Genomic DNA, 230,686 nt, shown 5'->3' on the forward strand with positions numbered 1-230,686 from the left:
TTCGTTGGGGTCGTTGATGGAGTAGTTGTTAGACCAGGCCGAGCCTGCGCTGGAGCCGGGGTTGCCCGTTACGTCTCTGGCGCGGGTGTAGGTGTAGAATACGGAGCCATAGAAGCCATCCTGTGCATTAAGCGTCAGGCCACCGGTTAAGGCCAGGGAATTTCCTTTGCTGGTGTTGCTGAGCACAGTGGCAGTGCCGCTGAGGTCCTCGTTGTACTGGGTGTTGTTCCGGCCGTTCCAGAAATCCCGGTTGTCGCCAGCGTAGTTCAGCTGTTGGGTGGCCTCTATTCTGTTCGCGTTAAACTGGTAAACGCCCTGGATGTCTTTGGTATAAAGCAGGTCTACCGTGGCTACCAGCGGTGTGCTGGGGATGGTGTAATCTGCCGCGATGCTGCTTCTCCATACCTGCGGCATCTTGAAGTTGCGGTCAACCAGCGCGAAGGTTCCGGGAGCGCCACCGCTGGGCGACTTGATGAAAACGTCGGAAGGTCCGTTGTTTACCCAGTACATGGGGTCCGGATTGAACCGGATGCCCTCCAGCGCCTCGTCAGGAACCGGCTCCAGCGTGTTCTGGATTACACCGGCGTTGGTAGGCATGTTGGTGAGCCACACAAACGGTATGCGACCCGAGAAAATACCTGTTCCGCCGCGCAGCTGCAAAGTTCCGTCACCAAACGCATCGTAGTTAAAGCCGATCCTCGGGGAAAGCATCAGGCGGGACTTTGGCCACTCGCCGCTCGAGTAAGTGGTTGGGTTTCCGTCTGTGTCAGACAAAACGAGGGCGTCAATAGACGGGTTAGCGGTAAGCTCGTTCAGGTAGAGGGGCAACTCAGCGCGCAGGCCCACTGTCAGATCAAGTTGCTCGTTGAAGGTAATCTTGTCCTGTGCATACAGACCGGCCGTGGCAAAGTTAACGCGGGCAACAGGGTCCTGGCCTTCGTAGGGATAGGTGATACCAAACGATAGGGGCTGGGCATCGGTCAGGAAGTCGTTCACGGAGGCGTAGCGGTAATAGGAAGTGGCCATGCGCTGGTAGCTGTTACCGAACTTCAGCAGCTCGAAGCTGGCACCGCCGGTAAAGGTATGCTTTCCGGCCAGGTACGTGAGGTTGTTGGTAAACGAGTAGTTGTCGTTGAGCACCTCGTTGCCTTTGCTGAACAGCTCCGTACCGAAGGAAATGTACTGGTCTCCGTCTTGCCATATATCCACAAAAGGAAAATCTTCGGCTGGCGTCGTGCGCGTATCCTGTATGCGGCTGAAAGTGGCCAGGAACTGGTTCGACAGCTTGTCAGACAAAGAGCTGTTCAATTCTGCCGTAAGCGAGCGAACCACGTTTTTGAAAGAGTAATTCGCATTCTCGAACGCGATGGCGTTAGAGCTTACGCGGCTTGAGGAAGAACGCGGGTTAGGGCCTGAGTTGTTGTTCACGACCTGGTCGCTTGTGCCTTCCACCTGGTTGTAGCGGATGGTAAAGGTGTGCTTGTCCGTGATGTTCCAGTCCAGGCGCACCAGGAACTTCTTGCTCTCATTGGCGAACTCGTTGGCGTAGTTCTCATAAGCCCCCGGGTTGTAGTCGTAGTTGTTGATCAGGTAATCGCGCACCAGCTCCAGGTCAGTCGCCGTCGTTCTGGCTACATTTGGCCCGGTCAGGCCCGGGCGGGAGGCAACCCAGGTAATGCCCGGGAAAGTCTCTTCCTCCTGCTCGTAGTTGGCGAAGAAAAACAGCTTGTTCTTGATGATCGGGCCTCCCAGACGGGCACCGAACGTTTTCGTCTCGTTTGCGGCCTGCTCCGGAAGTTCCTGATCTCCGATTTTTGTTCCGTTGAAGTTCTCGTTGCGGTAAAAAGTGTAGGCAGAGCCCGAGAAAGTGTTTGTGCCGCTACGGGTCACCGCGTTGATACCGGCCCCAGTAAAGCCCGACTGGCGCACGTCGTAAGGGGCAATGTTTACCTGAATCTGCTCGATGGCGTCCAGCGATATGGGCTGCGAGCTTCCGCCCGGCAGGGCGTTCGAACTCAGGCCGAAGGCGTTGTTGAAGTTGGCGCCGTCTATCTGAAGGTTGTTGTAGCGGGCGTCCCTGCCGGCAAACCCGTTTCCGTTGGCCTGTGGTGTCAGGCGGGTAAAGTCCGTAACGCTTCGTGAGATGGTGGGAAGCGTGTTTATCTGCTCGGTGGTGACGTTTGTCGCGGCCCCTGTTTTGTTTGCGTTGAAAATGGAGCTTTGATCCGCTGTTACCACGACCTCCTGCAAATCGGTGCCGGACTCTGACAAAGTGGCCTCCAACTGGTAGGGCACTCCTAATCGCAGCGTGATATCGCTGTATGTTTTCGGCTGGAAGCCTATATAGCTTACCTCCACCACATATGGGCCGCCCACCCGCATGTTCTGTATGTTGAAGCGGCCTTCCACGTTGGTGGCGGTGCCGTACACCGTGCCGGAGGGTTGGTGTGTCGCTTTCACGGTGGCTCCGATCAGGGGCTCGCCACTAGCGTCCGTTACAGAACCGTTGATGCTGCTTGTGGTTACCTGTGCCTGAAGCCCTGTCACACTGAGTAACATGAGAAGCGCTGCAAGTAAATACTTCTTCATAAAAAATGGGTTAGATTGGTGGGCTGTGAATCTTTTCCTCCTGCTGCGCCTGCCCTCTGGCACAGCCGGCGAAGTACTGTAAATGTTGTCCATGAGATGGGTTGGTTAATTTTGGCGCAAAGGTAAGGCAGTCAGAAGCATTTCTCATAACATTCCTGTTATTTATATATGAATACTTCCTTGTGGTTTGCCTGATGGAAACGGGGGCTGCTTTTATATGCGGCACAGTGGCTGAAACGGGCATAAAGCGTCTGAAGTACAGTAATTACTGTGCTTCAGACGCTTTATATTGAGAGAAAACAGGAGAAGGGCTGCGGCAGCCGCACAAGCTATATATACCGCATTAAAAAACCGGCGGGCGCACGGCTTTTAGGAAGATTTTCTGGAAATGATCGGCATATAGATTATTCTCCACCACGCCCAGGGAAGAGGAGGCGTGAATGAAGCGCACCTCGTCTTTGCTGATAACCTCTGTCACCATGCCCACATGGGTCACGTCGCGGCTAAACCGGTTGGCCCCGAAAAAGACCAGATCGCCCTCTTTTATGTTTTTCAGCTTCACTTTCTGGCCGTAGCGGCTCTGTTCGTCTGAGGTGCGCGGCAGCGTCACGTCGATGCTCTGGAAGGAGGTGCAGAGCAGCCCGGAGCAGTCCATGCCCACCCGGGTGGTGCCGCCCCACCTATAGGGGGTGCCGGTGTAGGAGCGGGCGGCCGCAATCACGGTGGCCACGTCGCGGTCCAGGTTGCGCGACCGCGTGCGGGTGCGGCTGGTGCGGTCTTTGGAGGCGGCGATGCGCTCGCCGGAATCACCGTTCCTGCGGACTGCCTCTCCGGATCGGCGCTCCTGGCGCCGCTCGGCGGCTATCTCGCGGGCCGATTTGTAAGGTTCGCCGGGCTTGCTGAACCGGGGCGTGGAGGTCTGGCAGGCGGCCATCAGCACCAGCAAAAAGATTATGGGGGCGGAGGAGGTAAATTGTGTTTTCAAAGCGTATTTTAGCAAGCGTAAGTGTAACAAAGTCTATATATCCGGTGGCTAAAATACAGATTAGCCTTCCATTTTAAAAATGAAATTCAATTCTATTACCCCAGAATTTGCCGAGGCCCTGGCCGCCATTGTTGGCCGGGAGCACGTGCTGCTGCCCACCGCCGCAGACGACATGCAGCGCTACACCCACGACGAGACTGAAGACCTGCGCTTCGAGCCGGAGGTGGTGCTTAAACCTGCTAACGCCGCCGAGATCAGCCTTATTATGAAGTTCTGCCACGTAAACCTCATTCCGGTGACGCCGCGCGGCGCAGGCACGGGTCTGAGCGGCGGGGCTTTGGCAGTACACAAAGGCATCGTCCTGTCGACAGAGCGGCTGAATAAGATTTTAGATATAGACGAGCGCAACCTGCAGGCCACCGTGGAGCCGGGTGTGATCACGCAGGTCTTTCAGGAGGCGGTGATAGCGTGCGGGCTGTATTACCCGCCTGACCCCTCCAGCCGGGGCAGTTGCTTTCTGGGCGGCAACCTGAGCCAGTCGAGCGGCGGCCCGCGGGCGGTGAAGTACGGCGTCACCAAAGACTATGTGCTGAACATGGAGGTGGTGCTGCCGACGGGCGAGGTGACCTGGACCGGGGCCAACGTGCTGAAAAACGCCACCGGTTATAACCTGACGCAGCTGATGGTCGGGAGCGAGGGCACCCTGGGCATCATCACCAAAATCGTGTTCCGGCTCATTCCGTACCCGACGCAGAACCTGGTGCTGCTGGTGCCCTTCCGGAAAGAGGAGGAGGCCTGCGAGGCGGTGTCGAAGATTTTCAGGGCGGGCCTGGTGCCTTCGGCGCTGGAGTTTATGGAGCGCGAGGCCATCGATTGGGCCGACCGCTACCTCGGCCTCGCGATAGAAAGACCGGCCGACGAGCGGGCGCATCTGCTGATTGAGTTGGACGGGAACGATATGGACCTGCTCTACAAAGACGCGGAGCGGCTATATGAGGTGCTGGAAACCTTCGACGTGGGCGACATTCTGGTGGCCGACAACGAGAAGCAGAAAAATGAGCTGTGGCAGCTGCGCCGCAACGTGGCCCACGCCGTCAAGAGCAACTCCATATATAAGGAGGAGGATACCGTGGTGCCCAGGGCGGAACTGCCCGCGCTGCTGAAGGGCGTGAAGGAAATCGGCACCCGGTATAACTTCAAATCCGTTTGCTACGGCCACGCCGGCGACGGCAACCTGCACGTGAACATTGTGAAGGGAGATATGACCGACGACGACTGGAACAACAAGCTGCCCGAGGGCATCAAAGAGATATTCAGGCTGTGCGTAAGCCTGGGCGGCACCATCTCCGGGGAGCATGGCATCGGCCTGGTGCAGCGGCCCTATATAACCATCGCGTTGAATGATGTGCAGTTGCGGCTCATGCGCGGCATCAAGGCCCTCTTCGACCCGCACGACATCCTGAACCCCGGCAAAATTTTCTGAGGCAGAAAAGGGGCAGACGGTATCGCCTGCCCCTTTTTATATATAGGCCTTATATATAGGTAGCTGGCTTTTACTCCAGCTTTTCTTCTGTCTCACTTTTGGATAGTTTGCACTCCATGCCGCGCAGGTTCACCCACGACTGCATCAGGTTGATGTGCGACTCGTTCAGCGGCGCCTGGTGCGTGTTGTGGTCGTACGTCTCCTGTTTGGGCGAGGCCATGGCAAACAGCATGTCCTGCGGCTCGTTCACTTTTTCGGTCGACTGGTGTGATCTCAGTATGGCTTCGTTTAATGATCTTCTCGTTTTCATATAATATAAAATTTAGTGGTGGTGAACTAACTCTCTCTTTTTGATCTCCTCCTGCACAAAGTTGCTCACGTAGTTGGCAATCTCTTCGGCGCTCTCCTCCTGCAAAAAATGGCCGCCTTCCTCAAACGGGATGACATAGCTCTCATGGAAAAAATTTTTCCAGCACTGCAGCGCCTCTATATGGATCAGCTTGTCCCGCTCCCCCCAGAGGATGAGCGTCGGGATGTCCTGTATCTTGCGGCGCTCTTTCCAGAGTTCGTCGTACCAGCGCGTCACGCCCACCAGTTCGCGGGCGCAGGTCAGGGTGCGCACGCGGTCACCGGGGCGCCCCAGGGCTTTTATATAGTGCTGCCGTATGGGTTCCGGCATGTTCTCCTCATCCTCAAAAAGGTCTTTTATCAGCGTGTCGGCCGACACGTTCAGCTTGGAGTGCAGGAACTTTCCCAATGGCCCCACCAGGTACTTGCTGGTGCCCGTAAAGCTCTGGTGCTTCGAGAGCGACCAGGTCCAGGAGTTGAGCATCACGATGCTCTTTACCTTTGCCGGGTGCCTGATGGCATAGGCAAACCCGATCGGTGCCCCGAAGTCGTGTACCAGCAGGGTCACGTCCTCCAGTTGCAGGTGATCCATCAGTTGCTCGAAGTTGGCGGCGTGGGCCCGGGGCTTGTAGCTCCAGTTCTCCGGCTTGTCAGACAGCCCGAAGCCGATCATGTCCATGGCGATGCAACGGTACTTCTTGCGCAGTATCTTAATCAGGTTGCGGTACAGGAACGACCAGACGGGGGTGCCGTGTATCATCACAATCGGCGGCCCTTCTCCCTCGTCCACGTAATGCATCCTTCCCGCCTTTAGCTGTAAATACTTGGACTTAAAAGGATACTCCTTCCTGTCCAGCCAGTCTGGTTTCATATAAGTACAGGGTGATGTGTCTTCTTCCTATACTTCATATAGCGGGGCAGGTTGCCGGGGTGCGTTGAAAAAGAAGGCCGCCCGGCATTAAATTTAGGCACCGCCACCGGGCAGGCAGGCAAGGTAAAATATATATGCTTTACCTTTACAGCCAGGTATGTGTGGGATAACAGGAGTGTATGCGTTTAAGGAGGCAGGCCGCGATGCCGCAGGGCGGCTGCCAGCGGCTGTGGCCGCCCTGCGGCATCGCGGCCCGGACGCGGAGGGCGTATATGCCCACGGCCCTGTGGGGCTCGGCCACCGCAGGCTGTCCCTGATTGCGCCCGTGCCAGCGGCAAACCAGCCTTTCACGAGCACAGACGGCCGCTACACCATCATCTTCAACGGGGAGATATTCAATTACGGCAGGCTCAGGAAAGATTTACAGGAAAAGGGAGCCGCTTTCCGCACCCATTCCGACACGGAGGTGCTGCTGCACCTGTATGCGCGGGCCGGGCAGGAGTGCCTGAAAAAGCTGACGGGCTTCTTCGCGCTGGCCATATATGACGCCGTGGAGGAGAGCCTGTTCCTGGCCCGCGACCGCTACGGCGAAAAGCCCCTGCTGTATTATAAGGATGCGGATAAATTCCTGTTCGGTTCGGAACTGGCGGCCCTGCTGCAGCTCGGCGTTCCACGTGAACTGGACTACACCTCGCTGTTCCAGTACCTCCAACTGACCTATGTGCCCGCGCCCGCCTCTATGCTGAAGGGTGTGAAGAAGCTGCAGCCGGGGCAGTCGTTATATATAAAGCACGGGAGGGTGCAGGAGAATACGTGGTACCGGCTGCCCTTCGACGGGGAAAAGGCCGCGCACAACCCACTGACATATCCGCAGCAGCAGGCTAAACTCAAAAAGCTTTTGCAGCAGGCCGTCTCCGACAGGCTGGTGGCCGATGTGCCGGTGGGTGCTTTCCTCAGCGGCGGCATCGATTCGTCGGTGGTTGTCGCGCTGGCAGCGCAGCAGGTCCCGAAGCTCAAAACCTATGCCGTCGGCTTCCCAGACCAGCCTTTCTTCGACGAGACCCGCTACGCCCGGCTGGTGGCTGAACGATACGGCACCGACCACACCGAACTGCGCTTGTCCGACACGGAGTTATATGCCAACCTCCCCGGCATGCTGGACAGCCTGAGCGAACCCTTTGCCGATTCCTCGGCGCTGGCGGTATATGCCCTGAGTAAACATGTGGGGCGGGAGGTGAAGGCGGTGCTGAGCGGCGACGGCGCTGACGAGCTTTTTGCCGGCTATAACAAGCACCGGGCGGAGTTTGCTCTGCTGCAAGGCGGCTTTAAGGCTGTGGCAGTAGAAAAGCTGAAGTTTATATGGGATGCGCTGCCGAAATCCCGAAACTCTTTTGCGGCAAACAAGGTAAGGCAGTTGCAGCGCTTCGCGGCGGGCGCAAGTTTGCCTGCGGCAGAGCGCTACTGGCTATGGGCCACCTGGCAACGGGAAGAACAGGCGCTGGCCCTGCTGGCCTCCCAACACAGGCAGGCGGCACAGGACAGGCTGTACCGCGCCCGCAAGAGCAGGTTGTTGGATTCCGTCAACAAAAATTATAATAACCTAAACAATATTAACAACGTACTATGTTCCGATTGGCGTCTGGTGCTGGCGAATGACATGCTCCCGAAGACAGACCTGATGGGGATGGCACATGGCCTGGAGATACGCAGCCCGTACCTGGACCACCGGCTGGTGAAGTTTGCGTTTTCGTTGCCGGTCTCCTCCAAGATTGATGAAAAGCTGCAGAAAAAGATTTTGCGCGACACTTTTAAAGACCTGTTGCCGCCTGCGTTGCACAGGCGCCCGAAGCAGGGCTTTGAGATACCCTTGCGCTCCGTTCTGCAGTCGGGGGCAGGGCTGGTGAACGACCTTCTTTCGGAGGATTACGTAAGAGCGCAGGGCGTTTTTGAGGCGCAGCAGGTGCATCACATTCGCCGGAGCCTAAGTGCTGGCAAGGCAGATGCCGTCCGGTATCAGGCATGGATGCTGCTGGTTTTTCAGTACTGGTGGCAGAAGTATATGTGCTGAGGATATGAACGTTATATAAAAATGAGCCCTTTTTGTTGAGCGCTTTGAAAGAATAGAATTATATTTGTAGCTATATTAAGTTTAGATTATTTATGAGAATCGCTGTAGTTGGTACTGGATACGTGGGCCTGGTGACGGGAACATGCTTTGCCGAGGTCGGAATTGATGTGACATGCATCGACATAGACCAGAAGAAAATTGATAACCTGAAGAAAGGCATCCTGCCTATCTATGAGCCGGGTTTAGAGGAAATGGTGGCCCGCAACACGCAGAAGGAGCGCCTTTCTTTCTCCACCGATCTGGCAACAAGCATACAGGGCTGCGACGTGGCCTTTATCGCCGTTGGCACGCCTCCTGGCGAGGACGGCAGCGCTGACCTGAAGTACGTGCTGGCTGTTGCCAGAAGCATCGGCCAGCATATGAACGACTACATTGTGGTGGTGACCAAGAGCACGGTTCCGGTTGGCACGGCCAACAAGGTGCGCGCTGCCATCGAGGAGGAGCTGGAGGCGCGCGGCGTGGACATTCCGTTTGACGTGGCCTCTAACCCGGAGTTCCTGAAGGAGGGAGCCGCCATCGAAGACTTCCTGAAGCCGGACCGCATTGTGGTGGGCGTGGCCTCCAACAGAGCCCAAGAAGTGATGAAGAAGCTCTACAAGCCCTTCCTGATGAACGGCCACCCGCTCATTTTCATGGATATCCCTTCTGCTGAGATGACCAAATATGCCGCCAACGCCATGCTGGCCACCAAGATCAGCTTCATGAACGACATTGCTAACCTCTGCGAGATTATGGGTGCCGACGTGAACATGGTGCGCAAAGGCATCGGCAGCGACGTGCGCATCGGCAATAAGTTTATATACCCCGGCATCGGCTACGGCGGCTCCTGCTTCCCGAAAGACGTGAAGGCCCTCATCAAGACCGCCTCTGAGAATGGCTACGAGATGAAGGTGCTGAAATCGGTGGAGGACGTGAACGAGAACCAGAAGTCTGTACTCTATAATAAGATATACAGCCACTTTGGCGGTGAACTGGCTGGCAAGACATTCGCTATCTGGGGCCTGTCCTTCAAGCCGAAGACAGACGACATGCGCGAGGCTCCGTCGCTGGTGATTATCCAGAAACTGCTGGAGCAGGGTGCCAAAGTACGCGCCTACGACCCGGTGGCCATGAAAGAGGCCGCCCATATGCTGGGTGACTCCATCGAGTACGGCAAGGACGAGTACGAGGCCCTGATTGATGCAGACGCGCTGCTGCTGGTGACGGAGTGGCCGGAGTTCCGCTCCCCTAACTTTAACGTGGTGAGCAAGCTGATGAGAGACAAAGTGGTATTCGACGGTAGAAATATTTATGAAGCTGCTGATATGAGCGAAAAAGGGTTTATCTACTATGGTATCGGCATAAAGCAGCAGGTGCCGCAGCAGTTAGACGCCACCCTATAAAAAATGACTGATAAGAGAGTACTGATTACGGGCGGAGCCGGCTTCCTGGGCTCCCACCTTTGCGACAGGTTTATCAAGGAAGGGTACAATGTGGTGGCTATGGACAACCTGATCACGGGTAGCCTCGATAACATAGAGCATCTGTTCAAGCTGCCCAATTTTGAGTTTTACCACCACGACGTCTCGAAGTTCGTGCATGTGCCGGGCAAGCTGGATTACATCCTGCACTTCGCCTCACCGGCCAGTCCGATCGATTACCTGAAAATCCCGATCCAGACGCTGAAGGTAGGGTCATTGGGAACGCACAACTTGCTTGGCCTGGCCAAGGCGAAAGGAGCGCGTATGCTCATTGCCTCCACTTCCGAGGTATATGGCGACCCGCTGGTGCATCCGCAGCGCGAAGACTATTGGGGCAACGTAAACCCGGTGGGGCCGCGCGGCTGCTACGACGAGGCAAAGCGCTTTCAGGAGGCCATCACCATGGCCTACCACATGCACCACAGCCTGGAGACGCGCATTGTGCGCATCTTCAACACCTACGGTCCGCGCATGCGCCTGGACGACGGTCGCGTATTGCCCGCTTTCCTGAGCCAGGCCCTGCGGGGCGAGCCGCTCAGTATTTTCGGAGACGGCAGCCAGACGCGCTCTTTCTGCTATGTGGACGACCTGGTGGAGGGCATCTACCGCCTGCTGCTTAGCGACTATCACCTGCCGGTGAACGTGGGCAACCCCTCCGAAATCACCATCAAAGAGTTTGCCGAGGAAATCTGCAAGCTGACAGGTGTGGAACTGAAGGTGGAGTACCAGCCGCTGCCGAAAGACGACCCGCAGAAGCGCCAGCCCGACATCACCAAGGCAAGGGAGATACTGGGCTGGGAGCCGCAGGTGGACCGCGCTGAAGGCCTGAAGCGGACGCTGGAGTACTTCAGGGATAAGATAGAACTTCCGGCCTCGCAGGAAGCGTAACGATGGAAGGAAATAAAACAGAAGGGGCTGCGTACGCAGCCCCTTCTGTTTTTTACAACTTGTCACTTAAAAGGATATCCCGAAGCCGCTCTCCCGCCTTTCCATCGAATTTGTACATCCATTCTTCCGTGAATTTCGCCTTGTTTGGGAGCTGTTTCTGGTGCAGTTGTTCTATATGCTGCAATGCCCACTCCAGATCCTGCATGGAATAAACCGGGTGCGCCACACCGGCCTCTATAAAAGATTTGGACACGTCGATTCTGCCGATGGGGTGGTTTTCATACGTGACGACAGCCGTATGTGGAAAGGCAGCAAAAGGCATCAGGAGTGTTGAGTAGAAACCTAAGACAAAGGGTATGGATGGAGCAAGCTGTAAAAGCTGTTCGTCATTAATCAATTCCACTGCTTGGTGGCTCTGCTGCCACAGTGAAACATCTTGCCTCGGGTGCGGCTTTACGTATAGCTTAAATCGATGCCTTGAACATACCCTGCTCAAGTCGTGTATAAATCGTTTCTTCTGATTCTTAGTCCAGTTTAACAGTCCATGTTCTGCTAAAGGTTGATCTATCAGCAGTACAGCCCGTGCCGGAGTTGCAGGAACAACACCTGCAAATCTGTCGAAGTAAGGGATTCCGATATAAAAAACCTTCTGTTGATCAGGCAGGATGTCGTATATTTGATGGGTGCGGAATATTTTCTCACTGAAAGATATACAATAAACTGGCTGCCTTTTCTGTGATTTGATGCGGACGGCTGTTCCAAAGAAATTATATTTGCTTCTTACTTCTATGAACTCCTTCATGATTTTTGCATCAGCTACAGGAAAACGCCGGATGCTGTTCAGCAAAAACAATCTTGTTTTTAGCCTAGGTCTGAATTCACGAAGTATAGTTAAGAAATTGAGCAGCCGCGCTTGGAGGCTGGGTGCTGGGACTGTATTTTTCCCGGCACTGAGATGAGGAAGGTAATCTGCCCTTAGCCCGTGCTCTAGATGGAAAGTTGGAATACCAATGTTCTTACAGGCTATATTCAGTGCCACATGATTGTAAGCTTCAATATAGAGGAAGAGAACTTTAGCTGGCTTTATTTTTTCTAAAAGATCAAAGGCGTCGCGATAGTCTTTCCAAAAGATACATTTGCCGTACGCTTTGTGGTAATGATTCGTAATTTCTTTTTTGGAGGCAAACTCAAGAAAAAAGAAGTTGAAGCCATCTTTGCTTTTCAGCAACAAGTCGAGATAGTCTCTCCTGTTATAATCACCAACAAACAGTATATTTGGTTTGTTTTCCATAGGTTAGGTGCAACGTCATTCTGCTATAAATGTATTCCAAAGGGCGTGAAGAAATGCCACATGTAGCCTTGGTTGTCCCTGCAATAGGTCGTGAAGGTATCACGAAGCAGGTTGCTAATCAAATAAAGGTGCTGCAGCAGGAGAATATAGATGTTTTTCTGATTGTATTAACTATATATAATTCAGCTGTGATGGCTGAATTTGGAGTAAGGCTGTCCGAGCATAACGTAATAGAATTACAACAACCCGCACCTTATCTATCTGTGCAGGCGCTCCTTAAATCTTACTCCACGATAAGACCGGTGCTTAAGTTCCTGAAAAGGAATAAGGTTTCCATGGTCGTCGCTCATGCTGCTTATGCACATTTTGTGATGCGACTTGCAAAGGCAGTAGGCTACTTGAGCAGGTATCCTTTTATTCTCCATCAGCATTTTCATGGACTTCAGTATGCGCAGTTTCCTGTAAACTCGTTGCGGAGATTTATTGTCAATAAACTTAACCAAATACTTGCCAAGCTATTTGACGATAGCCATATCTATATAAGCAAGGCAGTAAAAGCAGATGTTGAGGAAAACCTGGTCAGAATAAAAAAACAGGGTATTCTCTACAATCCGATAGATACTGAGCAGGCGTTAGCTGAAAGTAAAGAAGTGAATATCCTTTTAGCTGCATATCGGGAGGCGTTTGTAATTGTTCTGCCTGGAAGGCTGGATCATAACAAAGGCCAGCTTTTCTTTGCGCGCGTTCTTGAGCAGTTTTTACGTCAGAGAGAGATTAGGATAGGTAAGCTCATGGTTCTTATAGTCGGGTCAGGAGAAATAGAGAGCGAACTTGAAGCAGAAATTGCGGAGAGTAATGTGCTGCAGCACTATGTCAGATTGGTTGGGGAATTGCCAAACATAAATTTGCGGTATTTGTTGCACCTCGCTCACCTCGTGGTTGTACCTTCTTTTGTTGAAGGCTTCTCCTTTGTGGCATTAGAAAGTCTTGCAGCCGGCAAAATGTTGTTGGTGTCTGACGCCGGAGGCCTAAAAGAGGTTGTGACTGATGGCAAAACTGGTTTTGTTTTCAAGGCGGGTGACAAGCGGGATTGCCTGGCGAAGCTGAATTACATCTATGAGAACAGAGATAAGGAACTAATTAATAGAGCAAAAATTGAGCAGGATTTAAAGCTAAAGTTCTCTTACGAACAGCACAAGAGGGATTTCTTGCAGCATGTGTACAGTATAAGTGTTAAGTAATGTGAAGAGGAATGTCCTGTTTCTGATTTATTGGAGTTTGTATGACGGCTTAACGCAAGGTGCTGCTTTGCCGCATATGCAACGGCTGGTAGGGATCAGGGATATAGAAAGAGTGCTGCTTGTAACGCTGGAGAGAGGAGAGGCCTCTCTGGCTACCCCTGATACAGCTTTACAGCTTCCTGAGAAAGTATGGCATATGCCGATTTATCTGAAAACTTATGGACTGAATCTGATAACTAAAATAAATGACTTTATCCGTTTGCCGAAGCAGCTCCATGAGATATGTAAGCAGGAACAGATTCATTTTATAGTCGCCCATGGAACTCCAGCCGGGGCATTAGCCTTCAAAGTGTGGGAGAAATGTAAAATGCCATTTTACGTCAGTCTATTCGAGCCGCACGCGGATTATATGGCGGAATCCGGGGTGTGGAGCAAAAGCGGCCTGAAGTATAAATTCCAGTTGCGTTGGGAAAAGCGACAAAAAAAGCATGCTGCCGGATTGATGCCCGTTGCTGTAAATTATGAAGAACTTCTTATAAAAGAAGGTGTGCCAATCGAAAAGGTCTTTATGGTACCATGCACTGTTAACCCAAATGCATTCAAGTTTGATAGCAATAGCAGGATAGCCATGCGGTTACAAATGAAATGTGAAGGGGCAACAGTCGGCATATACGTGGGCAAGTACGGCGGGCTGTATTACGATCAGGAAGCCTTCTATCTATATAAACGCTGCTTGGAAACCATTCCCGGTTTCAGACTCATCATCCTATCGCCGCACCCGCAGGAGGAAATACTGCAACACCTCGGGCAAAGCGGCATTGACAAGGCGAAGGTATATATAACTTCTGTGCCACATGCCGAGGTGCCAGTCTACCTTTCTGCCGCTGATTTTGCCTTTGCAACTTATAAACCCGGACCTTCCAAAAGGTTTCTTTCCCCAATCAAAACCGGGGAATACTGGGCGAACGGGCTGCCGGTGCTGCTGACGGAGGGCGTGGGCGACGACAGCGACATCATAAAATGTGAAGGCGGTGGCGCTACTTTTAACCTGCGGGAGGAGGGAAGCGTGGAGAGGGCATTAGAGAAGATTCAGCAAATACTGAAGGACCCAGCGCACCGGCAGGAAATCCCCAGGCTGGCGCAAAAGTACAGGTCTCCGGAGCGGATACGGGAGGCATATGAATATTTCTTCGGGCAAAGCAAGGAGGAGCAGCCGTGAAGGTGCTGTTTGTGGTGCCTTACCCGGTGGGGCAGGCGGCCTCGCAACGCTACCGGGTGGAGCAGTGGCTGCCACTGCTGCAGGAGCAGGGCAGCCTATATAAACTGGCTCCTTTCTGGAGCCAAAGCACCTGGCCTGTTCTCTATAAGCCCGGCCATATAGGAAAGAAAGCCCTTGGGCTGTTGGCTGGGTTTTGGCGTCGCTTGCTGCTGCTTGCCCGACTGCCCCGCTACGACTATATCTTCGTACACCGCGAAGCCACGCCCGTGGGGCCGCCCTGGTTTGAGTGGGTGGCGGCGAAAGTCCTCCGCAAAAAAATCATCTTCGACTTCGACGATGCCATCTGGCTGCCCGACAGCAACCGGGGAAGTGGCTGGCGCAAAAAGCTAAAATGGCGCCACAAAACTGCGCAAATCTGCCGATGGAGTTACAAAGTAAGCTGCGGGAATGATTATCTCCGGAACTATGCACTAAAGTACAACGCTGCGGCGGTGCTGCTGCCCACTGTGCTGGATACAGACCAGGTATGTATAAATCGGAAAGAACAACAGACAGCCGAGGTGGCGATTGGCTGGATTGGATCGCACTCCACGCTGCCTTACCTGCAACTGCTTGAGCCAGTTTTGCAGCGGCTGGAACGAAAGTACAGTTTCAAACTATATATCATCGCGGACCGGCCTCCCCAATTACAGTTGCAGTCTGTCATATTTAAGCAGTGGCGGCGCGGGACGGAAACAGAAGACCTGCTGGAGTTCCATATCGGGCTGATGCCGCTGCCGGACACGGACTGGGCCAGGGGCAAATGCGCTTTCAAGGCACTGCAGTATATGGCGCTGGGCATTCCGGCGGTGGTAGCGGGGGTGGGGGCCAACCTGGGGGCGGTGGCAGACGGCAGAACGGGCTATATATGCCAGACGGAGCAGGAGTGGTACGAGCGTCTGGAGGAGCTAATCCTCGAACCGGGGAAACGTGCCGGCATGGGGGCCGCTGGCCAGGAATGGGTGAAGGCGCGTTACTCGCTGCAGGCGCACCGGCACACGTTCCTCAGCCTCTTCTCTTAGCCCTTCTGGTTGCTTTCTTTAACTCCTTCATGTACTCCTTCGCCTCTTTGTAAGTATCCGATTTTTTCTCGCTTATCTGCAGCACCACGTTGTAGTAATGCCTGGCGGCGGCCGTGTCCTTTTGCTGCTTCGCGATGCGGGCCAGGTTCAGGTAAGAGTTGATGAAGTAGCCGGAGTCCCGCTCGTTCGTCATCTCGGCGAACATGATGGAGCTTTTGTAGTACTGCGCGGCCTTGTCGAAGTTGCGGTACTTGTGCTGGTTGATGTACGCGAGGATATAGGACGCATAGCGGCCGCTCACCGCCTCGTAGCCCGGCATCTGCTGGTCCAGCTTGCTCAGGATATCCAGCGACACCTGCTCTGCCTTGGTGAAGTAGCCCTGCACAAACAGCAGGCGGGCGTAAAAGCGCTGAAAGTAGGCGTTGTCGGGGTATTTCAGGGCAAGGTCCTGCGAGAGTTGCAGCGCCTGCTCCATGTGTTTCTCCTCGTTGGCATATATCTTCATCAGGAAGAACTTGGACTCGGTGCCGGTGTAGAAGCCGGTGTTGGCCACGTAGGCCAGCTGCTTCAGCCCGAGGCGCTTGTCCCCGTCGGGGAAGAACATCAGCACGGGGCGCAGCATCGGGTAGTTCTCATGAATCCAGATGGAGTAATAGTTGAAGAGGGCCTCCCCGAACAGGAACTCCGGGCTCAGGCCGTTGCCCGCTTTGGCTTTCTCCATAAAGTCGAGCGCGTTTTTGCTGGCCACGGTGGCCTTGCGCCAGTTGCTGCGCTCGGAGTGCAGGCGGGCGGTGAAGCCGTAGGCGGCAGCCAGGAAAAAGGAGGCCTCAAAGTTTTTCTCGTCCCTGTCGTACATCGCCTCGGCCTTCTGGATGGTGGTGTCCATATAGGCGAAGAAGAGGTCGTCGTACTTCAGCGTCTGGATGTTGGTGGGCACAATCTTCCACCACTGGCTCAGGCCCATCAGGAAGTAGGGCAGCGGGTGGTTGGGGTAGCGGCGGCGCATCGACATGAACTGCTTCTCGGCGCGTGCGTACTTGAAATTGTACATATTGTCCACGGCGCCTTCTAACTCGTACTGAATGTCCTTGTCAAGCAGCAGCATGCCCTTCACTTTGCCCGCCTCGGGTATCACCTCAATCGACTCAATGACGACGTGCCGCATGGCGGTGGTGTCTGTTGGTGCTGCCGTGTCCTGTGCTGCGCCCAAAGCCGGTACTACAGAACTGAAGATGATGAACAAGAACTTCTTCATGGAAAAATAGAATATTCAGGTTTTAACAGCGCCTTTTGGAAGGGTGGCTACCGTCGATGATAAAAGTACAACATATCTCCTGATTTTGAATTCCATTAAATGAAAATATTTATGAAACTTCTGGAGCAGCTCTGTGAAATCCATGCCCCGTCCGGTAATGAGCAAAACATGACAAAATTTATGCTGGGCTATATAAACCAGCATAAAAACACCTGGAAACAACCGCCAAAAGTATTGCACGGGAATGCTTTCCAGGATTGCATTCTGCTGGTGTTCGGTACGCCCCGGAGTGCAATTTTCGCGCACATGGACTCTGTCGGATTCACCGTGCGCTACGGCAGGCAGCTCGTCAAAATAGGCGGTCCCGACATCGCAAACGGCTACCGGCTGGTGGGTGAAGACGCACAGGGCAGGATAGAGTGCTCACTGGTATACAACGAAGCGGAGGAGCAACTTCAGTATATAAATGAGCGGGAAATTGACCGCGGCACCGAGCTTGTCTTCAAGTGCGATTTCCGGGAGACGGACGAGACCGTGCAGAGCTGCTACCTCGACAACCGCCTCGGCGTGTGGAGTGCCCTGCAGGTGGCCGAGACGCTGGAGCACGGCATCATCGCGTTCAGTTGCTGGGAGGAGCACGGCGGCGGCTCGGTGTCTTTTCTCTCGCGCTATATATACGAGCAGTACGGCGTAACGCAGGGCTTGATTTCCGACATCACCTGGGTGACGGAGGGGGTGCAGGCGGGCAGGGGCGTGGCCATCTCTCTGCGCGACAGCCTGATCCCGCGCCGCGCCTACGTGCAGCGGATCATCCGCATCGCGCAGGAGTCGGGTATTCCGTTTCAACTGGAGGTGGAGGGTGCGGGCGGAAGCGACGCCAAGGAACTACAGCGCAGCCACTACCCCTGGGACTGGTGTTTTGTGGGGGCACCCGAGGACAACGTGCATACCCCGGACGAGATAGTACACAAGCGGGACATCGAGAGCATGGTGGCCCTTTACAAAGTGCTGATGCAGAAACTCTGAGCCATATAGCTGGCGCTGCTATATGGCCTGTCTATATATGTGCTGGGGGAATCCGGTGAGCCCTGAATGCGGCAACTCTATATATAGCTGTGCTGGTTTTGCCAAGCTACGGCAAACGGCTGCAGAGAGAAATGGCCGCGCTTGCAAAATATATTTCAGAGGCGCGTTTTTCCCCGACAGTAGGGAGAAGCATATAGCTGTTACGATATATAGTAAAAATTCCGGGTGACACTTTTGCGCATGGCGCGAGTGGGTCTATATAAGCTGCTCACTGTCAGGGAGGTTCATCTGCTGCAGGGGCAGCCTCTTTTGCCCGGGGCGTTAAAGGCCTTTCCCGGGGCCGTGAAAAGGCGCATCTATTATGCAGGCGGGCGCTGCAACTTCTTGTCAAATAACCGTATAGCCTGCAGGCTGTGGCGCAGGATTGGGTAGGGGGCGTTTGGAAAAGTCTGTGGAATAACTTTTCTTTAATAACTATATATTACTATCCTCAAAACCTAAATCTCATATATGGAAAGTATCCTTTACGCAATTCCCGCTTTCGGCGTGGCCGCCCTCATTTACACCTGGTTCAGGTCGGCGTGGGTCACGAAGCAACCTGCCGGAAACGACCGCATGAGCACCATTGCCCGCCATATAGCCGATGGAGCCATGGCCTTCCTGAAAGCGGAGTATAAAGTAATGGCTTATTTCGTCATTATCGCCTCATTGTTCCTGTTCTACCTGGGCTACACCGGCGAGAAGTCTCACCCGCTTATCGTGGTGTCCTTTATCATCGGCGCGTTTCTGTCGGCGCTGGCAGGCTTCATCGGCATGCGCATTGCCACCAAGTCGAACGTACGCACTGCCGAGGCCGCCCGCAGCAGCCTCTCCCGGGCGCTGAACGTCTCGTTTGCGGGAGGCTCCGTGATGGGGATGGGCGTGGCCGGACTGGCTGTGCTGGGCCTGGGCTCGCTGTTCATCACTTTCTATTATATGTTTGTGTACAGCACCGGCGCCGATGTGAACGGCGTTGAGATGGAGCGCGCGCTAGAGGTGCTGACGGGCTTCTCACTGGGCGCGGAGAGTATCGCGCTGTTTGCCCGCGTGGGCGGCGGCATCTACACCAAGGCCGCTGACGTGGGCGCCGACCTCGTAGGCAAGGTAGAGGCCGGCATCCCCGAGGATGACCCCCGCAACCCCGCCACCATCGCCGACAACGTGGGCGACAACGTAGGCGACGTGGCCGGTATGGGCGCTGACCTGTTCGGCTCGTACGTGGCCACCATCCTGGCCACCATGGTGCTGGGTCGCGAGGTGGAGGTGCAGGATAATTTCAGCGGCATCTCGCCCGTCATCCTCCCCATGCTCATTGCCGGATTGGGCATTATCTTCTCCCTGATCGGAATGCTGTTTGTGCGTGTAAAAGAGGGCGGCGATGTGCAGGCGGCCCTGAACCGCGGCAACTGGATATCGGTGGCGCTGACGGCCGTGGCCTCTTATTTCGTTATCCAGTGGCTGCTGCCCGAGAACCTGAGCCTGCGCAATTTCGACTTCACGGCAGACGGGGTATATATGGCGGTGCTGGTGGGCCTCGTAGTGGGCTCACTCATGAGCATCATCACAGAATACTATACCGCGATGGGCAAAAAACCCGTGAACTCTATTGTGCAGCAGTCTTCCACGGGCCATGCCACCAACATCATAGCCGGTCTGGCGGTGGGCATGCACTCCACTGTGCTGCCGATTATTGTGCTGGCGGCGGGCATTGTGTTTTCTTATGCGGCGGCTGGTCTATACGGCGTGGCCATCGCGGCGGCCGGTATGATGGCCACCACGGCCATGCAACTTGCCATCGACGCCTTCGGCCCTATTGCCGATAATGCCGGTGGTATTGCTGAGATGAGCGAACTCCCCAAAGAAGTGCGCGAGCGCACCGACATACTGGATGCGGTGGGCAACACCACGGCGGCCACCGGCAAAGGCTTTGCCATTGCCTCAGCCGCGCTAACGTCGCTTGCCTTATTCGCCGCTTTCGTGGGCATTGCCGGCATCCCGAGCATCGACTTATATAAAGCGCCGGTGCTGGCGGGCCTTTTCATCGGTGCCATGATTCCATTTGTGTTCTCGGCGCTGGCTATTGCGGCGGTGGGCAGAGCGGCCATGGCGATGGTACACGAGGTGCGCCGCCAGTTCCGCGAGATTCCGGGCATCATGGAAGGCACAGGCAAGCCGGAGTATGAGAAGTGCGTGGCCATCTCGACAAAAGCGGCCATCCGCGAAATGATGCTGCCAGGCGCTATTGCGCTTATCGTGCCGCTTATCGTAGGTTTTGGTCTGGAGGGCGCTTTCCCGGACACGTCTTCGGCGGAGGTGCTGGGCGGCTTGCTGGCTGGCGTTACCGTGTCGGGGGTGCTGATGGCCATGTTCCAGTCTAACGCTGGTGGTGCCTGGGACAACGCCAAGAAATCGTTTGAGAAAGGCGTGGAGATTAACGGCGTGATTGAGTACAAAGGCTCGGATGCCCACAAAGCCTCCGTGACCGGCGATACCGTGGGCGACCCTTTTAAAGACACGTCCGGCCCGTCCATGAACATCCTCATCAAACTCATGTCGATTGTGTCGCTGGTTATCGCGCCGCACATTGCCCTGGAGCAGGAGCCACCCATTCCGGAAGCCCCTGTCGAACTGGAGCCGATTAATATGGACGTAAGAGAGCTTTACCCGGAAACAGCGAAAGTGGGCATCAACCCAGAGAGTACCGTGGTGCTCTCACTTACTTCTCTGAAGTTTTAGCATCAGAGAGGTGAGAAGGGTTATATATCAAATAAATGGACAAGTTTTTACAGCTAAAGCATTGGCAAGTATTTCTCTATTTATTAATTGTTCCTGCCTTTATTCCTGACAATGAAATAGGCGAGTATATTTCCGTTATCTATGGATTTCTATTTATTGTATGGCTACTGAAAATCAACGAAGAACTATATAAAAGGCTGCCAAAAGGTGTTAATCTGAACATAAGGCTCTTACAAGTTAATCTTACTGTTTCGTTTTTATACTTTGCTGTCATACAGTTGTTTACAGGCGGCTACCATATTTCTTCGGAACAGGACAATTATGCTATATATGGCTGGAAGATGTGGGTTTATATTCCATTTACTTTTTATATTCTGTACTCCTATGGTTACTCACTTCACTTTACAGCCTATTCAATTCATACGATTGAGAAAAAGCTTTATGGGAAATCTACTGAATACACAGCCCTAATATTAGGATTGTTCTTTTTCCCAATAGGGATTTGGTCAATTCAGCCAAAAATAAATAGAATATTAAGGACACCTGTTGCAGAATAAATAACAAGCATATAACAAAGCTCAGCTATAATTTGTCCATCGGCTGCGCGAGCAAGTTATATATGGCCGTGTGCGAGTTTTAGCCTGTCCTTCGTAGAAGATGCCTGTCATCCTATCCGTGCGGCATCACTTAGTTTACATAAGCCCAGCCATTGTGTTGGGCTTATTTTTTAATTATACTTACCTTTGTACAGGCACCAACGAACGAAGCCATGGAACCGCGCACCATTCAAATACACGATTGCGAGTTTAAAACCTACATCTTCGAGGAAGAAATCATTGCCCGCATCGTGATGCTGGCCGAGCAGTTGGATAAGGAGTATGCCGGAAAGCAGCCGCTGTTCCTGGCGGTGCTCAACGGCTCGTTCATGTTTGTGGCGGACCTGCTGAAGCGCATCAGCATTCCATGCGAAGTTTCCTTTATCCGCCTCTCCAGCTACCAGGATACCCAAAGTACGGGCAGGGTGAAGGAGGTGCTGGGGCTGAACGAGGACATCCAGCACCGGCACGTGGTGGTACTGGAAGACATTGTGGACACCGGGCATACCGTGCATGGCCTGCTGGAGCAACTGCGGGAGCGCGGCCCCGCGTCGGTGGAGGTGGCGACGCTGCTGCTGAAACCAGACTGCCTGCAGCACCCGCTGGATATAAAGTACGTGGCCAAGCCCATCCCGAACGATTTTGTGGTCGGCTACGGGCTGGATTACAACGGGCTGGGCCGCAACCTGCGCGACATCTATAAAATCGTTTCCTAAGCTTGCCTGCTGTGTGTTGTGTCAGCAACGCAGGCGGCGGCTACAGTTCCACTTTCTAAAAAGGACATATATAAACCGATACATTTGCTCTTCATAACAAGCTAAGATATGCTCAACATCGTTTTATTCGGACCCCCAGGTGCCGGTAAAGGTACCCAAAGCCAGAAACTGATAGAAAAATACGACCTGATCCACCTGTCTACCGGTGATCTGCTTCGCTCAGAGATAGCCGCCGGCACCAGATTGGGCCTGGAGGCAAAAAAGCAGATGGACAACGGTTTGCTGGTGCCGGACGAGGTGGTGATTGGCATGATCGGCAATAAGGTGAAAGAGCACCGCCACGCCGCCGGGTTTATATTCGATGGCTTCCCGCGCACCGTGCCGCAGGCCCAGAGCCTCGACAAACTGCTGCAGGAGAACGGGACGGAGATTTCGTGCATGATCGCGCTGCGCGTGGACGACGAGGAACTGACGCAGCGCCTGCTGCTGCGCGGCCAGACTTCCGGCCGCCCCGACGACCAGAACGAGGAGTTGATACGCAAGCGCGTGCAGGAGTACAATACCAAAACAGCGCCTGTGGCCGACTATTACGCCGGGCAGGGGAAATTCCGCACCGTGGATGGCATCGGCGAGATTGATGACATCTTCCACGCGCTTTGCCAGCACATCGATGCGGTAAAAGACAGACAATAGAAAATTACATATACATCAGGTCCACCTAATTTGGCATCCAGCAACTTTATAGACTACGTCAAGATTTGTTCGCGCTCCGGCCACGGCGGCGGCGGATCCTCCCATTTGCACCGCGACAAGCTGACCTCCAAAGGCGGGCCCGACGGGGGAGATGGGGGGCGCGGCGGCCATATTATCCTGCGCGGCAACGCCCAACTCTGGACGCTGTTGCACCTGCAGTACCGCAAGCACATCATCGCTGAGAACGGCCATAACGGCGGCCCCAACCATTCCTTTGGGGCGCAGGGTAAGGACGAGGTGCTGGAAGTGCCCTTGGGCACCATCGCCCGCGACGCCGAGACCGGGGAAGTGAAATGCGAGATAACCGAGGACGGCCAGGAAATCATCCTGACGCCGGGCGGGCGCGGGGGCCTCGGCAACGCGCACTTTAAATCGCCGACAAACCAGACGCCGCGCTATGCACAGCCCGGGGAGCCCGGCGTGGAGGAATGGGTGATTCTGGAACTGAGACTGCTGGCCGATGTGGGCCTGGTCGGCTTCCCGAACGCGGGCAAGTCCACGCTGCTTTCGGTGGTGTCGGCGGCAAAGCCTAAAATCGCCAATTATGCGTTCACCACTCTGGAGCCTAACCTGGGCGTGGTGGCTTACCGCGACTACAAATCATTTGTGATAGCCGACATTCCGGGCATCATCGAGGGGGCCTCCGAGGGCAAAGGCTTGGGCCTGCGCTTTCTGCGCCACATCGAGCGGAACTCCATGCTGCTGTTCATGATTTCCTGCGAAAGCCCCGACATTGCCGAAGAGTACCGGGTGCTGCTGCACGAGCTGGAAAAATTTAACCCTGAGCTGCTCGACAAGAAGCGCATCCTGGCCATTACCAAGTCTGATATGCTGGACGAGGAACTGGAGGCCGAGATGCGCAGCACCCTGCCAGCCGATTTGCCGTCCATTTTCATCTCCAGCATCTCCGGCAAAAACATCATGCCCCTGAAAGACATGATATGGCAGGCGCTCAACAGCTGAGCTTAGCCTGCCGGTATATATAGCCCTGTATAAAAATCGGTAGCAGCCCGCAAAGCTGTCTACCGATTTTTTAATTTTGAATGAGTGATTGAGCGAATGAGTGAATATGCAGGTACAGCGCACCGCTTGTCTAATAATTTGTGGCTATTGCTTCACTTTCCTTCAAACAGGCTCCCTGAAAAGGAAAAACAACCTTTCACTCAATCGCTCAATCAAAATTAAAAAACGGTGCCAGAATGTCACGGATGTGTGATTGGCAAGTTAATTGTCAAAGGAAAGGAGACTTACCAACTTAATTTTTTAAGGCATTATGTCAGAGAAAGATAACAAGCAAGAGCTGGAGAACGAAGAGCTGAAAGATACAACTGCCAGTGCTGAGGCCGAGGCGCAGGAAGAGCATGCGGACCAGGCAGGGACAAACGCTGAGATTAGCCCGGCTGCAGAATTGGCAGAGATGAAAGATAAATATATCCGTTTGATGGCTGAGTTCGAGAACTTCAGGCGCAGAACGGCCAAAGAGCGCATCGACTTTGCCAAAACGGCTTCGCAGGACGTGATGAGCGATTTGTTGCCGGTGATTGACGATATGGAGCGCGCGCGCCAGTCGATGGAGGCCACCAGAGATGTGGATGCCTTGCTGCAGGGGCTGGAGCTTGTGTTCCATAAACTGAAGCACGTGACGCAGCAGAAAGGCCTGAAACCGATGAACATAAAAGCCGGCGACGATTTCGACAGCGACATGCACGATGCGGTAACGCAGATTCCTGCGCCGTCGGAGGAGCTGAAAGGCAAGATTGTGGATGTGATAGAGAAGGGATATACTTTGAACGACAAGGTGATTCGCTTTGCAAAAGTAGTTATAGGAGCGTAAGCCATGGCGAAGAGAGACTATTATGAGGTGCTGGGGCTGAGCAAGAGCGCAAGCCAGGAGGAGGTAAAAAAAGCCTACCGTAAGATCGCCATCAAGTTCCACCCCGACAAGAACCCCGACGACCCCACTGCTGAGGATAAATTCAAGGAGGCGGCGGAAGCCTACGAGGTGCTCAGCGACCAGCAGAAGCGCCAGCGTTACGACCAGTTCGGCCACCAGGGCATGAACGGCGGCTTCGGCGGAGGCGGCATGAACATGGAGGATATCTTCTCGCAGTTCGGCGATATTTTCGGGGGCGGCGGAGGCAGCCCGTTCGAGAGCTTCTTCGGCGGGCAATCCAGAGGTGGCCGGCGCACCCGCAAAGGCAGCAACCTGCGCATCAAGCTGAAGCTGAACCTGGAGGAGATCGCCAACGGCGTTGAGAAGAAGATAAAGGTGAAACGCTACGTGGCCTGCGCCACCTGCGGCGGCAACGGCGCGAAGAACGGCACCGACATGCAGACCTGTAACTCCTGCCAGGGCTCCGGCCAAGTGCGCAAGGTAGTGAACACGATGCTGGGCCAGATGGTGTCCACGGCTACGTGCCCCACCTGTAACGGCGAGGGCCGCATCGTCACAAACAACTGCGAAACCTGCCACGGAAGCGGCAGAGAGTTGCAGGAAGAGGTGATCACCATCAACGTGCCGGCGGGCGTGATGGACGGCATGCAGCTGTCGATGAGCGGCAAGGGCAACGTGCCGGAACGCGGTGGCGTGCCTGGCGACCTGTTGATCCAGATCGAGGAGGAGGCGCACCCGATGCTGAAGCGCGATGGCAACAACGTCATCTTCGACCAGTACATCAGCTTTGTGGATGCCGCGCTGGGCGCTGAGATTGAAGTGCCCACCATTACGGGCAAGGTGAAAATCACCATCAAGCCAGGCACGCAGAGCGGGGAGATCTTCAGGCTGCGTGGCAAGGGCGTGCAGGACATAAACGGCTACGGCAAAGGCGACCAGTTGATCCACATCAACGTCTGGACGCCGAAATCGCTTAACAGCGAGGAACGTGCCGTGCTGGAGAGCCTTCGGGGCTCCAACAACTTTGCGCCGCACCCCGGCAAGAACGAAAAAGGCTTCTTCGAGAAAGTGAAGGACTACTTTCAATAAGCAGCCTATATATAAAACAGGCCCTGCCTTTCCGCGTGAGAGGCAGGGCCTGTTTTATATATGGCTTTCATCAAACTTGCAGAGCATTTTTATAAGCAAACCATATATAGCGTCACTAAAATAAACCCAAGACCTTGCGGTGTCCGAAGGTCCCGCGAGCGTCTGAAACACAGTGAGGCGGCTTGCACCGTCGGAGACCCGCACGAGCTGCGTAGTATATAAACGGAGTTCTCAGCCTATATACGCTTGTCTCCCGGCCACCCGAGCCACTGTTTCATCAAGTTATTCACAGCTTTGGTCGATATAATACATGGCCAGTGGCATGTGCTGTTGCCGGGTATCATTAATAAAGGTATTTTTGATTACATCAAAAGAAGACCGGCTTTGAGCATTCTGAAAATTGACGGCGTCACCAAAACCTACGCCAACCACACAGCCCTCGACAACGTGAGCTTTGACATTCCGGCAGGCTGTATATTCGGTTTGCTGGGGCCCAACGGCGCTGGCAAAACCTCGCTCATCCGCATCATCACCCAGATTACGGGTGCCGACAGCGGCCATATATACTTTAAAGGGGAGCGCCTGAAGCCTGCCCACACCAAAGACATCGGCTACCTGCCTGAGGAGCGGGGCCTGTACAAGAAAATGAAGGTGGGCGAGCAACTGCTGTACCTCACGCGGCTGAAAGGCCTGAGCAAAGCCGAGGCGACCGCGCGCATCAAAACCTGGGTGGACCGGTTTGAGATACGCGAGTGGTTAGGCAAGCACATCGAAGACCTCTCGAAGGGGATGCAGCAGAAGGTGCAGTTCATCGCCACGGTGCTGCACGAGCCGGCGCTGATCATCCTGGACGAGCCGTTCTCCGGTTTCGACCCCATCAACGCCAACCTGATCAAAGACGAAATCCTGCGCCTGCGCGACAACGGGGCCACCATCATCTTCTCGACGCACCGCATGGAGTCGGTGGAGGAACTCTGCGACAACATCGCCCTCATCGACCGGGCTCAGAAGGTGCTGGACGGGCCCGTGAGGGAGGTGAAAGACGCCTACAAAACCGATACGTACCAGGTGATTGGCAACGGACAGTTGCTCATCCTGTCGCCGGATTTTCAGGTGCTGGAGCAGCAAGACAACCACGGCATCTTCAGGGCCCACATCAGGCTCCTGAACGGGGCCACGCCAAACGACCTGCTGCGGTACCTTATCCAGCGCGTGGAGGTGCATTCTTTCGTGGAACTGGTGCCGAGCATCAATGATATCTTCATCCAAAAAGTAACCGAAACCCACCATGTCTAAAATCTGGTTGATCATACAGCGCGAGTACCTGACACGTGTGCGCAAGAAGAGCTTTATCATTATGACGCTGCTGACGCCGGTGCTGCTGGCCGCCTTCATGATTCTGCCGGGGCTGCTCATCACCATGTCGGGCGAGACGGAGACGGTGATGGTGCTGGACGAGAGCGGCCTGTTCGAGGGCAAACTGGAGGACCAGAAAGACCTGAAATTCATCCCGCTGGCGGGTTCGCTGGAACTGGCCAAGACGGTGTACCAGGAAACAGACAACACTGCGCTGCTATATATCCCGAAGCTGTCGATAGACAACCCGGAGGGCATTACCATATATGGCAAGAAAAACACCAGCCTGCAGACGCAGGTGCGCCTCGAGAACGTGCTGGAGAAAGAGATTGAGAACCAGCGCTTCCTGGCCTCCGGATTGGACCGCGCCACGCTGGACGAGATAGAGGCAGATATAAACCTGGAAACCATTAGCCTGAGCGATGAGGGCGAGAAAGACAACAACGCCATCGTGACTTCGATAGCGGGGGTGGCAGGAGCCGTGATCATCTACTTCTTCATCTTTCTGTACGGCGTGCAGATCATGCGCGGTGTGATAGAGGAGAAGACGAGCCGCATTGTGGAGGTGATGATCTCCTCGGTGAAGCCTTTCCAACTGATGATGGGGAAGATCATCGGCATCGCCGCAGTGGGGCTCACGCAGTTCCTGCTTTGGATCGTGCTGTCGTTTATTGCCGTCACGGCTGTATCGGCTGCCTTTGGGGTAGATGCCGCCCCGTCGCCGGTAGAGCAGTTTGCCGCCGGGCAGGCCGCCGCACAGGGCGAAGCGGCAACTGAAGAAGACGGGACAACCGTAAATAACCCCGCCGATAACGAGATGGCCAACACGATAACCGATGTGAAGGAAAGCTTTGCCAACCTGCCCATCGCGTTGATTTTCGGCTGTTTCCTGTTTTACTTCCTGGGCGGCTACCTGCTCTACGGCTCGCTGTTCGGGGCCATCGGCGCCGCCGTGGACAACGAGACCGACACGCAGCAGTTCATGATGCCGATCACTATCCCGCTCATCATCTCGTTCATCATGTCTTACTCGGTGGTGCTGAAAAACCCGGACGGGCCGGTGGCCTTCTGGATGTCGATTATCCCGTTCACCTCGCCCATCGTGATGATGGTGCGCGTGCCTTTCGGCGTGCCTGCCTGGGAGTTGCTGCTGTCGATGGCGCTGCTGGTGGCGGGCTTTATCTTCACCACCTGGATAGCGAGCCGCATTTACCGCGTCGGCATCCTGATGTACGGCAAAAAAATCAACTACAAGGAACTGTCGAAGTGGCTGTTCTACCGGGTGTAGGTTTGTATCGAGTTAAAATCATATATAACCGGCCTCTCCACAGGCCGGTTATTTTTTTGTAAATTGAGTAAACGAAGCACGCGTATATGAACCGACTAGCTCTCCTTTTCCTGCTACTCCTGATGGTGACAACAACTGCCCCGGCACAAGAGAAAGACAAACCCGCTTACCGGCTCTTCAACAAGAAAGGCAGGCACATCAGTTACGGTAAAATGCTGGACGAGCTGGAGAAAGCGGATGTGGTGCTGTTCGGGGAGCAGCACAACGACCCGATTGCCCATTGGCTACAGTTGGAGGTGGCCAAAGATCTGTACCAGGCCCATCCGAGGCGCTTTGTTATCGGGACGGAGATGTTTGAGGCCGACGTGCAATTGGTGCTGAACGAGTATATGGCGGGCCAGGTGCCAGAGGCCAACTTCGAGCAGGAGTCGCGGCCGTGGCCTAATTATAAGACGGATTACAGACCGGTGCTGCGCTATGCCAAAGAGAAAAACATACCGGTAGTGGCCACCAACGTGCCGCGCCGCTATGCTGCCGTAGTGTCGGGGGGAGGAATGAAGGCGCTGGACACTCTCTCGGAGGATGCGAAGCGCTATATCGCGCCGCTGCCGGTGGAGGTAGATATGAACCTGCCCGGCTACAAAGGCATGCTGCGCATGTTTGGCAGCGGCACCCACGGCAATACCAAGAGCGAAAATATTGTGCAGGCGCAGGCGCTGAAAGACGCCACCATGGCGCATTTTATTCTGCGGCAGGTGGCGCAGGGCATGCAGGTGCTGCACCTGAACGGCGCCTACCACTCCGACAACTTCGAAGGCATCGGCTGGTACCTGAAGCAGGGCCAACCGGATATAAAAACCCGCACCATCACCACCGTGCTGCAGGACGAGCTGGAGAAACTGACGGAAGAAAATGAGGAGAAGGCGGATTATATCATCGTAGTGCCCTCCGGCATGACCCGTACGTATTGATAGGCGTATTGCGTCTCTACACACAAGAAAGAACACCATATATAAACATATATAAAACAGCGAAGCCCGACTATATATAGCCGGGCTTCGCCTATTAAAAAGAAAGAAGGTATCTGGTTCGTTACGCGGAGAAGGAGCTGCCGCAGCCGCAGGTGCTCTTCGCCTGTGGGTTGCTGAACGTAAAGCCGCGCGCATTCAGGCCGTCCTGGAAATCGACTTGCATGCCCATGACGTACATGCCGTGCTTCTTGTCCATAATAAGGGTCAGGCCGTCGATGTCATAGGTTTCGTCCGAATCCTTCGGTTTGTCGAAGCCCAGCAGGTACGACATGCCGGAGCAGCCGCCGCCCTGTACGCCCACGCGCAAACCATATTCCGCCGGTACGTTTTTCTCTTGCATTATATTTTTCGCCTCCGCTAAAGCTTTTTCGGTCAGCGTGATAGGTGCAGTTTTCGTTTCTGTTGCCATAGTGTATGCCCTTTTATTTGTAGCCACAAATTTACACAATTCTCTCGAATTATGCGCATGCTGCGGCGCGTTGTACTTCTTAAACAGCCGAAGCCCCGTAATGATTCATGTGTCTTCCGTTAATTTTTTGCGATATTTAGACTTTCAACAGAGCCCGGTATGAACGAAATCCTCCTTTTTATATTAGACCTTCTGAAGATTGCGCTGCCCGCCATTATTGTGGCCGTGGCCATGTATCACCTCGTGAAGAAGCATTACGAGCGGGACTATAAAGTGCGGCTGCTGGAACTGCGGCAGAAGAACGCGGAGGTGGTGCTGCCGATCCGGTTGCAGGCATACGAGCGCGTGGTGCTGCTGCTGGAGCGCATCACGCCGAGTAACCTGCTGCTGCGCGTGGGCGGCACCGGCCACACGGCCTCCGACTACCACCGCGTGCTGCTGAACGAGATCCGGAACGAGTTTAACCACAACATGTCGCAGCAGGTATATATGACGGAGCAGGCCTGGCAGCAGGTGAAGCACGCCCGGGAGGATGTGGTGAACCTGATCAACAAAACATACAAGGAGCTGCCGGAGAATGCCCGCGGCACCGACCTGGCCAAACGGATTCTGGAAACGGTGTTGAGCACGGAGCAGGACCCCACCGCCCGCGCCCTCACCTATATCAAACAGGAGATAGCGCAGGTGTTTTGAAGTTAGAGAGTTAAAAAGGAAAGAGGTAGAGAGTTAAATAGTTCGGAGATATTACATTACCAAACTTTATAAATCTCTAACTTTTTAGCTCAAAGGTTTATCCGAACAGCTCATTCAGTTTTGCCACCAGCGCCTCTACCTGTTGCGGGCTGTGCGCCGGGAAATTGGCGATCCGGATCTGGGTTTCTTTGTGCTTGCCGTAGCCGCTGCCGATGGCCATGTCAAACGCGGCCAGTTGCTTGTTCACCTCGGAGGCGGGTACGGTGGTATTGGCCACAATGGTGGTAGGAGAGCGGTGCGCGGGGTGCTTCACGGCCGGTGCAAAAGCCGTGCTCTGCTCCAGGTACGCATATATATGGTCTGCCTTCGCCTTCGTCTCTTTCCTGATTTCCGCCACCCCTTTGCTGTTCATATCCTCCAGTACTTTGCCCAGCAGGTATATAGCCAGCACATTCGGCGTTTCCACGGTCTGGTTTACCTTGGCCTTGCTCAGCAGGGAGGGCAGGCTGTGATAGGAGCCAATTACCTGACCGCTTGCCGCCAAAGCTTCGGCTTTGGCAATGCAGCGCTCGTTCAGGAGCCACACGCCCAGGCCGGCCGGCAGACCGAAACACTTCTGCACCGAGAAGTACACCGCATCCACCTTGTCAAAATCAAAAGCCGGGTAGGGCAGCGAAGAAACGGCATCCACATATATAAGCGCCTCAGGAGCAGCCTTTTCCCGGAACCTGTTTATATCTTCCACAGGGATGCTGGCGCCCGAACTGGTCTCGTTCTGGATGAGCGCCACCAATTCTGCGGTGCCAGGCACACTAATTTTTTCTACGTCGAAACCTTCCCCGAACGGAGCTGCGTATTTCTGCGCCTTGCGGCCCAACTCCTGCGCCGTCTCAAAGAATCTCTCGGAAAAGGAGCCGTTTGTGAGGTGGAAACTCTCCTGCTGCACGTTGTTCTGTATCGCCCGCTCCCACACCTCCGTGGCCGAAGCCAGAAACAGCACCTCGTAGTTCGCGGGCAGTTGCAGCAACTGGCGCAACCCTGCCACGGCATGGGCATATACCTCCTGAAACTGCTTGCTGCGGTGAGAGATGCTGCCGATCTTCTCCTGCAGCGCCGTCTGCATGTGCTGCGGCACCGTAGGGTACAGCTCCGAAGGGCCCGGGGTGAAGTATATCTTGTTGTTCATGTTTGGTTCTGTTCTACAGCAGTTTCTTAAAACCAATTATATCCCATCGGTAAAGACGCATCCGGATGCGGGAAACTCTCTGTTTCTGTAAATGGCTATGCAATCAACAATTTAACAATCAACGATTAATACAGCATCCTGAACTTGATGGTGTGCGGTATGCGGCGCATGTCGTTCACCAACTGCTTGTCGTATTTCTTGTCTACGTCCGTAATCACATAGCCCACGCGCTCGTTCGTTTTGAGGTACTGGCCCAGGATGTTCACCTGGTTTTTGGCGAGCACATTGTTGATGTCGGCCAGCACGCCCGGCACGTTGGCGTGGATATGGATGAGCCGGTGTGCGTTCTTCAGTTCCGGCAGCTGGATGTTCGGGAAGTTCACGCTCTGGTAGGTGTTGCCCGAGTTGATATAATCCATGATGCGGTTCGGAACGAAGTTGGCGATGTTCACCTGCGCCTCCGAGGTGCTGCCGCCAATGTGCGGCGTCAGGATGACGTTCGGCAGCCCGCGCAGCTCACTCACGAAAGGCTCGCTGTTGGTGGCAGGCTCCTGTGGGAACACGTCTACGGCGGCGCCGCGCAGCTTCCCAGATTTGAGGCTGTCTACCAGTGCGGCAATATCCACCACGTGGCCGCGGCTCAGGTTCAGGAAGATGGCACCCTTTTTCATGGCGGCAAATTCCGCCGCGCCTATCATGTTCTTGTTCTCCGGGCGGCCGTCCACGTGCAGCGTCACAAAGTCCGATATCTCCAGCAGTTCCTGCAGCGTGTTGCACTTGCGGGCGTTGCCGAGCTGCAGTTTCTCCACCACATCGTAGTAGTACACCACCATGCCCATGGCCTCTGCCAGCACCGACAGCTGCGCACCAATGTTGCCGTAGCCTACGATGCCCAGTTTCTTGTCGCGGACCTCAAAGCTGCCTGTGGCCGACTTGTCCCAGTTGCCCTGGTGCATTTTGCTGCTCTTGTCCACAATGCCCCGGCTCAGCATGATAATCTGGCCGATGGCCATTTCCACCACGCTGCGGGTGTTGCTGTAGGGCGCGTTAAACACGGCGATACCAGCCTCCAGGCAGGCATCCAGGTCAATCTGGTTCGTGCCGATGCAGAAGGCGCTCACGCTCATCAGGCGGTTGGCGTGCTCCAGCACCCGGCGCGTCACGTGCGTCTTGCTCCGGATGCCCAGTATCGACACGTTCTGAATCTTTTCGCAGAGCTCGTCTTCGCTCAGGGCTCCGGACATGGTCTCTACCTGGTAGCCTTCGCTGCGGAACAGCTCTACTGCCTTAGGGTGGATGTTCTCCAGCAGCAGCACGCTGATTCTGTTTTTGGGGTAGGAGATGGCCATCGGCAGTTTGTTCTGGTACAGGAACTCGTCAAGGCTGGGGGCTATATGCTCGGCTTTTGCCAGCACGCTTTCGCGCGCCACGTTCTCGGTAAAGGCATAGAATTTATTGGCCAGTCCGGCCTCTTTTATTTCGTAGTCGGTGTAGCCGTCGCCAATCACGTACACGTCGCCGGAGAGAGCCAGCTTCTCCAGAAGCTTGATTTTCCCTTTGTCGAGGCTCAGCACGTTCTCCTCGTCAAACCCGGTGATGTTGCCGTTCTCGTCCAGCTTAAAGGTATTGGCGTAAATATTCTCTTCCTTGATGCCGTACTCTGTCACGATGGGCGTGATGAACTCCTTGAACCCGCTCGACACGATAAATATCTGGTCAGAGTACTCCGTCAGGAACTCCTTGTTGCGGCGGACAGACTCCGATACTTTGTCCTGCAGCCTGAGGATGAGGTGCGGCAGGTGCCGCTGGTGTGCCCGTAGCAGCGCCAGCCGCTTGCGCAGGCCCTCGGCAAACGAGCTTTCCCCGGCCATAGCGCTGTCCGTCAGTTGCCTTACCTGCTGCAGCACGCGGTCTTTCTCCGGATCTCCTTCCAGCGACAATTCGCCCAACTCGTCGAGGGCCTCTACTTTCGTGAAAGTGCTGTCAAAATCGATGATGAAGTATTTGTCTTTGCTCATGGCTGTATATGAAATTGGGCGGTGCTTTCCGCTAAAGCACGACTATGGGAATGAAGCCGCAAAAATAAACAAAAGAACCGGAAACATACAGTGCTCCGGTCCTTTTTAAATATATGTTGCCTAAATCTGATAAGATTATAGCAATGCGAGTTGTTTATTAATCGTTTTTTGATAAAAATCCTCGTAGATGGGCACGATTTTGTCAACGTCGAAGTCGGTGGCGCGCCGCAGGGCGTTCGCCTTAAAGCGCGGCAGGTTTTGGTCGTCAAGTATATAAAGCGCCTTTTCCACCATCTCGTCCACGGCGCCCACCGGGCAGGTGAAGCCCGTTTCGCCGTCAATGTTCAGCTCTGGAATGCCGCCGGCGTTGGTGGATACCACCGGCACCTCGCAGGCCATGGCCTCCAGGGCGGCCAGGCCAAAGCTTTCTTTTTCGGACGGCATCAGGAACAGGTCAGCGATGGAGAGCACCTCCTCCACGGCATCCAGCTTCCCCAGAAAGCGTACGTCGTTGCAGATGCCCAGCTGGCGGCACAGCTTCTCCATCTTCGGGCGGTCCGGCCCGTCGCCCACCAGCAGCAGCTTGCTGGGGATCTGCTGCCGCACCTTCGCAAAGATGCGGATCACGTCGTCCACGCGCTTCACCGCCCGGAAGTTGGAGGTGTGTACCAGCAGTTTCTCGTTGTTCGGGCTGATGGCCATCCGGAAATGGTCTTTTTTCTGGCGTTTAAACTTGTCGAGGTTGATGAAGTTTGGAATGACTTCGATGTCTTTCTCTATTTGGAAGTAGTCGAAGGTTTCGGTGCGGAGGCTGTCCGACACCGCCGTCACCCCATCCGACTGGTTGATGCTGAACGTCACCACGGGCTCAAAAGAGGCGTCTTTGCCCACCAGCGTGATGTCGGTGCCGTGCAGGGTGGTGATAACGGGAATGCTGATGCCCTTGGTGCGGAGGATTTGCTTGGCCATATAGGCTGCCGAGGCATGCGGGATGGCATAATGCACGTGCAGCACGTCCAGCTTCTCGAAGCGCACAATGTCCACCATCTTGCTTGCCAGCGCCAGCTCGTAGGGCGGGTACTGGAAGAGCGGGTAAGACGGTATATATACTTCGTGGTAAAAAAGATTCTCGTTGAAGAGGTCGAGGCGGGCGGGCTGGCTATAAGTGATAAAATGCACCTGGTGGCCCTTCAGGGCCAGGGCCTTGCCCAACTCTGTGGCCACCACGCCGCTACCCCCGAAGGTCGGGTAACAAACTATACCGATTCTCATTAGGCTTTATATATAAAAACAAAGGTGCAGCCAACCAAAGTTGCTGCACCTGCTAAACTACCGATTTTCATTTATGTTTTAGGTATAATGGCTTTGTAAACCACATCGTGTATCCTGGTCCGGATGTTATACTTTACCAGCTTATTGTTGCCCGCGTCCGGGAAAACTCTGTTAGACAGGAAGATATATATAAGCTTGTTCTCAGGGTCTACCCAGGCGCCCGTGCCGGTAAAGCCGGTGTGGCCGAAAGTGCTCATCGGGGCCAGCTCGGACGTGGGGCCGCTGCCTTCCGGTTCCGGCTTGTCCCAGCCCAGGCCGCGGCGGCTCTTCTCCGACTGCCTTTTCGAGAACTCCGGCACCACGCTGGTGGTAAAGTAATCCTGGCCGCCGTATTTGCCGTTCTGCAGATTCATCTGCAGCAGGATGGCCAGGTCGTTGGCATTGGAGAACAGGCCCGCATGGCCCGCCACGCCGCCTAGCATGGCGGCGCCCTGGTCGTGCACGCTGCCCCATATCAGGTTGTGCCGGAAGTAGCGGTCGTCCTCGGTGGGCGCAATCACGTCGCGGGAGTGCTTCAGCAGCGGTTTGTAGGTCATGGTGCTCAGGCCGAGGGGCGCGTAGAAGTTCTGGTCCATAAACTCGTCGAGCGGCTGGTTCAGCAGCTTCTCGGCTACGCGCTTCAGCACGTAGAAGTCCAGGTCGCTGTAGCGGTAGTCGTAGCCTTTGTCGCTTTTGCTGCGCGGCAGCATCCTGGAGTTCACTGTCCAGGCCCAAAGCGAGTCTTCCATGGTTTTGATGGAGTAGAAGCCGGGCGTCACTACGTTGGGGTATGAGTCCGTCTGGACGCTGGCGTAAAACATGTCCTTTGTCTCGGCGGTGGCCAGCGTTTTCTGCCAGTGCGGCAGCACCGGGAGCAGTCCGGCCTGGTGCGTGAGCACGTCGCGCATCACCATGTTCTCTTTGTTCGTTCCCTTCAGTTCCGGCAGGTACGATGACACCTTCGCATCGAGGCTTATCTTGCCCCGGTCTTTCAGGAACATGATGGCCTGCAGCGTGGCCGCCACCTTGGTGATGGAGGCCACATCATATACCGTGTTCTTTGTGACGGGTCTTACTTTCTCGTAGGTGTAGTGGCCATAAGCCTTGTCATATATAACCGTGCCGTCTTTCACCACCAGCACCTGGGCGCCGGGCGTGGCGGCATAGGCGATGGCCTCCAGGGCGATGTTGTCTATCTGCGCGAGTACTTCGGAGTCCATGCCCACACTCTCGGGAGTGCCGTACTTCAGGCGGCCGATGGCTTGCGTGGGGACGCCGGTGCCCGCCCGCAACTCCGGCGACGCGGTCACGGGCAGTTTGCCTTTGGCTGCACGGGCGCCGAACAGCACCTGCGGCACCAGCGCCTGGGCCACCGGGTTGTCTTCGTAACCGCACACCAGCCAGTCAGACCCTTTGAAAAACTTGAGGCTGTAAGCATTGCCCATCACCACCACCACCACCTTTTTGTCGGTGCGCTCCTGCAGGTACTGGATAAAGGCCCGCGTGCCAACCCCCACGCCAAAATCCTTGGCCGGGGTGATGTTCATGTTGTGGATGCTCACCACCACCAGGTCATTGTCTTTCAGTTTCGGGATAACCTTGGTGAAGGCCGAGTCCGGGGCGAAGCGGTCGGGGATGGTGAAGCGGTTGACGGGGGCGTAATTGCCGAGCGTTTCCTGGAACACATTGCCAACGGGTGCGCCGATGGCCACAGATGCGATGCTCAGCGTGTCAAGGTTGCGGAAAGGGAGCAGAGCGCCTTTGTTGCGTGCCACGGTCACGGAGTGCTCGTACAGTTGCTCCTGCACCACCGCGCTGAGGGGCCTGTCTATTTCTTCCTGCAGGTTCTCCAGCACCACCGGCCTGTACTTGTTGAGCCCGGCCCAGTACTTGGCGCGCAGGATTTTGCGCACGTGCTGGTCCACCTCCTCCTGCGTCAGCTGGCCGTCCGCTATGGCCCCTTTTATTTTTCTGACGGCAGTGGGCACATTCTCCGGGAAGAGCAGCACGTCGTTGCCGGCAAGCAGCGCTTTCAGGTCAACCTCGCCGGGCTTGTAGTACCGGCTCACGCCTTTCATGTTCAGGGCATCGGTGAAGACCAGCCCGTTGTACTTCATCTTTTCTTTCAGGAGCCCGGTTACCAGGGCGGGGGAGAGGGTGCTGGCCAAATTGCGGGTGGTGTCGATGCCGGGCATATATAGATGCGCAACCAATACGCCCATCACGCCCGCCTCGAAGGCCTTCTTGAAAGGGTAAAGCTCCACCTCGGTCAGGCGCTTCATGTCGTGGGGAATGACGGGCAGCGTGTGATGGGAGTCGGTGTCGGTGTCGCCGTGGCCGGGGAAGTGCTTGGCCACCGCCAGCACGCCGTGGTCCTGCAGGCCTTTGATGTAGGCGATGCCGCGGCGCGTCACCTCCTCTTTGGACTCGCCGAAGGAGCGGCTGCCGATCACGGGGTTGGCGGGGTTCACGTTCACGTCCATCACCGGCGAGAAGCTCACGTTCACGCCCAGCCGCTTCATCTTCAGGGCGATCTCGCGGCCCATCAGGTAGATGTACTTTTCGTCGTCAAGGGCACCCAGGGTCATCTGGCGCGCGAAGTGCATGCTGCTGTCCAGGCGCATGTCCAGGCCCCACTCGGCGTCCATGGCAACGAGCAGCGGCACCCGCGCCTGGCTTTGAAAGCGGTTGGTGAGCACCGCCTGGCGCGCGGGCCCGCCCTGCATAAACATGATGCCCCCGATGCCGTAGCGGCTCACCAGGGTGTCTATCTCACGGAAGTGCTTTTTGTCTTTGTTGGAGTAGGCGGCCACCATGAACAGCTGGCCGATGCGCTGGTCAGGAGAGAGCGTCGCCATCACGCTGTCGACCCACATTTTCTCTTTCGGGTTCAGGATCACCTTCTCCGATGACTTCAAAGACATCAGCGGCCCCATGAAAAGAAAAATAAGAATCAACAACCCCAAGCTAAAACTCTTCAACATCCTGTACTACGGTTTTTTTATTAATTGGAACAAGTCAAAATTAAGCCTAATTTTGCAATAGGCGGCATCAGCATACAGACTATAAATTCAGCAGTGCCGCCCGCACTTCCCTTGCAGTGCAGCTGAGAGGGAAGTGAGGCTGAGGCTCGCCGGCAGGCGATGCGGCCCGGGGTCTCCCAGAGTGCTAACGCTGCCTGCTTCCTGAATCGCGCGTGCCCCTCGTTATTATTTCAGGCGAGGCCATTTGCAAGCCGTTGGCCGTTTCCCGACCTAATTTAATAATCTGTCTGTAAATTAATAATAATTTTAATTCTGAATAAGTTCTGTTTTTGCATATTTAGTAAGAGCAAAAATTTAGCCGGGTATATCTCGGCCGGCCTGCGGCGAGCAGGAATTTATATATAGAATTGAGGAACTTAAGAACCGGATGCCCGACATCATACACTTACTGCCTGATTTCCTGGCAAACCAGATTGCCGCCGGTGAAGTGGTGCAACGCCCCGCTTCGGTGGTGAAGGAGTTGCTGGAGAACGCCGTGGACGCCCGGGCCACCGGCATCCAGGTGATTGTGAAGGAGGCGGGCAAGCAACTGGTGCAGGTGGTGGACAACGGCATCGGCATGTCGGAGACGGATGCCCGCATGTGCTTCGAGCGCCACGCCACCTCCAAGATCAGATCCACCGAAGACCTGTTCCGCATCCGGACAATGGGCTTCCGGGGCGAGGCGATGGCCTCTATCGGGGCGGTGGCGCAGGTAGAGATGAAAACGAAGCCGCACGGCGCCGAGGCCGGTACCAGGCTGGTGGTGGAAGGCTCGGCCATTGTGCTGCAGGAGCCTGTGGTGACGCCAGCCGGAACGTCCATCGCTGTGAAAAACCTGTTCTTTAACGTGCCTGCCCGCCGCAATTTCCTGAAAACCAATGCTGTGGAGATGCGCCATATCCTGGATGAGTTTCAGCGGGTGGCGCTGGCGTACCCGGAGGTTTCCTTCACGCTGCACCACAACGATACCGAGGTGTTTAACCTGCCAGCGGGCAAGCTGAGCCAGCGCATCGTGAGCGTGTTTGGCAGCGCCTACAAAGAGCAGATGGCCTACTGCGAGGAGGACACGACGTTTCTGACGGTGAAAGGCTATATAGGCAAGCCGGAGCACGCCAAAAAAACGCGCGGCGAGCAGTTTTTTTTCGTGAACAACCGCTTCGTGAAGAGCGGCTACCTGAACCACGCCGTGATGACGGCCTTCGAGGGGCTGGTGCCGAAGGAGAACCACCCGTTTTACGTGCTGTTCATTGAGCTGGAGCCGGAGAAGATCGACATCAACGTACACCCCACCAAAACCGAGATTAAGTTTGAGGACGAAAAAACGGTATATGCCATTGTGCATGCCGCTGTGAAGAAAGCCCTCGGCGCCTATAACATCGCCCCCTCGCTGGACTTTGAGGGAGACGTGAACTTTGCCCCGCTGCAGCCCATCCGGGTGCAGGGCGGCTACAACGAGTTTGACCCTGGCAACAGCAGGCCGAGGAGCGGGGAGAGCACGGCCTTCCCGGGGTTCACGCCGCCCGTATCAGCCCGGAGAGCCACCTCTAAAGGGTGGGAACAGCTGTATGAGCCCCTGCGGGACCAGGCCGGGCAGGAGAACGGCACTGCTGCGGCCGCATCCGGCGCGGGGCTGCTCGACAGTGCCTTTGCCGCCCCGGACGTGGCCGCCGCCTATTCGAACAAAGCTATCCAGATACACCAGAAATACCTGCTGGTGCAGGTGAAGTCGGGCTTGCTGATAATAGACCAGCAGGCGGCGCAGGAGCGCATCCTCTACGAGAAATACAGCGCATCGCTGCAGAAGAAAACCGGGGCCTCGCAGGCGCTGCTCTTCCCCCAGACGCTGCAGCTCTCGCCCGCCGACGCCGCGCTGATGCACGAGCTGGCGGGCGAGTTTAAGGACATGGGATTCCTGTTCGAGGATTTCGGCGGCAGCACCATCATCCTGAACGGCATACCCGCCGATGTGCATGCGGCCAGCGAGAAGGAACTGCTGGAGGAATTAATTGAGCAGTACAAAAACAATTCGGCCACCTTGAAGCTTGATAAGCGGGAAAACCTGGCCCGCGCCATGGCCCGCCGCATCGCCTCGCGGTCGCTGGCGCGCATGTCGGACCTGGAGATGAACTCGCTCGTGGACAAGCTCTTTGCGTGCCAAGTGCCCAATTACGCGCCCGACGGGCGGAAGACGCTGGTTATCATGGAGCTTGGCCAGCTGCACGAGCTGTTTCAGAAAGGCTGAGAGTAGTTGTTTAATCGTTGATTGTTAAATGGTTGTTTTAACGCCTGAATTCGCCAGCTTCCTGATAGTTACCCTTTAATTTATATATAGAAACTAAGTGCCGGCCTCAGATCATGACATAGACCGGATTTAACTAAAACACAAGATAGCATGTTCAGTATCACCCCCATGGTCCGGAATCTCCTGATCATCAACGTGGTTGTATTCTTGTTGCAGAATGGCGGCATCATCACCATGGAGGACTTTGCGCTGCATTACTTCGGCTCCGACTACTTCAAGCCGGTGCAGCTGTTCTCGCACATGTTCATGCACGGCAGCTGGGGGCACCTGTTCAGCAACATGTTCAGCCTGTTCATCTTCGGGCCGATGCTGGAGCGCTTCTGGGGGCCGCAGCGCCTGCTGGCCTTTTACCTGATCACGGGGCTGGGCGCCAGCCTGCTCTACACCGGTGTGCGCGCCTACGAGCTGCACACCCTGAAGGAGGACACCGCCATCTATATAGAGAACCCCAGCCCGGTGGCTTTCGACAGCTATATGGACGAGCACCTGGGGACGGGCGTGGGGCGGGAGCTTACGGTGGGCTACCTGCGCAACCCCGACAACCCGGAGTATATAGAGGCAACCCGAGACATGGTGAGGCAGGTATATACGATGGTGTACAACAGCCCGCTGGTGGGGGCCTCCGGGGCCATCTTCGCTATCCTGATGGCCTTCGGACTGCTGTTCCCGAACCTTGAGCTGATGCTGCTGTTCCTGCCCGTACCGATCAAGGCGAAGTACTTCGTGCTGTTTTACGGGGCCTATGAATTGTATGCGGGCTTCAACCGGACGCCGGGCGATAACGTAGCACATTTTGCGCACCTCGGAGGCATGCTGTTCGCGTATATACTCGTGAGAATGTGGCAGCGAAACGACTATCAGGATAACTTTTAAAGCCTAATGAGCATCATCGAAGACATCAAGCACGCCTTCCGGCAGCCCAACAACACGCTGAAGCAGCTCATCCTGATCAACATTATCGTGTTTGTGGTGCTGATCGTGACGCGCACCATCCTGTACCTGACGGGTGCCTCGGGCATATATGGCCTGATCATGCAGTACCTGGCGCTCAACTCGTTCCCGCTCACGTTCCTGACCCGCCCCTGGACGCTGATTACCTACTTTTTTACCCACGAAGGGTTTCTGCACATCATCTTCAACATGCTGAACCTGTATTGGTTCGGGCAGTTGGTGCGGGAGTACCTGGGCGAGAAGAAACTGTTGAGTTTATATATACTCGGGGGGATAGCAGGCGGCATCCTGTACCTGCTGAGCTATAACTTTATCCCTTACTTTGCCAACCGGGCCGCCGCCTCCATGATGATTGGGGCATCTGCCAGCGTGCTGGCCATTGTGGTGGGCGCGGCCACGCTGCTGCCCAACTTCTCCTTCAACCTCATCCTCATCGGCCCGGTAAAGATAAAGTATATCGCGGCGTTCCTGGTGCTGCTTTCCATCTCCGGGGCTGTGGGCGACAATGCGGGCGGCAACATCGCCCATATAGGCGGGGCAATATTGGGCTGGGTGTTTATCCGGCAGTTGCAGCGCGGCAACGACCTGGGCCGCCCGGTGCACGCGGTGATGGGCTTTTTCGGCAGGCTGTTCAGCCGCAGGCCCAGACTGAAGGTGACGCACCGCAACGCGGGCGCATCCACCGCTTCATCAAGGGGAGGCGGCGCGGCTTACGGCGCGAGCGGCAAGCCGAGCCAGAACGAGATAGACCGCATCCTCGACAAGATTTCCAGCTCCGGCTACGAAAGCCTCTCCAAAGAGGAAAAGCAGAAGCTGTTCCAAGCCAGCCAGAAAGACTAAGGTATATATGGCAGTGTTCCGAAATGAACCGGAAGAGTGGCAGCGGCTGGACTGGGCCATCCTGCAGAACGGCTACGCCTGCCTCTACCACCGCCAGGAGTTTCTGCAACTGGATGTGATGTGGTTCCGGAAAGAGCGCTACCGCGTCATCGAGTTCGACTGCGCCAAGTGGGAAACCGACCAGGCGATGCACGACGAGCTGAAGCAGAAGCTACGCTTTAAAGATACCTACAAAAGCGATTTCGGCTCCCTGAAAGAAAGCCTAAAGGATATAGACATAACCGGCAAAGGCACCGTGCTGCTGCTGCACCACTTCGACGCGGTAGACAAGGAAACCGCCCAAATCCTGCTCGATATACTGGCCCGCGCCTCGCAGTGGCACCTGCTGCTCGGCGAGCGCCTGCTCACGCTGCTGCAGGTAGAGGACCCCGAAGTTATATATGAACCGGTAGGGGCAAGGCAGGTGGAATGGAACCCGCATGAGTGGCTGGATTCGACGAGGCAGTAAGTCACAGAATTGTCAGGTTTCAGATATTGAGCGGCATCAGCGTGTATATGCGTATATATAAATTTCAGGTAGGTAAGATGATTGAAATAGAGGAGATAGGTTAGGTGTTATCCTCTAAATCTTTTTCATCCTGTAAATCCTGATTCAGACAAGAGGCCAGACGAACGCGGGAGCCCCCGAAATGCTTCGGGACAGGTGCGCACGCCGCGAGCGTCTTCGGCCATATATAAACAGCGGCGGCGCCCCCGATAAGGAGCGCCGCCGCTGTTTATATATGGCTGTGGTTGCTTAAGCGCTGGCCGACATTTTGTCCAGTGCGTCCATCACCTCTTTCACGTGGCCGCGCGACGTCTCCAGCAGTTGCTTTTCGTCGTCGTTCAGTTGCAGCTCGATCACTTTCTCAATGCCGTTTTCGCCGAGAATCACCGGGACGCCCAGGTATACGCCGTCCATGCCGTACTCGCCCTCCAGTTTCACGCAAACCGGGAACACACGGCGCTGGTCGCGCACGATGGCCTCCACCATCTGGGCAGCCGCCGCACCCGGCGCGTACCAGGCCGACGTACCCATCAGTTTCACCAGCTCGCCGCCGCCTGTTTTGGTGCGCTCAATAATAGCGTTCAGCTTGTCTTCCGCAATCAGCTCCGTCACCGGAATGCCGCCCACGGTGGTATAGCGCGGAAGGGGCACCATCGTGTCGCCGTGGCCGCCCATCAGCACCGCCTGTATATCCTTCGGAGATACGTTCAGCTCCTCCGCCAGGAACGCGCGGTAACGGGCCGTGTCCAGGATGCCGGCCATGCCGATTACCTTATTGCGCGGCAGTTTAGAGGATATATGCGCCTGATAGGTCATCACATCCAGTGGGTTAGACACCACGATGATGATGGCATTTGGGGAGTGCTTCACCACGTTCTCGGTCACTGACTTCACGATGCCGGCGTTGGTCGAGATCAGGTCGTCGCGGCTCATGCCCGGCTTGCGCGGCAGGCCAGAAGTGATTACCACCACGTCGGAATTCGCGGTGCGGGCATAGTCGTTGGTCACGCCCACGGTGCGGGTGTCATATAGGTTGATGGGGGCCTTCTGCCAGATATCAAGCGCTTTGCCCTCTGCAAAACCCTCTTTAATATCCACTAAAACTACTTCGTTCGCGATTTCGCGGTAAGCCAGCACGTCGGCGCATGTTGCCCCAACGTTACCCGCTCCTACTACAGTTACTTTCATTTCGGATATGCTTTATTTTGGTTTGAGATTCGGTTAACTTCCGTAAATCTAAGAAATTCCATGTACTAATAGGTTCTCAAGCTGTCTTTTCGTATTGGGTAGCCGAATCATGTACCACGACACGCGTAGCACGACTTATCTATTTAGCTTTCAAACGCATTCTACCGGCAAAGGCCATATATGGCTTTAATCGTGCTACCTGATACGTGTTACGAGATACGCTTTAGGCTTATCTCCATCACTCGCTCCGTCTTGTCCGTCACCTTGAAGCGGTTGTCGGGGCGATGACCCACCACCCAGGCAATGCTCTGCTCCGACAGGAGTACCAGTGTCTGCGGCTTCAGGTTGGCCGGCACCTTTTTATCAATCAGGAAATCGCTGATCTTCTTCTTGCCGTTCATGCCCAGCGGCACGAACCAGTCGCCCTCCTGCCAGGCGCGCAGCTTCAGCGGAAACTTGAGCTGATCCGCATCGAGCGCAGCCACGTGTGGTTTGGTATTCAGTTTATATATAGCCGCGTCCACATACCGGATGCTAAAACTTGAATTTCCTGCCTCCACCGCCGTGTCGCCTTCCTGTATAAGTATGCTGCCGAAGCTGCTGAGGTTGCGGGGCGTGAGCACGAGCTGTTCGCGGTCCTTCACCAGCGTATGGGTGGGTGAGTCGAACTGCTTGCCGGATATACCTTCTAATGCCTCCACCAGCTCCAGCACCACGGTATAGCTGAAGTTGAAGGGGCGGAGCAGCTCGTGCAGCACCACCGGCAGCCCGGTTACATTTCGCAGCGGCACCAGTGCTATATAAACCGCGCATTCGGCTTCCTTTACGCTCTGCTCCCGCAGTTGCTCGATGTAGGCGGCCACAATGGCCTCGGCATGGCTCACGCGCTCGGCGGTGTGCTGCATCGTCTCCTCCAGGCTCGGGTTGATTTCCTTCAGCACCGGGATTACCTCGTGCCGGATCTTGTTGCGCTGGTACTTGGTGGTGTCGTTCGAGCTGTCCTCGCGCCAGATGATTTTCTCCGAAGTCACGAATTCGTAGATGTCGTCTTTGGTGACAGAAAGCAGCGGGCGGATGATGGGGCCGTTTTTAGGCGGGATGCCGTGCAGCCCCGCAATGCCGGTGCCTTTGGTGAGGTGCAGCAATATGGTCTCGGTTGTGTCGTTGCTATGGTGCGCGGTGGCGATGTAGTCATACCCCTCCTGCCGCCGCACCTGCTCAAACCACTGGTAGCGCAGCGTGCGGGCCGCCATCTGGATAGACAGTTTCTCCTGCTCGGCAAAGGCGCGGGTGCCGAAGTTCTCGGTAAAAAAAGGCACACCGTACTTTTTGGCCAGCTTTTTGACGAACACCTGGTCGGCCTCGGCCTCTTCGGCGCGCAGGCCGAAGTTGCAGTGGGCAATCGCGAAGTCGTACTTGAGCTGGTGCAGCACCTCGCAGAGCACCGTGGAGTCGATGCCGCCGCTCACGGCTGCCAGAATTCTGCTCTCCGGCTGGCAGAGGCGGTGGGACTGTATGAAACCTGAAACTTTCTGTAGCATAAAGCAGCGGCTGGTAATTTTTTTCTACTTTTGATGTTCTTATGAAGACGCAAGATGGTAGACGCAAGACAATAGACTTTCTAAATACCCGTGATAAATAAAAATTGATAATCTCGTGTCTGATGTCCTGCGTCTTGAATCCAAATACTAAATGAAGTTCACAAAACTACTGTTTTCTCTTCTCTTTACCCTGTTCGGCCTGACGGTTTTCGCGCAGCAGCGCCCGCCGCAGCCGAAAGTGCAGCAAGGGCAACAGCAGGCCCCGACGCCGAAGGTGCAGCAACCGCAGCGTCCGCAGTTGCAGGAAGGGCAGACAGATAAAGTGCAGCTCCTGCCGGGCACCGACTCGCTGGTGGGCGGCGTCTTCAACGGGCAGCGGATCGACAAGCTCTACGGCAAGGTGAAATTCAAGCAGAAGGAAACCACCCTCACCGCTGACTCGGTGTACCGCTACAAGGAAACGGACCTGCTGGAGGCCTTCGGCAACGTGCGCATCAACCAGGCCGACACCGTGACCATCACCGGCAACCACGCCCTGTACGACGGCAACAAGCGCACCGCCAAGATGACCGGCAACGTGGTGATGAAGGACCCGCGCATGACCCTCACCACCCCCAGCCTGGACTACGACCTGAATGCCCGGACGGCGGTATATACCGAGGGCGGTGTGATTGTGGACCCGGAGAACCGCCTCGAAAGCCGCATCGGCTCCTACGATGTCAACTCCAAGATGTACGCTTTCCAGAAGGATGTGCGGGTAACCACCAAAGACTATAAGATCACCTCCGAGAACATGAAGTACAACACGCTGAGCAAAATCGTGTACTTCCAGGGGCCCACCATCATCAAAGGGGAGCAGGGCGATTTATATGCTGAGGAGGGCAACTACAACACGCTCTCCAAGATCTCAAACTTCGGGCGCAACGCTTATATCCTGACCGAGGAATACCGGCTGGGCGGTGATAAACTCTTCTACGACCAGAACACGGGCTACGGCTACGCCGAGCAGAACGTGACGCTGCGCTCCCTGAAGGACGACGTGACCATCCGCGGACAGGTTGGGCGCTACTTGCGCGAAAGGGGCGAGGCAAAGGTATATGGCGGCGGCGCCGTTATGGAGACCGTGCTCAACAACGACACGCTGTTCCTGTCGGCCGACACGCTGTACTCCCGGGAGGCGAAGGCGCCGGACTCCGTCAGCATGGTGTTTGCCTACCCCAACGTGAAGATATATAAATCGGACCTGCAGGGCAAAGCCGACTCGCTGAGCTACAACCGCACCGACTCGGTGATGCACCTGAACGTGAAGCCCGTGCTGTGGAGCGACGGGAGCCAGATCGTGTCGGACACCATCCACATCACGCTGCGCAACGAGACCATCGACCGGATGGACCTGTACAGCAACGCCTTTATCGCCTCTGAAGACACCCTGAAGAACTATAACCAGGTGAAGGGCCGCGACATGGTCGCCTTCTTCCGGGACGGCGACATCCGGCGCGTGAATGTGAGCGGAAACGGCGAGAGCCTGTACTATGCCCTGCAGGGCGATACCCTGGTGACGGGGATGAATAAGGCCATCTGCAGCGACATCGTGCTGAAGTTCGGGGAGGACAAGCTGAAGACCATCTCGTTTCTGGTGCAGCCCGATGCCAGCTTTATACCCCCGCACGAGCTGAAGGAGGAAGACGAAATGCTGGCGGGCTTCAAGTGGCTGTCGGAGCTGCGGCCCACCAAGGAGCAGGTGCTGGCCAAACGCACTGCCGGGCAGCAGCACGAGCAGGCCCCGGCGCAGCCGGCAGCGACGGCCTCCAAATCCGGTGCAGCTAAGCCAAAACCAAAAGAAGCAGCCGCAGCCGCGAAGGGGGCAAAACAGGAGGAAGCCACCGCCGCTGAGGCACCCAAAAAGCAAAAGAAAGGCTTCCTGAGGCGGAAAAAACAGGCCCCTTAAAAGATAAACGGGCCGTTGCTGTCACATTTTTGTAAATCATTAGGATATTCCATAATTTTGCCTGTTCATGAATAAAGGCTTTCTACATACCGCTGCGCTTTTCTGCCTGTTACTGCTGGCCAGTGGCTGCAGCAATTTTCAGAAGCTTCTGAAGAGTAACGACGTTACCAAAAAGTACGAGGCGGCACTGAAGTACTACGAGCAGGAGGAGTATTACCGTGCCTCGCAACTGCTGGACCAGATAACGCCCTTGCTGGCCGGTACCGACAAAGCCGAGAACGCTCAGTTCTACCAGGCGCAGGCGCACTACATGCAGGGCAACTACATCCTGAGCGACGCGTATTTCCGTACGTTCTACACCACGTACCCGCGCAGCCCGCTGGCAGAGCAGGCCGCCTTCCTGCAGGCGCAGTCGCTGTACCAGCAGTCGCCGAGCTTTGAGGAGGACCAGACGCCGACCATCACCGCCATTCAGGCATTCGAGCAGTTTGTGGTCCAGTACCCGAACAGCGAATATGTACCGCAGGCGAACCAGGCCATTGAGGAGTTATATATCAAACTCGACAAAAAGGAGTTTAACCAGGCCCGCCTGTACTACCAGCTGCGCCACTGGCGCTCGGCGGTGGTGGCCTTCAACAACTTCCAGCGCGAGCACGCCTCGTCTCCCTACAGCGAGGAGGCCGCTTTCCTGAAGCTGGATGCCCAGTACCGCTTTGCCATGGAGAGCGTGCTGGACAAGCAGGAGGAGCGCTTCAGCGAAGCCATCGATTATTTCCAGGGCTTCGTAGACCAGTACCCGGACAGCAGATTCAGGCGGCAGGCGGAGCAGGTATATGACGACACAAGGGCCGAGCTCGAAAAAATCAGAAACAGCAACCAACAGAATTCATAAGTATATACCATATATGGCAAACGTTCCATCATCTATCGTTACCCGCAACATGGCCGACTTTGCAGCGCAAACCGGCAACGTCTATATGTCTGTGGCAGTCATCTCTAAAAGGGCAAACCAGATATCCGTAAAGCTGAAAGAGGAACTAAGCTCTAAACTGGCGGAGTTCGCCACCACCGTGGACAACCTGGAGGAAGTGTTCGAGAACCGCGAGCAGATTGAGATATCCAAGTACTACGAGCGCCTGCCGAAGCCTACTAACCTGGCCGTGGAGGAGTTCCTGGAAGGAAAGGTGTACGTCAGGAACCCAAGTGAGGAAGAGATGCAGGAGGAAACCGACCTGTAAGAACAGCGGATGCTGCAGGGCAAAAAGATTATATTGGGAGTTTGCGGAAGCATAGCCGCCTACAAGGCAGCCCTGCTGGTCCGCCAGCTCATAAAGGCAGAAGCAGAAGTGCAGGTCGTGATGACTGCTTCTGCTTCTGCTTTTATAACCCCGCTCACGTTGGCCACGCTTTCCAGAAGGCCGGTGCTCAGCGAGTTTGTGCGGGACGAGACCGGCACGTGGAACAACCACGTGGACCTCGGGCTGTGGGCCGATGCGCTGGTGGTGGCCCCAGCCAGCGCCAATACCGTGGCCAAGCTCGCTAACGGCTTCTGCGACAACCTCCTCAGCGCCACCTACCTCTCGGCGCGCTGCCCCGTGTTTGTGGCCCCCGCCATGGACCTGGACATGTACCGGCACCCGGCGCTGCAAAACAACTTCAGCAAATTGCAGGCCTACGGCAACCATATCATCGAGGCGGGCTACGGCGAGCTGGCAAGCGGGCTGGTGGGGCAGGGGCGCATGGCCGAGCCGGAGGAAATTGTACAGGTACTTCAGAACTTCTTTGGAGGTGACACAAAAATCGTTTGAGGGCAAAACCGTACTGCTCACCGCTGGGCCCACGCAGGAGCCCATCGACCCGGTGCGCTTTATCGGCAACCACTCCACCGGCAAAATGGGCTACGCCCTGGCAGAGGGCTTTGCGCAACACGGCGCCACCGTGCAGCTGGTGTCTGGGCCTACCAATCTCACCACAAAGCACGAAAACATATCCCTTACCAACGTTACGACGGCCGACGAAATGTATGCGGCGGCGCTGCAGCTGGCCGATGCCGCTGACATTTGGGTGTTTGCCGCCGCCGTGGCCGACTACCGGCCGAAGCAGGTGGAGGGCAAAAAAATCAAGAAAACCGGGAACGAGCTGACGATTGAACTGGTTAAGAACGTTGATATAGCAGCGGCCCTGGGCCAGCGCAAAAAGCCGGGGCAGTTTTCGGTGGGCTTCGCCCTCGAGACGCACGATGAGAGCGCCAACGCCCGGGAAAAGCTGCGGAAAAAGAACCTGGACATGATCGTGCTGAACTCACTGAACGACGCCGGGGCCGGTTTCCGGCACGACACCAACAAAATCACGGTCATCGAGCAAAACGCCACCACGGCCTTTGGGCTGAAACAGAAAGCGGAGGTGGCGGAGGACATTATTAACTTAATCTGGGACAGACTACATGGCTAAGAAGGTATTTGTGTTGCTGCTGCTGCTTTGCACGGCCTGGGTGGCCAGGGCGCAGGAACTGCAGTGCGATGTGGTGGTAAACAGCGAGCAGGTGCAGTACACCGACCGGCAGCTGTTCGCGGACATGCAGAGCAGCATCTTTGAGTTTATGAACAACCGCCGCTGGACCGACCAGGCTTACGCCCCGGACGAGCGCATCAAGTGCCGCCTGCTGATTAACCTGACGGCCATGCCGGAGATCGGGACTTTCCAGGCGGATGTGCAGGTGGTGTCGGTGCGGCCGGCTTACGGCACCGCCTACGAGTCCACGCTCTTCTCCTTCATCGACAAGGACTGGACCTTCCAATACAACACAGCCCAGCCGCTCGACTTTGCCGAGAACAGCTATACCTCCAACCTCTCCTCCATGCTGGCCTTTTACGCCTATATGATTGTGGGGATGGACAACGACAGCTTCGGCCGCCTGGGCGGCTCGCCTGCCTTCGACAGGGCGCGCGGCATTCTGAACCTGGCTGCCTCGCAGGGTGCAAACTACCCCGGCTGGAAAGCCTTCGACAGCAACCGCAACCGCTACTGGCTCATCGACAACCTGCAGGACCCCCAGTTCCTGCCGTTCCGCGAAGGCATCTACAGCATGCACCGCCAGGGCCTCGACATGATGGCTGAGAACCCGGAGAAAGCGCGCGGAACTGTGCTCACCTTTCTGGAGAGCCTGCAGAAACTGCAGCGGCAGCAGCCCGGCTCCGCCATCATCCGTTCCTTCTTCGATGCCAAATCGGACGAGTTGGTGAACATGTTCCAGGCCGCTGCCCCGGCCCAGAAGCAGCAGGCCTATACCATCCTCTCGCAGGTGGACCCCACCAATAACACCAAGTACGAGGGTTTGCTAAAACGCTAATATTTTTAGAATTCCGCAAAAAGCACGTATCTTCACGCCCCGGCGCCAATGCCGTATTCACATACCTGTACCCCATGGGCAAGCGGCAGAAACGCATCAACAGAAAAGACATACCCCAGCATATACCGGAGCTGTTGCAGCGGCGGACGGTGCAGGTGGTGCTGCGTACCAAAGTGGTGCTGAACGGCGACATCCTCCAACTGACGGCTGACGAACTCCAACTGCAGGATCACCGGTTCGGGAAGCACATCCTGCCTATCGACCAGATCGAGGAAATCATATATGATATGGAGGCTCCGTATTAACGGCAGGTGGTATATATAACTTCGGGTTGCGTTCCGCAGCCTGCTTTTATATATAGGCTGACGCTAACTAAGGCAATTTCACATACGATAATCACCTGTTTGGCAGGGAAGAACAGTAAACAATTCGGCCGTTGTTGCGTGTTGTCACCAACAACCTGCCGGTGAAAACATGCAGTAAGTAAGTTCTAATCGAAACGAGAAGCCTCGAACCATGCTACTTGTGTCGCTTTATTGACTTACATTCCAACAGAATTTCCGAACTTTAGCATAGGCAAAAAAGTCTTGTGTCCTGATGTATGCTGACAGATCTTAAAATAAAGAATTACGCCCTGATTGAGCAACTGGAGATGCGCCCGTCGCCGGTCCTCAACATCATCACCGGCGAGACCGGTGCCGGTAAATCCATCATGCTGGGGGCCATCGGCCTGCTGCTGGGCAACCGCGCCGATACCAAACTGCTGTTTAAGCAGGATGAGAAGTGCGTGATCGAGGGCGTGTTCGATATATCCAGCTACCACCTGCAGGAGCTTTTCTCGAAAGAGGACCTGGACTTCGACAGCCAGTGCATCCTGCGCCGCGAGATCAGCCCGAGCGGGAAGAGCCGCGCCTTCGTGAACGACACCCCCGTGACGCTGGACGTGATCCGGAAAATCGGGGAGAACCTGATGGATGTCCACTCGCAGCACGACACGCTTCAGCTCGGCGACACCAGCTATCAGCTCAACATCCTGGACATATATGCCGGCAACACGGCGGCCATGGGCAGCACCACCTTCGATATATACGCGGGCAACCTGTCGTACCTGCGCACCTACAACGAGAGCTACCGCCAGTACAAAAAGCTGGAGAGCGACTATAAAAAGCTGACTGATCAGCTGGCGCAGGCCCAGAAAGAGCACGATTACCACGCGTTCCTGCTGAACGAGCTGGAGGAGGCAAGCCTGCAGGAGAAGGAGCAGGAGGAGTTGGAGGAGGAGCTGAAGCAACTGGAGAATGCCGAGGACATCAAGCTGAAGCTGACGCAGGCGGTGCAGAGCCTCACAGAATCGGAATTTAACATCACGTCGGCGCTGAAAGACACGGCCTACCTCATCGGGCAGTTGGCGCAATTCTCTTCTAAATATGAGGAACTGCGCACGCGCACCGAGAGCTGCATGATTGAGCTGAACGACATTGCCGCAGAACTGGAAGACGCCGAGCGCAACACCGAGGCCGACCCGGAGCGGACGGTGGAGGTGCAGGAACGCTTGAACCTGATATATACCCTGCAGCGCAAGCACCAGGTTGCCACCATTGCCGGGCTGCTGGAACTACAGCGCGAGCTGGAGGGAAAAGTGGGCAGCGTGCTGAACCTCGACAACGCCATTGCCAGCACCGAGAAGGCCATGAAACAGGCGGAGAAGGACGTGCATGAGAAAGCCGCCATCCTGTCAGAACGCCGCAGGGCCTCCTTCGAGACTTTCCAGCAGGAACTATATATGCTGGTGGCGGACCTGGGCATGCCAAACGCCCGTATCGTCATTCAGCACACGGAGGTAGCGCCCACCGCCACGGGCACCGATGACATCAACATCCTGTTCAGCGCCAACAAAGGGGCACAGCCGCAAACGCTGATAAAGGCGGCCTCCGGCGGGGAGTTTTCGCGCCTGATGCTCAGCATCAAGTACATGCTGGCCGACAAGACTGCCCTGCCCACCATTGTGTTCGATGAGATTGACACGGGCATCTCCGGCGAGGTGGCCGTGAAGGTGGGAAAGATGATGCAGCAGATGGCGCAGAAGCACCAGATTATCGCCATCTCGCACCTGCCCCAGATTGCCGCGCAAGGCGACACGCACTACTTTGTGTATAAAGAAGACACGGCAGAGCGCACCATCAGCCGGGTGCGAAAACTGAATGAGGAGGAGCGCGTGAATGAGATTGCGCACATGATTGCGGGGGCCAACCCGAGCGCCAACGCCTATCAAAGTGCAAAAGAGTTGCTTTCACTCTAAGGACTTATGCTTATATTGCTGCCTTAAACGCGGTCATACCAAAACAACAACATAAAAAACATGTCCTATAATCTGCTTGAAGGAAAGAAAGGAATTATTTTCGGCGCTCTGGACGAAAAGTCAATTGCCTGGAAGGTAGCGAAGCGCGCGCACGAGGAAGGCGCCCAGTTCGTGCTGACGAACGCGCCGATGGCCATGCGCATGGGGGAAATCAAAAAGCTGGCGGAGGAGTGCAACGCCGAGATAGTGCCTGCCGACGCTACTTCGGTAGAGGACCTGGAGAACCTGTTCACCAGATCGCAGGAAATCCTGGGCGGCAAAATAGATTTCGTGCTGCACTCCATCGGCATGAGCCCGAACATCCGCAAGGGCAAATCCTACGGCGACATGAACTACGACTGGTTCCTGAAAACGCTGGACGTGTCGGCGCTCTCGTTCCATAAACTCATGCAGGTGGCCGAGAAGCAGGACGCCCTGAACGAGTGGGGCTCCATTGTGGCCCTGTCCTATATAGCGGCGCAGCGCGTGTTCCCGGATTATACCGATATGTCGCAGGCGAAGGCGGTGCTGGAGTCTATTGCCCGCAACTACGGCTACCGCCTGGGCAAGCAGAAGAAGGTGCGCGTGAACACCATCTCGCAGTCCCCGACCAAAACCACGGCCGGTACGGGTGTGGGCGGTTTCGATGTGTTCTACGACTATGCCGACAAGATGTCGCCGCTGGGCAACGCCTCCGCCGAGGCCTGCGCCGACTACACCATCACGCTGTTCTCTGACCTCACGAAGATGGTGACGATGCAGAACCTGATGCACGACGGCGGCTTCAGCAGCATGGGCATTTCTGAGGATATCGTGAACATGATTCAGAAGTAATAGATCTGGAAATTTGAAGATGAGGGGATGTGAAGATTCGCAGCCCCATATATAAAAAGGCCTTCGCTGCGCAGCAAAGGCCTTTTTATATACACCTCCAGTTTGAGCGAAGCGGTAAAGGTGTTTATATATGGCAGCAAGTCTGTAAAGGCGAAACAGGAGTTTGAGGGACGCCAGTCACAAACTGGCATCTTGGGCAGCCGCATTTACGCTTGCGCCAAACTTGCGGCATGCTTTTATAGCTTCCTGAAAGATGCCGCCTTGCTGGTTTTACGATAGATAAACCATCTGTCGGAATAACCGCTCCAGCCGCACCTCTCCAAATTTCCCCATCTTCAAATCACTTACTCCTCCTCCCGATGTACCGTGTTTATGTCAAAGGCCGGGATGCAGACAGACCAGTATTCGGCTTCCTCGTCGAAAGGGTTGGCGTAGCGGATGCGGGCCCCGGCCTTGATCAGCAAAGACTCGCCGGCCTTCACCTCCACCTCCTCGCCGTCTATCTCTATCAGTTTGCGGCCGCGCGTCACTATTGTGATCTCGTCGAACTCCGGTTTCTGATGCGGCTCGACCCAGTGCGGCGGGGCCACCATGTGGGCCACGCTGAAGCCGCCGGTGCGGGTGGAGGCATGCCCGAAATGCTCCTCAATGAGCTTGCCGTCGTGCGTGGGCACCCGGAAGGGCTTTGTCTGCTTAAAGTATTTTTTCTCGCTAATCGCTTCAGGTTTTATATAAACACGGGTTGCAGAACTACTCTTGGTTGCCGCTGCAGGCTCCCTGGGCGTAGGTGGTGACGCCGGCGTTGTCGGCCATGCAGGCATTGCTGTATGTTTTGCCGTCGCAGCCGCAAACAGGGTCGTACTGCATGGTGCAGATGCCATCGGGGTTTATTCTGGCGGGGTCGATGCAGGTGGCCTGCAGGGCGCTTTGCCGGTTGGCGCAGGAGACAAGGCCGCCGAGCAGAAGCACAGCGGCGGCAGTGGTCAGTTTCTTCATAGTGGGGCTTCAAATAGGTTAAGCCTTATACGCTGCGGTTGCTGTTGTTGTGCATACATTAACCTAGTATGGCATTAACCGTATGTATTTCCGGAGTGCAAAATTATTGAAAATATAAAGCAATCGGGTTTTTTCTGCGGATGCGCGCGCCGTTACACTGGCAGACTTCGACACAAGGACAACATATATAACTAAATTCCAAGCAAATGAATAACTTGAACAAGGACAATGGGAAGATACTGCTGGCCTCGCTGGCGGGCTTAGGAGCCGGTGTTTTGGCTGGCATACTGCTGGCGCCGGAAGATGGCCGCTCTGCCCGTGAGAGTGTGCGCCAGAGCCTGACAGAAGCAGGCGACGAGTTAAACCAGACATTAAAGCGCTGGACTGCTAACCTGAAGAACAGGGGCGTACAGGAGGACGATGAACTGGTAATGCACGGCTCCTGGGATGATGTGAAGCGCCAGATGCGCAACAACTACGACGAACTGGTAAACGAGGACGCGGGCGCATAATAGCCCGTGCCGGAAATATATGAGATGACCGCCTGGACTGCCTGTATGCTTTTCAGGGGCCTTTGGTCTCCACCAAATCTTTAATAATAGTATTCATCAGTATAGGTATAACTTAATGCTATACTTGAACGTTATTAGAAACACGAAAGAAAAATCAGCTTAAACTAAAGTAAATATATAACCATTTAAAACTATGAAAGATAACAGCGGAAAGATATTGCTGGCGATGCTGGCTGGTGCCAGTGCAGGTGTAATTGCCGGATTGATGATGGCTCCGGACACTGGTGAGGCTACGCGCACAAGCGTTAAGAAGTGGGCCGGAAAAGTAAGCAAAGACCTGGAAAAGAACCTGCAGGCAGGTTTAGAAGAAATCAAGAACAAGAGCAGCGAAGCTTATAACAAAGCTAGCAGTGCTGTTGACAGTGCCAAAGACAAAGCAAATCAGGCTTACAGCGGCTCTTCTACCGGCACAACCGGCGGCGGAACTACCTCTGGCGGGTCTTCTTCTTCCGGCACTGGCTCTACCGGTTCTGCCGGCGGCGGCGCAGGCTCTGGCACAAGATCCACTGGCGGCGGCAACGCCTGAAAAGCCAGGAATCCTACCTATGCTAGCTAGCAAGCGGGCTGTTGGGGAGTAGAAGGGAGCGGATATATAAACCACAATGTATATGCTGCGCCCTTTGGCCTGACCTTCTTGTTTATAAATACGCCTGCCCTCTTGGAGGGCAGGCGTATTCGTTTTTGAGCCCGTTGCGCTAACTTATTATCTGCTCTCGCGTTAATAAGAGCAGCGGTTTACATCAGGCTGCAGCATATAATTAAAAGATTACACTTTAACGAAGGACACACTATGAAGACTGACATGGAATGCAGATCACTCGGAGAAAGCAGATCAAACTATACCACAAACTCCTCATCCGCTGTTCGCCAGATGAAGCAGAAAGACACTTCTCATAAAGGAAGCAGTGGCGGTGGACTGGCTGTCGGGCTGATTGCAGGCGCGGCGGTTGGCGCTTTGGCGGGCGTTCTGCTGGCCCCGGAGAAGGGCACTGTCACCCGCAGGAAAGTAGCGGACTCAGCCACGAAACTGGGTGACCAGGTGAGCAAGGGCTACAGCGCCAGCAAAGAGAAGGCAAGCTCCTGGACAGATAAACTGACCAAGAAGAATGGGATGACCAACGCGCACGTAAACGAAGCCCCGGATCTTCCTATTACCGAAAGCACCGGCAGAATGGCTACCTCCACTGGGGGCAATGTGCAGAAAAGTCCCTATACGGATACAAACAAGCACAGCAACCAGGAAGTGAAGAACATGATAAACGACCCAAGAAACCCAAGCGGTCCGAAAGGCACGTCGCCGATAAAGTGACAGGCCATATATAAAATAGAAACGCCAGCTATTCCTATATAGCTGGCGTTTCTATTTTATATATAGGTGTATTATTTCTCCTCTTCCCTTTTCTCTTGTCTTTCCGGCTTCATTTGCGGGAAGAACAGCACATCCTGAATAGAGTGGGAGTTAGTCATGATCATGCTCAGGCGGTCGATGCCGATGCCGAGGCCAGCCGTGGGCGGCATGCCGTACTCCAGCGCACGCAGGAAGTCCTCGTCCAGCACCATCGCCTCCGTATCGCCGCGCTTGCCCAGTTCCAGTTGCTCCTCAAAGCGGGCGCGCTGGTCAATGGGGTCGTTCAACTCGGAGAAGGCGTTGCAGATTTCCTTGCCGTTGCAGATGGCCTCAAAGCGCTCCACCAGGCCGGGCTTGCTGCGGTGTTTCTTAGCCAGCGGGCTCATCTCCACCGGGTAATCGGTGATGAAGGTCGGCTGTATCAGGTACGGCTCGCAGGTCTCCCCGAAAATCTCGTCGATGATCTTGCCTTTGCCCAGCGTCGGGTCTATTTTGATGCCCAGGCCCTCTGCTGTCTGGCGCAGCGCCGGTTCCTCCATCTCGGATATATCGATCTTCGTGAAGTGCTCAATCGCCTCGAACATCGTGAAGCGCTTCCAGGGGCGCTGGAAGTTGATGATGTTCTCCCCAACCTTCACCTCCGTGGTGCCGTGCAGGTCCAGGGCCACTTTCTCCACCATCGCCTCCACCAGGTCCATCATCCAGTTATAGTCTTTGTAGGCCACATAGAGTTCCACCTGCGTGAACTCCGGGTTGTGGAAACGGCTCATGCCTTCGTTGCGGAAGTCCTTCGCGAACTCAAACACCCCGTCGAAACCACCTACGATCAGGCGCTTCAGGTACAGCTCGTTGGCGATGCGCAGGTACAGCGTCATGTCCAGCGTGTTGTGGTGCGTCTTGAACGGACGCGCGGCGGCACCGCCATAGAGCGGCTGCAGGATGGGCGTCTCCACTTCCAGATAGCCTTTATCCGTCAGGAAGCTGCGCATGGAGTTTACCAGCTGCGTGCGCTTTTTGAAAGTCTCTCGCACCTCGGGGTTCACCACCAAGTCCACGTAGCGCTGGCGGTAGCGCAGCTCCGGGTCGCTGAAGGCGTCGTGTACGTGCTCCACGCCATTCTCGTCCACCTCGCGCTTCACAATGGGCAATGGCCGCAGCGACTTGGTCAGGATTTTCAGCTCCGTCACGTGTACCGAAATCTCGCCCACCTGCGTCACGAATGCGTAACCCCTGATGCCGATGAAGTCGCCGATGTCCAGCATCTTCTTGAACACGGTGTTGTATAGGTCCTTGTTTTCGCCGGGGGCAATGTCGTCGCGCGACACGTAGATCTGGATGCGGCCGGTGCTGTCCATCAGTTCCGCAAATGAGGCTTTGCCCATAATGCGGCGGCTCATCAGGCGGCCTGCCAGGCTCACATCCTGGTAATTGTTCTTCTCCTTATCGAAATTCTCCTTTATCTCTTTGGCTGTGGCAGTAACTTCAAATGTCTCGGAGGGGTAGGGGTTGATGCCCATTTTCTCCAGCTCCTCGCGCTCGTGGCGTCTGCGTAGTTCCTGTTCGCTCAGTTGCATGCGTCCTATGCTAATGGTGGTTGATTTGAATAATCTGCGAAATTCGGAAATATTCGGCAGCTTTGGAAAGTTTAATTGCTGATTGTTGAATTGTTAGATTGCTGGCTCTGGTAGAGACGCAAAATATTTTGCGTCTTTGCGATTCGGTTTCGGTCAAACGCGCATAGGTCGGAAAGACGCTGTGAGGTTTTCAGCGGCTCCGTTATCCTCATAAAATTCACCCAATCACTCCATTACTCATTCAAAATTAAAACGGCTCCCGCAGGAAAGAACCCACGGGAGCCGGAAGTATATATAACAGATACAGTTTACGCTGCCTGACCCAGCTGGAAGTCGTTTTTGCCAAAGAACGGCTTTACGAGCTCGTGCATCCTGGCCGCCACAAAGGAGCCCTGCAGGTGCTTCGGCAGTTCCTGCACAAACGCCTCATACTGCTCTATGCCCATAGCCTGTGCTACATAGCTCTCGTGTATGCCGTTCAGGTAGCTCACGATCTGCAGCAGCGACTCGTGGAACAGCTTAAAGTCGATATCTGCCTGCACAAAGCGCTCAATTTCGCGGTGCGAAGATGAGATACGCAGGCGTGCCATCAGGTCAAATAGGGTGGTATACCCTACGCGCCAGGTAAGCTGCTGCCAGTGCTGCGGCCCGAACTTCTGCAATACCTCGCCGGTGCGGCTGCTCCGGATAGCCGTTGCCGGGTTCGCCTGTGCCTGCTGCCTCACCGCCTTTGCTTTCTGGCGACGCGTGGTGCGCAGAAACTGCCCGATCTGGGCCTGTGCCTCCAGCTCTTTGCCCGCAATCTGCAGGCCTGGCTTGTAGTGCGCCAGCGGCAGGCGGTGTACATTAAAATCATCGTAGTGGCCGGAGGCGTAGAAGCCGATTGCCCGCGGGTAAGCGTTTTTCACCACCAGGCGTCCCGCCTCACGCAGCACCCAGGCTTCGTTGTTGGTGCTCAGGCCACGCGTGCGCAGAAAGGCCTGCAGCCCGGAAAATATGGTATAGTACGCCTGCGGAAACGTCCAGTGCAGCGCGTTCCGCATGTAGGCCTCATCACCCAGCTCGGCGGTGGCGCGAAGGGCATACTCTGTGCTCCAGCAGTTCAGCAGCAGGCGCTTTACTTCTGCAGCATCCAGCTCACTCAACTCCGGCTTCGCCTCCCTGAAAAAAGCCAGGTGGTCCATGCCGTTGTCGCCGGAATGTTGGATATGGTAGTTTATCGCAAAAAAGTAGTTCAGAAACACCTGCGCCGGAATGGATTTCTGCCACTCTTTATCCGTTTCTTTCTGCTCCTCCGGATACAGCGAAACCACGTTTTCTTCTTCTTTCTCTTTCATATATACCTAACACTTTTTGATTGCTAACAGTTGCAGTGAATGCTAAAAAATATAGTAATTTTTGTTGAATTATACACCTGGTTGCCAATGGTTTATATATGAAATTGAAAAATATTTTAAGAGAAATAAAAGCTTTAATTATATATATCTGAAGAATAGCTGCTTTATGCTAATTATATTAGTAATTGCAAAGTGGATAGTAGTGAATTGTGGCATCTGCCTGTTGCAGAACGGAATGCATGCGGATGCAGTAAAAGGGAAGAAAGCGAAGCAATTGCATATGGATTTATCCTACATCATCAACGAACTGGGGGAGGAGCGGGAACGGTATTTTAATGCTGTGGCGCCACCCATTATACAGAGCAGCAACTTTGCGAACAGAACGGTGGCGGAGATGCGGCACAAGATGCAGCACGAGGCCGAGGAGTACCTGTACAGCCGGGGCAACAATCCCACCGTGACGATTCTGGAAAAGAAACTGGCAGCGCTGGAAGGGGCGGAGGACGCCATCGCGTTTGGCAGCGGCATGGGCGCCGTGGCGGCGGCCGTGCTGTCGCAGGTGAAGGCGGGCGACCACATAATATGCATAAATCATCCGTACAGCTGGGCCAAAACGCTGATGCGGAAATTCCTGCCGCGCTTCGGCGTGAACCTGACGATGGTGGCGGGGGATGATATCGAAAATTTTGAAGTTGCCATCCGACCAAACACCACACTTATATACCTCGAAAGCCCGACTTCCTTCACGTTTGAACTGCAGGACCTGGCGGCGGTGGCGGCCCTTGCCAAACAGCACGGCTGCAGCACCATCATCGACAACAGCTTCGCCAGCCCGCTGCACCAGAACCCGATTGAATATGGGATTGATTTGGTGGTACACTCCTGCACGAAGTATATAGGCGGGCACTCTGATGTGATGGGCGGCGTTGTCTGCGGCTCCCGCGAAAATATATATAAAATCTTTAAGGGGGAGTATATGACGTTGGGTGCGGTGATGTCGCCGCACGATGCGTGGCTGTTCATCCGGGGGCTGCGCACGCTGCCGGTGCGGATGGAGCGGGTGGCAGCCTCCACACGAAAGGTGGTGGAGTACCTGGCGCGGCACCCGAAAGTGGAGCAGGTGCTATTCCCGTTTCTGCCCGCGCACCCGCAATATGAACTGGCGCAGCGGCAGATGCGGAATAACTCGGGCCAGTTCTCGTTGCTGCTTCGGGCAGACAAGCTCGCGCAGGCGGACCGCTTTTGCGACAGCCTGCAGCACTTCCTGATGGCGGCCTCCTGGGGCGGCCACGAGTCACTTGTTTTCCCGATATCCGCCACCTACGCCTCCGAAGAGATGAAATCGGACCTGCCTTTCAACCTCGTGCGGTTTTATATAGGCTTGGAGGACCCGGATTACCTCATCCGGGACCTGGAGCAGGCGCTGGCTAAAATGTAATGGCCGCCTTTTTATATAAGGTATGTTATATATGATTTGCCTGAGCTGCTTTCCTGGAATTATATATAACCCGGGTGTGCCGGAATTGGTAAAGGAGTAAAAAAGCATGAAGATGGACATCGTAGACAGACCGGATATCGCCAACAACGCCCATGCCGCCACCCTCATCGGGGCTGGGCTAACGAGTTATTTCCTGAACGAGAGTCGCCCGAAGACGGCGCTGATCCCGCCCGCGGTGGGCGGGGCCTTGCTCTTGCTGAACTCCGGCGTCAAAGCCGGGAACAGGAATGTGGCGCACGCCGCCGTGGGACTTACCACCGCCCTCGCGCTGATGACCGGCAGCATGTTTGCAAAAGCAGTGGCGCCATCCAAAAAGGATAAAACGAAGTTATCGCCTGAGGTGCGCAGCCGCCGGGCCACCGTCTTTGGGCTAATGACCGTGACGGGCATGGCGACAGTGGGTGTATATGTGGCTGGCTTTATCCGGAAGCGGAAGCAGCGACAGGAAACAGCTTAGAAACCTGCTGCCGTGTCGTCTCCGCGCGGATCTGCGCCTGCCTCTAACTTGCCACCCGGCAGCACCAGGATGGCGTCTACGCGGCCGTATCGGCCTCGCTCCTCCAATTTATAGCCCTTGCGGATAAGGATTTCGCGCACCTCCGGGGACATGGCCTCCGGCTCGTGCATGATTTCATCCGGCAGCCACTGGTGGTGGAAGCGCGGCGCTGCCACCGCCTCCTGCATCGTCATGTCGTGTGCCACCACGTTCAGGATGGCCTGGAAAACAGAGGTGATGATGGTGGAGCCGCCTGGTGTGCCCACCACCATATATAGCTTGCCGTCTTTTTCAAGGATGGTGGGCGTCATGGAGCTGAGCATGCGCTTGCCGGGCGTGATGGCATTGGCCTTGCCTCCCACCAGACCAAACATGTTGGGCACGCCCGGCTTCACACTGAAATCGTCCATCTCGTTGTTCAGCAGGAACCCGGCACCTTCTACCACTACTTTAGAGCCATATGCGCCGTTCAGGGTGGTGGTCGCCGACACGGCATTGCCAAGAGCATCCACAATGCTGAGGTGCGTGGTTTGCTCCGACTCATGTACCGGCACCTCCCCGGCCTTTACAGTGGCAGAAGGCGTGGCCCTGGCTAAATCAAAGGAGGCCATGCGCTGTTTCAGGTAAGCTGCATCCAAAAGTTCCTGCACGGGCACCTCCACGAAATCAGGGTCGCCCATATAGGTGGCGCGGTCGGCATACACCCGGCGCTCTGCCTCTGTCATCAGCTGTATGGTCTCTGCGCTTTGCCAGCCGTATTGGCTCAGGTCGTAAGGCTCCACCATCTGCAGGAGTTGCAACAGCGCCACCCCGCCGCTGGAAGGCGGCCCCATCGAAATGATACGGTAGTTTTTGTAATTGCCTGTTACGGGCGTGCGCCAGACCGAGGTGTAGTCCTGCAAATCCTGATGCGATATGATGCCGTTGCCGCGCCGCATTTCCTGCACAATCATATCTGCTGTTTCGCCTCCATAAAAGCCGCTGCGGCTTTCGTCTCGGATGCGGGTTAAGGTGCGGGCCAGGTCGGGGTGGCGTAGCGTGTCGCCCGCCTGCCATATAGCGTCCCGCACGAGGTAAGGGATGTGGTGGTTGAGTTCTATGAAGGCTGCTTTGCTGCTGTTCAGGCCACTTGCCTCTCTCTCCGTCAGCACCACACCGTTCGTGGCCAGGTCAATAGCCGGTTGCACGAGCGCTGCCCAGGGTAGCGAACCTAACTTTTGATGCAGTTTCACCATGCCGTCAACGGTGCCGGGCACACCCGCCGCCAGGTGGCCGCCGGTGCTCAGCCCCTCCAGCACGTTGCCAGCTGAATCCTGGTACATCGTTTCGGTAGCGGCGGCGGGGGCTGTCTCTCTATAATCCAGCGAACCGATTTCTCCGTCAGGCTGCCGGTATACCAGAAAGCCGCCTCCGCCGATGTTGCCTGCCGCCGGAAGCACCACCGCCAGGGCAAACTGCGTGGCGATGGCGGCATCGTAGGCATTGCCGCCCTTCTGCAAAATCCCCATGCCCACGCGTGAGGCTTCGGGGTGCGCCGAAACCACCATGGCCTTGTCTGTTATCAGCCCTCTTTGCCGCGCTGTGTCCTCAGCGGCGGGAGTAGTGGCGCAACTGCTTAGGAAGGCTGGCAGTAAGAGGAGCAGCCAAAGGGTATAGATAACCCTTGCGGCGGCTGGAAAATGTGAAGGTCGGGAATCGGGCATAGGAAGAAAGCTTGCAGGGCTAATATAAAAAGCGCCTGCTATGAATCATAGCAGGCGCTTTTTATAGATACGAAAGCATTATCGGGGCGCTACAGCGTCAGGTTGCTTCCTGGTGATGGACAGCCCGTTCAGGTCGTGCTGGATGATGTCCACAGCTTCCTCTACATATACGTCCTGTGTCAGGCTTTTCACAAACTCTTTGCTGCGGGCCACCTTGGCGGTATCGCCGCCCAACTCCTGGATATCCTGCTTCAGGCGAATGACGTCGAGCACCGGCACCAGCTCCTGCGCGGCCTCAAAGCGCTTGGCTACGGCCTCTGCCTTTGCCTCTTCGGCCAGGTATTTCTCTAACTGCAGCGAGCGCTCTGTTTTGTCAGACTGCTCTTTCAGCCTTTGTGCGCTTTCCTCAATCATAGAGAAAGTCTTGTTCTGCGCGATTCTGGTCTTGCTGTTGGCTTTCACCTGCTGCAGGTTCAGCTTGCCGTCTTTCCAGATACTGTACCTGGCTGGCTTGATCTCATCGAACGGTAGCGGGTATTCCTGCTCTTTTTCCCCAAACTCGAGGTAGCGGTAAGTGTCCGGCAGGATAACATCGGGTGTAACGCCGCGCAGCTGCGTGGTGCCGCCGTTGATGCGGTAGAACTTCTGCGTGGTCAGCTTCAGGGCCCCGAGCGGCTTGTAAGCGTCGAACTGTGAGGGCAGGGCGTCATCCAGCTCAAAGAACTGTTGCACGGTGCCTTTTCCGTATGTCGGGCTGCCCACAATCACGGCGCGTTTGTAGTCCTGCATGGCGGCTGCCAGAATCTCGGAGGCAGACGCGCTGTTGGAGTTAACCAGTATAACCAGCGGGCCGCCGTACTGCACCTGCGAGTCGCGGTCGTCGAGCACCACGGCCTTGCCGGAGGCTGTCTTCACCTGCACGATGGGGCCTTCCTCAATAAAGAGGCCGGCCATTTCCACGGCATCAGAAAGGGAGCCGCCGCCGTTGTTGCGCAGGTCCAGAATCAGGCCTTCCATGCCTGCGGCCTTCAGCTTCTCTATCTCCTTCTTCACATCTGCCCCGCTGAAGCGGCCGTCCTTGTTCTCGAAGTCGGCATAGAAGCCGGGCAGCTTTATGTATCCGATTTTTTCCTTGTCGTTGATGATGGCCGACTGCGCGTAGCCCTCTTCCAGCACGATCACGTCGCGGATAATGGGAATCTCCTGGATGCTACCGTCCGGTTTCTCCACCGTCAGGCGTACCTCAGTGCCTTTTTTGCCCCTGATCAGCTGGATGGCGTCGTCCAGGCGCATGCCTTCTACTATCACAGGCTCGTTGTCGCCCTGGCCTACTTTCTGGATGGCGTCGCCGGGTTTCAGGTCACCCTGCAGGTACGAGGGGCTCCCGGGCACAATCTCCATCACTTTAATCTGTCCGTCCTTCTCCTGCAGCGAGGCGCCGATTCCCTCTAAGCGGCCCGTGAATGCGATGTCGAAATTGTCCTTGTCCTTTGGGGGGAAGTAGCCGGTGTGCGGGTCATATACGTTGGCAATGGCGTTGATGTAGGTGGTGCGGCGGTCTTCGGTGTTGATCTTGGCCAGGCGGTCATACAGGTCATCGTAGGTTTTCATGACTTTCTCGCGCGCCTCTTTCTCCATCTGCTCCGGCGTCTTCTTCTCTTTCAGATCGCCTTTCTCCAGTTTCTTCTGCTGCTCTTCCTTCATATCGGCCAGGCGGATAAGGGTCTGGTACTTCAGCTGCTTGCGCCAGGCTTCCTTCAGCGCGGCCTTGTCTTTGGCGTAGGCCAGCTTCTCGCCGTCGGTCTCGATGGTCTCTGCCTTCATAAAGTCGAAAGGCTTGCTCAGGATTTCCTTGTAATACGCCGCAGACTCTTTCATGCGCTGGTCGATGAGATCGGAAGACACCTCGAAGAACTCCAGCGAGCCCTCGCGGAGCTGGTCATCGATGGCGGTCCTGTACTTGCGCAGGTTTTGCACGTCGGAAGCCAACAGAAACTTCTTGTTGAAGTCGAGGCGGTCCAGGTACAGGTCGAACACCTTCTGCGAGAAGGCATCGTCGATTTTCTCAGGCTCGTAGTGGCCGGAGGCAAGGCCCTGCATCAGAACCTTTATCAGTATCTGATCTTTGTCTACCGGCGGGTTGTCGCGGCTGTAGAGGATGAAGGAGCCTGTCAGCAGGATCACTACAAAAACCGACAATATGATTTTAAAACGGGTTTTCAATGATAGCATCTGTTTAGTAAAATGGACTTAATTAAAGTTACGCAAAAGTAATGCCGCTTCTTCCGGGTCGCCTGTATAGGAGGCATAAGCCGTAATGTAACATGAAAACGCGTTATTTCATAGGAGAGGCATCAAACGTGCGCGGTGATGGCCGCTATAAACGTATACGGCGCACCGGCCATATCTATATAACTCTTGGATGGAAATTTTCGTTTCTCTAACCACGTGAACCATAATAAATAAAGCTATGCAAAACTACAATGAAAATGCTGTGAATGTTCTTCAGGAGCTGAACCAGTTCGTGAACGACAGGATTGAGGGATACAAACGTGCTGCCGAGCACACCAAGAACCCGGCGCACCAGGCATACTATAAAGACCTGATGCAGGAGAGCAACAGGTTTGCCAGTGAGATCAACAGCACGCTCAGCAGCCTGGGAGGGCAGCGGCAGGACAGCACCACCGCGAAGGGCAAAATCTTCCGGGGCTGGATGGACGTAAAATCAACCGTGACCGGCAGCGACGAGGAGGCTATCCTGGAAGCCAACATTACAGGCGAGGAGTGGGCGCAGAAAGCGTATAACGATGCCCTGGACCATAAAACCGAGTTGCCGCCAAACGTGGTGCAGATGGTGGAGAAGCAGAAAAACGCGTCGCTGGCCACCTGTGAGCAGTTGCGCCGGATGAAAGACTCGATAGATTAAGAAAGTTTATATATATCATATTATATATAATGCCTATAAAAAGGGTTGCCACATTGGATGGTAACCCTTTTTTTGGGCAGGGCCCGCATTTTTTGGGCATCTGGGTAAATGGATTAAATCAACTGGAGTGAGAGGGAGATGAAGCATATTTTGTTTTTTGGAGACAGCCTTACTGCCGGCTACGGCCTGCCCGCCGCGCAGGCCTACCCCAGTCTGCTGCAGGCGCAGCTGCAGCGGGAAGGGTATGATTATGAAGTGATGAACGCAGGTCTGAGCGGCGACACCTCCTCGGGCGGCGTACACCGGATAGACCGCTGGCTGCGCGAGCCGGTGGACATACTGGTGCTGGCCTTGGGCGCCAACGACGGCCTGCGCGGCATCCCGGCACGCGAGACAACCAGAAACCTGCACGAGATTATACGCAAAGTGCGCCTGAAAAACCCCGAAGTGAAAATCATCATTTCAGGGATGGAGATACCTGACATTGTGCCCGGCCGCTATGCCGCCGAGTTCAGGAAGCTGTTCCGGGAGCTGGCGCTGAAGGAGAACGCCTCTTTTATCCCGTTTCTGCTGGAGGGGGTGGTAGGCAACCGGCACCTGAACCTGCCGGACGGGCTGCACCCCAATGCCGAGGGGCAGAAGGTGCTGGCACAGCACACCTGGAAGGTGCTGAAAGAATTGCTTTAAGATGAAGTCTGTCCAGCATATCCACCTCGGCTGAACAGACTTCATTTATATATGGAAACAGGCGGCAACCTGAAAGCAGGGGCTTACAGACTGTTGCTGATACCGCCCTCGTTGGTTTTAAGCTCCAGTTCAAAGGCTTTTGCCTGCTCCATCTGTGCCTGTAGCTCTTTCTGCGCATTGCGTGCCCATAGGCTGAAGGCGCTCGCGTCTGTCTCGTCCAGGTCTTTGAGGTTGTCGTCGTACTCGTCGATGGCCTCCCGTTGCGCCTTGGTCACACTTTCCCAATACTCAGCGTCAAACTCCTCTGGCTTCGCATCCCTGATTTCTTCCATGTATTCCAGTTGCTCCTCCTCCATCTGCTGTGGGAGCGTCACGCCGTACTCCTGAGCCAGTTCCTGGAGCTCCTGCTGGTTGGTGGTGTGCCAATCCACCAGTTGCTGGCCATATTGCTTCAGTTCGTCTGTGCTGGCTTGCTGTGCGGCTATCTTTCCCAGTTCTATCTGCAGCATGTTGTTGCGGGCCGCAAAAGCAAGCAGTTCCTGCTCATCCTCCGTGAGCGTAGAATCGACTTCGGCTGCTGTTGGTGTTCCGCTGGCTTCTGTCGCTTGTTGTTCGCCAGTGCCGGAGTCGCAGGAGGCAAAGGCCAGCACCCCGGCAAGGCAGGCAGCGGCAATTATTGTCTTTTTCATAGTAGTTGTGCGTTAGGTAAAAATATTTAATATATACCAGTTGCATACGCATCCAGCGTGAATTGTTTTCTGTTGAGCCGCATGAACTATGTGCAAACCTGTGAGAGTGGGTGGGGTAGGATCTATATAGAAGCAGCTCATATATAAACAGGATGAACAAGATAGCCATATCTCACACGGCGCTGTGGCGGGTATATAGGCGGAAGCCCTGTAAAGCAGATAGCCTGCCCCTCGAAAGGGACAGGCTATCTGCTTTATGCTGAAATCTATTACCGATTAATAGATTAATAATAGATATGTTCTCCTCTGTGTTTGTTGAAGTGCGTCTCAAAATAACGCGCATCGTCTGCATTGTGCGGCCTGAAGCCCAGCACGATGTTGCCTTCTTTCACGCCAGACTCATATACCTTGGCGCGCTCCTCCGGAATGCCTGCGCCTACCAGGGCACCAATCAGTCCGCCTGTCAGGCCGCCTGCACCGGCACCGGCCAGACCAGCCGCCAGCGGACCGGCCACTACCAGCCCAAGGCCCGGAATGGCTACGGAAGTACCGATGGCAGCTACCGCACCGATGATGGCACCCAGTGTACCGCCGATGGCCGAGCCAGCACCTGTGCCCTCCAGCGATTTGTTGCCCAGTTCAGTTGTATGCTCTCTGTCGTCGTCTCCGAAATGGCGCTTGCGGGCGTCGTCAGACATCACCACATTTATATCGTCTTTGTCGTAGCCGCGTGCTCTTAGCTCTTCATACGCGCGTTCTGCACTTACTCTGTCAGGAAACATAGCGGTCATCATGCCCGCGTTATCAGTTCTATTCATCATAGCTTTTTTAAATTTAGGTTTATAGGTTCGTAAGCAGACAGGTGGTTTTATGCACCCGCTGTCTGTTTGATTTAACGGCAACAGGTAACTATGGTTACGTTGGGGTGTTGCGGGATGGCCTTAGTCTTCGTTCACTTTAGGCGGAATCAGCACCTTGTCTATCACATGCACCACGCCGTTGGAGGCCCGTACGTCAGGGGTGATGACGGTGGCACCGCCCACTTTTATCTCAGCGCCGCTCCGCGTTGCCACCACTTCCTCACCCTGCGCTGTTTTCATGGGCATGCTATCCTGCATCTCTTCGGTCACGATGCGGTTGGGAAGTATGTGCGCCTGCAGGATGCGCGTCAGTTCCAGTTTGTTGGCGGGGTCTCTCAGGCTTTCGAGGGCCCCGGCCGGAAGGTCGGCGAAAGCCTGGTTGGTCGGCGCGAAAACGGTGTAGGGCGCAGGGCTTTCCAGTGTCACCACCAGGTCGGCGGCTCTGACCAGCTCGAGAAATGTCGAGAGGTTGGGGTTCTGCTGCACCAGCGCCACGATGTTCAGGTTGCTGCCCAGTTCGTTGTTTGCCGATATGTTGGTGTCTGCTGTGCGTTCAGACGACATGTCCGTGTCCGGGTCCATGGGAGCCTGCGGCGCCGTCTCATTTTCGTCAGCCACCGGCGACTCTATGACGGTGCCAGCATTATCCAAAGTGCTGTCTGAACTGGCGCAGCCGGAGCAGAGTGCTATTGCCGCGGCCACTGCTACTGTCTGCTTATATATAAATTTTCTCATAATGCTGTTTTGTATTGATGGGTCTATATGAACGGGCAAACAGCCTAAACAGTTTAAGCTGCGCCATTCCTGCGCGATGCGCCATTCAAAATCCAGAGGGGAGGCTGTAAAAAATCGAAGGCCCTTCCACTACAGAAAGGCCTTCGATTTATCATATTAGAAACCGGGATTAATTACCTACGGCGTCCTCAACAGCAACTTCAGATGGTAGGATTACACTGTCCACAACGTGGATAAAACCGTTAGAGGCTTCTACATTGTCTTTGACGATGCTTGCACCACCAACAACTACATTGGTTCCGCCCAATGTTACATTCACCGGAATGTAGCTGTCTTCTGTCAACTCAATCCGCTGTGTCGTATTAAACTGCATGGAGCTCACCTTGCTCGGCAGCACATGGGCCTGCAGCACATACATCAGGTTAGCCATGTTCTCGGGCTTCAGCAGCATTTCTAACTTTTGCTTGTCCATTTTGGCAAATGCCTCGTTGGTTGGCGCAAAAAGGGTTACCTCATTCAGGCGCGCAATATCCTGCTCCAAACCGGCATGTTCTATCAGTTGCACAAAAGTGGAAAGGTTCGGGCTTTTTTTGGCCAAGTCCATCACGCTGTAGGTCTCTGTCTCGTCTATGTCCTCAAACATTTCATCAATCGCAACAGGATTCTCTATCGGAAGAGCTGCAACGGCCACGGTCGCAACCGGAACCACGATGTCCCTTTCAATCACTAAGGTCTTGATGGTGGCGGCATCTACTGCTTCAGCAACTTCTTCTCTTACATCCTCCCTCTCATTTGCTACTTCTTCTTTTCCTTCATCAAGGTCTTCTACCATGTCGGCTGTTGCTTCTACTACATCTTCTGTTTCGTCAGCAACAACTCCTCCGCTCACAGTTGTTTCGTTCATGGCGGTGGCGTCGTCCATGGTGTCGTTTGAACTGGCGCAGCCAAAGAGCATTGCTGCGGCAAAGGCAATTGGAATTATCGTTTTCTTTTTCATAGCTTACAATTAAAATTTAGGTTCTAAGATAAATTATCTTTTCTTCTGATTATTTTAACTGATATTTTATCTAAAATGTTAAGCTATGGTGTAAATTTAGACTGCTAAAAGAAGGTTAATTATTTCTTACGCTAAAAATAATTATATACTTACTAATTAATTATAAACTTTCACCACAAATATATAATTTTTGAGTTTTTTCAGCTGTTGCGGCCGTTTCTGCCCTAAAAGTGTATTATTCTTAGGTAAGGATGTCTTAATAGGGGCTAGTTCCGGCGGTAACTCTGCCAACATCTGCAGCAAATAGGCTGATTTGATGGCAAAAGAGGTGCCTTCCTGGCCCGCCTGCTTCCCGCTGATAACACCAATCAGGTTGCCCTTGTCGTCCAGCAAGGGGCCGCCGCTGTTGCCCGGGTTAAGCGGGATAGAAATCTGGTAGGCCGTGGTATCGCCCTCAAAACCACTGGATGAACTCAGGGAGCCTTCGCCAAACACAATGTCCTCGCGCGGGTAGCCCAGCGTATATACTTTCTCCCCCAAATCGGCCTCCTCCGTCTTGAAAGTGTAAGGCAGCGCCCCGAACGCCTGAAAAGTGGTGTCCGTTACCCGCAGGATGGAAAGGTCGTGAATCTGGTCGCGGTAAACTTCCGTGACCTTAAACTTCTCCCCGGACTCGTTCTCAATCAGAACGGAGTCAGCGCCCTCCACCACGTGCGAGCTGGTGACCAGGAAGCCGTCGGAACTGATGGCAAAGCCGGTGCCGCTGAATGTGGCCGGGCGCGGAGCGGGCTTGGTGGCGTCGTTGATGCCGTTGATGATGGCAGTCTGCGCTTTTTTCAGGCGCTCTACCTCGCGGCGCAATTCTATATACCGGTCGGCTTGCTGGCGCACCGGCGCCTTCAGCTGCTGCACGCTCCACTGCGCCCCAAATACTGAAAGTAACGAAACGCTGGCCGCCACGGCAATGGTCTGGGCGTGGCGGTTCCAGAACACCTTCCAGCCAGCTGGGGTGGCCGCAGCGGGGGCTGTCTCCGCCTCCATTTCAGAATGGATGTGGTTCAGTTGCTTTTTCAGGGCCTGGCGCTGGCCGAAGCTGTGCATAGTCTGCAGCAGTTGCCTGTGCTCGCGCACCTGCTCTGCCAGGCGCGCATCGGTGCGCATCAGGGCTTCAAACGCCGTCTTTTCCTCGGCGGCCATTTCCCCATTCAGGTAGCTTTCTATTTGCTCGTAAGCGCGGTACTCTAACATCTTCTTATAGGGTGGCCTTCTGCTGGCCGTTTATCGCTAACCCGGTCACACCTCGGGTTTGTAGGTGGCAAAAAATAATTTCTTGAGACGCTGCAGGCACTTGTACTTCTGGTTCTTGGCCGTGTCGGAGTTGGTGTAGCCGTATTTCTCCGTAATTACCTGCATGTTCTGCGTGTATATATAAAAGTCCTCCAGCAGGCTGCGGCAGGGCTCCCCCAACTGCTGCAGTGAGTCGCCCATGATGCCGAACTGCTTTTCCTGCTCCTCGTGCTGCAGCGTGTCCTCCTCCACAGGCAGGAAATCCTCGGAGTCCTCCATCTTCACGGTGTAGCGGCCCTTTTCTGCCAGCCGCTTCAGCCATAGCCTGCGGCACACCGAGTACAGGTAGGTCTTTATCTGGCAGCTCAGCTCCAGGCTGTTCGCCTTTATCTTCTCGTAGAACACGATGACACCCTCCTGGTAAATGTCTTTCGCCTCGTCGTCGGTTCCGCTGTTGTTCAGAATAAAGTGAGAAATCATCGGGAAGTAGCGTTTGTACAGGTAGGCCAGCGCCCGCTCGTCGTCCTGCCGGATACCCTCCATCACCGCCTCGTCCGTCTCATACAAACCCTTCTTCATTCCAGTCAATTTTAATACGCTTGGTGACGCAATGTAACCCGCTCAAAAAATAATTTTGATTTTTTTTCAAATACCGGGTTACCTATCGGAGGTTCCGGTATGAAGTTCAAAATCGAAACCAAAAAACTTAATCACAAACACAAAATGAAAAATTTATTTAAATTCGCTTTCGTAGCTTTCGCCCTTACTGCTTTCACAGCTTGTAACTCAGAAGAGGCTGCTACCACTGAAGGTGAAGTAATCGAGACAGAAGAAGTTGTTACAGACGAAGAAGTTATCACAGACGAGCCTGTAGTAGAAGAAGACACTACTGCTGTTCTGACTGACTCTGCCACTGTAGTTGAGTAGTTATAACAGAACTGCAGCGGTTTGCTTATAGTTCTAAACACATGGAGCGGCCCCGCGCAACAGCGCGGGGCCGCTCCGTTTATATATGGCTTAATTTACTGATGACAAAAACTCTGTGTAACGATATATAAGACATTCGCCAGCTCAAGGCAAAACGAGGCCTCTCGGCCTGAGAGCACCAAAGCCAGCTATAGAAATTTAAGGGATTGAGCCCAGTGGGATGTACAGCAACCAAGAGCATATAGCAAAACAATTTTACAGTTCGCGCTATATAACAGCAAAAGGCTGGCAATAGCTGCCAGCCTTTTGATTTCAGCCACGCTTTACGCGTTTCCGGCGCTCCATCTCCTTTTTGATAAGGTTGAACTCGCGGCTGCTTTGCCCGGCGATGGCCGTGTTCTCGTTGGCGCGGCGCAGCAGGTACGGCATCACGGCCTCCACCGGGCCGTATGGCACATACTTCGCCACGTTGTATCCAGCCTTGGCGAGGTTGTAGCTCAGGTTGTCGCTCATGCCATATAGCTGCGAAAAGTAGACGCGCCTGTCGTTGGGAGCGATGTTATACGCCGCCATCAGGTCCATCAGCAGGTAGGAGCTTTGCTCGTTATGGGTGCCGGCACAGAAGTATATATGGCCGATATGCGCCACGCAGAAGCGCAGGGCCTCGTCGAACAGACTGTCAGTGGCCTCCTTGGTGGGATTGATGGGGTCGGGGTAGCCCATGGCCTGCGCGCGTTTGCGCTCTTTCTCCATATAAGCGCCCCGCACCAGCTTGGCTCCCAGGTAATAGCCCTCCTGCACTGCCGTGGTGTAGTCGCGCTGAATCACCTCCAAGCGGTCGTGGCGGTACAGCTGATAGGTGTTGTACACAATCGCCCGTGCTTTGTTATAGCGGGCCATCATCTCATAGGCCAGGTTGTCGATGCTTTCCTGTATCCAGCTTTCCTCGGCATCTATAAACACCGGCACGCTGGCTTCGTGGCAGCGCTGGCAGATGGCGTTCACGCGGTCGCGGCCCCGCTCAAAAGCAGCCCGTTCGGCGGCAGTGAGTTCCTGCCGGGCCTGCACTTTCTCCAGCAGGTTTATACCTATCAGGCCTGTCACTTTAAACACCGAGAAGGGGATGCGGGCATGGTCGCGGGCCTTCTCCACAGTGCGCAGCAGCTCGTCGCGGGTGGCGTCGAAGCTTTTCTCGTCGCCCTCGCCCTCCACCGAGTAATCGAGGATGGTGCCGATGTGATACTTGCTCAATTCCCGGATGACCCGCTCCGACTCCTCAATCGTCTCGCCGCCGCAGAAGTGGTCGAAGACCGTTTGCTTGATGATGAATTTGACGGGCAGGTACAGGTCCAGGGCCGTGTTCAGCAGGTTTCCGCCTACCTTTACGAGTGTATTGCTGTTCATCATCTTAAACAGCAGGTACATCTTGTATAATGCTGCGTCTGATTTCGATTCAAACGCTATGGCTGTGTCGTCGAACGACACTTTGGTACCGATATTCATGTAAGTCTAATTAGCGCCGCAAAGATAGCGGTTCGGGCCTTGTTAACGACCATCTTTGAGGCGGGTTGTCGGACAAAAACCATGCTGATTTATACTGCTTTCGGCTTCAGTGTGAGGTTGGTTCCAATCGCCGGTTTAATTTGCCAGGTTCTTATTTTTTGAGCTTTGGCGTTGAGAAAGTGACAAGCCGCCTCCGTATATAATTTTTTATTTTTTATAAATCCGCCACCTGTTACAAGTCTTTTCTGGCCGCTGGTAGGGAAAAGTACGGACATAGCCATTATATTGCGGTTGCAGTCTGGCAACGGGCCGCGCGTATAAATGGGAGATATAAACCCTTACACCGTGACAGAGACAATACACATCGGGAATCAGGCGCTGCAGGAATTGCCCGCGCTGCTGCAGAACCGGGCCTTCAGCAAGGTGGCGGTGCTGGTGGACGAAAACACCCTGGCGCACTGCTACCCGCTCCTGAAGCCACACCTGCCCGCCCACGACCTCATCCAGATTAAGAGCGGAGAGGAGCACAAGACGCTGCAAACCTGCGATTATATATGGCAACGCATGACCGAGCTGCACCTGGACCGCTGGTCGGTGCTGGTGAACCTGGGCGGCGGCGTGATCGGGGATATGGGCGGCTTCTGCGCGGCCGTTTTCAAGCGCGGAATCTATTTTGTGCAGGTGCCCACCACGCTGCTCGCGCAGGTAGATGCCAGCGTGGGCGGCAAAACGGGTATTGATTTCCACGGGCTCAAAAACCACCTCGGTGTGTACCAGGAGCCGCAGGCGGTATTTATCAACCCCGGTTTCCTGAAAACCCTGCCGCAGCGCGAGCTGAAGTCTGGCTATGCCGAACTGATCAAGCACTGGCTCATTGCCGATGCCGCCAAGTTTGAGGAGCAGCGGAACGTGGGCCTGATGACGGACGACTGGGAGGAACTGATTCGTCATTCCGTGGCTATCAAAGCCAAAGTAGTGGAGGCCGACCCGCTGGAGGGGGGCTACCGCAAGGTGCTGAACTTTGGCCACACGGTGGGCCACGCCGTGGAAACCTATATGATGCGCCAGCCGGGCCGCGAGCTGCTACACGGCGAGGCCATTGCCGTCGGCATGATTTGCGAGGCGTTCCTTTCAGTGAAAAAGGAGGTGCTGGCCAAAGATGACCTGGACAAAATAGAGGTGTTCCTGGAGACGGTGTACGAGAAGGTGGTGATCAAGAAAGACGACATCGACCCGATTGCGGAACTGGCGCTGCAGGACAAGAAAAACACCCATTCGGCCATCAACTGCACGCTGCTGGCTGGCATCGGGCACGCCATCTACAACCAGCCCATCACACTCCACGACATCCGGGAGTCCTTACGCTACTATCAATCACTATGATATCATCAAAAAAACTACGCTCCGTTACACTCACGCACCCAACCGGTAAAATAAAAGGAGATATAAAACTGCCCGCCTCCAAAAGCGAGGCGAACCGCGCCCTGATCATCGCGGCCCTGTCGGGGCAGGAGTCGGAGCTGCACAACCTGTCGGAGGCCAACGACACCCAACTGCTGCAGCGCCTGCTGCAAAGCGACGCCGAAACCATCGACGCGGAGGATGCCGGCACCGTGATGCGCTTTCTGACGGCCTACTATGCCGTGACGGGGCAGCGCAAAATACTCACCGGAACGGAGCGCATGTGCCAGCGGCCCATCAAGGTGCTGGTGGAGGCCCTGCGCGAGTTAGGCGCTGATATTGAGTACCTGGGCGAGGAGGGGTATCCGCCCATGAAAATGAACGGCTTCCGTGGCAATGGCAACCGCCGGTTGAAAGTGCGCAGCGACATCAGCAGCCAGTATATATCGGCGCTGCTGATGGTGGGTCCGCTGCTGCCCGATGGACTCGAGCTGGAACTGGAGGGCAAAATCGGCTCCCGCCCCTATATAGAAATGACGCTCTCGCTGATGGAGCATTTTGGGGTGTCCGCCACATTCGAAGGCAATACGATAATAGTGTCCCACCAGCCCTACAAGGCAGCCTCGTTCAGCGTGGAGTCAGACTGGTCGGCGGCCAGTTACTGGTACAGCCTGGTGGCGCTGGCGCAGGAAGCCGACATTACGCTGCTGGGCCTGAAGGAGAAATCCTTCCAGGGCGACCGCGCCATTGTAGACATCATGTACCGGCTGGGCGTATATACCACCTTCACGGAAGAGGGCGTGAAACTGACGAAGAAGGAGCAGGAGCGCCACGTTTCCTTCGACTTTTCCGATTGTCCTGACCTGGTGCAGACAGTAGTGGCGCTTTGCGCGGGCATCGGTACGCGTGTGGACATGACGGGGCTGGAGAGCCTCCGCATCAAAGAGACAGACCGTATTCAGGCGCTGCAACTGGAGGTGCTGGGCATGAACTCCTCGCTGGAGGAAATCACGCCCGGCGTGTTCCGGCTAACGCCTGGCATCCTGACAAAGGAGAAACTGTCGTTCCGCACCTATCAGGACCACCGCATGGCGATGGCCTTTGCCCCGCTGGCCCTGCTGGAGCCCGTGGAGATACAGGAGCCCAGCGTGGTGCGCAAATCATACCCCCGGTTTTGGGAGGATTTGGAGAAAGTGGGATTTGAGATTGCGGAGAATGCATGACAGCGCAGGGAGAAAGGCGCCTGTACGGTGATGCTGACCTGATAGCGCAGCAATTGGCAAGCATGCGACTGATGGAAAGCTCGGCGGGGGATTATGCCGCTGTCTATAAAGATCCGGTTACGGGCGCGTTCTGGCTCCGGTATTATGCCACAGCCGCCGCGCAGGGCGGCGGCTACCTCACCTTGATGCGGCTTCCTGCCCCAACCATCGCTGCACTGATCGATATAGCCATCACGACCCGCTTTAAGGATGAGGCGGTTGCGGCCATGCTCCGGCTGCTGGACGAGGAAGCGATCGAGAAAAAAGATTTCAGGGAATTGCTGGTAGAGAAACTGGAGCGGCACCAGCCTGAGAGTAAGCAACAGAAGCAACGGCTCATCCAGCTTATAAAGCTCACGGGCCTGGATGACCCCATGAACCGGCGGGAGGTCCTGCAGCGGAGCAGGCGGCAGGTGGAGCAGGACTCCGCATATTTCAAAGCCGTAGCTGGCAGAGCAACTCATTTGCTGAGGAAATTGCAGGCTTAATTTTCTGATGCGGCGCTCACTTCCCTGACAACCTGCTGCAGATACGCCGGCACATATAGCAGTCTGCTGCCGTACCAACTGAACATCTCGCCATCCACCACTTTCACCAGCGCCTGCGGGCACAGCGCCTGGAACTCCGCAATATGTTTCTCTTTAAAAGGATATGGCTCCGATGAAAGCAGGATAAGCTGTGGCGCGGCCTTCTGTAGCTGTTCGGGAGTGATTTGGGGGTAACGGGGCAGGTCAGAAAAGACGTTCCGGAAGCCGCAGCGCTGTAGGATATGGTCGATGATGTTGTGGCTGCCCACAGCCATATAGGGCTCGCGCCAGATAAAGTAGGCGGCACTGATGGGCGGCGGCACCGGCTGCAAACTCCTAAAGCCTGAGCGGATTTGCTGTATTAGATCTGTGGCTTTGGCTTCCGTGCCGGTTAGCCTGCCTACTTCCTGCATCATCTGCAGCGCATCCTCCAGCGTGTAAATGTCGCTCATCCACACCGGGTACTTTTGCTGCAGCGCCTCAATCCCCTCCCTGTAATTCTCTTCCTTGTTGCCGATAATCAAATCAGGCTGTAGCGCGTCTATTTCCTCGAACCGGAAGTTTTTGGTGCCGCCGATTATGGTCTTCTGCTTTACCAGTGGCTGCGGGCGGATACAGAATTTCGTGAGCCCCGCCACCCGGTCCGCCAGGCCCAGGTAAAACAACAGCTCCGTTTGCGACGGCACCAGCGACACGATGCGCTGCGGCAGCGCAGGAAGCGTGATCTGGTGGCCCATCTGGTCTGTGAAAAGCATATATAGTTCCGAATTACGAGTTCCGAGTTACGAATGATGGCTGCCTCTGAGACCTGTGAGAGTTTATATATAAGCGAATAATTACACTTCCTGGAAGTACAGCCGTTTGTATTCGTTCCGGCCCCAGAAAGGCACGAAGGCCTTGCATGTTTGGGCTACGGTCATGCCTACCGATTTTCTACGGATGTTGATAATAATGCCCAGGTGGATGACCAGCGACACCAGGATGAAAGCCGTCACGCGGGGATCATCCTGGGGCCTGCTCAGGTATATGGCCAGTACAACCCACGGCAGAATCAGAAGAACCCAGAACAGGTAGCGGTGCATATCCAGTGGCTTATATATAACAACGTGAACTCGGAAATTATTCTTTAAAATTTACACTTCCAGAGCCCTTAATATAAATATTGGTTGATGTATTCTTCTATTTCGGGAAATATAGCCCACAAATGCAGATATATGACATGATACTTACGATTGCTTAGTGATTAAAATACTACATAAGACCTTGTTAATCAATTATTTATATATTGTTTAATTCCCGAGTTCACGTTATAACAGAAGCGGCTAAAATCAAAGACCTCCGGAGTTTTGACTCCGGAGGTCTTATACGGTAAGAACAGATGCTTAGCTCAGGTAGCGGAAGTCCTGCTTGTCCTGGATATTGAGCACCGTTTCGTATATCATCTTGATCACGTTGTCCACGTCGTCTTTGTGTACGGTTTCCACGGTGGTGTGCATATACTTGAGCGGAAGCGAGATAAGCGCCGCCGCCACGCCCGCGTTGGAGTAGGCAAAGGCGTCGGTGTCGGTGCCGGTGGCACGTGAAACAGCCGAGCGCTGAAACGGAATGTCCTTTTCCTTGGCAGTGTTGATGATCAAGTCGCGCACGTTGTTCTGCACGGCAGGGCCATAGGCAATCACAGGCCCTTTGCCGCAGTGAATGTCGCCGCTCGTTTTCTTCTCGTACATCGGCGACTGCGTATCGTGGGTCACGTCGGTGATGATGGCCACATCCGGCTTGATGCGGTGCGCGATCATCTCGGCCCCCCGCAGGCCAATCTCTTCCTGCACGGCATTCACGATATATAAACCGAAAGGCAATTGCTTGTTGTTCTCCTTCAGCATGCGCGCCACCTCAGCTATCATAAAGCCCCCGATGCGGTTGTCGAGTGCGCGGCCCACGTAGTAGCGGTCGTTCATCACCGTGAACTCGTCCTCGAAGGTAGCCACACAGCCCACGTGTATGCCCATTTCCTCCACTTCCTCACGGTTTTTCGCGCCGCAGTCCAGAAACACCGTTTCGATGGTGGGGGCTTTGTCCTGCTCCACCTTGCGCACATGAATGGCGGGCCAGCCGAAAACAGCCTTTACGATACCCTTTGCGGTATATATGTTCACCCGCTTGGAGGGGGCAATGAGGGCGTCGGAGCCGCCGTTGCGCTTCAGGTAGATATAGCCTTCCGGGGTGATATAGTTCACAAACCAGGAAATCTCGTCGGCGTGCGCCTCAATCACTACTTTGTATTCCGCTTCGGGGTTGATAACGCCAACCACGGTGCCGTAAGTGTCGGTGAAATAGGAGTCGATGTAGGGCCTGATGTACTCCAGCCACAGTTTTTGCCCCTCTGCCTCAAAACCAGTCGGGGAGGAGTTGTTCAGGTATTTCTGTAAGAAATCAAAAGATTCTTGTCGCATGGTTGCTAATTAAAAATCAGAAATTAAAAATCATAAATGGTTAGAATCAGAATACAGGTATATACATACGGGTATTTCTAATTTCTAATTCACAATGAAACCTTAAAGCGGAATATTTCCGTGCTTCTTTCGTGGAAGAGTAACGGCTTTATTCTCCAGCATCTTAAACGCCCTGATCAGCTTGCTTCTTGTTTCGGACGGCAGTATCACCTCGTCGATAAATCCACGGTGGGCCGCACGGTAGGGGGTGGCGAACTTCTTTTTATATTCCTCCACTTTCTCGGCCAGTTTCGCCTCCGGGTCCTCGGCGGCGGCAATCTCGCGCTTGAAGATGATCTCGGCGGCTCCCTGTGCGCCCATGACGGCAATCTCGGCGGTGGGCCAGGCAAAGTTCATATCGGCGCCGATGTGCTTGGAGTTCATCACGTCGTAGGCGCCGCCGTAGGCTTTGCGGGTAATGACGGTGATGCGCGGAACCGTCGCCTCGCAGAAAGCAAATAACAGCTTGGCCCCGTTGGTGATGATGCCGCGCCACTCCTGGTCGGTGCCCGGCAGAAAACCCGGCACGTCCTCCAGCACCAGCAGCGGCACGTTAAAGCAGTCGCAGAAACGCACGAAGCGCGCGGCCTTGGTGCTGGCATTTATATCCAATACTCCTGCCAGCACGGCCGGCTGGTTGCCCACAATGCCGATGCTGCGCCCGCCCAGCCGTGCAAAGCCCACCACAATGTTGTCCCCAAAGTTTTTGTGTACCTCAAAGAAGGTGTCGGCGTCAATGATGCCCTCAATCACCTCGCGGATGTCGTAGGGTTGGTTCGGGTTCTCCGGGATGATGGTATCCAGTATCTCCCGTGTCTCGTCGCCGGAGGCCTCATAGGGCAGGGCGGGTGGGAGGTCTTCGCAGTTCTGGGGGATATAGCTCAGCAGCTTTTTGATGTGCGTGATGCACTCCACCTCGTTGGCGCAGGAGAAGTGCGTGACGCCGCTCTTGAAGCTGTGGGTGCTGGCGCCGCCCAGCTCCTCCGACGTCACCTCCTCGTGCGTCACTGTTTTCACCACGTTCGGGCCAGTAACAAACATATAGGAGGTGTCTTCCACCATCATCACAAAATCGGTGATGGCCGGGGAGTACACGGCGCCGCCCGCGCATGGGCCCATGATGGCCGATATCTGCGGGATAACCCCGGAGGCCAGCGTGTTGCGGTAGAAGATATCGGCATAGCCGCCCAGCGACACCACACCCTCCTGGATGCGGGCCCCGCCGGAATCGTTGAGGCCAATTACGGGCGCTCCGTTTTTCATGGCCAGCTCCATGATCTTCACAATCTTCTCGGCGTGTGTTTCGGAGAGGGAGCCGCCCAGCACGGTGAAATCCTGGGAGAAAACATAAACAAGGCGGCCGTTGATGGTGCCGTAGCCCGTCACCACGCCATCGCCCAGGAAGTACTGCTTGTCCAGGCCGAAATCTTTGGAGCGGTGCATCACAAACTTGCCGATCTCTTCGAAAGAGCCTTCATCCATCAGCAGGTGGATGCGCTCGCGTGCCGTCAGTTTCCCTTTCTGGTGCTGTGCCTCTATGCGGTCCTGTCCGCCGCCCAAAAGCGCCTCGGCGTTTTTCCGCTCCAGCGTCTGCAGTTGGCTCTCTCTGGTTTCTCCTGCCATGTGGTTTATATATGGTAAAATGAAGCTTGTGTTATCAAATCATCAATTCTCAAATTTATAAAACTCTGCCGCTAAATCCTGTACGGGAGTATCATTTTTCAGAGGAGGCAAGTTGTAAGCACGAAGCATATATAGCGAGCGGGCAAAAAACAAGGGCTGCCTTTATAGGCAGCCCTTGTTCCATATACATTGTGCTGTTTATTCTTTTGTCTTGTCAGCGTCCGTGGACTTGGTTGGCTCTGTCTCCTCTTCGTCGGAGGCACTCTTGGCCTTTTTGCCGCTGCTCTTCTTCGAGGTGAATGTCAGCTTCTCCTCTCCCTCCTTGTAGTCCACCAGAATCACGTCGCCCTGGTTTACCTCGGCTTTCAGAATCTCCTCCGCAATCGGGTCTTCGATGTACTTCTGGATGGCGCGGTTCAGCGGACGGGCACCGTATTTCGGGTCATATCCCTTCTCAGCCACAAAGTCTTTCGCCTCTTTGGTGAGCTCGATGGTGTATCCAAGGGCTTCCACACGCGTGAACAGCTTGCTCAGCGACAGTTCGATGATCTTGTGCATGTCCTCCCGGCTCAGCGAGTTGAACACGATCACATCGTCCAGGCGGTTGAGGAACTCGGGAGAGAACGTTTTCTTCAGGGCGCTTGCTATAGTGCCCTTCATGATATCGTCCACGTTCTCCTGCTTCGTCTTCGACATGAAACCGATACCGGCCCCAAAGTCCTGCAGGTCGCGGGCCCCGATGTTTGAGGTCATGATGATGATCGTATTACGGAAGTCGACCTTGCGGCCAAGACCGTCCGTCAGGATACCATCGTCCAGCACCTGCAAGAGCAGGTTATATACATCCGGGTGCGCTTTCTCAATCTCGTCCAGCAAAACCACAGAGTACGGCTTGCGGCGGATCTTCTCCGTCAGCTGACCGCCTTCTTCATAACCCACATATCCCGGAGGCGCTCCCACTAAGCGAGACACACTGAATTTCTCCATGTACTCACTCATGTCGATGCGCACCAGCGAATCCTCTTTATCGAACAGGTACGTGGCCAGCACTTTCGCAAGCTCTGTTTTACCGACACCGGTCGGGCCCAGGAACACGAACGAACCGATTGGCTTCTTCGGGTCTTTCAGACCAACGCGCGTACGCTGGATGGCTTTCACCAACTGGCCGATCGCTTTGTCCTGGCCAATCACCTTGCCTCTGAGCTCTTCGCCCATGTTCAGGAGCTTCACGCCTTCTTTCTGCGCGATACGCTTTACCGGGATACCTGTCATCATGGCAATGACCTCTGCCACATTTTCCTCTTTCACGGTATAGCGCTTCTTCTTGGTCTCTTCTTCCCAGTTCTTCTTGGCTGTGTCGAGCTGGTCGATGAGCTTTTTCTCCTTATCACGCAGTTGGGCCGCCTCTTCGTACTTCTGGCTCTTCACCACGCGGTTCTTCTCCACCTTGATGTTCTCGATCTGCTCCTCGAGTTTCAGGATATCTTCCGGCACAATGATGTTGTTGATGTGTACGCGGGCACCGGCCTCGTCCATCACGTCTATCGCCTTGTCTGGCAGGAAGCGGTCGCTCATATAGCGGTCGCTGAACTTCACGCAGGCCTCAATCGCCTTGTCGGTGTAGTTGACGTGGTGGTGGTCCTGGTACTTGTCCTTGATGTTGTTCAGGATCTCGATCGTCTCCTCCGGCGTGGTCGGATCCACCATCACAATCTGGAAACGACGGGCCAGAGCGCCGTCTTTCTCGATGTACTGGCGGTACTCGTCAAGCGTAGTGGCGCCGATGCACTGGATCTCGCCGCGGGCAAGGGCTGGCTTGAACATGTTGGAAGCGTCCAGCGAGCCGGAAGCGCCACCGGCACCCACAATCGTGTGCAACTCATCAATGAACAGGATCACGTCCGGAGACTTCTCCAGTTCGTTCATCACCGCCTTCATGCGCTCCTCGAACTGGCCACGGTATTTTGTGCCAGCCACCAGAGAGGCAAGATCCAGGGTTACCACGCGCTTGTTGAACAGCACGCGGCTTACTTTCTTCTGGATGATGCGCAGGGCAAGGCCCTCGGCAATGGCAGTTTTACCAACGCCCGGCTCACCAATCAGGATAGGGTTGTTCTTCTTGCGGCGGCTCAGTACCTGGGCCACGCGCTCTATTTCTTTTTCACGGCCCACTATCGGGTCCAGTTTGTCTTCTTCTGCCAGCTTCGTCAGGTCGCGGCCAAAGTTGTCGAGCACCGGGGTGCGCGACTTCTCACCAGCCTTTTTGCTGGCGCTGCTGCCTGCACGCGAAGACGAGCTGCCAAATAACTTGTCAGAGTCGTCAGAGTCGTCAGTGTCTGACGATGCGAGCGGATTATTGCTGTGATAATCCAGGGAATCTCTTATTGCTTCGTAGTTCACGTTGAATTTCGCTAAAATTTGAGAAGATATATTGTCTTCATCCCGCAGGATGGATAAGAGGAGATGCTCTGTGCCGATGATGTCGCTCTTGAAGATTTTCGCCTCCAGGTACGTTATCTTCAGCACCTTCTCCGTCTGCTTGGTGAGCGGGATACTTCCGGTAATATTGCTGCTCTGTGTTGCTGTATTTCGTGTAGCCTGCTCTAAAGCGTACTTTAACTCATCTATCGAAACGCCAAGCTTCTTCAGCAGGGCAATAGCAGTACCTTCTCCCTCCCGAATCATGCCCAGCACCAGGTGCTCGGTGCCGATGTAGTCATGACCGAGCCGAATTGCCTCCTCACGGCTAAGCGAGATAACCTCTTTCACTCGGTTTGAGAATTTTGCTTCCATGTATACTATACTCCGTGTATTCTTTAAAAAATCTGATTAATTGTAACTGGTTGAGGCTGACAGGGCAAGCCTATTTTTAAACAAGCCGGGTAGCGCAATTGTTCAGTCGGGCGGCCTTTTTATTGTAGGTACAAATGAGATGCAGGCCCTTGTGTAAACAACAAGTCAATTATACTAAGCCCTGGTACAAATTGTTTGCCAAATACTTGCGTGTATGGTTTTACGTGCAAATTGTCAGGAATGATTTTAGGATGTATCCTGTTCCTCAGGTCCAGCACGTCTTCCGGCTGGCCGGCCTCGTATGCCTCCGTAAACTGCAGCGGCTTGTCCAGCCTGAGTAATTTAAGGTAAAGCTGCAACAAATCCATGTTCAGCTGGAACAAAAATTTTGGACGCCGCCCATATACCGCTTTCAGATAGTCGCTGTAGAACTCAAAATACGGTGCCCGCCCGTAGGCCGCCTGGATGGTGCGCCAATGCACGTTGTGCCACTTCTGGGTATAGTCTATCTCAATGTCGGTAATCAGTGTTTTGTCTTTGCTGCTGCCCCGGAGCACCGGCACGCTGAGCGGCTGCACGCCTTGCGCCGTCAGCACGTGGCAGCGGTTGCGGTAGCTTTGCTTTATATAATTTTCGTGCCGCTCCACCAGCAGGCTTTCGACGCGTAGCGCATGCCGGAAATAGGACACCGGCGGGTTGTACTGGGCTTCTGTCAGGAGAATCAAAATCTTTATTAAAAATTAAAAATTAGAAGTTCGAAATAGCGTACAGCTGGTGAGAGCTTCCTTTTGCTAATAAAGATGAAATATACTAAAGGGAAAAGCCTTTCTTGTACTTTGTATGCCTTGCCAACTCATCCTGCAGTCACAGGATTCCCGTCCATGTAACAGCTTTATGATTCCCGAATTTAATTTCTAATTCATAATTATCTAATTCATAATTATTAGAGATTGTACCTTTGCGGAAGCTGATGAACAGATGAAGAAACACCCCCAAATACCGCCGCTTTACTACCCGCTCTGGCTTTTGCTGAAAGGCCTGTCGCTGCTGCCGCTTTCCGTGCTTTACCTGCTGGCTGATTTCCTGTACGTGGTGGTGTACTACCTGGTGGGTTACCGCCAGAAAGTGGTGCTGCAAAATCTGCACATGGCTTTCCCGGAGAAAAGCAAAGAAGAGAGAAAGCGGATAGCTAAGGATTTTTACCGGCAGTTGGCCGACGTGGCGGTGGAGATACTGAAGCTTAGGTCGATGGACAGGGCAGAGATGGAGCGGCGGATTGTGTTTGCCAACCAGGAACTGCTGGACAACCACGTGCAGCAGGGGAGGACAGTCATTACGATGGGGTCACACTCCTGCAACTGGGAGTGGGTGCTCTCGGCGGGGGCCGTCCAGTTTGGGTTTCCGGCGGAGGGGGTATACAAGCCGCTCAACAATGCGTTTTTCGAGGCCTTTATGCTGGCTACGCGCACACGCCTGGGGGCGAGGCTCATCAAAATGAAAGACACCCTGCGCGACTTTGCCGCTAACCGCAACGTGCCGCGGGTAGTGGCCATGCTCTCTGACCAGACGCCGCTCCGAAGCGAAATCACCTTCTGGGCCACCTTTCTGCACCAGGATACGCCCTTCTACACCGGCGCCGAGAAGCTCGCGAACAGGTTTAAGTACCCGGTGCTTTACCTGGATGTGCGGCGCACCAGCCGTGGCCACTACACCCTCACCTTCGAAACCATATCGGATGGCACCCCAATTGAACCGTCACCTGCTGAGGGGCAATTCCCAATCACCGAGGCATTCGCCCACAAACTGGAAGCCACCATCCGCCGCAGCCCCGCCGACTACCTCTGGACCCACAAGCGCTGGAAACACAAGCGCCCGGAGAGCGCGAGTTAGAAAGTTTGGGAGTTAGAAAGATATGAGATTGGATGATGTATGCCTGCCATCACCAAACTACAGACAATGGCTATAGCAGCGTATATAGCCATATATAGCTCACTCCCAAACTCTCTCACTCCCAAACTTTCTAACTTATAAGAACTGTTCAATATTCCCCGCCCCTTCGCGCAGCACCTCAAAGTCGTTGGTGACGTCCACTACGGTGGAGGCGATGTTTTTGCCGGGGCCGCCGTCTATCACGGCGTCCACCAGGTTCTTGTACTTCTCATATATAAGCTCCGGGTCTGTGCTGTACTCCAGCACCTCGTCGTCGTCGTGGACGGAGGTGGAGAGGATGGGGTTGCCCAATTCTCTGACCAACTGCAGTGCTATGTTGTTGTCGGGCACCCGGATGCCCACGGTTTTTTTATTGCCCACATATTTCGGCACGCGGCTGCTGGCATCCAGCACAAACGTAAACGGCCCGGGCAGCGCCTTTTTCATCACTTTATAAGTAGGGGTGTCTATTCTGGCGTAATCCGATATATGGGTGAGGTCGGAGCATATGAAGGAGAGGTTCACCTTGTCGGGCTTCACGCCCTTAATCTGGCACACGCGCTCCACTGCCCGGGTATTGTGAATGTCGCAGCCGATGCCGTAGATGGTGTCGGTGGGATATATGACGATGCCGCCCTTGCGGAGTATCTCGACCGCCTCTAAGATTTTGCGCTGCTGCGGGTTGTCCGGATGAATGTGTAGAAAGGCTGCGTTGCTCATGGTGATGGCTGTATGGTGGGTGGTATAAACGGTATATATAAACCATATATAGGCCATATATAAACTAACATACTCATTTAGGCGCGCGCGCGTTTCAGGTTTTGCCGTTGCTGTGCTATATATGGGCAAAGGCCGCCCTTGAGGCAACCTTTGGGAATTCAGTTGCCCGAAATAATACAGATGAAGAAGTTTCGTGTTAATTTTGAGGCTTGAAAATCAACAGGTGCGGAACCTTACACCCCGTTCCAAGCCTTTTACCTTCACTATGGACAAAGGAGTGAACACCCCAAAATTTAAAAGAAAGAAGAAGAGCATGCTGCTGCCCGGCCTGGCTGTGCTGTTCCTTTTCCTGTTTGTGAGTTTCTCGTATTACGCGTACCAGATTGTGTACACGGCCAACGTAGACACCAAGGATCGGGAAACGTTCGTGCTCATCCCGACGGGGGCCACCTACGAACAGGCCATGGACTCGGTGGAAGCCACGGGCGTTATCATCGACAGGCTGTCGCTGCGCTTTATGTCGAAGCTGATGGACTACGACGAGCTGGTGAAGCCGGGCCGCTACCAGATCCGGGACGGCTGGAACAACCGCGAGCTGATCGGGGCGCTGCGCCTGGGCAAGCAGACGCCCGTGAACCTCACTTTCAACAACATCCGGCTGCGCAGCCAGCTCGCCGAAAAGCTGTCCGCGAACGTGGAGGCGAGCGAGGAAGAACTGGACAGCCTGCTGAACGACGCCGCCTACCTCAAATCCCTGGGCTTCGACACGACCAACATCGTGAGCATGTTTATCCCGAACACCTACGAAGTGTACTGGACCACCTCGGCACCGGAGCTGCTGGAGCGCATGAAAACCGAGTACGACAGGTTCTGGACGCCGGAGCGCAAGGCCAAAGCCGAAGAGCTGGGGCTGTCGCAGCAGCAGGTGTCCACGCTGGCCTCTATTGTGCAGGCCGAGACGATCAAGAACGACGAGAAGCCGCGCGTGGCGGGCGTGTACCTGAACCGCCTCGAGAAAGGGATGCTGCTGCAGGCTGACCCGACCGTGGTGTTCGGGGTGGGCGACTTCTCCATCCGCCGCGTCCTGAATGCGCACCTGCGCCACGACTCGCCCTACAACACCTACAAGTACAAAGGCCTGCCGCCGGGCCCGATCAACGTGCCGAACATTTCGAGCATTGACGCCGTGCTGAACCCCGAGCAGCACCAGTATATATACTTCTGCGCCAAAGAGGATTTCTCCGGCTACCACAGCTTTGCCGTCACCCAGTCGGAGCACCTGGCCAACGCCCGCCGCTACCAGCGTGCCCTCACCGCCCGGAATATCATGAAGTAAATTGATTGTTGGTTGTTATATGTTGATTGTTGTTCACTTAAATGGGAGCATATATAGGAAAGGCCAATTTGGATATCAAGCTATATTGTTTTTCTAACGCCATTCAACCATATAACAATCAACAACTGACAAGCAACAATTTAAAACCAGCAACCAACAACCAACAACGTGTTCGAATCAGAAGTGCAGTTGCGTGTGCGGTACGCCGAAACCGACCAGATGGGCTACGTATACTATGGCAACTATGCCGCCTACTATGAGGTGGCGCGCACGGAGGTGTTCCGGCGGCTGGGCATTGCGTACAAGGAACTGGAGGCCACCGGCACGATGATGCCGGTGCTGGAGCTGAAATGCAAGTATATCCGCGCGGCCAGATACGATGACATGCTGACCGTAAAGCTGCTGCTGAGGAAGAAACCCGCCGGCTCGCGTATACTTTTTGAGTACGAGGTGTATAACGAAGAGGGCACCCTGCTGAACGTGGGCGAAACCACCATGGTGTTTGTGGATATGAAGTCGGGCCGGCCAACCGCTGTTCCTGATCTCATCCACCAGAAAATGGATTCTTACTTTAGGGAATGAGGTTAAACCAGCAATACCTGAAGCGCCGCAGGTCGTACCGCAAATTCATCGTCTTCCTGAAGCGGTGGCGGTTCAACGACGGGCAGTCGTCTGTGTACGATGTGGCCGATGTGCTACTGGGAGAGCTTCGCCTGGACTCGATCACGAAGCGCTCTTCCTATATGGCCTTCAACTTCACGCTGGCAATCTTCCCGAGCATTATCTTCCTTTTCACGCTTATCCCCTATATACCCAGTGTGCTGTCGCTGGACCTGAGCGAGAGCATCCTCAACTACATCGCCGATTTCATGCCGGAGGAGATGTACGCCGTGGCCTACTCCACCATCGAGGACATTGTGAACAAGCCGCGCGGCGGGCTGCTCTCCTTCGGTTTCCTGTTTGCGCTGGTGCTCTCCACCAACGGCATCATGTCGCTGATGGACGCCTTCGACAAAAAGTACCACACCTTTTACAGGCGCAAGTATATGAAGAAGCGCCTGATTGCCACCGTGCTGACGGTGGTGCTGGCGCTCATCCTCTTCCTGGCCGTGGCCATTATCTTCTTTGGGCAGTGGATGCTGGACGTGCTGGTCTTTTATGAGGTGGTGACCGAGAGTTATACCTACACCTTGCTTGTGATGCTTAAATACATTTCGGTGGTGCTGCTGTTCCTGCTGGCCACGTCCATGATCTACTATTTTGTGCCAGCCATCGAGGACAAATGGCCCTTCTTCTCGGCGGGGGCGGTGGTGGCCACTGTGCTCATTTTCCTGGTGTCGATGATCTTCTCGCTCTACATCAGCGCCTTCGACAGCTACAACAAGTTCTACGGCTCTATCGGCGCTTTGATTGGTCTGATGATATGGCTCGACTTCATTTCCATGATTCTTATCCTCGGCTTTGAGATAAACGTGAGCATCGACACCGTGACCAAGCGCCTGATGCGCAACAAAGCCACCCGCCCTACCCGCGCTGCCAGGGCCTGAGGTGGCGGCAGCGCTATATATAGGATGGGCGCATTGGCCATGCCTGTTTCAGCCGGGGCGCCGCCATGGGCTTTGCTGTCAGTTGCTTAGAGGAAGCGGAGTTGAACCGTCGAAAAATTTCATCGTATAGCTTTGATAATTCGGTGCGAGCCCCTACTTTTGTACACGAATTAAGAAAGAGAGTTGGCGGAGTGGTCGATCGCGGCGGTCTTGAAAACCGTTGACTGTAACAGGTCCGGGGGTTCGAATCCCTCACTCTCTGCAATCACCTTTAAAAAGGGGCTTTAGCGCAACGCGAAGGCCCCTTTTTCGTTTTTCTGGTGGCACACTGGTTGCACATTTACTCAAAACTCCTCGAAAGCAGCCTCCAGCAGGCTGTCGCGCTTGGTGCCCGTCAGGTCGCGCAGGCAGTTCTCCGTCATCTTCGGAGGTGTGGCCCATGCCAGCGAGGCGAAGGAGTGCCGCGCCATGTTGCATGGTGACCTTCTTTTCGATGCCCGCCTTGCGGCGATCTGCCCCAGCAGCTTGTTGATGAGCGCCGTCATGCTCTCCACCTCCCGTTGCTGCGCCTCTGGGCTGAGGCCCTTCAGCAGGAAGGGCAGGATAAAGCCTTTCTTCCGGCGGTACGGCTCGATAAGCGCCAGCGCCGGGGGAACAAGTTTTATGGCAAGCCGCGTGTCGGTCTTCTGCGAACGGTACTCCAGCCGGTCGCCCTGCACCTGCTCCCAGCGCATATGCAGAAGGTCGCCGATTATATATCTACTACGGTATATCCCTGGGTTCTACACTTTGCTTCAAAAACTCCACTTTAACCGAGCATAGATAATCTTGGAAGTTGCTTTAAAATCCCCAAGTTCCGAATCCAGGAAAAGCTGGCCAACAGCGTCGAGGTCAAGGTTGGGGAAGGCGGAGTAGGTGAGGATGGGGTTGAGGAAGAAAGCCTGGTCCTGTGGGAAATAAATGGTAGAAAGACCGCCCACCAAAAGCGGATGAAACGTATAGCTCACCTGCCCGAACACATTATACCTGTAAGGCGATAGCTCCTTAACTGACAGCCTTCCAGGCCTAAATGCCTGGAACTGGAAAGTTGAAGGGTTTTTATCGCCAAGGCTGTTGTACAACACCGACCCGTGCAGGTATAGTGAACTGGCAAAAGAGTAATCCCCGGAAACAGAAGCCAGCAACTGGCCTTTCGCATTGAGCGGGTTCTGGTAGGGGTGGAAGTAGGTAAACTCTCCTTTGAAACCAGCGTCCGCTATACTTCCGGCCCAGCCTAAACCCATTACCGCCTCGCGGCCAACCACACCTCCCAAAAACTGAATGTCGTACTCCTTGCGGTTAAATTTATACAAGCCGGCTATAGTTCGCCTGTCCGAGTCGGTGGTGAGACGGGCGGCAAACTCCATTCCGCCTGCATAACCGGAAAAGTAGCGTACCCGAAATGCATCGCTGCCAGGTCGCTCTTCATAGTCAAAGTCGAAGTAGGAGTAGGCGTTAAAAATATCGTTGGGGTTCCAGACCAGGTTCAAGCCCCAGTTAATGCGTTGCCGGCCCAGCCGTACTTCCAGCTGGTTTCTGGTCCACTCTAGGTAGGCGCGGTCCAGCATGGTATGCACCAGCAACGAACGGCTTTTAACAGGCATCGCCGAGAGGTCCCATACATCGTTTCCGGAGTCGATGAGTTGCGGGTAAATGGGCAGCTGGCGCAGCAGGTCGCCGTAAAAAACACGGTTCCGCACTTCCACTACCAAGTTCCGGGTGGTATCAATTTTATAGCTGAAGTTGAGGCGGTTGTGGAGCAGGTTGTCAGTCAGGAGGGAGTCGAGGCCCCGAACAAGTATAAACGTTTGCAGTTGCTTTACATAGCCCTTCAGCTGAAGGTTCTGAAGTATAGTTTTGTTGGGTTTGGTTTGGGTAACTGTATCGGAAACTATAGTTACTAAATCCGTTTGTGCCATGGCATTGCAGGCGATTAGCCAAAGTATTAGAACCCATATTGTTGCCCAGGCACGCATCTCAGGCTTTGGTTACATCTGATACAATCACGCCATCTTCCAGGGTTATTACGCGCCTTGCTTTCTCGATCACGCGCTGGTCGTGGGTCGAGAAAATGAAGGTGGCTTTTTCGCGCTGGTTCATCTCAGCCATCATGTTCAGTAGGTTCCCTGCTGCTTTCGAGTCGAGGTTGGCGGTGGGCTCGTCGGCAAGTATAAACTGGGGCCTCGAAGCCAAGGCCCGGGCTACGGCCACCCGTTGCTGCTGCCCACCCGAAAGCTCGGAAGGTCGGTTGTGCATGCGGTCACCGAGGCCCACTTCCTGCAGCAACTGCACTGCTCTTGCTTCCCGCTCTCTGGCAGGTAACTTTTGCAATAGCATGATAAATTCCACATTCTCTTTTGCCGTGAGCACCGGTATGAGGTTGAACGCCTGGAACACAAAACCAATATGCTCCAGCCGGAAATCGATCAGTTCGCGGTCATTCAGTTCGTTCAGGTGGTGACCGCCAACTTCTACCTGACCTTCGGTAGGATAATCGAGCCCGCCGATGATGTGCAGCAAGGTTGATTTACCCGAACCGGATGGCCCGACTACAGCCGTAAACTCACCTTCCCGTATCTCCAGGTCTACACCGCCCAGCGCCTTCACGGGCACTTTTGTTTCCTGGTATACTTTGGTTAACCCGCTTGTTCTGATCACAACTTCAGCCATGGTAGTTCTGCTATGGTTATACATTTTTCGCTGTTACCTTCGCCATAGAAGAGCAAGGACTTTGTTTGTAGAGTGAATTTATGATTCTAATCGAATTTTAGCTTCTCATGGCTTCTATCGGGTTTAGTCTCACAGCTTTGTACGAGGGATACATGGCGGCAAGTATAGCTGTCAGCAGTACGCTGGCTACCATCAGAATGTATTCTTTAAGGGATAGAAACGGGAAGAATTTGGTGCTGTAACCATATTGCTGCAGGCCTTTCGTCCAAGCAGAGAGATCTATGCCTACATTGCCGAGCCAGGTAACGGTGGCATAACCTAACAAACACCCGATGGGGCCGCCCACTAATGATAAAAAAACAGTCTCCATCAGAATCATGCTGAAAATACGCTGCCGGTTCATGCCGATGGCCATGAGCATGCCCAGTTCACGCTCTCGTTCCAGCACGGCCATCAACATGGTATTCACAATGCCAAAGGCCAGCGCCACCATCAGTATCACCAGCAGTATTGCCATCGTAAGGTTCGATTGTTCCTGCATAAGTTCCAGTTCCGGCGACAGCTCTTCCCATGTTTTTATTTCTGCAGTTGGGTTACTGCTCCGTAGTGCTTGTGCTACTGCCGGCACTTGTGTATTGGCGTGCAGCAAAATGGCTATTTCGTGTACCAGGGTATCGGTTCCAAGTAACTGGTTCAGGTCCTGCTGGCGCACATATATGCCACCTTCGTTCAGGCGCGGCGAAGGAGAATCGAAAATGCCTTGCACCCGGAAAGCGCCTGCCGTTACGTTGCCCTCCATATCCTGGAACGTAAGCACCAGTTTGGTTCGTAGTTCTGCTTTCAGTTTGTCGGCCAGTTTGCGGCTGATAAGTATAGCGTTACGTGGTTTTTCGGTAAAATAATTTCCTTCTGTCAGTAGCGAGTCGAGGGAAGTAACTGCTTTTTCCTGGTCCAGGTTTATACCATAGATCTGCACGCCGGCACTTGCCCTGGTAGAGGCGATCATCCCATTTATGAGTACGCGCTGGCTGTAGGCTTTAACATCCGGATTACGTTGCAGGTAGTCGATTATAGGTCTGGGGTTGCGTATGCTGTACCGTGCTTCGGGTTCCTGCAGAAATTGCGGATGGTGTATCTGCAGGTGCGAGTAATCATAGTTGATGGAGTTGCGGATAAAGCTGTCGGACAGGCTATTGATGAAGCCCACCGTTAGTGCAATGGCCCAGATGCCAACGGCAATAGCCGCTATTACCACGATACTCCGGGTGGGGTTGCGCCAGATGTTGCGCCAGGCTATCAGGAGGAGCATAGACATGGGCGTTAATTTCGGAGTGCCGTTACAGGTATAAGCCGCTGAATAAACCAGATCGGGTAAATGCCCAATGCCGAGGTGATGATGGCCACAATGTATGCCTGTCGTAAAAAGATGGCTGCCTTGCGCGAGAACGGAATGACTGGTTCCATGCCATAGTTCTGGTACAGCTCAGCCAGGTTACCCGTCACAGGGATGGGGTTGTAATGCAGGTAAAAAATAACAGGCAGGCTCAGCAACACACCCAGTAATGTACCCCCAAGAGCAAGCATAATTATCTCCAGGGACATAACTGCTTGTAATTTCAGGCGGGGCATGCCAATCGCGATCATCACACCCATTTCGTAGCGGCGTTCGGTTGTCATCATCAGGAACGTGCCGAAAATACCGAATCCGATGACGGCATAAAGTATAAACAGGATGATCTGTCCGCCAAGACGGTCTATCTCGAAGCTTTGCACCAGTTCCGGCATCATATCCTGCCAGCTCATCACTTCAAAATGTGTCTTGTTCAAATCCTGTTGCAGCGATTGGGTTATAGTTTCCACTTTCTCCGGATCATCTACCAGCAGCGAAAGTGAGGTAATGCGGTTGCCGGTATCGTAAAGCCATTGCGCTTCTGCCAGCGGTAAGTATACTACCTGATCGTTAAGCTGCGGCGAGGGGAATTTGACGATGCCAGCTACTTCATACTTGCCGGCAGCATTTGCCCCATGGTAGCCCTGGCTGATGAGCACGATCGTGTCTTCTGGGGCAAGTTTCAAGAAATGGGCCAGGCCCTCGGCCAGCAGTACTTTTTTCTCCCCTGTTTTTAAATAATTACCTGCCTGCATTTTAGTACGCAGGTTGGTCAGGCCGTCTTCTTTTTCAGGTTCTATGCCCACAACAAGCGTACCCTTGGTACGGTCGGTGCCGGAGGCAAGCGCAAAACTCTCGAGGCGGGGAACAACAGTAACTATATGGGGGGTTCCGGCAATTTTCTTTTGCAGCGCGGACTGATTTTCAAAGCTGTTATCGAGGGTTTTGTCGTTCCAGTAGCCTTGCTGGTGCACTTGTATGTAGCCGGTGTAAAAGCGTACCGCATTATCTATCAGGTTGCCCCAGGCAGCTGTGTGCATCGACTGCATCATGCAGGCGAAAAAAACGGCAAAAGCCACAGAGGCCAGCGTGATGAGCGTGCGACGGCGGTTGCGCCAGATATTTCGCCAGGCCAGGAGCAGGTACATCGCTTATTTTACCCGTTTCAGGTTTTGTATGGAAAAGAAACCATCCTCGAGCGGCACATCAAACACTAGTGAGCGGTATTCAATAATGGTATGATTTTGAGGATTATCGGCTGGTGTCATGTCCATACGAGCCGGGAGCAGGCGGCCTCCCAGCATTTTGATGTCGGAAGCTTTCATGGTGTTGACCAGTTCGCCGTCTTCGTCATAAAAATAGACCAGCAGTTGCAGGTAGTCTTTCTTATCAATATAGGTGATAACCTTGCCCCAGACCACGGCCGCCTCTTCTTTCGGTATCATGATGATCTTATAACAGGGGCGATTATCGATGATGGTGTCGCCGGCCAACGTATGGGTATAGTCCTGCACTACCGAAGATTCCTTTACCAGGTCGTCGTTCGTAAAATCGGAGCCCATCCAGGATTGCAGCATCATGGAAGGCGGCAGTTTTATAGTCCGGTCAATGGAAGGTTGCCAGTTCCATACTTCGCGCTTGCGTTTCAGGAAGGCGGTGCCTTTGTCGCGGGCAGGGGAGGTAACTATGATCATGGCCTGGTCGGTGCCTTTTGCCCAGCTTTTCAAGCCAATCTCACGCTTCCAGGTTGGCCTTACAATGCGCATTACCATTTCGCCCTGGTTCGATTTACCCCTTACCTTATCATCTGCACGCTGTACAATTTCCAGGGCTGTGGGCTGCTTCTGAACAGGTACTGCGGGTATAATCAGTAAATACCAAAGTATGATAATGACAGGCATAGGTACTTACAAACAGATGGAAAAAGTATAAGATATTATAAGTATACAAATATATTCAAGGAGGGTTGTCTGTTTTCCTGGTTTTTGCACTATGGTTACTTTATATACTGGAGGTATAATGTATATGGCAGGCACCAAATCGATAAATAGGGATGTCCGAGTCTATTATTGGCTCGTTATTTACTTCGAAGCTGTTTAGCGTTTCCGATTTTAGTGTCAAAACCTGCCGTTGTTGGTGTTTTCACCGACAACTATACTTTCACTGACAAGTTTTTGCTGGTGAAAACAGGCAGCAAGGGCATCATGCATCGATTTTTTGAAAACTCTGAACAGTTTCTATAATCTCTGTTGCTTGTATAGGTTTTAAAACATTTTCTTAGAAGCTGTTTTAAAACCTATACAAGCAGGGAAAGATAAAATTAAATATGGTACTCCTATACAAGTAGTGACAGGTTGTAGTTGGCGACAAAGCACCTGATGGCCATCAGGTGCCTGTCGAGCTTTTTAGAAAAAGAGAGCGCCTCTGCCTGAGGGTGCAGAAGAGCCACTGGGCGTTGTTGGTGTCCTTCTTCCTGCCGGAGGCTCTGTGCCTCTCTGCCGGAACCACCTGCTTGAAGGCTTTCCAGTCATCCGTGAAGAAAGTTGCCAGCTGCCTGTAATGTTCAGGCAGCTGTTCCCACAGCCCCCTTGCTCCAGTGGCGCATCTGTTGCCGAGATGGATGGCCACAATTTTGTCCGCCTCCTGGAAGTAAGCATGCTTTGATTTCCCCTCCTGATGACGATAGATGCGGAGGTTGACCGGCAGCCCCAAGCCGCTGGTGTCTGTGTAGAAGAGGGTGGTCAGGCTGATGCCTTTCACTACTTTATGGTGCCTGCCTGACCAAAAGTAGCCCAACAACTCTGTGCTGGCGGGGGCAGTGAACGGCTTGTCCAGCACCTCGCTGGCCTTCACGCAACCCGCATTGCGCAGCTCCCTCAACAGGTAGGCCATATAATGGCAGGATCCATGGCTTTTTAGTACTCCTTACAGAGAACTAAATCCCTGCGTAACTCCTATGTTTATCAGGATCCGGCCTTAATTAAGGTTATGTATGGTACAAATAGGCATTATTTTGTTCCACCCTTGGCTTCTATGATTGGTTGGTATGGCCCATACTTGTGTTGCTTTTCATCAAACGTATCTGCAAACGGGCCGAACGGGTGGTCGAATGGCTTGCCTGAAATATCAGGCCAGTCTTTACTCAGATCTTTTTTAGGGCGGGGCTGCGAGTTTACGAATGCGGCTACATCCCAAGCTTCTTCACCTGTCAGCATAGGGTTCTCATAAGTTGCCCCAAGCGGCATGTTGGCTTTGGCGTATTTGGCAAAATTGGAGATGCGGTACAGGCCGGCGCCATCGTTATAACTGTTCTTTCCCCACAACGGCGGGAACTGATATTCGGCACTTCCTTCTGTTTTTACCCCTTCTCCGTCTTTGCCGTGACACACCTGACACTTCTGCACATACACCACTTTGCCTTTTTCGGGGCTGGCAGCACGATCCAGTAATTCAATATCCATCAGGCCAGCTCCTTTCGGTTTCTCGCCTTTCTCTACATCTTTGCCCACCCAGTTTATATATGCCATCATGGCCTGCATTTCTTTAGAGTCTTTGGTAAGTGGTTTTCCGTTCAGGCTGCGTTCCATGCAGTCGTTTACGCGTTTAAAAATGTCTTCTTCGGTACCGGACCTGGCCCTAAATTTAGGATAAGTGGAGGCTACCAACGAGTAGTTATTACCAAAAGGCTTGGTGCCGGCATCGAGGTGGCAGTTCTGGCAGTTCATGCCGTTGGATATTTGCAGCACGCTCCCCTGCGGGCCCAGGTACTTGGCGGTGCGGGCGATCAGTTCCCGTCCGTAGGCCAGTTGCTCTTTTTCCGGTCCTTCCGGTAGCCCATTCAGGTCTGCAGGGCGCCACATCTCCGCCAAGGAGGTTTCAGTTGCTACTGCAGGAGCCGGAGCTGGTTGCTGTGAAGCAGGTTGTTCTTGTATCGTTTCAGCTACTTCTGACCTGAAAAACATATCCGGCTTTATAACCATAAACACGATCAGGCCGAGCAGTAACAGGCCTGCCACGGAGCTTACAACCTTTAAAGTTGTTGTACTTCCAAGGAAATCGTTTTCTTCCTCGTCATGGTATGGTTTCATTGTGTATTTTCTTTTAATGTTTTTGTTCAATGTGTTTACAGGGTAATAAACTAACAGTAGTTTATGCGGAATCTAAAGGTAGGGGTATACTCAGGCAGTAGCTGTGACTTTTGTCACTGAGGGCTATCCCGTTAAAATTCCCGACGCATTCAATTCCATTTGTTACTGATTACTTCTGCGATTTACAGTATTTAAACGCATATTATAACCAAAAGGAGATATTAGTTTCCTTTTCCATGAATATGACATCCGGAGTTTTAAGCTATAGAGGCTTTTTGCTGCTATGTGATTTATGTTACAAAGGTTTATATAGGATATAACTAACTTTATATCAAATATTTAGATTAAAGCATTTTGCCAAGGGTAGTGGTTTTTCCTTCGCATTGCTGATACACTGAAGGCAGCATTTTTTAAACTTATTGATACATGCTTCATCCTGTTTACTTTTTCAGAGGGTATTTTCTGGCAACTATAGTTCTGTTAATAGCTATAGCTCCGGTTCTTGCACAGGTACCTGTTTCTGCTGATACAATTCGTAGCAAAACCCCTCAGGATACACTTTCTTCTTTCCAGCAGAAGGACACCTTACAAGCTATTCGTGCAAAGGTGGTAGAAAAGGAACCGTTGAAGTCTTTTCTGAAAAAGGGGAAGTTTAGCGGGCACGCGCGCAGTTTCTTTATGCACACCAATAACACAGGCGATTACCCGGATTATCATGCACTGGCACTTGGTACCGGTTTATACTTTGAGTCCGCTAAATTCCATGGTTTTCAGGTAGGCGTTGGCGGCTTTTTCGTGTATAATGTTTTGTCTGATAAATTAGGAACTGCTGCTGCCACTGGTTTCAGTAGCCGCTACGAAATAGGCCTGTTTGATGTACTGGACCCGAACGATAAGGATGAGCTCGGACGCCTGGAAAGCCTTTTTGTGCGGTACAACTATAACAAGTCTAAAATAACACTTGGCAGGCAGAAAATAAACACGCCTTTCCTGAATCCGCAGGACGGACGTATGCGCCCTACATTGATGAATGCGCTTTGGCTGGAAGTGAACGAACTGGAGAAACTCAACTTCCAGGGCGGCTGGGTATTTGGTATAGGCCCACGCTCCACCCAGGACTGGTTTCGCGTAGAGGAAAGTATAGGGTCGTTACCAGTAGGCCGTAGTGCTTATGGAGGGCCATCTCAGTTTCTGGGCAATATCAACAGTGCCGGGATGGCAGTGGGGCAGCTCGCGTACAAGCCTGCTGAGCAGCTGACAACTACGCTTACACATTACTATGTCGAAAACCTTTTCCATTTTACGTTTTCTCAAACCGATGTAAATCTGCCTGTAAGTCAGGATAAAAAGAACGCTATTGTGCTGGGTTTGCAGGCCGGTTACCAGGCAGCTACCGGAGAGGGCGGAAACCCGGATCCGAAGAAAGCTTACATAGAACCTGATGCAGAAACCTGGCTGTACAGTGGCAGGATTGGATATAAAGCCCCTCGTTTTTTTCCCAGTCTGAACTATACGCGCATCGGGGATGGCAACCGCTGGCTCTTCCCTCGTGAATGGGGAATCGAGACCTTCTACACCTTTATGCCACGCGAACGACTGGAAGGGAACTCGGACGTTCACATGGTTTCGCTTAATACAGACATTAACCTGAGCAAGCAGTGGAAAGCCCGTGTTGGGTATGGTATAGCCGAACTTCCGGATGTGAAGAATGTGGCTCAAAACAAGTATGCCCTGCCGTCTTATTCGCAGTTGCAGCTGATGACCAACTATAGCTTTACCGGTTTTCTGGATGGGCTGGACCTGCAGGCGCTGTATATCTATAAAGGAGTCCGTGGAAAAACCTACGACACCCCCAATTTTATAGTCAACAAGGTAGATATGTCGCACTACACTTTTGTAATGAACTATCGGTTTTAACAACAGCCTTGCGAACCAAAGTATTACGCCCGAAATGAAAAGTGCCACGAGATGGTGGAGTTATCGGATAGGCTGCCGGAAGACACAGAAGTGAAAACTATAGTTGAAGCTGCCACGCAACCTAACCGTGATACATTAAGCGAGCAGGTAGGTGAAACTGCGGAAGACATAGATGCAAAATATGATCCGGCCAGAGAACCGATTCGCGAGCAGAATTACGGCTGTGAGAGAAAGCTGCGTAAATACAAGAAAAAAGAAAGGTCTGCCAGAAATTAGAAATCTCTAACTTCTGGCAGACCGCTAACTGTAGCGGATCTATAGAACCACTACAACCAGCTTTAACTTCAATCAGTTAAGCTGGTGCTCTCAAAAAGAAGTGTGTTTTAAGAAAGCCGGGGCGGCTCAGGGGCGTACTCGATGATGGGAGAAAGGTGCTTCCGGATCATCTGTTTAAGAAGGAAGTTAGATAGAAGCTATCGTTACATTTTTCTAATTAAGCAGTCTTAACAAAGATCGTATTACATTCTTTACTGTGCCACAATAGTTTTTTGGTGCAGCACATCCGGTATTCTGATAACAGTCCGGCACCTACAGTGAGTATGGCAGTGCCAAGTATAACGGCTTCCAACCCAAAAAGGTCTCCGAATACGCCGGCAGCTACGGCACCCGCTACGTAGCCGAAATCACGCCAGAACCTGAAAATGCCCAGGCTTTGAGGGCGCTGGCTCGGGTGCGTGTTCTCGGCCACAACCGACAGGAAATTCGGGTAGACCAAAGCCGTTCCTGCACCAAGTATAACGAGCGCAGAAACTAAAATAGGATAGGACCCGGCATATAAAAGCATCGCTATCGCCACACCTTGCAGCACCATGCCCACACTCAGCAGTTGTTTCTTGCAAAGCACATCGCCCAGTTTTCCGGTTACCAACTGGCCCAGCCCCCATACCACCGGGTAAATGCCAGCCAGCAGGCCGGTTTCGGTTAAACTATAGCCTTTGGTACTCAGTAGCACGGGCAGCAGCCCCCAAAGTATACCGTCGTTCAGGTTGTTCACAAAACCATTCAAGGTAACAGAACCTAAGTTGCTGTGTCGCCAGGTGGTATCTTTCCAGATGTTTTGCAGCAACGGTATATTGGTCTGCTTCGTCTCGGTCTGTACATGGCTGTGCGTATCACGCACCAGGAAAACTGTTAACAGCAAACCGGTTATGGAGAAGGCAATGCCCGGTACAAAAGCATAGGATACGTTTCCGGTAGTAGAAGCAATATAACCTGCCAGAAAAGCTACTAACCCCACAGCCAGGTAACCGGCAAACTCATTGATGCCCATGGCCAGGCCTCGGTTCTTTTCGCCTACCAGGTCAATCTTCATCACCACGGTAGTCGACCAAGCGAGTCCCTGATTAATACCCAGCAGCAGGTTAGCAAGGATCACCCACCACCAGGCATTGGCATACAGCAGCAGCCAGGGCACGGGCAGGGCAAAGAGCCAGCCGACCAGCAGCAGTTGCCGGCGGGTATACCGAGTAGCCAGGCGACCCATGGCCAGGTTAGCGCCAGACTTAGCCAGGCCAAAAGCAACTATAAACGACAAGAGCGCTGTATGCCCGTTAATGCCAAAAACTGTTTCGGCAAACTCCGGAATAACAGAGCGCTCCAAGCCTACCATGGCACCCACAAAACCGTTTACGAGCACCAGCAGCCAGAACTGCCCTGCATTCTCCCGTAAGCCAAGTCTTGTTTCAGAAGGTTGTGTCATGTATTAGCTATAGTTTAACTGCCTGTTTATAATATACAGCAAATCCACCGGTAATGCTACCGGTGACTTTTACTGCACACTTCCACTTTTAGCCAATGTTTTTTTAATGGGGTAATCTGTCTTTGATGGCGCCGTACAGGTAGGTTCCGGCTATGGCCCCCACTACTGCTATCAGGATAGACCAATACTGGAAACCTATATTAACGAACATCGGGCCTGGGCAAGCGCCGGTCAGTGCCCAGCCTAGTCCGAAAATGGTGCCACCAAGCAGGTAGCGCGGAACAGACATTTCTTTAGGTGTAAACACAATCGGGTTACCCTGGAAATCGCGCAGTTTATATTTTTTGATAACGTAGGTAATGATGATACCCAGTACAACGGCTGTACCAATAATGCCGTACATGTGGAATGATTGAAAGCGGAACATCTCCTGGATGCGGAACCACGATATGGCTTCCGATTTACTCATCACAATACCGAAAAGTATTCCGGCAATTATAAATTTTAACCCTCTCACGGTCTAATTGCTAATTGTTAGTTGTTGATTGTTATGATGCTGCCATTTGCTCTAAAAAATGAGCGGCATCAGTACCCAGGTGGTAACCAAACCGCCGATAAAGAAGCCAATTACGGCAATTAGCGATGGCAGCTGCAGGTTAGAGATACCGCTGATCGCGTGGCCCGATGTACAGCCACCTGCATAACGCGCGCCGAACCCGACAGCAAACCCGCCCAGCAACAGAATCAGGAATCCTTTCAGCGAAAAGGCGCTCTCCAGGCTAAAGATCTCTTCTGGTTGCATGCCGTCCGGAGCTGAAATACCCAGTGCACTTAAATCCTGAATCGTAGCTTGCGAGATCTGCACGGCTTCGCCGGTTGACAGGAACTCCGAAGCGATAAAGCCCCCGATGATGGCACCCACCAGGAACAGCAGGTTCCAGGTTTGCGAGCGCCAGTCAAAATCAAAGAACTTTACAGTTTTACCGGCTCCGCAGGCAGCACAGATGGTGCGCAGGTTTGCTGAGAAACCAAATGACTTACCAAAAAACAGCAGGACCAGCATCACAAGGGCAATCACGATACCTGATGTATACCAAGGCCACGGCTGACTCAAAAATTCTAACATTTCTTATTTGTTTAGTTTAGGTTAAGAAGATAGGGCAGGACAGGAGCCTGTTCACTAACTCCTTTTGGCGCCTGCCCTAAGTTTGTGTTTTGTTTTAATTACTTCGGCCAGGCACCTATGCCACCGGCCAGGTTGTAGGCTTTAAAGCCTTCTTTGCTCATGATGTCGCAGGCAGAACCACTACGGTTACCGCTGCGGCAGAACACGAAGTACTCTTTGTTCTTGTCCATCGTTTTGAGCGCCTGCTGAAACTGGGACGATGTTACGTCCAGGTTCTTAGCGCCTTTGATAGAACCACTCGCAAACTCACCGGCTGTCCGTACATCCAGCAACTCAGCTTTTGGAGCGCTCTGGTACCTGTTTCTGAAGCTATTTCCGTCCAAGTTCTCGTAATTTTTTGGTTTAGACCCGAATATGTTAAACATGGCTTTTCTGCTTTAAATTCTTATTGAGATTTACTTTCAATACAAAGGTCGGTATACCGGCAGCCTTTGTCTGGGACTTTGGCCGCGCATGAGCGTTATTTTCTAAAAAACTCAAAGGCTGGCGCAGCATTACACTATGCTGGCGCTTCAAGCGTCTTTAACTATATGAAACTAAGTATAGAGACAGAATTAGTTTATCCAATTTTGTCATCCTGTAAGGATTTTGTGGGCGAGCCGCATAAGCTTAACCTCCCTTCTACCAAGTTTCTTTCAGAATGACAGTTGTATTTTTATACTTTAAACTAATTCTGTCCCCATACTTACTTTAGTGTGCTTGGACAAACGAAAGCTGTTTTCGGTACGCTTGTCTCGGCAATTGCCTTGAAGCCACCTTCCACGTTCACCACATTCTCGTAACCCCTTGCTTTCAGAATAGATGCTGCAATCATGGAGCGGTAACCACCGGCGCAGTGCAGGTACATGGTCTCTTCTTTCGGAAGTTCGGCCATGTGCTCGTTCAGGTAATCTAATGGGACACTCTGCGCGGTCTCCACATGCTCGGCCTGGAACTCGCCTGGTTTGCGCACATCCACTACTTTAATGGCGTTGTCCAGCTCAAAGCGCTGGGCAAATGTCTCAGCTGAAATAGAGTTTATAGTATCTACTTCCTTGCTGGCTGTTTTCCAGGCGTCCATACCACCGTTCAGGTAACCAATGGTATAGTCGTAACCTACACGAGCCAGGCGGGTTACTACTTCTTCTTCGCGGCCTTCGTCGGTTACCAGCAATAACTGCTGCTTGATGTCCGGAATCAGGGTGCCTACCCAAGGAGCAAAATTTCCATCGATACCAATGTTGATCGAGGTAGGGATAAATCCGGCTGCAAATATTTCCGGCTTACGGGTATCCAGCACAAGGGCACCTGTTTCGTTGGCGGCTGCTTCAAAAGCTTCCGGCGACAGTGCCTTCAAGCCTTGTTCCAGAACACTTTCAATATTGTCGTAGCCTTCCTTGTTCAGCTTCACGTTCAGCGGAAAATAACTTGGAGGCGGTGTGAGGCCATCTGTCACTTCTTTGATGAACTCTTCTTTTGTCATATCAGCACGAAGGGCATAGTTCGTTTTTTTCTGGTTGCCCAGGGTGTCGCTTGTCTCTTTGCTCATGTTTTTACCGCAGGCCGAGCCAGCGCCGTGTGCCGGGTAAACGATCACATCATCTGCCAAAGTCATGATCTTGTTGCGCAGCGAGTCGTACAGGTGGCCTGCCAGTTGGTCCTGTGTCAGGTCAGATTTCGCAGCCAGGTCGGGACGGCCTACATCGCCAATAAACAACGTGTCGCCAGAGAGGAGCGCGTAGTCTTTGCCGTTCTCATCGCGTAGCAGGTACGTGGTAGATTCCATGGTATGGCCAGGTGTGTGCAATACTTCTATAGTTGCATCACCTACCTTCAATTCTTCGCCATCCTTTGCAATGTACGCGTTATAGGTCGTCTTTGCATTTGGTCCGAATACGATAGTTGCGCCTGAGGCTTTTGCCAGATCCACGTGGCCTGAAACAAAGTCGGCGTGGAAGTGTGTCTCCAGCACATACTTTATCTTAGCGTTGTCTTTTTCTGCTTTTTCCAGGTATGGTTTTATTTCGCGAAGCGGGTCAATAATAGCAGCTTCGCCTTTGCTTTCGATGTAGTAAGCGCCTTGTGCCAGGCAACTGGTATAAATCTGTTCTACTTTCATGGTAGCTGATTTTATAGTTTTTGATTTTTAGTTTTGATGTCACCCTTATTTTCTGATGACACTACAAATTTCGGTATTGATAGAGCCTGTGTCTGTGACTTATATCACGCTGCTATGTTTAGGCGAAAAATATTTCTTTGATGATAATATAGAGACCCATCACGAGCACAAACCAGCCAAAAGAAGTCTTCAGTTTATCGGCATGCACCTTAGTGGAAAGGAAGGTGCCGATGAAGATACCTGCAATGGAGATGACGGAGAATATAATCAGAAACAGCCAATTGATCTCGTAGTTGTAGATGTCGCCGATGAAGCCGAAGAGCGACTTGACCGCGATGATCAGCAGCGAGGTACCCACTGCCATTTTCATGTCCAGCTTGCTGAATAACACCAGCGCTGGGATGATCAGGAAACCGCCACCTGCCCCTACCAGTCCGGTCAGCGTGCCGACTACCAGCCCTTCGGCCAAAATGCCGCCATAGTTAAACTTTGGCTTTGGGTGCTTTTCGGCGGGGTCCGTGTGCTCCACGTCCAGTTCTGTATCCATATTCTCATTTACCGCATCGGCTGGTTCTGCCGGTGTTTTAATCATAGAGATGGAGGCAAATACCATCAGGCTGGCAAACAAGAGCATCAGGAGCACCCCCTTGGTAACGACAAAGTCACCTACCGAGAAAATGTTCTCCGGGATGGCCGGCACGATGTAACGGCGTGTAGCATACACGGCTACGATAGATGGAAGGCCAAACACCACAGCCGTTTTAAGGCTTACTAAGCCCTTCTTATAAAACTTCCAGGAGCCAACCAGACTGGTCAGACCCACAATAAAAAGGGAATAGGCCGTAGAGAGGATCGGGTTCAGGCCAATTAAATAGACCAGTACCGGTACGGTAAGTATAGAGCCGCCGCCGCCAATCAAGCCCAGTGAAAGACCAATTAGCATCGCTGCGATGTATCCGAGTATTTCCATTTCCTATGTTGCTTTAAGTTAATGCTACAAAGGTATGGCAAGCTGAAAGCCCCCTCAGTGACTGTTGTCACACAGAAGGAAGCAATTAAAAAGTCTTTTAATAAAAAGGCGACCTGGATAGTACCAAGCCGCCTTTTACCTTTTTGCCCTACTGTTTATACCGGAATCAAATCATGCACCTCGATGTAGTTTCGGTGGAGGGTGATTGCTCTTGTTTGTTCTAACTTTTCAGGAGCCTGGAGATTACTTCCCGGGAACTGCTGATTTCATTGGCAATTTGCTGGTGCGAGAGTTTCACCTGGTTGCCACTGACTTTCACATGGCGCCTCAGGTAGAAAATAAGCCTTTCGTCTAATCCTTTAAACAGGTAAGTAAAAGGACATAAGTATCAAGACATAAATAATGGGTAGTGCAAATTAATTCTGTCCGAGTACTTAGTTTTTATAGTTTTCTACTTCTTAGCTATAAACCTTCTGGAAAGTATAGCACCTGCTACGGTACCATAATGTGTACTGTTCAGGGGGCTGGAAGTGATCAGGCAGCTACCGTCACAACCATAAAATACATAAAACAAATACCCTAACACAGCGCCCATCAGCATACTAAGCACCAGCTTTGTACCGGCGATTAGTTATACCATACTCAGTTTCATAAGGTAATGTATTCGGGGTCAACAAAATGTGCAGCCGGAGCTGCACACAGAAAGGAAAGCCTCTTAGTTAAGATGATAGGTCATTAAAGGGCGGATGCAGTGGTTCACCAGCGTTTCGGCGACACTACCGTAAAACAGGTGGCTGATGCCTTTTCTACCGTGCGTACCGATCAGAACCAGATCCATTTCAGATACATCGTTGAAGCTGCGGACACCAGCCGGCACTTTATAGTTGTGGTGCAGGTGCAGGTCATAGTTCTGCAGGTTCAGTTGCTCCGCGAAATCCTGCATTCTGACTTTCAGTTGGTTTATCTGGTTTTCATCTTCTTTGTCCACGATCTGCAACAGGTGTAGCCTGGCGTTGAAGAGCTGCTGCAGCATTTTTATAGTTGCCACGCTTTGCTCTGGTTGCTTCTCGGCTTCGAAGTCTGCTACCCACAACAGGTTTTGGATAGGCGTGATGGCCGCATCTTTATGGATGGTGATAACCGGAATGTTGGTGTACCTAACTACATGCTGCGCTTCGGAGCCCGATACCTTTTCAAGCCAGCCATCAGCGCCGTCCGTGCCCATAATTATCAGGTCAATGTGCTGCTCGTTGGAATAGTGAGTGAGTGTTGTCGTTAAACCACCAAACAGCACTTCGCTGGTAAAGCTAAAACCCACGTGCTGTTTCAGGTTTGCAAACTTCTGCTCGGCCAGATGCTGTTTTTGCTTTAGTTCGCCTTTGTTTAAGGTTTCGGAAGCATCTAAAGAGCCTGCCCATTCAGCGGAGTTTACTTCTATCACATGCACCAGGTGCGTGTTGATGGGTGTCTTGTCCATCAGGAAAGCGAGAAATTCAATGGCTCTGTAAGATACCGGTGTGAAATCTACCGGCACCATGATGTTCAGTGTATCTTTCATTTGCGTAGTGGGTATTAACCTTTAGTTTTTTTGTTGGTTATATGTCTTCTCTACCTTCTTTTGTGCTACCATTCTGGTCAAAAAACCTGCACCGCTGTGGTAAGCTCCTTCATTTAGCAGTATCTCTACTTCTTGTAGTTGTTGTATCGTCAGCAGGTTGAAGTCGGTCTGTAACATGTCAGCGGTATAGAGCATATTCCCGTCTTTTGGTCCGCCGGAACTATAGCGCAACTGGTTAGGGTGAAAAGCTTCCAGCAGGACGGTGCCACCTGGCTTCAAGCACCCGGTCACCTTCTGATGCAGCTGCTGGCGAAGTACAGGTGGGAAATGGGCGTAGATGAGCGCCACTGCATCCAAACTCTCGGGTTCGCAGATGAATTGTGCGGCATTTGATATCTGGTAGTTTATAGTTGCGTGCTGCTGTTCTGCCAGTGCCATGGCTTTGTTATAGCCTGCTTCGCTGAAATCAAAAGCTGTTACCTGCCAGCCTTGCCGGGCTGCATATACTGCATTTCTTCCTTCCCCTTCAGCGGGCAATAATAATTTCCCGGGTTGCAGGTGCAGTAGTTGCTCCCTGAAGAATTCATTCGGTTCAGCGCCGTAAACCATCTGCTGCTGGCGGTAGCGTTCGTTCCAGAAGTCTTTCATCGTCATACTTTTTTGTTAACCGGTACAAAGATGGGCTATCCCTTGGCTGGGTTCAGTGACATTGGTTACACAAGCCATTTTTTATAAGCAGAAGTAAGGCAATAAAAAAGCTGCACTTTTCAGCACAGCTTCCTGGTCACTTATAATAGGAGTTACGCATAGTTCTGAATGAACTCTCTTTGCGCTTGCAGAAAGAGTTTTCGCTGCAGGGCACATATATAAATCCAATGATCTTGTCCTGGCTCATCCATGTGAGCATCCGGTATGCCCTGAGCACGCAGAACAGATGGTTCTGGCTGGCCTGTGCCTGGCGCACAAGGAAGTGCTGGGCGTGGCACTCCTGCTTGACGGTGCGGAAGCACTCCTCCGCCTGCCAGTGCTGCGCCTTTACCCGCTCGAATTCCTCTCTGCTGATTTGCCTGCACTTCTCCCTGTCGGGCAGGTAGACGGATGCGGAGGTTGACTGGCGGCCCCACGCCTGAAGGATCTGTGTAGAAGAGGGTGATCAGGCTGATGCCTTGATCACCATATGGTGCCTGCCTGACCTAAAGTAGCCTACCAAGCTTGAATCAAGCTGCGTAACTCCTGTCTGAATAGATTGAACTTCTGCACAGGTATATATAGAGCATATATAGCATTCGATGCTTTAGTTTTTGATGTAAATCATATGTGCTGATCTCTCTGGCTTGCCTTGAATAAATCTACTAAACAAGGGCGCTATGTTAATATAGTATCATAATTGGCTAATTGATAGCCGCTTCCCGGAAAATAAATACGCTAATTTAGTAACAAGCAAAAAGGATATAGCAAGAGTCGTAACACTGGTTTATTTTTAGTTCCCAAGGCTATATATAAATCATGCTTGGAAAAGTTATGCTCTGAAATCATTATCCCTTGATATATACAACACCGGGTGCGAGAGTAGATGCAGCGACTCCTAGGCGAGGCCTTAAGAGGAGGACATTGAGGTGTTGTAGTCGCGAAACGTAGTGTTCCATCAGAAACAGCTAGCCGATATTTAGCAGTCCTGGGTAAGAACCCGTGAGTAGGAGAGGTTGTGTCAGCGTACTTAACACAGGACGTACGTTGAGCTTGCCTTCTGCTTTAATGGCTTTAAACAAAAGGAGTAAACACTTTCAATTTAACAAGCGCATGATGAAATGGAAATTTACAAAACGGATTATTGCGGTCTCGGGGACTGCGCTACTGTTTGCCGTAGCCCCCTGCTTTCAGAGTGGGCAAGCTTTTGCAGGTGCGGTAAATCGCCCTGCGGCTATTTTTCAGGAAACGCAGGTAACAGGAGTGGTCACCTCCGCAGAGGATAACATTCCTTTGCCTGGTGTGTCCATCGCTGTGAAAGGAGGCAGTGCCGGAACAGTGACGGATGGGGAAGGCCGGTACCAGCTTTCAGTGCCGGGCAATGCCACGCTCGTGTTCAGTTATATCGGCTTTACTGCGCAGGAAGTGCCCGTAAGCAGCAGGAATCAAATTAATGTGCGCCTGAGAGCAGATCAGAAGCAACTGGACGAAGTAGTGGTGATAGGCTACGGAACACAAAAGAAAGGGGATGTGACAAGTGCGGTTTCAAGCGTTGGCAAAGAGGATTTCGTGCAGGGGGCTGTGCGGGATGCCGCGCAGCTGGTGCAGGGGAAAGTGGCGGGTCTGCGCATTTCAACGCCAAGCGGCGATCCGACGGCCAATACGCAGATCAACCTGAGAGGCATCAGCTCCATCAACGGAAACTCAGAGCCGCTGGTGCTGATAGATGGGGTGCCCGGTAACCTGAACACCGTGGCCCCGGAGGACATCGAGTCGGTGGACGTGCTGAAGGACGGGTCGGCGGCGGCCATATATGGCACGCGCGCCACAGGCGGCGTTATCCTGATCACGACCCGTAAAAACGCAGGCGAGCGCAGCACAATCGAGTACAATGCCTATGCCACGGTGCAGACGATTGCCAGAAGACCTGAGCTGCTGACCGGAGATGACTACCGCCGGCTGATTCGGGAGGAAGGGATAGGCTACACCGACTATGGCGGCAACACCGACTGGCTGGATGAAATTATGCAGACGCCGGTCAGCCATAACCACAACCTGACCTTCTTCGGGGGCAATGCCACCACCAATTTCACAGGCTCCCTGAACTACCGGAACTGGGAGGGCATCTTCAAGCGGTCTGGGCAGGAGCGTTTTACGGTGAGGGCCGACCTGAACCATTCGATGTTCAGCGACAAGCTCAGAGCCAACATACAGGTGATCAACCGCATCAACTCGGCCGAACAGGGCGGTGCGGGCGGTTATGCCTATCGGCAGGCGATCATCCGAAACCCCACCGACCATGTCAGAACAGAGACAGGCGAATGGCAGCAACGGGACGGCTACTTTTATGAAAATCCGGTGGCCCTGATAGAAGAGACAAACTCCGAGAACACCTACAGGGAAATGCGGATGAGCGGTAGCCTGGACTATTCGCCGATCAAAGACCTGGACATCCGGATGCTGGTGTCCCATATCCAGACAAACTCTTTGTGGGGCTATGCCACCACCTTTGAGCATACCGACACCTGGCTGAACAACAGGAACAGCAATGCCAACCGCAGCACAGACGCTGAACGGAGAAACCTGCTGGAGTTGACCTCCAATTACTCCAAAACCATCGACAAGCACCGCTTTACCGTGCTGGGTGGCTATAGCTGGCAGGACGAGACAGCCGAGGGTTTTAACGCCAGCAACTGGAATTTCCCGACCGATGCCTACGGCTGGAACAACTTAGGGGCCGGGCAGGCGTTGCAGGCAGGTCAGGCGGCCATGGGCAGCTACAAGCAGAAATGGCAGCTGGCCGGTTTCTTCGGCCGCCTGACCTATAGCTGGGACGACAGATACCTGTTAATGGCCAGCGTGCGCCGCGAAGGCTCCTCCCGGTTCGGGGTAAATAACCAATGGGGTACTTTCCCGGCAGTATCTGCCGGATGGCGCCTCAGCAAGGAACCGTTCATGGCAGGAATGTCGGCTATTACGGACCTGAAGTTAAGGGCAGGCTATGGCGTAACCGGCACAATTGCTGGCGAGCCTTATCTGTCGCAGATCAGCTATGACTTCAGGCAGGGGAATGGTGCGTTTATCGGCGGGAAGTGGGTGCCGGGCTTTGTGCCGGCGCGTAACTTCAACCCGGACCTTCGCTGGGAAAAGAAGGAAGAGTACAATGCAGGGATTGACTTCGCTTTCCTCGGCAACCGTATCAGCGGCTCGGTAGATGCTTATCGCCGTGAAATCAATGATCTATTGTACAACATCGAGGTGCCTCAACCACCTAACTTAGTTGGTTTCACGATGATCAACGCCGGTACCCTGAGAAACGAGGGGATCGAGGTTTTGGTGAATTTTACCCCGGTGCAGAACGGTGACTTTGAGTGGAATTCCAACCTGACCTTCTCCACGAACCGGAATGAACTCGTGTCCCTGTCAAACGACCAGTTTGAAAACACGAATGATTTCTTCAACGCAGGATATACCGGTGAGCCTGTGCAGGACTACACCCACCGCGTGGTGGTAGGGGAGCCTGTAGGGCGGTTCTATGTCTGGAAAACGGTGGGAGTCGATGAAAACGGCACCTGGCTCGTGGAAAACGCAGACGGGGAGACGATCTCCATCAACGATGCCACCCAGGAAGACCGCCAGTTTTACGGCAACGGCATCCCGAAGCAGATAGCAGGCTGGAACAACTCCTTCCGGTTTAAGAGCTTTGACCTGTCGGTGAACATGCGGGGCGCCTTCGGGCACGACATCCTTAACTTCCAGCGGATGTTTTACGAGAATCCGAAGAACCCAACCTACAACATGCTCAAGAAGGCATACGATCCGGTATATGGCCAGCGGCTGAACAACGACTTGGTCTATGTGAGCCACTACATCGAGAAAGGCGACTATATAAAGCTGGACAATGTGACGCTGGGCTATACGCTGCCTGCCAACCTGATCAGCTTTGTCCTGAATGCGCGGGTATATGTGTCAGGGCTCAACCTGGCTACCATCACAGACTATGAGGGAATTGACCCGGAGGGCGTCAGCTACACAGGGTTCGACCCGGGTAACGACCAGCGCGACAAGTATCCGACTACCCGCACGTTCACAGCAGGTCTCAGCTTAACATTCTAAGGTTTAAAGAAGCAGGATTATGAAAAAGAATATCACCATATATATGTTAGCCGCCACCATCGGGGCAACAGGATTTATCAGTTCTTGCACCGACCTGGATGAGGAAGTATACTCAGAGGTTCTTGCGACAAGCTTTCAGCCCACCGAAAGGGACATCCCCGCAATCATTGCCCCGGTATATGCCTCCTTCAGGGGCCTGATGATGGGCTGGCAGGGCTACCTGGATTTGCAGGAGGAGCCGGCAGACGCGATTGTAACGCCTGCCCGCCCCAACGGCTGGTACGACGGCGGCACCTACCTGCGCATGCACACGCACACCTGGACGCCACTGCAGTGGCAACCCACCAACACGTGGCAGAGCGCCTACCGCAGCATCACGACGGCAAACCGGGTCATGGCGCAGCTAGAGGCTGGTACCATTCCGATAGAAAGCGGCAGGGAAGCCCTGGAGGCAGAACTGAAGGCAGCCAGGGCATTTGCCTACTATCTTTTACTGGATAACCACGGCAACGTGCCCATCGTGACGGATTATTTGGATGAGAGTCTTCCTGAGCAAAAAACACGGCAGGAGGTATATGATTTCGTGGTAACGGAGCTGCTGACCGTGATGCCGCTCCTGAGCGAGGACCCTTCCTCCACCTATGGGCAGCTCAACAAATGGGGGGTGAAAGCCCTTTTGGCGAAGATTTACCTGAATGCCGGGGTATATACCGGGGCGCCGCAATGGGAAAAAGCGATTGAGCAGTGCAACGACATCATCAACAGTGGGTATTACAGCCTGGACCCGAATTACTCGGATGTCTTTACCTACACCAACCACAACTCCCCGGAGATCATTTTTGCGGTGCCGTATGATGAGATATATGGCACCGGGAATTCGACCCATATGAAGACGCTTGACCCCTTGAGCAGGTTTGTCTATAGCATGCAGGCGGGCCCCTGGGGCGGAAATGCCGCCGTGCCGCAGTTCATCGACACCTACGATGAGGACGACAGCCGTTTGGAGGATACCTGGATCATGGGGCCGCAGCAAAGTGCCACAACAGGCGAGGTAGTGATCAACTACGTGAAACACCTCCCCAGCATTGCCGCCACGCAGTCCAACCAGGGCTTCCGGATCGGGAAGTATGAAATAAAAGAAGGAGCGACCGGTTCGCTTGACAACGACTATCCGATGTTCCGGTATGCGGATGTGCTGCTGATGAAGGCGGAGAGCCTCCTGCGAACGGGAAGGGCGGATGAGGCGGCCGAACTGGTGACACAGGTGCGCGAGCGGGCATTCAGGAACACAGACCCAGCCAAAGCCGTGGTGACAGGCGCAGACCTGATGCAGGGCAGCACCTATGCATATGGCCTGCAGGACGAGGATGGGAACATCCTGAGTGGGCCCGGAAGCGGCGGAGAGGATATCCAGTTCGGCAGGATGCTGGATGAACTGGGTTGGGAGTTTGCGGCAGAGGCACACCGCCGCCAGGACCTGATCCGCTTCGGGGTGTTCACGACAAAGGCGTGGTTTAACCATATGCCAAGCGACCCTACTAAAATACTGTTCCCGATTCCGGAGGCGGAACTGAATAAAAACCCGAACCTGACACAGAACCCGGGTTACTAAAACTTCATATTAGTTTGTTAAGTGAATCCATTCAGCTCACCGGTGCTCCCATATATAATATAGGGCGTAAACCGGTGAGCAGTTTTTTTAAGCTATGCCACCCTAGGCGCAGCGGCCGCCTTCTTTGTCGGTTAATATAGTATCAGGATTGGTTAGTATGCAGAAGGTGTTTTTCCGGATTAAGCTGTTAATTGCTAAAGCGAACACCCAAACCAGGAAGAGGATGGCTATTCCCCATATATACACTAACACGGCAACGTCTCCTTCAGCCCCCCGTCCCATCCGCGCCCGGGTGCTCCTGCTGGCGGTACTTTTTGTGTGCCAAATAGCGGCTCTTCGGGCACAGGGCACACGCGAGGATTACCAACGCGCCGAAGCGATGAAGGAGGTGATGGACGGGAAGATGTACCACGCCCCCGCAGGTTTTCACTGGCTGGACGGGGAAGAAAAGTTCTGGTACGTGAAGCAGACGCCAAAAGGCAGCGAGTTTATGCTGGTGGATGCGCAGAAGCGCTCTAAAAAGGCCGCTTTCGACCAGGAGCGGCTGGCCAAAGCCCTCTCCGCAGCCACAGGCCAGGAGGTGGCGCCTTGCAAACTGCCCTTCTCCAGGATAACCTTTTCAGACAAAGGCAGGGAACTGGGCTTCGAGCACGGCGGCAAGGTGTGGAGTATGTCGCTTCGCAATTACAAGCTGCAGGAAAAAGGACCCGCCGAGCAGCGCGAGAACGGGTATTGGGGCGGCGGAAGAGACGAACTGGCCAACAAACCCGTTCCCTCCCCCGATAGCCAGTGGGTGGCTTTCATCAAAAACTATAATTTATATATACGCCCGGCCGGGGACGATAATAAAAAAGAGGAACACCAGCTGAGTTTTGACGGATCGGAGGGAGAGTACTACTCCTCCTATATCTCCTGGTCTCCGGACTCAAAAAAACTGGCGACCAACAAGGTGCGCCCGGGCCAGGAGCACGTGATTTACCTGCTCGAGTCCTCGCCCGAAGACCAGCTGCAGCCCAAGCTGCATACCCGTAATTACCTGAAGCCGGGCGATGCCCTGCCCCAGAAATCCCCGCAACTCTTCCTGGTGGATAAGAAGCAGCAGGTGCGTGTGGACCCGGCCCCTTTCCATCCAAGCGAGCAGTACAGCCTTTCGAACCCAAGCTGGCGCAACGACGGGCGCGCCTTCACGCTGGAGTACAACGAGCGCGGCCACCAGGCCTATAAGGTGCTGGAGGTGGACGGCGTGACGGGCGGGGTGAAAGAACTGATCAAAGAGGAGAGCAAGACTTTCATCGACTACAGCGGCAAGAAGTACCGCCACGACGTAGGGGACGGCAAGGAGATTATATGGGCCTCAGAGCGTGACGGCTGGAACCACCTCTACCTGTATGACGGGGAGACGGGGAAGGTAAAGAACCAGATAACCAAAGGCGATTGGGTCGTGCGCGGGGTGATGTACGTAGATGAGGCGGCGCGGCGCATTGTGTTTGCGGGCAGCGGCCGGGAGCAGGGGCAGGACCCATATCTGATCCAGTACTACAAAATAAACTTCGACGGCAGTGGCCTGACTCCGCTCACCACCGAAAACGGGAACCACGCAGCCACTTTCTCCCCCGATCACGAGTACTTTGTAGACGCCTATTCCAGGGTAGACGAACCACAGGTGGCGGTGCTGCGGCGAGCCTCGGACGGGAAGGCGGTGATGGAGGTAGAGCGTGCAGACGCCACGGCCTTGTTCAAGGCGGGCTGGAAAGTCCCGGAGGTGTTCACCGCCAAGGCAAGAGACGGCCAGACCGATATATGGGGCATCATCATCCGGCCCAGCAACTTCGACCCGGCCAAGAAGTACCCCATCATCGAATACATATACGCTGGCCCCCACAGCTCTTTCGTGCCTAAATCATTCAGCTCCGACTTCCGCTACCGGTTTTTGCATGAACTGGCGGAACTGGGCTTCATTGTGGTGCAACTGGATGGCATGGGCACCTCCAACCGCTCAAAGGCATTTCACGATGTGTGCTGGCAGAACCTGAAGGACGCGGGATTCCCGGACAGGATTAAGTGGATTAAAGCTGCCGCCCAGAAATATCCCTATATGGACACAGCGCGTGTGGGCATCTTCGGCAACTCCGCCGGAGGGCAGAGCTCGGCGGGCGCGCTGCTGTTTCACCCGGAGTTTTACAAGGTGGCCGTCTCTTCCTCAGGCTGCCACGACAACCGCATGGACAAGATCTGGTGGAACGAGCAGTGGATGGGCAAGGTCGGCCCGCACTACGCGGCGTCCTCCAACGTGGAGAACGCGCACAAGCTGCAGGGCAAACTGCTGCTGATTCTGGGAGAGATGGACGACAACGTGGACCCGGCTTCCTCGCTGCAGCTGGTCAACGCCCTGATCAAGGCCAACAAGAACTTTGATTTCCTGATGGTGCCGGGCATGGGCCACTCGCTGGGCGGCGACTACGGCGAGCACAAAAGGCGCGACTTCTTTGTGCGGCACCTGCTGGGGGTGGAGCCGCCGGAGTGGGAAGGGCAGCAGGCCACCACGCCAAAATCATAGCGAAAGCCTTACCGGGTGCTGGACCTGCCCGGCCGGAAACAAAGCAGTGAGGTTAGTTATATAGAACGTAGGTTACACCAGCGGCTGCGGGGCAGCGTACTTTTCCCGATGCAGCTTCACGTACTCGGACGGGGTATAGGAGGTGATGTTTTTAAACTGGCGGTTGAAGTAGGAGATATTGTCGAAGCCGCAGTCGAAGGCTGTTTCGCGGACATTCCACCTGTCTTCGATGAGCAAGCGGCAGGCATGGCCAATACGGATCTCGTTCAGGAAGCTGGAGAAAGTTTTGCGGGTATGCTGCTTAAAGTAGCGGCAGAAAGCGTTGACGCTCATGTTGGCGATACTGGCTGCCTCCTGCAGTTTCACTTCCTCCGAGAAGTTGTTCATGATGTAGGTAAACACATCGTTGATCTTCTTGCTGTCGGAGTCGTTCTGAGGCCCGTCGAAGCCCACCGACGAGAGCGGCTCCAGTTCTTTGGACAAGGACAGCAGGTGGAGGATGGTGAAAAGCTGGATCATCCGCTCAAAGCCATCCAGGCGGAGCATCTGCTGAACCAAAGCGGTAATCCTGTTTTTCGTTTCGCCCTTGATGCGAATGCCCCGCTTGGAGTAGAGCAGCAGCTTGTGGACAGGGTAAGCCTCGGGAAGCGACAGGAAATGCTCACCGAACGATTCTGTCTGGAAAAAGACGGAGATATTCTCCACCTTTAGAACTGAGCCCTGCTCATAGTAGCGTTTGTCGTTGCGGAACACGTGCGGCAGGTTAGGGCCGAGCAGCAACAGGTCTCCGGAGTTGAAGCTGCCGATGCTGTCGCCGATAAACTGCGTGCCGGAGCCTTCGCAGATGAACATAATCTGGACCTCGGGGTGGAAATGCAGGTTTTCATAGAAGTGCGGCTGCACCTCGTGCTGCACACGGACAGTTTCGCCTGATGTTTTAGGTATCTTGAAATAGACTGGTTTCATGGTGCTGCTTGGTCTGCATCCGGCAATGTTACCTTTAAGTTAAGCAAAATAAGAAACACCGCAGTAATATGCTGCCATGATAAGGGGAGATATTGGAAATTAGGGACGCGGGATGGCTTTGTTGCCGCCTTGGAATAAAGGCCACCGTACTCCGGCACAAAACGGTAAAAAGATAAGCTGGCGGAGGACAATTATTTTCTGAGAATCATAACTTTAAGTGCTTGAATACACTTGCAGCGACTTATATGCAAGGCCCCATATAAAAGCTTATATATAAATCACTGTGTTATGGAAGGAGTTTTTATATATCCTGGTTTACAGTTGATCAAATCCAGCATTTACCAATTCATTCTATATATAAACTGAGCAGCATGAAAAAGACATTATATGCCGCATTCGCTTTCACCTTGCTCCTGCCAGGCGCTTTTGCGCAGGCACAGCATGTGGAGCCGGTGAAATTCTCCAAAGTCACCATCACGGATGGCTTTTGGAAACCCCGCATCGACCAGGTGGCCACGGTGACGATTCCGGTCTGCATTGAGCAAACGGAGGTGAAAACCCCGCGTATCCGGAACTTCGAGATCGCGGCCGGGCTGAAGGAGGGCAAGTTTGAAGGCATCTTCTACGATGATTCGGATGTCTACAAGGCGCTGGAGGCGATTGCCTATTCGCTGAACAACAGGCCGGACGCTGAACTGGAGCAGAAGGCGGACCAGTGGATTGACCTGATTGCCAAGGCCCAGCAGCCGGACGGCTATATCAACACCTATTACACGCTGCAGTTTCCGGAGAAGCGCTGGACGGACATGAGCATGCACGAGGATTATAACGGCGGCCACCTGATCGAAGCTGCCGTCGCCTACTACGATGCAACCGGCAAAAAGAAGTTGCTCGACGTTGCCACCAAATTCGCGGACCATTTCGCTTCCTTGTTTGGCCCCGGAAAGCAACATTGGGTGACGGGCCACCAGGAACTGGAACTGGCCCTGGTAAAGCTGTATAAAACCACCGGCAACAAAAAATACCTGGACATGGCAGACTGGCTACTGGCAGAGCGCGGCCGTAAAGTGGCCAAGGGATATACCTGGACCGACTGGAAAGACACGGCCTATGCCCAGGACGTGCTGCCGGTAAAGCTGCAGAAGCAGATCACGGGCCATGCGGTGCGGGCCATGTATATGTACACCGGCGCGGCGGATGTGGCTACCCAGACAGGCGACAAAGGCTATATGAACGCCATGAAAGACGTATGGGAGGATGTGGTGTACCGCAACATGTACATCACGGGCGGCATCGGTTCTTCAGGCCGGAACGAGGGGTTCTCGGAGGATTATGATCTGCCGAACGAGCAGGCCTACAGCGAGACCTGTGCCTCCGTGGGGATGGTTTTCTGGAACCAGCGCATGAACTCCCTCACCGGCGACAGCAAGTATGCCGATGTGCTGGAACGCAGCCTGTATAACGGCGCCCTGGACGGGTTGTCGCTGAGCGGCGACCGGTTCTTTTACGGCAACCCGCTGGCCTCGAAGGGACAGCACCAGCGCAGCGAGTGGTTTGGCACCGCCTGTTGCCCCGCCAACATCTCCCGCCTGATCGCCTCCCTCGGAAACTATATCTACGCGCAGGCAGGCGACGGCATATGGGTGAACCTGTACGTAGGCAGCAACACCACGTTTGACATCGGGAACAAGCAGATTCCGGTAGAGATGAAGACCAATTACCCCTGGGAAGGCAATGTGGCGATCACCCTGAACCCCAAATCAGCGACAAAATCGGCCCTGCACCTGCGCATCCCGGGCTGGGTGCAGGGTGATCCCGTTCCCGGGGATTTATACAGTTTCATGGACCAGGCGCCGGCTACGTTCACGGTGCTGCTGAATGGCAAACCCGTACCGTATAAAATGGACAAAGGCTACGCCGTGGTAGACCGGAAGTGGAAAAAAGGAGATAAGTTAGAGCTGAACTTCCCGATGGAGGTGAAGAAGGTCGTGTCGAAAGAAAGCTTGGTATATAACAACAACAGAATTGCGCTGCAGCGAGGCCCACTGGTGTATTGTGTGGAAGGCGTGGATAACGACAAACAGGCCTGGAACATGGTGGTGCCTGCCAATACCGTTTTCGATGCAGCCTATAATAAGGACCTGCTGAACGGCGTGGTTACCTTGAAGGCAGAAGTGCCCGTGGTGAATGTAGGTGCCGACGGCTTGTCTGCCACTACCTCCAAAAAGACCATCACGGCCATCCCGTACTATGCCTGGGCGAACCGTGGTAAAAGCCCGATGCAGGTCTGGCTTCCCACTAAAATCAACGACATCAAACTGAATTACTGAGCGCCTGCAAAGGATAGGAAGCAAGCCTGGCGACAGCGCCCGAAGGCATAAAGCGTTCAAAAATCGAAATTTATATATAAAGATGGCAAACGTGCTCTTCAGGGTGCTGAGTATTTTCCTGCTGCTGGCCGCCACGGCTGGCGCCTACGCACAAACCCCGCAATTTACGCATCAGGATACCCTGCGCGGTTCTATCACAAAAGAGAGGGCCTGGTGGGACCTGACGTATTACCACCTGGATGTGCAGGTAAACCCTGCAGACAGCACCATCCGGGGAGTAAACACGGTACAGTACCGGGTATTGGAGCCGAATCAGACGCTGCAACTTGACCTGCAGGCGCCGATGGAAATAGAGAAGGCGGTACAGAATGGGCAGGAGCTGAAGTTCAGGAGGGACGGCAACGCTTACTTTTTTCAGGTAGGCGCAAACGGACAAAAAGGAGACGTCAACGAGTTGAAAGTGTTCTTCGGGGGGCAGCCCGTCGTGAGCGAGAACCCTCCCTGGAGCGGCGGCCTGACCTGGAAGAAAGACGCAAACGGAAATCCCTTCGTGGCCAACTCGAACCAGGGTGACGGGGCGAGCCTGTGGTGGCCCTGCAAGGACCATATGTACGATGAGCCGGACAGCATGTTGATCAGTGTAACCGTGCCAAAGCATTTGATGGATGTGTCGAACGGGAAGCTCCGGGGTGTCGAAACACGGAACGACAGCACCAAAACCTATCACTGGTTTGTCTCCAACCCCATCAACAACTACGGCGTGAACATCAGCGTAGGCGACTATGCCCATTTCTCAGAGGTATATAAAGGCGAGAAAGGACCGCTGAACTGCGACTATTATGTACTGAAAGAAAACCTGGAGAAAGCCAAATCGCAGTTCAAGGACGTGCCGCGCATGCTGCAGGCGTTCGAGCACTGGTTCGGGCCATATCCCTTTTATGAGGATGGCTTTAAACTGATAGAGGTTCCGTATCTGGGGATGGAGCACCAGAGCGCGGTTACTTACGGCAACGGCTTCCAGAACGGCTACCGGGGCAGAGACCTGAGCGGCACCGGCTGGGGCCTGAAGTTCGATTTCATCATCATCCATGAATCCGGGCACGAGTGGTTTGCCAATAACATCACCTACCGGGATATAGCCGACATGTGGATTCACGAAAGCTTCACGAATTACTCCGAGGGCCTTTTTGTGGAATACCATTATGGCAAGGAGGCCGGCAATGCCTACGTGATCGGGACGCGCAGCGGCATCAAAAACGACAAGCCTATCATCGGGACGTATGAGGTTAATTCCCGCGGCTCCGGCGATATGTACCCGAAGGGCGGCAACATGCTGCACACCTTGCGGCAGGTGGTAAACGACGACGGGAAGTGGCGCAGCATCCTGCGGGGCCTCAACCGCGACTTCTACCACCAGACCGTGACGACGCAGCAGATCGAGGGTTACCTGAGCAAGCACACGGGGCGCAACCTGTCTGCCTTTTTTGATCAGTACCTGCGCGATGTCCGCATTCCCAAACTCGAGTACCAGTATGCCGGCAACAAGCTCAGGTACAGATGGAGTAACAGCGTAGCAGGGTTTGATATGCCTGTTTTAGTGACGCTCGGAGGAAAAGAAAAATGGCTGGAGCCGACCACAGCCTGGCAGGAAATCAAAACCGGCAAAAATAACGCTCCCCTGAAAGTAGACCCTAATTTTTATGTCGAGGCCGCTGAAGTTTCGCCCGTACCTTAAACTAAGGTCAAGAGCACAGACTCATACTCTCAAATCAATATAAGTATGTAAACAAAATTAGATTATACTGTTTGTCATCCTGGAAGGATCTTGTGTGCGAGCCGCATCAGCGTAACCTCCCTTCTACCAGGTTTCCTCCAGGATGATAATCATTTTTTATTCTTTAAACTAATTATGCCTCATGCTTATAACCTGGCTGATCGACCTTATATGGCATATATAAATGGCATAGCGCTGCGTTACTGCAACCTCGACTGATCCTGTACACCAGCCGCAATCATGGAATTTCCGCCACGACGCTTTCAGGACTTCCATATATAACCTTGACTACCGGAACCAGTCCTGCCATCAGGCTCTTGCGGGTAGCGGCATGGCTGGGTGCAGGGAGATGTCTGATAATCCCTGTGTTTCGCTTATGAAGCAGCCAGGCATGACCATTCGCTACATCGGTTTCATGCAGGATAATATAGTATCAGGATTGGTTAGAATGCAGATGGCTTCTTAAGTGTTTTAGCGGTTACTTGCCTAAGCATTCAGGGGGGCGTACGAACAGAAACGCGGGATAAACCCCGGGATAAACCCCAGGGAATGGTGCCCGGCCTTAGCGCTTAGGTATATATACAGATGCAACCAAACATAATTTTATTCTGATAGAAGATCACTATCAATCACGCTAAAGATTAGTTTTTATGACGGTAAAATGGGAGGGAGTATTCCCGGCGGTGACCACTAAGTTCACCGAAGACGACAGGCTCAATATGGCGGCCTTTTTAAAGAACGTAGAAGCGCAGCTTGCGGCAGGCGTAAACGGCATCATCCTGGGGGGCACGCTGGGCGAGGCGAGCACGCTGAGCGAGGAGGAAAAGGCGGTGCTGGTGCGCGAAACAGTGTCTTTCTCGGCTGGCCGGGTGCCCGTTATCCTCAACATCGCGGAGCAAACCACAGCCGGCGCTATCGCAGCGGCAGCGGCGGCGCGCCGGGACGGGGCCAGCGGACTGATGCTGCTGCCGCCCATGCGTTACAAGGCCGATGCCCGCGAGACGGTGGCCTTCTTCAAGGCGGTGGCTGCCTCCACCGATCTTCCCATCATGATCTACAACAACCCGATCGATTACCGCATTCTGGTGACGCTGGACATGTTCGGGGAGCTGGCTGCGTGCGACAACATTCAGGCGGTGAAAGAGTCGACGCGGGAGGCAGGCAACATCACCCGGATGCGTAACCGGTTCGGCGACAGGTTCCGCCTGCTTTGCGGGGTAGACACCATCGCCCTAGAGAGCCTGGTGCTCGGAGCCGACGGCTGGGTGGCCGGTTTGGTGTGCGCTTTCCCTGCCGAGACGGTGGCCATATATGAGTTGGTGAAGGCAGGGCGGCTGGCCGAGGCGGTGGACCTCAACCGCTGGTTCTTCCCGCTGCTGGAACTGGACGTGCATCCCAAGTTGGTGCAGAACATCAAACTGGCCGAGGTACACACGGGGCTGGGCACCGAGCAGGTACGCCTGCCGCGCCTGCCGCTGGAGGGAGAGGAGCGCGAGCAGGTGCTGGCTATCATCCAAAAGGCGCTCCAGTCAAGGCCTCGGCTCCCGGAGATCCCGGAAAAGCAACAGGTATCTCAAAAGGACAGGGTGGCGGCCGAATAACGGATAAAGCGAAGGCAGGCAGGTATACCCCTGTCTGTCTTCGCACACGCTACACGGGCAGCTAACCCATGGCAGTTTACAGGTAAAACGTATATATGGCAAGAAAGACTTTCTTTTGCATCGATGCCCACACCTGCGGCAACCCGGTGCGCTTAGTGGCAGGCGGCGGCCCCATGCTGCAGGGGGCCAACATCAGCGAAAAGCGGCAGCACTTCCTGCGGGAGTTCGACTGGATAAGAAAGGGCCTGATGTTTGAGCCGCGCGGCCACGACATGATGTCCGGCAGCATCCTCTATCCGCCCGACGACCCGTCGAACGATATCGCGGTGCTCTACATCGAGACAAGCGGCTGCCTGCCCATGTGCGGCCATGGCACCATCGGCACCGTGACGATTGCGCTGGAAGAAGGTCTGATAACGCCCAAAACACCAGGCCGGCTGCGCCTGGAGACACCCGCTGGCCTGGTAAAAGTAGCCTATACGCAGGAAGGCAAAAAGATAAAGACAGTGAAGCTGACGAATGTGGCTTCTTACCTGGAGGCCGAGGCCCTCACCATCGAATGCCCGGACTTAGGTGAACTGACACTGGATGTAGCCTATGGCGGAAACTTCTACGCGATCATCGACCCGCAGCAGCACTTCCCCGGCCTGCAGGAATTCACGGCAGACAAGCTGATCTCCTGGAGCCGCGTGCTCAGGGCCCGCCTGAATGAAAAGTATTCGTTTGTGCATCCGGAGAACGAAACCATCAGAGGCCTTTCCCACATCCTCTGGACCGGCGACACCCTGCAGCCTGGTTCCACGGCACGCAACGCCGTCTTCTACGGCGACAAAGCCATCGACCGCTCGCCCTGCGGCACCGGCACCTCGGCAAGGATGGCCCAGTGGTACACAAAGGGCCTGCTGAAGCCGGGGCAGGAGTTTATCCACGAAAGCTATATAGGCTCCATCTTCAAAGGCACCATTGAGGGCGAAACCAGCGTGGGAGGCAAGCCGGCGATACTGCCCGGCATTGAAGGATGGGCCATGATCACCGGCCTCAACACCATCTACCTGGATGACGAAGACCCCTATGTACACGGATTTCAAGTGATATGATATGCGCAGCGTTGTGATAGTTGGCGGCGGCATCATCGGCCTCTTTACCGCTTATTATTTGTCCGAGGAGGGCTTTGAGGTCACCATACTGGACAAAGGCGATTTGTCTAACAGTTGCTCCATAGGCAACGCCGGCATGATCGTGCCCAGCCATATCGTGCCGCTGGCCTCCCCGGGAATCATTACAAAAGGGCTGAAGTGGATGTTCTCCTCCACCAGCCCTTTTTACATTCACCCGAGGCTCGACTTGCGCCTGGCGCAGTGGTGTTTGCTTTTTTACAAAGCGGCAACGAAAAAGCACGTGGCGTACAGCATCCCTTATTTAAAGAACCTGAGTCTGCTCAGCAAGTGTTTATATATGCAGCTGGCGGAACAGCATGCTTCCGTTGACCTGGGCTTGGAGGAGAAAGGACTTCTGATGCTCTATAAATCAGAGGAGGCGGGGCACGAGGAGGTGGAGTTTGCCCATCTTGCCCGCCAGCATGGGCTGGAGGCAGAAGTGCTGTCGCCGGAGGGTGTCCGGAAGCTGGAGCCATACGCAGATATGGACGTGCTGGGTGGCGTGTTCTTTCCTGGGGATGCCCATCTGAACCCTGCCAAATTGAATGCCTTTCTGGTACAGCACCTGAAAAGCAAGGGCGTGAAGTTTGTGACGAATGCCAAGGTGCTCGATTTTGCCTTCTCCGGCAGGGCCGTGAAAGCGGTCGTGACAGACAAAGGAGACTATGCCGGGGATTACGTGGTCGTCGCGGCCGGTTCCTGGTCCGGGGAAGTGGCCCGGAAGCTGAAAATCAGCATGCCGATGCTGGGCGGCAAAGGGTACAGCTTCCTGGCAGACAACACCCCGGCTATCCAACGTCCGGCTATTTTAACTGAGGCCCGGGTGGCGGTGACACCCTTTGGCAACAAAGTGCGCTTTGGAGGCACCATGGAAATAACGGACGACAGCGACTCCATCAACCTGAACCGCGTCAAAGGAATCCACGACTCCATCTCCAAATATTACGGCGGTTTTTCGTGCGATTTCCCGGAGAAGAAGGAGGTGTGGAGCGGCCTGCGGCCCTGCTCGCCGGACGGACTGCCCTATATAGGTTTCACGGAGCGCTGGAGCAACGTGCTTTTCGGAACCGGCCACAGCATGATGGGCATCAGCCTGGCCCCGGCTACAGGCAAGCTGCTGACCGAAGTGCTGATGAACAGGAAAGCATCGGTGCTGATGGATGCCTTCTCACCGGACAGGTACAACTGATTCTTTTCAGCATTGTGTTCGATGGAGATAGATGACAGCTTGGAGGAACGGGAAGGGACACAGTGATAATCAGGAATCAATGCCTATAAGTAAAGGGACAAAATCAACTTGCACTATATCCATAAGATTACTACATATATAATCCGCCTTAAAAATTAATACTATATAACATAAAAAGTCTTGCGCCCCGATGCTGACAGACCAGAAGCTGCCAAAGAATTACAAGGCCAGCTGGAAGTTTTATAAGGAGCCAGCTGCACCGGGAAACAACCGCAAAGCCACCTCTGTCAAAAGCAGGTAAACTTTATATATAGATTTTAACTTCCAAGATGTCTGTAAAAAAACGAAAACCGGCGCTGCTCCTGCTGCTCTTGCTGCAACTGGCGCTATTTTCCTATTCGGGCGCTGCGCAAAGTGGCGGAGGAATTGTTTGGCTGAAGGCAGGCAACGCGTTCGCGCAGCAGGAAGAGGGAAATATTGTCAAAAGCACGCTTCCGGCTCAGAAGCAGGAGGTGATACTGGCAAAGGAAAAATTAGTGCCGGCAGGCAAGTCGGAGCCGTTAAAATTGCGAAGCTTTTCTTTTTCCGGGGATGAGCAGAAACTGCTGCTCTATACCAACACCGTGAAAGTGTGGCGCCTCGATACGAAAGGCGATTACTGGGTATATGATCTGCAGAAGCAAACGCTGGAACAGGTTGGCGCAAACCTGCCCGCCTCTTCCCTGATGTTCGCCAAGTTCTCTCCGGACGGAAAGCAGGTGGCGTACGTGAGCGGGAACAATATATATGTGGAGAACCTCGAGAGCAGAGAAGTAAAACAGCTGACGAAAGACGGCACCAGGAAACGCATCAACGGTACGTTCGACTGGGCCTACGAAGAGGAGTTTTACTGCCGCGACGGCTTCCGCTGGAGCCCCGACAGCAAGGCCATCGCTTTCTGGCAGCTAGATGCAACCGACGTGAAGGATTACCTGCTGATCAACCACACCGATTCCATCTATCCTTCGGTCATGCCCGTGGAGTATCCTGTGGCGGGTGAGGCGCCTTCTCCCTATAAAATTGGCGTGGTGGACGTGGCCACCTCAAATCTAAAATGGATGGAGGTGCCAGGCGACCCGCAGCAACACTATGTGCCCCGCATGGAATGGGCGGCAAACGCAGAGGAGTTGATCCTGCAGCAACTCAACCGCAAGCAGAACGAGAGCAAATTGTACCTGTGTAACAGCACCAACGGGCAGGCAAAGCAGGTGTATGCAGAGAAAGACGCCGCCTGGATCGACATTCAGCCTGCCTGGGACAGCGATTACCGGTTTGGTGGCTGGAACTGGCTGAACGGAGGCAAGGAGTTTCTGTGGGCAAGTGAAAAAGACGGCTGGCGGCATTTATACCGTATTAGCCGCGACGGCAGGAAAGAGACGCTCATCACGAAGGGCAATTATGATGTGATGGATATCGTGGCCGTTAATGAGGCAGCGGGCTATATATACTTTCTGGCTTCGCCGGACAATGCGACGCAGCAATACCTCTACCGGGTGCGCCTCAACGGCAAGGGAAAGGCAGAACGGCTGTCGCCCGTAACGCAGGCCGGTACCCACACCTACGCACTCTCTCCCGATACAAAATTTGCCTACCACGGTTTCTCCAACTACTATACAAAACCAGCGTCGGAGTGGGTGTCGCTACCGGGACATAAGGCTTTGGATGGCAGCAGCGCCGTCGCGCAGGCGGTCGCGCAGGCAGACAAGTCAACGTCCTCCTTAGAGTTTTTCAAAGTGAAGACCAGTGAGGGAGTGGAGATGGATGCCTGGATGGTAAAGCCGGTTCCTTTCGATCCTAACAAGAAGTATCCCATCGTTTTTCAGGTATATACCGAGCCCGCAGGCCAGACCGTGCTGGACCAGTATGGAATAGGAAACAATGGCCTGTATAAAGGCAACATGGCCGAAGACGGCTATATCTATGTTTCCGTTGATAACAGGGGAACGCCTGCCCCGAAAGGAAGGGAGTGGCGCAAGAGCATCTACCGGAAAGTAGGCAGGCTCAACATACACGACCAGGCCATGGCCGCGCAGGAAATTCTGAAGCTGCCTTATGTAGACTCCAGCCGGGTGGCCGTATGGGGGTGGAGCGGCGGCGGTTCTGCCACGCTCAACCTGCTGTTCCAGCACCCGGCCATATATAAAACAGGCATCTCCATCGCGGCGGTCGCAAACCAGCTCACCTACGACAACATTTATCAGGAGCGCTATATGGGGCTGCCGCAGGAGAATCTGGAGGATTTCGTGCAGGGTTCGCCTATCACATATGCCAAAAACCTGCGGGGGAACCTGCTCTATATCCACGGCACCGGCGATGACAACGTGCATTACAACAACGCGGAGCAGCTCATCAACGAGCTGATAAAACATAACAAGCAGTTCCAGGTGATGCCTTACCCGAACCGCACCCATAGCATATCGGAAGGGGAAGGCACGAAGGAGCATCTTTCCACTTTATTTACGAACTACCTGAAGCAGCATTGCCCGCCAGGAGGCAGGTCACGAAATCAGCAATAGAGAACACTGGGAGGAGCGCCGGGCGCAAACAGGCAGTTTAAATGGGACCCAATATGAAATTAAAACAAGTACTCCACATTCCTTTGGTGGCCCTGCTGCTGTCCTGCTCCAACACCGGGCCGCAGGCTACTGCCATCTCCCAGCCAGCGGCGGCTGCAGAGCCTGCTGAGAGTAAGCCCAAGTCTAAAGAAGCGTTGGTGCCGGATTATGCGCACGTGATGGTGACCATGCCACCAGATTCGCTGCACCTGGACCCGTTTTACAGGAAGTATGCCGATGCCTTTGGTATCCCCATTACCTCTTCCGAGAAAGTGCCCAACACCGCACTGCTCATGGCGCGCGACATCGTGAATTATATGCTGATGAAGCGGATGGATATCCGGGAGGCGTTGGTTGACCGCGGGGCGCGAGTGCTGGTGATGGCGGAGACGGAGATGGAAACGGACCTGCCGGAGCGGAGCGACTGGAAGAAACCCACCAAAGAGGACAGGCGGCTAACCCCGGACGAGCGGGAAAACTATGACAAGCCTGGCGGTATTGCCAGCATGACCGACAAGGAGTACTGGAACAAGCGCGCACGCGGGATGGGCGGCACAGTTACTTCCTGTGCGGAGGAGAACCTACTTGGCTATCCGGATACGCGTTACTATGGGGAGAACATTCTGGTGCATGAGTTCAGCCACAATATCATGGGCGCGTTGCGCCAGGCAGATCCGGCGCTATATGCGGAGATAGAACCCGCCTACCAGGCAGCCAAAGCGAAGGGGTTGTACAAAGGCCAGTATGCCATCAACACGGTAGCGGAATACTGGGCGGAAGGCAGCCAGTGGTGGTTCTGGTCGAATTATGAGTTTTATGACGGCGAGACGCGCGTGCAGTCACCGCAGGATTTGAAAGCCTACGACCCCACACTTTACCGTATTCTGGAGCGGGTGTACCCCGGCCACCATATTCCGGCAGATGTATACCATGGGCGCAATGTAAAGCCCGCCCGCCGATGAAGCCCCGCCGGCATGGTTCAGGTTGAAGCTACGGAGTTCTATCCTCTTCTACGCCAACGCGTCGCGCGTCCTCCTGGTGCTGGTAATCCCCGGGGTCGCGCTGCTGGTATATATGGCTTATGGGAAACGGGTGAAGGAATCAGAAGTGAAATCTTGATCGTATTTACCCTATCCATGATTGAGAACGGCAGACTTTATCAAGGAGTACGCAGTCCGTCCAACTCGCGCTGATACCAGAAAGCGCAAAAAGCTCTCTGGCTAATCGGGCTTTCCAGGTACTTTTGTTGGAAAAGCATTGGTTGTTGCCTGTGATTTGATTAGTATTAGGGAGGGCACACGCTATATGGCTTGCACAGCGGGAACGTCCAATAACCGACCCTATGAGAAGCAATTGGAAGAGATAGGGCCGCCGCCGTAAAGACCAGCGCCGGCTTTAGTGAACGCCTGGTGCCTGTTTTAACCCATCAACAGCGTATGACATAGCTGCTGTATATGCCGCCTTGTTGCTTACTTCTCAATAAACAGCATTTATAATTCGGATGAGTACCAGAAGAGACTTTATAAAGAAGGCGGCGCTCCTGGCCGGAGGCGCGGGCATATGGGACACGCTGCCAGCCTCCGTCCTGAAAGCCTTTGCCATCGATCCGGAGCAGGGAACAACCTTCTACGATGCAGAGCACGTGGTGATACTCATGCAGGAGAACCGCTCTTTCGACCATTGCTTCGGCACGCTCCGGGGTGTAAGGGGGTTTCATGATCCGCGTGCCATCCAACTTCCGGACAGGAACCTGGTGTGGCTGCAGTCGGACGCGGAGGGCCGCACGTTTGCGCCCTTCCGTATGGATATAAAAGACACAAAAGCCACCTGGATGGACTCCCTGCCCCATTCCTGGGAAAACCAGGTGGACGCCCGCAACAAGGGCAGGTTCGACCGGTGGCTGGAGGCGAAACGGTCAGGGGAGGACGAATACAAAGACATTCCGCTTACCCTGGGGTATTACACCCGCGAGGACATCCCTTTTTACTATGCGCTGGCAGATGCCTTTACCGTGTGCGACCAGCATTTCTGCTCCTCGCTTACCGGCACGACGGCCAACCGCATGTTTCTCTGGAGCGGCAAACTGAAGGACAAGCCCGGCGACATGGCCAACGTGCGGAACTCAGATGTTTCCTACAACAAGGAAGTAAGCTGGAAAACATTTCCGGAGCGGCTCGAAGAGAACGATATCTCCTGGAAGGTATACCAGAATGAACTGAGCATCCCGACCGGGCTGAGCGGGGAGGACGACCCCTGGCTGGGCAACTTCACCGACAATAACCTGGAATGGTTTGCGCAGTACAACGTGCGCTTCAGCAAAGCCCACTACAGCTACCTGCAGAAAAGGCTGGCCGCCTTGCCCCGGGAGATAGCGGAACTGGAGGCCCGAGACGGAGCGCCTTCAGGCACGAAAGAGGAGGAGCTACAGCAAAAAAAGGAAGAGTTGGCGTCTGTCAGGGCGGCCTTGGAAACCTGGAGCCCGGAGAACTTCGGAAAGCTGTCAGCACGGCAGCGAAGCCTGCACGAGAAGGCCTTCGCAACAAATAGCGCCGATCCCCATTACCATCAAACGGAAACACTGGCCTACAGGGATAATGGCACCGCGCACAGCACGAAAGTGCCGAAGGGAGACGTGCTGCACCAGTTCCGCCAGGATGTGGCTGGCGGCAAGCTGCCGACCGTGTCCTGGCTGGTAGCGCCGCAGAATTTCTCCGACCACCCGAGCGCCCCCTGGTACGGCGCCTGGTACGTTTCCGAGGCGCTGGATATCCTGACGCAGAACCCCGAGGTATGGAAGAAAACCATTTTTATCCTGACCTACGACGAAAACGACGGGTACTTTGATCATACCCCTCCCTTTGTTGCGCCAAAGCCAAACGACCCGGACAGCGGCAAAGTATCAGGGGGCATTGACACGGCCGATGAATATGTGTCGCTGGAAGAGGAGATGCGGCGCAAGGGCATGGACAGGCGCAATATGCGCGAAAGCCCCGTCGGCCTCGGTTACCGTGTGCCCATGGTCATCGCCTCGCCCTGGACGCGGGGCGGCTGGGTGAATTCCGAGGTTTGTGACATTACATCCACCCTACAGTTTCTGGAGAAATTCCTGAGCAAGAAAACAGGGAAAGCCATCACAGAAACCAACATCAGCACCTGGCGCCGCACCGTGACCGGCGATATGACGTCGGCTTTCAGGCCTTACGAGGGCGAAGATATAAAACTGCCTGCCCCTGTGGAGCGGGATACGTTCGTGAAAGGCATCCACAGCGCCAGGTTCAAAAAGCTGCCGTCAGACTACAGGCAGCTAAGCAAAGAAGAGTTGGAGCAGATAAACGCCAGCCCCACAGGCTCACCGCTGTTGCCGCAGCAGGAGAGAGGGACCCGGCCATCCTGTGCCCTGCCCTACGAGTTGTATGTGGATGGCAGGCTGAACGAAGACAGGAAATCGTTTGAAATAACCTTTCATGCGGCAAACAAGGTGTTCGGGCAAAATGCAGCCGGAGCGCCTTTTAATGTATATGCACCGGGGAAATATCTGCAAGCCAACAAAGACGGAGACATGCGCTTCGAGGCGGTGAAAACCTGGGCCTATGCTGCAGAAGCGGGGAGCACCATTCAGGAAAAATGGCCGCTGGGGCATTTTGAGGACGGGAAATACCATCTCAGGGTATATGGGCCAAATGGCTTTTTCAGGGAGTTTGCCGGGAATGGGAAAGATCCGGCGGTAGAGGTGAACGTGGGCTACCAACGGAAGGAGACAAAAGCGACCTCTAAGCTGTCCGGGGCTCTTGAATTGAAGGTTGTGAACGGGGGCAACGCAAAGTTAAAGGTTGAGATTACAGACCACGCCTACGGAAATCCCCTGATAACAAAGGCCATCTCGGCCGCAGCAGAGGCGCTTGTCCGGATTGACACTGCATCAAGCTTCGGCTGGTATGATTTCTCTGTCCGGGTACAGGGAAACCCCGCTTTTGAGCGACGGTACGCAGGGAGAGCGGAAACCGGCAACCCTTCGCAAAGCGACCCGTTTATGGCGAGGGTTTAGCCATTCCAGTTCAAAATGATCCAGGACGCATGTGTATGTATTTTCAATTGAGGTAGGGCGGGGTGTGTTTTATATATCAAAAGCTTAAAGTAACAGGTCGCTGATGCATCCTGCCAAGGGGGCTTTTGAAGCAGCCATAAAAGCGGCGCGGCTCATATACCATATATACATAAGTACACGGGCAGAATTAATTTGCACTACCAATCAAAGCAAAATATACCACAAACTATTGAGAGTAAGCGGCATATGATTGAAAGAGTCTTGTGTCTTGATACTTATGTCCTTGATCTTATAGCATATAAAAAAAGCAGAAGCGCCTTTCATATAGGTGAAAGGCGCTTCTGCTTTCAGGCTACTGCCGATGCTCCCAGCCCGGTGCTGCGGGTGTTCTGCTGCTGCAACTCCTGCAGCACCGCTGCCACCAGACTTTTACCGGCTCCGTTCGGGGTGGTGTGCTGCAGCCAGTCGTTCAGCTGCTTCTGCCAGCGCTGTGCCTGCCGGTTCGGCTGCACGTCGCCCATCCGGTGCTCGCTCATCTTCTTCGACATGGCCGTGCGGCGCAACAACAGCTCCAGCAACTCGTCATCGAGGCTCTCCATCTGCTGGCTCAACTCATCGAGCTGCTCCACCAACTCGGTCGTGCCGGCCAGCTTCACCTTAGACGCCACCGCATTCACCAGCAAGTCCAACTCCTGTGGCAAGAGCTGATGCTGCGGGCTGCTGAGGGCAGCGGGCGGGTTTATATGCGCCTCAAACAGCAGGCCATCCGCTCCCAGATCCACCGCTTTCTGGCTCACCGGGTACAACAGGCTGCGGCGGCCCGCTATATGGGCGGCATCGCACAGCACCGGCAGTTCCGGATACAGCTCTTTCAACTGCAGCATATGGTCCCAGCGCGGGTGGTTGCGGTATGGGTACTGCTCATCCGTGGAGAAGCCCCTGTTGATCGCCCCCATATCCATTAACCCGGCCTGCTGCAGGCGCTCCAGCGCCCCTATCCAAAGTTCCAGGTTCGGGTATACCGGGTTGTTTACGAGCACCGGTATGTTGGTGCCCTGCAGCGCCGCGGCAATCTCCTCCATGGCAAAGGGGTTCACGGTGGCTCTGCCGCTGATGGTCAGGATGTCTACGCTGTGCTTCAGGGCCTGCTCGGCGTGCTGGGCGTTCGCCACCTCGCAGGCGGTGCGCAGGCCGGTTTCCTTTTTCACCATTTCCAGCCACTGTAGTCCCTCCGTGCCGACTCCCTTAAAGGAGTCGGGGCGCGTGCGCGATTTCCAGATGCCTGCCCTGAAGACCGATATCCCCTTGACGGTCTTCAGCTGTCGGGCTGTTTTCAGCATCTGTTCCTCGCTTTCGGCGCTGCACGGGCCAGCAATCAGCACAAGCGTGCCGTCCGGGTTGCGGAAGCTGCTCTGCGGTGCTACATTGATGGTTGTTCTACTTGCTTTCATGGTTATGGGCATTTAATAGATTATTTCTGCTGCTTTACGCTCAGGTCATATATGGCTGTAAATGAAAAGAGGCCCCGCTACTCGCGGGGCCTCTTCGGTATGTTTCGTTCGAAAACTATGCGCAACGCACTACCAACGGAGTCCCGCCTGAGGAACTTTAAAGCAATTGGATAGAATTTGTGCGACGTGCCTTCTCATTGTTTTACTGTTTTTCGAATCAAAGAAACTAAATAAATTATAGGAATGCAAATAAAATTTAAAATTTATAAATTATTAATGAAAATGCGTTTAAAATGATTTGATGATAATATAGTCAGTGTTTATATACGCGGTTTATATATAAAAGTGATGCATGGTAACGATTTTTTATTTCGACAGCAGATGTGCTTTATGCATATTTGTCTGAATCAAGGTTCACAGGATTTATTAGATGAAGAGGATGGGAGGTTATCACCGCGTCAGACACATCTGTTTCATGTTTCAGCCATCACGCGGACGGGTCACGACCTGTCCCTGCCAAGCCTATTCCGGCCGAAGCCTCGGGCAGCCCACGCGCCATATATAAAAGAGCCCCGGCAGGCTTGCCGGTTCAGTTAGTAGCGGTCGAAGTGGCGGAAGTAGCTGTTGATTTTCATCTGGATGACGCCCAGCACCGCCTCCTTGAAGATGCCCGACGACATTTTGGACGTGCCCCTGGTGCGGTCGGTGAAGATGATGGGCACCTCCTTTATCTTGAAGCCGTACTTGTAGGCCATAAACTTCATCTCGATCTGGAAGGCGTAGCCCACGAAGCGGATTTTGTTCAGCCGGATGGTTTCCAGCACCTTGCGGCGGTAGCACTTGAAGCCGGCGGTGGTGTCGGCGATGGGCATGCCGGTGACCATGCGCACATACGCGCTGGCGAAGTACGACATCAGCACGCGGCTCATCGGCCAGTTCACCACGTTCACGCCCTGTATATAGCGGCTGCCGATGGCCAAGTCGTAGCCGTCCACGGCGCAGGCGTGATACAGGCGCATCAGGTCGTCGGGGTTGTGCGAGAAGTCGGCGTCCATCTCGAAGATGTACTGGTAGCCGCGGTGCAGGGCGTACTTAAAGCCGTGGATATAGGCCGTGCCCAGGCCGAGCTTGCCCGGGCGGGTCTCAAGGTGCAGGCGGCCGTGGAACTCGTGCTGCAGGTCGCGCACGATGGCGGCCGTGCCGTCCGGCGATCCGTCGTCAATCACCAACAGGTCGAACGGGTGACTCAGCTGCATCACCTTCCGGATCATGGCCTCCATGTTTTCCCTTTCGTTATATGTTGGGATAATCACCAACGAATCTTTCATAGCTCAAATATAGGCAATCACCTATTGAGGTGGCCAGGCCGCTTTAAATTAATTTTGTGCGCCAGCTCTTTGGCGTGGTGTACGCAATTTGCCACCGACACCCCCGCCTGCCAGTTGGCGGCGATAAAAAGCCCTTCCGGCTCCAGGCCCTTCGCCAGCTGGTGAGCGTCCTCTATGTAGATGTCGTATTGCGGCAGGGAGTGCTTCCAGAGATGGACATGCTGAAAGTTCGGCTTGTCGGCCGATATCAGGTGCAGCGCGGCCAGCTCCTCGTGTACCCGCCGCATCAGTTGCTCCCGTTCTTTCAGGGCTTTCTTAGGTGCCTGGCCGCCGCCCACGAAGGTAGTAAATAGCACCTCGTGCGGGCGGCAGCGGCCGTCAAAGAGCGAGCTGCTCCAGACAGACCCGCAGGCAAAGGCAGCCTCTGCCTGCGGGTGCAGCGCCCCGAAGCCGTTCAGCTGGCCCGTCACCTCTTTGCGGTTATATACTGAGTGTACCACGGCCATGGGTGGGTAGTTGATGTTCTGCAGCGCCGCCGAAAGCCCCGGAAACGTATAATGCAGCAGTTCCGCCGCCTGTTGGGCGGGCAGCGCCAGCACCAGCAGGTCGTACTCCTCGGTGTCGTAGTCGCCGGAGGAGGCGCAGGAAACCACGTACTTGCCCTGGCTGCGGGTTATCATCTCCACGCGGTGCTCGGTGTGCAGCGATATGAGTTTGTCGGCGATGGCGTAGGGCAGGGTGCGCATGCCTTTGGCAAACGAAAAGGACCTGTGTTTGGCAAAGCCTCCGCGCTGCTGTGCCAACCCCTTCAGCACAGAGCCATACCGCATCTCCAGTTCCTTCAGCCGGGGCAGCGCTTTTTTCACAAGCAGCTGTTTTGGGTCTCCGGCATATAGGCTGGTCATGAAGGGGCTGACGGTGTACCGGGCCGCATCGTGGCCGAAGCGGCGCTCGAAGAACTGCTCCACCGTCTCATAGTCGATGTCGGCGGGCGGCACGTCTTTCTCCTTCAGTATGCGGTACTTCGTTTTCCAGGAGAAGAAATTACCGGACATGAGCGCGAAAGGCGAGGAGGGGAGCCGTTTATATATGCCGTCGCGCAGCACGTAGCGGTGGTCGTTCTCGGGGGAGGCGTGGACCACTTCCCGCTCCAGTTTCAGTTCCCGCACCAGCTCCTCCAGCTCTGGCGTGTTTTGCAGCGCGTTGGGGCCCAGCTCCAGCAGGTACTCGTGCATTTTCACCGTCCGGATGTTGCCGCCCACCTGCGCGCCCGCCTCAAATAAATCATAGGGCACGCCCAGTTTCTGGAGGTAGTACGCCAACGCCAGCCCCGATATGCCTGCCCCTATTATTGCTACTCTCATGTTCTTCTTTAGCTCTACCTCATGTCTGTACTCCCGCCAAGGGGCCTTATTCTGCTTTTACTGCGGAGCAGCACATCCTGTTCCGTATTTTGCACTTAGACCTGAACGTAATAATCCCTACTTTAGCGCCTGTACCGATGCTGCTACACCCATGCAAAAGCAAAAATGCGTCTTCCTGGACCGCGACGGCGTGCTGAACCGCGAGCGCGGAGACTATACCTATACGTTGGAAGACTTTGAGGTGCTGCCTGGCGTGCCGGAGGCCCTGGCGCTGCTGAAGGCGAACGGCTATCTGCTGATAGTGGTGACAAACCAGGCGGGCGTGGCCAAGGGGCGGTACGAGCGGGCCGATGTGCTGGCCTGCCACAGCAAGCTGCAGGAGGTCTGCGGCGCGCTGATAGACGCGATGTACTACGCCCCCAGCCACCCCGACTTCTCCGAGTCGCTCTCGCGCAAGCCCGACAGCCTGATGCTGGAGCGGGCCATGGCAAAGTATACCATCGATCCGGCACAGTCGTGGCTGGTGGGCGACTCGCAGCGCGACCTGCAGGCCGCAGCCAGGGTGGGCGTGCGGGCAGTGCTGGTGGGCGGGCAGCACCCGCCGCAAACGCATATATGGCAGGCGCCCGGGCTGTGGGAGGCGGCCCAACTCATATTGAACAACAGGGCCTGAGGCTTGGTTTTTCCTTTGAGCAAGCTGAAGTTTTTCCTTTGAGCTGCAAATACCCTCCATTAGAATCCGTCGGCGGCTATTTCTCATACAATCGCGCTGCTACTACACTCAAAACGAGTTTTTTCTGATCGCCAAATCACCCATTTTCGCTGTAAAAGATAAAGGTGATATACTGTATTTAATAATATTAAATTCAGTATATTAGAATATACTGTTATAAATTTATAGCGGAAATCACTACTTCTATCTCTATCCACTTGAGTCAGATGGGTAGTGGGTATGCCCGCATTCAGCAAAAACTTAATTATATTCAATTTTTCTCAAATGAAGAAAATAATATTGCTCTTACTCTTGACAGTAAGTTTTGTAGCATGTAAGAAAGACAGCGAAGAAGACAACGCTCCTAAAGCATACACCGACAGAATTGTACTGGATGACCTGCAGGTTACCGCAGATTCAGTATCACTGACATGGACTGTTCTGGAAAATGCTGATTTAAGAGCTTATCAGGTTACCAGGAGGGAAAGCCCATCAGGTGCAGGCACGAATTTGTCTTTTATAAGTGATACCAAAAAGGTAAAGTTTGTTGACAAAGCAGTTCCTTATGCCCCATATGTTGAATACCAGGTAGTGGGGGTGTTAACATCAGGGCAACCAATAGCTAGTAACATCATTGTTTACAAGCGCCCGGAAATCAAAGTGCTCAATGTCAGTCCTTTTGACGTTCAGTTCAACAGAGAAAGAAGGGAGCTGTACATTTTTGAAAGGGAAGGAAAGATTTCTATCTACGATCTGGAAAGTAATCAGATTACGAAAACCATACACACCGAGTCCACCATTGGGTACAGCGATTTTGGTGTGCACAATGGTGTGGAGGAGTTGTACGTGCCCCGGAACGATGGCTGGGTATTTGTCTACAATGCCAGAACACTCGAGAAAGTAGACCAGATAAACGTGGGGCTTGCCTCATCCTGTGTTGTGGCGAACAACAGCCTCCTCTTCGTATCTACTGCAGCCTGGACGAACCGGCCACTCAAAGTATACAGTAGAGCAACAAAAGGGCTGATTTCGGAAACAGGAGACTGGGATATGACCAGGATGAAAAAGATCCCAGGATCAAACACTGAACTGATCGAGATAACGCTGGATATTGGTCCTACCGATCAGCATTACTATAATTTCAGCTCCACGGGTAATATTTCTTACCATAAAACAGATAGGTACCATGGCGACTATCCCTTAGATGCGGCTATCTTCGAAATATTTCCATCTGGTGACAAATACATTACCTCTTCCGCCGGGGCTATATTTAACAAGCAACTGGTTTATGAAGCCAGCTTGCCACGCGGGAATCACTTGTTTACGACATTTGATTTTGATGAGCAGAATCAGTTAATCTTTGGGGGAACAAGGTCAAAAACCATTGAAGTGTATGCTGAAAGAGACTATAGCCATGTCCGGAGCATTCGAACGAAGGGATACCCGTACCGGATCTTCAAGGATGCTGACAACGGGATCATCTGCCTGAGTAGCAGTTCTGTTGTAGATGGCTATGACTATATAGGTCCCAAAAACCTTATTGTTGAGGCCGTGCGCTAATCATGTAATCGGAGCCAATAGCATGGCGTTACCACCATCAGGTGGTAACGCCATGCTATTGGTGCTGGTGGGCGGGCAGCACCCGGCACAAGCGCATCATATATGGCATGCGCCCGGCCTGTGGGCGGCGGCTCAGCTCATTCTGCGGCAAACAAAAAAACCGGCCGGATGCCGGTTTTTTATATGGTAAGGTAAAATCTCCTCTGCGGTTAGCTGTTCGCAACAGCAGCTGCTTCCTGCATAGGCGCCGCTGCTGTTTTCACTTCCTGGGCTGGTGTCTTCTCAACTTTGCTGTAGTTGTAGGCCGGGCAGTAGGTCTTGCAGGAGGCCATGCCTAAGGCCAGGCACAACGAGCCCATTAAAAGTACTTTCTTCATGATATAAAATTTTGGAGGATTTCGGATCAAATATAGTAGTTATCTATTGAACGCCAAAAAAATTGGATAGTTTCTTCTTTGTTACATTTTTAAGCGCTGTCGCACAGGCTGCAGCGTAGCCGTGATATATAACGCATTATTCCTTCTTGTGTTATATATGCAGGCACGCCCCTATACTTCGTAACCCAGAATTTTCAGCATCGACTCCGGCGTTTGCTCCGGGGCAAACTGCCGGGTGATGATGTCGCCGTTCTCGTCGCGGTCCACCAGTATGTGCTGCGGCGACGGAATAAGGCAGTGCTTGATGCCGCCGTAGCCGCTCAGCTGCTCCTGGTACGCGCCCGTGTGGAAGAAGCCTATATAGAGCGGCTCCTCTTTCGGTATCTTCGGCAGGAACACCTGGAACGAGTGCATCTCGGAGTTATAGTAGTCCTGGCTGTCGCAGGTCATGCCGCCGAGCTGTATCCGGCGGTACTCCTTGTCCCAGTGGTTTACGGCCAGCAGCGGCCAGCGCTGGTTCAGGGCCCACGCGTCCGGCAGGTTCGTAATGAAGGAGCCATCTATCATATACCACAGTTCCTTGTCGTTCTGCAGCTTGGCGTCCAGCACAGAGTATATGTTGGCGGCGCTCTCGCCCACCGTGAAAATACCGAACTCAGTGAAAATGTTCGGCTCCGGCACGCCCTGTTCTGCACAAATCCGCTTGATGGTGCGCAGAATCTCCCCAATCATATACCGGTAGTCGTAGTCGGACTGGATAGAGGTCTTAATCGGGAAGCCGCCGCCGATGTCGATGGTGTCCAGCTCCGGGCACACCTTCTTCAGCTCGCAGTACTTATGCAGGAAGCGGCTCAGCTCCGACCAGTAGTACGAGGTGTCCTTGATGCCCGTGTTGATGAAGTAGTGGAGCATTTTCAGCTCAAACCGCGGGTCGTCCTTCAGTTGCTGCTCATACAGGCTGATCACGTCGTCGTAGCGCACGCCGAGGCGGGAGGTGTAGAACTCGAACTTCGGCTCCTCGTCAGAGGCCAGCCGGATGCCCACCTTCGTCTTCACCTTTACGTGCTCCTTGTAATAGTCTATTTCGCCGAGGTGGTCAAGGATGGGCATGCAGTTCACAAAGCCCTCGTTCAGCAGCTCCGAAATCCACTGCCGGTAGCGCACGCGCTTAAAGCCGTTGCAGATGATGTAGGTGTTCTTGTTTATCTTGCCCTTCCGGTACAGGGCCCGCACAATCTGCATGTCGTAACCGGAGGAAGTCTCGATGTGGATGTCGTTCTTCAGGGCCTCCTCCATCACAAAGGAAAAGTGCGAGGCCTTGGTGCAATAGCAGTAGGTATACGTGCCCTTGTAGTCCAGTTTCCCGATAGACTCGGCGAACAGCTTTTTTGCCTTCTGAATCTGAGAGCTGATTTTAGGCAGGTATGTCAGTTTGAGGGGAGTGCCGTACTCTCTGATGAGGTCCATCAGCGGGATGCCGTTGAACTGTAGCGCATTGTCAACAACCTGAAACTCTTCCGTCGGGAAGTCGAATGTCTGGTGTATGAGGTCTGTATATTTATCCATTAGCGGGAGCTGTAATTAAGAAAAAATGCAATATTGATCGTTATTTACCATCTTTGCAAAAACTTTGTTCAGATAATGTGGCACGCTTCCGCATATATAGCCGCATAAAATAGCAACGGCGGCAGAAAAAGGCCCGTGCGTTTCAGGAAGGCGGCTGGGGAGTCAACGACAGATTATGAAAAAAATCAAGCTGATAGAGGTAAAGTCTGAGTTGGGGGCCGGCACGCGCGGGGCAAGCATGGGCATCGAGGCCCTGCGGGTGGCCTGCTGGGACAAAGGCTCCGACTACTTCAAGCGCTTCAACTCTGTCAGCGTGCCCGACCTGAACTACACCTTGTTCGACAGGGACATGTTCCCGAACGCGCACCGCATCGACAGCATCCTGACGGTGCATAAGAACATTGTGAGTGCTGTGGAGCAAACGATAGAAATGGGTATGTTTCCGCTGGTGCTCTCCGGCGACCACTCCAACGCCCACGGCACAATCGCGGGCATCAAGGCCGCCTATCCTGATAAAACGCTGGGGGTAATATGGATTGACGCCCACGCCGACATCCACTCGCCGTATACCTCGCCGTCGGGCAATGTACACGGCATGCCGCTGGCCATGGCCCTGCACATCGACAACCTCGACCGCCAGATAAACGACCCGGAGCCGGAGACGATTTTCTTCTGGAACTCGCTCAAGAAGTTAGGGTTCGACGGCCCCAAACTGCGGCCCGAGCACCTGGTCTATATAGTGGTGCGCGACACCGAAGAGCCGGAGGATTACCTGATGGCGAAACTGGGCATCAAGAATTTTACTTACGCTGAGTTCACGCAGAAGGGGGCGAAGCAGGTGGCGGAAGAGGCGCTGGAGCGGCTGCGCGGCTGCGATATGATATATGTCTCGTTTGATGTGGACAGCCTGGACTCCAAATTCTCGAAAGGCACCGGAACGCCCGTCGAGACTGGGCTCACTGTGGAGGAGGCCAAGCAACTGAATTCTCTCCTCTTGCAGGACCCGCGCGTGGTGTGCTACGAGATGACCGAAATCAACCCGACCCTGGACACCGAGAACACGATGGCCGAAAACGCCTTCGAAATACTGGAAACGGCAACTGCCGCTATCCTTCACCGAGAATCTAAAAGTACAGCCATATACTAATGCAACTTCAAAACGCCCTAAGCCAGCGCATCAGCGAGGCGCTGCAAGCCTTGTTTTCTATTTCTGTGGATGCCAGCCATATATCCCTGCAGCCCACGCGCAAAGAATTCGCGGGCTCTTTCACGTTCGTTACCTTCCCCTATACCAAGCAAGTGGGCAAAGGCCCGGAGCAGATAGGCCAGGCGCTGGGCGAGTACCTGAAAGAGAACGCCGCCGAAGTGCGCGGCTTCAACGTGGTGAAAGGTTTTCTGAACCTCGAGATTGAGGAAACCGAGTGGCTGCGCCTGTTCCGCAACCTGATGGAGGACGAGCAGTATGGACAGGGCGAGCCGAGCGGCCGCAAGGTGATGGTGGAGTACTCCTCGCCCAACACCAATAAGCCGCTGCACCTGGGCCACCTGCGCAACAACTTCCTCGGCTACGCCACCTCCGAAATCCTGAAAGCGAACGGCCACGAGGTGATGAAAGTGAACCTGGTGAACGACCGTGGCATCCATATATGCAAGTCGATGCTGGCCTACGAGAAATTCGGCAACGGCGAGACGCCGGAGAGCAGCGGCATCAAAGGCGACCACCTAGTGGGCAAATACTACGTGCTGTTCGACAAGGCCTATAAAGCGGAGGTAGACGTGTTGGTGGCGCAGGGCACCGACAAGGAGGAAGCCAAGAAAAAGGCCCCGCTGATGCTGGAGGCGCAGGACATGCTGCTGAAGTGGGAGCAGGGCGATGCGGAGGTGGTCAACCTCTGGAAGAAAATGAACGGCTGGGTATATGCCGGTTTCGAGGAGACTTACCGTACCATCGGCGTTGATTTTGATAAGTATTATTACGAATCCGAGACCTATATGCTGGGCAAGGAGCGCGTGGAGGAAGGCCTGCAGAAAGAGGTTTTTTTCAGGAAGCCCGACGGCTCGGTATGGGTGGATTTGACAGACGAAGGGCTGGATGAGAAACTGCTGCTGCGCGCCGACGGCACCTCGGTCTATATCACCCAGGACCTGGGCACCGCCGAACTCAAGTACAACGATTTCCCTTACGACCAGTCGGTGTACGTGGTGGCCGATGAGCAGAATTACCACTTTCAGGTGCTGGCGGCCACGCTGAAAAAACTGCAGAAACCTTATGCGGAAGGCATCTATCACCTGTCTTACGGCATGGTGGATCTGCCGTCAGGAAAAATGAAATCGAGGGAGGGCACGGTGGTGGACGCCGACGAACTGGTGGCCGAAATGATAGACACAGCCCGCCAGCAAACCGAGGAACTGGGCAAGATAGAAGGCTTCACGGAGGCGCAGGCGAAAGAACTTTATCATATACTCGCGATGGGCGCGCTGAAGTACTTCCTGCTGAAAGTGGACCCCAAAAAGCGCATGCTGTTCAACCCGCAGGAATCCATAGACTTTCGGGGCAACACCGGGCCATTTATCCAGTACTCGCACGCCCGCATTTCCGCCATTCTGCGCAAGGCAGCCGATATGGGCATTGCTGTGGACGTAGCGAATTTTGAAAAAGTGGCGCAATTGCACGAGACGGAGCAGGAGGTGATTATCCAACTGGTGAACTATCCGGCGGTGGTAAAAGAGGCAGGCAATCTGTTTGCTCCTTCCATCATCGCCAATTATGCGTATGAGTTGGCCAAGGCCTATAACCGCTTTTACCAGGAAGTGTCCATCTTCAACGAGACAGACGAGCAGGCGCGCAATTTCCGGATTGCCCTCTCCGCGATGGTGGCGCGCTTTATCCGCCACAGCATGCGCCTGTTGGGCATAGAAGTGCCGGAGCGGATGTAGGTTTGATGGGGAGGTTTATATATACTGCTGATATATGATATAATCGCCGCTGGTGCGAGCTTGCAGCTTGTACCGCCATTAGCAACAATTTTGATACGAGCTGCAAACTCGCACCAGCGGTATTATAGAAAAGCAGAAGCAATGGGCGAGAACAATCAGCACACTTAACCTGTTAGAAATTACCCGTAAAGCGTATAGCTTGATTTATTAGAACAATGATAAAAACGTCTACTTTTTTAATGCAGGTGGCGGCGCTGATGGGCCTGCTGACTGCTTTTATCGCCTGCCAGGATGGCGTCGGCAAGACCTTAACCACAACAGAAACTATGACAACAGAAACCAATGCAACCCCCAACGCACAGAACAGCGACTTTTACGGCTTTCAGCTGAAAACCTTGGATGGCAAGAACGTAGACTTCTCACAGTACAAAGGTAGGAAAGTGCTGCTGGTGAACACCGCCTCCGAGTGCGGCTATACCCCACAGTACGCCGAGTTGCAGCAACTGCACGAGCAGCACGGTGACGAGGTAGTGGTGCTGGGCTTTCCGGCGAATAACTTTGGCGGGCAGGAGCCCGGCAGCAACCAGGAAATCGCCGCTTTCTGCCAGAAAAACTACGGCGTCACGTTCCCGATATTCGAGAAGATTTCGGTGGTGGGCGAGGACAAGCATCCGCTCTATGTGTGGCTGCAGCAGCACAGCCCGAACCAGGAGGAGCCCAGCTGGAACTTCTGCAAGTACCTCGTGAACGAAGACGGTCAGGTGGTGGCGTTTTTCCCCTCGAAGGCAAAGCCGATGGGAGAGGAGCTGCTGGCTGCCATCAAGAAATAAAGTACAGCTATATATAGCTGACACGAGGCCAAAGCCCGGCTGGCTATTTAGCTATCGTATGAGGTAGAATCGCAAAAGCATCCTATATAAACTTGAGCACCACCGAACATATGTCCCCGAATCCAGGTCTGGCAAAGGCCTGGATTTCGGCTTTTAGGCCCCGCACGCTGCCGCTGGCCTTGTCCTGCATTGGCATGGGCGGGTTTATGGCGGCGGCCCATGGTGTTTTTAACGGCACCATTGTGGCTCTTTGCGTGCTGACGACACTGTTCCTGCAAATCCTGTCGAACCTCGCCAACGACTACGGCGACTCAAAGCACGGGGCGGACAGCGTACACCGGGAGGGGCCGAAACGCGCGGTGCAAGCGGGCCATATACAGGCGGCGCATATGAAAAAAGGGATGCTGCTGTTCAGTCTGCTCTCGCTGGCATCGGGGCTATTGCTGCTGTGGGTGGCTTTTGGCGCTGAGGGGCTGCTGCTTTTCCTGATGTTCCTGGCGCTGGGGCTGGCCGCTATATGGGCCGCCATCAACTATACCGCCGGCGACAAACCCTACGGCTACGCAGGCCTCGGCGATATCTCAGTATTTGTGTTCTTTGGCTTGGTAGGCGTGCTGGGCACTTACTTCCTGCAGGCGCAGGAACTGCAGGCGGTGGTTGTTTTGCCCGCGCTGGTCTGTGGTTTCTTCGCGACGGCGGTGCTGAACGTCAACAACATCCGTGATATAAAGTCGGATACGCTGGCCGGGAAAAACTCGATACCGGTGCGGCTCGGGCCCAGGCGCGCGCGCATCTACCACATCGTGCTGCTGCTGGGCGGCGTGCTGAGTGCCGTTCTATATGTGGCGCTTACTTTTCACAGCATATGGCAGCTGCTGTTTGTGCTGGCCCTGCCGCTCGTGCTGGCAAACGGCGTAAATGTGTGGCGGAAGCAGACGGCCTCCGAACTGGACCCTTATCTGAAGCAGATGGCCCTCACCACGCTGCTGTTCGTGCTGCTGTTCGGCATCGGGCAGGTGGTGTAGGCGGGGTGATATAGCTATAGAAGGTGAAAATGGGAATTGTTTGCTTATGCTCCTAACAATTGCTCATCCCTTCGGGCCTCACGATCATCTAAGTTCTATAGCTGGGTGTGGTGCTCTCAGGCCGAGAGGCCTCCCCGAAATACTTCGGGGTAAACTAATTCCCTTCGGCGCTGTGTACATTTCCTGCCAGGGGTTGGGGCCCCTTATAAACACGGCTGCCACTACCGTGGCACCGGAAATCTACAAATAGAGGGCCCCTACCCCCGGCGCCTCCTGGAAAAACTGGAAACGGTTTCGCCTTGAGCCAGTGAACGTACCATAATTGTTATATGGTGTCTATGGTATCAGGAAATTAAACTATATATACTTCCCGAGTTTATGATATACAGAAAAGCTGGGAGAACCGATGGGTATCGCTAACTTTCCTCTTATATATAAGTAGAACTTGTGTTGCAGAAATGCAGGACTTGTTCACGCCTCCAGCCCGGTGCAGAACCGGAGCAGTTCTTTTAAGTCCTCCTCCTTGTTCAAGTCAGGGGAATGCTCCTTCAGGTACTCCGAAATGGCCTTCCTGTGCTTTGGGAATGCCTTGAGCAGGTTCGGCTTATTAACTTTGATAAACTGGTTTCGCTGGTCTATCAGGAAGTAGTACACGTTATCGGAAAATATAACATCCCCTTTCTGCACCAGCTTAAAGCCCTGGCCATTGCTGCCTGCGTAGGTGCTTTTATTTCTGATGGAGGAGGCCCCCGACGACTGGTTGTAAGCACCCTCCTTTTCAGTTCCGGCTACCTCCAGCGTTTGTATCTTCCCAAGTTTCAGGGTATTGTAATCTGCCACTATTTCCAGAAAGTCGTTTTCCTGGTTGTAAACGTAGGTGTCCTCCCCAATCAAAACCGCGTACAGCGTCGGCTCCCCAACAATGGCTAAGGTGTCTCCCTTCGGGTCGATGAACTGCATCTCGCCCAGCAGAAAGTTGTAGTTGAATTTTGCCGGTGCAAAGCTGCCATTCAGATAGGCCACCTTCCCCTCCTGAAACGCCGGGTAGCGGTATTTATACTGAGCCGGTATCACTTTGGCGGCATCTTCCCCGGCCTTCACCCGGAAAGAAGAGGGCGCCTGCTGGGCCTGTGCCAAGCCACTGCCGCCTAACAACATTATAACGATGCACCACAGTAATCGCTTCATGGGTATAATGTCAGATGTGATGGAATGCTCGCACTCCAATGATTTATATATAATGCTCGCACTCCAATGAGTTATTTATAAAGTTAACTTATATAGAAGATAAATAACAGGAATCACTCCAGTTTAAATTTGCCCATGCTCAACCATATATGGCCGGTTTCAGCCTGGTGCCTAGCCTTTCCGGGCAGCGTCTTTTCTTAGTTCCCGGTTCCGCCGCCGCTGCTGTCTCCGCCACTCTTCAGGTCATCGTTTTTGATGCCGCGCCGGGTGCGCTTGATGTCATCTTTCAGCTTGCCGAACTTGTAGCTGAAGCCAAGGCTGATGCGGCGGCGCACGTTACGGCTTTCGCTGCGCTGGTAAAAATTCTGGTCGCTGAGCTCGTTGGAGTAGGTGAAATACTTGTTCAGCGGACTCTGCACCGAGAGGCTGATGTTGGCTTTCTCGTCCTTCAGGAAGCTCTTGCTCACTGAGAAGCCGTCCCAGAACTGCCCCGATGACTCTCCCTGCAGCAGCACGCGCGGGGCATAGTAGCCCAGGTTCACGCTGGCGCGCCAGTTTTTATCGAATCTGTAGCTGGCGTTGCTGAACATATAGCCGCTCACGCCGCTGTTCTGCAGGTCGCGGCCGTTTATGTTGCCGCTCAGGTCGCTGTAGGAGAGGGTTCCGTTTACGTTCAGGCTGAGCTTCTGGAACAGGGTGGCGTTGCCGCCCAGCGAGAGGGTGGTGGTGCTGTTCCGGCCGATGTTGCCAAAGGTGGTGCTGCTCACCGAATCGGCTAGGTTAAAGGTGGTATAGCTCTGGATGGCATTGTTGGTGAAGGTGTGTGTGAGGGTGCTGTTCAGAGAGTTGCTTCCCTTGAAGAAGCTGTGCCCCAGGCTGAACACGTGGCTGGTGGCGGCCTCCAGGTTCGGGTTTCCGAAGGAGATGGTTTTCTCGTTTGTCCGGTTCACGTAGGGGTTCAGGTACCACAGGCCCGGCCGCTCGATGCGCTGCGTGTACGAAGCCTTCAGGGTGGCCATGTTTTTGAGCGTCCGGGTAAGGGTTACGTTCGGGATCAGGTTCAGGTAGTCCTGCTCGGCCACCGACCCGGAGGATTTGAAGTTGGCGTCCACCACCGTCTGCTCCAGGCGCGTCCCCAGGCGCAGCCCCCACTTCTCGAAGCGCAGGCTGGCGGAGGTGTACGCGGCGTATATGTCCTGGCTGTAGTCAAACTCGTTGCTCAGGGCTGGCACTTCCTCGTAGGTGTCTGTTTCGGGGTTGTAGTTGCGGTAGAAATAGTCGCTGCCGCTCTCGCGGAGGATGGTTTTGGCGCCGACCTCCAGGGTGTGCTTCTTGACCGGGTGTACGTAGTCGGCCTGGTAGGTTTGCTCCACTGATTTTCCGTCGTTCAGCGTGCGGGTTTCCGCAGGGCCCATATAGTTCAGGATTGGGTTGAAAAGCAGGTCTGATTCGCTTCCGTTCTGCTCGTCGCCCAGCTTGTAGGAGAGCGTGAGCAGTTGGTTCTTGTCGCGCTTGAACGTGTGCTGGTAATCGAGGCCGACCTCATAGTTATACCAATGGCTCGTGGAAGGACTGATGCGCTCGTAGGCCTGCGTGCGTTCCCCCTCGCTGTTGAGTTCCTCCACCGTCTGCAGGCTCCTCGATTCGAATTCGTTCCCGTTCAGGCTGAACTTGGCGGCAAGCAGGTTCAGCGTGTCTATTTCATAGCTCAGTTCGCTGCTTATATAGTTAAAGTAGCCTTCACTGTTGCCGCTGCCCGCCTGCACCATGGTTGCCCCGGTGTTTTGGTTCACGCGCTCAAACAGGGAATTATAGCTGGGGCTGGTGAATTTGTTCGTGCCTCCGTAGGCTGAGAGGCCGAACTTGCCCATTTTAGCTGTCACGTTGGCGGAACCGGACCTGCTGTCGGGGAGGCTCTGCGAGAGATAGATGTTGCCGTTGTAGCCGTTCTGGGGTGCGTCGTGGGTGATGACGTTGATGATGCCCCCGATGCCCTCCGCATCGTACTTGGCGGGCGGGTCCGTGATAACCTCAATGCGCTTGATGGTGGAGGCGGGCATGCTGCGGAACACGTCTTTCGGGTTGCGGGCGAAGAGGGTGGAGGCCCTGCCGTTCACCAGCACCTTAAAGCTGCCGCTGCCGTTCAGCTGGATGTTCTCCTCCGCGTCGAGGCTCAGCATCGGCACTTTGCGCAGCATGTCGAGCGCCGTCAACGTCTTGCTTTCCGGGTCGAACTCCACGTTGTAGCTGATCTTGTCGATGTCCTGGGTGATGAGCATCTTCTCGGCCGTTACCTCCACTTCCCGCAACTGCTCCGCCGAGCTGACCAGGCTAAGCTGGCCCAGGTCAGCCATGGGGTTAGCGGCATCCAAGGCGGGCAGTTCCTTTGAGAAGGGCTTATACCCTACAAAGGTCAGGATGAGCTTGTACCGGCCCAGCGGCAGACCCGTGATTTCAAATTTTCCGTCGCTCTGGGTAAAGGTGGTTTTGAGAGGCTGGTCCTTGCCGGGCTCGCTTACCACCACGGTCACGTAGCCGAGCGGCTCCTGATTGGCTGAGTCTGCCACCATGCCTTTGACGGTTCCGGTGGCGGGGCTCTGGGCCCAGGAGAGGGAGTTGAGTAGCAGGCACAGCGCCAGCAGAAAAGTTTGTTTCATAGGTGTATAGGTTAAATAAAATGAGCACGCGTAATGGCTGGCTTAGCACAGACAGCGTCCGTAGCCTCCTCTTAGACCTGCACATTTCTCCCTTTACACATCAGGCAGCCCTGCCTGTCCCTACCCTAAAAGTTTATGACGGAAGGCAAAGCCCCAATAAAGGCCGCTTTGCCTGAACAAGGTAAGTAATTATATAAACTAAAACCATAGTTAGTTAATTTTTTCTTGTTTAAACTCAATATAATTTCAGGCTTTGAAACCTGCTTTCAGAAAAGTAAATTAAAATGCCTCATCCGGCTATAGCGGTGCCTGTTGCAGTAGCTTTAGCTGCGCAGCGTTGCGGTTTTGTATCTGTATATAAGCAGCTGAATATGACACTTTTATATATGGTATAATTATATATAAGAAACCAGACACAATCAAATTGAGGTGTAATGAGCTTCTTTCGTTCTGAAAGTGTTACATCCCGAACTTGATTCGGCGAAACCTGGTGGAAGGAGAGGGTCCCTACCCCCGGAGGTCAAGCTTAGGCGGCTCGCCCACAAGATCCTGTCAGGATGACAAAATAAGATAAACTAATGATGATTGTGTTCCTGTTTCACGGAGTGGGCGGCGAACATTCTCTCAACGTGTCGCTTGACGCGCACCGGAAACTGCTGCGCTTCCTGAAGGACGACGAAGACAAAATCTGGAATCCGAATTTTATAGAGGCAGCCAGGTATATAAAAGCAACACAAACGGCAAACTGAACCGGCGGTCATATAGCATATATAGTTGCCGGTTCAGCAGAAGTGGTCTGTTAGTTGATGAACGGCCCGCGCAGCATGCTATATATTAAAGTCAAAGTTAACGTGAACTCGGGAATTATTATGCTTATTCCTTTAGCGGCTGTACATCCCAATGGACTCATTACAGCTAAGTTACATACCATGCTGTGGTGCTGCTCTCAGGCCGAGAGGCCTCCCCGAAATACTTCGAGGTAAACTAATTCCCTTCGACGCTGTGTACATTTCCTGCCAGGGGTTGGGGCCCCTTATCAAGACGGCTGCCACTTGAGTGGCACCGGAAATCTACAAATAGAGGGCCCCTACCCCCGGCGCCTTATGGAAAAAACTGAAACAGTATCACTATGAGCCAGCGAACGCACCATGCATGCTTATATTTAATCGGCTTAGATTCAAGTATCTACATTAAATTTAATTCTCGAGTTCACGTAAAGTTAAAGCAGGCTGGAACTCTGCACGATCTCACCGCCTCCGGCCTTTATGTCTGCTTTCGCCTTTTCAAAGCCTTCCGGACTAATGGCGCGGGTGGCATCTTCAATGATATGGGCTTTAAAACCTTCCTGCAGGGCGTCTTTGGCAGAGAAGTACACGCAATAGTCCGCGGCCAGCCCGGCGAGGTATATATCGGTAATGCCCTTGCCCCGCAGGTAGTCGGCCAGGCCGGTGCTTTTGAGGTGGCCGTTGTCGTAAAAGCCGCTGTAGGAGTCTATTTCGGGGTTCATGCCCTTTCTAAAAATGGCCTCTACTTTATGCATGCGCAGTTTTGCTGAGAAACCGGCACCTGCGGTGCCCTGCACGCAGTGGTCCGGCCAGAGCACCTGCTCCAGCCCCTGCAGTTCCACCACATCAAACACCTGCCTGCCCGTGTGCTGCAAAGCGAAGCTTTTGTGGTTTTGCGGGTGCCAGTCCTGCGTGGCCACCACCAGCCCGAACCGCTCCTGCAACTGGTTTACAAGGGGAAGGATGGCATCGCCCCCGGGCACCGCCAATGCGCCGCCCGGCAGAAAGTCGTTTTGTATGTCAATCAGAAGTAACGCTTTCATATATACTCCGTTGCTTGGTGTCGCTGCAAATATAGGCCTCTGCTTTCGCCGCAACAACCCTTGCCTGTTTTTGTTGTACGCATGCGTAGGAGACAAGAAGAGCGGCATGCATCCTACATAAACAGAGAGCCGCTTTCAGGAGCGGCTCTCTGTTTATGTAGGATGTGTTGGATAATGGATGGAAGGGTTAAGCAGGCTGTTGGGTTTCGCCCTGCGGCTTGCTGCCTTCAGCGCCCCCACGGTTCCTGTTTCGGTTCCGGTTCTTGCGTCTCTTTTTTTCACCGCCTCCCGTTGCCACGGCTGCTTCGCCACCCCCCTGTGGGCGCGGCGCATGATTTGCAGCCTTTATAGGTCTGTTGTTGCCGTCCTCGGCATGGCGGTCAGGGCGCTTACCGCCTCCGCTGTGGTGCTTGCTTCGGTGGTCTTTGCCTCCTGAGCCGGGGCGGTTGCCGCCTCTGTGGCGGTGGCTGCCACCGTCATGGCTCTTGGTGGGGTCATATGCCGGGCCGGGACCAAAATCGTCGGGCAAAGGCAGCTTGGGCACTTCCCGCTCAATCAGGCGCTCCACCTTCTGCACCCGGTACATGTCTTTCTCGTTTACAAACGTGATGGCCATGCCCGTGGAGGCGGCGCGCGCCGTGCGGCCCACGCGGTGAACGTAGTCCTCGGCGTCCTGCGGCATGTCGAAGTTCACGACGTGGCTCAGGCTGTCGATGTCGATGCCGCGGGAGAGGATGTCGGTGGCCACCACAATCTGGTACTGCTTGTTTTTGAAGCCCTGCAGCGCCTTCTCGCGCTCGTCCTGCGTCATGTCGGACGAGATGCCCTGTGCCGTGAAGCCCATCTTCTGCAGCGAGCGCACAATTTGGTTCACATTCGACTTGCGCGAGGTGAAGATGATCATGCTCTGCACGTCAAGTTCGCGCAGCAGGTGCTCCAGCAGGGGCAGTTTCTGATTGTCGTAGGTCAGGTAGATGCGCTGGTCAATGCCTTCGGCGGGTTTGGCCACCGCCAGGTTAATCTCGGCGGGGTTCTGCAGAATCTGCTGCGCCAGGTCGCGGATCTTGCGGGGCATGGTGGCCGAGAAGAGCAGTGTCTGGCGCTGCTTCGGCAGTTGGCTGATGATCTTCAGGAGGTCGTCCATAAAGCCCATGTCCAGCATTTTGTCGGCCTCGTCCAGCACCAGGTGGTTCAGCTGGTCCAGCTTCACGTAGCCCATGGCCAGGTGCGAGAGCAGGCGGCCCGGCGTGGCGATGATGATGTCGGCGCCCGTGGTGAGCGCGCGCTTCTGCAAATCCCAGTCGTCGCCTTTGTTGCCGCCATATATGGCGATGGAGGAGACGGAGGCAAAGTAGCCGAAGCCCTCCACCTGCTCGTCTATCTGCTTGGCCAGCTCGCGCGTGGGCACCAGCACCAGCGTGCTGGTGTGGTCGTAGTTGCCGTGCGAGATCCGGTCGATGAGGGGGAGCAGGTAAGCCGCCGTTTTGCCGGTGCCCGTCTGGGCGCAGGCTATCATGTCCTGGCCAGCGAGTATGAGCGGAATGGCCTGTTCCTGCACGGGAGTGGGGCTGTTGTAGCCCATCGAGTTTATTCCCGTCGTTACATCTTCATGTAGGTTAAAAGAACTGAAATCCAAAGTCTGGTAGATTTTTGTTTAATACTGGGGCTCTTATACAAGCCTTATACACAGCGTGTCTGCATGGTAAAGATACTACAAATACGGCTTTTTCCCATCAGGGAGCACGTGAAACATTTTTTATTAAAATAATCAAAGTCATATCGCTTGTATTATTTTTTTGTTTTTATTTGTTGTAATGTTTGATGGTGCAATGGCTAAGTTGCCAAAGTGCAGCTTCTTATATACTCTAAAGGCGCAACGGGGGCTGCAAAGGAGGATTTTAAATAAATATAAAAATCTATATATTAAGATGTTTATTTAAAATATTATATCCGGTGTAACATTGTGCCGGAGCAGGCGTAAAACCCCTAAATGCCATTGTCTAATTAAATATATAATACATTATATATAGTCATGAGAAAAGCTATACAGGAGTCTCCTAACCTCTTTTTATTGGTGGGGTTAAACATCGTCAACGCAATTTTTATGTTCCTGCTGTAAGCATTAGACAGCATCCGGACGTTCCATACATCAACTTACAAGCAGCCCCGCGCCAGCCCGGCTGCTTTTTTTATGTCTCTGCCTTCCAAAGGGTTATAAACCTGGGCTATGCCAGCATGTATTTTTTAAAATAAGCCATCTCTTCTTACAATACTGCCGATTGGCAAAACAAAGCGAAACGATGAAGATAGAACACTTTGCCCTGAATGTCGAAAATCCCCCCGCCATGGCTGCCTGGTACACCGAACACATCGGCATGCGGGCGGTGCGGCAGATGTCAGAAGCACCCTACACCACTTTTCTGGCTGACGAAAGCGGCAGGGTTATGATCGAGGTTTACAACAACCCGGCAGACGAGGTGCCCGACTACCGCCGGATGAACCCGCTACTGGTACACCTCGCTTTTGTGTCGGAGAGGCCGGGGGAGGACAAAGAAAGATTGCTGCAGGCGGGGGCAAGCCTCGAAACGGAGCAGCACCTGGAGGACGGATCGTATATAGTGATGCTCCGCGACCCGTGGGGGCTGGCGCTGCAACTCTGCAAGCGGGCAGTGCCGATGCTGCTAAAAACAGAAGCATCAGGCCGGTGAGCAGAACCTGCTGGTTTTATATATCGCGACCTGAGTTATAACTGATGTCGCGCAAGTTTGGGTTTTGCCGCTTTGAAGGCAGGCCCACATCACTCAGAGTAATGCTGCGCTTGCAGGGCGGAGAAACTCGCCCCATATAGCTGTCGTGCAAGCAGTATATGTATTCTGCGCCTTTCCCTACTGCTTCTGAGCCAGCAGAAACAGCACCGCCATCCGGATGGCCACCCCGTTCTCCACCTGGTTCAGGATGATGGAGTGGTGCGAATCGGCGGCGTCGCTGCTCAGCTCCACGCCCCGGTTGATGGGGCCGGGGTGCATCAGCGTGATTTGTTTGTCCAGGCTGTCGAGCATCTTCTTGTCGATGCCGTAGTAGAGCGTGTACTCGCGCAGCGACGGGAAGTACTTCATCTGCATGCGCTCCAGCTGTATGCGCAGCACGTTGGCCACGTCGCACCAGGCCAGCGCCTTCCGCACGTCCGTCTCCACCTGCACGCCCAGTTGTTTTATATGCTTCGGCAGCAGGGTGGTGGGGCCGCACACCATCACCTCGGCGCCTAGCTTCTGGAGCGCGAAGATGTTAGACAGCGCCACCCGCGAGTGCAGGATATCCCCAATGATCACCACCTTTTTCCCGGCCACTTCGCCCAGCCTTTCGCGGATGGAGAAGGCGTCCAGCAGGGCCTGCGTGGGGTGCTCGTGCGTGCCGTCGCCAGCGTTCACGATGTTTGCCTGTATATGGTCGGCGAGGAAGTGGGGCGCGCCGGGGCTGGAGTGGCGCATCACAATCATATCCACCTTCATGGCCAGGATGTTGTTTACCGTGTCGAGCAGGGTTTCGCCTTTCTTCACGGAGCTGCTGCTGCTGCTGAAGTTGATGACGTCGGCCGAGAGCCTTTTCTCGGCCAGCTCAAAGGAGAGGCGCGTGCGCGTGGAGTTCTCAAAAAAGACGTTGGCGACGGTGATGTCGCGCAGCGAGGGCACTTTCTTGATGGGCCGGTTCAGGACTTCCTTGAAATTGTCCGCCGTCTCAAAAATGAGCTGGATGTCTTGCGGGGTGATGTCTTTGATGCCTAACAGGTGCCGGACGCTGAGCTCTTGCATGGGGGAGTATTAATCTTCGTTTTTGGTAATCAGCCATATATTGTCTTCCCCGGCCTGCTGATCTTTCCATTCCACCAGCACCCGCTGGCTCTGCAGCGAGTTTACGTGGAGGCCCACATAGGTGGCCTGTATGGGCAGGTGGCGCGTGTAGAGGCGGTCGATGAGCACCAGCAGCTCTACGCTGGCCGGACGGCCGTAGGCAATCATCGCATCCAGCGCGGCGCGCACTGAGCGGCCCGTGTACAGCACGTCATCCACCAAGATCACCTTTTTGCCCTCCACCAGAAAATCGACTTTGGTGGCGTTGGCGGTGAGTGGGGTTTCACGGCGGCGGAAGTCGTCGCGGTGGAAGGTGGTGTCGAGGTAGCCGGTGGGCACTTCCCTGCCCAGGATGGAGGCCAGGGTGCGTTGGATGCGCTGCGCCACAAACTTGCCGCGCGGCTGCAGCCCCAGTATCACAGAATCAGAAAAGTCGCCGTGGCTCTCGATAAGCTGGTGGCAGAGGCGCAGCACCATGATCTCGAGTAGTTGGTGGTTTACGATGAGTCTTTTCTGCATAGCCGGAAGTATCAGCTGCAAATATAAGGCACCAGATTAAGAAGCGGAAATAATTGCTGGTTGTTAATTGTTGATTGCTGAATGGGTCGATGATTAAATTGTTGTATGGTTAAGTGGTTGAGGGAAGTCGTCAGCTTTGCAATTAATATATGGTAAGAGGCTCCGGCCTCCTTGAAGGCTTCAGGCATGGGCTATATATAATCATAAATTTTATGGCTGGTTTTGCCTCCCGCAGGCTTGCGACAGGATAAATAACCTCAGCGGAACAGCTATTCAACGGTTCAACCATTTACCCATCCAGCCATCAGAACGTAATCTTGTTGATGAAAAAGACGGAACGGGAGGGGCCGTGCTGGGGCTTTATGCGCTGAAAGCCGAAAGCCGCGAAGTTGCTGCCATACCAGCGGATGATGCCCGGGTTGGATTCCTGCACCTTCTCTTTCTCCTCGTAGGTAAGGAGCTCGAGCTCTGTCTCCTCCTCCACAAACTTGTCGCCGTCCATGATGCGGTATATGATTTTCTCCTCCTCGGGGTACGCCATCACCACCCGGCCATCAGGCAGGCTGCTCACCTCCACGGTGTGTACCAGCCGGTAGGTCACAATGCCCTCGAGCAGGAAGATGTTGTCCCAGAGCAGCGTGCCCTGCTTGTCGAAGCCCAGTGCCACGGCGTGGGTGCGCTTGTAGCCCTGCTGCGGGCGGCCGCCCATGGAGATGGTCCGGTCGAGCCCCCAGTTGCCGCCGCCGCTGCTGGAGTACTGCGGGTAATAGACCTCGGCGGCCAGCACGTAGCCGGTGGGCGTGGTGATGAGGTCGTGGAGCAGGAGGCGGTAGCGGTAGCGCGGGTTCTTGCCGTCCTCCTGGCGCTCAGTTTCACGGCGGCGGGTGCGCGCCTCCTGGCGCGGCTTCAGGTACCTGAAAAAGTTCTTGAGGTCCAGCATGCTGTAAAACCTGCCCTCTTCGTCTATCACCGCATCTGTGACGGGCGCCGTGAAAAAGCCCTGGTTGTATTGCAGGTCTCCGGTGCCATAGGTGCCAAACAGCATCCGCCGGGAGTTGTAGGCCGGGGCAATCTCGGCCTGCAGCAGGCGCCTGTTTTCCTGCTGCAGGATAAACTGGCTGCTGATGAGGCCGCCGTTGGGGTCAAAGCTTTTTACCTGCAGCCGCGAAATGCGCCCGTTCGACTCCGAGAGCACCGCATCCACCCGTTTCCGCGCCGTGTCGGCCAGCAGGTCTGAGAACGTCGACTGCTCCCCGTAAACCGAGGGCAGCACCTGGGCCCTGCCTGTCCGGCCGTTCAGGTGGAGCAGCAGGGGCTTCTGTTCCTTCCGGTCGTTGCCGATGATGAAGTAATTGCCCTGCAGGACCACAAACTCATATACCGCGTCAAGCTGGTCCAGTTCATGCCGCTTGTGCCGTGCCTGGCCGGTGCGGTAATTGAGCCGCACGAGCGTGTACTGCTGCAGATCGTTCTCCCCGAAAATAAGGTATATATAGGGAGCCTCGATATAGTGCCGGAGGTACTCGCTGTCGGGGGTGATGGAAACAGTGTCGGACCACAGCGGCTCCAGGCGGGCGTCGTACTTCGTGAAGCTGAAGAGGGCCTCCGTCTGCCAGATGTCATCCGTCCGCTGGTATACGAGCAGGCTGCTGTCCGGCAACGCGATGACCTCCGCCTCGGTTGTCTCAGGGTCGAAGGGAATCTCGAGGCGCACGGGCTGCTCCGGCACCTGGGCCAGAAGCGGGCGCAGCAACAGTAGAAAAATGAAGGTGAGCAGGTGGCGAACAGGAACCATACATAACCGGTTGTAAGCGTTATCAGGTACGGGCAGATAGAATAAGGCAGTTAAAGCAATGTACTGCATTTGGCTGCTATTCGTTGTTGGCGCCGCCTGCTTTCTGGCCGCTCCGGGTTAGTTCCCCAGCGCCAGCAGGACGTCGAATTCCTCGCCGGTAAGCGGCATCACCGACAGCCGCGACTGGCGCAGCAGGGCGATCTTCTCCAGGCGTTTGTCTTTTTTTATCTGCTCCAGCGTTACCGGCTCCTTGAAATCGCGGAAAGGCACCAGGTCCACCGCCACCCACTTCGGGTCGTCGGCGGAGGGGTCGGGGTAAGCGGCTTTGTCTACTTTGGCGATTCCCACCACGGCCTTCTCCGACACGCTGTGGTAGAACAGCACCAGGTCGCCGGGTTGCATCTGCTGCAGGTTGTTGCGCGCCTGAAAGTTGCGCACGCCGTCCCAGGTGGTGCGCCCGTCCTTTACCAGGTCAGCCCAGGCGTATGTTTCAGGTTCTGATTTTACAAGCCAGTGTTGCATGTATATAGTTGCTCTTGTTAAGTGTAAGATGGCGGGGCAAATTAAAAATGACAGCCTTCCTGCTCCGCGCATTTGCCGCTGCTAAAAGCGAAGCACTCCCAAAGCAGCCGCCCGAGGGGCAGGCTATATATAAACCCGGAAAAGAAGCCGGAAATTTTACTGCTTCGTGTATGCTTTCGGGTCGAGAAATCAGTTTTCCGTGGCTACGGGACGCCGTATGATCTTCAGCACGTCATCCTCGAGCGAGAGGATTTCCACCTGGTAGTGCTGGGGCGGGCTGCTCTCGGGGTTCATCCTGATCTGCACCCTGTCCTTGTCTACCTGCTCCCATTCGCCCAGTTGCTCCTCCAGCCCGTCGGTGGGGGCAATCTCGTAGCGCTTTATCACGCCACCGGGCTCCAGCGTAAAGCCGGTGCGGCCGCGGGAGGGAGGGAAGTCGTAGGTGTTGGGGCGAAACACAACGGTGTCGCCGGCGTCATCCTCGTAGGAGTGCAGCCAGGTCTTGCCGACTATCTCCGCCGCCAGTTTATCGGTTTTCCTGCAGGTGACAGCTGCCAGCACGAGCGACAGCAGGCAAAGCAACGCAATGTGTTTCATACCTTGGGATTGGGTTTGCAAGGCCAAGATAGGCATTTATTCGGGTATATAGAAGCCTGCTAATGTAAAAGCTGCCTGTTCAGGCGCCTACAGCATAGCCTAAATAAAACACATGCCCCGGCAGGGCCGAATATCCCCCGTGAGTCGGGTAAGGTTCGGCGGCATTTTCTATCTTTGTGAAACACGGGAAAGCGCCTTGGAAAATAAAAACATCATAAAACTGTTCAGGCTGGCGGCCGAGCTGCTGGAACTGCACGACGAGAATCCCTTTAAAGTCCGTTCCTACGCAAATGCGGTGGGAACGCTGGAACTGGTGGAGGCACCCCTGGCCGGCATGGGCCAAGCACAACTGGAGGGCATCGCCGGAGTAGGCAAAGGCATCGCCGCCAAGATAATGGAGATAAACTCCACCGGCTCTTTCGCGGAGCTGGACCAGATGCTGGCCGCCACGCCGCCGGGCGTGGTGGAGATGCTGCGCATCAAAGGCATCGGCCCCAAAAAGGTGCGCGTTATCTGGAAAGAGCTGGGCACCGAGACGGTGGAGGAACTGCTGGAGGCCTGCGAGCAGGACAAGCTGAGCAAGCTGAAGGGCTTCGGGGCCAAAACGCAGGAAAACATCCGGCAGGCGCTGCTCTTCACGCAGCAGAACCGGGGCAAGCTGCTGTATGCCGAGGCCGAGCCTGCCGCGGCGGAACTGCTGCAGCAGATACAACAGGCCCTGCCCGGAGTGCAGGCAGCGTTGGCAGGCGATATACGCCGCCGGATGGAAATTGTGGAGAAGTTGGAGCTGGTGGTGGGCACCGATGCCCCGGCAGAAGCGGAGGAAGCCCTGAACCAACTGGAAATGCTGCAACAGAATGAGAAGGCCTCCGGCCCGTTGGTGTGGCGCGGGCAGCATATAGTGAACGGTTTGGAGACAGCCATATATCTTGCGCCTGTCGCCTGCTTTGGAAATGAGCTGCTGATGCATTCTTCTTCTAAAGCGCACCTGAGCCAGGTATTCGCTGCCGGCAAGTGTATGATCAACGTGGTGCGGGAGGAAAAGCATGCCACCGAGGAGGACGTATATGCCGCTGCCGGGATGGCCTACGTGGTGCCGGAGCTGCGCGAGGGCACCAATGAACTGCAACTGGCGATGGAGAACAAGCTGCCCCGACTGCTGGAGCTCTCTGACCTGAAAGGTAGCTTGCACAACCACAGCACCTACTCCGACGGCGCCAACACCCTGGAGCAGATGGCTACCTACTGCCGCGACATGGGGTATGAGTACCTGGGCATATGCGACCACTCCAAAACAGCGTCGTATGCCGGGGGACTGCGCGAAGGCGACGTGCTGCGGCAGCAAAAGGAGATAGAGGAGCTGAATAAAAAGCTGGCTCCGTTCAGGATATTCAAAGGCATTGAGTCGGACATCCTGGGAGATGGCTCTTTGGATTATGATACGGATATCCTCCAAACCTTCGACTTTATTGTGGCGAGCATCCACAGCAGCCTGAACATGGACGAGAAAAAGGCCACTTCCCGCCTTATCACCGCCATCGAAAACCCCTACACCACCATGCTGGGCCACCCGACGGGCCGCCTGCTGCTGCGCCGCGAGGGTTACCCGATCAACCACAGAGCCGTGATTGATGCCTGCGCCGCCCACAATGTCATCATCGAGATAAACGCCAATCCGTGGCGCCTGGACATGGACTGGCGCTGGGTGCAGTACGCGCTGGAAAAAGGCGTGATGCTCAGCATCAACCCCGATGCCCACCACACCAGCGGCTATGACGACATGCGCTACGGCGTGCTGGTAGGCCGCAAAGGAGGACTCACTAAAGAGATGACCTTCAACACGAAGTCGGCGGCGGAAGTGGAGCGGTACTTTCGGGAGCGGAAGGAGAAGATAAAGTAGAGTTAAAGTAATCAGCTATATATAATCATCCCCCTGCCCCCTTCAAAGGGGGACATTTATATAAGGTAACTCCCTCCCTGGAGGGGTTAGGGATGGGTCAAGCAGGACGCGCATATATAAAATGCCTAAAATTCTCATCCTTCGTTTCTCCTCCATCGGCGATATTGTGCTGACGACGCCCGTGGTGCGCTGCGTGAAGCAGCAGGTGCCCGACGCGGAGGTGCATTACTGCACCAAACTGGCTTTCCGGGGCATGCTGGCAAATAATCCCTATATAGACAAGGTGCATGTGCTGCAGGACAGCCTGAGTGAACTGGTGCAGCAACTGAAGGCTGAGAACTTCGACTATGTCATCGACCTGCACAATAACCTGCGCACGCGCGTCATCAAGGCGCGGCTGGGCAAGCCGGGCCGCAGCTTCAACAAGCTCAACTATGAGAAGTGGCTGATGGTGAACTTCAAGCTCAACCGCCTGCCCGACGTACACATCGTAAACCGCTATCTGGATGCCGCCGCTGCCCTGGACGTGCAAGACGACGGCAAAGGTCTGGATTATTTTATCCCGCCACAGGACGAAGTGGATATACAAACATTGCCGGCGCCGTTTCAACAGGGATATGTGGCCTTTGCCATCGGGGCGCAGCATTACACCAAGCGCCTGCCCACCGTGCGCATCATCGAGCTGTGCGGGCGGCTGCAGCAGCCCGTTGTTTTGCTGGGAGGCAAAGAGGACGCCGCCACCGGCGAAGAAATAGCCGCCTACTTCGAACAACGCTCAGCGAACAACGCTCAACGAACTACGATTTACAACGCCTGCGGCAAGTACAGCCTCAACGGATCGGCCTCGCTGGTGCGGCAGGCAGCCAAAGTCATCAGCCACGACACCGGCCTGATGCACATCGCTGCCGCCTTCCAAAAGGATATTATCAGCGTGTGGGGCAACACCATTCCGGAGTTCGGCATGTATCCCTTCCGGACGCGGTATAAAGTGCTGGAAGTACAGGGCCTCAGCTGCCGCCCCTGCTCCAAAATAGGCTACAGCAAGTGTCCCAAGGGCCATTTTAAATGCATGCGGAACATTCCGTTTGATGATTTGGATATATGAAGTTGAGGCGATGTGAAGATGATGACCAACTATAACCTAACCTGGCAGGAGACGGATGCCCGGTTCCTGGAGGCGCTGTTGCTGGCCACAGGCGGGGAGGGAGGAGCCACCCTGTCGGACGTTTTGCTGATGGCTGACGCTGTAGACGGCACGGTATTCACCCTCAAAGAGGTGGAGCAGGCGCTGGAAAAGCTCGTGGCGATTGGCTATGTGAGTGTGCAGAAGAATAAAATTTACTTGTCAGCGCTGTTCCTGAAAGATTACGGGGATATAGCCGGGGAAGGGAATGAGCAGGAAGCGCTGCTGCAACTGCTGCAGCCAAAAGCATTGACAGCACAAGGTATAGCGGAAGCTCAAAACTTGCTCAAAAGGTACAAACTCAGGAACCACTACCAGCAGTATACAGAGCAGTACGGCGGATAGCGCTGGCTGTCTCTGGTGCCGGAATTCATCCAGTGATGCCCTGTGGGCAAGGGGCTCCAGACTCCCCCCGCATATGGCCTGGTATATATAAACCTGCAGTCTGTCGGCCGGGCGCAACACAGCTATCTTATATATAAACTTCAGCTAAAGTGCTGTGCGCTATATATAGGTATATATCGTGAACTCGGGAATTGTTCACCTATGCTTCAAACAAATGCTCATCCCTCTGGCTTGACTTTCTTGAGGTTCTATAGCTGGCTTTGGTGCTCTCAGGCCGAGAGGCCTCCCCGAAATACTTCGGGGTAAACTAATTCCCTTCGGCGCTGCTTTCGTTTCCTGCCTTACGGCTGCCGCTCACGCAGCACCGGAAACTCTCGAGGCGCCTCCTGGAAAAACTGGAAACAGTGTCGCTTTGAGCTGACTTCTATATGTTTATACATGGAGATAATCACCTAAATTATAATAAGTTGTATATAAATTAATTCCCGAGTTCACGTTATATATAAAAAGCGTTTGGACTAAACGAGAGTACTTACTTTGCGTCCTCTTTTACTGCTACGGCTATTTTCGAGTCTGCCGTGCCGTAATACAGGAACCATTTGTCTTTGAAGTAAACCAACCCTTCCACGAAGCAGACTTCGTTTACCTCGCCAATTTTCTCGTAGGGCTTGTCGGGCTGGATAAAGTTGGAGTCTGTTCTGGCGATGAGTTTGTAGGGCTGGTTTTTGTCGAACAGGGCCTGCCCGGCGCTGTAAGTGAACTTAGGCAGGGCGGGGTCGTTGAAATTGGCCGCGTTGCTCCCGTTATATATCAGCAGAATGCCATCGTCCTGCAGCATCGCGTAGGGGCCGGGCTCCACCAGGCGGCTGTCGAAGTAGCCGGGGCGGGGGTGCAGTACCGAAATCATTTTCTGCGTTTCCGCATTCTCCGCCACCTCCCACTGCACCAGGTCATCCGAGGTGGCCATAAACAAATCGGTGTCACCGAAATACATCCAGTACTTCCCGTCAATTTTGGTGGCCACCGTTCTGTTTCCTACGCGCCTCGCCACAATGGCCCCGGATTTGGACCAGGTGTCTTTGTACTTCCCCTCGCCCAAAACCAGGCCGTGCTTTACCCAGGTCTTCAGGTCTTTGGAGGTGGCCAGGCACAGCCGGGCGGTTTTGCCGTCATAGGCGGTATAGGTCAGGATATAGGTGCCGTCCTCGCTTTCCACCACCCGGGGGTCTTCGATGCCGCACTTCCACTCGTATTTTTTAAATGCGTCATTTTCAGGGTACAGCACCGGCTCCGGTTGCTTGGTAAAATGAAGGCCGTCATCGCTGACGGCCAGGCCCAGCCTGGAGGTCATGTGGTTGTCCTGCGCCCGGTAGATCATATATACCTTGCCGCCTTTTACCACGGCTGATGGGTTCAGCACGTTCCGCGCCTCCCACCGCACCAGGCTGTCGCTGACAGGGCAATGGAACTGCTGGCCGGGCGAGGGCTGCATAATAGGGTTCAGGCTGTCCACCTTCACAAAACCGAGCAGCGCCCATTCGTCGGCTTCAGGGGCAGTAATTGCCTGCGGCTGCTTCCCATTTTCATGGGTGCAGTTGGTGAGCAGGAAGCAGAGCAGCAGGATATATAGAGGTCTAATCATAGCTTTTTACTCGGTGCGAGTCAGCCGTTGCGGGGCAAGAGTCACGTATATGCTAACCTTCATTCACCTACCATGTATAGAATTTTTCTGGCTATATTTTCTGATATTCTAAAGTCAGTCTGTTGTACTTGATTTAGAACAGGCAAGAGCTTTGTTATATATCCCTGTTGCCTGGCTTTGACTAAAATTCCCAGGCTGCCGGTGATTCTCAAGTGAAGTGATTTGGCGACTTTTCTGGCTTTCAAGTCATCAAGTGCTACCAAAGTGCCCGGTAAATCAAAAGTCAAGGCGATGGCACTTGCTTCCCCTTTGCCTAAAATTTGTGTCAGTGTTTATTGCAGCGCCTCGTTACTTGCTCCTTTTATCTTTACCCAATCTGGTAAGGCTTTACCAAATTCATCTGCAATCTCGGGTGTAACATAGACGGTGGAGTAGCACTTTCTGAGCAAATCCAGTCTTTCTATCTTGTCAAAAAGGATTAAGCAACTGGTATCACAAATTATCAGTTCAGGCATTGGCGACGTCAGTTAATAAATCTTCTTCAGATTTACTGAACAGAGAAAATCCGTACATGCCCATTATTTCTATGAAAGCTCTTTTTGATAGTCCGGCTAAATCTGCGGCTTGCCCTAAAGAGAGCTTTTCTCTCTCATATAATTCCCCAGCTAAAAGTATTTTCAGTTCTGGTTCACTTATATCCAGATGCTCCGGTAACATTAAGCTTACTACACGCATGATTGTATGTTTTTATATATAACTGCTTTTTAGCATCCTAAGTTGTTTTTGCTTACGCCCAACGGTGTTCGTACATGAGGTGTGCGAGGCGCAGCCGAAGCTTTGCTCATATGCTATGTTAGCTGCTGCACTTTTACTTCATTAATTCTGCTAACACCCTCTCCAACTCTTCCCCTTTTATATCCTTATAAATTACTTTTCCCTCTGGGGAGATAAGGAGAGTAGAGGGATAACTCGCTACACCATGCTGCTCCACAATCTTATCGGACAACACCTGTGACCAAGTGAGCCCATGCTTTTCAATTAGCTTTGCCACGTCTTCAGGTTTTGATTGTCCTATTATTCCTACAACTTCGAACTTGCTCTTATCATACTGGTCGGTTAAGGCCTTCAGCCTTGGAAACTCCTTTATGCAGGGACCACACCACGTTGCCCAGAAATCCAACAGAACATACTTTCCTTTCAACTGCTCAGTTGTAACCTCCTTCTCTGACTTGAAGTCCTTTCCCTTGAAGTCAAGCGTAGGGAATCCTATCTGAGCTGATTTTACCGTATCAGGATGCTGTACTTTTCGAATTCTGGCTACACTCTTTTCCCCATTAACGCCCAGGTACTGGTACATAACGTCTCCTAGGTAGAAGTACTGGTTAGGACGCACAGGCACAGACAAGTCCACCGTCCTGTTCCTCGCCTTATCCGTTAGCACTACCAGCTTGTTGTCCTCTTCATTCAAGTCCTTTGAAACAAAGCTGCCGCTTTCAATTGCAATCTTGTAAGCCTTGCCCTGGTCGTTTATAGTGGCGGTGTAATGTCTCGGGAAATTGAAATAAACATTCTCATCTTCAGGCATGCCAACGATGGCTAAAGGAAGCGTCTCTTCAACCACTTTGCCATTGCGTAAAAGTTGGTGCTTTACCTGAACAGCGTTATCTGCAAAGCTTTTATATTTTTCGAAGTCCAGCGGCATAGCGTACATCAGCAGCGGGCGTGCTTGTTCATCTGAGAAATCAAGATCGGTGTCGGTGTCGGCAAGCCATACTTTATTACCTGCTTCGTTTTCACCTACTATGGCGTAGACTGAGACTCTCAGAGGCTCTTTGGAGAGCTCTTTCTCATTGGGTACGTATTTCAGGAGCTGCATCCACTGGTCAAACATTTCTTTTGAAATCTTCTTGCCAATGAAAAGCTGGTAGAAGAACTGCTTCTCGTCAATCCTAAATTGGTGCTTAGTGATGTTTTTAAGGTTCCCCGGTATTCCCCTTAATTCTAAACGGAAGGGGCTATCTTCAGCCTCTGCCATGATGCCTCCTATGCCTGGATGGAACACGCTATAGCCTTGAGATAGATTTATTGGCACCTCTAATACTTCCTGTGCAAAAGTGTTGAGTGAAAGCCAAAGCAGAATCAATACGGGGAGGAAAGACTTCTTCTTCATATTTTATTTTTGAATAAAGCCCAATTAGTAGCTAAACGTAATTTTCGACTTATATGCTATATATAGCAGACAAGCACAAACAAACTACCCCAATATACTATATATCACCTGATATATAAATACAGCCTCCACCATTAAAATCATATATAAACAAGAGCGCCCCGACTTCTGCCGGGGCGCTCATTTTCACTACATTAAAAAACATTAACTCAGCCAATCTTCTCAAAGCCAAGATACGGGTGCAGCACCTTCGGCATGCGGATGCCGTCAGGGGTTTGGTTGTTCTCCAGCAGGGCGGCGACGATGCGCGGCAGGGCCAGGGCGCTGCCGTTCAGCGTGTGCAGCAGCTGCGTTTTGCCGGACTCTGTTTTGTAGCGCAGCTTCAGGCGGTTGGCCTGGTACGTCTCGAAATTGGAGGCAGAGCTTACCTCCAGCCAGCGGCCCTGGGCCGTGGAGTACACTTCCATATCAAAAGTGAGGGCAGCGGTGAAGCCCATGTCGCCGCCGCACAGGCGCAGCACGCGGTAGGGCAGCTCTAGTTTTTGTAACAGGCCCTGTATGTGCCGGCTCATCTCCTCCAGCGCCTCATACGATTTCTCGGGCAGCGTAATCTGCACAATCTCCACCTTGTCGAACTGGTGCAGGCGGTTCAGGCCGCGCACATCAGCTCCCCACGAGCCCGCCTCACGGCGGAAGCAGGGGGTGTGGCCGGCGTTCTTCACGGGCAGTTGCTCCACGGGCAGAATCATATCCCGGTATATATTGGTAATCGGCACCTCGGCCGTCGGGATCAGGTACAGGTTGTCTTCGGTGGCGTGGTACATCTGGCCTTCCTTGTCGGGCAGCTGGCCGGTGCCGAAGCCGGAGGCCTCGTTCACCAGAATCGGCGGCTGCACCTCCATATAGCCTGCGGCGATGGCCTCGTCGAGGAAAAAGTTGATGAGCGCCCGCTGCAGCCGCGCCCCCTGCCTCTTATATACCGGGAAGCCCGCGCCCGTTATCTTGTTGCCCAGCTCAAAATCGATGATGTCGTACTTCTGGATCAGCTCCCAGTGCGGCAGCGCGCCTTCAAATAATTTCGGAATTTCGCCGTGCTGCAGAACTACTTCGTTGTCTTCCGGTGTTCTACCCACAGGCACGCTCTCGTGCGGCAGGTTTGGCAGTTTGTACAAAGCCTGCTGTATCTGCTCCTCCACCGCCGCCAGTTGCTCGGCAAGTTGTTTTGTCTTCTGCTTCAGTTCGGACGTTTCTGATTTATAGGCTTCGGCCTGCGCGCGCTCCCCGTTCTTCATCAGCACCCCGATTTCTTTGGAGATGGCGTTGGCGCGGCTCTGCAGTTCGTCGTGCTGGCCCTGCACCTGGCGGCGCTGCTGGTCCAGCGCCAGAAGGGCGTTTACCTCCTCAGCCGCGTTTTTGTAGTTTTTCTTGTTCAGACCTTCTACCACCTGGGCCGTCTGTTCTCTTAAAACTGTTAACTGTAACATAGTTGGGTGTTATATATACCTGCAAAAATATACTTTTTTAAGGAGATAGGGGCATTCGCGAAATCTTTTTGACCGATATTGAAACTTTTACTATAAAATACTCCGTAATATTTGTTAATTATAAGGCATTGCAATAACATTGCGGTACAATTGAAGAAGGCCCTTCCCTGTGCCTCTCTGACTCTTTCGCAACCAATTCTATTTTTCCTGATTAATAACAGAATCTCTCGCTGCGTTCGCCTACTGTGCAACCTGGCAGGCTAATTAACTACCATACCGTTATTTATGTACAATATTGATGAATTGAAAGATAGACTTCTTTCAGAACTCAAGGAAATTGCTGAAGACCTGGGCGTAAAAAACTTCAGGAAACTCAGCAAGCAGGACCTTATCTACAAAATCCTCGACACGCAAGCCGTAACGCCTTCTGAGCAACTACCAAAAAAATACAAGTCTGCTGTTGGTGCCGCTGCTGTAGGGAATGCTGAAGCATCTGAAAGTGACATTGCTGTAGCAGAAGTAAGCGAAGTGGCCCTGGCAGAGGCACCCACTCGCGCTAAAAGAGAAAGGCGCCCCGCCCCCGAGCCTGTAGCCGCCCGCACCGAAAGCAACGCCGCCACCGTAGTTGCCGCACCAGCCCCTGTCAAAGACCATGGCTTGCAGAACAACCGGGAGCGCGTGCGCCCCGAAACGCAAACCCGCGAGGGAAGAGACGATAACAGGAGCAACGCCAACCGCAGCGACAGCAGAGGAAACGATGCTCCAAAAGAAAACCGTGCCGATAGAGAGAACCGTAGCGACAACCGCGGAAACGACAACCGCGGAAACGACAACCGCGGAAATGACAACCGGGGCAACGACGCCCGCGACACGCGCAGCGAGCGCGACAACCGAAACGATAACCGCGGCAACGACAGCAGGGGCAATGATACCCGAAACGACCGCAACGATACAAACCCGCGCCGCAACAACCAGCAGCAGGCGCAGAATACCACCAATTTCAAGGAGTTTGACGGTATTATCCTGAACGAAGGCGTGCTGGAACTGATGCAGGATGGGTATGGCTTCCTGCGTTCCACGCACTACAACTACCTGGCCAGCCCGGACGACATTTATGTGTCGCCTTCGCAGATAAAGCTTTTCGGCCTGAAGACAGGCGACACGGTGAAAGGCCAGATACGCCCGCCGAAGGAAGGCGAGAAATACTTCGCCCTGCTGAAAGTGGAGACCGTGAACGGCCGCACCACCGAAGAGATCCGCGACCGCATTCCGTTCCAGCATCTCACGCCGCTGTTCCCAGAGGAGCGCCTGAAACTGACCACAAGGCCAAGCCAGCTTTCCACCCGCATTCTCGACCTGTTCGCTCCGATTGGAAAGGGCCAGCGCGGCATGATTGTGGCGCAGCCAAAGACAGGTAAAACCGTGCTGCTGAAAGAGATCGCCAATGCCATCTCCGAAAACCACCCGGAGGTGTACCTGATGATCCTGCTGATAGACGAGCGCCCGGAAGAAGTAACCGATATGGCCCGCAGCGTAAAAGCCGAGGTGATCGCCTCTACCTTCGACGAAACAGCCGAGCGCCACGTGAAAGTGTCGAGCATTGTGCTGGACAAGGCAAAGCGCATGGTGGAGTGCGGCCACGACGTGGTGATTCTGCTGGACTCCATTACCCGCCTGGCGCGCGCTTACAACACCGTGGTTCCGTCGTCCGGTAAAATCCTGTCGGGTGGTGTGGACGCCAACGCGCTGCACAAGCCGAAGCGCTTCTTCGGGGCGGCCCGCAACGTGGAGAACGGCGGCTCGCTCACCATCATCGCTACAGCCCTGATAGACACAGGCTCGAAGATGGACGAGGTGATTTTTGAAGAATTCAAAGGTACCGGTAACATGGAGCTTCAGCTGGACCGCAAACTGGCCAACAGACGCACCTACCCGGCTATCGACGTGCCTGCATCCGGCACACGCCGCGAAGACCTGCTGATGGACAAGGACGAGCTGAACCGTATCTGGATCCTGCGCAAGTTTATGTCTGATATGAATTCCATCGAGGCCATGGAGTTCCTGAAAGACAGAATGGTTGGAACCAAGAGCAACGAGGAGTTCCTGATCTCGATGAACGGCTAAGCGCAAGCTTCAGCATCAACTTATATATAAACGCATCAGCCCGCTTGCCGAAAGGTGAGCGGGCTGATGCGTTTATATATGCTGAACCAGGTCTGATAAAAATAGGCAATGCATTTAACAATTAGGCAGTACGCGCTCGCTGTGCTTGTACATCCAACCACCCTTGGACCTCATCTTGTAGGCGAAAATATTTAGTTCATGCCGCAAGCTTAGCGACAGCGCAACTTGTAGTTATATAGGAGGCAAGTTTGCCAAGAGATTACCCTAAGTCTGTTTTTCGCATTTATCAACTGGCTGCCATACCCAACCACCTTTACCGCTTCGCTCAAACTGGCGGTATATAAGCTTAATAGATAGCCGCTGCTTCAATTTGAATGGCTACAATTCTTTCCCTACAAGATGAGTCTTGGACAAGGAGGGGCAGTTGAATATATAGGCATTACCCAATAGAGAATACATTACTGCCCACTATCTAACTCTCTAATTTTCTGACTTTCTAACTCTTTTAACTCACTGCCAGAAAGCGTAGTCCGGCTGCTGGAGCAGATACACGGTGTACGTCATGACCAGGCCGAATACCATATGGGCGAATATGAGCGTGATGAGGTAGGTCTTCAGGGCAAGGAGCGGCGGTTTCGGGTGTACCATAAAGAAGAAATACCAGATCACCATGGCGATGATGCCGTGCCCAAGCCCTAAAAGTAAACCCCAGGAGGCAGTCAGCAGGCCCACCCCCGAATCCCAGAGCGCCAGGTAGAAGAGCGCAAAGAAAATGCCCACGGCATAGTGCGCCACCGTGCCCACCGCCTTGGTGCTGACGGCATCCGAGAGGCCTCCGTCCGGTTGCGTGCGAAACAGCACCATAGTGCCCAGTATCTTTATCACCTTCATTACCCGGTGCGTGGCGTACGAAAGCAGGTACAGAAAAGCCGTCATGGCGGCGGTGGCGGCCAGTCCGCCGAGAATTGCGTGCAGAAGTTTCATAGGGAGCGCATTGTTTTGCCTGTATACGAGACATCGCTCCTATATATAGCAGGCGTTACAAATAGGCGCGCACCACCATCATGATAATGAAAGCCGTGCTGATGCTGAGCGAGGAGATTTTGTTCATCTGCATGGTGTTTTCGTAGTTCACCTCCCGCGGGTCATGCTGCGACCGCAGCACCCAGCCCGCAAAAAAATAAACGACCGGAGCCGTGCAAATCAGGAAGATATATATGTTCCGTACCTGATCGGTTGTAAAATAAAGATAAAGCAGCAAGGCTGTGCCCAAAAGCAGGCTGGCAGCGGCAAACAGGTAGGTGCCTTTGATGCCTAAAATGAGGCTCAGCGTGCGGTCGCCGCGCTGTCGGTCCTCGCTGTGCTGGTAAATCTGGGTGAGGGGGTAGGAGCCGCAGAGAAAGAGCGTGCTGACGAGGGCAAATCCAATATAGGGCAGTTGCAGCACCTCCGCCGGCGCGAAGCCAATGCCCACCAGCACCATCACAAAAGTAAAGGCTCCCTGGAAAAAAGTGACGACAAAGGTGCTGAGGATGGGGTGTTTTTTCAGCCGAATGCCTTCGTAGCTATATGCCTTCGACACGAGCAGGTACAGCGTCACCAGAGCCCCGAACAGCGGCGACAGCAGCATGCCCAGCCCCACGGCCAGCACATCGAACAGCAACACAAGGTGCATGAGCTGCCGCGTCACTTTGGGCGGTTGCTTCAAACCGCCGATGCTGCCCTCGTCGCGGTCGTAGTAGGAGTTGTAGCCGTTGCTGGCCGGGTACGCCAGCAGGTGCAGGATCAGGAACACCGCCACTGCCCGCCACACCGCATAACCGGTCACCGCGCTCAGCGCAAACCAGAAAATCGGCATCAGGTACACCGAAAACGGAATCCGCATCAGCGTCAGGGCGCTTCTGTAGCTATTCATTTATCATTTACCAACTAACATTTATCATACAGCTCAGGAGCGCTTAGTAAGTAGATTCTATATGGCAGGAGCCTTGCTCAAAAATCGACCGAATCAGACCTATACTGATTCAATCATTCAAAATTACTCCTCCGCGTACCCGATGAGGTAAATCACGTGCTTACCCGGGCGTGTGCCAGCTTTGCCGGTTCGCCATATATACCGCGGGGAGTCTATGTCCTGTACCATGCGCTGCAGCATCTCGGGGGTATAGATGCGGAGCAGCGAAACCGTGCCGTCCCATATAATGCCCAGCGGAATAAGCGGGACGAGGTACGTGAAAAAAAGCCTGCTGAGACGGAACGGCCGGATAAAGGGCGTCACCAGGAAGATGATGACCGGGAAGGCCGTCCAGAGCAGCAGCACCTCCAGCCAGCTCTTGCTCGCTCCTTCAAATACACCGATGGCTGCCTTGTCGTGGGCCGCGCGCTGTAAGATGGCCTTCGCCACGGCAGGCGGGAAGTGGTGGAACGAGGAAAAAATGGTGCGCACGCCGGTGATATGTGCGGGCACAGCCGTGGCGTCCACAGGTTCGGGTATATAATCCAGGGCACCGCCGGAAGTTTGCTGCAGGTATATATAGGAAGCGATGTTTGGGTAGAGATCGGTGAGGGTAATATGGATGGTGGTGCCCATGCGCTGGCTCAACTCACGCTGCACCACGCCGATGCCGCCCCCGGCTCCGGAGCACAGGTCGGTGATATGGCGCTGCTGCGTGCGCTCCAACAGCTCCTGCAGCAAGGGCAGGGCAGCCTCGTAAGCGCTCAGCTTCGAAATCATGAAACGCAGGAAATCGAGCATCCCTTGGCGGATGACGTGCGGAAACCACCGCTGGTCTTCTAACTCGAAAAGCTGGAGGCGTAGGTTCAAAGGTCTGGCTTTATATGCCATACCACCCCGCCGCCCGAAAGGTTGCTCCGGTGCCGCAAACCGCACTTACAACAAGGTTTATATATATGGTATGGCCCAGCCTCTGTCATCAACCTAACGGAGATACCCGTCCCTGCCCGCGCCTACCTTCAGGCCGTCGCCGGTGTTGCTGAACAGCTGCCAGTACTCTTCCGCGGGCTCCTGCGGGTCAGGGGAGACGGTGAGGGTGCTGTGGTCGGTGAAGTAAATGGTGAAGCCATAGTAGGCAGCCTCCTCCACCCGCTTCACCACCAAAGCAGGCATGCGCTTCACCAGTTGCAGCAGCCGCTGGTCTCGGTAGCTGGAGCCGGGCACTTTCCAGTCCCACACCGGCGACGGCAAGCCAGCTTCGCGCTTGCGTATATATACCTCGCTGTGCCGGATGGCGTCACCGCCCGGCTGCTGCAACTGCCAGGGGCAGTTCAGGGCCAGCGTTATTTCGCCCACATCCAGGATCAGCCCCTGCGGGGTGGTGTAGCGGGTGCTTCCGAAATGGAAGAACTGCACCAGCCCGTTGCGGGTGGTTTTGGTGAGCGGCAGGCCGGGTAGTCGGTCAAACTCCTGTGTGGCTGATGCTGGCATATGGCAAGGGTATGGGGTGCTGGCGGATGGCGCAAAGATAGGCACCGCCCGTAAAAGAACAGGCCTTTTGCCGAACGTTTACTAAGTTTTGAACCTTTAAATCGCGGTTGTTGTGTACAAAAGGTATATTTGCAGTCGTTCTGGAACGGGCGCAAACGTGAATTTAACAAGGGTGTCCTCTATTTGATAAAGCATGCTGCAAGAGCGAGAAGTAGTAGAAAAGCCAAAGAAACCCATCCATAAAAGCATTATTCGGTTTGTCTGGAAGTGCCTGTTTATAGGCGTCGCATTTGTGGTGGGCTACTTGCTAAGCGTGGACAACAACGTGTTTTACCTCTTCGGCGCCTCCCCAAGCCTGGACAAACTGGAGAACCCGCGCTCTGACCAGGCCTCGGAGCTATATACCGCCGACGGGCAGTTGATAGGCAAGTACTTTCAGGAGAACCGCAGCCCCGTAAGCTACGACAGCGTGTCGCCAATGCTGATCAAGGCGCTCATCGCCACAGAAGACGCGCGCTTTTACGAACACTCCGGCATTGACCCGGCCGCCATCGCCTCGGCTGTATATGGCGCGCTGCAGGGCGATGCCCGCGGCGCCAGCACCATCACGCAGCAGCTCGCCAAAAACCTCTACAAAACCCGCACCAACGAATCGAAAGGGGTGCTGGGGCATATACCGGTGGCTGACTTGGTCATCTCCAAAACCAAGGAGTGGCTGACGGCCATCAAGCTGGAGCAGCGCTACACCAAGCAGGAGATTCTGGCGATGTACCTCAACACCGTCGATTTCGGCTCCAACTCCTTCGGTATCAAGGTCGCCTCCAAAACCTTCTTCGGCACCCCGCCTGATAGCCTGAAAACTGAGGAGGCGGCCGTGCTGGTGGGGCTCCTGAAAGCGCCGACCTATTACAGTCCGCGCTTCAACCCTGAAAACGCCACCCGCCGCCGCAACACGGTGCTGGCACAGCTGGCCAAGTACAACTATATATCCCCGGCAAAGGCCGACTCGCTGAGCCAACTGCCGCTGGTGCTGGACTACAGTGTGGAAAACCATTACGATGGCCCTGCCACGTACTTCCGGGGGGCGGTGGCCGACTACCTGCAGGAGTGGACGAAGCAGAACGGCTACGACCTGTACCGCGACGGCCTGAAGATATACACCACCATCGATTCCCGGATGCAGGCGCACGCCGAGGAGGCTATGGAGGAGCACATGCGCAAGCTGCAGCGCCGCTTCGACAACCACTGGGAAGGCAAAAACCCCTGGGTGGATGAGGACAACCGCGAGATTCCCGGTTTCATAGAGGAGACCATCAAGCGCACCTCCTATTACCAGCGGCTGAAGGATAAATACGGCAAGGACACAGCCGCCATCAACAAAGAACTGCACACGCCGCGCGAGATGATGGTGTTTACCTGGGACAACGACTCGCTGGAAAAGAAAGTGACCATGAGCCCCCTGGACTCGCTGGCCTACTACAAGCACTTCCTGCACGGCGGCATGATGACCATGGACCCTTTCTCCGGGCATATAAAGGCCTGGGTGGGCGGCATCAACTTCAAGTATTTTAAGTACGACCACGTGAAACAGGCGCGCCGGCAGCCGGGCTCTACCTTCAAGCCATTTGTGTACGTGGCCGCCATCGACAACGGCTACTCGCCCTGCGACAAAGTGGTGGACAAGCGCGTGACCATCAACTACGTGGAGAACGGGGAAGCCAAAAGCTGGTCGCCCACCAATGCTGACTGGGAGTATACCGGTGCCCCCATGACGCTGCGCCGCGCCATGGGCAAGTCTGTGAACTCCGTAACGGCACAACTCACCGAGCTGGTGGGGTGGGAGACCGTGGTGAAGTATGCGCACCGCCTTGGCATTACGAGTCCGCTGGATGCGGTCCCGTCCATTGGCCTGGGGCCGAGCGATGTGTCTGTATACGACATGGTGGCGGCGTACAGCACCTTCCCAAACCAGGGATTCTACACGGAGCCCATGTTCATTACCCGCATCGAAGACCGTAACGGCAACCTGATACACCAGTTTGTGCCGAAGCAGAAGAAGGTGCTGAGCGAAGAGACCGCTTTCCTGATGATGCACATGCTGAAGGGCGGCATGGAGGAGCCGGGGGGCACCTCCCAGGCCCTGTGGGAGTACGACCTCTGGAAGAAAGGAAACGAGATTGGCGGCAAAACCGGCACCACCTCCAACCACTCCGACGGCTGGTATATGGGCGTGACAAAAGACCTGGTGACGGGTATATGGGTGGGCGGCGAAGACCGCAGCATTCACTTCCGCACCTCACAGTTGGGCGAGGGCTCTAAAACCGCGCTGCCGGTGTTCGGGCTATATATGGAGAAGATATACGAGGACGAGGAACTGGGCTACACCATGGGCCGCTTCCCAAAACCCACTGTCGACATCAGCAAAGAGTATAACTGTACCACCGTGCTGCCCAAGCAAACCCTGCCCGACTCCACGCAGCTGGACTCCGTGCTGGAACTGCTGAATACGGGTAATATTCTGTAGCAGGTCTGCCCGGGTCAGGGTATATATAAATAATGGAAAGGCGCAATTAGTTTATTTAACTGCGATAGCCAACCTGTATGTCAACACGAGGTAGTGGCACAGTATTTTAACAGTATCAGATAGAGTGGCTTATAATGCTCCTTAGCTTTTGTTAGGGATAGTGCTTTTTACTTTGGCTGATAGTTTTCCCAATACTCTTTTGGCGTTACAATTTTGGTCCTTTTATATTTGCCCATCGTAAAATCGTTGGAATTACCTGTAATCAGGTAATTAGCTTTACTTTCTTCCGCAAGTTCTAAAAGCCTGTTATCAGGTTGGTCGCTTATGATAGATAATTTTGTTTTAGGATAAAATTTCACGGCTTTTGTCTCGACAGTAGCTAAAACAGTTTGCGCCGCGTTTATAAAATCCAGATACTTCGAAAATTTTTTACGATTCAGGACTTCATAGTATTCCGATATGAGTTCATCAGAAATACAAAGCATAATCTTGTCTTCAATGAAAAGCTCGTTTATGATTAGGTAAGGAAAACTCCGTTGGATAAGTGCTGATACTAAAACATTGGTGTCAAGAATTATTCTTTGCATTCTTTCTTACAGCATTTACTTCCTTTGTTATATCTTTCACAGTCAGTTTAGAAAGGCCATATTTCTCCGCAAGCGCAATACTTTTACCTAAATTCTGTCGCATTAATTCTTTGCTTACTATTTCTACGAAGTCGGAAAAACTTAATTTATCCGCCTTTATTCCAAACTTATTATACTCAAGGTCAGATATCGAAATACTTAGTGTTCTCATAAGTTCCTTTTAACAATATTAAAATACGAATTTTATTTGATTCCATTTTAAGATTCAGCTTTGTATATAATGGTTATTATATAAAGCGTAGCATCCCGAAGGGTGATATGATTTATGTACCTTGTTGTGTTTTCATTTTATTCAGTTTCAAACACTTGTCCATTTAGGGTGTGAGTGCAACAATCACAGAATGGAGCCAAGTCTTTCGCTTTCAACTTAGGATTTGATAGCTGTAATTTTCCATCATCATCAATGAACATTCCTGAGACATAGGTGGATTCTCCAACTCTGAAAAATCTTTTCTATCCTCTTCATTCAGAGCGACTACCCAGTATATAGGTTCCAGTTCATCCAACCGAGATTTTGCTTCGTTTACGACGTCCTCCCAATCTTTCCCAACTTTTGATAATAGAAATCTGAAAAGAGGGGCATAGTCAAGTCCTCTTTCTTTTTTACCGTGCATAGAACCTTTGGTTTGCTAAAGTGTCTCCCGCTTTTTGTTTCTGGAATCTTTGAAATCACCACCGAAATTATGACGAACACCCCTTGCTCTTGTATTTACCTTTCTAAATAAGGGTGTTTTGTCTCTATTCATTTCGTTTTTCTAAATGAAATACAACTACTGTATATACGTAACTGTGAGGTCCTCTGCACTATATATGAAGCAAGCAAAGAAGTTAAATCAAACAGCCCCTCGTTTATATATGTAGCCGTTTCCTCAATCCTTCTCCTCCTTATAGAAAGACGCCAGTGCCTCTCCCAGATAGTTGTACTCAAAGGTGAAGCCTGTTTGCAGCACCTTGTTGGCGCTTACGCGCAGGCTCGACAGCACCACCTCGCTCATCTCGCCCATCACCAGGTTCAGCGCGAAGGCAGGCACCTTGGGCAGCACCAGCGGGCGCTTTATGACCTCGGCCAGCGCCTGCGTAAACGCCTTGTTGGTGACGGGGTGCGGCGCCACGGCATTATATACTCCATGAAACTGCGGGTCTTCAATGGCCCTGATAAACAGGCGGCAGGCATCGTCTATATGAATCCACGACATGTACTGCTTGCCGGAGCCGAGCGTGGCGCCCGCCATCAGCTTCACGGGCCGCGCCAGTTGGGGCAGCGCGCCGCCCTTTGTGCTGAGCACGATGCCCAGGCGCAGGATAACGGTGCGCAGGTTCAGGTCGTGCATCTGCCAGGCTGAGGCCTCCCAGGCTTTGCACACCTCCGCCAGGTAGTCGTCGCCGGTGGTGTTCTCTTCTGAAATCAGCCGGTCGCCGGAGTCGCCGTACACGTTGATGCCCGAGACAGACACGAAACCCTTCACGTGGTGCTCCGAATCGCTCAGGCACTTGTAGAGCAGGTTAGCGCTTTTCACGCGGCTGTCAATTATCTCCTTCTTGCGCTCCTCTGTCCATTTCTCGGAGGAGAGGCTGGCTCCTGCCAGATGCACGATGTAGTCGGCGTAGGTGATGGCGTTCTCGTCTATATAGCCTTGCTTCACGTCCCACCTGAAGGTTTTGTACTTCGACACCTTGTCAGGATTGCGGCTCAGGTGGGCCACCTCATAGCCCTGGTCGATGAGCATTTCGGAGAGGCGCATGCCAATTAAGCCCGAACCACCTGTAATTAAAATTTTACCAGACATAGCTGTTGTTGAAAATGATGAGGCATAGAACTATCTTATACGCAATACAGGTATATTTGAGTTTTCTAATATCTATTAGGGAAAAATTAAGCGAGTCAGTGGCGCGCTAACCTCTTACTTATTCGTGCGGATGTGCCCCAGGAACTCGTTGCGGTACTGGTCCTGGTCGAAGAGGCCGGAATACTCAGCCGTAATGGTGCTACTGCTCACGTCGTTCACGCCACGGCTCATCACGCACAGGTGGTCGGCCTCTATCATCACGGCCACATTCTCCGTTTTCAGGGACTCCTTCAGTTCATTGGCGATCTGCATCGTCATGCGCTCCTGCACCTGCGGGCGGCGGGCATAGTAATGCACAATGCGGTTCAGTTTCGATAAGCCTATCACGTGCTCATTGGGTATATAGGCCACATGGGCTTTGCCGATGATGGGCACGAAATGGTGTTCGCAGTAAGAGTACACGGTAATATCGCGCTCTACCAGCATTTTGCTGTACTTGTACTTGTTCTCGAAGCGCCGCGCTGTGGGCTTGTTGCCAGGGTCCAGGCCGGAGAAGATTTCCTTCACAAACATTTTGGCCACCCGGTGAGGGGTGCCTTTCAGGCTGTCGTCCGTCAGGTCGAGGCCCAGCGTGTGCATGATTCCATGGAAGTGGCCTTCAATGATGGCGATTTTCTCCTCGTTGGTCAGGGTAAAGGCGTCGGGGCGCATGGGGGTGTCCAGAGAGCTCATCACATGGTCGTCCATCGCTTCCTCGTCCGGAGTTATATCTAGCTTGTGGTTATCCATGGTATTCCACAAAGTTTCTTTCTGTTTCATAAAGTGTTACGGCTAAATCGTAGTCGGGGCTAATTTTACTCCGGAGCTTCTCCCATATCACCACCGCGATGTTCTCTGCCGTCGGGTTCAGGTGCCTGAATTCGGGAGTGTCGAGGTTCAGGTTTTTATGATCGAACCTGTCCAGTATCTCCTGCTTTATCAGGTCGCTCAGTTTTTTCAGGTCGTACACATAGCCGGTTTCGGGGTCAACGGTGCCGGTGATCCTCACATAGAGTTCGTAGTTGTGCCCGTGGTAGTTGGGGTTGTTGCACAAGCCAAAAACGGCATTGTTTTTCTCATCGGTCCAGGCCGGGTTGTGCAGCCTGTGCGCGGCGTTGAAATGCTCTTTCCGGCTAACGGTTACTTTCATAGGGTATAGAACAGCTACGGTGGCAGGATTGTTTGGCTCCCGGCAGCATCATCCAAATCTGCGAAAGCTGCAAGTTCGCAAAGTTAATGTACCCACCACGATTCCCAAATCAAATCAGGGTGAAATTAATCTGGCACCAGCCCGCTGTTTCTCACCCTGATTCTCTACTTTAGTGAACGGAAATTTGCTTAAACAGTGCAATTAAAATCGCGACAAATGAGAGGAATTTTACTCGGGGTGCTTCTGATGGTAAGTGGCTTCTGCCAGGCGCAGGTGGTGCAGGTGGTGGAGAAGGAGCAGGAGGTAAACGGCGTCATCCGGCGCGGGCAGCAGCTTTCGGTGGAGCTGGACCCTAAAACGGTGGAGAAATCCTGGAAGGCCTATCTCAGCGAGAAAGCAGGAAAGGTGAAAAGCAGCAAGGGTCTCTTTACCGTGGAGGGTGCCCAGATCGATACCATTTCCGATGCGCCCATGCGAGTGATTTCCATGGTCGGTAGCAGTGCCCAGGGCAGCAGCGTGTGGTGGAGCCTGGACATGGGCGTGGCTTATATAGACAAAGACGCCACCCCGGAGGAGTATGCCGCCTCCGAAAAGTTTCTGCGCGGCTTTGCCCGCAAAGTGTACCGCGAAGACGTGCTGCGCCAGATAAACAAGGCAGAAGACGTGCTTCGCGCCACCAAATCGGAGCAGGACCGGGTGGTGAAGGAGGCAAACAGCATCCAGCAGAGCATCGACAAGAACAGGCAGCGCCGGAAAGACCTGGAGGCGGAACTGGCGCACAATGCCGAGGAACTGAAGCAACTGGAGCTAAGTGTGCAGCACAACGCCAGGCAGCAGGAAATCAGCCGGCAGCAGGTGCAGGATATGGAGAAGTCAGTGGAGGAGGTGCGGGCAAAGCTGAGGGATATAAAATAGCAGCGCCTTACATAAGGGGCAGGATTTGTAAAGAATTCATTTGGCAATAAATGTGAGCTAACTGCGCCGCAATTTCATGTCTGTCATCCTGTAAGGATCTCGGTAGAAGAGAGGTTCTACCGTAGTCATTCATGGATAAGCGGTTGCGGCTGGCCCACAAGATCCTTCCAGGATGACAGAATAATGTAAGCTAATTCTGTACTTGTAGTTATAAGAAACACCTGAGCAGGAACAGGCAGCCGTCGTCTTGTGTATCTACAGCCTCATCCAGCGCTGGATCTCCTTTTCGGCGAACCGCTCGTCGCGCCAGCCCACGAAGTTGGTATTGGCGGCGGGGTTGGCGTTGGCAAACCATTCCTCCAGAATCTTCTTTACCGCCGGGTATTCCACGCTGAGGGCCCTGTAGTTCGTGGCCTCGATATGGCGCTCGCTCGGCCTGGCGGGCACGGCCACCACGATGTGCTGCAATTCCCCGTCCGTTTCCAACTGCATCAGCCCTACCGGCAGCACCTCGGCCACTGTGCCCGTTTCCAGCCGCTCCGACAGCACCAGCACCTCCAGCCCTTTGCCATTCCTGTTGATCTCGGTGGAGGGAATGAAGCCGAGGTTGGCGGGGTAGGGCAGAAACTGGACTACCCGGTCCTGTCCCGCCATTATATCGTTTACAAACGCCTTCTGCTCCTGGTCATATATAAGTCTGTGGTTGCTGCCCGCAGGCGTCTCGATGACCGCCTGCAACTGCTCGTTGCCCGTGTAAGTAGGCAGCTCCGCATAGTCTGTTTTGCAGGAGACGAGCAGCAGCGCCAGTAAGGTGAGGTAAGGAGTTATATATGATTTCATAGGCCTTGGCTTCAGGAAGTGCAAAGATAGGCAGCCCGCACGGTAGGGGAAAGCGTTGCGGCAAAGGGGCGCTCCAAAAGTGCGGGAACAAAAAAGAGGAGCCGGTTTTGGTCGGCTCCTCTTTCACTAAAACTATGGTAATTTATGAAAACAGGTTTCTTTATCTTCTCTCTTTGATACGAGCCGCTTTGCCCTGCAGGCCTCTCAGGTAGTACAGGCGCGCCCTTCTCACCTTACCTTTTCTAATCACGTCGATTTGCTCGATGGCTGGTGAAAGAAGCGGGAAAATACGCTCAAGTCCGATTTGGTTGGATACTTTTCTCACAGTAAAGGTCTCACCGTTTGTGTTCACGTTCTTACGCTGAATCACCACGCCCTGGAACTGCTGGATACGCTCTTTGTTACCCTCACGGATTCGCACGTGTACGTTAATCGTATCACCTGCCTGGAAGGAAGGGAAAGAGGCGCGCTTGTCAGTAGATTCCTGCTCTATGAATTTGATTAATAATTCGCTCATGATGGCTATGTTCTTAAAGTATCTTCTTCAAATTTCGGATTGCAAAGATATGTAATTATTTCTTACATAAGAATTTTTGCAGAAAAAAAATATGATGCCCGGGTCTGGCCTGCCAGGTATATATAGCGCTCAGTCGTTCAGCAGGTCGGGGCGGCGCTGCCTGGTGCGCTCCACCGCCTGCTCAAAGCGCCACGCGTCTATTTTAGGGCCATCGCCCGAAAGCAGTATCTCCGGCACCTGCATTCCTTTATAATCAGCCGGGCGGGTATACACAGGCGGGGCCAGCAGCCCATCCTGAAAAGAGTCCGTCAGCGCCGACGACTCGTCGTTCAGCACCCCCGGAATGATGCGGATAACGGCATCTGCCAGCACTGCCGCGCCCAACTCCCCACCCGACAGCACATAATCGCCGATGCTGATTTCGTGGGTGATGTAATGCCGCCGCACGCGCTCGTCCACGCCCTTGTAGTGGCCGCATAGGATGATGACGTTCTGCAGCAGCGAAAACTGATTGACGGTTTGCTGGTTCAGCGTCTGCCCGTCGGGCGTCATATAGATGATGGCGTCGTAGGGGCGCTCGGCCTTCAGGTCAGTCAGGAGGCGGTCGATGGGCTCAATCATCATCACCATACCGGCCCCGCCGCCGAAGGCGTAGTCGTCTATCTGGCCGTGCTTGTTCACGGCATATTGGCGCAGGTCGTGGATGTGGATATCCACCAGTCCTTTCTGCTGCGCACGCTTCACAATAGAGTGGCTGAAGGGGCTGTCCAGCAGATCGGGCTGGCAACTGATGATGTCAAAGCGCATTATTTGTCCTCCTCCGCGTCCTCGTCGAGGTCGTCGGCTTCGTCGGGGCTGGCAGGTTGGGTATATACTTCAAGCAGGCCCTCGGGCAGCTTCACGTGCAGTTGTTTTGCGTCGTGGTCGGCGCGCAGCACAATCTCGTCCATCACCGGCACCAGCATCTCCTGGTTCATATAGTCCATGGCCATCAGTTGCTGCTGCGGCATGTCGTAGAAGTCTTTGACCGTGCCGAGGGGGCCGTGGTTTTGGTCGATCACCTGGTACCCGATCACCTCATGGAAGTAAAACTGGTCTTCTTCCAGTTCCGGCAGTTCGTCGAGAGGCAGGTATATGGCCGTGTTGCGCAGTGTTTCGGCCTGTTCGATGGTGTTTATGTCCTCGAACTTGATGATGAAGCGGCCTTTCTGCACCGGCTCCATCAAGGCTATAAAAAAAGGAATCAGCCTTCCTTTTTGCTCAAGGAAAACTGATTCCAGATCTTCATAATCCTCGGGGTAGTCTACGTCGAAAAATGCGACGACCTGCCCCTTGGTGCCATGGGTTTTGACGATATAGCCTAATTGGAAGCAGTCATCAATGTTCATGGCAGTAGTATTTATGCTTGCTCTTCCGGTGCAGCTTCGCCTTCGGCAGCAGGTGCCTCCGGAGCTTCTTCTGCGGCAGGAGCAGGGGCGTTGGCGGCGGCCTTCTCAGCCTCACGCTGACGGATAGCCTCGGCACGGGCCTCTTTCACTTTTGTCTCAGCATCGAGAGCAGCTTTTTTGGCGGCTTCTTTCGCAGTGCCAACGTTCTGGCGCTTGCTATCGATCTTAGCCTGCTTGGCTTCTTTCCACTCTGTCAGGCGGGAGTCGGCAGTTTCCTGTGTGATAGCGCCTTTGATCACCCCGATCTGCAGGTGCCTTCTGTAAAGCACGCCGGTGTAGGACAGCATGGCTTTCACCGTGTCGGTCGGCTGCGCGCCGTTCATCAACCACTGGAACGCCTTGTCTTCGCTGAAGTCGATAGACGCGGGGTTGGTGTTGGGGTTGTAGGTGCCCAGCTTCTCAATGAACTTCCCGTCGCGCGGGGATCTTGCATCTGCTACCACGATGTCGTAGATAGCTGCTTTCTTGCGGCCTCTGCGGGCCAGTCTGATTTTTACTGCCATTTTATGTATAAAATTTACGTCGGTGGAACCCGTCCACCAGTATAGAACCGCAAAGGTATGAATTTATACTTTATAAGTATACAAAATTGTAAGATTATATATGAGGCGGATGCGCCATGATTTCAACTTCGTAGGGCAGGCCATATATCATATATAAGGGGGCGCAGGAGAAGAAAGGGCCGGATATATAAAAAGCCCTTCGCACAGCGAAGGGCTTTTTATATATGTTCTATTTATATATACTCTATATGGGCGGAATAAGAACCTGCTTTTTCGTGCTTCGCAGTCCGGAAGCCCGCTGCCTGGGATTTATATATACGCGGACTTCCCAATCCGCTTCAGCCATTGTTCCGAATTAAGAAATCCGGGACAGCAGCTGGCATTGGCGTTATATATGGCCTGTTTATATATAGCCTGCTTAGGCGGCAGCCTGTGATTTTGATCGGGGTGTTGCCTTCAGTTTTACTTTCACCGGCTTCAGCTTGATGATATGGAGCTTGTTGAGTGTCCAGATAACCGGCCAGGTCGGGTCCACTTCCCACCACTTCACTCCGAAGTTGACGCGGTTAGGCAGCTTGTGGTGGTTGTTCTGGAACAACTCGCCGCCCGTCAGGAAGTCGAAGAAAAGCGAGTTGCGGGATTTGTCGTTATTGTCGAAGTTCTGATAGCCGTACTTGTGGCCGCTCCAGTTCACGATAGCGCCATGTATCGGTCCCATCAGGAAATGGAGGGGCAGCAGCAGGAACATCCACCACTGCGTGGCAAAGGCGATGTAAAACAGCACGTAGCCCACGCCCCAGCCAATGCGGGAGAAGTAGGAGTCGCCCACCCGCTCCAGCGCCGGCCATACCGGGTAATCGCCCTCGAAGCGGCGCTCCGGCTCCACGCGCTTGTGCAGCACGTTGTTATATATCTCCTTGGTTTTCCACATCATCGTGAACGCGTTGTTCGAGAAGTGCGGTGAGTGCGGGTCACGCTCCGTATCGGAGAAAGCGTGGTGCATGCGGTGCAGGATTGCGTAGGCGCGCGGCGACAGGAAAGAAGATCCCTGTGCTATATAAGTCAGCAGGTAAAAGGCTTTCTCCCAGAAAGGGTTCATGGTGAACATTTTATGGGCGGCGTAACGGTGCAGGTAAAAGGTCTGCACGAAAAGTGACAGGTACCAGTGCACCACAAAAAATATGAGTATAGGCATGAGCGTAAGGAATGATGACAGATAGCTTCTAATACAGAGCGGGGCTGATTGCCGTAACCGTGCCACGCGTTCTCGCAAATTTACAACACGATTCGAAAGTTAAATAGAGATGGCGGGGTAAAAGTTCAGAAAGTGACTAAAATCATCTTCTTAGCGCATGGGTGCAGCTACCGGAATGGGCCCCATGCAGCGTTTTGCGGCGGCGGGGCGCTCACCGTTACCTGCGTTTTGAGGGTGGGGTGCTCGAACTGCAGCTGGCGGGCATGCAGGGCGATGCTTTTGTCGGGCAGCGGCTGCGGCGCACCGTATTTCAGGTCACCGAGGATGGGGCAGCGCATGGAGGCAAGCTGTACCCGTATCTGGTGCGACCTGCCGGTGATGGGGTTCACCTCCAGCAGGTAACAGCCCTGCTGGGCCTGCAGCAGCCTGTAGTGGAGTTCGGAGCGCTGGCCGCTCCTGTTTTCTTTGGCGTAGGCCTTGGTGATGTTCCTGGAGCTGTCCTTGACAAGCCAGTGTACGAGTGTGCCCTCTTCCTGCGGCGGCCTGCGCTGCACCACCGCCCAGTAGGTCTTCTGCGTTTTTCTGCTCCGGAACAGCTCATTCAGCCGGGCCAGGGCCTTGGAGGTTTTGGCGAGCAGCACCACACCGCTCACGGGCCGGTCCAGGCGGTGTACTACGCCCACAAACACATTGCCGGGCTTGTTGTACTTCTCCTTTATATAGGCTTTGGCCATGTCCGCCAGCGTGGTGTCGCCGGTCTCGTCGCCGTGTACCAGCAGGCCCGCCGGTTTGTTCACCGCCAGCACATGGTTGTCCTCATACAGCACTTCGAGCATTTAATTTCTAATTGATCAATACGCTTCCTTTTCGTTCGGGAAGTCGAGGCTTTTGACGTCTTTGATGTAGTTAGTGACGGCGTCCGTCATGATGCTGTGCAGGTCGGCGTAGCGGCGCAGGAAGCGGGGCTTGAACTCTTTGTTGATGCCCAGCATGTCGTGTACCACCAGCACCTGCCCGTCCACGTGCGGCCCGGCGCCTATGCCGATGATGGGGATGGTGAGCGCCTCTGCCACGCGCCTGGCAAGCTCCGAGGGGATTTTCTCCAGCACAATGGCGAAGCAGCCCAGGTCCTGCAGCAGTTGCGCATCGTCTATCAGCTTCTGCGCCTCGGCATCCTCCTTGGCGCGCACCGTGTACGTGCCGAATTTATATATAGACTGCGGCGTGAGCCCCAGGTGGCCCATCACCGGCACGCCGGCGCTCAGGATGCGGGTAACGGACTCCTTTATCTCGGCGCCGCCTTCCAGCTTGATGCCGTGCGCCCCCGACTCCTTCATGATGCGGATGGCCGAGCGCAGCGCCTCGGACGAATTACCCTGGTAAGAGCCAAAGGGCATGTCCACCACCACAAAGGCCCGGCTCACGCCCCGCACCACCGACGAGGCGTGGTAGATCATCTGGTCCAGCGTGATGGGCAGCGTGGTTTCGTGGCCCGCCATCACGTTAGAGGCCGAGTCGCCCACCAGCAGCACATCGGTGCCCGCCGCATCCAGGATGGAGGCCATCGAGAAATCATATGCCGTGAGCATCGATATTTTCTCGCCGCGCTCCTTCATGTTCTGCAGCTGGTGCGTGGTTATTTTCTTCAGGTCGCTTTTATGAACAGACATGGTTGTATCGGTTAGGAGCTGCAAAGCTATAAAATCCGCAAACAAAAACAGCCACATGGGCTGTGGCTGTTTCGCTTACCGGTTCCATCCGGACCTGCGCTTGGTCAGTTTCAGGTCCTGCAGCAGCGCCGAGCGGGCCTGGATGGTGAGGTTGTAGCCCCGCTGCAGGCCGAACGGAATCCAGCTGATGCTCATGTCCCAGCAGTGCAGGTCGCGGGTGATGTTGACGGTGGCGTAGGAGATGTTCTGGCTGGTGAAGTCGTAGGTGCCGTTATAGGACACCTGCCATTTCTCTGTGATGCCCAGCGTGCCGTTTATCCCCATTGTCCGGTCCACCCTGGCCGGGGAAGCGAGCGAGTTGCTGGGCGAGTAATACATGGTGAAATCGAGCGCGAGAGTCCACGGAATCTTGAAGTCGATATACTCGGGCAGCAGCGGGGTTTCGTCGCGCTGCAGCATGGGCAGGTTGGTGGGGCCTGTCTCATCGGTTTTCCGGGCGTTCGGATTCAGGTTGGCCCGCAGGTTCAGGTTGGCGTTCGTCAGCCTGGCCAGCCGCAGGTGCTGCGGGTCGAAGTAATACTCGTTTACCCTCCTGCCGACGCCGGTGTCGCTGTACTCCAGCTTGTAGGGGTCGAAGCTGGAGCTGAACGTGACGTCCAGGAACTTGAACAGGCGCGTGCTCATGGTGAGGCGGATAGGGGCCAGGTTGAAGGAGTCGGCGGCAAAGTCGTAGCCGGAGCTTATCCGCAGGTTGTCAATCAGGCTTACCTTCTCAAACTGGTTTTCTGCAGTGGCGCTGTCGGATTTGGAGCGCACCTTCATCTCAATGTTGTTGTCGATGGAGAAGCCCAGGGCGCTGCTGAGCGACATGCCCGGCGCCCCTGTCCGGAAGCGGGAGAGCGTTTGCACCCGCGCCTCGTTCGTGGCCGGGTTCACGCCTGTCAGCACATCCTGATAGAAGCCAAAGCGGCCATCGCTGAAGTCGGGGCGGTAGCTGTAGCTGATGCTGGGCCTGATCAGGTGGCGGATGGCCTCCACGCGCTTGCCTTTTATATAGGCCGTGCCATATATGGTGGTGCTGAGCGAGGCGCCGGCCGAGTACTGGTACACCCTCCCGAAGCCGGTGGTGTCGACATCCACTTTCTGCGAGTCGGGGTCGAAGCGGTAGGTGTACTTCTCGTCGAGCCAGGTCTCGCCGTAGCTGACGCTCGGGGAGAAGTTGAAGAAGCGGAATACCTTATAGTTGCCCAGGCCGATGCTGAGGTTGTGGGTAGCCTCCTGCTTGCCGTTTTTCCAGAGATCCGCCAGGTTGTCGAAACCCACTTCCAGCGTGGTGTCTTGCCGGGTCTCCCCGATGATGCCGTTTACCCCGCTGAGCCGTCGGGCAGGCACCCGGTTGCTCACCTCGTTGCGGGCGCGCAGGCTGTACCCGATGGTGAAGTTCTCGTACCACGCGCCAGTGGCAGGCGCATTGCTGAAGAGCTCATACAGGCTCACCGTCGACATGCTCAGGCTCATGTCGGGCAGCACGAAGTCCATCGAGCCTGTCACGGTGTTCTGCGACTGCCGGGCGCTCACGGTGTAGCTGAAAGGCGAGTTCGGGATGGTCTTCTGATAAGAAACCTGCGAGCTGAAAGACGGCGACAGGTAATTGGCGGAGTTGGTATAGTTCAGGCGCTGGTGCAACTGGCTGCCGGCGTTTACGCTGGCCGTGAAGCGGCCGCGGCCCGGCTTCTGCACGGGCGTGTGCGACCACCGGATCCAGAACGTGCGCTGCGACTCCGGCAGGATGTCATATAAATTTTCCGAGGTAGACCTGGCACGCTCCACATCCGCCTCGTCATTTTTGAAGTAGTCGTAGGTGATGCCTATCGAGCCCCGGTAATCATAACGGTTCACATAATCCGTCTGAGTGTCTATGTTATAGCCGCCCAGCGAGTAAATGTCGCCGCGCACCGTGGTGCCTATATAGTCGTTCCAGGCAAAGTAATAGCCGAGCCCGCTCAGATAAAAGCCCCGTGCCCTGCTCTCCCCAAAAGTCGGCACCTGTATGCCCGAGGCCCGCTTCTGGTTTTTGGGCGTCGGGAACAGCCCGAACAGAAAGCCCAGGGGCGTCGGGATGTCCCCAATCACGAGGTTGAAGGGGCCGGTCATCACCTTGCTGTTGGGGATAACCTTGAATTTCTCGGAACTGATGTAGAAGTGCGGGTGGGCCAGGTCGCAGGTGGTGTAACGGGAGTGAAGCCCGTAAAACTCTTCCTTCTCGTTTCGTTTCACCACCTCAGCGTGTATATAGCCCTCTCCCTGCCGTGTAACCACCTCGGATATGCGCCCCCGCCGGGTTTTGTAGTTGTAGGCTATTTTCTTGGCTTCGTAGGTCTGGCTGGCGTCCGTGAACACGGGCACGCCCAACTCCTTGCCCGTGGAGTCCGGGAGCCAGGTCGCCGTCACCAGGTTGGTCTCGTAGTTTAGCTCGATATAGGCTGCCTCCAAGGACACGTCGCCGTAATTGATTTTGGCGTCGCCGTACAGGTGTACGACCTCCCGGTCCACCTCGAACTGGATGGAGTCTCTGGCCGAGTATTTGATAGTGGTCTCAATGTCGCCGCCGGGGGCGGGGACAGCGACAGAATCCTGCGTGGCGGAGACGGCGGCGGTGTCCTGTGGGGCGGGTACGGTGTCCTGCGGGGCAACCGGCGCCTGCTCCGTCGTCTGGCCCACTGCCGCCGGGGGTGAGAGAAAGGTAAACGGCAGGAGCAGCAGGAAAATTAAAAAGTGTCGCAAATCTTCAGTGTTCCCTAAAAGTTTACTTATTTTGTACAAAGTTATTGTTTAACTTTTTAACTAACGAAGGTTGTGAAAAATATTGTTGCTGTCCCGTTTCTCGCTGTCGTTTTGCTGCTCTGTACCTCCGGAAAGCTTGAGTTCAGAAGGGACTACAAAGTGCGCACGGTGGTGATAGACGCCGGGCACGGGGGGAAGGATGTGGGGTGCAACGGTAAACACTCGCAGGAGGCGGACGTGGCGCTGAGCCTGGCGCTGCAGGTGGGCAAACTGATACAGGAGAACCTGCCCGACGTGAAAGTGATATATACCCGCAAGGAAGACAAGTTTGTGGAGCTGATAGACCGCGCGGGCATCGCCAACAAGAACGACGCCGACCTTTTTATCTCCATCCACTTGAATTCAGGCCCCCCAGCTGCCTACGGCACAGAAACATACACCATGGGTATCCAGAAGTCGGAGGGCAACCTGCTGGTGGCCAAGCGCGAGAACTCGGTGGTGCTGCAGGAGGAGAACTACAAAGAAAACTACAACGGCTTCGACCCGAACTCCCCGCAGAGCCATATCCTGTTCACGCTGCACCAGAGCGCCTACATCGACAACAGCCTGAGCTTCGCCAGCAAAGTGGAGGAGGAGTTCAGTACCCGGGTGGGACGCAAGAGCCGGGGCGTGAAGCAGGCGCCTTTTCTGGTGCTCTGGAAGTCCTTCATGCCCAGCGTGCTGATAGAGTGCGGCTTCCTCACCAATCCCACAGAAGAGAAATTCCTTAACGATAAAACGGGACAGACGTATATGGCATCAGGTATATACCGGGCCTTCAAAGAGTACAAAAAGGAGTTGGAGGTCATGAACTGATGCACTAAGCCCCCCTTACGTGAAAATATCCAAGGAAATAAAAGTTGCCCTGCTGGGTATCGTGGCCATTGCGCTGCTGTACTTTGGCTTTATGTTTCTCAAAGGTTCGGACATCTTCTCCGACACCCGCACCTACTACGTGATGTATGACGACGTGGACGGCCTTGCCCTGTCTAACCCCGTGGTGCTGAACGGCATACAAGTTGGGTCGGTGCAGAATATGAAGCTGAAGCCGGAAATGGGAAACCAGATCATGGTGGAGCTGGACGTGATGGAGGAAATACAGGTGGGGGACTCGACGATAGCGGCACTGTCCAACTCCGGCCTGCTGGGCAGCAAGGCCATTGTGCTGTACCTGGGCAACAGCACCAAGGTTTTTGATGGCGGCGAAAAGCTGATCGCCTACAAAGAGAGCAGCCTTTCGGAGCTCATCACCACCAAAACGGTGCCCATCATTGACAAAGTGGACACGACCCTGGCCCGGGTGAACAGGCTGCTGGAGAGCGAGGCCAAGGGGAACGTGCAGGACATACTGGCCAACACCAAGGCGACTACCGCCGCCATCAACGAGATTCTGCGCGCCAACCAGGAGAACGTCAACCAGATAACCTCCAATATCAACGCCCTGACAGCCTCACTGGTGAAGACAGAGCAAAACATAAACAAACTGGCGCTGAACATGGCGCAGATTACAGACACCCTGAAGCAGGTGGAGATTACAGAACTGGTGCGGAACACAAACGACGCCGTGGCCGAACTGGAAGCAGCGGCCACCAAGCTGAACTCCGGTCAGGGCTCCCTTGGCATGCTGATGAACGACGAGGCGCTCTACGAGAACCTGAACCGCTCTACGGCGGCGCTGGAGGCGCTGCTGCGCGATGTGCAGGCCTATCCGAAACGGTATGTGCAGTTCTCGCTGCTCGGCCGCAAAGACGAGTACAAAGTGGATGCAACAGGCCGCGTGGTATCCCTTGAAGAGGTGAAGGAGATGCAGGAACTGCACCCCGGGGAGTTCAGGACGGTGCCGGACACGGTGTATGTGCCTGTGCCGGTGCAAGGCAGCGGAAGTTCTGCGACACCCGCCACCGAAATAGACTCTCTCAAGTAGCCTGAAGTCCTATATGGCATAGCCTTATATATAAAATCCGCTTACAGGGCGGATTTTTCTTTTTACCATCCGACCCACCTATCCAAAAAAGCTTGTATGGATATCGAATTCAACAAAAACGAAGATGCCCTGAAGCAACTGGTCTACCAACTGAAGGCAAAACTGAAGAACGTATATGCGGGGGGAGGGGAGAAGCGCATCCGGAAAGAGCACGAAAAGGGGAAAATGACGGCGCGTGAGCGCATCAGCTACCTGCTCGACGAGGGGGCGGAGTTTCTCGAGGTGGGAGCCCTTGCTGGCGAAGGCATGTACGAAGAAGTGGGCGGCTGCCCGGGCGGCGGCGTGATTACCGGCATCGGCTATATACAGGGCCGCCAGTGCGTGGTGGTGGCCAACGACGCCACGGTAAAGGCGGGGGCCTGGTTCCCTATCACGGCCAAGAAGAACCTGCGGGCGCAGGAAATCGCCATGGAGAACAAACTGCCCATCGTGTACCTGGTGGACAGTGCCGGGGTGTTTCTGCCCATGCAGGACGAGATTTTCCCGGATAAAGAGCACTTCGGGCGCATGTTCCGAAACAACGCCGTGATGAGTGCGATGGGCATTGTGCAGATTGCCGCCATCATGGGCAGTTGTGTGGCAGGCGGCGCGTACCTGCCCATCATGAGCGACGAGGCGCTGATTGTGGAAGGAACGGGCTCCGTATTCCTGGCGGGCTCCTACCTCGTGAAGTCGGCTATCGGCGAAACCATCGACAACGAGACGCTGGGCGGCGCCGCCACGCACTCCGAGATATCCGGCGTGACCGACTACAAGTGCAAAAATGACCAGGAGGCGCTGGACCATATCCGCAACCTCTTCGATAAGATGGGCGACAACCCGAAGGCCGGCTTCAACCGTGCCGCGCCTGCTGCCCCGAAACTGACTGAGCAGGATATATATGGCCTGCTGCCCGCTGACCGCGTGAAGCCCTACGATATGATGGACATCATCTCCAGATTGGCGGACAACTCCTTGTTTGAGCCATACAAAGACTTATATGGCCAGACGCTGATCTGCGGCCTCGCCCGCATCGACGGCTGGTCGGTGGGCATTGTGGCCAACCAGCGCAAAATTGTGAAGAGCAAAAAAGGCGAAATGCAGATGGGCGGCGTTATATATTCCGACTCCGCCGACAAGGCCGCCCGCTTTATCATGAACTGCAACCAGAAGAAGATTCCGCTGGTGTTTCTGCAGGATGTGTCCGGGTTTATGGTGGGCAGCAAGGCCGAGCACGGCGGCATCATAAAAGACGGTGCCAAGATGGTGAGCGCCATGGCCAACTCGGTGGTGCCCAAGTTTACGATACTTATAGGCAACAGCTACGGGGCGGGCAACTACGCCATGTGCGGCAAAGCTTACGACCCGCGGCTTATATATGCCTGGCCCACGGCCCAACTGGCCGTGATGAGCGGGGCCGCGGCCGCCAACACGCTGCTGCAGATACAGGTGTCGTCACTGAAAGCCAGGGGCGAGGAGATAACACCCGAAGCCGAAAAAGAACTGCTGGAACGCATCACCAGCAAATATAACGAAGAGCTGTCGCCGTACTACGCGGCCGCCCGCCTATGGGTGGACGGTATCATCGATCCGCTGGAGACGCGCAAGGTTATATCCATAGGCATCGAGGCGGCCAACCACGCCCCCATCGAGAAGCCGTACAGCGTGGGTGTGATACAGACGTGATAAAAATTCAGAATTATGAATTAGAAATTACAAATGGGGGTTTATTTAAGAAGATATTAAACTGCCGTGGGTTCCCACCATTCTAATTTATAATTTTGAATTTCTAATTAAAGATACTGTGACGAAGAATGAAATAAAGGCGCTCATCTCGCTGCTGGAAGACAGCGACTACGAGGTGGCGCACCATGTAGAACAGCGCATTGTGGCGCTCGGAGAAGGGATTATCCCGTTTCTGGAGGAGGAGTGGGAGGAGACGCTGGACTCGGACCTGCAGAAGAAAATCGAGGACCTGATCCACAGCCTGCAGTTCGAGGGGCTGCTTGCCCGCCTGAAAGCCTGGAAGGAGAAAGGCGCCGACAACCTGATAGAGGGCATGTGGCTGGTGAATTCCTATATGTACCCGGACGTGGAGTTCAGCGACATCTCCCGGACAATGGACCAGCTTTACTTCGACGCCTGGACGCACATGAAGGACGAGATGCACCCTTACGACCAGGTAAAATCGCTGAACAACGTGCTGTTCCGGGAGAAGCGCTTCTCGGCCAACACCAAGAACTTCCACTCGCCCGCCAACTCCATGCTGCACCTGGTGCTGGAGAGCAAGCGCGGCAACCCCCTGACCCTGTGCGTGATTTACATGACGCTGGCGCAGCGCCTCGGCATGCCGGTATATGGCGTGAACCTGCCTAACCTGTTCATCCTGACCTATAAGATGGACGGCCTGCAGTTTTATGTCAACGTCTACAACAAGGGCCTCATCCTGTCTAAGGCCGACATCGACAATTATATCCTGCAGCTCAACCTCAACCCGATGGACATCTTTTATGAGCCCTGCTCCAACATCGACGTGGTGAAGCGGGCCCTTCGAAATCTCGCCTTCTCGTTCGAGAAGATGGATGACCTGGAGAAGGCGACCGAAGTGACCAAACTGCTCACCGCCATCACCGACGAGGACAGCCCGGTATAGAAGATTTAACGATCATATATAAAAGCAGAAGGCAGTTCGTTACGAACTGCCTTCTGCTTTTATATATGATTCGCCTTAGTATTTCTTAATCAGGCAGCCGGTGGCGCGTTTATCCACGGTGGTCACGGCTTTGTTGGCCAGCACGGCGTCAATCACATTTTTGAGGTAGTTGTTTTTCACGCCGCTCGCCACCTGCGGGTTGTCGTCGATGGCGCCCTTGTATTTGAGCACGAAGCCATCGCCGGTGTTCTGCAGCACAAAGGCCTCTGGCGTTTTCGTGGCTCCGAACTGCTTGCTCAGGCGCTGGCCTTCGTCGGCCAAGTAGGGGAAGCTGTAGTTCTTGGCGGCCATGGCCTCCAGCGTTTCGCCGCCGTCGCCCACACCGGGGTTCACGAAAACAAACTGCACACCCTGGCCGCTGTAGGTGCCGGCAAGTGTAGTAAGGCGGTTTTCGTACAATTTTGAGTAAGGGCACTGGTTGTTCGTAAACACCAGCACCACCGTTTTGGCATTGGCAAAGTCGCTCAGTGAGGCGGTCTTGTTGTTGGCGCCCTTCAGCGAGAAATCCGCCACTTTATCCCCCAGTTGATAGCTCCCGGACTGCGCAAAAGCGCCAATGGACAGGAACAAGGCTGCGGCAAGCGAGGCAAAGTATTTCATATAAGTAAAGTTTAAAGGCTTGGTTCAGGTGCGTCGATGCAGTAGGTGAGCACGTGGTTTAGGATGGTGGCGTGCTGAATCTGGTACAATTTAGAAAAATTTTCGGTTTGCACACGCCCCAGCAGCACATTTGGTTCATTGGCCGGGCACAGCAGCAGGTTTTCTTTTAGAATCAGCCGTTTTCGGCTATACAGTTTATATAAGGTTTCCTTGGCGCTCCAGTACAGGCAGGTGCTTGTTTCGTCGGAGGCGGTGTGCTGTTTTTCCTCCGCCGTCAGGAATTTGTCCTGTACACGCAGCGCTTTCGGGGTCACTAATTCAATATCTATGCCAACCTTATATTTATCTGAAAGTATAACGGCGACCAACTGCGGCGAGTGCGTGATGGAAACATACAGGGGGTTGCCGGGGAAGTAAGGCATGCCCTCTTCGGTGCGGGCCAGCACCAGTGGCTCCGCTGTGAATTTCTGCAGCAGCCCGTACACCAGCACCCGGCTGGCCAGCCACTCCAGCCGCCGTTTGGGGTGTACCTTGCCCGCTAGGGCGCTCACGTCGGCCTGTGGGGGCAGGGCGGCATATAAGGCGGCCTCCGGCTCCTGCAGTTGCCAGATTCCCAGCCAGGTGTGATTGTCAATTTTTTGGGTGATCAACAGGGGCATAGGCAATAAGGCGTGGGTAAGGATGTTTTATATATACCCGGCAAACGGTTCGGGCGAATTGTTGTAAATTTAGCTAAAATTAAAGCGGAAGCAGACAAAAGGCATCATGGCCAGCAATATACAAGTACAGAAAATAACCACCCTCACCGGCCACCGCGACTGCGTGTACACCCTTGCGCCATCGGGGGAGGAGCACGTTTTCTTCTCGGCCGCCGGCGACGGCATGGTGGTGGCCTGGAATCTGAATGACCCGGACACCGGCGAACTGGTGGCCAAAGTGAGCGGCTCGGTGTATGCGCTCCGCTATATACCCGGCCGCAACCTGCTGCTCATCGGCCAGAACCAGGAGGGCCTGCAGGTCATCGACCTGAAAGATAAGAAAATACGGAAGTCGGTACCGCTGCCGAAGGCGGCCATTTTTGATATTCTATATATACCGGAACTGGAGAAAATTTTCGTGGGCATGGCCGGCGGCGCTGTCTGCGTGGTCAGCGGCGACACGTTTGAGCTGCAGACCCTTATCCGGAAATCGAGCCAGAGCGCCCGCAGCCTGGCCTACAACCCGCAAACGCAGGAACTGGCCGTGGGCTACAGCGACAACGTCATCCGGATATATGATGCGGCCAGCCTGGAGCTGAAGCACGAGATGGATGCGCACGCCAACTCGGTTTTCACGGTGGCTTACTCGCCGGACGGCAAACTGTTGCTCACGGGCAGCCGCGACGCGCACCTGCGGGTGTGGGAGGTAGAGCAAAACTACAAAGAGCGCGGTTACACCATCGCCCACATGTACACCATCAACCACATCACCTACAGCCCCGACGGCCGGTTTTTCGCCACCTGCAGCATGGACAAATCGATAAAAGTGTGGGATGCGCAGACCTTTAAACTGCTGAAAGTGATAGACAAGGTGCGCAACGCCAGCCACGGCACATCGGTGAATAAATTATTTTGGTCGGCTCATCAGAATCAGTTAGTTTCGTGTAGTGACGACCGCACCATTTCGGTTTGGGATATAAAACAGGTTGAGTTATGAAGATTACACCATTAGAAATCAGGCAGAAAACATTTGAAAAGGCTTTCAGGGGGTTGGACAAGGACGAGGTATACGCCTTTTTGATGACCCTCTCGCAACAGTGGGAAAAGCTGCTGGACGAAAACAAGGACCTGCGCATGAAACTGGACGCCTCGCACCGCGAAACCCAGAAACTGCGGGAGGTGGAATCTTCGCTGTACAAAACCCTGAAAACCGCCGAGGACACCGGCAGCAGCATTGTGGAGCAGGCCAACAAAGCCGCAGAACTGCGGGGCCGGGAAGCCGAGCTGAAAGCAAACGAGCTGCTGAACCAGGCCCGCCACCAGGCGCGCCAGGTGCTGGAGGAGGCCACGAAGCAATCAGAGAGGCTGGTGGCTGAGATGCAGCAGGAGGTGAAGGCCCTGGAGCAGGATTACCAGCGCATGGAGGGCCACCTCGACACGATGGTGCGCGACCTGAAGAACCTGGCCAACGAGGCGCTGGAGCGGGCCGAGAAGACAAAGGCAAAACCTAAAACCACCACACAGAGTATTCTTTCAAGAGCCGCCGACGTGAAAGTAGAGAGCGCGGAGCTGCTGAAAAGCCTGAAAGATATGAAAACGACAAACGAAACCAAGCCGATTCAATTGGCAGAGACCACTGCAGCCAACGCGCCTGTGGCAGCCATCGGCAACAATTACCACCCGCTCGGCGACCCCGCGCCGGGCGTGACGCAGCCACAACCTGAGGTGCCCAGCCCGGTAGAGCCAACCGTGCCGAACATTCCGTCGCCGGAGATTGAGCAGCCGTCGCCGGACTACCCGGGCCGCGTGCCGGCACCGGGCATTGAGCAGCCCATACCGGACATACAGCCCGTCACCCCGGACCAGCCGGAGATTCAGCCGCCGCTCACCGAGCCGTCGCGCAACAGCCAGAGCGGCCGCGTGCCCGTGCGCGAAACCGCCGGCTCTTTCTTCGACGAGATAGGCTAGCCATATATGGGACAGATTGCGCTGGAGGGGATGGAGTTCTTCGCTTTCCACGGCTTTTATGACGAGGAGCAGAAGATCGGCAACAAGTACGGCGTCGATTTATATATAGACACCGACCTGCGCCGCGCCGCCGAAAGCGACGACCTGCACCAGACCGTGAACTACGAGGTGCTGTACAAGCTGGTGCTGACCGAAATGAAAGCGCCCGCCCGCCTGCTCGAGCACCTGGGCCACCGCATCATCGACAAGGTATATGAGAAATTCCCGTTTGTGGTGTCGGTGAAGGTGCAGGTATATAAATTCAACCCCCCGCTCGGCGGCATCTGCAAATGGGCGAAAGTCAGTTTAGAGGAAGCAAGGTAAGCTTCTGTTTGCTTCAGCATATATAAAAACTGCCAGCGCTGAAAAGGGCTGGCAGTTTTTGCGTTTGTCGTATCCAACCACCCCTGCCCCTCCTTATCCAAGGAGGGGAGTTTTCTTACTACTGCTTCTTCCTCCCTCATGGCAAACGTCTGGTAGGTATATATGAAATGTTAGTACTCGCGGCTATGTCTTCAACTATAATCTTTAGTTTTAAAAGTAGCATTTGCAGACTCCCCTCCTTAGAAAAGGAGGGGCAGGGGTGGCTGGGGCGTACAAAAGCAAACGGGAGTAAAAACAGTAGCTGACTGACACCGTTTTTACTCCCATTGCTTTTAGTCGATTCGAAAGTCTGCCTTACTGCAGTTCTTTCACGGTTTCCCTGAAGTAGGCCACGCTCGCCTGCACATCGGGCACGTTGTTGTCCCAGTTGTGCTCATACTCAACCGAGAACAAGCCTTCGAAGCCCTGTCTTTTAAGCTCCTGCAGTACCGCGTCCACCTGATTTACTCCCTGGCCCCAATGCACGTCATGGGCATTTCTGCTTTTTTCATTCAGGTCCTTCATGTGCAGCTGCACGATGTGGCCCTCCAGTTTTTTCAGGGACTCCACCGGGTCTAAGCCGGAGCGCACCCAGTGGCCGATATCAGCGCAGGCGCCTATCCGCTTGCTTTGCCCCTGCAGCGCACTCAGCACCACATCCGGGTTCCAGTAGTGCGAAGGCTGCGGGTGGTTGTGGATGGCCAGGTTAATTTCATACTCGTCGCAGAGTTGCGAGAGCAGGGGGAGGAATTTCTCATTGGGCTCGGAGGTGATGTTCTCCATGCCCATGGCTTTGGCAAACTCAAATATCTGCCGCCAGTCGGCTTCGTTGTCGGCCCCGACCACGCCGTAAGAAACGGCCTTCACGCCTTTCTCTTTCAGCATTTTCAGAATCTGCTCCCTTTTTTCCGCAGGCATGTGGTAGTCCATTTTGCCCTCAATGCCCCCACCGATGGTCTGGCCCGGGAAAGCCTCCACGTACTTCAGGTTACATTCCCTGATTTTATCGATGGCCTCGAAAAAAGTGAAACGGTTGAAGGTATAGGCCTGGGCGCCGAGCTTCCAGTCGAGTTTGGCCTCCGGTGTTTCTATGTTGGCTTGCTGGCTGCCCGCACAGGAGGTGAACAGGCATAAAACGAAAAGCAGAATGGGGTACATGTTTTTCATGTTTCAAAGATTTTTAAGGCTTGGGTTTATTATAAGGTTAAACCGGTTTGATGGCTCTGAGGGATTCTTAAGCCAGCGCGCTATATAACCACTGCTCCTAAAGTTAAGAGGTAGGATGTCATAATCAAAACAACCCCTGGTCTTAGCTATATATAGGTTCAGGGTTGAGATGAGTACGGGAACAAAGCCCCAGGATATATAATCCAGTCCCACTGCTTCGAAAGGAGCGGCGGGATATAAAACTACACCAGCTTCAGCAATTCCGACGCCGCCGCGAAAGCCGATTTCTGCCCTTCCTTCACCTGCGCCGTGATGCCGGGCAGCTGCTCCTTTACCTGCTGGTTGGCATAAAATCGCTCCTCCAGGCCCTGCCGGATGGCCTCCTGCAACCACTGCAGGTTCTGGTCGCGACGCTTCTGTCCGAAAAAGCCGTTGCTTTGCGTAAGTTGAAGGTAATCATATATAGCTTGCCAGATGGTGTCGAGGCCGGTTTTGGAGAGGGCGGAACAGGTGCTGACCTGTGGCAGCCAGCCGGAAACTGCTTTCGGGTACAGGTGGAGGGCGCTCTGGTACTCGGCGCGGGCGGCGTTGGCTTTGTCCACATTGGCTCCGTCGGCCTTGGTGATGGCGATGGCGTCGGCCATTTCCATGATGCCCCGCTTGATGCCCTGCAGCTCGTCGCCGGCGCCAGCCAGCATCAGCAGCAAAAAGAAATCCACCATGCCATGCACCGCCGTCTCCGACTGCCCCACCCCCACCGTTTCCACGACAATCATATCAAAGCCCGCCGCCTCGCAAAGGACAATGGACTCGCGGGTGCTCCGGGTCACGCCGCCAAGCGATTTGCCCGCCGGGGAGGGACGGATAAAAGCCTGCGGATTGGTGGCCAGCGCGTCCATGCGGGTTTTGTCGCCCAGGATGCTGCCGCCGGAGCGCTGGCTGGTCGGGTCGATGGCCAGCACCGCCAGCTTTTTCTGCTGCTCCCGGATCAAGTAGAGGCCAAAGGCTTCGATAAATGTGCTCTTTCCTACGCCGGGCACGCCCGTGATGCCCACCCGCACAGAGTTGCCCGCGTGTGGCAGCACCGCCCGGATGACCTCCTGCGCCAGTTCCTGGTCGGAGGGGAGCCTGCTTTCCACCAGCGTGATGGCACGGCTCAGCAGCACCCGGTCTCCGGCCAGAATGCCTGCTATATAGGTATCAGCACTGAATCGCTTGGCCAAGGGCGTGCGGGGTTAGGTTCAGGGATAGGGACTTCTCCCACAAATTTAAACTTATTGCGCAAAGCGCCATAGCCAGCCGGTGCGAAGGGCGTAAATCGCGGCGGTGTTTCCTGTTCAGGAAATCAGTAATGAAATGATTTTAGGATGAGACCTTTAGGATTAACAACAAGAAAGCCAGCCTATATACAAGCTGGCTTTCTTGTGCAGTATATATGGCAGGAATCAAATCTAAAGCCCCTGTGCAAAGTTGGGCAGGCCCAGATCGCTTTTCTGTTTTCCCAGGTGGAAGCCGTCGTCGGTGTAGGTGCTGGCCTTGCCTTTGGCGTTGGGGTTGCTGATGACGCCAAGGTAGCTGTTGCCCTGCCGGGCCACATATACCTTCCCGTCCGGGCCCAGTTGCAGCGCCCCGATGCGGGGGCTGGCGGAGGTGCCCACCACCACCGCCGATTTGGCGATGGCATCGGCGCTGCCCGCAGCCAGATCGAACTGGATGACCTGCGCCTTGCCGCCGCCCACGCCATTGGCCGTGCCATACAGCTTGGTGCCATCCGGCGAGAACACCACCCCATAGGCTTCTTCATATCCCTTCAGCAGGATGGGGTCTGACACCTTTCCGGTGCTGCGGTCGAATGAAAGGACCTCAAAGTTGCTATCGGCATCCCAGAGGGCGGCGGCCAGTCTGGTGCCGTCCGGGGAGGGCACCAGGTAGCCGATGGCTTTGCGGTTAGGGCCGCCATGCACCGTGCCCACGTTGCTCAGCACCGGCTGCACGCTCACCCCATCCGCTGACACCAGATAGGCGATATAGCCGTTGCTGTTCCAGCGGTGCGCGATCACCCACCAGTCGCGGTTGTTACTGTGGCGCACGGCGGTGAGTTTCTCGGTGGACGGGGCAATCAGGAAGTTGTTGCGCGACACGATATCGCCGTTGCCCTCTGCCTTCGTCATATCCACCACGGTATAGCGCAGGCCGTCCGACTGGGCCTGTATGTCGGTGGTGAAGATATAGTAGGTGCTGTCGGTGCCCGGCTTCGGCAAAATCAGCGCCGACTGGGTAGAGGATTTGCCGCCCATCAGGCCGTTGCCGTTGGGCATGACGCGGTGGTTGCGGTTCCAGACGGTGATGCCGTTGGTATATAAAAGCAGGTTGCCGTCTTTATCCGACAAAGTGGCGCTGCCTTCCTCGGTAAACAGCCGGCTGTTGGTGGCGGTGGCAGAGTCGCCGGAAAAAATAATGCCTGCGCCTTTGCCGAAGTACCAGTGCGCTTTCTCGCCTTGCGCAGAGGCCGTAAAGCCGCTGACAAAAAGAACAACGGCCGCTGCCAGGTGTCTGAAGTTGATCATGGTGAGGGTGCTTTATTCCTGAACGAAGGATTTGCAAACGTAGTGCCAAGTGTGCCTGCGGCCTGCGTTTATAGCGGGCAGCGAGCAAAATACGCCATAAAAAAGAGACGCAACACGTTGCGTCTCTCCATTCATTAAGATTTCCTATATGATGGGGTTACCTGCCGGTTGTGCCTCCCGTCGTGCCACCAGTAGTTCCTCCTGTCGTGCCCGTGGTGGTGCCATCGGTAGTGCCCGTTGTCGAACCGGTTGTGGTTGTTCCGGCCGTGGTGGCGCCAGTCGACCCGCTGGCGTCCAGGGTGTCGGTCATGTCGTCTTCAGGGCCGGTGATCTGGGTGTCGCCGCTGGTGGATTCGGGTGGCATGTCGCCATTGTTGCCTTCCGCGCAGGAGCTTAGGGAGAGCGTTGCCCCCATACATAGCGCTGCGGCAAGTGTTATATATTGTCTTTTCATAGCTTTCAAACGTGATGGTTTACAGATGGTAATGTTGTACGATATCCGCGCCCGCGCCGTTAGAATTTGATGCGAATTTTCTCAGCAGGGGCACCGGCCAGTTTTCCCACGCAATATATAACCCCGATACTGATACTACTGCAGGAAGGGCTTTTTCCGGAACGACACCTGGCTCATGGCGTCCTTTTCATATATGGCTACGGCATATGGCCGGTATTGCTGTTCGAAATTTTCCTCTCCCGGATACACTTCGGTGGGTGCCGGATTTCCCTGCAGAAAGAAATATACCCTGGTGTTGCCGTATTTGGTGTGCGGCATATAGTCGCCGTAAGCCTGCATTTCCTCCCACAGCGTGTCGGCCACCGTCACGGCATGTATGCGCACGATGGGGCCGGTGTTGTTCTCGTTCCGGTACATGGCCACCTCTTTGAAGTCGCCCTCCAAATCCTGCGGCCCGGGCTGCGAGAAGGAATCATATATAAACCAGACGATGAGAATGGCTGACAGGGCAATAAGGAGGTGTTTCAGTTTCATGTGTGATTAATTGGTAGTGCCAGTCAGAACACAGTTAACCCGCCACTGCGCGTAAAGTTATATGCACGCCAAATATAAAGCATGCAATCCTGATGGCATCTACTTCCTTGCCCTCACAGTGTTGGAATGGGCCGACGTGTTTGCCCGGCGTAATTACAGTGCGTTGGTCTGTGACAGCCTATATTACTGTCAGAAAAAGAAAGAACGGACACTTTACGCCTGGTGCATCAGGACGAATCCAATACACTTAATCTGCTCTTCACCGAAACTGACGGATGTTTTGCGCAACCTGAAGAAATATATGTCAAGGCATACAGTGGAAGCCATCAGCACAAAGCCGTAAAAACTGGCTGCTGGGCAATCTAAAAGCGAGCCCGGAGACTCGTACACACGGAGCGTCACCGGTTGGATACCGGCGCTAGGCAATGGGTTATATATGGCCACGGCTGCATATAATGAGCTGTGGCCATATACAAACCCATTACCGGCTAACTTTTCACACCCTCAATCAACTTCTCCAATATATGCTGCGCGGCCACCGAGATGATGGTGCCTGGCCCGAAGATGCCTGCGGCGCCTGCATTATATAAGAAATCGTAATCCTGCGCCGGGATCACGCCGCCCACAATCACCATGATGTCGGCGCGGTTGAGTTTGCGGAGTTCTTCGATGAGTTGCGGCACCAGCGTCTTATGTCCGGCTGCCAGCGAGGAAACGCCCACCACGTGTACGTCGTTCTCGGCGGCCTGCATCGCTACCTCGGCCGGTGTCTGGAACAGCGGGCCGATGTCCACGTCGAAGCCGAGGTCGGCGAAGGAGGTGGCGATGACTTTAGAGCCGCGGTCGTGGCCGTCCTGCCCCATCTTCGCCACCATCATGCGGGGGCGGCGGCCCTCCAGTTCCTCAAACTGATCGGCCAGGGCCTTGGCGCGCGCGAAGTTCTCGTCGTCGGAGAGCTCGGCGGAGTATATACCGGATATAGATCGAATCACTGCTTTATGCCTTCCATATATCTTTTCCAATGCGTCTGATATTTCCCCCAGGGTGGCGCGGCGGCGGGCGGCCTCCACGGCCAGTTCCAGCAGGTTGCCCACGCCCGATTGCGCAGCATCGGTCAGGGCCTGCAGCGCGTTGCCCACGCTGCCCTCGTCCCGCGCAGCCCGCACGTCTGCGAGGCGGCGCAGCTGCGATTCGCGCACTGCTGTGTTGTCAATGTCCAGTATCTCGATTTCCTGCTCCTGCTCCGGCCTGTATTTGTTCACGCCCACAATCACATCCTTTCCGGCATCGATGCGCGCCTGTTTGCGGGCAGCGGCCTCCTCGATGCGCATTTTCGGCAGGCCCGTTTCAATGGCCTTGGCCATGCCACCCAGTTCCTCCACCTCCTGCATCAGTTCCCAGGCTTTGTGCGCCAATTCGTGCGTCAGGGCTTCCACATAATAAGAGCCGCCCCAAGGGTCCACGATGTTGGTGATATGGGTTTCCTGCTGCAGGTAGATCTGCGTGTTGCGGGCAATCCGGGCGGAGAAATCGGTGGGCAGGGCAATGGCTTCGTCCAGCGCGTTGGTGTGCAGGCTTTGCGTGCCGCCGAGTGCTGCGGCCAGGGCCTCCACGCAGGTGCGCGTCACGTTGTTGAACGGGTCCTGCTCGGTGAGGCTCCAGCCGGAGGTCTGGCAGTGCGTGCGCAAGGCCAGCGATTTCGGGTTCTTCGGGTTGAACTGCTGGATAATCTTCGCCCACAGCATGCGGGCTGCGCGCAGCTTGGCAATCTCCATGAAATGGTTCATGCCGATGGCCCAGAAAAAGGAGAGGCGCGGCGCGAAATCATCGATGTCCATGCCCGCCTTCAGGCCCGTTCGCACATACTCCAGCCCATCGGCCAGGGTATAGGCCAGCTCCAGGTCGGCGGTGGCACCGGCCTCCTGCATGTGGTAGCCCGAGATGGAGATGGAGTTGAAGCGCGGCACATGGCGGGAGGTGAACGCGAAAATGTCGGCGATGATTTTCATGCTGGGCTCCGGCGGATATATATAAGTGTTGCGCACCATAAACTCCTTCAGAATGTCGTTCTGGATGGTGCCACCCAACTGCTCCGGCTTCACGCCCTGCTCCTCGGCAGCCACGATATAAAAGGCCATAATCGGCAGCACCGCCCCGTTCATCGTCATCGACACTGACATCTTGTCCAGCGGAATCTTATCGAAGAGAATCTTCATATCCTCCACCGAGTCGATGGCGACACCAGCCTTGCCCACATCGCCCACCACCCGCGGGTGGTCGGAGTCGTAGCCGCGGTGCGTGGCCAGGTCAAAAGCAACGGACAGGCCTTTTTGGCCTCCTGCGAGGTTGCGGCGGTAAAAAGCGTTGCTTTCCTCGGCGGTGGAGAATCCGGCGTACTGGCGGATGGTCCAAGGCTTTTGCACATACATGGTGCTGTAGGGGCCGCGCAGGTAAGGCGGCAGGCCTGCGGCAAAACCTGTATGCTCAAAACCTTCGGCATCCTCCGAGGTGTAAAAGCTTTTCACTCTTATCTGCTCCGGCGTCTTCCACACGCGGGCATCCGCCGGGGCTTTCGGCCGCTTGTCGGGCGCGGCTACTTGGGTGATGTCTATCTTAGAGAAGTCTGGCTTCATGGTTCAATTTTGAATGATTGGATTTTGAATAACTGAATAAGGTGTTTTTGAAATCCAATCATTCAGTTATTCAAAATTCAGTTATTGACTAACTCGCGTGCTCTGCCGTGACAACCCACCGGCCGTTTATCTTTTTCCATAGCTGTGAGGAGACGCCGCCCATCAGGCGCTTGCCCTCCCGCGCTATCTGCCATCTGAAAACATAATACACGGCCTCCTCCGACAGTTGCTCTGTATAGAGCGGCGTATAGGTGTACAGGCCCATTTGGCCGGTGTCTGCAAAATTTTTCCGGAACATGTCCAGCACCTCCTGGCAGCCTTTTTCCACGCCAGTCGCGTTAATCCAGAGCATCTCCGGCGAGTTCCAGTAGTAGGTCATGGCTTTTTCGAGGTCGCCGCTGTTCCACGCCTGCACCTGCTCATCCAGCGCCTGCTGCACAGTATGTACAGCGTTCTGTCGGTGTGAGTCAGTTGCCGCCATCGCTTTCTGTTCCGTGCAGCTTTTTGTGAACCAACTCCATGATGGAAGACATGTCGCAGCCCTCAAAGATGAATTCCTCGTACCCGTTGGCCAGCATTTCCTCCTTCATTTGCTCCGGGTCTGCGGCCAGTATGACGGTGGGTTTGGCGTGGTGGTTGCGCAGCCGCGGCCCAAATTCATTCACAAAAGCCGCCTCCGACGCTGAAACAACAATGACTTCGGCACCCGCCCTGTCTAATTCATCGGAGGCCTCCTCGACAGACGCAAAATGTGCCACCTCCGTTTCGAAACCGGCGCAACTGAAGAACTCCTGGGCAAAGGTGGCATTCACGTGCCGCTTAATGGCCTCCCCCACGATGGCTACCACCGCTTTCGGGCGGCGCCTGCGTTTGCGCAGGTGCAGTTCTGTGGCCATCCGCATTACCTCGGTGGGGTAGGCGGCCCGGGTGGTGTCGAAGTCGGCGCTCTGGATAAGTTCCTCCGGGTCGAAGTCTATTTTCTCCTGCGGGTCCGGATATCTGTTGGTGCCCACCAGCACGTCGCGGCCCGTGGCAATGTCCCGGAACTTCCGGCGGCTCACCTCCGTGATGGTGCCGAGTATATGGCCGCTGGCGTAGGCCGCCTCAAAACCGCCCAGCGCCTCTACCTCCTGAAACAACCCCCAGGCGCTGCCCGCCAGTTGGTGCGTCAGCGACTCCAGGTAATAGGAGCCGGCGGCGGGGTCGATGGCTTTATCCAGGTAAGCTTCCTCTTTCAGGATGACGGAGACGTTGCGGGCAATCCGGGCCGAGAATTCCGTCGGTTTCCGGAAGGTGTTGTCGAACGGCAGCACCGTCAGCGAGTCGCAACCGGCGATGATGGCGGCCATGGCCTCGGTGGTGGCGCGCAGCATGTTCATATAGGGGCCGAGGGTGGTCTGGTACCAACTGGAGGTGGTGCTGTGGATGCGCAGTTTGGCGGCCAGGGCAGGCTCCCCGTATGCCTCCGCAACAGCGGCCCACAGCAGCCGGAGGGCGCGCAGCTTCGCAATCTCGAAAAAGTAGTTGGTGCCGGAGCCCATGTAAAACTGCATGTTGCGCAGCACCGACTCCAACTGCTCCCCGGCATCGGTGAGCCGGTCTGTGTAGGCCACGGCGGCGCTGAGGGTATAGGCGATTTCCTGCGTCACAGAGGCCCCGATGCTGCTGAAGTTGGTGCCATTCACCGTGACGCCGTAAAAATCGATGCTGTCCTTGGTCAGGTCGAGCACGCGGGCGGTGCAGGCACGCTCCTCTTTTGTCAGGGCCCCTTTGGCTGTCATGGGGTCATATAGCACAAAGCCTTTCAGGTTGCGGTGCGACACCTGCCGGGCCTCCAGCGAGGCATACAGGCGCTCCAGGAAATCTTTCGGCTGCTCCTGCAGCATATAGCTGATGCTGTGCCTGCTGACATCAATCGTGCTGAGGAGGTAATCCACATCAAAAGCTGCTGGCTTGCGGATTTTGAAATGGATGCCATCGGCCCCACGTTGCAGCGCGTCGGCGGCTTTGGCTATGGAGGCGCGGCTGTCGTCCTCCACCTGCACCTGTTGTATGTTCAGCCAGTCGTTTATCCCGGATTTAACGCCGCGCAGGAAAGGGAAGTCGCCCGGCTTTTGCCGGGCAAGCGGCAGGCTGGCAATGTCTTCGGCAGTGTAATAAGGTTTGATGTCGAGCCCTTCGTAGGTGTGCCAGGTGAGGCTCTCGAGGGGTGTGCCGCGCAGGTCCTCCCGGGCTTTCTGCTCCCAGTCCGCCGCCCCGGCTTCGGTGAACTCGCTGAAAAGCTTCTGCGGGTGCTGCTCTTCTGTCGTCATGCTTTTATATATGCGTTGTAAAGATATGCTTTTTACCGTACGGTTAAACGCGCCGATGGGGCACAATTCCCGCTGTTAAAACCTCTCAGTCAATCTGGCTGATATAGGCCTGGTACATCCAGTAGCCAATCAGCAGCCATAGCACCACAATGACCGCAGCCATGATGTAGTTTGTCTTGCGCTGGTGCAACTGCTCCTTTGCCTGCCGCCGGTAGTGCGCCAGCACGGGCTCCGGTATCAGTCTGATGGACAGCCATATACCCAGCGGGAGAATCAGCAGGTCGTCGAGGTAGCCCAGGATGGGAATAAAGTCCGGAATCAGGTCGATGGGGCTGAAGGCGTAGGCCACTGTGATGACCAGCACGACCTTGGCCGCGAAAGGCACCCGCGGGTCTTTGGACGCCAGGTACAGCGTATATACATCCTCCTTTAGTTTCCTTACCGTTTCTTTCCATTTCCGAAGCATACCCTCTTTTACGGGAAAGAAAGCAGGGAAGGTGGCAGCTCGCGAAGCAGGCCTGCCAGAGCGCCTGTACCAACCTGTTGCCGACGTATGGGCTTGTACAGGCTTTTGCATCTTCGGAGCCGGGATATATAAGGCTGGTGCAGAAAGGTATATAGGAGAGGGACAGTTTGAAGCGAGGGGATGCTTCTGCCCAAGCCATTGTTATGCTAAACAGGAATTTCCTGGTTATAAAAGCCTGATCCAGAACTAACACAGGCAGGGCTTATATGCTATATAGCTGCTGCGTGTTGCCTGAAGAACCTATAAGACTTGGTAACTGACGTTACACAGAGGGTGTATTCCTGAGAAGGTATAGTGCAGGAAAGTCCCCCCTCAGAGGGGAGCGATAATTGTTTTGCGTAACGTCAGTTGGTAAGTGTTGTAGAGGCTGGTAACTTTGGGTGGAAATTCTGAACAGACACATGACCCGCTATTTTTCCAGAAGCGCCAGCGCCCTGCTGCTGGTGCTGAGCCTTGCCTCCTGCCAGCGCCCATGGGTAGCCTCGCCCAGCCTTGCCGAGACAGGCATCCCGGTTGCTGGCACCGTCCCCGCCGACCCCGAGGCGGAGGCGATGATAGCGCCTTACCGCGAGCAGGTGACTTCCAAAATGGAGGAGATCATTGGCAATGCCCCGGTGGCCCTGGGCAAGGGCGAGTACCAGTCGCCGCTCGGCAACTTTGTGGTGGACCTGCTGCTGGAGGAATCGCGGAAACTGTTCGGCGGGCAGATAGATATGGCCACCACCACCAACGGCGGCCTGCGGGTGCCTATTCCGCTGGGCGCCGTGAAAGTGGGCACAATCTTCGAGCTGATGCCTTTTGAGAACGAGCTGGTGGTGCTGACGCTGGACGGGCAGACGGTGCAGGCGTTTTTCGACAAGGCCGCCAAGGCAAAGTTCGCCCCCATCGCCAACGCCACCTACACGGTCAAAAACGGCAAGGCCGTGGATATCAGCATCGGCGGAGAGCCCTTTGACCCGGCCCGCACCTACACCCTCGTCACCTCCGACTACCTGGCTGGCGGCGGCGACAACCTGAGCATGTTCAAAAACGCGCTGAAGACGGAAAAAGTGGGCCTGATGATGCGCGACGCCATTATCCGGCACATCCGGCAGCTGACCGCACAGGGGAAACCGCTTGCCGCCGACACGGCCAGCAGAGTGACCCTCCTCCCTTAAGCTATATATAGCGCATGATAAACAGAAGAGATTTCCTCAAACACACGGTGGCAGGGGCGGCTGGCATCACGCTACTGGGCCTGCCTTTTTCAGCGGAGGCCGCTCAAAGCATCAACCTCACCATCCTGCACACCAACGACCAGCACTCGCGCATCGACCCGTTTCCGGACGATGGCCGCAAGTACGGCGGCATGGGCGGCATGGCCCGGCGCGCCACGCTGGTGGAGCAGATCCGGAAGCAGGAGCCGAACGTGCTGCTGCTGGACGCGGGGGATATATGGCAGGGCACGCCCTACTTCAACTTCTTCGGCGGCGAGCTGGAGTACAAGCTGATGAGCGACATGCAATACGACGCCGCCACGCTCGGCAACCATGATTTCGACAACGGCCTGGAAGGATTGGAGAAGCAGCTGCCCCACGCGGCCTTTCCTTTTATTTCGGCTAATTACGATTTTTCCGGTACAATTTTAAAAGGCCGCTTTCAGCCCTATAAAGTGTTTGAGAAGCAGGGCGTGCGGGTAGGTGTTTTCGGGCTGGGGATAGAGCTGGAGGGCCTGGTGGGCAAAAACAACTACGGCGAGACCCTCTACAACGACCCGGTGGCCGTGGCGCGGGAGATGGTGCAGGAGCTGCGCGCGGCACAAAAATGTAACCTGGTGATTTGCCTTTCGCACCTGGGGTATAGTTATAAAGAAGAAAAAATTGACGACCTTAAGCTCGCCGGGCAGGTAGCGGGCATCGACCTGATACTGGGCGGGCACACGCACACTTTCCTGGAACAGCCTGAGCTTGTGCGGCATGAGAGCGGCCACGAGACGCTGGTGAACCAGGTGGGCTGGTCGGGCCTATTTCTGGGCCGCATCGACTTCGCCTTTAACCGGAAGTCGAAGCAAAAATCGGGCGTGACAGCGGCGCTTCTGCCGGTAAGCGCACCTGTAACGGCATCGTAAAAAAATAATTTTTTGTTTACGGATATTTAATCAAATTTGTAACCCCCCTGCCCCTAAAGGAGAGGTTTGTTTCACCAAACGAATCTAGTGTGTTTTGGAAAATTGGATGATCAAAGACTGTTCAACTGTATGGAGTAACTGCCTGCAGGTGATAAAGGAAAACATCGGCGAGCAGAGTTTTAAGACTTGGTTTGAGCCGATTAAGCCGATATCACTGCGCGAAAGCGTACTTACCATACAAGTGCCCAGCCAGTTTTTCTACGAGTGGCTGGAGGAACACTATGTGCAGCTCCTGAAGAAAGTTATCTACCAGGAGCTGGGCAGCGAGGGCAGGTTGGAATATTCCATTATCATAGACCGGGGCAACGAGGCCAACAAGCCGCAGACCGTCAACATCCCCACCAAGAAGATACCGCAGGCCGTCGTGAACTCGTACAGGCCGGAGCAGAACTTCATCAAGAGCCCGTTCGAGTCGAAGACTATTGACCGCAATTTCCTGAACTCGCAGCTGAACGGCGCCTACAACTTCGAGAACTACATTGAGGGAGACTGTAACCGCCTGGCGCGCTCGGCGGGTTTTGCCGTGGCCAACAAGCCGGGCACTACCTCCTTCAACCCCCTGATGGTATATGGCGGCGTGGGGCTTGGCAAGACGCACCTGGTGCAGGCCATCGGCAACCACATCAAAAACAGCGACCCCAACAAGTTTGTGCTGTACGTGTCGTCGGAGAAGTTCGTGAACCAGTTCATTGAGTCGGTGCGGACGAACAACGTGCAGGACTTCGCCAACTTTTACCTGCTGGTGGACATCCTGATCATCGACGACGTGCAGTTCCTGAGCGGCAAGGACAAGACACAGGAGATGTTCTTCCACATCTTCAACCACCTGCACCAGTCCGGCAAGCAAATCGTGATGACCTCCGACTGCCCACCGCGCGATTTGAAAGGGCTGGAGGAGCGCCTGCTGTCGCGCTTTAAATGGGGCCTGACGGCCGATCTGCAGAGCCCGGACTTTGAGACGCGCATGGCCATCATCCAAAAGAAGATGCAGAGCGACGGCATCGACATTCCGGACAACGTGGTGGAGTACCTGGCCTACAGCGTGGACACCAATGTGCGGGAGCTGGAGGGCGTGCTGATCTCGCTGATCGCGCAGTCGTCGCTTAACCGCAAGGAAATTGACCTGGAGCTTGCCAAGCAGGCGCTCAAGCACATCATCGAGGACGTGGAGACGGAGGTGAACCTCGACTTCATCCAGAAAACGGTGGCCGAGTACTTCCAGGTGAGCCTGGACTCGCTGAAGGCCAAAACCCGCAAGAAAGAGATCGTGACGGCGCGGCAGGTGGCGATGTACTTTGCCAAAGAGTTCACCAGCCACTCCCTCAAATCCATCGGCTACCACTTCGGCGGCCGCGACCACAGCACCGTCATCCACTCGGTGCAAACCGTCTCCGACCTGATCGATACGGACAAGAAATTCAAGGTGAGTATACAGGAACTTCAGAAGAAGTTCAAGTCCAAGGCAGGCTGATCAATCATTACAGAGAATCGCACGAAGCCATATATAAAGCCTGACCTGCAACGTATATATAAAAAGGGAGCGCCGCTATATATAGCGGCGCTCCCTTTTTATATATACGTTGCAGGTCAGGCGCTGTGCCCGGCTCCCTCCGTTACCAAAAAGTTATACTCAGCGGCAAGGTCGCGGATCTCGTTCCTGATTTTCTCCAGGTCCCTTTTCTTGCGCACCTGCTTCAGGTCCAGGTATACCTTCGACTCGTCGAGCAGGGTGACGCGCAGCGCGAGCGGCGAGATGTGTACCTCCTTTATATCCGGAATCGGGATGATGTGCTTGGTGCGGAACACGCCGAACTTTTGCACAATGTACTGCCGCGTTACCTCTATATAGGACTGCACCCCGAAAACAGAAGTATTCTGCAGCACCACATACCCCAGGAAAACCACGGCCAGCCCAAAGAATACGTAGTGAAAATAATTCGGCTGGCTTACGGTGCCCTGCGAGAAGAGCAGCACGCCGGCCCAGGCTAGCCAGATGAGCGCGAGCAGGAGCCGCACTGTGAACGAGAGCTTGGCGCTGCGCGAGGGGCTGAGCTGCACAATCAGGGAAGACCGGGCATTGTTGCCAGATGCTGCCATATAAAGGAAGTTAGGTGAAACATAACTGGCTCATATCGCCAACCTGCAATATACTATATTATTCCTTAAGTGTGGCCTGCACCGTAATCTCGGGCACCGCAGCCAGCGCCTTCGACACTGGGCAGCCTGCCTTGGCCTTCTGCACCAGGTCCTGGAACTTGTCGTTGTCGATTCCGGGGATTTTTGCCTCGGTGGTGAGCTCAATTTTCTCGATCAGCGGCCCGCCGTCTTTCTCGCCCAGGTACACGTTTGCCTTGGTCTCCACATAGTCCGGCGACAGGTTCTCGTTGCCCGCCAGGGCGCTCAGGAACATAGAGAAGCAACCGGCATGCGCCGCCCCGATCAGTTCTTCGGGCGAGGTGCCGCTGGTGCTGTCGCCAAAACGCGAGGCATAGGTGTATTTGGCCTGCACCGCGCCGTTCCCTGATTTTACTTCGCCTTCGCCGTCCTTCAGGCCCTTGGTCCATTTCGCTTCTGCTCTGTGTTTTTTCATTCTCTTAGCTTTAAGTTAGATGATTTGTTAGTATTAACTTAAACTTCGGCTGGAGGTTTTATGATTTCCGAAAAAGAAACCTATGGGTAAATACTTGGTTGTTTGCCGCCGGGTTATGGCATTGCCGCTTTAACTAATTATCTTTACCAGACACTAAAACGGGATGTATGGGTGTAAAAGCGTTGTTGAGCAGGCCCTTGGCTGCCTTTGTGCATAAAAAGCACCAAAGTTGGGTAGAAAACCCGGTGGCGGCCCAGCAAGCCATCTTCAGGCATATTCTGAGCAAGGCGCAGCACACCCGCTTCGGCCGCGACCACGGTTTTTCGGCAATAAAATCGCACGCAGACTTTGTGAAAGCCGTGCCGGTGCGCGACTATGAGGGGCTGGTGGGCTACTTTAAGCAGGTGAAGGAGGGGCAGAAGAATGTGCTGTGGCCAGGCAGGCCGCTGTACCTGGCCAAAACTTCGGGCACCACCTCCGGCACCAAGTACATCCCCATCACCCACGACTCCATCCCGAACCACATCAACGGCGCCCGCGACGCCCTGTTGGCCTATATTTACGAAACCGGCCGTTCCGCTTTCCTGGACGGGAAGCTGATCTTCCTCTCCGGCAGCCCGGAACTGACGGAAGTGGGCGGCATCAAAACCGGCCGCCTGTCGGGCATCGCGAATCACCACGTGCCCGGCTACCTGCGCACCAACCAGCTGCCCAGCTACCAGACCAACTGCATCGAGGACTGGGAGACCAAGCTGGACCAGATCATCGAGGAGACCATCGATCAGGACATGACCCTGATCTCGGGCATCCCGCCCTGGGTGCAGATGTACTTCGACAAGCTGCGGCAGCAGACAGGCAAGCAGATAAAGGACATCTTCCCGCACTTCCAGCTGTTTGTATATGGCGGCGTGAACTTCGAGCCGTACCGCAAAAAACTGTTCGAGTCCATTGGCAAACAAGTAGACTCTATCGAGCTTTTTCCGGCATCGGAAGGCTTCTTTGCCTATCAGGACAAGCAGGATGACAGTGGCTTGCTGCTCTTGCTCAACGCGGGCATCTTCTACGAGTTTATACCGGTGGAAGAGTACTTCAGCGAAAACCCGACCCGCCTGACCATTGGGGAGGTGGAGGTGGGCATGAATTATGCGCTTGTCATCAGCAGCAACGCCGGCCTCTGGGGCTACTCCATCGGCGACACCGTAAAGTTTAGCTCCGTAAAGCCGTACAAACTAGTGGTGAGCGGCCGCATCAAGCATTTTATATCGGCTTTTGGCGAGCACGTGATAGGGGAGGAGGTAGAGAAGGCGATGAAGCTGACCATGGCCAAATTCCCGCTTGTAGAGCTGATTGAGTTTACGGTGGCCCCTTATGTGAGCCAAAGCCACGGGGCCTCGTACCACGAGTGGCTGGTGGAGTTCGCCCGTCCGCCGCTGAACCCGGATACCTTCGCGAAGGAACTGGACGAGCAGTTGCAGAAGCTGAACACCTACTACGATGACCTGATAAAGGGCAACATTCTGCAGCCGCTTCGCATCACGCCACTGCGCACAGGCGCTTTCCGCGACTATATGAAGTCGCAGGGCAAACTGGGCGGCCAGAACAAGGTGCCGCGCCTTAGCAACGACCGCCAGCTGGCCTCCGGCCTGCTGGCAATTACGAATTCCTGATTTAGAGTTCCGAATTCCGAGTTCCTGGTTCCGAGTTGGGATATGGGATAAATATATAAATGAATGGGGAAGAGTATAGTTGCAGCCAAGTCTTGTGATTTTGCCGTTCGGATCGTGAAGATGTATCAGCATTTATCTGCCGATAAAGAGGAATTTATACTGCCGAGGCAGGTATTGAGGAGCGGAACATCTGTGGGAGCGAATGTGCAGGAGGCAACCGGCGGACAATCAACATCTGATTTCATACATAAGCTAAGCATTGCCAGAAAGGAAGCCAGAGAAACATCATACTGGCTTCGGCTGTTGCACGATACTGGCTACCTGCAACAAAAGCAATTTGAAAGTATATATGCTGATTGTCAGGAACTGGAGAAAATATTGAAAAGCATCATATTAACGAGCCAAGGGAAGACCAGAACAACCCGGAACCCGGAACTCGGAACTCGTAATTCACAATGAGAAGAATCGCCCTATTAGGCTCCACGGGCTCCATTGGCACGCAGGCGCTGGACGTGATAAAAGCCAACCCCGACAGCTTTGAGCTGGAGGTGCTCACGGCCCACAGCAACGCCGACCTGCTGGTGCGGCAGGCGCTGGAGTTCAGACCCAATGCCGTGGTCATCTCCCGCGAAGACCTGTACGGGCAGGTGCGCGACGCATTGCAACACGAGGATATAAAGGTATATGCCGGCTCCAACGCGCTGTGCTCGGTGGTGGAAATGGGCACCGTGGACATGGTGCTCACCGCCATGGTGGGCTACGCCGGGCTGCAGCCCACCATCCGCGCCATAAAAGCTGGCAAGCAAATTGCCCTGGCCAACAAGGAGACGCTGGTAGTGGCCGGGCAGCTGATTACGGGGCTGGCAAAGGAGCATGGCGTGAACATATACCCCGTGGACTCGGAGCACAGCGCCATATTCCAGTGCCTGGCGGGCGAATTTCACAACCCGATCGAGAAAATCATACTGACGGCCTCGGGCGGTCCGTTTAGAGGACGCACCACGGCAGAGCTGGCGCAGGTAACGAAGGCGCAGGCCCTGAAGCACCCGAACTGGGACATGGGCGCCAAGATCACCATCGACTCGGCTTCGCTGATGAACAAGGGGCTGGAGGTGATTGAGGCCAAGTGGCTGTTCGGGCTGCGCAACGAGCAGATTGAGGTGGTGGTGCATCCGCAGTCCATCGTACACTCGCTGGTGCAGTTCGAGGACGGCTCCATCAAGGCGCAACTCGGCCTGCCGGATATGAAACTGCCGATACAGTACGCCCTGGGCTACCCGCAGCGCCTGAAGTCGGCGTTCCCGAGGTTCAGCTTCCTGGACTATCCGCAGCTGACCTTTGAGCAGCCGGACCTGAAGACCTTCCGGAACCTGCAGATTGCCTACGGGGCCATGGAGCGGGGTGGTAACATGCCCTGTGTGCTAAATGCCGCCAACGAGGTGGCCGTCAGTGCCTTCCTCCACGATGAAGTGGGCTTCCTGCAGATGTCGGATATCATTGAAAGCTGTATGGCGAAAGTTGCGTATATTGCGAATCCTTCTTACGAGGACTATGTGGAGACGGACAGGGAGACAAGAGTGCAGGCTGCGGGGTTAATTGGCCGCAGTGCTTAAATCAAGTGGTATATGAGCCTGTTGCTGCAAAGCCTGCAGGCAAATCAAAGCATTTTCAAATTTTCTTTTTTAGATGGATGTAATTGTAATGGTGGGCCAGCTCATACTGGGCCTGACGATACTGGTAGGGCTACATGAGTTGGGGCACATGCTGGCCGCCAAATGGTTTGGGATGCGGGTCGAGAAATACGCCATTGGCTTCCCGCCCAAACTGTTCGGCAAAAAGATAGGGGAGACGGAGTATATGCTGGGCCTCATACCCCTGGGCGGCTTCGTGAAGATTTCCGGCATGGTGGATGAGTCCATGGACACGGAGGCGCTGAAAGAGGAGCCAAAGCCCTGGGAGTTCAGGTCCAAGCCCGCCTGGCAGCGCCTGATCGTGATGATGGGCGGCATCATCGTCAACGTCATCACCGGCATTGTCATCTTTATCGCACTCACCTACCACTACGGCGAGCAGTATATACCGGCCGAGGAATTGAAGTACGGCATCGTGGCCAACGAGGTAGGCAGGGAAATCGGGTTCCAGACCGGCGACAAAGTGGTGGCCGTGAACGGGAAGAAGCTGGAGCGCTTCGACGAAATCCGGTCGATGGAGGCCCTGCTGGGCAGCAATGCCTATTACACCGTGGAGCGCAACGGCAAGCTGGTGGATATACAGGTGCCCGTGGACCTGATGGACAAGATGGCGGACAACGAGGGGGACGCCTTTTTTGTGGAGCCGCGCGTGCCGTTCAAGGTGGGGGATGTGGTGGCAAACAGCGCCGCCGATAAGGCAGGCCTGCAGGAGGGCGACATCATCACCAAAGTAAATGGGCAGGGCGTGCAGTTCTTCCATGAGTTTCAGCAGGCCATGCAGCAAAACAAAGGCAGGTCCGTAGCCATGACCGTGAAGCGCGACGACAAACTCATCAAGCTGAAAACGGAGGTAAGCGAGGACGGTACCATCGGCTTCCACTCCGTGCCGCTGCTGGAGTTCGCCACCCGCGACTATTCCCTGACGGAGTCTATCCCGGAGGGAACGGAGCAGGCTTTCAACGTGATTGCCGCCAACGTGAAGGGCTTCGGCAAGATTTTCCGGGGTGAGGTGTCCGCCTCCAAGTCGTTAAGCGGCCCGATCGGAATTGCACAGATTTTCGGCGACACGTTCAACTGGTATAAGTTCTGGACCATCACGGGCATGCTGTCCATGGTGCTGGCCTTCATGAACTTCCTGCCCATACCGGCGCTGGATGGCGGGCACGTGGTTTTCCTGACGTACGAGATGATCAGCGGGCGCAAACCCTCCGATAACTTTTTAGAGAACGCCCAGAAAGTGGGAATGGTTATATTGCTTGGCTTGATGGCTTTCGCTATCTTTAACGACGTGTTCAAGCTGATCTTTTAACCCAAGGTTTCCCAATGAAATCCCCTTTTAGCCAATCCCTTACAAGCTTAATCGTACTTTTTTTTCTTGCCTTTACCGCCGCCGGGACGGCACCAGCCGCACCGGACTTATATATAAACCCGCACGCTGTGGCCTCCCCCGGCGACAGCGTGTACGTGGTGCAGCAGGGCGACACCTACTACAGCCTGTCGCGCCGCTTCAGCATCCCGCTGGACTCGCTGCAAAAGTGGAACAACAACACCCTGCAGATAGGCCAGACACTGTACCTGGCGCGGCAGCCCAAGCCTGCCGAAAATAGCACTGCTTCCGCGGCTGCACAGCCTGCCGATCAGCCGGCGCCAGCCTCCCGGCAAGTTGAGCCGCAGGCAAAGGCTGCTACTGCTGTTGCCGCCGCGCCGCGGGCCGCAGAAAGCACCTCCGCGTCCCCGGTGCCAGCCCCCGGCCCCGCCGCTCTCAAAACCAGGAGCCGCATCCTCGTCATCCCCTTCGACCCCTATCTGTACTTCTCCGACGCCGACTACGAGATTGCGCGCCAGTCGCATATACCGCGGCAGAACGTGCGCCACGTGTTCCGGGGCAGGCTGAACGCCATGCTGGCGCCGAAAGGCTATGAAACCATCCACCTGCTGGGCGGCGTGTACCGCGACAGCGTGAGCGAGCTGAGCCGTATATATAAATCGCTCAGCTACAGCTATCAGGACAACAAGCAGTCGCGCTACAACCACCAGCCCGTGGTGAAGGAGGAAGAGAAAGGGGCTGTGGCCTGGGTGCTGCGCCAGAAGGAAAAGATGGGGATGGGCGAGGAGCCGGAGAAGGTGTCGGTGGCGCAGGACCCTACCAAGCACTTCGGCGTGAAGGTGAAAGACCCGAACTTCTTCACCTACTTCAACGGCCAGTACGGCATCGATTACTACGTTTTCATCAACCAGTTTGAGGTGAAAACCATATATGAAAACTGCCTGGACAGGGCGGCACAGAACTATCAGCGCGATTTTCTGGTTCATTACTCTATATATGACAGTAATGGCGAGCTGGTGTCCGGCAACAAGGTGAAGGTGCCTTACCAATCCAACATCAACGACGTGCAGCGCATCGTGAGCGACAACATGCCCAATATGGCGCAGCGCGTACTGGCCGACCTGCCCGCCACGAAATAAGAACCTATGCTATCTAAACTTCTGACGGGCGTGCTGCTGTTCGCGGCCCTGCTGGCCGCGCAGCCAGCCAGCGCCCACGATTACCACGCCAGCATCACCGACGTGGCGTATAACCCACGCACCCAAAGCCTGGAGGTGGCCGTGAAAGTGTTCATGGACGACCTGGAGGACGCGCTGTCGCGCCAGGCAAAATCCAACATCACGTACAGCAGCAGTTCCGTGGCCGTAAAGGAGCAGTTGTCTGATTACCTCCAATCCACGCTCTCGTTCGGGTTGGAGAAAGGCAAGCCGCTGAAGGCAAAGCTGCTGGGCTCGGAGGCGGACGCTGATGTGGTGTGGCTGTATGTGGAGGTGCCGGTGCAGCAGGCGGCCCTGACACAGCTATATATCAAAAACGCCATCCTGACCGATCTGTTCACAGACCAGATGAACATCGTGAACGTGAACTACAAAGGCAAGACCGAGAGTGTGCTGCTGCAGCCCGGCGAGGTGACAAAAAAGCTGACCTTTTAGGGGCGGCTATATAGGGCCATATATAGCCAGACGCCATGCCGCTTCAGTGGCATGGCGTCTGGCTGTTCCGTCATCATCAACTCTTGTGTGGCTGCAGTATATATAACCGCCTCTTCCCAAAGAAGTAACTGATATCTTCCTCCATTGGGTTTCTCGCATACCCGTGTGCAAGTACATTCGAACCACCCCTGCCCCTCCTTGTCCAAGGAGGGGAGCTTTTCCTTACTGCTTCACCATTCTTCCTCATAGCAAATGCCTGATTAGATATAAATGCACATGATGTATTTATTTTAAAAACTATATCATCATCTATAGTCTTGAAAGTTAGCAGATAGAAGTAGACTCCCCTCCTTGGACAAGGAGGGGCAGGGGTGGTTGGACAGATACGCAAAATCCATTTGATACTGGCACAAGCAGCAGCAGCCCGCTACCGGTTATTCTTCTTCGGTTTGATAATGGTGAACTCCACGCGGCGGTTCATGCGGCGGTCCTCGTCGGTCTTCTCCTCCCGCAGCGGCTTCTGGCTGCCGTAGCCGATGGCGTCGATGCGGTCGCCTGGAATGTTTAACTTGCGCTCTATGTACTGTTTGATGGCATTTGCCCGGTCCTGCGAAAGCGAGAGGTTGAACTCGGGGTTTCCCAGGCCGTCGGTGTGGCCCGCGATCTCCAGCCGGTAGGTGGGGTGGTCGATCAGGAACAGCGCTACCTCATCCAGCACCGGCTCCATCCCCGCCTTAATCGTCGACTGGTTCTCGTCAAACTCGATGTTCTGGAACACAAGCGGGATGCTGTAGTCGATCACCGTTGTCATCACCTGAAACGACGTGTCCTGTTGCAGCGACAGCTCCCGCTCAATGGTGAAGAAGTCCGGGCTCTGGATCAAAATCATATAGCGCGTGTTGTCGATCAGGTCGAACTCGAAGGAGCCGTCCGGGCGGATGTACCGGGAGGAGATTTCCACGCCGTTGTCCATGTCGATGATGGAGATAATGCCCGACAGCGGCTTTTGGGTAACTGAGTCGGTGAGCGTGCCCTCTACTTTGGTAACGGCCAGCGGGTGGGCCTCCATGGGCAGCGGAAACGAGTACAGGTCAAGGTTGTTGAGGTCGTCGGGTTCGGAGCGGGCGTAGTAGAGGTTTTTGGAGGCGGCGTCGATGGTGAAGTAGTACTCGCTGCCGCGCCCGTTCACCAGCGGCCCGATGTTGCGCGGCTCCTGCCAGTGGCCCTGCACCTTGTAGGTTTTATAGATGTCGAAGTCGCCGAAGTTATAGAGCTGGCCCCGCGAGCTGAAGTACAGCACCTGGTAGAGCGGGTGGAAGAACGGGCTCACCTCACTCTCGCGCGTGTTCACCACCGGGCCCAGGTTCTGCGCCCGCGCCCAGTTGCCGCCTTTCGTTTTATGGGTGAAGTATATATCCGACAGGCCAAAGCCGCCCAGGCGGTCTGAGGCGAAGTAGAGTGTGTCTTCGTTGCGGGAGAGCGTGGGCTGCGAGTCCCAGGCCTCGGAGTTCACGTTTGCTCCCAGGTTGGTGATGCCGCCCCACGAGCCGTCCGCCTGCAGCGTGGCTTTATATAGGTCGCAGTTGCCCATGCCGTCCGGCGCCTCGCACCGGGCGAAGTACAGGGTCTGGCCGTCGCGGCTCAGGCAGGCGGAGCCCTCGTTGTAGATGCTGTTGATGGGCTTCCCGAACGACTGCACCTCCTCCCAGAAACCGTTGTTCTGTTTGCTGTAAAACAGATCCTCGTTTACCCGCGTCTCCATGCCCTGATAGTTCACGTTTCGCTTCGAGGTATATATAAGCCGCTGGCTTTCGTCATTCAGGGTGGGGCCGTAGTCGGCGTAGTCGGAGTTGATGGCGCTGCCCATGTTCACGTACACGCCTCTGGGCGGCTTAAACGTGGCGATGGACTTGCGGTACTCCACCAGCTCGTAATAATAATCGAGCGGCACGTAGTAGTCTGTGGTGTTCTTGTCCAGCGAGTCGTAGTGCGAGGTGACCTCCCGCACGTCGGAGCGGTGGTGCTTGAGCACGAGGCGGTAGAGCGCCTTGGCTTTCTCCGTGTCGCCCTGCCGCTCGTAGAGCTGGCCCAGGCGCCAGAGCAGGTGCGTGTCTTTGTAAAAATTCTGGATGCCGAAGTTTTGTACATACCGCTCCAGCAGTGGCAGCGCCTGCTTGTATTTTCCGCGCTTTTCCAGTTTTTGTATCGCCGCCAGCCGCCTGGGCTCGTGATAGTAAGGTATTTTATTTAAATTGGGGAAATCGGGTTGATAGACAGGATCGGGGATTTGTTTGTGTACCTTCAGGCCGGCGGGGGAGGCACGCTTGTACTGCTGCCCCTGGCTCTGAAAAGGGCCATAAAGCAGTAGCAGCAAGTATATAGCCAGCAGGAAAGGTCGCTTCATCAGTCTAACAGGTTTGCCCCGGGTGCCAAAGATATTAAATCTACGATATAATTGGAGACGGCGGCGCAACCCGTATTCAATTTTAAGGTAAAGGTAAGGCGCTTTCCCTGCGGAAGCACAAATCTCCTGCCACGCTTGCCTTGGCACAAGAGTTGACATTATAACTGCGGAACAGAAAAACGGGGGACACATTGTGTTTTTCTGTCATTATGGCATTAATCTATATATGAACCAAACATTCAAGCATTTTCTACACAACCTGTTACTAAGCGGAATTTCTGACGACGAGGAGAGCGAGCTCATCCCGGTAATCACAGCAGACATTGAGGATGACGTAAAGACGGAGGACCTGCCCGACGAGCTGCCGATACTGGCGGTGCGCAACACGGTGCTTTTTCCGGGGGTGGTGCTGCCCATCACGGTCAGCCGGAAGAAGTCGGTGAAACTGGTGCGCAAGGCCCACACCGGCGATAAGATTGTGGGCGTGGTGGCGCAGAAGAACACCAGCAGCGACGATCCGTCCGGAGAAGACCTCTATCCTGTAGGCACCGTAGCCAAGATCCTCAAGATGCTGGTGCTGCCCGACGGCAATACCACCATCATCATCCAGGGCCAGAGCCGCTTCCGCATCGACGAGATAAAACGCGAGGACCCTTACCTGACAGCCAGGGTGAGCCTGTGCGAGGAAACGCCGCTGGACAGAAAGAACAGGCAGGTGAAGGCGCTGGTGCAGTCGCTGAAGGACGCGGCGGGCAAGATGCTGAAGCTGAACCCGGAGATTCCGCAGGAGGCGCAGGTGGCCCTTGACAACATCGACAGCCCCAGCTTCCTGACGCACTTCCTGTCGAGCAACCTGAACGTGGAGGTGGCCCAGAAGCAGGCGCTGCTGGAGGTGAACGACAGCACCGAGCGCGGCACCCAGTTGCTGGAACTGATGCTCCGCGAAATCCAGATGCTGGAGCTGAAGCAGGAAATCCACTCCAAGGTACACACCGACATCGACCAGCAGCAACGCGACTATTTCCTGCGGCAGCAGATCAAGGTGCTGCAGGACGAGCTGGGGCAGGAGGGACCCGACCAGGAGATAGAGCGTTTCCGGGAGCGGGCGAAGAAGAAGAAATGGGCCGAGCCGGTGGCGAAGCACTTCCAGAAGGAGATAGAGAAGCTGGCCCGCCTCAACTCGCAGGCGGCCGAGTACCCCGTGGCGGTGAACTACCTCGAGTTCCTGCTCGACCTGCCCTGGAACGAGTTCACCAAAGACAACTTCAACCTGAAGCGCACCAAAAAGATTCTGGACGCCGACCATTATGGCCTGGAGAAGGTGAAGGAGCGGATTCTGGAGTACCTGGCCGTGCTGAAGCTGAAGAACGATATGAAAGCGCCCATCCTGTGCCTGTACGGACCTCCGGGCGTCGGTAAAACCTCATTGGGCCGCTCCGTCGCCAAGGCGCTGGGCCGTAACTATGTGCGCATGTCGCTGGGCGGCGTGCGCGATGAGGCCGAGATACGGGGCCATCGGCGCACCTACGTGGGCGCCATGCCGGGAAAGATCATCAGCCAGATAAAGAAAACCGGTTCTTCCAACCCGGTCATTATCCTGGATGAGATCGACAAGCTGGCCTCCGATTTTAGGGGAGACCCGGCCTCCGCGCTGCTGGAGGTGCTGGACCCGGAGCAGAACCACACCTTCATGGACAATTACCTGGACGTGGAGTACGACCTTTCGAAGGTGCTATTCATTGCCACCGCCAACTCCCTCGATACCATCCAGCCCGCCCTGCGCGACCGCATGGAGATCATCGAGATTACGGGTTATACCCTGGAGGAGAAAGCGGAAATTGCCAAGCGCCACCTCGTGCCCAAGCAACTGAAGGAGCACGGCCTGGAGCCGGATGACGTGAAGGTGCCAAAGCAGACGCTCCATAAACTGATTGACGATTATACCCGCGAGTCCGGGGTCAGGAACCTGGAGCGGAAAATCGGACAACTGGTGCGCAATACAGCCAAGCAGAAGGCGATGGAGGAGGAGTTCGCCAAAACCATCAAACCAGAAGATGTGACCAAAATTCTTGGCTCCGAGATTTTTGACCGGGATATATACCAGGACATCGACACGGCGGGCGTGGTAACCGGCCTGGCCTGGACCTCGGTGGGCGGCGATATCCTGTTTATCGAGTCTATCCTGAGCCGGGGCAAGGGCAAACTCACCTTATCGGGCCAGTTGGGGGATGTGATGAAGGAGTCGGCGATGACGGCTATATCTTACCTGAAAGCGCACGCCGACCTGCTCGATATCGATTACCGCCTGTTCGACCAGTACGACCTGCACATCCACTTCCCGGAAGGTGCAGTTCCGAAAGACGGTCCGTCGGCCGGTATTGCCATTTTTACGTCTATTGCCTCTGTGTTCACGCAGCGCAAGGTGAAGTCGCGGCTGGCGATGACGGGTGAGATAACACTGCGCGGCAAGGTGCTGCCGGTGGGCGGCATCAAAGAAAAAATACTGGCGGCCAAACGTGCCGGCATCATCGACATTATCCTTTGTCAGAAAAACAAGAAAGATATCAACGAGATACCGGCGCACTATATAAAAGGCCTGCACATCCATTATGTGGACCGCGTGGATGACGTGGTGAAGATCGCGTTGCTGAAAGAGAAGGTGAAAAATCCGCTGAAGCTGACGGTGCGGGAGGAAAAAATTCTGGATGAGTGAGGAAAGAATTGTGAATGAGTGGTTGAGTGAATGTGTGAATGGTACTGGGTAGAATCTATATCGCTGAATAAGAAGCCCCATTGTACAAGGGCAGTTCAAACGCTGTATTTTTAAGATTCGCTCATTCACTCAACCACTCATTCAAAATTACTCTAAATAGCTTCAAGAAGCATGAGTCTACACAAGCCCCTGCTAACCTTTCTGCTACTCAGCTTAACGCTGGCGGCGCAGGCGCAGGTGGGCGGGCAGCGGGGCTTCACGTTTCTGGAGTTGCCGAACAGCGCAAAGCAGGCAGCTTTGGGCGGCGTCAACGTGACGGCGGGGGCGCACGATGTGAGCATGGTGGCAGCCAACCCAGCCTTGCTGCATGCGGAAATGGACCACCAGCTTTCGCTGAGCTATATAGGCTACCTGGCCGATATAAAACAAAGCAGTGTGGCCTATGCCTTCAACACAGCGAAACATGGGCGCTGGGCGGCGGGCATCAATTACCTCAACTACGGGGATTTTGTGCAGCGCGACGCCACCGGGGCTGTTGAAGGCAGCTTCACCGTAAATGACTATATGTTGAGCCTGACGCACGCCCGGCATGTGGAGGCTTTTACGTTAGGAGCCACGGCCAAAGTAGCGGTATCGAGTATGGCGGGCAGTCAGGCGGTAGGGCTGCTGGCCGATGCCGGCGTTGCTTTCAAGCATCCGGAGAAAGACCTGACGGTGGGGCTCGCGTTTAAGAACATGGGATACCATGTGAAGCCATATGAGGGTGGCGATCGGCAGCCGATGCCCTTCGATGCGCAGTTAGGCATCAGCTACAAGCCGGAGCATATGCCCGTGCGGCTGTCGCTCACGGCGCACCGCCTCTACCAGTTCGACATCGTGTACCTCGACCCGAACGCGCCGGGGCAGCTGGATGAGAACGGAAACGAGGTGAAGGAAGAGAAGAAGCTGGCTGATAAAATAGCGCGGCATTTTGTACTGGGGGCTGAATTCATCTTCAGCAAAAACTTTCAGGTGCGGGCAGGCTACAATCACCTGCGCCGCCGCGAGCTGCGCCTCGACACCGCATCGGGCGGGGCCGGTTTCTCACTGGGGGCCATGCTGCGGGTGCGGGCGTTCGAGCTGAGTTATGGCAGCGCCTTTTTTCACCCTTCTGGTGCCACGCACTACATCACCCTCAGCACCAACACCCAAACGATCCTGAAAAAGAAAAGTATTTGATAACACGGCGGGCCGCAGGCTGTTTTAGCTGCAAGGCCCCTATATAAATTAAAAGAAGAAAGAGCATGTTAGACAATATAGAACACTTGACCCCGGCCCAGATTGTGGCGGAGCTGGATAAATACATCATCGGGCAGCACGACGCCAAGCGCAACGTAGCCATCGCGCTGCGCAACCGCTGGCGCCGGATGAATGCCGCAGAGAGTATCCGAAGCGAGATAGTACCGAACAACATCCTGATGATAGGGGCGACTGGCGTGGGTAAAACAGAGATTGCCCGTCGCCTGGCCAAAATCGCCGATGCGCCCTTCACCAAGGTAGAGGCCTCTAAATTTACCGAGGTGGGCTACGTGGGCCGCGACGTGGAGAGCATGGTGCGCGACCTGGTGGAGCAGTCGGTGAACATGGTGAAGCAGAAGAAGAAGGAGGAAGTGAAGGCGCGGGCCGCTGAACTGGTGGAGGACGTGATTCTGGATGCGCTGATACCGCCGATCCAGGGCAGAACCAGCACGCCTGTCTCCTACACCTCAGACCCCAGCAAGATGCCGGACTCGGACTATGAACTGAACGAGCGCACCCGCGAGAAATTCAGGGAGAAAATCCGCAACGGCGAACTGGAAGACCGCAAGATTGAAATACGGGTGCAGCAGAGCGCCATGCCGGGTGTAGGCACGCTGGCGCCGGGCATGGACGAGGCCTCGATGATGAACATCCAGGAGATGATCAGCGGGATGATGCCCAAGAAAACCAAGAAGCGCAAAGTCACGATTGCCGAAGCCCGTAAGATTCTGCTGGAGGAGGAGGCTGCCAAACTCATCGATATGGACGAGGTGAAGGAAGAAGCTATCTTTAAGGCCGAGAACTCAGGCGTGATATTTATAGACGAGATCGACAAGGTTGCCAGTTCCAGCAAGAAAGGTGGCAGCGGGCCCGATGTAAGCCGCGAGGGGGTGCAGCGCGACCTGCTCCCGATTGTGGAAGGCTCGTCGGTGAACACCAAGTACGGCATCATCAACACCGACCATATCCTGTTCATTGCCGCCGGGGCGTTCCACGTGGCCAAGCCATCCGATCTGATCCCGGAGTTGCAGGGCCGCTTCCCGATTCGTGTGGAACTGAGCAGCCTGACAAAGGACGACTTCTACCAGATCCTGAAGTTCCCGAAGAATGCCCTGACGAAACAGTACGAGGCGCTGCTGTCGGCGGAAGATGTGGAACTGACCTTCAACGACGAGGCCCTGGACGAAATCGCCTCCATCGCCTTTGAGGTTAACTCGGAGGTGGAAAACATCGGAGCCCGCCGCCTGCACACGGTCATGAGCCGCCTGCTGAACGACTTCCTGTTTGACGTGCCGGATAAGATCAGCGCCAACGCCCACATCGTCATCACGCGCGAAACAGTGCAGGAAAAACTTGCTGGCATGGTGAAGAACCGCGACCTGAGCCAGTACATATTGTAGTTTGGGAGTTGGAGAGTTAGAAAGTTGAAGTGGTGTAGGCCTGATAAGTGTGGCGATCAGGACCTGCCATATGTAGCCTCGTTACTGGGGAGATATTTTAAAAGCTGGCGTTTCTGTTTTGGCAGAGGCGCCAGCTTTTTATTTTGAGGGGTGGCAGGTTATATCTGTTATATGCAGTTTCGCTTCCTGTGCAGCCGTATCCTGTGCCCGCGTCCCCTGCCGTAGCACCATCCCCTTAAATATTTGCTTTTGCTTGTGAGTTAGCATTAAAATAACAATATTAAGTGTTGATTGAACACTGTTGAATTGTTTATATTCCGGGAAGCTTCATTGGGGACACTTCTGAAGCCAAAACCGGGTTTTCATAGCCTTGCGCAGTTACAGAAGATCGATTTATATATGCCCTTCGGGCCTGCATTACAAAAGAATAACTATCAACCTCACTCCATGAAAAGAAAAATACAAACAGGGGCCTTCCTGATGAGCGTGCTGGCGCTTGCCTCGTGCAGCGACACGAAGCAGGTGGCCATACAGGAGCCAACGCAGACCACAGCCGAACGGGACTCGCTCTACAGCCAGTTGTCGGATGAGCAAAAAAGGCTGCCGGAGAACGCCCTGCTGGGCCTGGAGGCCGCCGAGGGGCTTAAGGTGGAGCTTTTCGCCTCCGAGCCCATGATAGGCAACCCCACCAACATCGACGTGGATGCCAAAGGCCGCGTGTGGATGGCGGAGGCTTTCAACTACCGTCCCGAGCTCAACCCGGGCAATCCCCAGCGCGAGGAAGGGGACCGCATCCTGATTCTGGAGGACCTGAATGCGGACGGCAAAGCCGATACAGCCAAGGTGTTTTACCAGGGCACCGACATCAATGCCGCCCTCGGGGTGGCAGTACTGGGCAACAAGGTCATCGTGTCCAGCAGCCCGAACGTGTTTATGTTCACCGATACAAACGGAGACGACGTGGCGGACAAGAAAGAGGTGCTTTACTCCGGCCTGGGCGGTGAGCAGCACGACCACGCCATCCACTCCTTCACCTTCGGCCCGGACGGCAAGCTGTACTTCAACTTCGGCAACGAGGGGCAGCAGATAATGGACGCCAAAGGCAAACCTATTGTTGATATGGACGGCAAGGTGGTAAACAACAGCGGAAAGCCCTACCGCCAGGGGATGATTTTCCGGGTGAACCCCGACGGAACTGAGTTTGAGGTGCTGGCCCACAACTTCCGCAACAACTACGAGGCCGCCGTGGACTCCTACGGCACGCTGTGGCAGTCCGACAACGACGACGACGGAAACCAGGGTGTGCGCATCAACTACGTGATGGAGTTCGGCAATTACGGCTACACCGACGAGATGACCGGCGCCGGGTGGCGCTCCCGTCGCACCAACATGGAAAAAGAGATACCACTGCAGCACTGGCACCTGAACGACCCCGGCGTTGTGCCGAACCTGCTGCAGACAGGCGCAGGCTCGCCAACGGGCATGGTCATATATGAGGGCACGCTGTTGCCGGAGGTATACCACAACCAGATGATTCACACCGACGCGGGTCCGAACACTGTGCGGTCCTACCCTGTGACAAAAGACGGTGCCGGGTATAAGGCTGAGATGGTGCCGCTGGTGGAGGGCGTGCGCGACCAGTGGTTCCGCCCCTCGGACCTGAGCGTGGCCCCGGACGGTTCTATTTTTGTGTCAGACTGGTACGACCCGGGTGTGGGCGGACACCAGATGGCGGACATGAACAGGGGCCGCATCTACAGGATAGCCCCTCCCGGAACCCCTTATAAAACACCGGAGCTGGACCTCTCCTCGCCGAAGAGTGCGGTGGAGGCGCTGCAGAACCCGAACCTTGCCACGCGCTACCTGGCCTGGACCAAACTGCATGAGTGGGGCGCGAAGGCAGAGCCCGCGCTGCAGAAGCTGTGGAAGTCGGAAAACGAGCGGATGCGGGCACGGGCGCTGTGGCTGCTGGCGAAAATCGACGGCAAAAGCGATGCCTATATACAGCAGGCGCTGAAGGACGAGAACCCGGACATCCGCATCACGGGCCTTCGCATTGCCCGCCAGGAGGCAGACAACATCATCCCCTACGTGAAGCAGGTGGTGAACGACCAAAGCCCGCAGGTGCGCCGCGAGGCCGCCATTGCACTCCGCCACAACAAGTCGCCGGAGGCACCGGCGCTGTGGGCGCAGCTGGCGCAGCAGTACGACGGCAGGGACCGCTGGTACCTGGAGGCCCTGGGCATCGGGGCCGACGAGCAGTGGGACAAATTCTTGACGGCATATCAGGAGAAGGCAGGAAACGACCTGACAGGCAAAGCGAGCCAGGATATTGTGTGGCGCTCCAGAACCGGCCTTGCGCTGCCCTATCTTGCCAAGTATATCACGGACGCCAGTACCTCGTCGGCGGACAGGGCGAAGTTTTTCAGGGCCTTTGACTTTATAGACGACCCAGCCAAGAACGAAACGCTGCTGGCGCTGCTGGATTACCAGGGCCCGCACAAATCGGAGGTGTCGCAGCTTGCCCTGAACCATATAAGCCCCGAGAGCCTGGCCAGGTCGCCGAAGGCAAAGGCAGCCCTGGACAGGACGCTGGCGGAACTGAAGGGGACGCGGGAATTCGTGGACCTGGTGAGCCGCTACAAACTCAACAACCAGAATAAGGCCCTCCTGCAGCTGGCGCTCGCCCACCCCGACAGCAGCCTGGGCGTGGAGGCCACGCGGCTGCTGCTGAGGTCCGGAGCCAATGACCTGCTGAAGAAAACCATCAACAGCGACAACGAGGAAGAGGCAACGGCCATGCTGGCGGCGCTGAGCCGCGTGGGCAGCAACGAGTCCATGGACCTGATTCAGTCTGTGATGATGGACAAGAAGGGAGACATGACCACGCGGAAAGCGGCCGTAAAGGCGCTCGGCACAGGCTGGAGCGGGGAAGAGCGCCTGATGTTCGTGGTGCGGGACGGGAAGCTTCCGGAGGAACTGGAGCCGACAGCGGCGGTGACGCTTGCCGGGGCCATGCGCACCGGCATACGCGATGAGGCCCTGAAGTACCTGGACGTGGCCAGCACCACCACGACAGGCAAGCCGCTGCCGCCTATCAGCGAATTGACGAAGCGCTCGGGCTCCGTGGTGAACGGCAAAAAGGTGTTTCTGCAAACCTGCGGCGTGTGCCATCAGGTAGGGAAGGAAGGCTCCAGCTTCGGGCCCGCCCTCACCCAGATCGGAAGCAAGCTCACCAAAGACGCGCTGTACGTGTCCATCCTCCACCCGGACGCGGGCATCAGCTTTGGGTATGAGGGATACATCATCAAGCTGAAGGACGGAACGGAGACGGCCGGCATCATTGCCAGCGAGACGGAGGACGAGCTGGAACTGGTGAGCCCCGGCGGCATGAAGAGCCGCTACGACAAATCCCAGATAGCCTCCAGAACACAAATGGAAAACTCCATCATGCCGGCCAACCTGCAGCAGGCGATGTCGGAGCAGGACCTGGTGGATCTGGTGGAGTACCTGTATTCCCTTAAGAAGCAGGAAGGGGAGGCCACCGCGGCTGGCAAATAGGCGGATGCTCGTTCCCTGTGAAGTATATATAGCGAATTCCAAAAAGAAACATCAGCATGAAAAACCACTATAACCGGCGCGCGGCGCTGAAGAACCTGGCAGGCGGGGCAGCAGTCGTGGCCTCGGCTATGCTGCTGCCGGAGCCGCTGAGGGCCGCCGGGCTGAAAGAGTTTAGGCTCAAAGGAAACATCAACCACTCCGTTTGCAAGTGGTGCTACCAGGATATTCCGCTGGAGGACCTGTGCAAGGCCGCCAAAGGCATCGGCCTGTCGTCGATAGAACTGCTGGGTCCGGATGACTGGCCTACTTTAAAGAAATATGGGCTAACCTGCGCCATGGCCTGGGGAGCGGAGAAAAGCCTGACGGAGGGATTTAACGAGCCGAAGTACCACGACGAGCTGGTGACCCGCTACGAGGCGATGATCCCGAAGGTGGCGGCTGCCGGGCATGACAACCTGATCTGCTTCTCGGGCAACCGCAACGGCATGGACGACGAGCAGGGCATGAAGAACTGCGCCGCTGGCCTGAAACGGCTGATGAAAACGGCGGAGAAGCATAAGGTGACGCTGTCGATGGAGCTGCTCAACAGCAAGGTCAATCACAAGGACTATATGTGCGACCACACCGAGTGGGGCGTTGAGCTGGCGAAGATGATTGGCTCAGACCGGTTTAAGCTGCTCTACGACATCTACCATATGCAGATCATGGAAGGCGACGTAATCCGCACGATTCAGGCAAGTCATCCCTATATATCGCATTACCACACGGGCGGCGTGCCCGGCCGCAATGAGATAGACGAGACGCAGGAGCTGTATTATCCCGCCATCATGCGCGCGATTCTGGCAACCGGCTACAAAGGGTTCGTGGGTCAGGAGTTCATCCCGGCCTCCGGGGAGCCGCTCGCCTCGCTGAAGGAGAGCGTGGTGATCTGCGACGTGTGAGCCATATATAAAATACGACTGCCCAGTAGTGAAACAGGTGGAGCGGCGGCATTATCCTATATAGGATAATGCCGCCGCTCCACCTGTTTATATATTTATATATGGCAAGGTGAGGGTTTATACCAGTATCAAATGGGTTTAATAGCATAACTGTCCAACCACCCCTGCCCCTCCTTGTCTTTTTCGAGGGCCCCTACCCCCAGGAGGGGAGCCTGCTACTGCTTTCTATAACTGTAAGGACTATAGTTGAAGGTATAGCTATCAAAATAAACGCTCCATATATAGCCAAATTTAACAGGCATTTGCCAAGAGGAAGAATGGTGAAGCAGTAAGGAAAACTCCCCTTCTTGGACTCTAAAGGGGGCCCCTTCACCCCCAGGAGGGGCAGGGGTGGTTCGATATAGTTGCAAA

At 54.6% G+C, this 230,686-nt stretch carries 196 protein-coding genes, 1 tRNA gene and 3 pseudogenes (1 of these 200 running past the window's edge); 95 read left to right on the forward strand and 105 right to left on the reverse strand.

What is annotated here, in order from left to right:
- On the reverse strand, positions 1 to 2,589 hold the 5' portion of the coding sequence (locus tag GSQ62_RS14920) for a TonB-dependent receptor (RefSeq protein ID WP_161890245.1). Its footprint begins 693 nt before the window's first position; only the first 2,589 of its 3,282 coding nucleotides appear in the window; the start codon lies at positions 2,587 to 2,589; its stop codon lies beyond the left edge, outside the window.
- A 343-nt stretch (positions 2,590 to 2,932) separates the two neighbouring features.
- Positions 2,933 to 3,574: a C40 family peptidase gene (locus tag GSQ62_RS14925; RefSeq protein ID WP_237586651.1), complete on the reverse strand. Its 642-nt coding sequence runs from the start codon at positions 3,572 to 3,574 to the stop codon at positions 2,933 to 2,935.
- 79 nt (positions 3,575 to 3,653) lie between these two features.
- On the opposite strand from GSQ62_RS14925, the gene GSQ62_RS14930 reads away from it, so the two are divergent.
- Positions 3,654 to 5,057: an FAD-binding oxidoreductase gene (locus tag GSQ62_RS14930; RefSeq protein WP_161890246.1), complete on the forward strand. Its 1,404-nt coding sequence runs from the start codon at positions 3,654 to 3,656 to the stop codon at positions 5,055 to 5,057.
- A gap of 70 nt (positions 5,058 to 5,127) precedes the next feature.
- Here GSQ62_RS14930 and GSQ62_RS14935 read toward each other — a convergent pair whose 3' ends face one another.
- A complete protein-coding gene (locus GSQ62_RS14935) occupies positions 5,128 to 5,367 on the reverse strand; it encodes a hypothetical protein (protein ID WP_161890247.1) in 240 nt (79 codons plus the stop codon).
- Positions 5,368 to 5,379: 12 nt separating this feature from the next.
- The gene (locus GSQ62_RS14940) at positions 5,380 to 6,276 is read right to left on the reverse strand and encodes an alpha/beta fold hydrolase (RefSeq protein WP_161890248.1); all 897 of its coding nucleotides are present in this window, start codon (positions 6,274 to 6,276) and stop codon (positions 5,380 to 5,382) included.
- A 157-nt stretch (positions 6,277 to 6,433) separates the two neighbouring features.
- Between GSQ62_RS14940 and asnB the strand changes: the two genes are divergently transcribed.
- From asnB to GSQ62_RS14955, 3 genes are all read left to right on the forward strand, one after another.
- Entirely contained in the window at positions 6,434 to 8,344 is a 1,911-nt protein-coding gene (asnB, locus tag GSQ62_RS14945) for an asparagine synthase (glutamine-hydrolyzing) (protein WP_161890249.1), read from the forward strand.
- 92 nt (positions 8,345 to 8,436) lie between these two features.
- Positions 8,437 to 9,786, forward strand: a complete 1,350-nt coding sequence (locus GSQ62_RS14950) for a UDP-glucose dehydrogenase family protein (protein ID WP_161890250.1) — start codon at positions 8,437 to 8,439, stop codon at positions 9,784 to 9,786.
- Positions 9,787 to 9,789: 3 nt separating this feature from the next.
- Complete coding sequence (locus GSQ62_RS14955; protein ID WP_161890251.1) at positions 9,790 to 10,752, forward strand: UDP-glucuronic acid decarboxylase family protein; 963 nt, start codon at positions 9,790 to 9,792, stop codon at positions 10,750 to 10,752.
- Positions 10,753 to 10,804: 52 nt separating this feature from the next.
- Here the strand turns inward: GSQ62_RS14955 and GSQ62_RS14960 are convergent, their stop codons facing one another.
- On the reverse strand, positions 10,805 to 12,043 hold the full coding sequence (locus GSQ62_RS14960; protein WP_161890252.1) for a polysialyltransferase family glycosyltransferase: 1,239 nt from the start codon (positions 12,041 to 12,043) through the stop codon (positions 10,805 to 10,807).
- Between the two features lie 29 nt (positions 12,044 to 12,072).
- On the opposite strand from GSQ62_RS14960, the gene GSQ62_RS14965 reads away from it, so the two are divergent.
- From GSQ62_RS14965 to GSQ62_RS14975, 3 genes are all read left to right on the forward strand, one after another.
- Positions 12,073 to 13,284 carry a glycosyltransferase family 4 protein gene (locus GSQ62_RS14965; RefSeq protein ID WP_161890253.1) on the forward strand — a complete coding sequence of 404 codons (1,212 nt, stop codon included), beginning with the start codon at positions 12,073 to 12,075 and terminating at the stop codon, positions 13,282 to 13,284.
- A 628-nt stretch (positions 13,285 to 13,912) separates the two neighbouring features.
- Positions 13,913 to 14,503 (forward strand): glycosyltransferase family protein, encoded by a 591-nt coding sequence (locus GSQ62_RS14970; protein WP_161890254.1) that lies wholly within the window; start codon positions 13,913 to 13,915, stop codon positions 14,501 to 14,503.
- Positions 14,500 to 15,564 carry a glycosyltransferase gene (locus tag GSQ62_RS14975; protein WP_161890255.1) on the forward strand — a complete coding sequence of 355 codons (1,065 nt, stop codon included), beginning with the start codon at positions 14,500 to 14,502 and terminating at the stop codon, positions 15,562 to 15,564. Before GSQ62_RS14970 ends, GSQ62_RS14975 begins: the two co-directional genes overlap by 4 nt.
- Here GSQ62_RS14975 and GSQ62_RS14980 read toward each other — a convergent pair.
- A complete protein-coding gene (locus tag GSQ62_RS14980) occupies positions 15,548 to 16,819 on the reverse strand; it encodes a tetratricopeptide repeat protein (RefSeq protein WP_161890256.1) in 1,272 nt (423 codons plus the stop codon). The two genes, GSQ62_RS14975 and GSQ62_RS14980, sit on opposite strands and share 17 nt — an antisense overlap.
- 111 nt (positions 16,820 to 16,930) lie before the next feature.
- On the opposite strand from GSQ62_RS14980, the gene GSQ62_RS14985 reads away from it, so the two are divergent.
- The 11 genes from GSQ62_RS14985 to GSQ62_RS15035 all read left to right on the forward strand — a co-directional run bounded on the left by GSQ62_RS14985 (position 16,931) and on the right by GSQ62_RS15035 (position 29,283).
- A complete protein-coding gene (locus GSQ62_RS14985) occupies positions 16,931 to 17,845 on the forward strand; it encodes an aminopeptidase (RefSeq protein ID WP_161890257.1) in 915 nt (304 codons plus the stop codon).
- A gap of 510 nt (positions 17,846 to 18,355) precedes the next feature.
- The gene (locus tag GSQ62_RS14990; protein ID WP_161890258.1) at positions 18,356 to 20,620 is read left to right on the forward strand and encodes a sodium-translocating pyrophosphatase; all 2,265 of its coding nucleotides are present in this window, start codon (positions 18,356 to 18,358) and stop codon (positions 20,618 to 20,620) included.
- 35 nt (positions 20,621 to 20,655) lie between these two features.
- A complete protein-coding gene (locus GSQ62_RS14995; protein WP_161890259.1) occupies positions 20,656 to 21,177 on the forward strand; it encodes a hypothetical protein in 522 nt (173 codons plus the stop codon).
- Between the two features lie 212 nt (positions 21,178 to 21,389).
- The gene (gene hpt, locus GSQ62_RS15000; protein WP_161890260.1) at positions 21,390 to 21,932 is read left to right on the forward strand and encodes a hypoxanthine phosphoribosyltransferase; all 543 of its coding nucleotides are present in this window, start codon (positions 21,390 to 21,392) and stop codon (positions 21,930 to 21,932) included.
- A 108-nt stretch (positions 21,933 to 22,040) separates the two neighbouring features.
- Positions 22,041 to 22,625 (forward strand): adenylate kinase, encoded by a 585-nt coding sequence (locus GSQ62_RS15005; RefSeq protein ID WP_161890261.1) that lies wholly within the window; start codon positions 22,041 to 22,043, stop codon positions 22,623 to 22,625.
- A gap of 30 nt (positions 22,626 to 22,655) precedes the next feature.
- Positions 22,656 to 23,648 carry a GTPase ObgE gene (gene obgE / locus GSQ62_RS15010; protein WP_161890262.1) on the forward strand — a complete coding sequence of 331 codons (993 nt, stop codon included), beginning with the start codon at positions 22,656 to 22,658 and terminating at the stop codon, positions 23,646 to 23,648.
- A gap of 310 nt (positions 23,649 to 23,958) precedes the next feature.
- Positions 23,959 to 24,519 (forward strand): nucleotide exchange factor GrpE, encoded by a 561-nt coding sequence (locus GSQ62_RS15015; RefSeq protein WP_202621788.1) that lies wholly within the window; start codon positions 23,959 to 23,961, stop codon positions 24,517 to 24,519.
- Positions 24,520 to 24,522: 3 nt separating this feature from the next.
- Entirely contained in the window at positions 24,523 to 25,668 is a 1,146-nt protein-coding gene (dnaJ, locus tag GSQ62_RS15020) for a molecular chaperone DnaJ (RefSeq protein WP_161890263.1), read from the forward strand.
- Positions 25,669 to 26,052: 384 nt separating this feature from the next.
- On the forward strand, positions 26,053 to 26,964 hold the full coding sequence (locus GSQ62_RS15025; RefSeq protein ID WP_161890264.1) for an ABC transporter ATP-binding protein: 912 nt from the start codon (positions 26,053 to 26,055) through the stop codon (positions 26,962 to 26,964).
- On the forward strand, positions 26,957 to 28,312 hold the full coding sequence (locus tag GSQ62_RS15030; protein WP_161890265.1) for an ABC transporter permease: 1,356 nt from the start codon (positions 26,957 to 26,959) through the stop codon (positions 28,310 to 28,312). The genes GSQ62_RS15025 and GSQ62_RS15030 overlap by 8 nt, the downstream gene beginning before the upstream one ends.
- An 86-nt stretch (positions 28,313 to 28,398) precedes the next feature.
- On the forward strand, positions 28,399 to 29,283 hold the full coding sequence (locus tag GSQ62_RS15035; protein ID WP_161890266.1) for a ChaN family lipoprotein: 885 nt from the start codon (positions 28,399 to 28,401) through the stop codon (positions 29,281 to 29,283).
- A 121-nt stretch (positions 29,284 to 29,404) separates the two neighbouring features.
- Here GSQ62_RS15035 and GSQ62_RS15040 read toward each other — a convergent pair whose 3' ends face one another.
- Positions 29,405 to 29,752 carry a HesB/IscA family protein gene (locus GSQ62_RS15040; RefSeq protein ID WP_161890267.1) on the reverse strand — a complete coding sequence of 116 codons (348 nt, stop codon included), beginning with the start codon at positions 29,750 to 29,752 and terminating at the stop codon, positions 29,405 to 29,407.
- Between the two features lie 159 nt (positions 29,753 to 29,911).
- On the opposite strand from GSQ62_RS15040, the gene GSQ62_RS15045 reads away from it, so the two are divergent.
- Complete coding sequence (locus GSQ62_RS15045; protein ID WP_161890268.1) at positions 29,912 to 30,445, forward strand: DUF7935 family protein; 534 nt, start codon at positions 29,912 to 29,914, stop codon at positions 30,443 to 30,445.
- 97 nt (positions 30,446 to 30,542) lie between these two features.
- Here GSQ62_RS15045 and GSQ62_RS15050 read toward each other — a convergent pair whose 3' ends face one another.
- The 4 genes from GSQ62_RS15050 to GSQ62_RS15065 form a co-directional block, all read right to left on the reverse strand.
- On the reverse strand, positions 30,543 to 31,631 hold the full coding sequence (locus GSQ62_RS15050; RefSeq protein ID WP_161890269.1) for an aminotransferase class V-fold PLP-dependent enzyme: 1,089 nt from the start codon (positions 31,629 to 31,631) through the stop codon (positions 30,543 to 30,545).
- A 125-nt stretch (positions 31,632 to 31,756) separates the two neighbouring features.
- Positions 31,757 to 33,649, reverse strand: a complete 1,893-nt coding sequence (gene serA, locus GSQ62_RS15055; RefSeq protein WP_161890270.1) for a phosphoglycerate dehydrogenase — start codon at positions 33,647 to 33,649, stop codon at positions 31,757 to 31,759.
- 135 nt (positions 33,650 to 33,784) lie between these two features.
- Positions 33,785 to 34,921 (reverse strand): N-acetyl-alpha-D-glucosaminyl L-malate synthase BshA, encoded by a 1,137-nt coding sequence (gene bshA / locus GSQ62_RS15060; protein WP_161890271.1) that lies wholly within the window; start codon positions 34,919 to 34,921, stop codon positions 33,785 to 33,787.
- 71 nt (positions 34,922 to 34,992) lie between these two features.
- Positions 34,993 to 37,884 (reverse strand): glycoside hydrolase family 3 N-terminal domain-containing protein, encoded by a 2,892-nt coding sequence (locus GSQ62_RS15065; protein WP_237586652.1) that lies wholly within the window; start codon positions 37,882 to 37,884, stop codon positions 34,993 to 34,995.
- A 487-nt stretch (positions 37,885 to 38,371) separates the two neighbouring features.
- Here GSQ62_RS15065 and mutL point away from each other — a divergent pair, with 487 nt between their 5' ends.
- The 4 genes from mutL (at position 38,372) to GSQ62_RS15085 (ending at position 42,587) form a co-directional block, all read left to right on the forward strand.
- Positions 38,372 to 40,228, forward strand: a complete 1,857-nt coding sequence (gene mutL / locus GSQ62_RS15070; protein WP_161890272.1) for a DNA mismatch repair endonuclease MutL — start codon at positions 38,372 to 38,374, stop codon at positions 40,226 to 40,228.
- 150 nt (positions 40,229 to 40,378) lie between these two features.
- Positions 40,379 to 41,161, forward strand: coding sequence for a rhomboid family intramembrane serine protease (locus GSQ62_RS15075; RefSeq protein ID WP_161890273.1), 783 nt, complete (start codon positions 40,379 to 40,381; stop codon positions 41,159 to 41,161).
- Positions 41,162 to 41,167: 6 nt separating this feature from the next.
- Positions 41,168 to 42,079: a rhomboid family protein gene (locus GSQ62_RS15080; protein WP_161890274.1), complete on the forward strand. Its 912-nt coding sequence runs from the start codon at positions 41,168 to 41,170 to the stop codon at positions 42,077 to 42,079.
- Between the two features lie 7 nt (positions 42,080 to 42,086).
- Positions 42,087 to 42,587, forward strand: coding sequence for a barstar family protein (locus GSQ62_RS15085; RefSeq protein ID WP_161890275.1), 501 nt, complete (start codon positions 42,087 to 42,089; stop codon positions 42,585 to 42,587).
- Positions 42,588 to 42,875: 288 nt separating this feature from the next.
- Here the strand turns inward: GSQ62_RS15085 and mdh are convergent, their stop codons facing one another.
- Complete coding sequence (gene mdh / locus GSQ62_RS15090; protein WP_161890276.1) at positions 42,876 to 43,814, reverse strand: malate dehydrogenase; 939 nt, start codon at positions 43,812 to 43,814, stop codon at positions 42,876 to 42,878.
- A gap of 209 nt (positions 43,815 to 44,023) precedes the next feature.
- Complete coding sequence (gene tilS / locus GSQ62_RS15095; RefSeq protein ID WP_161890277.1) at positions 44,024 to 45,355, reverse strand: tRNA lysidine(34) synthetase TilS; 1,332 nt, start codon at positions 45,353 to 45,355, stop codon at positions 44,024 to 44,026.
- Positions 45,356 to 45,506: 151 nt separating this feature from the next.
- Here tilS and GSQ62_RS15100 point away from each other — a divergent pair, with 151 nt between their 5' ends.
- The 8 genes and pseudogenes from GSQ62_RS15100 to GSQ62_RS15140 all read left to right on the forward strand — a co-directional run bounded on the left by GSQ62_RS15100 (position 45,507) and on the right by GSQ62_RS15140 (position 53,824).
- Positions 45,507 to 47,303: an OstA-like protein gene (locus GSQ62_RS15100; protein ID WP_161890278.1), complete on the forward strand. Its 1,797-nt coding sequence runs from the start codon at positions 45,507 to 45,509 to the stop codon at positions 47,301 to 47,303.
- A 67-nt stretch (positions 47,304 to 47,370) separates the two neighbouring features.
- The gene (locus tag GSQ62_RS15105) at positions 47,371 to 48,195 is read left to right on the forward strand and encodes an outer membrane protein assembly factor BamD (protein ID WP_161890279.1); all 825 of its coding nucleotides are present in this window, start codon (positions 47,371 to 47,373) and stop codon (positions 48,193 to 48,195) included.
- A 13-nt stretch (positions 48,196 to 48,208) separates the two neighbouring features.
- Positions 48,209 to 48,541: a DNA-directed RNA polymerase subunit omega gene (locus tag GSQ62_RS15110; RefSeq protein ID WP_161890280.1), complete on the forward strand. Its 333-nt coding sequence runs from the start codon at positions 48,209 to 48,211 to the stop codon at positions 48,539 to 48,541.
- Between the two features lie 9 nt (positions 48,542 to 48,550).
- Positions 48,551 to 49,754, forward strand: a pseudogene (coaBC, locus tag GSQ62_RS21165) (bifunctional phosphopantothenoylcysteine decarboxylase/phosphopantothenate--cysteine ligase CoaBC).
- Positions 49,747 to 50,652 carry a type IX secretion system protein PorD gene (porD, locus tag GSQ62_RS15125; protein ID WP_161890283.1) on the forward strand — a complete coding sequence of 302 codons (906 nt, stop codon included), beginning with the start codon at positions 49,747 to 49,749 and terminating at the stop codon, positions 50,650 to 50,652. The pseudogene coaBC and the gene porD overlap by 8 nt, the downstream one beginning before the upstream one ends.
- A gap of 74 nt (positions 50,653 to 50,726) precedes the next feature.
- Entirely contained in the window at positions 50,727 to 50,957 is a 231-nt protein-coding gene (locus GSQ62_RS15130) for a hypothetical protein (protein ID WP_161890284.1), read from the forward strand.
- A gap of 296 nt (positions 50,958 to 51,253) precedes the next feature.
- A complete protein-coding gene (gene recN / locus GSQ62_RS15135; protein ID WP_161890285.1) occupies positions 51,254 to 52,951 on the forward strand; it encodes a DNA repair protein RecN in 1,698 nt (565 codons plus the stop codon).
- A 60-nt stretch (positions 52,952 to 53,011) separates the two neighbouring features.
- On the forward strand, positions 53,012 to 53,824 hold the full coding sequence (locus GSQ62_RS15140) for an enoyl-ACP reductase FabI (protein ID WP_161890286.1): 813 nt from the start codon (positions 53,012 to 53,014) through the stop codon (positions 53,822 to 53,824).
- A gap of 344 nt (positions 53,825 to 54,168) precedes the next feature.
- Here the strand turns inward: GSQ62_RS15140 and GSQ62_RS15145 are convergent, their stop codons facing one another.
- Together GSQ62_RS15145 and GSQ62_RS15150 are read right to left on the reverse strand one after the other, a co-directional pair.
- Positions 54,169 to 54,498, reverse strand: coding sequence for a cupin domain-containing protein (locus tag GSQ62_RS15145; protein ID WP_237586654.1), 330 nt, complete (start codon positions 54,496 to 54,498; stop codon positions 54,169 to 54,171).
- 76 nt (positions 54,499 to 54,574) lie between these two features.
- Positions 54,575 to 54,820, reverse strand: coding sequence for a Kazal-type serine protease inhibitor domain-containing protein (locus GSQ62_RS15150; RefSeq protein WP_161890288.1), 246 nt, complete (start codon positions 54,818 to 54,820; stop codon positions 54,575 to 54,577).
- Positions 54,821 to 55,026: 206 nt separating this feature from the next.
- On the opposite strand from GSQ62_RS15150, the gene GSQ62_RS15155 reads away from it, so the two are divergent.
- The 3 genes from GSQ62_RS15155 to GSQ62_RS15165 all read left to right on the forward strand — a co-directional run bounded on the left by GSQ62_RS15155 (position 55,027) and on the right by GSQ62_RS15165 (position 56,701).
- Entirely contained in the window at positions 55,027 to 55,332 is a 306-nt protein-coding gene (locus tag GSQ62_RS15155) for a YtxH domain-containing protein (RefSeq protein ID WP_161890289.1), read from the forward strand.
- A 193-nt stretch (positions 55,333 to 55,525) separates the two neighbouring features.
- Positions 55,526 to 55,918: a YtxH domain-containing protein gene (locus GSQ62_RS15160; protein ID WP_161890290.1), complete on the forward strand. Its 393-nt coding sequence runs from the start codon at positions 55,526 to 55,528 to the stop codon at positions 55,916 to 55,918.
- Between the two features lie 276 nt (positions 55,919 to 56,194).
- Positions 56,195 to 56,701, forward strand: coding sequence for a YtxH domain-containing protein (locus GSQ62_RS15165; RefSeq protein ID WP_161890291.1), 507 nt, complete (start codon positions 56,195 to 56,197; stop codon positions 56,699 to 56,701).
- Between the two features lie 71 nt (positions 56,702 to 56,772).
- On the opposite strand, the gene lysS is transcribed toward GSQ62_RS15165, so the two are convergent.
- Positions 56,773 to 58,314, reverse strand: coding sequence for a lysine--tRNA ligase (lysS, locus tag GSQ62_RS15170; protein ID WP_161890292.1), 1,542 nt, complete (start codon positions 58,312 to 58,314; stop codon positions 56,773 to 56,775).
- Between the two features lie 308 nt (positions 58,315 to 58,622).
- Positions 58,623 to 59,651 (reverse strand): hypothetical protein, encoded by a 1,029-nt coding sequence (locus GSQ62_RS15175; RefSeq protein ID WP_161890293.1) that lies wholly within the window; start codon positions 59,649 to 59,651, stop codon positions 58,623 to 58,625.
- 280 nt (positions 59,652 to 59,931) lie between these two features.
- On the opposite strand from GSQ62_RS15175, the gene GSQ62_RS15180 reads away from it, so the two are divergent.
- Both GSQ62_RS15180 and GSQ62_RS15185 read left to right on the forward strand, forming a co-directional pair.
- Entirely contained in the window at positions 59,932 to 61,089 is a 1,158-nt protein-coding gene (locus GSQ62_RS15180; RefSeq protein ID WP_161890294.1) for a trans-sulfuration enzyme family protein, read from the forward strand.
- A 112-nt stretch (positions 61,090 to 61,201) separates the two neighbouring features.
- A complete protein-coding gene (locus GSQ62_RS15185; protein WP_237586657.1) occupies positions 61,202 to 61,606 on the forward strand; it encodes a hypothetical protein in 405 nt (134 codons plus the stop codon).
- Here the strand turns inward: GSQ62_RS15185 and ggt are convergent.
- Together ggt and GSQ62_RS15195 are read right to left on the reverse strand one after the other, a co-directional pair.
- On the reverse strand, positions 61,603 to 63,348 hold the full coding sequence (gene ggt / locus GSQ62_RS15190) for a gamma-glutamyltransferase (protein ID WP_161890295.1): 1,746 nt from the start codon (positions 63,346 to 63,348) through the stop codon (positions 61,603 to 61,605). The two genes, GSQ62_RS15185 and ggt, sit on opposite strands and share 4 nt — an antisense overlap.
- A gap of 78 nt (positions 63,349 to 63,426) precedes the next feature.
- Positions 63,427 to 65,580: a carboxy terminal-processing peptidase gene (locus tag GSQ62_RS15195; RefSeq protein WP_161890296.1), complete on the reverse strand. Its 2,154-nt coding sequence runs from the start codon at positions 65,578 to 65,580 to the stop codon at positions 63,427 to 63,429.
- 238 nt (positions 65,581 to 65,818) lie between these two features.
- Between GSQ62_RS15195 and GSQ62_RS15200 the strand changes: the two genes are divergently transcribed.
- Both GSQ62_RS15200 and GSQ62_RS15205 read left to right on the forward strand, forming a co-directional pair.
- Positions 65,819 to 66,274: a ferritin-like domain-containing protein gene (locus GSQ62_RS15200; RefSeq protein WP_161890297.1), complete on the forward strand. Its 456-nt coding sequence runs from the start codon at positions 65,819 to 65,821 to the stop codon at positions 66,272 to 66,274.
- Positions 66,275 to 66,412: 138 nt separating this feature from the next.
- On the forward strand, positions 66,413 to 66,961 hold the full coding sequence (locus GSQ62_RS15205) for an arylesterase (RefSeq protein ID WP_161890298.1): 549 nt from the start codon (positions 66,413 to 66,415) through the stop codon (positions 66,959 to 66,961).
- Between the two features lie 83 nt (positions 66,962 to 67,044).
- Here the strand turns inward: GSQ62_RS15205 and GSQ62_RS15210 are convergent, their stop codons facing one another.
- The 6 genes from GSQ62_RS15210 to GSQ62_RS15235 all read right to left on the reverse strand — a co-directional run bounded on the left by GSQ62_RS15210 (position 67,045) and on the right by GSQ62_RS15235 (position 72,108).
- Positions 67,045 to 67,650, reverse strand: a complete 606-nt coding sequence (locus GSQ62_RS15210; protein WP_161890299.1) for a DUF4142 domain-containing protein — start codon at positions 67,648 to 67,650, stop codon at positions 67,045 to 67,047.
- Positions 67,651 to 67,934: 284 nt separating this feature from the next.
- Entirely contained in the window at positions 67,935 to 68,468 is a 534-nt protein-coding gene (locus GSQ62_RS15215) for a hypothetical protein (protein ID WP_161891468.1), read from the reverse strand.
- Positions 68,469 to 68,591: 123 nt separating this feature from the next.
- The gene (locus tag GSQ62_RS15220) at positions 68,592 to 69,245 is read right to left on the reverse strand and encodes a fasciclin domain-containing protein (protein WP_161890300.1); all 654 of its coding nucleotides are present in this window, start codon (positions 69,243 to 69,245) and stop codon (positions 68,592 to 68,594) included.
- Between the two features lie 169 nt (positions 69,246 to 69,414).
- On the reverse strand, positions 69,415 to 70,242 hold the full coding sequence (locus GSQ62_RS15225; protein WP_161890301.1) for a fasciclin domain-containing protein: 828 nt from the start codon (positions 70,240 to 70,242) through the stop codon (positions 69,415 to 69,417).
- 156 nt (positions 70,243 to 70,398) lie between these two features.
- The gene (locus GSQ62_RS15230; RefSeq protein ID WP_161890302.1) at positions 70,399 to 71,490 is read right to left on the reverse strand and encodes a S1 family peptidase; all 1,092 of its coding nucleotides are present in this window, start codon (positions 71,488 to 71,490) and stop codon (positions 70,399 to 70,401) included.
- A gap of 45 nt (positions 71,491 to 71,535) precedes the next feature.
- Positions 71,536 to 72,108, reverse strand: a complete 573-nt coding sequence (locus GSQ62_RS15235) for an RNA polymerase sigma factor (RefSeq protein ID WP_161890303.1) — start codon at positions 72,106 to 72,108, stop codon at positions 71,536 to 71,538.
- A gap of 144 nt (positions 72,109 to 72,252) precedes the next feature.
- Between GSQ62_RS15235 and GSQ62_RS15240 the strand changes: the two genes are divergently transcribed.
- Complete coding sequence (locus tag GSQ62_RS15240; RefSeq protein ID WP_161890304.1) at positions 72,253 to 72,456, forward strand: hypothetical protein; 204 nt, start codon at positions 72,253 to 72,255, stop codon at positions 72,454 to 72,456.
- 312 nt (positions 72,457 to 72,768) lie between these two features.
- On the opposite strand, the gene GSQ62_RS15245 is transcribed toward GSQ62_RS15240, so the two are convergent.
- Both GSQ62_RS15245 and GSQ62_RS15250 read right to left on the reverse strand, forming a co-directional pair.
- Entirely contained in the window at positions 72,769 to 73,959 is a 1,191-nt protein-coding gene (locus tag GSQ62_RS15245) for a proline dehydrogenase family protein (protein WP_161890305.1), read from the reverse strand.
- A gap of 89 nt (positions 73,960 to 74,048) precedes the next feature.
- Positions 74,049 to 74,234: a hypothetical protein gene (locus GSQ62_RS15250; protein WP_161890306.1), complete on the reverse strand. Its 186-nt coding sequence runs from the start codon at positions 74,232 to 74,234 to the stop codon at positions 74,049 to 74,051.
- A 70-nt stretch (positions 74,235 to 74,304) separates the two neighbouring features.
- Between GSQ62_RS15250 and aroB the strand changes: the two genes are divergently transcribed.
- The 3 genes from aroB to GSQ62_RS15265 are packed head-to-tail and all read left to right on the forward strand — an operon-like array spanning position 74,305 to position 77,110.
- Positions 74,305 to 75,342, forward strand: a complete 1,038-nt coding sequence (aroB, locus tag GSQ62_RS15255; protein WP_161890307.1) for a 3-dehydroquinate synthase — start codon at positions 74,305 to 74,307, stop codon at positions 75,340 to 75,342.
- Positions 75,339 to 76,583: a 3-phosphoshikimate 1-carboxyvinyltransferase gene (locus GSQ62_RS15260; protein WP_161890308.1), complete on the forward strand. Its 1,245-nt coding sequence runs from the start codon at positions 75,339 to 75,341 to the stop codon at positions 76,581 to 76,583. Before aroB ends, GSQ62_RS15260 begins: the two co-directional genes overlap by 4 nt.
- Positions 76,580 to 77,110 carry a hypothetical protein gene (locus GSQ62_RS15265; protein WP_161890309.1) on the forward strand — a complete coding sequence of 177 codons (531 nt, stop codon included), beginning with the start codon at positions 76,580 to 76,582 and terminating at the stop codon, positions 77,108 to 77,110. Before GSQ62_RS15260 ends, GSQ62_RS15265 begins: the two co-directional genes overlap by 4 nt.
- Here GSQ62_RS15265 and GSQ62_RS15270 read toward each other — a convergent pair.
- The 6 genes from GSQ62_RS15270 to GSQ62_RS15295 all read right to left on the reverse strand — a co-directional run bounded on the left by GSQ62_RS15270 (position 77,107) and on the right by GSQ62_RS15295 (position 84,782).
- Positions 77,107 to 77,904: an ABC transporter substrate-binding protein gene (locus GSQ62_RS15270; RefSeq protein ID WP_237586659.1), complete on the reverse strand. Its 798-nt coding sequence runs from the start codon at positions 77,902 to 77,904 to the stop codon at positions 77,107 to 77,109. The genes GSQ62_RS15265 and GSQ62_RS15270 overlap by 4 nt on opposite strands.
- 81 nt (positions 77,905 to 77,985) lie before the next feature.
- Positions 77,986 to 78,231 carry a hypothetical protein gene (locus GSQ62_RS15275; protein WP_161890310.1) on the reverse strand — a complete coding sequence of 82 codons (246 nt, stop codon included), beginning with the start codon at positions 78,229 to 78,231 and terminating at the stop codon, positions 77,986 to 77,988.
- A gap of 300 nt (positions 78,232 to 78,531) precedes the next feature.
- On the reverse strand, positions 78,532 to 79,602 hold the full coding sequence (locus GSQ62_RS15280) for a M42 family metallopeptidase (RefSeq protein ID WP_161890311.1): 1,071 nt from the start codon (positions 79,600 to 79,602) through the stop codon (positions 78,532 to 78,534).
- Positions 79,603 to 79,704: 102 nt separating this feature from the next.
- Positions 79,705 to 81,264, reverse strand: coding sequence for an acyl-CoA carboxylase subunit beta (locus GSQ62_RS15285; protein ID WP_161890312.1), 1,560 nt, complete (start codon positions 81,262 to 81,264; stop codon positions 79,705 to 79,707).
- Positions 81,265 to 81,462: 198 nt separating this feature from the next.
- A complete protein-coding gene (locus tag GSQ62_RS15290; protein ID WP_161890313.1) occupies positions 81,463 to 84,057 on the reverse strand; it encodes an ATP-dependent Clp protease ATP-binding subunit in 2,595 nt (864 codons plus the stop codon).
- A 119-nt stretch (positions 84,058 to 84,176) separates the two neighbouring features.
- Positions 84,177 to 84,782 carry a WbqC family protein gene (locus GSQ62_RS15295; protein ID WP_237586660.1) on the reverse strand — a complete coding sequence of 202 codons (606 nt, stop codon included), beginning with the start codon at positions 84,780 to 84,782 and terminating at the stop codon, positions 84,177 to 84,179.
- 253 nt (positions 84,783 to 85,035) lie between these two features.
- Between GSQ62_RS15295 and GSQ62_RS15300 the strand changes: the two genes are divergently transcribed.
- The gene (locus tag GSQ62_RS15300) at positions 85,036 to 85,947 is read left to right on the forward strand and encodes a lysophospholipid acyltransferase family protein (RefSeq protein WP_161890314.1); all 912 of its coding nucleotides are present in this window, start codon (positions 85,036 to 85,038) and stop codon (positions 85,945 to 85,947) included.
- Positions 85,948 to 86,082: 135 nt separating this feature from the next.
- On the opposite strand, the gene GSQ62_RS15305 is transcribed toward GSQ62_RS15300, so the two are convergent.
- Positions 86,083 to 86,706 (reverse strand): L-threonylcarbamoyladenylate synthase, encoded by a 624-nt coding sequence (locus GSQ62_RS15305; protein WP_161890315.1) that lies wholly within the window; start codon positions 86,704 to 86,706, stop codon positions 86,083 to 86,085.
- Positions 86,707 to 86,971: 265 nt separating this feature from the next.
- Here GSQ62_RS15305 and mltG point away from each other — a divergent pair, with 265 nt between their 5' ends.
- The 4 genes from mltG to GSQ62_RS15325 all read left to right on the forward strand — a co-directional run bounded on the left by mltG (position 86,972) and on the right by GSQ62_RS15325 (position 89,851).
- The gene (gene mltG, locus GSQ62_RS15310; protein WP_237586662.1) at positions 86,972 to 88,042 is read left to right on the forward strand and encodes an endolytic transglycosylase MltG; all 1,071 of its coding nucleotides are present in this window, start codon (positions 86,972 to 86,974) and stop codon (positions 88,040 to 88,042) included.
- A 168-nt stretch (positions 88,043 to 88,210) separates the two neighbouring features.
- Positions 88,211 to 88,624: an acyl-CoA thioesterase gene (locus GSQ62_RS15315; protein WP_161890316.1), complete on the forward strand. Its 414-nt coding sequence runs from the start codon at positions 88,211 to 88,213 to the stop codon at positions 88,622 to 88,624.
- Positions 88,621 to 89,589 carry a YihY/virulence factor BrkB family protein gene (locus GSQ62_RS15320; RefSeq protein ID WP_161890317.1) on the forward strand — a complete coding sequence of 323 codons (969 nt, stop codon included), beginning with the start codon at positions 88,621 to 88,623 and terminating at the stop codon, positions 89,587 to 89,589. Before GSQ62_RS15315 ends, GSQ62_RS15320 begins: the two co-directional genes overlap by 4 nt.
- A gap of 177 nt (positions 89,590 to 89,766) precedes the next feature.
- Positions 89,767 to 89,851, forward strand: a tRNA-Ser gene (locus tag GSQ62_RS15325).
- Between the two features lie 82 nt (positions 89,852 to 89,933).
- Here the strand turns inward: GSQ62_RS15325 and GSQ62_RS15330 are convergent.
- The 8 genes and pseudogenes from GSQ62_RS15330 to GSQ62_RS15365 form a co-directional block, all read right to left on the reverse strand.
- Positions 89,934 to 90,323, reverse strand: a complete 390-nt coding sequence (locus GSQ62_RS15330) for a site-specific integrase (protein ID WP_161890318.1) — start codon at positions 90,321 to 90,323, stop codon at positions 89,934 to 89,936.
- 60 nt (positions 90,324 to 90,383) lie between these two features.
- A complete protein-coding gene (locus GSQ62_RS15335) occupies positions 90,384 to 91,547 on the reverse strand; it encodes a hypothetical protein (protein ID WP_161890319.1) in 1,164 nt (387 codons plus the stop codon).
- Positions 91,548 to 91,605: 58 nt separating this feature from the next.
- Positions 91,606 to 92,298, reverse strand: coding sequence for an ABC transporter ATP-binding protein (locus tag GSQ62_RS15340; protein ID WP_161890320.1), 693 nt, complete (start codon positions 92,296 to 92,298; stop codon positions 91,606 to 91,608).
- Positions 92,299 to 92,395: 97 nt separating this feature from the next.
- The gene (locus GSQ62_RS15345; protein ID WP_161890321.1) at positions 92,396 to 93,613 is read right to left on the reverse strand and encodes an ABC transporter permease; all 1,218 of its coding nucleotides are present in this window, start codon (positions 93,611 to 93,613) and stop codon (positions 92,396 to 92,398) included.
- 5 nt (positions 93,614 to 93,618) lie between these two features.
- Entirely contained in the window at positions 93,619 to 94,836 is a 1,218-nt protein-coding gene (locus tag GSQ62_RS15350; protein ID WP_161890322.1) for an ABC transporter permease, read from the reverse strand.
- 3 nt (positions 94,837 to 94,839) lie between these two features.
- Complete coding sequence (locus GSQ62_RS15355; RefSeq protein WP_237586664.1) at positions 94,840 to 95,460, reverse strand: outer membrane lipoprotein-sorting protein; 621 nt, start codon at positions 95,458 to 95,460, stop codon at positions 94,840 to 94,842.
- Positions 95,461 to 96,319: 859 nt separating this feature from the next.
- Positions 96,320 to 96,580, reverse strand: a pseudogene (locus GSQ62_RS21230) (hypothetical protein); the annotation flags it as partial.
- 116 nt (positions 96,581 to 96,696) lie between these two features.
- Positions 96,697 to 97,806 carry a c-type cytochrome gene (locus GSQ62_RS15365; protein ID WP_237586666.1) on the reverse strand — a complete coding sequence of 370 codons (1,110 nt, stop codon included), beginning with the start codon at positions 97,804 to 97,806 and terminating at the stop codon, positions 96,697 to 96,699.
- 396 nt (positions 97,807 to 98,202) lie between these two features.
- Between GSQ62_RS15365 and GSQ62_RS15370 the strand changes: the two genes are divergently transcribed.
- Together GSQ62_RS15370 and GSQ62_RS15375 are read left to right on the forward strand one after the other, a co-directional pair.
- A complete protein-coding gene (locus tag GSQ62_RS15370; protein ID WP_161890325.1) occupies positions 98,203 to 99,693 on the forward strand; it encodes an OprD family outer membrane porin in 1,491 nt (496 codons plus the stop codon).
- 51 nt (positions 99,694 to 99,744) lie between these two features.
- Positions 99,745 to 99,969, forward strand: a complete 225-nt coding sequence (locus tag GSQ62_RS15375) for a hypothetical protein (RefSeq protein WP_161890326.1) — start codon at positions 99,745 to 99,747, stop codon at positions 99,967 to 99,969.
- A 217-nt stretch (positions 99,970 to 100,186) separates the two neighbouring features.
- Here the strand turns inward: GSQ62_RS15375 and GSQ62_RS15380 are convergent, their stop codons facing one another.
- The 10 genes and pseudogenes from GSQ62_RS15380 to GSQ62_RS21175 form a co-directional block, all read right to left on the reverse strand.
- Entirely contained in the window at positions 100,187 to 101,452 is a 1,266-nt protein-coding gene (locus GSQ62_RS15380; RefSeq protein WP_161890327.1) for an MFS transporter, read from the reverse strand.
- A gap of 103 nt (positions 101,453 to 101,555) precedes the next feature.
- Complete coding sequence (locus GSQ62_RS15385) at positions 101,556 to 101,969, reverse strand: DUF6691 family protein (protein ID WP_161890328.1); 414 nt, start codon at positions 101,967 to 101,969, stop codon at positions 101,556 to 101,558.
- Positions 101,970 to 102,020: 51 nt separating this feature from the next.
- Positions 102,021 to 102,578 (reverse strand): YeeE/YedE family protein, encoded by a 558-nt coding sequence (locus GSQ62_RS15390; protein ID WP_202621789.1) that lies wholly within the window; start codon positions 102,576 to 102,578, stop codon positions 102,021 to 102,023.
- A 98-nt stretch (positions 102,579 to 102,676) separates the two neighbouring features.
- Positions 102,677 to 103,003, reverse strand: a complete 327-nt coding sequence (locus tag GSQ62_RS15395) for a rhodanese-like domain-containing protein (protein ID WP_161890329.1) — start codon at positions 103,001 to 103,003, stop codon at positions 102,677 to 102,679.
- A 320-nt stretch (positions 103,004 to 103,323) separates the two neighbouring features.
- Positions 103,324 to 104,736 carry an MBL fold metallo-hydrolase gene (locus tag GSQ62_RS15400; RefSeq protein ID WP_161890330.1) on the reverse strand — a complete coding sequence of 471 codons (1,413 nt, stop codon included), beginning with the start codon at positions 104,734 to 104,736 and terminating at the stop codon, positions 103,324 to 103,326.
- 118 nt (positions 104,737 to 104,854) lie between these two features.
- Complete coding sequence (locus GSQ62_RS15405) at positions 104,855 to 105,706, reverse strand: sulfite exporter TauE/SafE family protein (protein ID WP_161890331.1); 852 nt, start codon at positions 105,704 to 105,706, stop codon at positions 104,855 to 104,857.
- 220 nt (positions 105,707 to 105,926) lie between these two features.
- Positions 105,927 to 106,025, reverse strand: a complete 99-nt coding sequence (locus GSQ62_RS21170) for a helix-turn-helix domain-containing protein (protein WP_394351329.1) — start codon at positions 106,023 to 106,025, stop codon at positions 105,927 to 105,929.
- Positions 106,026 to 106,421: 396 nt separating this feature from the next.
- Complete coding sequence (locus tag GSQ62_RS15415; RefSeq protein WP_161890332.1) at positions 106,422 to 107,264, reverse strand: universal stress protein; 843 nt, start codon at positions 107,262 to 107,264, stop codon at positions 106,422 to 106,424.
- A gap of 21 nt (positions 107,265 to 107,285) precedes the next feature.
- Positions 107,286 to 107,912, reverse strand: coding sequence for a class I SAM-dependent methyltransferase (locus GSQ62_RS15420; protein WP_237586667.1), 627 nt, complete (start codon positions 107,910 to 107,912; stop codon positions 107,286 to 107,288).
- 152 nt (positions 107,913 to 108,064) lie between these two features.
- Positions 108,065 to 108,363 (reverse strand): annotated as a pseudogene (locus GSQ62_RS21175) (transposase); the annotation flags it as partial.
- Positions 108,364 to 109,067: 704 nt separating this feature from the next.
- Between GSQ62_RS21175 and GSQ62_RS15430 the strand changes: the two are divergent.
- The 3 genes from GSQ62_RS15430 to GSQ62_RS15440 all read left to right on the forward strand — a co-directional run bounded on the left by GSQ62_RS15430 (position 109,068) and on the right by GSQ62_RS15440 (position 116,236).
- Complete coding sequence (locus GSQ62_RS15430; RefSeq protein ID WP_161891474.1) at positions 109,068 to 112,067, forward strand: SusC/RagA family TonB-linked outer membrane protein; 3,000 nt, start codon at positions 109,068 to 109,070, stop codon at positions 112,065 to 112,067.
- Between the two features lie 19 nt (positions 112,068 to 112,086).
- On the forward strand, positions 112,087 to 113,679 hold the full coding sequence (locus tag GSQ62_RS15435) for a RagB/SusD family nutrient uptake outer membrane protein (protein ID WP_161890335.1): 1,593 nt from the start codon (positions 112,087 to 112,089) through the stop codon (positions 113,677 to 113,679).
- Positions 113,680 to 113,902: 223 nt separating this feature from the next.
- Entirely contained in the window at positions 113,903 to 116,236 is a 2,334-nt protein-coding gene (locus GSQ62_RS15440; RefSeq protein ID WP_161890336.1) for a S9 family peptidase, read from the forward strand.
- Between the two features lie 72 nt (positions 116,237 to 116,308).
- Here the strand turns inward: GSQ62_RS15440 and GSQ62_RS15445 are convergent, their stop codons facing one another.
- Positions 116,309 to 117,202 carry an AraC family transcriptional regulator gene (locus GSQ62_RS15445; RefSeq protein ID WP_161890337.1) on the reverse strand — a complete coding sequence of 298 codons (894 nt, stop codon included), beginning with the start codon at positions 117,200 to 117,202 and terminating at the stop codon, positions 116,309 to 116,311.
- Between the two features lie 371 nt (positions 117,203 to 117,573).
- On the opposite strand from GSQ62_RS15445, the gene GSQ62_RS15450 reads away from it, so the two are divergent.
- The 8 genes from GSQ62_RS15450 (at position 117,574) to GSQ62_RS15485 (ending at position 131,892) form a co-directional block, all read left to right on the forward strand.
- Positions 117,574 to 119,532, forward strand: a complete 1,959-nt coding sequence (locus tag GSQ62_RS15450) for a glycoside hydrolase family 127 protein (protein ID WP_161890338.1) — start codon at positions 117,574 to 117,576, stop codon at positions 119,530 to 119,532.
- Positions 119,533 to 119,614: 82 nt separating this feature from the next.
- Positions 119,615 to 121,267 (forward strand): M1 family metallopeptidase, encoded by a 1,653-nt coding sequence (locus GSQ62_RS15455; protein ID WP_161890339.1) that lies wholly within the window; start codon positions 119,615 to 119,617, stop codon positions 121,265 to 121,267.
- A gap of 689 nt (positions 121,268 to 121,956) precedes the next feature.
- A complete protein-coding gene (locus tag GSQ62_RS15460) occupies positions 121,957 to 122,907 on the forward strand; it encodes a dihydrodipicolinate synthase family protein (protein ID WP_161890340.1) in 951 nt (316 codons plus the stop codon).
- Between the two features lie 95 nt (positions 122,908 to 123,002).
- The gene (locus tag GSQ62_RS15465; protein WP_161890341.1) at positions 123,003 to 124,004 is read left to right on the forward strand and encodes a 4-hydroxyproline epimerase; all 1,002 of its coding nucleotides are present in this window, start codon (positions 123,003 to 123,005) and stop codon (positions 124,002 to 124,004) included.
- Between the two features lies 1 nt (position 124,005).
- Positions 124,006 to 125,253: an NAD(P)/FAD-dependent oxidoreductase gene (locus GSQ62_RS15470; RefSeq protein WP_161890342.1), complete on the forward strand. Its 1,248-nt coding sequence runs from the start codon at positions 124,006 to 124,008 to the stop codon at positions 125,251 to 125,253.
- 329 nt (positions 125,254 to 125,582) lie between these two features.
- A complete protein-coding gene (locus tag GSQ62_RS15475; RefSeq protein ID WP_161890343.1) occupies positions 125,583 to 127,808 on the forward strand; it encodes a S9 family peptidase in 2,226 nt (741 codons plus the stop codon).
- Positions 127,809 to 127,861: 53 nt separating this feature from the next.
- On the forward strand, positions 127,862 to 128,809 hold the full coding sequence (locus tag GSQ62_RS15480) for a hypothetical protein (RefSeq protein WP_202621790.1): 948 nt from the start codon (positions 127,862 to 127,864) through the stop codon (positions 128,807 to 128,809).
- A 539-nt stretch (positions 128,810 to 129,348) separates the two neighbouring features.
- On the forward strand, positions 129,349 to 131,892 hold the full coding sequence (locus GSQ62_RS15485; RefSeq protein WP_161890345.1) for a phosphocholine-specific phospholipase C: 2,544 nt from the start codon (positions 129,349 to 129,351) through the stop codon (positions 131,890 to 131,892).
- A 347-nt stretch (positions 131,893 to 132,239) separates the two neighbouring features.
- On the opposite strand, the gene GSQ62_RS15490 is transcribed toward GSQ62_RS15485, so the two are convergent.
- From GSQ62_RS15490 to hemG, 3 genes are all read right to left on the reverse strand, one after another.
- Positions 132,240 to 133,343 (reverse strand): chorismate mutase, encoded by a 1,104-nt coding sequence (locus GSQ62_RS15490; protein WP_237586669.1) that lies wholly within the window; start codon positions 133,341 to 133,343, stop codon positions 132,240 to 132,242.
- A gap of 593 nt (positions 133,344 to 133,936) precedes the next feature.
- Positions 133,937 to 134,671 (reverse strand): polyprenol monophosphomannose synthase, encoded by a 735-nt coding sequence (locus GSQ62_RS15495; protein WP_161890346.1) that lies wholly within the window; start codon positions 134,669 to 134,671, stop codon positions 133,937 to 133,939.
- A 17-nt stretch (positions 134,672 to 134,688) separates the two neighbouring features.
- Complete coding sequence (hemG, locus tag GSQ62_RS15500; RefSeq protein WP_161890347.1) at positions 134,689 to 136,035, reverse strand: protoporphyrinogen oxidase; 1,347 nt, start codon at positions 136,033 to 136,035, stop codon at positions 134,689 to 134,691.
- A 151-nt stretch (positions 136,036 to 136,186) separates the two neighbouring features.
- Between hemG and GSQ62_RS15505 the strand changes: the two genes are divergently transcribed.
- The gene (locus GSQ62_RS15505) at positions 136,187 to 136,708 is read left to right on the forward strand and encodes a D-glycero-alpha-D-manno-heptose-1,7-bisphosphate 7-phosphatase (protein WP_161890348.1); all 522 of its coding nucleotides are present in this window, start codon (positions 136,187 to 136,189) and stop codon (positions 136,706 to 136,708) included.
- 324 nt (positions 136,709 to 137,032) lie between these two features.
- Complete coding sequence (locus GSQ62_RS15510; protein WP_161890349.1) at positions 137,033 to 138,307, forward strand: hypothetical protein; 1,275 nt, start codon at positions 137,033 to 137,035, stop codon at positions 138,305 to 138,307.
- A 209-nt stretch (positions 138,308 to 138,516) separates the two neighbouring features.
- Here GSQ62_RS15510 and GSQ62_RS15515 read toward each other — a convergent pair whose 3' ends face one another.
- Together GSQ62_RS15515 and GSQ62_RS15520 are read right to left on the reverse strand one after the other, a co-directional pair.
- The gene (locus tag GSQ62_RS15515) at positions 138,517 to 138,684 is read right to left on the reverse strand and encodes a hypothetical protein (protein WP_161890350.1); all 168 of its coding nucleotides are present in this window, start codon (positions 138,682 to 138,684) and stop codon (positions 138,517 to 138,519) included.
- 171 nt (positions 138,685 to 138,855) lie between these two features.
- Entirely contained in the window at positions 138,856 to 140,250 is a 1,395-nt protein-coding gene (locus tag GSQ62_RS15520; protein ID WP_161890351.1) for a type III PLP-dependent enzyme domain-containing protein, read from the reverse strand.
- A 175-nt stretch (positions 140,251 to 140,425) separates the two neighbouring features.
- On the opposite strand from GSQ62_RS15520, the gene rocF reads away from it, so the two are divergent.
- The 4 genes from rocF to GSQ62_RS15540 all read left to right on the forward strand — a co-directional run bounded on the left by rocF (position 140,426) and on the right by GSQ62_RS15540 (position 145,042).
- Positions 140,426 to 141,397, forward strand: coding sequence for an arginase (gene rocF / locus GSQ62_RS15525; protein ID WP_161890352.1), 972 nt, complete (start codon positions 140,426 to 140,428; stop codon positions 141,395 to 141,397).
- Positions 141,397 to 143,187, forward strand: a complete 1,791-nt coding sequence (argS, locus tag GSQ62_RS15530) for an arginine--tRNA ligase (RefSeq protein ID WP_161890353.1) — start codon at positions 141,397 to 141,399, stop codon at positions 143,185 to 143,187. The genes rocF and argS overlap by 1 nt, the downstream gene beginning before the upstream one ends.
- A gap of 215 nt (positions 143,188 to 143,402) precedes the next feature.
- The gene (locus GSQ62_RS15535; protein ID WP_161890354.1) at positions 143,403 to 144,017 is read left to right on the forward strand and encodes a glutathione peroxidase; all 615 of its coding nucleotides are present in this window, start codon (positions 143,403 to 143,405) and stop codon (positions 144,015 to 144,017) included.
- A 110-nt stretch (positions 144,018 to 144,127) separates the two neighbouring features.
- Positions 144,128 to 145,042: a 1,4-dihydroxy-2-naphthoate polyprenyltransferase gene (locus GSQ62_RS15540; protein WP_161890355.1), complete on the forward strand. Its 915-nt coding sequence runs from the start codon at positions 144,128 to 144,130 to the stop codon at positions 145,040 to 145,042.
- A 471-nt stretch (positions 145,043 to 145,513) separates the two neighbouring features.
- Here the strand turns inward: GSQ62_RS15540 and GSQ62_RS15545 are convergent, their stop codons facing one another.
- Together GSQ62_RS15545 and GSQ62_RS15550 are read right to left on the reverse strand one after the other, a co-directional pair.
- Positions 145,514 to 146,230, reverse strand: coding sequence for a hypothetical protein (locus tag GSQ62_RS15545; protein WP_161890356.1), 717 nt, complete (start codon positions 146,228 to 146,230; stop codon positions 145,514 to 145,516).
- A 197-nt stretch (positions 146,231 to 146,427) separates the two neighbouring features.
- A complete protein-coding gene (locus GSQ62_RS15550) occupies positions 146,428 to 148,887 on the reverse strand; it encodes a TonB-dependent receptor domain-containing protein (protein WP_161890357.1) in 2,460 nt (819 codons plus the stop codon).
- Positions 148,888 to 149,465: 578 nt separating this feature from the next.
- On the opposite strand from GSQ62_RS15550, the gene GSQ62_RS15555 reads away from it, so the two are divergent.
- The gene (locus tag GSQ62_RS15555; protein WP_202621791.1) at positions 149,466 to 149,636 is read left to right on the forward strand and encodes a hypothetical protein; all 171 of its coding nucleotides are present in this window, start codon (positions 149,466 to 149,468) and stop codon (positions 149,634 to 149,636) included.
- A 470-nt stretch (positions 149,637 to 150,106) separates the two neighbouring features.
- Here GSQ62_RS15555 and pncA read toward each other — a convergent pair whose 3' ends face one another.
- Both pncA and GSQ62_RS15565 read right to left on the reverse strand, forming a co-directional pair.
- Positions 150,107 to 150,715, reverse strand: coding sequence for a bifunctional nicotinamidase/pyrazinamidase (gene pncA, locus GSQ62_RS15560; RefSeq protein WP_161890358.1), 609 nt, complete (start codon positions 150,713 to 150,715; stop codon positions 150,107 to 150,109).
- Positions 150,716 to 150,902: 187 nt separating this feature from the next.
- The gene (locus GSQ62_RS15565; protein WP_394351330.1) at positions 150,903 to 152,351 is read right to left on the reverse strand and encodes a DEAD/DEAH box helicase; all 1,449 of its coding nucleotides are present in this window, start codon (positions 152,349 to 152,351) and stop codon (positions 150,903 to 150,905) included.
- A 664-nt stretch (positions 152,352 to 153,015) separates the two neighbouring features.
- Here GSQ62_RS15565 and GSQ62_RS15570 point away from each other — a divergent pair.
- Positions 153,016 to 153,423, forward strand: a complete 408-nt coding sequence (locus GSQ62_RS15570; protein ID WP_161890359.1) for a VOC family protein — start codon at positions 153,016 to 153,018, stop codon at positions 153,421 to 153,423.
- Between the two features lie 177 nt (positions 153,424 to 153,600).
- Here the strand turns inward: GSQ62_RS15570 and GSQ62_RS15575 are convergent, their stop codons facing one another.
- The 5 genes from GSQ62_RS15575 to GSQ62_RS15595 form a co-directional block, all read right to left on the reverse strand.
- A complete protein-coding gene (locus GSQ62_RS15575; RefSeq protein ID WP_161890360.1) occupies positions 153,601 to 154,524 on the reverse strand; it encodes an aspartate carbamoyltransferase catalytic subunit in 924 nt (307 codons plus the stop codon).
- A 9-nt stretch (positions 154,525 to 154,533) separates the two neighbouring features.
- Entirely contained in the window at positions 154,534 to 155,082 is a 549-nt protein-coding gene (pyrR, locus tag GSQ62_RS15580; protein WP_161890361.1) for a bifunctional pyr operon transcriptional regulator/uracil phosphoribosyltransferase PyrR, read from the reverse strand.
- A gap of 304 nt (positions 155,083 to 155,386) precedes the next feature.
- Positions 155,387 to 156,877: a hypothetical protein gene (locus GSQ62_RS15585; protein ID WP_161890362.1), complete on the reverse strand. Its 1,491-nt coding sequence runs from the start codon at positions 156,875 to 156,877 to the stop codon at positions 155,387 to 155,389.
- A 117-nt stretch (positions 156,878 to 156,994) separates the two neighbouring features.
- On the reverse strand, positions 156,995 to 157,399 hold the full coding sequence (locus GSQ62_RS15590; RefSeq protein ID WP_161890363.1) for an EVE domain-containing protein: 405 nt from the start codon (positions 157,397 to 157,399) through the stop codon (positions 156,995 to 156,997).
- Positions 157,400 to 157,588: 189 nt separating this feature from the next.
- Positions 157,589 to 157,996 carry a hypothetical protein gene (locus GSQ62_RS15595; RefSeq protein ID WP_161890364.1) on the reverse strand — a complete coding sequence of 136 codons (408 nt, stop codon included), beginning with the start codon at positions 157,994 to 157,996 and terminating at the stop codon, positions 157,589 to 157,591.
- Positions 157,997 to 158,192: 196 nt separating this feature from the next.
- On the opposite strand from GSQ62_RS15595, the gene GSQ62_RS15600 reads away from it, so the two are divergent.
- The 3 genes from GSQ62_RS15600 (at position 158,193) to GSQ62_RS15610 (ending at position 161,424) form a co-directional block, all read left to right on the forward strand.
- Complete coding sequence (locus GSQ62_RS15600) at positions 158,193 to 159,896, forward strand: DNA polymerase/3'-5' exonuclease PolX (RefSeq protein WP_161890365.1); 1,704 nt, start codon at positions 158,193 to 158,195, stop codon at positions 159,894 to 159,896.
- Positions 159,897 to 160,017: 121 nt separating this feature from the next.
- Positions 160,018 to 161,001: a glycosyltransferase family 9 protein gene (locus GSQ62_RS15605; protein WP_161890366.1), complete on the forward strand. Its 984-nt coding sequence runs from the start codon at positions 160,018 to 160,020 to the stop codon at positions 160,999 to 161,001.
- 18 nt (positions 161,002 to 161,019) lie between these two features.
- A complete protein-coding gene (locus GSQ62_RS15610; RefSeq protein WP_237586671.1) occupies positions 161,020 to 161,424 on the forward strand; it encodes a hypothetical protein in 405 nt (134 codons plus the stop codon).
- Between the two features lie 532 nt (positions 161,425 to 161,956).
- Here GSQ62_RS15610 and GSQ62_RS15615 read toward each other — a convergent pair.
- The 5 genes from GSQ62_RS15615 to serS form a co-directional block, all read right to left on the reverse strand.
- Positions 161,957 to 163,066, reverse strand: a complete 1,110-nt coding sequence (locus tag GSQ62_RS15615; protein WP_161890367.1) for a glycoside hydrolase family 130 protein — start codon at positions 163,064 to 163,066, stop codon at positions 161,957 to 161,959.
- 59 nt (positions 163,067 to 163,125) lie between these two features.
- Positions 163,126 to 163,353 (reverse strand): DUF3368 domain-containing protein, encoded by a 228-nt coding sequence (locus tag GSQ62_RS21180; protein WP_161890368.1) that lies wholly within the window; start codon positions 163,351 to 163,353, stop codon positions 163,126 to 163,128.
- Positions 163,354 to 163,573: 220 nt separating this feature from the next.
- On the reverse strand, positions 163,574 to 163,801 hold the full coding sequence (locus tag GSQ62_RS15625; protein WP_161890369.1) for a UPF0175 family protein: 228 nt from the start codon (positions 163,799 to 163,801) through the stop codon (positions 163,574 to 163,576).
- Positions 163,802 to 163,934: 133 nt separating this feature from the next.
- On the reverse strand, positions 163,935 to 165,236 hold the full coding sequence (locus GSQ62_RS15630; protein ID WP_161890370.1) for a TlpA family protein disulfide reductase: 1,302 nt from the start codon (positions 165,234 to 165,236) through the stop codon (positions 163,935 to 163,937).
- A gap of 209 nt (positions 165,237 to 165,445) precedes the next feature.
- Entirely contained in the window at positions 165,446 to 166,720 is a 1,275-nt protein-coding gene (gene serS / locus GSQ62_RS15635; RefSeq protein WP_161890371.1) for a serine--tRNA ligase, read from the reverse strand.
- Between the two features lie 285 nt (positions 166,721 to 167,005).
- Here serS and rho point away from each other — a divergent pair, with 285 nt between their 5' ends.
- Positions 167,006 to 168,844: a transcription termination factor Rho gene (rho, locus tag GSQ62_RS15640; RefSeq protein ID WP_161890372.1), complete on the forward strand. Its 1,839-nt coding sequence runs from the start codon at positions 167,006 to 167,008 to the stop codon at positions 168,842 to 168,844.
- Positions 168,845 to 169,354: 510 nt separating this feature from the next.
- Here the strand turns inward: rho and GSQ62_RS15645 are convergent.
- The 4 genes from GSQ62_RS15645 to GSQ62_RS15660 form a co-directional block, all read right to left on the reverse strand.
- Entirely contained in the window at positions 169,355 to 169,828 is a 474-nt protein-coding gene (locus GSQ62_RS15645; RefSeq protein ID WP_161890373.1) for a hypothetical protein, read from the reverse strand.
- A 55-nt stretch (positions 169,829 to 169,883) separates the two neighbouring features.
- Complete coding sequence (locus GSQ62_RS15650; RefSeq protein WP_161890374.1) at positions 169,884 to 170,759, reverse strand: UbiA family prenyltransferase; 876 nt, start codon at positions 170,757 to 170,759, stop codon at positions 169,884 to 169,886.
- A 123-nt stretch (positions 170,760 to 170,882) separates the two neighbouring features.
- Positions 170,883 to 171,668 carry a class I SAM-dependent methyltransferase gene (locus tag GSQ62_RS15655; RefSeq protein WP_161890375.1) on the reverse strand — a complete coding sequence of 262 codons (786 nt, stop codon included), beginning with the start codon at positions 171,666 to 171,668 and terminating at the stop codon, positions 170,883 to 170,885.
- Between the two features lie 114 nt (positions 171,669 to 171,782).
- Positions 171,783 to 172,289: a hypothetical protein gene (locus tag GSQ62_RS15660; protein ID WP_161890376.1), complete on the reverse strand. Its 507-nt coding sequence runs from the start codon at positions 172,287 to 172,289 to the stop codon at positions 171,783 to 171,785.
- A gap of 193 nt (positions 172,290 to 172,482) precedes the next feature.
- On the opposite strand from GSQ62_RS15660, the gene GSQ62_RS15665 reads away from it, so the two are divergent.
- The gene (locus GSQ62_RS15665) at positions 172,483 to 174,813 is read left to right on the forward strand and encodes a penicillin-binding protein 1A (protein ID WP_161890377.1); all 2,331 of its coding nucleotides are present in this window, start codon (positions 172,483 to 172,485) and stop codon (positions 174,811 to 174,813) included.
- Positions 174,814 to 174,980: 167 nt separating this feature from the next.
- On the opposite strand, the gene GSQ62_RS15670 is transcribed toward GSQ62_RS15665, so the two are convergent.
- The 6 genes from GSQ62_RS15670 to GSQ62_RS15695 all read right to left on the reverse strand — a co-directional run bounded on the left by GSQ62_RS15670 (position 174,981) and on the right by GSQ62_RS15695 (position 178,436).
- Entirely contained in the window at positions 174,981 to 175,400 is a 420-nt protein-coding gene (locus tag GSQ62_RS15670; RefSeq protein ID WP_161890378.1) for a putative toxin-antitoxin system toxin component, PIN family, read from the reverse strand.
- A complete protein-coding gene (locus GSQ62_RS15675; protein ID WP_161890379.1) occupies positions 175,381 to 175,611 on the reverse strand; it encodes a hypothetical protein in 231 nt (76 codons plus the stop codon). The genes GSQ62_RS15670 and GSQ62_RS15675 overlap by 20 nt, the downstream gene beginning before the upstream one ends.
- A gap of 211 nt (positions 175,612 to 175,822) precedes the next feature.
- On the reverse strand, positions 175,823 to 176,074 hold the full coding sequence (locus tag GSQ62_RS20695) for a hypothetical protein (RefSeq protein WP_202621792.1): 252 nt from the start codon (positions 176,072 to 176,074) through the stop codon (positions 175,823 to 175,825).
- A 255-nt stretch (positions 176,075 to 176,329) separates the two neighbouring features.
- The gene (locus GSQ62_RS15685; RefSeq protein ID WP_161890380.1) at positions 176,330 to 177,247 is read right to left on the reverse strand and encodes a TIGR01777 family oxidoreductase; all 918 of its coding nucleotides are present in this window, start codon (positions 177,245 to 177,247) and stop codon (positions 176,330 to 176,332) included.
- A gap of 114 nt (positions 177,248 to 177,361) precedes the next feature.
- Entirely contained in the window at positions 177,362 to 178,066 is a 705-nt protein-coding gene (gene folE, locus GSQ62_RS15690; protein WP_202621793.1) for a GTP cyclohydrolase I FolE, read from the reverse strand.
- Positions 178,029 to 178,436 carry a 6-pyruvoyl trahydropterin synthase family protein gene (locus GSQ62_RS15695; RefSeq protein ID WP_161890381.1) on the reverse strand — a complete coding sequence of 136 codons (408 nt, stop codon included), beginning with the start codon at positions 178,434 to 178,436 and terminating at the stop codon, positions 178,029 to 178,031. The genes folE and GSQ62_RS15695 overlap by 38 nt, the downstream gene beginning before the upstream one ends.
- Before the next feature lie 216 nt (positions 178,437 to 178,652).
- On the opposite strand from GSQ62_RS15695, the gene GSQ62_RS15700 reads away from it, so the two are divergent.
- On the forward strand, positions 178,653 to 179,351 hold the full coding sequence (locus GSQ62_RS15700) for a coiled-coil domain-containing protein (protein WP_161890382.1): 699 nt from the start codon (positions 178,653 to 178,655) through the stop codon (positions 179,349 to 179,351).
- A gap of 255 nt (positions 179,352 to 179,606) precedes the next feature.
- Here the strand turns inward: GSQ62_RS15700 and GSQ62_RS15705 are convergent, their stop codons facing one another.
- The 9 genes from GSQ62_RS15705 to GSQ62_RS15745 all read right to left on the reverse strand — a co-directional run bounded on the left by GSQ62_RS15705 (position 179,607) and on the right by GSQ62_RS15745 (position 188,308).
- Positions 179,607 to 180,191, reverse strand: a complete 585-nt coding sequence (locus tag GSQ62_RS15705) for an inorganic diphosphatase (protein ID WP_161890383.1) — start codon at positions 180,189 to 180,191, stop codon at positions 179,607 to 179,609.
- A 160-nt stretch (positions 180,192 to 180,351) separates the two neighbouring features.
- Positions 180,352 to 180,708 carry a 50S ribosomal protein L19 gene (gene rplS / locus GSQ62_RS15710; protein WP_161890384.1) on the reverse strand — a complete coding sequence of 119 codons (357 nt, stop codon included), beginning with the start codon at positions 180,706 to 180,708 and terminating at the stop codon, positions 180,352 to 180,354.
- A gap of 129 nt (positions 180,709 to 180,837) precedes the next feature.
- Positions 180,838 to 181,515: a tRNA (guanosine(37)-N1)-methyltransferase TrmD gene (gene trmD / locus GSQ62_RS15715; protein ID WP_161890385.1), complete on the reverse strand. Its 678-nt coding sequence runs from the start codon at positions 181,513 to 181,515 to the stop codon at positions 180,838 to 180,840.
- Positions 181,515 to 182,096, reverse strand: coding sequence for a ribosome maturation factor RimM (rimM, locus tag GSQ62_RS15720; RefSeq protein WP_161890386.1), 582 nt, complete (start codon positions 182,094 to 182,096; stop codon positions 181,515 to 181,517). The genes trmD and rimM overlap by 1 nt, the downstream gene beginning before the upstream one ends.
- 11 nt (positions 182,097 to 182,107) lie before the next feature.
- Entirely contained in the window at positions 182,108 to 182,659 is a 552-nt protein-coding gene (locus tag GSQ62_RS15725; RefSeq protein WP_161890387.1) for a 30S ribosomal protein S16, read from the reverse strand.
- Between the two features lie 418 nt (positions 182,660 to 183,077).
- The gene (locus GSQ62_RS15730; protein ID WP_161890388.1) at positions 183,078 to 183,854 is read right to left on the reverse strand and encodes an acyl-CoA desaturase; all 777 of its coding nucleotides are present in this window, start codon (positions 183,852 to 183,854) and stop codon (positions 183,078 to 183,080) included.
- A 167-nt stretch (positions 183,855 to 184,021) separates the two neighbouring features.
- The gene (locus tag GSQ62_RS15735) at positions 184,022 to 184,690 is read right to left on the reverse strand and encodes an RluA family pseudouridine synthase (protein WP_161890389.1); all 669 of its coding nucleotides are present in this window, start codon (positions 184,688 to 184,690) and stop codon (positions 184,022 to 184,024) included.
- Between the two features lie 15 nt (positions 184,691 to 184,705).
- Positions 184,706 to 185,524, reverse strand: coding sequence for a 3-methyl-2-oxobutanoate hydroxymethyltransferase (gene panB, locus GSQ62_RS15740; RefSeq protein ID WP_161890390.1), 819 nt, complete (start codon positions 185,522 to 185,524; stop codon positions 184,706 to 184,708).
- A gap of 75 nt (positions 185,525 to 185,599) precedes the next feature.
- On the reverse strand, positions 185,600 to 188,308 hold the full coding sequence (locus tag GSQ62_RS15745) for a putative LPS assembly protein LptD (protein WP_161890391.1): 2,709 nt from the start codon (positions 188,306 to 188,308) through the stop codon (positions 185,600 to 185,602).
- A gap of 72 nt (positions 188,309 to 188,380) precedes the next feature.
- Between GSQ62_RS15745 and GSQ62_RS15750 the strand changes: the two genes are divergently transcribed.
- From GSQ62_RS15750 to GSQ62_RS15765, 4 genes are all read left to right on the forward strand, one after another.
- Positions 188,381 to 189,163 carry an N-acetylmuramoyl-L-alanine amidase family protein gene (locus tag GSQ62_RS15750; RefSeq protein ID WP_161890392.1) on the forward strand — a complete coding sequence of 261 codons (783 nt, stop codon included), beginning with the start codon at positions 188,381 to 188,383 and terminating at the stop codon, positions 189,161 to 189,163.
- 19 nt (positions 189,164 to 189,182) lie between these two features.
- On the forward strand, positions 189,183 to 190,271 hold the full coding sequence (locus tag GSQ62_RS15755; protein WP_161890393.1) for an MlaD family protein: 1,089 nt from the start codon (positions 189,183 to 189,185) through the stop codon (positions 190,269 to 190,271).
- A 96-nt stretch (positions 190,272 to 190,367) separates the two neighbouring features.
- On the forward strand, positions 190,368 to 191,996 hold the full coding sequence (locus GSQ62_RS15760) for an acyl-CoA carboxylase subunit beta (RefSeq protein WP_161890394.1): 1,629 nt from the start codon (positions 190,368 to 190,370) through the stop codon (positions 191,994 to 191,996).
- 118 nt (positions 191,997 to 192,114) lie between these two features.
- On the forward strand, positions 192,115 to 192,963 hold the full coding sequence (locus GSQ62_RS15765) for a transglutaminase-like domain-containing protein (RefSeq protein WP_161890395.1): 849 nt from the start codon (positions 192,115 to 192,117) through the stop codon (positions 192,961 to 192,963).
- Positions 192,964 to 193,038: 75 nt separating this feature from the next.
- On the opposite strand, the gene GSQ62_RS15770 is transcribed toward GSQ62_RS15765, so the two are convergent.
- Positions 193,039 to 193,623 (reverse strand): thioredoxin family protein, encoded by a 585-nt coding sequence (locus GSQ62_RS15770; RefSeq protein WP_161890396.1) that lies wholly within the window; start codon positions 193,621 to 193,623, stop codon positions 193,039 to 193,041.
- Between the two features lie 11 nt (positions 193,624 to 193,634).
- A complete protein-coding gene (locus tag GSQ62_RS15775) occupies positions 193,635 to 194,282 on the reverse strand; it encodes a 4'-phosphopantetheinyl transferase superfamily protein (RefSeq protein ID WP_161890397.1) in 648 nt (215 codons plus the stop codon).
- 106 nt (positions 194,283 to 194,388) lie between these two features.
- On the opposite strand from GSQ62_RS15775, the gene GSQ62_RS15780 reads away from it, so the two are divergent.
- Genes GSQ62_RS15780 through folB form a run of 3 tightly spaced genes read left to right on the forward strand, consistent with a single transcriptional unit; the run spans position 194,389 to position 196,652 of the window.
- Positions 194,389 to 195,318, forward strand: coding sequence for a WD40 repeat domain-containing protein (locus GSQ62_RS15780; protein WP_161890398.1), 930 nt, complete (start codon positions 194,389 to 194,391; stop codon positions 195,316 to 195,318).
- The gene (locus tag GSQ62_RS15785; protein WP_161890399.1) at positions 195,315 to 196,289 is read left to right on the forward strand and encodes a DivIVA domain-containing protein; all 975 of its coding nucleotides are present in this window, start codon (positions 195,315 to 195,317) and stop codon (positions 196,287 to 196,289) included. Before GSQ62_RS15780 ends, GSQ62_RS15785 begins: the two co-directional genes overlap by 4 nt.
- Positions 196,290 to 196,295: 6 nt before the next feature.
- Entirely contained in the window at positions 196,296 to 196,652 is a 357-nt protein-coding gene (gene folB, locus GSQ62_RS15790; protein WP_161890400.1) for a dihydroneopterin aldolase, read from the forward strand.
- A 354-nt stretch (positions 196,653 to 197,006) separates the two neighbouring features.
- On the opposite strand, the gene GSQ62_RS15795 is transcribed toward folB, so the two are convergent.
- From GSQ62_RS15795 to GSQ62_RS15835, 9 genes are all read right to left on the reverse strand, one after another.
- On the reverse strand, positions 197,007 to 197,858 hold the full coding sequence (locus GSQ62_RS15795; RefSeq protein WP_237586673.1) for a sugar phosphate isomerase/epimerase family protein: 852 nt from the start codon (positions 197,856 to 197,858) through the stop codon (positions 197,007 to 197,009).
- Positions 197,859 to 198,100: 242 nt separating this feature from the next.
- Entirely contained in the window at positions 198,101 to 199,081 is a 981-nt protein-coding gene (gene meaB, locus GSQ62_RS15800; RefSeq protein WP_161890401.1) for a methylmalonyl Co-A mutase-associated GTPase MeaB, read from the reverse strand.
- A 228-nt stretch (positions 199,082 to 199,309) separates the two neighbouring features.
- Positions 199,310 to 200,425, reverse strand: coding sequence for an NHL repeat-containing protein (locus GSQ62_RS15805; protein WP_161890402.1), 1,116 nt, complete (start codon positions 200,423 to 200,425; stop codon positions 199,310 to 199,312).
- Between the two features lie 157 nt (positions 200,426 to 200,582).
- The gene (locus tag GSQ62_RS15810) at positions 200,583 to 200,879 is read right to left on the reverse strand and encodes a hypothetical protein (RefSeq protein ID WP_161890403.1); all 297 of its coding nucleotides are present in this window, start codon (positions 200,877 to 200,879) and stop codon (positions 200,583 to 200,585) included.
- Between the two features lie 135 nt (positions 200,880 to 201,014).
- Complete coding sequence (locus tag GSQ62_RS15815) at positions 201,015 to 201,413, reverse strand: hypothetical protein (RefSeq protein ID WP_161890404.1); 399 nt, start codon at positions 201,411 to 201,413, stop codon at positions 201,015 to 201,017.
- Between the two features lie 488 nt (positions 201,414 to 201,901).
- Complete coding sequence (gene scpA / locus GSQ62_RS15820) at positions 201,902 to 204,046, reverse strand: methylmalonyl-CoA mutase (protein WP_161890405.1); 2,145 nt, start codon at positions 204,044 to 204,046, stop codon at positions 201,902 to 201,904.
- Positions 204,047 to 204,134: 88 nt separating this feature from the next.
- Entirely contained in the window at positions 204,135 to 204,527 is a 393-nt protein-coding gene (locus GSQ62_RS15825; protein ID WP_161890406.1) for a YybH family protein, read from the reverse strand.
- Complete coding sequence (locus GSQ62_RS15830) at positions 204,514 to 206,358, reverse strand: methylmalonyl-CoA mutase family protein (protein ID WP_161890407.1); 1,845 nt, start codon at positions 206,356 to 206,358, stop codon at positions 204,514 to 204,516. Before GSQ62_RS15830 ends, GSQ62_RS15825 begins: the two co-directional genes overlap by 14 nt.
- Positions 206,359 to 206,443: 85 nt before the next feature.
- Positions 206,444 to 206,824: a YkvA family protein gene (locus GSQ62_RS15835; protein ID WP_161890408.1), complete on the reverse strand. Its 381-nt coding sequence runs from the start codon at positions 206,822 to 206,824 to the stop codon at positions 206,444 to 206,446.
- Positions 206,825 to 207,285: 461 nt separating this feature from the next.
- Here GSQ62_RS15835 and GSQ62_RS15840 point away from each other — a divergent pair, with 461 nt between their 5' ends.
- The 3 genes from GSQ62_RS15840 (at position 207,286) to dnaA (ending at position 210,522) form a co-directional block, all read left to right on the forward strand.
- Complete coding sequence (locus GSQ62_RS15840) at positions 207,286 to 208,041, forward strand: 5'-nucleotidase C-terminal domain-containing protein (protein WP_161890409.1); 756 nt, start codon at positions 207,286 to 207,288, stop codon at positions 208,039 to 208,041.
- Positions 208,042 to 208,058: 17 nt separating this feature from the next.
- Complete coding sequence (locus tag GSQ62_RS15845) at positions 208,059 to 208,991, forward strand: metallophosphoesterase (RefSeq protein ID WP_161891480.1); 933 nt, start codon at positions 208,059 to 208,061, stop codon at positions 208,989 to 208,991.
- Positions 208,992 to 209,097: 106 nt separating this feature from the next.
- Positions 209,098 to 210,522, forward strand: a complete 1,425-nt coding sequence (gene dnaA, locus GSQ62_RS15850) for a chromosomal replication initiator protein DnaA (RefSeq protein ID WP_161891481.1) — start codon at positions 209,098 to 209,100, stop codon at positions 210,520 to 210,522.
- Positions 210,523 to 210,638: 116 nt separating this feature from the next.
- Here the strand turns inward: dnaA and GSQ62_RS15855 are convergent, their stop codons facing one another.
- Positions 210,639 to 211,148, reverse strand: a complete 510-nt coding sequence (locus tag GSQ62_RS15855; protein ID WP_237586676.1) for a hypothetical protein — start codon at positions 211,146 to 211,148, stop codon at positions 210,639 to 210,641.
- Positions 211,149 to 211,206: 58 nt separating this feature from the next.
- Positions 211,207 to 211,641: an OsmC family peroxiredoxin gene (locus GSQ62_RS15860; protein ID WP_161890410.1), complete on the reverse strand. Its 435-nt coding sequence runs from the start codon at positions 211,639 to 211,641 to the stop codon at positions 211,207 to 211,209.
- Between the two features lie 167 nt (positions 211,642 to 211,808).
- Here GSQ62_RS15860 and GSQ62_RS15865 point away from each other — a divergent pair, with 167 nt between their 5' ends.
- The 6 genes from GSQ62_RS15865 to GSQ62_RS15890 all read left to right on the forward strand — a co-directional run bounded on the left by GSQ62_RS15865 (position 211,809) and on the right by GSQ62_RS15890 (position 217,978).
- On the forward strand, positions 211,809 to 213,308 hold the full coding sequence (locus GSQ62_RS15865; RefSeq protein ID WP_161890411.1) for a GH3 auxin-responsive promoter family protein: 1,500 nt from the start codon (positions 211,809 to 211,811) through the stop codon (positions 213,306 to 213,308).
- Positions 213,309 to 213,371: 63 nt separating this feature from the next.
- On the forward strand, positions 213,372 to 213,767 hold the full coding sequence (locus GSQ62_RS15870) for a four helix bundle protein (protein WP_161890412.1): 396 nt from the start codon (positions 213,372 to 213,374) through the stop codon (positions 213,765 to 213,767).
- Positions 213,764 to 214,921 (forward strand): 1-deoxy-D-xylulose-5-phosphate reductoisomerase, encoded by a 1,158-nt coding sequence (locus GSQ62_RS15875; RefSeq protein ID WP_161890413.1) that lies wholly within the window; start codon positions 213,764 to 213,766, stop codon positions 214,919 to 214,921. The genes GSQ62_RS15870 and GSQ62_RS15875 overlap by 4 nt, the downstream gene beginning before the upstream one ends.
- A gap of 73 nt (positions 214,922 to 214,994) precedes the next feature.
- A complete protein-coding gene (gene rseP / locus GSQ62_RS15880) occupies positions 214,995 to 216,308 on the forward strand; it encodes an RIP metalloprotease RseP (RefSeq protein WP_161890414.1) in 1,314 nt (437 codons plus the stop codon).
- Positions 216,309 to 216,322: 14 nt separating this feature from the next.
- A complete protein-coding gene (locus tag GSQ62_RS15885; RefSeq protein WP_161890415.1) occupies positions 216,323 to 217,465 on the forward strand; it encodes a LysM peptidoglycan-binding domain-containing protein in 1,143 nt (380 codons plus the stop codon).
- Between the two features lie 6 nt (positions 217,466 to 217,471).
- Positions 217,472 to 217,978 carry a DUF6702 family protein gene (locus tag GSQ62_RS15890; protein WP_161890416.1) on the forward strand — a complete coding sequence of 169 codons (507 nt, stop codon included), beginning with the start codon at positions 217,472 to 217,474 and terminating at the stop codon, positions 217,976 to 217,978.
- Positions 217,979 to 218,405: 427 nt separating this feature from the next.
- Here the strand turns inward: GSQ62_RS15890 and GSQ62_RS15895 are convergent, their stop codons facing one another.
- Positions 218,406 to 220,382, reverse strand: coding sequence for an OmpA family protein (locus GSQ62_RS15895; RefSeq protein WP_161890417.1), 1,977 nt, complete (start codon positions 220,380 to 220,382; stop codon positions 218,406 to 218,408).
- A 226-nt stretch (positions 220,383 to 220,608) separates the two neighbouring features.
- On the opposite strand from GSQ62_RS15895, the gene lon reads away from it, so the two are divergent.
- From lon to GSQ62_RS15920, 5 genes are all read left to right on the forward strand, one after another.
- Positions 220,609 to 223,095, forward strand: a complete 2,487-nt coding sequence (gene lon / locus GSQ62_RS15900; RefSeq protein ID WP_161890418.1) for an endopeptidase La — start codon at positions 220,609 to 220,611, stop codon at positions 223,093 to 223,095.
- Between the two features lie 171 nt (positions 223,096 to 223,266).
- Positions 223,267 to 224,313: a type IX secretion system protein PorQ gene (gene porQ / locus GSQ62_RS15905; protein WP_161890419.1), complete on the forward strand. Its 1,047-nt coding sequence runs from the start codon at positions 223,267 to 223,269 to the stop codon at positions 224,311 to 224,313.
- A 65-nt stretch (positions 224,314 to 224,378) separates the two neighbouring features.
- Positions 224,379 to 225,773 carry an ATP-dependent protease ATPase subunit HslU gene (gene hslU / locus GSQ62_RS15910; RefSeq protein WP_161890420.1) on the forward strand — a complete coding sequence of 465 codons (1,395 nt, stop codon included), beginning with the start codon at positions 224,379 to 224,381 and terminating at the stop codon, positions 225,771 to 225,773.
- A 447-nt stretch (positions 225,774 to 226,220) separates the two neighbouring features.
- Positions 226,221 to 229,334 carry a PVC-type heme-binding CxxCH protein gene (locus GSQ62_RS15915; protein ID WP_161890421.1) on the forward strand — a complete coding sequence of 1,038 codons (3,114 nt, stop codon included), beginning with the start codon at positions 226,221 to 226,223 and terminating at the stop codon, positions 229,332 to 229,334.
- A gap of 56 nt (positions 229,335 to 229,390) precedes the next feature.
- Complete coding sequence (locus tag GSQ62_RS15920; protein WP_161890422.1) at positions 229,391 to 230,275, forward strand: hydroxypyruvate isomerase family protein; 885 nt, start codon at positions 229,391 to 229,393, stop codon at positions 230,273 to 230,275.
- Positions 230,276 to 230,686: the final 411 nt, after the last annotated feature.

The organism is Pontibacter russatus, from assembly GCF_009931655.1.
GTDB lineage: Bacteria > Bacteroidota > Bacteroidia > Cytophagales > Hymenobacteraceae > Pontibacter > Pontibacter russatus.

Bases quoted from the DNA above. Each gene is read 5' to 3' on its own strand.
- GSQ62_RS15015 (WP_202621788.1), top strand. From the start codon at position 23,959: ATGTCAGAGAAAGATAACAAGCAAGAGCTGGAGAACGAAGAGCTGAAA.
- GSQ62_RS15660 (WP_161890376.1), bottom strand. From the start codon at position 172,289: ATGCCAGCATCAGCCACACAGGAGTTTGACCGACTACCCGGCCTGCCG.
- GSQ62_RS15445 (WP_161890337.1), bottom strand. From the start codon at position 117,202: ATGAAACCAGTCTATTTCAAGATACCTAAAACATCAGGCGAAACTGTC.
- GSQ62_RS15510 (WP_161890349.1), top strand. From the start codon at position 137,033: ATGAAGAAAATAATATTGCTCTTACTCTTGACAGTAAGTTTTGTAGCA.
- rho (WP_161890372.1), top strand. From the start codon at position 167,006: ATGTACAATATTGATGAATTGAAAGATAGACTTCTTTCAGAACTCAAG.
- trmD (WP_161890385.1), bottom strand. From the start codon at position 181,515: ATGCGCTTTGACATCATCAGTTGCCAGCCCGATCTGCTGGACAGCCCC.
- GSQ62_RS15705 (WP_161890383.1), bottom strand. From the start codon at position 180,191: ATGAAATCATATATAACTCCTTACCTCACCTTACTGGCGCTGCTGCTC.
- GSQ62_RS15305 (WP_161890315.1), bottom strand. From the start codon at position 86,706: ATGAGCAACGCAGCCTTTCTACACATTCATCCGGACAACCCGCAGCAG.
- GSQ62_RS14955 (WP_161890251.1), top strand. From the start codon at position 9,790: ATGACTGATAAGAGAGTACTGATTACGGGCGGAGCCGGCTTCCTGGGC.
- GSQ62_RS15180 (WP_161890294.1), top strand. From the start codon at position 59,932: ATGGATTTATCCTACATCATCAACGAACTGGGGGAGGAGCGGGAACGG.
- GSQ62_RS15495 (WP_161890346.1), bottom strand. From the start codon at position 134,671: ATGAAAGATTCGTTGGTGATTATCCCAACATATAACGAAAGGGAAAAC.
- GSQ62_RS15585 (WP_161890362.1), bottom strand. From the start codon at position 156,877: ATGGTTCCTGTTCGCCACCTGCTCACCTTCATTTTTCTACTGTTGCTG.
- GSQ62_RS15645 (WP_161890373.1), bottom strand. From the start codon at position 169,828: ATGAAACTTCTGCACGCAATTCTCGGCGGACTGGCCGCCACCGCCGCC.
- GSQ62_RS14965 (WP_161890253.1), top strand. From the start codon at position 12,073: ATGTATTCCAAAGGGCGTGAAGAAATGCCACATGTAGCCTTGGTTGTC.
- GSQ62_RS15825 (WP_161890406.1), bottom strand. From the start codon at position 204,527: ATGGCGGCAACTGACTCACACCGACAGAACGCTGTACATACTGTGCAG.
- GSQ62_RS15040 (WP_161890267.1), bottom strand. From the start codon at position 29,752: ATGGCAACAGAAACGAAAACTGCACCTATCACGCTGACCGAAAAAGCT.
- GSQ62_RS15185 (WP_237586657.1), top strand. From the start codon at position 61,202: ATGGACATCGTAGACAGACCGGATATCGCCAACAACGCCCATGCCGCC.
- GSQ62_RS15370 (WP_161890325.1), top strand. From the start codon at position 98,203: ATGCTTCATCCTGTTTACTTTTTCAGAGGGTATTTTCTGGCAACTATA.
- GSQ62_RS15335 (WP_161890319.1), bottom strand. From the start codon at position 91,547: ATGGCACAAACGGATTTAGTAACTATAGTTTCCGATACAGTTACCCAA.
- GSQ62_RS15275 (WP_161890310.1), bottom strand. From the start codon at position 78,231: ATGCACCGCTACCTGTTCTGGGTTCTTCTGATTCTGCCGTGGGTTGTA.
- GSQ62_RS15200 (WP_161890297.1), top strand. From the start codon at position 65,819: ATGCAAAACTACAATGAAAATGCTGTGAATGTTCTTCAGGAGCTGAAC.
- tilS (WP_161890277.1), bottom strand. From the start codon at position 45,355: ATGCTACAGAAAGTTTCAGGTTTCATACAGTCCCACCGCCTCTGCCAG.
- GSQ62_RS15810 (WP_161890403.1), bottom strand. From the start codon at position 200,879: ATGAAAAGACAATATATAACACTTGCCGCAGCGCTATGTATGGGGGCA.
- GSQ62_RS15895 (WP_161890417.1), bottom strand. From the start codon at position 220,382: ATGAAGCGACCTTTCCTGCTGGCTATATACTTGCTGCTACTGCTTTAT.
- GSQ62_RS15160 (WP_161890290.1), top strand. From the start codon at position 55,526: ATGAAAGATAACAGCGGAAAGATATTGCTGGCGATGCTGGCTGGTGCC.
- GSQ62_RS15920 (WP_161890422.1), top strand. From the start codon at position 229,391: ATGAAAAACCACTATAACCGGCGCGCGGCGCTGAAGAACCTGGCAGGC.
- GSQ62_RS15030 (WP_161890265.1), top strand. From the start codon at position 26,957: ATGTCTAAAATCTGGTTGATCATACAGCGCGAGTACCTGACACGTGTG.
- GSQ62_RS15470 (WP_161890342.1), top strand. From the start codon at position 124,006: ATGCGCAGCGTTGTGATAGTTGGCGGCGGCATCATCGGCCTCTTTACC.
- GSQ62_RS15065 (WP_237586652.1), bottom strand. From the start codon at position 37,884: ATGTCTTTGAAGTCATCGGAGAAGGTGATCCTGAACCCGAAAGAGAAA.
- pyrR (WP_161890361.1), bottom strand. From the start codon at position 155,082: ATGCAGAAAAGACTCATCGTAAACCACCAACTACTCGAGATCATGGTG.
- hpt (WP_161890260.1), top strand. From the start codon at position 21,390: ATGGAACCGCGCACCATTCAAATACACGATTGCGAGTTTAAAACCTAC.
- GSQ62_RS15075 (WP_161890273.1), top strand. From the start codon at position 40,379: ATGTTCAGTATCACCCCCATGGTCCGGAATCTCCTGATCATCAACGTG.
- GSQ62_RS15815 (WP_161890404.1), bottom strand. From the start codon at position 201,413: ATGAAACTGAAACACCTCCTTATTGCCCTGTCAGCCATTCTCATCGTC.
- GSQ62_RS15400 (WP_161890330.1), bottom strand. From the start codon at position 104,736: ATGAAAGTAGAACAGATTTATACCAGTTGCCTGGCACAAGGCGCTTAC.
- GSQ62_RS14935 (WP_161890247.1), bottom strand. From the start codon at position 5,367: ATGAAAACGAGAAGATCATTAAACGAAGCCATACTGAGATCACACCAG.
- GSQ62_RS15225 (WP_161890301.1), bottom strand. From the start codon at position 70,242: ATGAAAAAGAAAACGATAATTCCAATTGCCTTTGCCGCAGCAATGCTC.
- GSQ62_RS15430 (WP_161891474.1), top strand. From the start codon at position 109,068: ATGAAATGGAAATTTACAAAACGGATTATTGCGGTCTCGGGGACTGCG.
- GSQ62_RS15485 (WP_161890345.1), top strand. From the start codon at position 129,349: ATGAGTACCAGAAGAGACTTTATAAAGAAGGCGGCGCTCCTGGCCGGA.
- GSQ62_RS15100 (WP_161890278.1), top strand. From the start codon at position 45,507: ATGAAGTTCACAAAACTACTGTTTTCTCTTCTCTTTACCCTGTTCGGC.
- serS (WP_161890371.1), bottom strand. From the start codon at position 166,720: ATGTTACAGTTAACAGTTTTAAGAGAACAGACGGCCCAGGTGGTAGAA.
- GSQ62_RS15245 (WP_161890305.1), bottom strand. From the start codon at position 73,959: ATGAATATCGGTACCAAAGTGTCGTTCGACGACACAGCCATAGCGTTT.
- hemG (WP_161890347.1), bottom strand. From the start codon at position 136,035: ATGAGAGTAGCAATAATAGGGGCAGGCATATCGGGGCTGGCGTTGGCG.
- GSQ62_RS15535 (WP_161890354.1), top strand. From the start codon at position 143,403: ATGATAAAAACGTCTACTTTTTTAATGCAGGTGGCGGCGCTGATGGGC.
- GSQ62_RS15155 (WP_161890289.1), top strand. From the start codon at position 55,027: ATGAATAACTTGAACAAGGACAATGGGAAGATACTGCTGGCCTCGCTG.
- GSQ62_RS15550 (WP_161890357.1), bottom strand. From the start codon at position 148,887: ATGAAACAAACTTTTCTGCTGGCGCTGTGCCTGCTACTCAACTCCCTC.
- serA (WP_161890270.1), bottom strand. From the start codon at position 33,649: ATGAGCAAAGACAAATACTTCATCATCGATTTTGACAGCACTTTCACG.
- porD (WP_161890283.1), top strand. From the start codon at position 49,747: ATGGCTAAGAAGGTATTTGTGTTGCTGCTGCTGCTTTGCACGGCCTGG.
- dnaA (WP_161891481.1), top strand. From the start codon at position 209,098: ATGATCAAAGACTGTTCAACTGTATGGAGTAACTGCCTGCAGGTGATA.
- GSQ62_RS15840 (WP_161890409.1), top strand. From the start codon at position 207,286: ATGACCCGCTATTTTTCCAGAAGCGCCAGCGCCCTGCTGCTGGTGCTG.
- GSQ62_RS15280 (WP_161890311.1), bottom strand. From the start codon at position 79,602: ATGCGACAAGAATCTTTTGATTTCTTACAGAAATACCTGAACAACTCC.
- GSQ62_RS15285 (WP_161890312.1), bottom strand. From the start codon at position 81,264: ATGGCAGGAGAAACCAGAGAGAGCCAACTGCAGACGCTGGAGCGGAAA.
- GSQ62_RS15440 (WP_161890336.1), top strand. From the start codon at position 113,903: ATGGCTATTCCCCATATATACACTAACACGGCAACGTCTCCTTCAGCC.
- GSQ62_RS15505 (WP_161890348.1), top strand. From the start codon at position 136,187: ATGCAAAAGCAAAAATGCGTCTTCCTGGACCGCGACGGCGTGCTGAAC.
- GSQ62_RS15650 (WP_161890374.1), bottom strand. From the start codon at position 170,759: ATGAATAGCTACAGAAGCGCCCTGACGCTGATGCGGATTCCGTTTTCG.
- GSQ62_RS15610 (WP_237586671.1), top strand. From the start codon at position 161,020: ATGATGACCAACTATAACCTAACCTGGCAGGAGACGGATGCCCGGTTC.
- GSQ62_RS15670 (WP_161890378.1), bottom strand. From the start codon at position 175,400: ATGCAAAGAATAATTCTTGACACCAATGTTTTAGTATCAGCACTTATC.
- GSQ62_RS15110 (WP_161890280.1), top strand. From the start codon at position 48,209: ATGGCAAACGTTCCATCATCTATCGTTACCCGCAACATGGCCGACTTT.
- mutL (WP_161890272.1), top strand. From the start codon at position 38,372: ATGCCCGACATCATACACTTACTGCCTGATTTCCTGGCAAACCAGATT.
- GSQ62_RS15270 (WP_237586659.1), bottom strand. From the start codon at position 77,904: ATGCTTTTCACAGACCAGATGGGCCACCAGATCACGCTTCCTGCGCTG.
- GSQ62_RS15870 (WP_161890412.1), top strand. From the start codon at position 213,372: ATGGGGAAGAGTATAGTTGCAGCCAAGTCTTGTGATTTTGCCGTTCGG.
- GSQ62_RS15595 (WP_161890364.1), bottom strand. From the start codon at position 157,996: ATGAAACACATTGCGTTGCTTTGCCTGCTGTCGCTCGTGCTGGCAGCT.
- GSQ62_RS15875 (WP_161890413.1), top strand. From the start codon at position 213,764: ATGAGAAGAATCGCCCTATTAGGCTCCACGGGCTCCATTGGCACGCAG.
- GSQ62_RS15260 (WP_161890308.1), top strand. From the start codon at position 75,339: ATGATATCATCAAAAAAACTACGCTCCGTTACACTCACGCACCCAACC.
- GSQ62_RS15615 (WP_161890367.1), bottom strand. From the start codon at position 163,066: ATGATTAGACCTCTATATATCCTGCTGCTCTGCTTCCTGCTCACCAAC.
- porQ (WP_161890419.1), top strand. From the start codon at position 223,267: ATGAGTCTACACAAGCCCCTGCTAACCTTTCTGCTACTCAGCTTAACG.
- GSQ62_RS15140 (WP_161890286.1), top strand. From the start codon at position 53,012: ATGTCCTATAATCTGCTTGAAGGAAAGAAAGGAATTATTTTCGGCGCT.
- GSQ62_RS15265 (WP_161890309.1), top strand. From the start codon at position 76,580: ATGACAGCGCAGGGAGAAAGGCGCCTGTACGGTGATGCTGACCTGATA.
- GSQ62_RS15575 (WP_161890360.1), bottom strand. From the start codon at position 154,524: ATGCAAGAGCTCAGCGTCCGGCACCTGTTAGGCATCAAAGACATCACC.
- GSQ62_RS15235 (WP_161890303.1), bottom strand. From the start codon at position 72,108: ATGAAGAAGGGTTTGTATGAGACGGACGAGGCGGTGATGGAGGGTATC.
- pncA (WP_161890358.1), bottom strand. From the start codon at position 150,715: ATGAAAGCGTTACTTCTGATTGACATACAAAACGACTTTCTGCCGGGC.
- asnB (WP_161890249.1), top strand. From the start codon at position 6,434: ATGTGTGGGATAACAGGAGTGTATGCGTTTAAGGAGGCAGGCCGCGAT.
- GSQ62_RS15130 (WP_161890284.1), top strand. From the start codon at position 50,727: ATGGGCAAGCGGCAGAAACGCATCAACAGAAAAGACATACCCCAGCAT.
- GSQ62_RS15795 (WP_237586673.1), bottom strand. From the start codon at position 197,858: ATGAAAAACATGTACCCCATTCTGCTTTTCGTTTTATGCCTGTTCACC.
- GSQ62_RS15405 (WP_161890331.1), bottom strand. From the start codon at position 105,706: ATGGAAATACTCGGATACATCGCAGCGATGCTAATTGGTCTTTCACTG.
- GSQ62_RS15045 (WP_161890268.1), top strand. From the start codon at position 29,912: ATGAACGAAATCCTCCTTTTTATATTAGACCTTCTGAAGATTGCGCTG.
- GSQ62_RS15340 (WP_161890320.1), bottom strand. From the start codon at position 92,298: ATGGCTGAAGTTGTGATCAGAACAAGCGGGTTAACCAAAGTATACCAG.
- recN (WP_161890285.1), top strand. From the start codon at position 51,254: ATGCTGACAGATCTTAAAATAAAGAATTACGCCCTGATTGAGCAACTG.
- GSQ62_RS15760 (WP_161890394.1), top strand. From the start codon at position 190,368: ATGGATATCGAATTCAACAAAAACGAAGATGCCCTGAAGCAACTGGTC.
- GSQ62_RS14940 (WP_161890248.1), bottom strand. From the start codon at position 6,276: ATGAAACCAGACTGGCTGGACAGGAAGGAGTATCCTTTTAAGTCCAAG.
- GSQ62_RS15545 (WP_161890356.1), bottom strand. From the start codon at position 146,230: ATGAAGCGATTACTGTGGTGCATCGTTATAATGTTGTTAGGCGGCAGT.
- GSQ62_RS15300 (WP_161890314.1), top strand. From the start codon at position 85,036: ATGAAGAAACACCCCCAAATACCGCCGCTTTACTACCCGCTCTGGCTT.
- GSQ62_RS15770 (WP_161890396.1), bottom strand. From the start codon at position 193,623: ATGAAATACTTTGCCTCGCTTGCCGCAGCCTTGTTCCTGTCCATTGGC.
- GSQ62_RS15915 (WP_161890421.1), top strand. From the start codon at position 226,221: ATGAAAAGAAAAATACAAACAGGGGCCTTCCTGATGAGCGTGCTGGCG.
- GSQ62_RS15035 (WP_161890266.1), top strand. From the start codon at position 28,399: ATGAACCGACTAGCTCTCCTTTTCCTGCTACTCCTGATGGTGACAACA.
- GSQ62_RS15450 (WP_161890338.1), top strand. From the start codon at position 117,574: ATGAAAAAGACATTATATGCCGCATTCGCTTTCACCTTGCTCCTGCCA.
- GSQ62_RS14930 (WP_161890246.1), top strand. From the start codon at position 3,654: ATGAAATTCAATTCTATTACCCCAGAATTTGCCGAGGCCCTGGCCGCC.
- rplS (WP_161890384.1), bottom strand. From the start codon at position 180,708: ATGAGCGAATTATTAATCAAATTCATAGAGCAGGAATCTACTGACAAG.
- GSQ62_RS15105 (WP_161890279.1), top strand. From the start codon at position 47,371: ATGAATAAAGGCTTTCTACATACCGCTGCGCTTTTCTGCCTGTTACTG.
- GSQ62_RS15230 (WP_161890302.1), bottom strand. From the start codon at position 71,490: ATGTTAGAGTACCGCGCTTACGAGCAAATAGAAAGCTACCTGAATGGG.
- GSQ62_RS15390 (WP_202621789.1), bottom strand. From the start codon at position 102,578: ATGTTAGAATTTTTGAGTCAGCCGTGGCCTTGGTATACATCAGGTATC.
- GSQ62_RS15520 (WP_161890351.1), bottom strand. From the start codon at position 140,250: ATGGATAAATATACAGACCTCATACACCAGACATTCGACTTCCCGACG.
- GSQ62_RS14985 (WP_161890257.1), top strand. From the start codon at position 16,931: ATGAAACTTCTGGAGCAGCTCTGTGAAATCCATGCCCCGTCCGGTAAT.
- GSQ62_RS15005 (WP_161890261.1), top strand. From the start codon at position 22,041: ATGCTCAACATCGTTTTATTCGGACCCCCAGGTGCCGGTAAAGGTACC.
- GSQ62_RS15240 (WP_161890304.1), top strand. From the start codon at position 72,253: ATGAAAAATTTATTTAAATTCGCTTTCGTAGCTTTCGCCCTTACTGCT.
- folE (WP_202621793.1), bottom strand. From the start codon at position 178,066: ATGAAACAGAAAGAAACTTTGTGGAATACCATGGATAACCACAAGCTA.
- GSQ62_RS15630 (WP_161890370.1), bottom strand. From the start codon at position 165,236: ATGAAGAAGAAGTCTTTCCTCCCCGTATTGATTCTGCTTTGGCTTTCA.
- GSQ62_RS15835 (WP_161890408.1), bottom strand. From the start codon at position 206,824: ATGCTTCGGAAATGGAAAGAAACGGTAAGGAAACTAAAGGAGGATGTA.
- GSQ62_RS15455 (WP_161890339.1), top strand. From the start codon at position 119,615: ATGGCAAACGTGCTCTTCAGGGTGCTGAGTATTTTCCTGCTGCTGGCC.
- GSQ62_RS15465 (WP_161890341.1), top strand. From the start codon at position 123,003: ATGGCAAGAAAGACTTTCTTTTGCATCGATGCCCACACCTGCGGCAAC.
- dnaJ (WP_161890263.1), top strand. From the start codon at position 24,523: ATGGCGAAGAGAGACTATTATGAGGTGCTGGGGCTGAGCAAGAGCGCA.
- GSQ62_RS15675 (WP_161890379.1), bottom strand. From the start codon at position 175,611: ATGAGAACACTAAGTATTTCGATATCTGACCTTGAGTATAATAAGTTT.
- GSQ62_RS15290 (WP_161890313.1), bottom strand. From the start codon at position 84,057: ATGGAAGCAAAATTCTCAAACCGAGTGAAAGAGGTTATCTCGCTTAGC.
- GSQ62_RS15830 (WP_161890407.1), bottom strand. From the start codon at position 206,358: ATGACGACAGAAGAGCAGCACCCGCAGAAGCTTTTCAGCGAGTTCACC.
- GSQ62_RS15320 (WP_161890317.1), top strand. From the start codon at position 88,621: ATGAGGTTAAACCAGCAATACCTGAAGCGCCGCAGGTCGTACCGCAAA.
- rseP (WP_161890414.1), top strand. From the start codon at position 214,995: ATGGATGTAATTGTAATGGTGGGCCAGCTCATACTGGGCCTGACGATA.
- GSQ62_RS14970 (WP_161890254.1), top strand. From the start codon at position 13,913: ATGCGGTTACAAATGAAATGTGAAGGGGCAACAGTCGGCATATACGTG.
- GSQ62_RS14995 (WP_161890259.1), top strand. From the start codon at position 20,656: ATGGACAAGTTTTTACAGCTAAAGCATTGGCAAGTATTTCTCTATTTA.
- GSQ62_RS15885 (WP_161890415.1), top strand. From the start codon at position 216,323: ATGAAATCCCCTTTTAGCCAATCCCTTACAAGCTTAATCGTACTTTTT.
- GSQ62_RS15590 (WP_161890363.1), bottom strand. From the start codon at position 157,399: ATGCAACACTGGCTTGTAAAATCAGAACCTGAAACATACGCCTGGGCT.
- GSQ62_RS15865 (WP_161890411.1), top strand. From the start codon at position 211,809: ATGGGTGTAAAAGCGTTGTTGAGCAGGCCCTTGGCTGCCTTTGTGCAT.
- mdh (WP_161890276.1), bottom strand. From the start codon at position 43,814: ATGAAAGTAACTGTAGTAGGAGCGGGTAACGTTGGGGCAACATGCGCC.
- GSQ62_RS15685 (WP_161890380.1), bottom strand. From the start codon at position 177,247: ATGTCTGGTAAAATTTTAATTACAGGTGGTTCGGGCTTAATTGGCATG.
- GSQ62_RS15415 (WP_161890332.1), bottom strand. From the start codon at position 107,264: ATGAAAGATACACTGAACATCATGGTGCCGGTAGATTTCACACCGGTA.
- panB (WP_161890390.1), bottom strand. From the start codon at position 185,524: ATGTCTGTTCATAAAAGCGACCTGAAGAAAATAACCACGCACCAGCTG.
- GSQ62_RS15420 (WP_237586667.1), bottom strand. From the start codon at position 107,912: ATGAAAGACTTCTGGAACGAACGCTACCGCCAGCAGCAGATGGTTTAC.
- GSQ62_RS15250 (WP_161890306.1), bottom strand. From the start codon at position 74,234: ATGTCCGTACTTTTCCCTACCAGCGGCCAGAAAAGACTTGTAACAGGT.
- GSQ62_RS15515 (WP_161890350.1), bottom strand. From the start codon at position 138,684: ATGAAGAAAGTACTTTTAATGGGCTCGTTGTGCCTGGCCTTAGGCATG.
- GSQ62_RS14960 (WP_161890252.1), bottom strand. From the start codon at position 12,043: ATGGAAAACAAACCAAATATACTGTTTGTTGGTGATTATAACAGGAGA.
- GSQ62_RS15210 (WP_161890299.1), bottom strand. From the start codon at position 67,650: ATGAAAAAGACAATAATTGCCGCTGCCTGCCTTGCCGGGGTGCTGGCC.
- GSQ62_RS15625 (WP_161890369.1), bottom strand. From the start codon at position 163,801: ATGCGTGTAGTAAGCTTAATGTTACCGGAGCATCTGGATATAAGTGAA.
- GSQ62_RS15165 (WP_161890291.1), top strand. From the start codon at position 56,195: ATGGAATGCAGATCACTCGGAGAAAGCAGATCAAACTATACCACAAAC.
- GSQ62_RS15695 (WP_161890381.1), bottom strand. From the start codon at position 178,436: ATGAAAGTAACCGTTAGCCGGAAAGAGCATTTCAACGCCGCGCACAGG.
- rocF (WP_161890352.1), top strand. From the start codon at position 140,426: ATGAAAAAAATCAAGCTGATAGAGGTAAAGTCTGAGTTGGGGGCCGGC.
- GSQ62_RS14980 (WP_161890256.1), bottom strand. From the start codon at position 16,819: ATGAAGAAGTTCTTGTTCATCATCTTCAGTTCTGTAGTACCGGCTTTG.
- GSQ62_RS14990 (WP_161890258.1), top strand. From the start codon at position 18,356: ATGGAAAGTATCCTTTACGCAATTCCCGCTTTCGGCGTGGCCGCCCTC.
- ggt (WP_161890295.1), bottom strand. From the start codon at position 63,348: ATGCCCGATTCCCGACCTTCACATTTTCCAGCCGCCGCAAGGGTTATC.
- GSQ62_RS15460 (WP_161890340.1), top strand. From the start codon at position 121,957: ATGACGGTAAAATGGGAGGGAGTATTCCCGGCGGTGACCACTAAGTTC.
- mltG (WP_237586662.1), top strand. From the start codon at position 86,972: ATGGACAAAGGAGTGAACACCCCAAAATTTAAAAGAAAGAAGAAGAGC.
- GSQ62_RS15150 (WP_161890288.1), bottom strand. From the start codon at position 54,820: ATGAAGAAACTGACCACTGCCGCCGCTGTGCTTCTGCTCGGCGGCCTT.
- GSQ62_RS15215 (WP_161891468.1), bottom strand. From the start codon at position 68,468: ATGAATAGAACTGATAACGCGGGCATGATGACCGCTATGTTTCCTGAC.
- GSQ62_RS15375 (WP_161890326.1), top strand. From the start codon at position 99,745: ATGGTGGAGTTATCGGATAGGCTGCCGGAAGACACAGAAGTGAAAACT.
- GSQ62_RS15805 (WP_161890402.1), bottom strand. From the start codon at position 200,425: ATGATCAACTTCAGACACCTGGCAGCGGCCGTTGTTCTTTTTGTCAGC.
- GSQ62_RS15490 (WP_237586669.1), bottom strand. From the start codon at position 133,343: ATGAAAGCAAGTAGAACAACCATCAATGTAGCACCGCAGAGCAGCTTC.
- GSQ62_RS15665 (WP_161890377.1), top strand. From the start codon at position 172,483: ATGCTGCAAGAGCGAGAAGTAGTAGAAAAGCCAAAGAAACCCATCCAT.
- GSQ62_RS15380 (WP_161890327.1), bottom strand. From the start codon at position 101,452: ATGACACAACCTTCTGAAACAAGACTTGGCTTACGGGAGAATGCAGGG.
- GSQ62_RS15080 (WP_161890274.1), top strand. From the start codon at position 41,168: ATGAGCATCATCGAAGACATCAAGCACGCCTTCCGGCAGCCCAACAAC.
- GSQ62_RS15725 (WP_161890387.1), bottom strand. From the start codon at position 182,659: ATGGCAGTAAAAATCAGACTGGCCCGCAGAGGCCGCAAGAAAGCAGCT.
- GSQ62_RS15730 (WP_161890388.1), bottom strand. From the start codon at position 183,854: ATGCCTATACTCATATTTTTTGTGGTGCACTGGTACCTGTCACTTTTC.
- rimM (WP_161890386.1), bottom strand. From the start codon at position 182,096: ATGAACATTGATGACTGCTTCCAATTAGGCTATATCGTCAAAACCCAT.
- GSQ62_RS15435 (WP_161890335.1), top strand. From the start codon at position 112,087: ATGAAAAAGAATATCACCATATATATGTTAGCCGCCACCATCGGGGCA.
- scpA (WP_161890405.1), bottom strand. From the start codon at position 204,046: ATGAAGCCAGACTTCTCTAAGATAGACATCACCCAAGTAGCCGCGCCC.
- GSQ62_RS15195 (WP_161890296.1), bottom strand. From the start codon at position 65,580: ATGCTATCATTGAAAACCCGTTTTAAAATCATATTGTCGGTTTTTGTA.
- GSQ62_RS15175 (WP_161890293.1), bottom strand. From the start codon at position 59,651: ATGAAAGAGAAAGAAGAAGAAAACGTGGTTTCGCTGTATCCGGAGGAG.
- GSQ62_RS15220 (WP_161890300.1), bottom strand. From the start codon at position 69,245: ATGAGAAAATTTATATATAAGCAGACAGTAGCAGTGGCCGCGGCAATA.
- GSQ62_RS15050 (WP_161890269.1), bottom strand. From the start codon at position 31,631: ATGAACAACAAGATATACTTCACCCCGGGCCCTTCGGAGCTGTACCCT.
- GSQ62_RS14950 (WP_161890250.1), top strand. From the start codon at position 8,437: ATGAGAATCGCTGTAGTTGGTACTGGATACGTGGGCCTGGTGACGGGA.
- GSQ62_RS15085 (WP_161890275.1), top strand. From the start codon at position 42,087: ATGGCAGTGTTCCGAAATGAACCGGAAGAGTGGCAGCGGCTGGACTGG.
- hslU (WP_161890420.1), top strand. From the start codon at position 224,379: ATGTTAGACAATATAGAACACTTGACCCCGGCCCAGATTGTGGCGGAG.
- bshA (WP_161890271.1), bottom strand. From the start codon at position 34,921: ATGAGAATCGGTATAGTTTGTTACCCGACCTTCGGGGGTAGCGGCGTG.
- GSQ62_RS15735 (WP_161890389.1), bottom strand. From the start codon at position 184,690: ATGCTCGAAGTGCTGTATGAGGACAACCATGTGCTGGCGGTGAACAAA.
- lon (WP_161890418.1), top strand. From the start codon at position 220,609: ATGAACCAAACATTCAAGCATTTTCTACACAACCTGTTACTAAGCGGA.
- GSQ62_RS15890 (WP_161890416.1), top strand. From the start codon at position 217,472: ATGCTATCTAAACTTCTGACGGGCGTGCTGCTGTTCGCGGCCCTGCTG.
- GSQ62_RS15785 (WP_161890399.1), top strand. From the start codon at position 195,315: ATGAAGATTACACCATTAGAAATCAGGCAGAAAACATTTGAAAAGGCT.
- GSQ62_RS15345 (WP_161890321.1), bottom strand. From the start codon at position 93,613: ATGTCTATGCTCCTCCTGATAGCCTGGCGCAACATCTGGCGCAACCCC.
- GSQ62_RS15855 (WP_237586676.1), bottom strand. From the start codon at position 211,148: ATGGCAGCATCTGGCAACAATGCCCGGTCTTCCCTGATTGTGCAGCTC.
- GSQ62_RS15395 (WP_161890329.1), bottom strand. From the start codon at position 103,003: ATGTTTAACATATTCGGGTCTAAACCAAAAAATTACGAGAACTTGGAC.
- GSQ62_RS15775 (WP_161890397.1), bottom strand. From the start codon at position 194,282: ATGCCCCTGTTGATCACCCAAAAAATTGACAATCACACCTGGCTGGGA.
- lysS (WP_161890292.1), bottom strand. From the start codon at position 58,314: ATGCAACTGAGCGAACAGGAACTACGCAGACGCCACGAGCGCGAGGAG.
- GSQ62_RS15475 (WP_161890343.1), top strand. From the start codon at position 125,583: ATGTCTGTAAAAAAACGAAAACCGGCGCTGCTCCTGCTGCTCTTGCTG.
- folB (WP_161890400.1), top strand. From the start codon at position 196,296: ATGGGACAGATTGCGCTGGAGGGGATGGAGTTCTTCGCTTTCCACGGC.
- argS (WP_161890353.1), top strand. From the start codon at position 141,397: ATGCAACTTCAAAACGCCCTAAGCCAGCGCATCAGCGAGGCGCTGCAA.
- GSQ62_RS15555 (WP_202621791.1), top strand. From the start codon at position 149,466: ATGATGATTGTGTTCCTGTTTCACGGAGTGGGCGGCGAACATTCTCTC.
- GSQ62_RS15205 (WP_161890298.1), top strand. From the start codon at position 66,413: ATGAAGCATATTTTGTTTTTTGGAGACAGCCTTACTGCCGGCTACGGC.
- GSQ62_RS15700 (WP_161890382.1), top strand. From the start codon at position 178,653: ATGAGAGGAATTTTACTCGGGGTGCTTCTGATGGTAAGTGGCTTCTGC.
- GSQ62_RS15605 (WP_161890366.1), top strand. From the start codon at position 160,018: ATGCCTAAAATTCTCATCCTTCGTTTCTCCTCCATCGGCGATATTGTG.
- GSQ62_RS15480 (WP_202621790.1), top strand. From the start codon at position 127,862: ATGAAATTAAAACAAGTACTCCACATTCCTTTGGTGGCCCTGCTGCTG.
- GSQ62_RS15350 (WP_161890322.1), bottom strand. From the start codon at position 94,836: ATGTACCTGCTCCTGGCCTGGCGAAATATCTGGCGCAACCGCCGTCGC.
- GSQ62_RS15355 (WP_237586664.1), bottom strand. From the start codon at position 95,460: ATGGTAATGCGCATTGTAAGGCCAACCTGGAAGCGTGAGATTGGCTTG.
- GSQ62_RS15570 (WP_161890359.1), top strand. From the start codon at position 153,016: ATGAAGATAGAACACTTTGCCCTGAATGTCGAAAATCCCCCCGCCATG.
- GSQ62_RS15860 (WP_161890410.1), bottom strand. From the start codon at position 211,641: ATGAAAAAACACAGAGCAGAAGCGAAATGGACCAAGGGCCTGAAGGAC.
- GSQ62_RS20695 (WP_202621792.1), bottom strand. From the start codon at position 176,074: ATGCACGGTAAAAAAGAAAGAGGACTTGACTATGCCCCTCTTTTCAGA.
- GSQ62_RS15330 (WP_161890318.1), bottom strand. From the start codon at position 90,323: ATGCGCTGGGAGCAGGTGCAGGGCGACCGGCTGGAGTACCGTTCGCAG.
- GSQ62_RS15780 (WP_161890398.1), top strand. From the start codon at position 194,389: ATGGCCAGCAATATACAAGTACAGAAAATAACCACCCTCACCGGCCAC.
- GSQ62_RS15540 (WP_161890355.1), top strand. From the start codon at position 144,128: ATGTCCCCGAATCCAGGTCTGGCAAAGGCCTGGATTTCGGCTTTTAGG.